211 protein-coding genes, 3 tRNA genes and 2 pseudogenes are annotated in these 226,332 nt (G+C 64.6%); 98 read left to right on the top strand and 118 right to left on the bottom strand.

Features of this window, described 5'->3' with window-relative positions; all coding sequences use genetic code 11:
- Window positions 1-2 precede the first annotated feature (2 nt).
- Window positions 3-2,003: a bifunctional 2',3'-cyclic-nucleotide 2'-phosphodiesterase/3'-nucleotidase gene (locus tag F455_RS0115560; protein ID WP_051084218.1), complete on the bottom strand. Its 2,001-nt coding sequence runs from the start codon at window positions 2,001-2,003 to the stop codon at window positions 3-5.
- Window positions 2,004-2,110: 107 nt separating this feature from the next.
- Between F455_RS0115560 and gltX the strand changes: the two genes are divergently transcribed.
- The 3 genes from gltX (at window position 2,111) to F455_RS0115545 (ending at window position 4,417) form a co-directional block, all read left to right on the top strand.
- Window positions 2,111-3,514, top strand: a complete 1,404-nt coding sequence (gene gltX, locus F455_RS0115555; protein ID WP_018974241.1) for a glutamate--tRNA ligase — start codon at window positions 2,111-2,113, stop codon at window positions 3,512-3,514.
- Window positions 3,515-3,521: 7 nt separating this feature from the next.
- The gene (locus F455_RS0115550; RefSeq protein ID WP_018974240.1) at window positions 3,522-3,872 is read left to right on the top strand and encodes a zinc ribbon domain-containing protein; all 351 of its coding nucleotides are present in this window, start codon (window positions 3,522-3,524) and stop codon (window positions 3,870-3,872) included.
- A gap of 71 nt (window positions 3,873-3,943) precedes the next feature.
- A complete protein-coding gene (locus tag F455_RS0115545; protein ID WP_018974239.1) occupies window positions 3,944-4,417 on the top strand; it encodes a transcriptional repressor in 474 nt (157 codons plus the stop codon).
- Between the two features lie 57 nt (window positions 4,418-4,474).
- On the opposite strand, the gene F455_RS0115540 is transcribed toward F455_RS0115545, so the two are convergent.
- Window positions 4,475-6,637 (bottom strand): TonB-dependent receptor, encoded by a 2,163-nt coding sequence (locus F455_RS0115540; protein WP_018974238.1) that lies wholly within the window; start codon window positions 6,635-6,637, stop codon window positions 4,475-4,477.
- Window positions 6,638-6,805: 168 nt separating this feature from the next.
- Between F455_RS0115540 and F455_RS0115535 the strand changes: the two genes are divergently transcribed.
- Window positions 6,806-7,258 (top strand): MerC domain-containing protein, encoded by a 453-nt coding sequence (locus F455_RS0115535; protein WP_051084216.1) that lies wholly within the window; start codon window positions 6,806-6,808, stop codon window positions 7,256-7,258.
- Between the two features lie 136 nt (window positions 7,259-7,394).
- Entirely contained in the window at window positions 7,395-8,363 is a 969-nt protein-coding gene (locus tag F455_RS0115530; RefSeq protein WP_018974236.1) for a cation diffusion facilitator family transporter, read from the top strand.
- A gap of 43 nt (window positions 8,364-8,406) precedes the next feature.
- Here the strand turns inward: F455_RS0115530 and F455_RS21095 are convergent, their stop codons facing one another.
- From F455_RS21095 to F455_RS21090, 4 genes are all read right to left on the bottom strand, one after another.
- On the bottom strand, window positions 8,407-9,369 hold the full coding sequence (locus F455_RS21095; protein WP_018974235.1) for a patatin-like phospholipase family protein: 963 nt from the start codon (window positions 9,367-9,369) through the stop codon (window positions 8,407-8,409).
- A 46-nt stretch (window positions 9,370-9,415) separates the two neighbouring features.
- Window positions 9,416-9,952, bottom strand: coding sequence for a hypothetical protein (locus tag F455_RS0115520; RefSeq protein ID WP_018974234.1), 537 nt, complete (start codon window positions 9,950-9,952; stop codon window positions 9,416-9,418).
- A 123-nt stretch (window positions 9,953-10,075) separates the two neighbouring features.
- Window positions 10,076-12,976 (bottom strand): serine/threonine-protein kinase, encoded by a 2,901-nt coding sequence (locus F455_RS0115515; protein WP_018974233.1) that lies wholly within the window; start codon window positions 12,974-12,976, stop codon window positions 10,076-10,078.
- Window positions 12,977-13,024: 48 nt separating this feature from the next.
- Window positions 13,025-13,603, bottom strand: a complete 579-nt coding sequence (locus F455_RS21090; protein ID WP_018974232.1) for an ECF-type sigma factor — start codon at window positions 13,601-13,603, stop codon at window positions 13,025-13,027.
- Between the two features lie 118 nt (window positions 13,604-13,721).
- Here F455_RS21090 and F455_RS22650 point away from each other — a divergent pair, with 118 nt between their 5' ends.
- Window positions 13,722-13,898: a 30S ribosomal protein THX gene (locus F455_RS22650; RefSeq protein WP_018974231.1), complete on the top strand. Its 177-nt coding sequence runs from the start codon at window positions 13,722-13,724 to the stop codon at window positions 13,896-13,898.
- 94 nt (window positions 13,899-13,992) lie between these two features.
- Here F455_RS22650 and hutI read toward each other — a convergent pair whose 3' ends face one another.
- Complete coding sequence (gene hutI / locus F455_RS0115500; RefSeq protein WP_018974230.1) at window positions 13,993-15,228, bottom strand: imidazolonepropionase; 1,236 nt, start codon at window positions 15,226-15,228, stop codon at window positions 13,993-13,995.
- Window positions 15,229-15,352: 124 nt separating this feature from the next.
- On the opposite strand from hutI, the gene F455_RS0115495 reads away from it, so the two are divergent.
- Window positions 15,353-16,702 (top strand): formimidoylglutamate deiminase, encoded by a 1,350-nt coding sequence (locus F455_RS0115495; protein WP_018974229.1) that lies wholly within the window; start codon window positions 15,353-15,355, stop codon window positions 16,700-16,702.
- A 1-nt stretch (window position 16,703) separates the two neighbouring features.
- On the opposite strand, the gene F455_RS0115490 is transcribed toward F455_RS0115495, so the two are convergent.
- A complete protein-coding gene (locus tag F455_RS0115490; protein ID WP_018974228.1) occupies window positions 16,704-16,892 on the bottom strand; it encodes a hypothetical protein in 189 nt (62 codons plus the stop codon).
- A gap of 12 nt (window positions 16,893-16,904) precedes the next feature.
- Window positions 16,905-18,182 carry an MFS transporter gene (locus F455_RS0115485; RefSeq protein WP_018974227.1) on the bottom strand — a complete coding sequence of 426 codons (1,278 nt, stop codon included), beginning with the start codon at window positions 18,180-18,182 and terminating at the stop codon, window positions 16,905-16,907.
- 130 nt (window positions 18,183-18,312) lie between these two features.
- On the opposite strand from F455_RS0115485, the gene F455_RS0115480 reads away from it, so the two are divergent.
- Window positions 18,313-18,753 (top strand): MarR family winged helix-turn-helix transcriptional regulator, encoded by a 441-nt coding sequence (locus F455_RS0115480; RefSeq protein ID WP_018974226.1) that lies wholly within the window; start codon window positions 18,313-18,315, stop codon window positions 18,751-18,753.
- A 51-nt stretch (window positions 18,754-18,804) separates the two neighbouring features.
- Here the strand turns inward: F455_RS0115480 and F455_RS0115475 are convergent, their stop codons facing one another.
- The 4 genes from F455_RS0115475 to asnS form a co-directional block, all read right to left on the bottom strand.
- Window positions 18,805-19,683, bottom strand: a complete 879-nt coding sequence (locus F455_RS0115475) for a phytanoyl-CoA dioxygenase family protein (protein WP_018974225.1) — start codon at window positions 19,681-19,683, stop codon at window positions 18,805-18,807.
- Window positions 19,684-19,701: 18 nt separating this feature from the next.
- A complete protein-coding gene (locus F455_RS0115470) occupies window positions 19,702-20,463 on the bottom strand; it encodes an ABC transporter permease (RefSeq protein WP_018974224.1) in 762 nt (253 codons plus the stop codon).
- Window positions 20,460-21,392 carry an ABC transporter ATP-binding protein gene (locus tag F455_RS0115465; protein ID WP_018974223.1) on the bottom strand — a complete coding sequence of 311 codons (933 nt, stop codon included), beginning with the start codon at window positions 21,390-21,392 and terminating at the stop codon, window positions 20,460-20,462. The genes F455_RS0115470 and F455_RS0115465 overlap by 4 nt, the downstream gene beginning before the upstream one ends.
- A gap of 82 nt (window positions 21,393-21,474) precedes the next feature.
- Window positions 21,475-22,875, bottom strand: a complete 1,401-nt coding sequence (gene asnS / locus F455_RS0115460; protein WP_018974222.1) for an asparagine--tRNA ligase — start codon at window positions 22,873-22,875, stop codon at window positions 21,475-21,477.
- A 123-nt stretch (window positions 22,876-22,998) separates the two neighbouring features.
- Between asnS and F455_RS0115455 the strand changes: the two genes are divergently transcribed.
- The 10 genes from F455_RS0115455 to F455_RS0115405 all read left to right on the top strand — a co-directional run bounded on the left by F455_RS0115455 (window position 22,999) and on the right by F455_RS0115405 (window position 32,946).
- Complete coding sequence (locus tag F455_RS0115455; protein ID WP_018974221.1) at window positions 22,999-23,325, top strand: HesB/IscA family protein; 327 nt, start codon at window positions 22,999-23,001, stop codon at window positions 23,323-23,325.
- Window positions 23,325-24,224, top strand: a complete 900-nt coding sequence (locus F455_RS0115450) for a hypothetical protein (protein ID WP_018974220.1) — start codon at window positions 23,325-23,327, stop codon at window positions 24,222-24,224. Before F455_RS0115455 ends, F455_RS0115450 begins: the two co-directional genes overlap by 1 nt.
- 56 nt (window positions 24,225-24,280) lie before the next feature.
- A complete protein-coding gene (locus F455_RS0115445; RefSeq protein WP_018974219.1) occupies window positions 24,281-25,075 on the top strand; it encodes a hypothetical protein in 795 nt (264 codons plus the stop codon).
- Window positions 25,076-25,204: 129 nt separating this feature from the next.
- The gene (gene rpsF / locus F455_RS0115440; protein WP_018974218.1) at window positions 25,205-25,642 is read left to right on the top strand and encodes a 30S ribosomal protein S6; all 438 of its coding nucleotides are present in this window, start codon (window positions 25,205-25,207) and stop codon (window positions 25,640-25,642) included.
- 39 nt (window positions 25,643-25,681) lie between these two features.
- Window positions 25,682-25,906, top strand: coding sequence for a 30S ribosomal protein S18 (rpsR, locus tag F455_RS0115435; RefSeq protein ID WP_026293432.1), 225 nt, complete (start codon window positions 25,682-25,684; stop codon window positions 25,904-25,906).
- A 106-nt stretch (window positions 25,907-26,012) separates the two neighbouring features.
- Window positions 26,013-26,462, top strand: coding sequence for a 50S ribosomal protein L9 (gene rplI, locus F455_RS0115430; RefSeq protein WP_018974216.1), 450 nt, complete (start codon window positions 26,013-26,015; stop codon window positions 26,460-26,462).
- Between the two features lie 252 nt (window positions 26,463-26,714).
- Window positions 26,715-28,100 carry a replicative DNA helicase gene (locus tag F455_RS0115420; RefSeq protein ID WP_018974214.1) on the top strand — a complete coding sequence of 462 codons (1,386 nt, stop codon included), beginning with the start codon at window positions 26,715-26,717 and terminating at the stop codon, window positions 28,098-28,100.
- A gap of 97 nt (window positions 28,101-28,197) precedes the next feature.
- A complete protein-coding gene (alr, locus tag F455_RS0115415) occupies window positions 28,198-29,301 on the top strand; it encodes an alanine racemase (RefSeq protein WP_018974213.1) in 1,104 nt (367 codons plus the stop codon).
- A gap of 150 nt (window positions 29,302-29,451) precedes the next feature.
- Window positions 29,452-29,997 carry an ECF-type sigma factor gene (locus tag F455_RS0115410; RefSeq protein ID WP_018974212.1) on the top strand — a complete coding sequence of 182 codons (546 nt, stop codon included), beginning with the start codon at window positions 29,452-29,454 and terminating at the stop codon, window positions 29,995-29,997.
- Between the two features lie 51 nt (window positions 29,998-30,048).
- Window positions 30,049-32,946: a serine/threonine-protein kinase gene (locus F455_RS0115405; protein ID WP_018974211.1), complete on the top strand. Its 2,898-nt coding sequence runs from the start codon at window positions 30,049-30,051 to the stop codon at window positions 32,944-32,946.
- A 14-nt stretch (window positions 32,947-32,960) separates the two neighbouring features.
- Here F455_RS0115405 and F455_RS0115400 read toward each other — a convergent pair whose 3' ends face one another.
- Window positions 32,961-33,329 carry a hypothetical protein gene (locus F455_RS0115400; protein WP_018974210.1) on the bottom strand — a complete coding sequence of 123 codons (369 nt, stop codon included), beginning with the start codon at window positions 33,327-33,329 and terminating at the stop codon, window positions 32,961-32,963.
- 117 nt (window positions 33,330-33,446) lie between these two features.
- Between F455_RS0115400 and radA the strand changes: the two genes are divergently transcribed.
- A complete protein-coding gene (gene radA, locus F455_RS0115395) occupies window positions 33,447-34,820 on the top strand; it encodes a DNA repair protein RadA (RefSeq protein WP_018974209.1) in 1,374 nt (457 codons plus the stop codon).
- 49 nt (window positions 34,821-34,869) lie between these two features.
- Here radA and F455_RS0115390 read toward each other — a convergent pair whose 3' ends face one another.
- The 6 genes from F455_RS0115390 to F455_RS0115365 all read right to left on the bottom strand — a co-directional run bounded on the left by F455_RS0115390 (window position 34,870) and on the right by F455_RS0115365 (window position 39,536).
- Window positions 34,870-35,988, bottom strand: coding sequence for a hypothetical protein (locus F455_RS0115390; protein ID WP_157578921.1), 1,119 nt, complete (start codon window positions 35,986-35,988; stop codon window positions 34,870-34,872).
- Window positions 35,989-36,416: 428 nt separating this feature from the next.
- Entirely contained in the window at window positions 36,417-36,833 is a 417-nt protein-coding gene (locus F455_RS0115385; protein WP_018974207.1) for a GFA family protein, read from the bottom strand.
- A gap of 16 nt (window positions 36,834-36,849) precedes the next feature.
- Window positions 36,850-37,314 carry an SRPBCC family protein gene (locus F455_RS0115380; protein ID WP_018974206.1) on the bottom strand — a complete coding sequence of 155 codons (465 nt, stop codon included), beginning with the start codon at window positions 37,312-37,314 and terminating at the stop codon, window positions 36,850-36,852.
- A gap of 1 nt (window position 37,315) precedes the next feature.
- The gene (locus tag F455_RS0115375; RefSeq protein WP_018974205.1) at window positions 37,316-37,630 is read right to left on the bottom strand and encodes an ArsR/SmtB family transcription factor; all 315 of its coding nucleotides are present in this window, start codon (window positions 37,628-37,630) and stop codon (window positions 37,316-37,318) included.
- Between the two features lie 157 nt (window positions 37,631-37,787).
- Window positions 37,788-38,708 carry a hypothetical protein gene (locus tag F455_RS0115370; protein ID WP_157578919.1) on the bottom strand — a complete coding sequence of 307 codons (921 nt, stop codon included), beginning with the start codon at window positions 38,706-38,708 and terminating at the stop codon, window positions 37,788-37,790.
- Between the two features lie 30 nt (window positions 38,709-38,738).
- On the bottom strand, window positions 38,739-39,536 hold the full coding sequence (locus F455_RS0115365) for a cytochrome C assembly family protein (protein WP_018974203.1): 798 nt from the start codon (window positions 39,534-39,536) through the stop codon (window positions 38,739-38,741).
- A gap of 109 nt (window positions 39,537-39,645) precedes the next feature.
- On the opposite strand from F455_RS0115365, the gene F455_RS0115360 reads away from it, so the two are divergent.
- Both F455_RS0115360 and ffh read left to right on the top strand, forming a co-directional pair.
- On the top strand, window positions 39,646-40,500 hold the full coding sequence (locus F455_RS0115360; RefSeq protein ID WP_033410329.1) for an alpha/beta hydrolase family protein: 855 nt from the start codon (window positions 39,646-39,648) through the stop codon (window positions 40,498-40,500).
- A gap of 88 nt (window positions 40,501-40,588) precedes the next feature.
- On the top strand, window positions 40,589-41,977 hold the full coding sequence (gene ffh / locus F455_RS0115355) for a signal recognition particle protein (protein WP_018974201.1): 1,389 nt from the start codon (window positions 40,589-40,591) through the stop codon (window positions 41,975-41,977).
- 104 nt (window positions 41,978-42,081) lie between these two features.
- On the opposite strand, the gene F455_RS0115350 is transcribed toward ffh, so the two are convergent.
- Window positions 42,082-44,142, bottom strand: coding sequence for an EAL domain-containing protein (locus tag F455_RS0115350; protein WP_018974200.1), 2,061 nt, complete (start codon window positions 44,140-44,142; stop codon window positions 42,082-42,084).
- Between the two features lie 106 nt (window positions 44,143-44,248).
- Window positions 44,249-45,313: an EF-P beta-lysylation protein EpmB gene (epmB, locus tag F455_RS0115345; protein ID WP_018974199.1), complete on the bottom strand. Its 1,065-nt coding sequence runs from the start codon at window positions 45,311-45,313 to the stop codon at window positions 44,249-44,251.
- A 56-nt stretch (window positions 45,314-45,369) separates the two neighbouring features.
- Here epmB and efp point away from each other — a divergent pair, with 56 nt between their 5' ends.
- The 6 genes from efp to F455_RS0115315 all read left to right on the top strand — a co-directional run bounded on the left by efp (window position 45,370) and on the right by F455_RS0115315 (window position 49,972).
- Window positions 45,370-45,939, top strand: coding sequence for an elongation factor P (efp, locus tag F455_RS0115340; RefSeq protein WP_018974198.1), 570 nt, complete (start codon window positions 45,370-45,372; stop codon window positions 45,937-45,939).
- A gap of 207 nt (window positions 45,940-46,146) precedes the next feature.
- Window positions 46,147-47,466, top strand: a complete 1,320-nt coding sequence (locus tag F455_RS0115335; RefSeq protein WP_018974197.1) for a TRZ/ATZ family hydrolase — start codon at window positions 46,147-46,149, stop codon at window positions 47,464-47,466.
- Between the two features lies 1 nt (window position 47,467).
- The gene (locus tag F455_RS0115330; protein WP_018974196.1) at window positions 47,468-47,722 is read left to right on the top strand and encodes a YciI family protein; all 255 of its coding nucleotides are present in this window, start codon (window positions 47,468-47,470) and stop codon (window positions 47,720-47,722) included.
- 22 nt (window positions 47,723-47,744) lie between these two features.
- Complete coding sequence (gene ubiG / locus F455_RS0115325) at window positions 47,745-48,464, top strand: bifunctional 2-polyprenyl-6-hydroxyphenol methylase/3-demethylubiquinol 3-O-methyltransferase UbiG (RefSeq protein ID WP_018974195.1); 720 nt, start codon at window positions 47,745-47,747, stop codon at window positions 48,462-48,464.
- A 2-nt stretch (window positions 48,465-48,466) separates the two neighbouring features.
- A complete protein-coding gene (gene gph / locus F455_RS0115320) occupies window positions 48,467-49,129 on the top strand; it encodes a phosphoglycolate phosphatase (RefSeq protein WP_026293428.1) in 663 nt (220 codons plus the stop codon).
- 6 nt (window positions 49,130-49,135) lie between these two features.
- The gene (locus tag F455_RS0115315; protein WP_018974193.1) at window positions 49,136-49,972 is read left to right on the top strand and encodes an isoprenoid biosynthesis enzyme family protein; all 837 of its coding nucleotides are present in this window, start codon (window positions 49,136-49,138) and stop codon (window positions 49,970-49,972) included.
- 45 nt (window positions 49,973-50,017) lie between these two features.
- Here F455_RS0115315 and F455_RS0115310 read toward each other — a convergent pair whose 3' ends face one another.
- The 5 genes from F455_RS0115310 to F455_RS22210 form a co-directional block, all read right to left on the bottom strand.
- Window positions 50,018-50,506: a GNAT family N-acetyltransferase gene (locus F455_RS0115310; protein ID WP_018974192.1), complete on the bottom strand. Its 489-nt coding sequence runs from the start codon at window positions 50,504-50,506 to the stop codon at window positions 50,018-50,020.
- Entirely contained in the window at window positions 50,503-51,336 is an 834-nt protein-coding gene (locus tag F455_RS0115305; RefSeq protein WP_018974191.1) for a M23 family metallopeptidase, read from the bottom strand. Before F455_RS0115305 ends, F455_RS0115310 begins: the two co-directional genes overlap by 4 nt.
- Window positions 51,333-52,667 (bottom strand): dihydroorotase, encoded by a 1,335-nt coding sequence (locus F455_RS0115300; protein ID WP_018974190.1) that lies wholly within the window; start codon window positions 52,665-52,667, stop codon window positions 51,333-51,335. The genes F455_RS0115305 and F455_RS0115300 overlap by 4 nt, the downstream gene beginning before the upstream one ends.
- Before the next feature lie 16 nt (window positions 52,668-52,683).
- A complete protein-coding gene (gene yidD / locus F455_RS0115295) occupies window positions 52,684-52,920 on the bottom strand; it encodes a membrane protein insertion efficiency factor YidD (RefSeq protein WP_018974189.1) in 237 nt (78 codons plus the stop codon).
- Between the two features lie 75 nt (window positions 52,921-52,995).
- Complete coding sequence (locus tag F455_RS22210; RefSeq protein ID WP_083918982.1) at window positions 52,996-53,388, bottom strand: hypothetical protein; 393 nt, start codon at window positions 53,386-53,388, stop codon at window positions 52,996-52,998.
- 118 nt (window positions 53,389-53,506) lie between these two features.
- On the opposite strand from F455_RS22210, the pseudogene dksA reads away from it, so the two are divergent.
- A pseudogene (gene dksA / locus F455_RS0115285) lies at window positions 53,507-53,869 on the top strand (RNA polymerase-binding protein DksA); the annotation flags it as partial.
- Window positions 53,870-53,901: 32 nt separating this feature from the next.
- Window positions 53,902-54,471 carry a hypothetical protein gene (locus F455_RS0115280; protein ID WP_018974186.1) on the top strand — a complete coding sequence of 190 codons (570 nt, stop codon included), beginning with the start codon at window positions 53,902-53,904 and terminating at the stop codon, window positions 54,469-54,471.
- A gap of 72 nt (window positions 54,472-54,543) precedes the next feature.
- Here F455_RS0115280 and F455_RS0115275 read toward each other — a convergent pair whose 3' ends face one another.
- Window positions 54,544-54,993: a SufE family protein gene (locus tag F455_RS0115275; protein ID WP_018974185.1), complete on the bottom strand. Its 450-nt coding sequence runs from the start codon at window positions 54,991-54,993 to the stop codon at window positions 54,544-54,546.
- Window positions 54,994-55,003: 10 nt separating this feature from the next.
- Window positions 55,004-56,404, bottom strand: a complete 1,401-nt coding sequence (gene cysS / locus F455_RS0115270) for a cysteine--tRNA ligase (protein ID WP_026293427.1) — start codon at window positions 56,402-56,404, stop codon at window positions 55,004-55,006.
- 242 nt (window positions 56,405-56,646) lie between these two features.
- Here cysS and F455_RS22205 point away from each other — a divergent pair, with 242 nt between their 5' ends.
- Window positions 56,647-57,297, top strand: a complete 651-nt coding sequence (locus tag F455_RS22205; protein WP_169337360.1) for a glycine zipper 2TM domain-containing protein — start codon at window positions 56,647-56,649, stop codon at window positions 57,295-57,297.
- Between the two features lie 112 nt (window positions 57,298-57,409).
- A tRNA-Pro gene (locus F455_RS0115260) sits at window positions 57,410-57,486 on the top strand.
- Between the two features lie 230 nt (window positions 57,487-57,716).
- On the opposite strand, the gene F455_RS0115255 is transcribed toward F455_RS0115260, so the two are convergent.
- The 11 genes from F455_RS0115255 to F455_RS0115200 form a co-directional block, all read right to left on the bottom strand.
- The gene (locus tag F455_RS0115255; RefSeq protein WP_018974182.1) at window positions 57,717-58,289 is read right to left on the bottom strand and encodes a DUF3761 domain-containing protein; all 573 of its coding nucleotides are present in this window, start codon (window positions 58,287-58,289) and stop codon (window positions 57,717-57,719) included.
- A gap of 255 nt (window positions 58,290-58,544) precedes the next feature.
- On the bottom strand, window positions 58,545-59,588 hold the full coding sequence (locus F455_RS22200; RefSeq protein WP_018974181.1) for a PIG-L deacetylase family protein: 1,044 nt from the start codon (window positions 59,586-59,588) through the stop codon (window positions 58,545-58,547).
- 5 nt (window positions 59,589-59,593) lie between these two features.
- A complete protein-coding gene (locus F455_RS0115245) occupies window positions 59,594-60,895 on the bottom strand; it encodes a glutamate-5-semialdehyde dehydrogenase (RefSeq protein ID WP_018974180.1) in 1,302 nt (433 codons plus the stop codon).
- Entirely contained in the window at window positions 60,892-62,055 is a 1,164-nt protein-coding gene (gene proB, locus F455_RS0115240; RefSeq protein WP_018974179.1) for a glutamate 5-kinase, read from the bottom strand. Before proB ends, F455_RS0115245 begins: the two co-directional genes overlap by 4 nt.
- Entirely contained in the window at window positions 62,052-63,350 is a 1,299-nt protein-coding gene (gene argH, locus F455_RS0115235; protein WP_018974178.1) for an argininosuccinate lyase, read from the bottom strand. Before argH ends, proB begins: the two co-directional genes overlap by 4 nt.
- Complete coding sequence (gene argC / locus F455_RS0115230; protein ID WP_018974177.1) at window positions 63,343-64,311, bottom strand: N-acetyl-gamma-glutamyl-phosphate reductase; 969 nt, start codon at window positions 64,309-64,311, stop codon at window positions 63,343-63,345. Before argC ends, argH begins: the two co-directional genes overlap by 8 nt.
- A complete protein-coding gene (locus tag F455_RS0115225; protein WP_018974176.1) occupies window positions 64,308-65,657 on the bottom strand; it encodes an acetylglutamate kinase in 1,350 nt (449 codons plus the stop codon). The genes argC and F455_RS0115225 overlap by 4 nt, the downstream gene beginning before the upstream one ends.
- Window position 65,658: 1 nt before the next feature.
- A complete protein-coding gene (locus F455_RS0115220) occupies window positions 65,659-66,759 on the bottom strand; it encodes an acetylornithine deacetylase (protein ID WP_018974175.1) in 1,101 nt (366 codons plus the stop codon).
- Window positions 66,760-66,763: 4 nt separating this feature from the next.
- Entirely contained in the window at window positions 66,764-67,969 is a 1,206-nt protein-coding gene (locus tag F455_RS0115215; protein WP_018974174.1) for an argininosuccinate synthase, read from the bottom strand.
- Window positions 67,970-67,983: 14 nt separating this feature from the next.
- A complete protein-coding gene (locus F455_RS0115210; RefSeq protein WP_018974173.1) occupies window positions 67,984-68,997 on the bottom strand; it encodes an N-acetylornithine carbamoyltransferase in 1,014 nt (337 codons plus the stop codon).
- A 371-nt stretch (window positions 68,998-69,368) separates the two neighbouring features.
- The gene (locus tag F455_RS0115200; protein ID WP_018974171.1) at window positions 69,369-70,595 is read right to left on the bottom strand and encodes an alkaline phosphatase family protein; all 1,227 of its coding nucleotides are present in this window, start codon (window positions 70,593-70,595) and stop codon (window positions 69,369-69,371) included.
- A gap of 131 nt (window positions 70,596-70,726) precedes the next feature.
- Here F455_RS0115200 and F455_RS22195 point away from each other — a divergent pair, with 131 nt between their 5' ends.
- From F455_RS22195 to F455_RS0115180, 4 genes are all read left to right on the top strand, one after another.
- Window positions 70,727-71,062 carry a hypothetical protein gene (locus tag F455_RS22195; protein WP_018974170.1) on the top strand — a complete coding sequence of 112 codons (336 nt, stop codon included), beginning with the start codon at window positions 70,727-70,729 and terminating at the stop codon, window positions 71,060-71,062.
- 77 nt (window positions 71,063-71,139) lie between these two features.
- Window positions 71,140-71,793, top strand: a complete 654-nt coding sequence (locus F455_RS0115190; RefSeq protein WP_211212335.1) for a hypothetical protein — start codon at window positions 71,140-71,142, stop codon at window positions 71,791-71,793.
- 30 nt (window positions 71,794-71,823) lie between these two features.
- A complete protein-coding gene (locus tag F455_RS0115185) occupies window positions 71,824-72,162 on the top strand; it encodes a heavy-metal-associated domain-containing protein (protein WP_051084222.1) in 339 nt (112 codons plus the stop codon).
- Window positions 72,159-72,539: a hypothetical protein gene (locus tag F455_RS0115180; protein ID WP_018974167.1), complete on the top strand. Its 381-nt coding sequence runs from the start codon at window positions 72,159-72,161 to the stop codon at window positions 72,537-72,539. Before F455_RS0115185 ends, F455_RS0115180 begins: the two co-directional genes overlap by 4 nt.
- A gap of 34 nt (window positions 72,540-72,573) precedes the next feature.
- Here the strand turns inward: F455_RS0115180 and F455_RS0115175 are convergent, their stop codons facing one another.
- From F455_RS0115175 to F455_RS0115160, 3 genes are all read right to left on the bottom strand, one after another.
- Window positions 72,574-73,392, bottom strand: coding sequence for a mechanosensitive ion channel family protein (locus F455_RS0115175; RefSeq protein ID WP_018974166.1), 819 nt, complete (start codon window positions 73,390-73,392; stop codon window positions 72,574-72,576).
- 117 nt (window positions 73,393-73,509) lie between these two features.
- Window positions 73,510-74,421, bottom strand: coding sequence for a KPN_02809 family neutral zinc metallopeptidase (ypfJ, locus tag F455_RS0115165; RefSeq protein WP_018974164.1), 912 nt, complete (start codon window positions 74,419-74,421; stop codon window positions 73,510-73,512).
- An 83-nt stretch (window positions 74,422-74,504) separates the two neighbouring features.
- Window positions 74,505-74,888, bottom strand: coding sequence for a hypothetical protein (locus F455_RS0115160; protein WP_018974163.1), 384 nt, complete (start codon window positions 74,886-74,888; stop codon window positions 74,505-74,507).
- 369 nt (window positions 74,889-75,257) lie between these two features.
- Here F455_RS0115160 and purT point away from each other — a divergent pair, with 369 nt between their 5' ends.
- Window positions 75,258-76,475, top strand: a complete 1,218-nt coding sequence (purT, locus tag F455_RS0115155) for a formate-dependent phosphoribosylglycinamide formyltransferase (RefSeq protein WP_018974162.1) — start codon at window positions 75,258-75,260, stop codon at window positions 76,473-76,475.
- Between the two features lie 36 nt (window positions 76,476-76,511).
- Here purT and F455_RS0115150 read toward each other — a convergent pair whose 3' ends face one another.
- The 10 genes from F455_RS0115150 to F455_RS0115100 all read right to left on the bottom strand — a co-directional run bounded on the left by F455_RS0115150 (window position 76,512) and on the right by F455_RS0115100 (window position 85,105).
- The gene (locus F455_RS0115150; RefSeq protein WP_018974161.1) at window positions 76,512-77,258 is read right to left on the bottom strand and encodes an N-acetylmuramoyl-L-alanine amidase; all 747 of its coding nucleotides are present in this window, start codon (window positions 77,256-77,258) and stop codon (window positions 76,512-76,514) included.
- Between the two features lie 327 nt (window positions 77,259-77,585).
- Window positions 77,586-78,161, bottom strand: a complete 576-nt coding sequence (locus F455_RS0115140; protein ID WP_018974159.1) for a hypothetical protein — start codon at window positions 78,159-78,161, stop codon at window positions 77,586-77,588.
- Between the two features lie 194 nt (window positions 78,162-78,355).
- A tRNA-Leu gene (locus tag F455_RS0115135) sits at window positions 78,356-78,442 on the bottom strand.
- Between the two features lie 68 nt (window positions 78,443-78,510).
- Entirely contained in the window at window positions 78,511-79,089 is a 579-nt protein-coding gene (locus F455_RS0115130; RefSeq protein WP_018974158.1) for a cysteine dioxygenase family protein, read from the bottom strand.
- Between the two features lie 91 nt (window positions 79,090-79,180).
- On the bottom strand, window positions 79,181-80,299 hold the full coding sequence (gene metX, locus F455_RS0115125) for a homoserine O-acetyltransferase MetX (RefSeq protein WP_018974157.1): 1,119 nt from the start codon (window positions 80,297-80,299) through the stop codon (window positions 79,181-79,183).
- 93 nt (window positions 80,300-80,392) lie between these two features.
- Window positions 80,393-81,640, bottom strand: a complete 1,248-nt coding sequence (gene ccmI, locus F455_RS0115120) for a c-type cytochrome biogenesis protein CcmI (RefSeq protein WP_018974156.1) — start codon at window positions 81,638-81,640, stop codon at window positions 80,393-80,395.
- Window positions 81,637-82,098 carry a cytochrome c-type biogenesis protein gene (locus F455_RS21065; RefSeq protein WP_018974155.1) on the bottom strand — a complete coding sequence of 154 codons (462 nt, stop codon included), beginning with the start codon at window positions 82,096-82,098 and terminating at the stop codon, window positions 81,637-81,639. Before F455_RS21065 ends, ccmI begins: the two co-directional genes overlap by 4 nt.
- On the bottom strand, window positions 82,095-82,637 hold the full coding sequence (locus tag F455_RS0115110; RefSeq protein ID WP_018974154.1) for a DsbE family thiol:disulfide interchange protein: 543 nt from the start codon (window positions 82,635-82,637) through the stop codon (window positions 82,095-82,097). The genes F455_RS21065 and F455_RS0115110 overlap by 4 nt, the downstream gene beginning before the upstream one ends.
- Entirely contained in the window at window positions 82,634-84,616 is a 1,983-nt protein-coding gene (locus tag F455_RS0115105; protein WP_018974153.1) for a heme lyase CcmF/NrfE family subunit, read from the bottom strand. Before F455_RS0115105 ends, F455_RS0115110 begins: the two co-directional genes overlap by 4 nt.
- A 132-nt stretch (window positions 84,617-84,748) precedes the next feature.
- On the bottom strand, window positions 84,749-85,105 hold the full coding sequence (locus F455_RS0115100) for a high-potential iron-sulfur protein (protein WP_018974152.1): 357 nt from the start codon (window positions 85,103-85,105) through the stop codon (window positions 84,749-84,751).
- A gap of 295 nt (window positions 85,106-85,400) precedes the next feature.
- Between F455_RS0115100 and F455_RS0115095 the strand changes: the two genes are divergently transcribed.
- Window positions 85,401-86,426 (top strand): aldo/keto reductase, encoded by a 1,026-nt coding sequence (locus F455_RS0115095; RefSeq protein WP_026293422.1) that lies wholly within the window; start codon window positions 85,401-85,403, stop codon window positions 86,424-86,426.
- Between the two features lie 90 nt (window positions 86,427-86,516).
- On the opposite strand, the gene F455_RS0115090 is transcribed toward F455_RS0115095, so the two are convergent.
- Both F455_RS0115090 and F455_RS0115085 read right to left on the bottom strand, forming a co-directional pair.
- Window positions 86,517-86,858, bottom strand: coding sequence for a PsiF family protein (locus F455_RS0115090; protein WP_018974150.1), 342 nt, complete (start codon window positions 86,856-86,858; stop codon window positions 86,517-86,519).
- A 175-nt stretch (window positions 86,859-87,033) separates the two neighbouring features.
- Entirely contained in the window at window positions 87,034-88,536 is a 1,503-nt protein-coding gene (locus F455_RS0115085; protein ID WP_018974149.1) for an aminotransferase class III-fold pyridoxal phosphate-dependent enzyme, read from the bottom strand.
- Window positions 88,537-88,797: 261 nt separating this feature from the next.
- Here F455_RS0115085 and F455_RS0115080 point away from each other — a divergent pair, with 261 nt between their 5' ends.
- From F455_RS0115080 to queA, 9 genes are all read left to right on the top strand, one after another.
- Complete coding sequence (locus F455_RS0115080; RefSeq protein ID WP_018974148.1) at window positions 88,798-89,694, top strand: ABC transporter ATP-binding protein; 897 nt, start codon at window positions 88,798-88,800, stop codon at window positions 89,692-89,694.
- Entirely contained in the window at window positions 89,694-90,476 is a 783-nt protein-coding gene (locus F455_RS0115075) for an ABC transporter permease (RefSeq protein WP_018974147.1), read from the top strand. Before F455_RS0115080 ends, F455_RS0115075 begins: the two co-directional genes overlap by 1 nt.
- A gap of 69 nt (window positions 90,477-90,545) precedes the next feature.
- Window positions 90,546-90,716 (top strand): LiaI-LiaF-like domain-containing protein, encoded by a 171-nt coding sequence (locus F455_RS23270; RefSeq protein WP_018974146.1) that lies wholly within the window; start codon window positions 90,546-90,548, stop codon window positions 90,714-90,716.
- Between the two features lie 22 nt (window positions 90,717-90,738).
- Window positions 90,739-91,917, top strand: coding sequence for a sensor histidine kinase (locus F455_RS0115065; RefSeq protein WP_018974145.1), 1,179 nt, complete (start codon window positions 90,739-90,741; stop codon window positions 91,915-91,917).
- A gap of 47 nt (window positions 91,918-91,964) precedes the next feature.
- Window positions 91,965-92,567, top strand: coding sequence for a response regulator transcription factor (locus F455_RS0115060; protein ID WP_026293420.1), 603 nt, complete (start codon window positions 91,965-91,967; stop codon window positions 92,565-92,567).
- A gap of 7 nt (window positions 92,568-92,574) precedes the next feature.
- A complete protein-coding gene (locus tag F455_RS0115055) occupies window positions 92,575-93,792 on the top strand; it encodes a DUF3142 domain-containing protein (protein WP_018974143.1) in 1,218 nt (405 codons plus the stop codon).
- The gene (locus F455_RS0115050; protein WP_026293419.1) at window positions 93,779-95,980 is read left to right on the top strand and encodes a hypothetical protein; all 2,202 of its coding nucleotides are present in this window, start codon (window positions 93,779-93,781) and stop codon (window positions 95,978-95,980) included. The genes F455_RS0115055 and F455_RS0115050 overlap by 14 nt, the downstream gene beginning before the upstream one ends.
- A gap of 78 nt (window positions 95,981-96,058) precedes the next feature.
- On the top strand, window positions 96,059-96,223 hold the full coding sequence (locus F455_RS23265) for a LiaI-LiaF-like domain-containing protein (RefSeq protein WP_018974141.1): 165 nt from the start codon (window positions 96,059-96,061) through the stop codon (window positions 96,221-96,223).
- Between the two features lie 83 nt (window positions 96,224-96,306).
- Window positions 96,307-97,380 carry a tRNA preQ1(34) S-adenosylmethionine ribosyltransferase-isomerase QueA gene (gene queA / locus F455_RS0115040; protein ID WP_018974140.1) on the top strand — a complete coding sequence of 358 codons (1,074 nt, stop codon included), beginning with the start codon at window positions 96,307-96,309 and terminating at the stop codon, window positions 97,378-97,380.
- Between the two features lie 72 nt (window positions 97,381-97,452).
- Here queA and F455_RS0115035 read toward each other — a convergent pair whose 3' ends face one another.
- The 9 genes from F455_RS0115035 to F455_RS23045 all read right to left on the bottom strand — a co-directional run bounded on the left by F455_RS0115035 (window position 97,453) and on the right by F455_RS23045 (window position 103,576).
- The gene (locus tag F455_RS0115035; protein WP_157578917.1) at window positions 97,453-97,752 is read right to left on the bottom strand and encodes a hypothetical protein; all 300 of its coding nucleotides are present in this window, start codon (window positions 97,750-97,752) and stop codon (window positions 97,453-97,455) included.
- Between the two features lie 45 nt (window positions 97,753-97,797).
- A complete protein-coding gene (locus F455_RS0115030; protein ID WP_211212334.1) occupies window positions 97,798-98,187 on the bottom strand; it encodes a DUF1801 domain-containing protein in 390 nt (129 codons plus the stop codon).
- Between the two features lie 106 nt (window positions 98,188-98,293).
- Entirely contained in the window at window positions 98,294-98,719 is a 426-nt protein-coding gene (locus tag F455_RS0115025; RefSeq protein WP_018974137.1) for an LIC_13387 family protein, read from the bottom strand.
- 134 nt (window positions 98,720-98,853) lie between these two features.
- Complete coding sequence (locus F455_RS0115020; RefSeq protein WP_157578915.1) at window positions 98,854-99,153, bottom strand: hypothetical protein; 300 nt, start codon at window positions 99,151-99,153, stop codon at window positions 98,854-98,856.
- Between the two features lie 145 nt (window positions 99,154-99,298).
- Window positions 99,299-99,733, bottom strand: coding sequence for an NAD(+)--rifampin ADP-ribosyltransferase (arr, locus tag F455_RS0115015; RefSeq protein WP_033410238.1), 435 nt, complete (start codon window positions 99,731-99,733; stop codon window positions 99,299-99,301).
- 408 nt (window positions 99,734-100,141) lie between these two features.
- Window positions 100,142-100,528 (bottom strand): RidA family protein, encoded by a 387-nt coding sequence (locus F455_RS0115010; RefSeq protein ID WP_018974134.1) that lies wholly within the window; start codon window positions 100,526-100,528, stop codon window positions 100,142-100,144.
- 608 nt (window positions 100,529-101,136) lie between these two features.
- Window positions 101,137-101,661, bottom strand: coding sequence for a hypothetical protein (locus tag F455_RS23055; RefSeq protein ID WP_157578913.1), 525 nt, complete (start codon window positions 101,659-101,661; stop codon window positions 101,137-101,139).
- Window positions 101,662-102,638: 977 nt separating this feature from the next.
- A complete protein-coding gene (locus F455_RS23050; protein ID WP_157578911.1) occupies window positions 102,639-102,845 on the bottom strand; it encodes a hypothetical protein in 207 nt (68 codons plus the stop codon).
- Between the two features lie 536 nt (window positions 102,846-103,381).
- On the bottom strand, window positions 103,382-103,576 hold the full coding sequence (locus F455_RS23045) for a hypothetical protein (protein ID WP_157578909.1): 195 nt from the start codon (window positions 103,574-103,576) through the stop codon (window positions 103,382-103,384).
- 309 nt (window positions 103,577-103,885) lie between these two features.
- Between F455_RS23045 and F455_RS21615 the strand changes: the two are divergent.
- A pseudogene (locus F455_RS21615) lies at window positions 103,886-104,897 on the top strand (integron integrase).
- Between the two features lie 51 nt (window positions 104,898-104,948).
- Window positions 104,949-106,055, top strand: coding sequence for a tRNA guanosine(34) transglycosylase Tgt (tgt, locus tag F455_RS0114985; RefSeq protein ID WP_018974129.1), 1,107 nt, complete (start codon window positions 104,949-104,951; stop codon window positions 106,053-106,055).
- Here the strand turns inward: tgt and F455_RS23040 are convergent.
- From F455_RS23040 to yajC, 4 genes are all read right to left on the bottom strand, one after another.
- On the bottom strand, window positions 106,042-106,320 hold the full coding sequence (locus F455_RS23040; protein WP_157578907.1) for a hypothetical protein: 279 nt from the start codon (window positions 106,318-106,320) through the stop codon (window positions 106,042-106,044). The two genes, tgt and F455_RS23040, sit on opposite strands and share 14 nt — an antisense overlap.
- A 563-nt stretch (window positions 106,321-106,883) precedes the next feature.
- Window positions 106,884-107,852: a protein translocase subunit SecF gene (secF, locus tag F455_RS0114980; RefSeq protein ID WP_018974128.1), complete on the bottom strand. Its 969-nt coding sequence runs from the start codon at window positions 107,850-107,852 to the stop codon at window positions 106,884-106,886.
- 49 nt (window positions 107,853-107,901) lie between these two features.
- Window positions 107,902-109,830 (bottom strand): protein translocase subunit SecD, encoded by a 1,929-nt coding sequence (gene secD / locus F455_RS0114975; protein ID WP_018974127.1) that lies wholly within the window; start codon window positions 109,828-109,830, stop codon window positions 107,902-107,904.
- Between the two features lie 107 nt (window positions 109,831-109,937).
- Complete coding sequence (yajC, locus tag F455_RS0114970; RefSeq protein ID WP_026293416.1) at window positions 109,938-110,270, bottom strand: preprotein translocase subunit YajC; 333 nt, start codon at window positions 110,268-110,270, stop codon at window positions 109,938-109,940.
- Between the two features lie 848 nt (window positions 110,271-111,118).
- On the opposite strand from yajC, the gene F455_RS0114960 reads away from it, so the two are divergent.
- From F455_RS0114960 to F455_RS0114950, 3 genes are all read left to right on the top strand, one after another.
- Window positions 111,119-112,615, top strand: a complete 1,497-nt coding sequence (locus F455_RS0114960) for a M20 family metallopeptidase (protein WP_026293415.1) — start codon at window positions 111,119-111,121, stop codon at window positions 112,613-112,615.
- Complete coding sequence (locus tag F455_RS0114955; protein ID WP_018974123.1) at window positions 112,599-113,057, top strand: GNAT family N-acetyltransferase; 459 nt, start codon at window positions 112,599-112,601, stop codon at window positions 113,055-113,057. The genes F455_RS0114960 and F455_RS0114955 overlap by 17 nt, the downstream gene beginning before the upstream one ends.
- Before the next feature lie 164 nt (window positions 113,058-113,221).
- Window positions 113,222-113,911: a hypothetical protein gene (locus F455_RS0114950; RefSeq protein ID WP_018974122.1), complete on the top strand. Its 690-nt coding sequence runs from the start codon at window positions 113,222-113,224 to the stop codon at window positions 113,909-113,911.
- A 26-nt stretch (window positions 113,912-113,937) separates the two neighbouring features.
- Here the strand turns inward: F455_RS0114950 and gnd are convergent, their stop codons facing one another.
- Window positions 113,938-114,909, bottom strand: a complete 972-nt coding sequence (gene gnd, locus F455_RS0114945) for a phosphogluconate dehydrogenase (NAD(+)-dependent, decarboxylating) (protein ID WP_342662057.1) — start codon at window positions 114,907-114,909, stop codon at window positions 113,938-113,940.
- A gap of 241 nt (window positions 114,910-115,150) precedes the next feature.
- Between gnd and F455_RS0114940 the strand changes: the two genes are divergently transcribed.
- Window positions 115,151-116,107 (top strand): TonB-dependent receptor, encoded by a 957-nt coding sequence (locus F455_RS0114940; RefSeq protein ID WP_018974120.1) that lies wholly within the window; start codon window positions 115,151-115,153, stop codon window positions 116,105-116,107.
- A gap of 387 nt (window positions 116,108-116,494) precedes the next feature.
- On the opposite strand, the gene F455_RS0114935 is transcribed toward F455_RS0114940, so the two are convergent.
- The 9 genes from F455_RS0114935 to madL are packed head-to-tail and all read right to left on the bottom strand — an operon-like array spanning window position 116,495 to window position 123,833.
- Window positions 116,495-117,421 (bottom strand): acyltransferase domain-containing protein, encoded by a 927-nt coding sequence (locus F455_RS0114935; RefSeq protein ID WP_018974119.1) that lies wholly within the window; start codon window positions 117,419-117,421, stop codon window positions 116,495-116,497.
- Entirely contained in the window at window positions 117,418-118,353 is a 936-nt protein-coding gene (mdcB, locus tag F455_RS0114930; RefSeq protein WP_245540002.1) for a triphosphoribosyl-dephospho-CoA synthase MdcB, read from the bottom strand. Before mdcB ends, F455_RS0114935 begins: the two co-directional genes overlap by 4 nt.
- Window positions 118,350-119,012: a malonate decarboxylase holo-[acyl-carrier-protein] synthase gene (gene mdcG / locus F455_RS0114925; RefSeq protein WP_018974117.1), complete on the bottom strand. Its 663-nt coding sequence runs from the start codon at window positions 119,010-119,012 to the stop codon at window positions 118,350-118,352. The genes mdcB and mdcG overlap by 4 nt, the downstream gene beginning before the upstream one ends.
- Entirely contained in the window at window positions 118,999-119,730 is a 732-nt protein-coding gene (gene mdcE, locus F455_RS0114920) for a biotin-independent malonate decarboxylase subunit gamma (RefSeq protein WP_018974116.1), read from the bottom strand. The genes mdcG and mdcE overlap by 14 nt, the downstream gene beginning before the upstream one ends.
- Window positions 119,717-120,649, bottom strand: coding sequence for a biotin-independent malonate decarboxylase subunit beta (locus F455_RS0114915; RefSeq protein ID WP_018974115.1), 933 nt, complete (start codon window positions 120,647-120,649; stop codon window positions 119,717-119,719). Before F455_RS0114915 ends, mdcE begins: the two co-directional genes overlap by 14 nt.
- Window positions 120,646-120,963 carry a malonate decarboxylase acyl carrier protein gene (mdcC, locus tag F455_RS0114910; protein WP_018974114.1) on the bottom strand — a complete coding sequence of 106 codons (318 nt, stop codon included), beginning with the start codon at window positions 120,961-120,963 and terminating at the stop codon, window positions 120,646-120,648. Before mdcC ends, F455_RS0114915 begins: the two co-directional genes overlap by 4 nt.
- 11 nt (window positions 120,964-120,974) lie before the next feature.
- A complete protein-coding gene (gene mdcA, locus F455_RS0114905; RefSeq protein ID WP_026293412.1) occupies window positions 120,975-122,621 on the bottom strand; it encodes a malonate decarboxylase subunit alpha in 1,647 nt (548 codons plus the stop codon).
- 36 nt (window positions 122,622-122,657) lie between these two features.
- Window positions 122,658-123,425: a malonate transporter subunit MadM gene (gene madM, locus F455_RS0114900; protein WP_018974112.1), complete on the bottom strand. Its 768-nt coding sequence runs from the start codon at window positions 123,423-123,425 to the stop codon at window positions 122,658-122,660.
- A gap of 12 nt (window positions 123,426-123,437) precedes the next feature.
- Window positions 123,438-123,833 (bottom strand): malonate transporter subunit MadL, encoded by a 396-nt coding sequence (gene madL / locus F455_RS0114895; protein WP_018974111.1) that lies wholly within the window; start codon window positions 123,831-123,833, stop codon window positions 123,438-123,440.
- 231 nt (window positions 123,834-124,064) lie between these two features.
- Here madL and F455_RS0114890 point away from each other — a divergent pair, with 231 nt between their 5' ends.
- Window positions 124,065-124,913 (top strand): LysR family transcriptional regulator, encoded by an 849-nt coding sequence (locus tag F455_RS0114890; protein WP_018974110.1) that lies wholly within the window; start codon window positions 124,065-124,067, stop codon window positions 124,911-124,913.
- 42 nt (window positions 124,914-124,955) lie between these two features.
- Here F455_RS0114890 and F455_RS0114885 read toward each other — a convergent pair whose 3' ends face one another.
- The gene (locus F455_RS0114885; protein WP_157578905.1) at window positions 124,956-125,105 is read right to left on the bottom strand and encodes a hypothetical protein; all 150 of its coding nucleotides are present in this window, start codon (window positions 125,103-125,105) and stop codon (window positions 124,956-124,958) included.
- Between the two features lie 158 nt (window positions 125,106-125,263).
- Here F455_RS0114885 and F455_RS23035 point away from each other — a divergent pair, with 158 nt between their 5' ends.
- The gene (locus tag F455_RS23035) at window positions 125,264-125,470 is read left to right on the top strand and encodes a hypothetical protein (protein ID WP_157578903.1); all 207 of its coding nucleotides are present in this window, start codon (window positions 125,264-125,266) and stop codon (window positions 125,468-125,470) included.
- Between the two features lie 674 nt (window positions 125,471-126,144).
- Here F455_RS23035 and F455_RS0114875 read toward each other — a convergent pair.
- Together F455_RS0114875 and F455_RS0114870 are read right to left on the bottom strand one after the other, a co-directional pair.
- Window positions 126,145-126,220: transfer RNA gene (locus F455_RS0114875), tRNA-Asn, on the bottom strand.
- A gap of 178 nt (window positions 126,221-126,398) precedes the next feature.
- On the bottom strand, window positions 126,399-127,250 hold the full coding sequence (locus tag F455_RS0114870; RefSeq protein WP_018974107.1) for a 23S rRNA (adenine(2030)-N(6))-methyltransferase RlmJ: 852 nt from the start codon (window positions 127,248-127,250) through the stop codon (window positions 126,399-126,401).
- 60 nt (window positions 127,251-127,310) lie between these two features.
- Here F455_RS0114870 and F455_RS0114865 point away from each other — a divergent pair, with 60 nt between their 5' ends.
- From F455_RS0114865 to F455_RS22190, 3 genes are all read left to right on the top strand, one after another.
- A complete protein-coding gene (locus F455_RS0114865) occupies window positions 127,311-127,724 on the top strand; it encodes a hypothetical protein (RefSeq protein ID WP_018974106.1) in 414 nt (137 codons plus the stop codon).
- An 83-nt stretch (window positions 127,725-127,807) separates the two neighbouring features.
- Window positions 127,808-129,628 (top strand): copper resistance system multicopper oxidase, encoded by a 1,821-nt coding sequence (locus F455_RS0114860; protein WP_026293411.1) that lies wholly within the window; start codon window positions 127,808-127,810, stop codon window positions 129,626-129,628.
- The gene (locus tag F455_RS22190; protein WP_018974104.1) at window positions 129,628-130,587 is read left to right on the top strand and encodes a copper resistance protein B; all 960 of its coding nucleotides are present in this window, start codon (window positions 129,628-129,630) and stop codon (window positions 130,585-130,587) included. The genes F455_RS0114860 and F455_RS22190 overlap by 1 nt, the downstream gene beginning before the upstream one ends.
- Before the next feature lie 13 nt (window positions 130,588-130,600).
- Here the strand turns inward: F455_RS22190 and F455_RS0114850 are convergent, their stop codons facing one another.
- Window positions 130,601-131,557 (bottom strand): GlxA family transcriptional regulator, encoded by a 957-nt coding sequence (locus F455_RS0114850; RefSeq protein WP_018974103.1) that lies wholly within the window; start codon window positions 131,555-131,557, stop codon window positions 130,601-130,603.
- A gap of 143 nt (window positions 131,558-131,700) precedes the next feature.
- On the opposite strand from F455_RS0114850, the gene F455_RS0114840 reads away from it, so the two are divergent.
- Entirely contained in the window at window positions 131,701-132,516 is an 816-nt protein-coding gene (locus F455_RS0114840; RefSeq protein WP_018974101.1) for an SDR family NAD(P)-dependent oxidoreductase, read from the top strand.
- A 43-nt stretch (window positions 132,517-132,559) separates the two neighbouring features.
- Here the strand turns inward: F455_RS0114840 and ygiD are convergent, their stop codons facing one another.
- The 4 genes from ygiD to F455_RS0114820 form a co-directional block, all read right to left on the bottom strand.
- Window positions 132,560-133,324: a 4,5-DOPA-extradiol-dioxygenase gene (gene ygiD / locus F455_RS0114835; protein ID WP_033410305.1), complete on the bottom strand. Its 765-nt coding sequence runs from the start codon at window positions 133,322-133,324 to the stop codon at window positions 132,560-132,562.
- A 14-nt stretch (window positions 133,325-133,338) separates the two neighbouring features.
- Window positions 133,339-133,980, bottom strand: a complete 642-nt coding sequence (locus F455_RS0114830) for an NAD(P)-dependent oxidoreductase (protein WP_018974099.1) — start codon at window positions 133,978-133,980, stop codon at window positions 133,339-133,341.
- 85 nt (window positions 133,981-134,065) lie between these two features.
- Entirely contained in the window at window positions 134,066-134,200 is a 135-nt protein-coding gene (locus F455_RS23570) for a hypothetical protein (RefSeq protein ID WP_281167397.1), read from the bottom strand.
- Window positions 134,197-135,081: an MBL fold metallo-hydrolase gene (locus tag F455_RS0114820; protein WP_018974098.1), complete on the bottom strand. Its 885-nt coding sequence runs from the start codon at window positions 135,079-135,081 to the stop codon at window positions 134,197-134,199. The genes F455_RS23570 and F455_RS0114820 overlap by 4 nt, the downstream gene beginning before the upstream one ends.
- A 107-nt stretch (window positions 135,082-135,188) precedes the next feature.
- Here F455_RS0114820 and F455_RS0114815 point away from each other — a divergent pair, with 107 nt between their 5' ends.
- Window positions 135,189-136,091 (top strand): LysR family transcriptional regulator, encoded by a 903-nt coding sequence (locus F455_RS0114815; protein WP_018974097.1) that lies wholly within the window; start codon window positions 135,189-135,191, stop codon window positions 136,089-136,091.
- Between the two features lie 120 nt (window positions 136,092-136,211).
- Window positions 136,212-137,498 (top strand): TIGR03862 family flavoprotein, encoded by a 1,287-nt coding sequence (locus tag F455_RS0114810; protein ID WP_018974096.1) that lies wholly within the window; start codon window positions 136,212-136,214, stop codon window positions 137,496-137,498.
- 45 nt (window positions 137,499-137,543) lie between these two features.
- Here F455_RS0114810 and F455_RS0114805 read toward each other — a convergent pair whose 3' ends face one another.
- Entirely contained in the window at window positions 137,544-139,064 is a 1,521-nt protein-coding gene (locus F455_RS0114805) for a CoA-acylating methylmalonate-semialdehyde dehydrogenase (RefSeq protein WP_018974095.1), read from the bottom strand.
- A 124-nt stretch (window positions 139,065-139,188) separates the two neighbouring features.
- Between F455_RS0114805 and F455_RS0114800 the strand changes: the two genes are divergently transcribed.
- Window positions 139,189-139,779, top strand: coding sequence for a GNAT family N-acetyltransferase (locus F455_RS0114800; RefSeq protein ID WP_018974094.1), 591 nt, complete (start codon window positions 139,189-139,191; stop codon window positions 139,777-139,779).
- Here F455_RS0114800 and nth read toward each other — a convergent pair.
- Genes nth through metG form a run of 4 tightly spaced genes read right to left on the bottom strand, consistent with a single transcriptional unit; the run spans window position 139,772 to window position 144,099 of the window.
- On the bottom strand, window positions 139,772-140,419 hold the full coding sequence (nth, locus tag F455_RS0114795; RefSeq protein ID WP_018974093.1) for an endonuclease III: 648 nt from the start codon (window positions 140,417-140,419) through the stop codon (window positions 139,772-139,774). The genes F455_RS0114800 and nth overlap by 8 nt on opposite strands.
- Window positions 140,416-141,027: an RnfABCDGE type electron transport complex subunit B gene (locus F455_RS0114790; RefSeq protein ID WP_018974092.1), complete on the bottom strand. Its 612-nt coding sequence runs from the start codon at window positions 141,025-141,027 to the stop codon at window positions 140,416-140,418. The genes nth and F455_RS0114790 overlap by 4 nt, the downstream gene beginning before the upstream one ends.
- Window positions 141,028-141,043: 16 nt before the next feature.
- On the bottom strand, window positions 141,044-141,994 hold the full coding sequence (locus F455_RS0114785; protein WP_018974091.1) for an MBL fold metallo-hydrolase: 951 nt from the start codon (window positions 141,992-141,994) through the stop codon (window positions 141,044-141,046).
- Entirely contained in the window at window positions 141,991-144,099 is a 2,109-nt protein-coding gene (gene metG, locus F455_RS0114780; protein ID WP_033410302.1) for a methionine--tRNA ligase, read from the bottom strand. The genes F455_RS0114785 and metG overlap by 4 nt, the downstream gene beginning before the upstream one ends.
- Window positions 144,100-144,244: 145 nt before the next feature.
- On the opposite strand from metG, the gene F455_RS0114775 reads away from it, so the two are divergent.
- Complete coding sequence (locus F455_RS0114775; protein WP_018974089.1) at window positions 144,245-146,413, top strand: glycoside hydrolase family 36 protein; 2,169 nt, start codon at window positions 144,245-144,247, stop codon at window positions 146,411-146,413.
- Between the two features lie 22 nt (window positions 146,414-146,435).
- On the opposite strand, the gene F455_RS0114770 is transcribed toward F455_RS0114775, so the two are convergent.
- On the bottom strand, window positions 146,436-148,703 hold the full coding sequence (locus tag F455_RS0114770; RefSeq protein ID WP_018974088.1) for a glycoside hydrolase family 65 protein: 2,268 nt from the start codon (window positions 148,701-148,703) through the stop codon (window positions 146,436-146,438).
- A gap of 89 nt (window positions 148,704-148,792) precedes the next feature.
- Here F455_RS0114770 and F455_RS0114765 point away from each other — a divergent pair, with 89 nt between their 5' ends.
- Window positions 148,793-149,467 carry a TIGR02466 family protein gene (locus tag F455_RS0114765; protein WP_018974087.1) on the top strand — a complete coding sequence of 225 codons (675 nt, stop codon included), beginning with the start codon at window positions 148,793-148,795 and terminating at the stop codon, window positions 149,465-149,467.
- A gap of 44 nt (window positions 149,468-149,511) precedes the next feature.
- Here F455_RS0114765 and F455_RS23030 read toward each other — a convergent pair whose 3' ends face one another.
- The 6 genes from F455_RS23030 to pgmB all read right to left on the bottom strand — a co-directional run bounded on the left by F455_RS23030 (window position 149,512) and on the right by pgmB (window position 162,436).
- The gene (locus F455_RS23030; RefSeq protein ID WP_018974086.1) at window positions 149,512-151,326 is read right to left on the bottom strand and encodes a tetratricopeptide repeat protein; all 1,815 of its coding nucleotides are present in this window, start codon (window positions 151,324-151,326) and stop codon (window positions 149,512-149,514) included.
- Window positions 151,327-151,370: 44 nt separating this feature from the next.
- Window positions 151,371-153,641, bottom strand: coding sequence for a glycosyl hydrolase family 95 catalytic domain-containing protein (locus F455_RS0114755; RefSeq protein WP_018974085.1), 2,271 nt, complete (start codon window positions 153,639-153,641; stop codon window positions 151,371-151,373).
- A 110-nt stretch (window positions 153,642-153,751) separates the two neighbouring features.
- Window positions 153,752-155,002, bottom strand: a complete 1,251-nt coding sequence (locus F455_RS0114750; RefSeq protein ID WP_018974084.1) for an MFS transporter — start codon at window positions 155,000-155,002, stop codon at window positions 153,752-153,754.
- A gap of 42 nt (window positions 155,003-155,044) precedes the next feature.
- A complete protein-coding gene (locus tag F455_RS0114745; protein WP_018974083.1) occupies window positions 155,045-156,499 on the bottom strand; it encodes a sulfatase family protein in 1,455 nt (484 codons plus the stop codon).
- Window positions 156,500-156,606: 107 nt separating this feature from the next.
- A complete protein-coding gene (locus F455_RS0114740; protein ID WP_018974082.1) occupies window positions 156,607-159,264 on the bottom strand; it encodes a TonB-dependent receptor in 2,658 nt (885 codons plus the stop codon).
- A gap of 79 nt (window positions 159,265-159,343) precedes the next feature.
- Entirely contained in the window at window positions 159,344-162,436 is a 3,093-nt protein-coding gene (gene pgmB / locus F455_RS0114735; RefSeq protein ID WP_018974081.1) for a beta-phosphoglucomutase, read from the bottom strand.
- A 224-nt stretch (window positions 162,437-162,660) separates the two neighbouring features.
- On the opposite strand from pgmB, the gene F455_RS0114730 reads away from it, so the two are divergent.
- The gene (locus F455_RS0114730) at window positions 162,661-163,677 is read left to right on the top strand and encodes a LacI family DNA-binding transcriptional regulator (RefSeq protein ID WP_018974080.1); all 1,017 of its coding nucleotides are present in this window, start codon (window positions 162,661-162,663) and stop codon (window positions 163,675-163,677) included.
- A gap of 56 nt (window positions 163,678-163,733) precedes the next feature.
- Window positions 163,734-164,870 carry an aminotransferase class V-fold PLP-dependent enzyme gene (locus F455_RS0114725; RefSeq protein ID WP_018974079.1) on the top strand — a complete coding sequence of 379 codons (1,137 nt, stop codon included), beginning with the start codon at window positions 163,734-163,736 and terminating at the stop codon, window positions 164,868-164,870.
- Window positions 164,871-164,876: 6 nt separating this feature from the next.
- On the opposite strand, the gene F455_RS0114720 is transcribed toward F455_RS0114725, so the two are convergent.
- The 3 genes from F455_RS0114720 to F455_RS0114715 all read right to left on the bottom strand — a co-directional run bounded on the left by F455_RS0114720 (window position 164,877) and on the right by F455_RS0114715 (window position 166,699).
- Window positions 164,877-165,425, bottom strand: coding sequence for a hypothetical protein (locus F455_RS0114720; RefSeq protein ID WP_018974078.1), 549 nt, complete (start codon window positions 165,423-165,425; stop codon window positions 164,877-164,879).
- A 151-nt stretch (window positions 165,426-165,576) separates the two neighbouring features.
- Complete coding sequence (locus F455_RS23655; protein WP_033410229.1) at window positions 165,577-166,077, bottom strand: HNH endonuclease; 501 nt, start codon at window positions 166,075-166,077, stop codon at window positions 165,577-165,579.
- Between the two features lie 175 nt (window positions 166,078-166,252).
- Complete coding sequence (locus tag F455_RS0114715) at window positions 166,253-166,699, bottom strand: DUF2147 domain-containing protein (RefSeq protein WP_018974077.1); 447 nt, start codon at window positions 166,697-166,699, stop codon at window positions 166,253-166,255.
- Window positions 166,700-166,818: 119 nt separating this feature from the next.
- On the opposite strand from F455_RS0114715, the gene apbC reads away from it, so the two are divergent.
- The 9 genes from apbC to F455_RS0114675 all read left to right on the top strand — a co-directional run bounded on the left by apbC (window position 166,819) and on the right by F455_RS0114675 (window position 176,187).
- Window positions 166,819-167,910, top strand: coding sequence for an iron-sulfur cluster carrier protein ApbC (gene apbC / locus F455_RS0114710; protein WP_018974076.1), 1,092 nt, complete (start codon window positions 166,819-166,821; stop codon window positions 167,908-167,910).
- Between the two features lie 8 nt (window positions 167,911-167,918).
- On the top strand, window positions 167,919-168,056 hold the full coding sequence (locus F455_RS23025) for a hypothetical protein (RefSeq protein WP_157578897.1): 138 nt from the start codon (window positions 167,919-167,921) through the stop codon (window positions 168,054-168,056).
- Complete coding sequence (gene dcd, locus F455_RS0114705) at window positions 168,053-168,622, top strand: dCTP deaminase (protein WP_018974075.1); 570 nt, start codon at window positions 168,053-168,055, stop codon at window positions 168,620-168,622. The genes F455_RS23025 and dcd overlap by 4 nt, the downstream gene beginning before the upstream one ends.
- Before the next feature lie 215 nt (window positions 168,623-168,837).
- On the top strand, window positions 168,838-169,242 hold the full coding sequence (locus tag F455_RS0114700; protein ID WP_018974074.1) for a hypothetical protein: 405 nt from the start codon (window positions 168,838-168,840) through the stop codon (window positions 169,240-169,242).
- Window positions 169,243-169,328: 86 nt separating this feature from the next.
- The gene (locus F455_RS0114695; RefSeq protein ID WP_018974073.1) at window positions 169,329-169,781 is read left to right on the top strand and encodes a hypothetical protein; all 453 of its coding nucleotides are present in this window, start codon (window positions 169,329-169,331) and stop codon (window positions 169,779-169,781) included.
- A gap of 222 nt (window positions 169,782-170,003) precedes the next feature.
- Complete coding sequence (locus tag F455_RS0114690; protein ID WP_157578895.1) at window positions 170,004-171,425, top strand: TolC family protein; 1,422 nt, start codon at window positions 170,004-170,006, stop codon at window positions 171,423-171,425.
- Window positions 171,422-172,405, top strand: a complete 984-nt coding sequence (locus F455_RS0114685; protein WP_018974071.1) for a hypothetical protein — start codon at window positions 171,422-171,424, stop codon at window positions 172,403-172,405. Before F455_RS0114690 ends, F455_RS0114685 begins: the two co-directional genes overlap by 4 nt.
- A gap of 33 nt (window positions 172,406-172,438) precedes the next feature.
- Complete coding sequence (locus F455_RS0114680) at window positions 172,439-175,501, top strand: efflux RND transporter permease subunit (protein ID WP_018974070.1); 3,063 nt, start codon at window positions 172,439-172,441, stop codon at window positions 175,499-175,501.
- A 158-nt stretch (window positions 175,502-175,659) separates the two neighbouring features.
- Window positions 175,660-176,187: an SRPBCC family protein gene (locus F455_RS0114675; RefSeq protein ID WP_018974069.1), complete on the top strand. Its 528-nt coding sequence runs from the start codon at window positions 175,660-175,662 to the stop codon at window positions 176,185-176,187.
- A 175-nt stretch (window positions 176,188-176,362) separates the two neighbouring features.
- Here F455_RS0114675 and pcp read toward each other — a convergent pair whose 3' ends face one another.
- The 8 genes from pcp to F455_RS0114635 are packed head-to-tail and all read right to left on the bottom strand — an operon-like array spanning window position 176,363 to window position 184,553.
- A complete protein-coding gene (gene pcp / locus F455_RS0114670) occupies window positions 176,363-177,040 on the bottom strand; it encodes a pyroglutamyl-peptidase I (protein WP_018974068.1) in 678 nt (225 codons plus the stop codon).
- A complete protein-coding gene (locus F455_RS0114665) occupies window positions 177,037-178,002 on the bottom strand; it encodes a DUF979 domain-containing protein (protein WP_018974067.1) in 966 nt (321 codons plus the stop codon). Before F455_RS0114665 ends, pcp begins: the two co-directional genes overlap by 4 nt.
- Window positions 177,999-178,718, bottom strand: a complete 720-nt coding sequence (locus F455_RS21040; protein ID WP_018974066.1) for a DUF969 domain-containing protein — start codon at window positions 178,716-178,718, stop codon at window positions 177,999-178,001. Before F455_RS21040 ends, F455_RS0114665 begins: the two co-directional genes overlap by 4 nt.
- A 43-nt stretch (window positions 178,719-178,761) precedes the next feature.
- Window positions 178,762-179,520: a LamB/YcsF family protein gene (locus F455_RS0114655; protein WP_033410289.1), complete on the bottom strand. Its 759-nt coding sequence runs from the start codon at window positions 179,518-179,520 to the stop codon at window positions 178,762-178,764.
- 11 nt (window positions 179,521-179,531) lie between these two features.
- On the bottom strand, window positions 179,532-181,307 hold the full coding sequence (gene pxpB, locus F455_RS22630) for a 5-oxoprolinase subunit PxpB (RefSeq protein WP_018974064.1): 1,776 nt from the start codon (window positions 181,305-181,307) through the stop codon (window positions 179,532-179,534).
- Window positions 181,304-181,732, bottom strand: coding sequence for an HIT domain-containing protein (locus F455_RS0114645; RefSeq protein WP_018974063.1), 429 nt, complete (start codon window positions 181,730-181,732; stop codon window positions 181,304-181,306). The genes pxpB and F455_RS0114645 overlap by 4 nt, the downstream gene beginning before the upstream one ends.
- On the bottom strand, window positions 181,732-182,433 hold the full coding sequence (locus tag F455_RS0114640; protein WP_018974062.1) for a dienelactone hydrolase family protein: 702 nt from the start codon (window positions 182,431-182,433) through the stop codon (window positions 181,732-181,734). Before F455_RS0114640 ends, F455_RS0114645 begins: the two co-directional genes overlap by 1 nt.
- 53 nt (window positions 182,434-182,486) lie before the next feature.
- The gene (locus F455_RS0114635) at window positions 182,487-184,553 is read right to left on the bottom strand and encodes a tetratricopeptide repeat-containing diguanylate cyclase (RefSeq protein ID WP_018974061.1); all 2,067 of its coding nucleotides are present in this window, start codon (window positions 184,551-184,553) and stop codon (window positions 182,487-182,489) included.
- A 207-nt stretch (window positions 184,554-184,760) separates the two neighbouring features.
- Between F455_RS0114635 and rimO the strand changes: the two genes are divergently transcribed.
- The 3 genes from rimO to F455_RS0114620 are packed head-to-tail and all read left to right on the top strand — an operon-like array spanning window position 184,761 to window position 187,870.
- A complete protein-coding gene (gene rimO / locus F455_RS0114630) occupies window positions 184,761-186,110 on the top strand; it encodes a 30S ribosomal protein S12 methylthiotransferase RimO (RefSeq protein ID WP_026293404.1) in 1,350 nt (449 codons plus the stop codon).
- 29 nt (window positions 186,111-186,139) lie between these two features.
- The gene (locus F455_RS0114625) at window positions 186,140-186,967 is read left to right on the top strand and encodes an arylamine N-acetyltransferase family protein (protein WP_018974059.1); all 828 of its coding nucleotides are present in this window, start codon (window positions 186,140-186,142) and stop codon (window positions 186,965-186,967) included.
- A 6-nt stretch (window positions 186,968-186,973) separates the two neighbouring features.
- The gene (locus F455_RS0114620; protein WP_018974058.1) at window positions 186,974-187,870 is read left to right on the top strand and encodes a DUF3025 domain-containing protein; all 897 of its coding nucleotides are present in this window, start codon (window positions 186,974-186,976) and stop codon (window positions 187,868-187,870) included.
- Between the two features lie 37 nt (window positions 187,871-187,907).
- Here F455_RS0114620 and greB read toward each other — a convergent pair whose 3' ends face one another.
- Genes greB through F455_RS0114605 form a run of 3 tightly spaced genes read right to left on the bottom strand, consistent with a single transcriptional unit; the run spans window position 187,908 to window position 191,262 of the window.
- Complete coding sequence (greB, locus tag F455_RS0114615; protein WP_018974057.1) at window positions 187,908-188,429, bottom strand: transcription elongation factor GreB; 522 nt, start codon at window positions 188,427-188,429, stop codon at window positions 187,908-187,910.
- The gene (locus F455_RS0114610; protein WP_018974056.1) at window positions 188,426-189,730 is read right to left on the bottom strand and encodes a hypothetical protein; all 1,305 of its coding nucleotides are present in this window, start codon (window positions 189,728-189,730) and stop codon (window positions 188,426-188,428) included. The genes greB and F455_RS0114610 overlap by 4 nt, the downstream gene beginning before the upstream one ends.
- A gap of 2 nt (window positions 189,731-189,732) precedes the next feature.
- Entirely contained in the window at window positions 189,733-191,262 is a 1,530-nt protein-coding gene (locus tag F455_RS0114605) for a helicase HerA-like domain-containing protein (RefSeq protein WP_018974055.1), read from the bottom strand.
- Window positions 191,263-191,371: 109 nt separating this feature from the next.
- Here F455_RS0114605 and F455_RS0114600 point away from each other — a divergent pair, with 109 nt between their 5' ends.
- The 3 genes from F455_RS0114600 (at window position 191,372) to F455_RS21030 (ending at window position 195,892) form a co-directional block, all read left to right on the top strand.
- Window positions 191,372-191,920, top strand: a complete 549-nt coding sequence (locus F455_RS0114600) for a TlpA family protein disulfide reductase (RefSeq protein WP_018974054.1) — start codon at window positions 191,372-191,374, stop codon at window positions 191,918-191,920.
- An 83-nt stretch (window positions 191,921-192,003) separates the two neighbouring features.
- Window positions 192,004-193,536 carry a lytic transglycosylase gene (locus F455_RS0114595; protein WP_157578893.1) on the top strand — a complete coding sequence of 511 codons (1,533 nt, stop codon included), beginning with the start codon at window positions 192,004-192,006 and terminating at the stop codon, window positions 193,534-193,536.
- A gap of 208 nt (window positions 193,537-193,744) precedes the next feature.
- The gene (locus F455_RS21030) at window positions 193,745-195,892 is read left to right on the top strand and encodes an alpha/beta hydrolase (RefSeq protein WP_018974052.1); all 2,148 of its coding nucleotides are present in this window, start codon (window positions 193,745-193,747) and stop codon (window positions 195,890-195,892) included.
- Window positions 195,893-195,910: 18 nt separating this feature from the next.
- On the opposite strand, the gene asd is transcribed toward F455_RS21030, so the two are convergent.
- Both asd and F455_RS0114580 read right to left on the bottom strand, forming a co-directional pair.
- Window positions 195,911-196,756 carry an archaetidylserine decarboxylase gene (gene asd / locus F455_RS0114585; protein WP_018974051.1) on the bottom strand — a complete coding sequence of 282 codons (846 nt, stop codon included), beginning with the start codon at window positions 196,754-196,756 and terminating at the stop codon, window positions 195,911-195,913.
- 3 nt (window positions 196,757-196,759) lie between these two features.
- Window positions 196,760-197,401, bottom strand: coding sequence for an SCO family protein (locus tag F455_RS0114580; protein ID WP_018974050.1), 642 nt, complete (start codon window positions 197,399-197,401; stop codon window positions 196,760-196,762).
- A 108-nt stretch (window positions 197,402-197,509) separates the two neighbouring features.
- On the opposite strand from F455_RS0114580, the gene prmB reads away from it, so the two are divergent.
- From prmB to accD, 12 genes are all read left to right on the top strand, one after another.
- Window positions 197,510-198,427: a 50S ribosomal protein L3 N(5)-glutamine methyltransferase gene (prmB, locus tag F455_RS0114575; protein WP_018974049.1), complete on the top strand. Its 918-nt coding sequence runs from the start codon at window positions 197,510-197,512 to the stop codon at window positions 198,425-198,427.
- Between the two features lie 14 nt (window positions 198,428-198,441).
- Window positions 198,442-198,918 (top strand): nuclear transport factor 2 family protein, encoded by a 477-nt coding sequence (locus F455_RS0114570; RefSeq protein WP_018974048.1) that lies wholly within the window; start codon window positions 198,442-198,444, stop codon window positions 198,916-198,918.
- A 25-nt stretch (window positions 198,919-198,943) separates the two neighbouring features.
- Window positions 198,944-200,050, top strand: a complete 1,107-nt coding sequence (gene aroC, locus F455_RS0114565) for a chorismate synthase (protein WP_018974047.1) — start codon at window positions 198,944-198,946, stop codon at window positions 200,048-200,050.
- Between the two features lie 4 nt (window positions 200,051-200,054).
- Window positions 200,055-201,038: a 2-hydroxyacid dehydrogenase gene (locus F455_RS0114560; protein ID WP_018974046.1), complete on the top strand. Its 984-nt coding sequence runs from the start codon at window positions 200,055-200,057 to the stop codon at window positions 201,036-201,038.
- A gap of 97 nt (window positions 201,039-201,135) precedes the next feature.
- Window positions 201,136-202,164 (top strand): aspartate-semialdehyde dehydrogenase, encoded by a 1,029-nt coding sequence (locus tag F455_RS0114555; RefSeq protein WP_018974045.1) that lies wholly within the window; start codon window positions 201,136-201,138, stop codon window positions 202,162-202,164.
- A gap of 171 nt (window positions 202,165-202,335) precedes the next feature.
- Window positions 202,336-204,726: a motility hub landmark protein FimV gene (locus tag F455_RS22175; protein ID WP_157578890.1), complete on the top strand. Its 2,391-nt coding sequence runs from the start codon at window positions 202,336-202,338 to the stop codon at window positions 204,724-204,726.
- Between the two features lie 87 nt (window positions 204,727-204,813).
- A complete protein-coding gene (gene truA / locus F455_RS0114545) occupies window positions 204,814-205,596 on the top strand; it encodes a tRNA pseudouridine(38-40) synthase TruA (RefSeq protein ID WP_026293399.1) in 783 nt (260 codons plus the stop codon).
- Between the two features lie 105 nt (window positions 205,597-205,701).
- On the top strand, window positions 205,702-206,334 hold the full coding sequence (locus F455_RS0114540; RefSeq protein WP_033410223.1) for a phosphoribosylanthranilate isomerase: 633 nt from the start codon (window positions 205,702-205,704) through the stop codon (window positions 206,332-206,334).
- 7 nt (window positions 206,335-206,341) lie between these two features.
- Window positions 206,342-207,343, top strand: coding sequence for a cupin-like domain-containing protein (locus F455_RS0114535; protein ID WP_018974041.1), 1,002 nt, complete (start codon window positions 206,342-206,344; stop codon window positions 207,341-207,343).
- A gap of 243 nt (window positions 207,344-207,586) precedes the next feature.
- Window positions 207,587-208,858 carry a tryptophan synthase subunit beta gene (gene trpB / locus F455_RS0114530; protein ID WP_083918998.1) on the top strand — a complete coding sequence of 424 codons (1,272 nt, stop codon included), beginning with the start codon at window positions 207,587-207,589 and terminating at the stop codon, window positions 208,856-208,858.
- Window positions 208,855-209,676, top strand: coding sequence for a tryptophan synthase subunit alpha (gene trpA / locus F455_RS0114525; protein ID WP_018974039.1), 822 nt, complete (start codon window positions 208,855-208,857; stop codon window positions 209,674-209,676). Before trpB ends, trpA begins: the two co-directional genes overlap by 4 nt.
- Before the next feature lie 154 nt (window positions 209,677-209,830).
- Window positions 209,831-210,706, top strand: coding sequence for an acetyl-CoA carboxylase, carboxyltransferase subunit beta (gene accD / locus F455_RS0114520; RefSeq protein WP_026293397.1), 876 nt, complete (start codon window positions 209,831-209,833; stop codon window positions 210,704-210,706).
- Between the two features lie 4 nt (window positions 210,707-210,710).
- Here the strand turns inward: accD and F455_RS0114515 are convergent, their stop codons facing one another.
- The 3 genes from F455_RS0114515 to dnaE all read right to left on the bottom strand — a co-directional run bounded on the left by F455_RS0114515 (window position 210,711) and on the right by dnaE (window position 217,711).
- A complete protein-coding gene (locus F455_RS0114515; protein WP_018974037.1) occupies window positions 210,711-212,921 on the bottom strand; it encodes an alpha-galactosidase in 2,211 nt (736 codons plus the stop codon).
- Window positions 212,922-213,100: 179 nt separating this feature from the next.
- Window positions 213,101-214,060, bottom strand: a complete 960-nt coding sequence (locus tag F455_RS0114510; protein ID WP_026293395.1) for an acetyl-CoA carboxylase carboxyltransferase subunit alpha — start codon at window positions 214,058-214,060, stop codon at window positions 213,101-213,103.
- Between the two features lie 87 nt (window positions 214,061-214,147).
- The gene (gene dnaE, locus F455_RS0114505; RefSeq protein WP_018974035.1) at window positions 214,148-217,711 is read right to left on the bottom strand and encodes a DNA polymerase III subunit alpha; all 3,564 of its coding nucleotides are present in this window, start codon (window positions 217,709-217,711) and stop codon (window positions 214,148-214,150) included.
- Window positions 217,712-217,900: 189 nt separating this feature from the next.
- Here dnaE and F455_RS21025 point away from each other — a divergent pair, with 189 nt between their 5' ends.
- Window positions 217,901-219,034 carry an efflux RND transporter periplasmic adaptor subunit gene (locus F455_RS21025; RefSeq protein ID WP_018974034.1) on the top strand — a complete coding sequence of 378 codons (1,134 nt, stop codon included), beginning with the start codon at window positions 217,901-217,903 and terminating at the stop codon, window positions 219,032-219,034.
- Window positions 219,035-219,044: 10 nt separating this feature from the next.
- The gene (locus tag F455_RS0114495; RefSeq protein WP_033410220.1) at window positions 219,045-222,170 is read left to right on the top strand and encodes an efflux RND transporter permease subunit; all 3,126 of its coding nucleotides are present in this window, start codon (window positions 219,045-219,047) and stop codon (window positions 222,168-222,170) included.
- Window positions 222,171-222,350: 180 nt separating this feature from the next.
- On the opposite strand, the gene F455_RS0114490 is transcribed toward F455_RS0114495, so the two are convergent.
- On the bottom strand, window positions 222,351-223,940 hold the full coding sequence (locus F455_RS0114490; RefSeq protein WP_018974032.1) for a flavin monoamine oxidase family protein: 1,590 nt from the start codon (window positions 223,938-223,940) through the stop codon (window positions 222,351-222,353).
- A gap of 248 nt (window positions 223,941-224,188) precedes the next feature.
- On the opposite strand from F455_RS0114490, the gene F455_RS0114480 reads away from it, so the two are divergent.
- From F455_RS0114480 to F455_RS21020, 4 genes are all read left to right on the top strand, one after another.
- Window positions 224,189-224,536, top strand: coding sequence for an efflux RND transporter permease subunit (locus tag F455_RS0114480; protein ID WP_018974030.1), 348 nt, complete (start codon window positions 224,189-224,191; stop codon window positions 224,534-224,536).
- 247 nt (window positions 224,537-224,783) lie between these two features.
- Window positions 224,784-225,161 carry a hypothetical protein gene (locus F455_RS22625; RefSeq protein ID WP_083918973.1) on the top strand — a complete coding sequence of 126 codons (378 nt, stop codon included), beginning with the start codon at window positions 224,784-224,786 and terminating at the stop codon, window positions 225,159-225,161.
- 523 nt (window positions 225,162-225,684) lie between these two features.
- Window positions 225,685-226,035 carry a hypothetical protein gene (locus F455_RS23020; protein WP_157578888.1) on the top strand — a complete coding sequence of 117 codons (351 nt, stop codon included), beginning with the start codon at window positions 225,685-225,687 and terminating at the stop codon, window positions 226,033-226,035.
- 89 nt (window positions 226,036-226,124) lie between these two features.
- Window positions 226,125-226,332 (top strand): transposase (locus tag F455_RS21020; protein WP_033410272.1); only part of this gene is annotated, 208 nt, incomplete at its 3' end.

The following is a 226,332-nucleotide window of genomic DNA, read 5'->3' as shown; positions in this document are numbered from 1 at the left end:
CGTTAGCGCGACAGGTCGATCGAATACACTGCCGTGCCGTCGCCGTTGTCCTTGACCAGCGCGACGTTCTTCAGCCCCGCAGCATGCGCGACGTCAAGCTTGCCCGCAGCCGAGGTGAACACGACCGGGCCGGCCGTCTTCACCTTGGCGAAGCGCCAGCTGCGCTGGTCGCCGAACTTCTTGCGCGTGATCTCGCGTTGCGCGCGCACGAAGCCGATCAGTGCGTCGCGGTTGGTGTCCGGCGCGGAGAAAACGATGTTGTTGCCGTCGAGGTCAGGAAAACTGCCGCCGCCGCTGGCGCGATAGTTGTTGGTGACGACGATGAACTCCGCGTCGTCACGTACCGGCGTGCCACGATATTTGAGATCGACGATACGTTGGCCCTGCTCGCGCGTGACATCGATTGCCCAGGTCAGGTCGCCCTGCAGCACGTCGAAGTTGTAGGTCGGAAACTTGGTGTTGACCAGTTCCTGGGTCTCATGTGTCGCCGGATCGATGCGCTGGAACCAGCCGGCGGATTTCTCCAGCCACGCCTTGAGGCCGGCGCCGTTCACCTTCACTGCGGTCAGCGTGTTCGGATAGAGGTAGAGGTCGGCGGCGTTGTTGATCGCAAGCGCGCCGGCAGGCACGTCGGTATAGTCGTTCGGGCCGCCGAAGCCCGCCTTGAAAGGCGACGCCGCGCCGAGCACGGGTAGCGAGGCGTACTGCGGCAGATTCTGCTTGATGTACTTCTGCGCGTAGTCGCGTTCGGCCGCGTTGACCAGGCTCAGCGCCGAGGTGTCGCCCGCGGCGACGAAATAGGTGCTGATGTCGTAGTCGCTGCGACCGATCGGCGTCTTCACGTATTCGATCGCGCCAGCGTGTTCGTCCTTGACCAGTTCGGCGATGTGCTCGTCGGCCGTCGCCCCCTTGATCGAACGTACCTCGGACTTGCTTGCCGCACGGTCGACCTGCCAATGGCCATCGTTCCAAACCAGCGCCAGATCGACTACGCCGAGGCTCTTGCCGAAATAGTTACCCATCACCGCGGGTACGCCGCGCACCAGGCCGCGTGCATTATCGACCTCGGCCATGTGCGCATAGCGCGACTTGGCATCGCTTGGGTTCGGGAAGACATCATGCGAGTGGCCGAGCATCACGACATCGATGCCGGCCACGCCGGCGAGATGCCAGCCGGCGTTTTCGAGCCTTTCCGAGTACGGCGCAGGGTTGAGGCCGCAATGGCAGATCGCGACGACGATGTCCGCACCGGCCGCCTTCACTTCAGGCACGTATTTCTGCGCGGCTTCGACCACGCCCATCACCGTGACCTTGCCGTCGAGGTTGCGCTTGTCCCAGTCGAGGATCCAGGTCGGGGTGAAGCCGAGCACGCCGATCTTGATCGGGGTCTCAACCGTCTTGCCGTCGGCCGTCGGCGTCTTGATCGTGCGCGCGAGCACCTTCCACGGCGCGTACAGCGGCTTGCCGTCCTTCGCACTGAACACGTTCGACAGCACGAGCGGGAAATCCGGCCCCTTGCAATGCTCGACTGGAACATTGGTCACGTCGAACGCGGTGCCGGTGACCTGGCTCAGGAACGGCAGGCCGTAGTTGAATTCGTGGTTGCCGATCGTCGCCGCGTCGTAGCCGAGCGCGTCCATCGCCTTGTACACGGCCAACTCCTGCCCGCAGGCTACCGGCTTGACCTGTGCCTCGTAGTCGGCGAGCACCGTGCCCTGGATCGTGTCGCCGGCATCGAACAGCATCGTGTTGGTAAATTCTTTGCGCGCCGCATGCACCAGCGTCGCCGCGCGCTCCAGGCCTATACCCTTGTCCTCGGCCAGCTTGTAGTAGTCATAGCTCATCACGTTAGAGTGAATATCAGTCGTTTCGAGCAGGACGAGCTGCGCATGTGCGCCCGGCGCGGGTTGCGCCGACTTCGTGGGCGCATGTCCGGGGGTAGCGCAGCCGGCAAGGAATGCAGCCGCTGCTGCTGCAAGGAACCATCGTTTCATCGTCTGCATTCTCTGGTCTAAAAGCGAAGTTTAGCGCGCCTTCTGTTACTCTTTCGCGCGCTTTGCGCGAAAGAAGAATCTATACCTCCGCCCATTTTTCCGAGTAAGTTTTCGCAATGACCGTTCGCACCCGCTTCGCCCCCAGTCCCACCGGCTACCTGCACATCGGCGGCGCGCGCACTGCGCTGTACTGCTGGCTCGAGGCGCGGCATCGCGGTGGCGAATTCATTCTGCGCATCGAGGACACCGACCGCGAGCGTTCGACGGATGCCGCCGTGCAGGCGATTCTCGACGGCATGCGCTGGCTCGACCTCAACGCCGACGAAGGTCCGTACTACCAGACCCTGCGCATGGACCGCTATCGCCATGTCGCCGAGGAACTGATCAAGGCCGGCAAGGCCTACTACGCCTACGAGACCAAGGACGAACTCGAGGCGATGCGCAACGCCGCGATGGCGAAGAACGAGAAGCCGCGCTACAACGGCTACTATCGTGAGCGCAACGAGGAGTACCGTGACGATCCGAACCGCGTGATCCGCTTCAAGAACCCGCACGGCGGCAGCGTCGTGTTCGACGACAAGGTCAAGGGCCGCGTCGAGTGGAGCAACGATGAGCTCGACGATCTGGTCATCTTCCGTTCGGACGGGTTCCCGACCTACAACTTCGCGGTCGTCGTCGACGACATCGACATGGGCATCACCGATGTAATCCGCGGCGACGATCACGTCAACAACACGCCGCGCCAGATCAACATCTACCACGCGCTCGGCGCGAAGGTGCCCGCGTTCGCGCACCTGCCGATGATTCTCGGTGCCGACGGGCAGAAGCTGTCGAAACGCCACGGCGCGGTCAGCGTGATGCAGTATCGCGACGACGGTTTCCTGCCGCACGCGCTGCTCAACTATCTCGTGCGCCTGGGCTGGTCGCATGGAGACCAGGAGATCTTCTCGCGCCAGCAGATGATCGACCTGTTCGACATCAGCGACGTGAACAAGGCGGCGGCCCGCTTCGATCTCGACAAGCTCAAGTGGCTCAACCAGCAGTACATCAAGAGCGACGATCCGCTGGAGCTCGCCCCCGAGTTTGAGTGGCATCTGCGTATGCAAGGCTTCGATCCGGCCCAGGGTCCCGCGCCGGTGGACGTGATCGTCGCCTTGCGCGAACGCGCGCAGACGTTGCGCGAGATGGCCGAGAAGGCGAGCATCTGGTACGGGCCGATCGCGTCCTGGGACGATGCCGCCGTGGCCAAGCACCTGAAGGCGGCGACTGCGGTGCCTGCATTGCAGGCCGTGCATGCACAGCTGGCGAGCCTCGAGGATTGGAGCGTCGAGAACGTGCACAAGGCCATACAGGACGCCGCGGCCGCGATCGGCGAGGGCATGGGCAAGGTCGCGCAGCCACTGCGCGTGGCCATGACCGGCACGCAGGTGTCGCCGTCGATCGACCACACCGTCTATCTCGTCGGCCGCGATCGCGCGCTCAAGCGCATCGACGACGCGATCGCGCGCGCGAGCGCGTGAGGCCGGCGTGGCGTTGTCAGAAAATTGTGACGTCACCGCGCTGACGCAGGCGCTGCAATCGGCCGATCCCGACGAGCAGATGCAGGCGCTCGACGCCTGCCTTAGCGCACTCACCGATCCGACACTGTGGTACTGGCTGATCGGTTTCACCGTGGTCTGCGCGCTGGTTGGTGCGCTGATCGGCAAGTACAAGAACGCCGTCGTGCGCGACACCTTGCTCGGCCTCGCGCTCGGGCCGATCGGCTGGGGCATTTCGCTGCTGTTGCCGAAGGCCACTCCGAAGCCGCTCTGCCGTGCCTGTGGCAAACCGGTGGATGCCGGCGACAGACACTGTCGTCACTGTGGCGCGGCACTGTAGCCCTTGCCGCATCGCGCCAACGCCCCCATTTCACGAGTGCTATGATCGTGAAAGTAGAACCCGCAATGTCCATGTCCGCCAAGCCCGCCAGCGCCCATCACCATCGCCATGACGCCCACGCCTTCGTGAGCGAGGTGACTGCTGCCTGCGAAATGCGCGGCCTGCGCCTGACCGAGATCCGCCAGCAGGTGCTCGATCTGATCGCCAGTTCGGAAAAGCCGGTCAAGGCCTATGACCTGCTCGACCGGCTCAAGGACGATCGCGGCAATGCCGCGCCGCCGACCGTGTATCGCGCGCTCGACTTCCTCATCGAGAACGGCTTCATCCACAAGCTGCAGTCGATCAACGCCTACGTCGGCTGCCATCATCCGAGCGTAGTACACCACGTACCGTTCCTGATCTGCGACGAGTGCGAATCGGCAACGGAAATCTGTGACGAACGCGTCGCCAAGCTGCTCACCGAACAGGCCAAGGCGCTCGGCTTCCGCACGCGCGCGCAGACGCTGGAAGTGCACGGGGTGTGCAAGCGCTGCGCCGCAGCCTAGAACCATTCGGTTTTTGTTCGTGGACGAGGGCGCGGTCGAACCGTGCCCTCGCAGAGATCAGAACGATTTGCTCAGGGCAAGGTAGGCGCCCGCGCGCGGTCCGTATTGCGGCGCGCCGACGCCGATGCCGGAGCCGTCGCGCAACTCGTAAACCTTGTCGGTCGCGTTGACGATGGCGAGACGCACATTGGTCTTGCCCAGAGTGGGCAGATCGAAATCGCGCGCGGCAGACAGATTGATCTGCCAATACTGCGGCAGATGGGCGGTATTCGCGAAATCGTTGCGCAAGCCCGAGCCGTAGAGGAAGTTTGCGCCAAGCTGCACGTCGTTCCAGTCGTAGCTGATGCCGCCCGAGCCGGTCAGGCGCTGGTCGTGGTCCAGATGTACCCAGTGCGTGGCAATGTAGTCGAGTTCGTCCTGCGAGAAGTTGTACTGGCCGGTGACGACCTGCTTGCCCATCGCTCGGTTCGAGGCGAGGTTGAAGTAGGCGCTCAGATTTCCGTTCGTGTAGGTCGCCGAAAATTCCACGCCGCGGATGCGGCCCTGCGCGTAGTTGAATGGCGAGAAGATCAGGGCGGCGCCGAACTGGCCCTCGTCGAGCAGATTGCTTACCTTGCGGTAGTACGCGTCGAGGCCGAGCGTCCAGTTATCGCCGATTTTTTGCGCGATGCCCGCGTCGAAATAATGCGAGCGTTCGGAAAGAGTTTCCGCGTTGACGTCGGTAGGCAGCTGGTTGGTGGTGCCTTGGAACAGGGCGATGTCGGTTGGCGAGATCAGTTCGGTAGGCGGAGGAGTGAAATAGCGTGCATAACCCGCATGCAGCGTCGTCGTGCCGCTGAACTGATAGACGAAGCCGATGCGTGGGCTGATCTGGCCTTCGCTGACGTAAGCATCGACCTTGTCGGCGCGCACGCCGTAGTTCATGGTCAGCTTGTCGGAGAGATTCCATTCGTCCTGCAGGTACAGGCCGTAAGTCTTCGCGTTGATGTGCGGCGCGTTGTCGACGATTGTGATCGGCGTTGAGCTGGTCTGGTTGCCATCCTGGTCGGCGGGGAAAACAAGCGAAGTGTTGTCGCTCGACGGATGCTCGCTGCTGACGTACGCACCGTAGCGCAGAGTGTGCGTGCCGCCCGCGATGGGCGTAGAGAAGTCCGCCTGCAGGGTGTCAGCGCGGTTGGTCCGGGCAATCGTGCCGGCGACGCCGTTGAAGATCAGGTCGCCGATGGGGTCGGGATTGTAATCGACGCTCGTGTAGCGCTCGCCGAGCGAAATCTGATAGTCGCTGTCGCCGAAATGACCCTGCAGGGAGAGGACGCCGAAGCGGGTGATCTCGCGCTGGCGTTCGTTGAGCTTGGCGGAATCGAAGCCGTCGACACCGTCGAGCTGGTAACTCGGCTCCTGGCCCGGTTTGTTCGGAATCTGGAAGCGGTTGTTGGCTACGCCGAACATGAAGCTGACGCGAGTGTCCTCGTCGAGCAAGTACGACAGATAGCCGAATCCTTTGGCCTGGTTGGTATGGTCATGGATCGCGTTGTATGCCGGCGTCGGGTTCTCGATGCCGAGGTCGTTCTGCAGATATTCACCGGTGAAGAACCAACTCCAACGGTCGGAACTGCCGTGCAGCGACAACTGCGGGTTGAAGGTTCCGTTCGAGCCGGCGAGCAGGCTGATCTTGCCGCCGAAATCCGACTCATCGCCCTCGCCGGGATGATCGTGATGGCGGTGCGCGCCGCTTTCGGTCGTGATGTCGACGACGCCTGCCGTGCGATAGCCGTATTGCGCCGGCAGCGCGCCGGTGAGGAGTTGCACGCGTTCGATGATGTCCGAGTCGAGGCTTTGGCCGAATCCGGAGATGCTTTCGGGAATGATCACGCCGTTGATGCGGTACTGCAGGTCGGCATGATCGCCGCGTACGTGCAACTGGCCGTAGGAATCCTGCACGACGCCCGGTGCTTGCAGCAGGATCTGGTTCAGCGGCGTCGCATCGCCGAGCGGAAGGCGCTCGATCGCCGCCGAGTCGATCACATACTGACTCGCGCCGACGTTCGGCGAGAGCTGATTGCGCGATCGGTCGAGCTTGGCGTTGACCTCCACGGTGCTCAATGTCGTGGACGCGGGGTCGGCGGCCGCGTCGGCAGAAGTTGCAGGGTCCGCTGCGGCGCGGCCCGACTGAGCAGCGAGAATGAGGCTGATGGATAGTGCGAGCAAGTTCTTGTTCATTGCGTGGTTTTTCGGGAGTCGATGAAATGGTTGAAAATGTAATGATATAATATAACGTTCATGAACGGCACATACCTGCCGAAAGTCACGGTTCCCCGATCTCTGGTGCTTCCGATCCTTCCGGGCGCTACCGAACTCCACTCATATCTGTTATGTTATAACTTAGCCATGGCCAGCTCTTCCTCCCCGCAATTGAGCAACAACCCCGCGCATGACGCGTTGGCGCACGTCGCCGATCGTGTCGGTGCGGCCGCATCGTTCCTGTGTGCGGTCCACTGCGCGGCATTGCCGTTCGTGCTCACCGTATTGCCCGCGCTCGGCCTCGGCTTTCTCGGCGACCATCGCTTCGAGCGCATCTTCATCGCGTGCGCAAGTGCGCTCGCGCTGGGCTCGCTCATTCGCGGCTATCGTCGCCACCGCGTGGCAAGCGCGCTTTGGATCGCCGCTGTCGGCATCACTCTGCTCTGGACCGGTGCTTGGCTGTTCGACAGCGGGGAATCGCCACTGCTGCATGCGGGGCTGGTCACGCTCGGTGGCTGCTGCGTTGCCCTCGCGCATATCTTGAATCTGCGCCTGACCCATCTGTTCGGTACGTGTTGCCCCCCGAATCAGGCGAATTGAGAAGTGTGGCCAGGATGGCCGCTTTCTGATTTTCGCGTTCAAGGACGTACACACCGGTACCATGCGATTGTGTAACGTCGCATCGAGCACCTAACATGCGCGCATCGACGCGCGCCTACTCCGCGCACGACCAAGCATGACCATCCCGCACTCTCATCACGACCATGACCACGCGAGTACCGGCGAGCGGCGCCTGTTGTGGGCGTTTGTGCTGACCTCGATCACGCTCGTCGTCGAAGCGGCGGGCGGTTGGTTTTCCGGATCGCTGGCCTTGCTGGCCGATGCAGGCCACATGTTCGTCGACGCGTTCGCGCTGCTGCTCGCCTTTCTCGGCGCCTACTTCGCGCGACGACCGGCGGACGACAAGCGCAGCTTCGGTTACGCGCGCCTCGAGGTACTCGTCGGCTACACGAACGCACTGTTCCAGTTCGCGCTTGTCGCCTGGATCGCGGTCGAAGCGATAGGGCGTTTCGCCCAACCCGAGCCGATTCTTTCCGGCACGATGCTGATCATCGCCGTGGCAGGCCTTCTGGTGAATCTGTTCGTGCTGCAAGTGCTCGGCGGCCACGATCACGACGATCTCAACACGGCCGGTGCGCGCCTGCATGTGCTCGGCGATCTGCTCGGCTCGTTCGGCGCCGTCGCCGCGGCGCTGCTGATCCGCTGGCAGGGCTGGCTGTGGGCCGATCCGGCGTTCTCGATCCTCGTTTCGTTGTTGATCCTCGGCAGCGCGTGGAGGCTGCTCAAGCGCTCGGCGCACATCCTGCTTGAAGGCACGCCGGATGGCGTCGACACTGCGCAGGTTGCCATCGCCGCGCGTGCCAGCGAGGGCGTGGTCGACGTACATCACGTGCATGTCTGGCAACTCGCCGGCGGCCGCCGCCTGGCCACGCTGCATGCGCGGCTGACCGAGGAGGCGGATGCGCACACGGCGCTAGCGCAGGTTCAGACCATCCTCAGGGAAAAGTTCCAGATCGTCCATGCGACCGTGCAAATCGAGCGGCGCGACTGCGCGCACGAGGACTGCGGACGGCATGCGCATGACGACCAAGACCATGCGCATGACGATCACAACCATACGCACGATTCCGCACACGCGCACTGACTTGCTCGCGTGATCCCCTGAAGGAAGGGAAGCGCGTACTTTCTCAACTGCGGCGTTTCTCCAACCAGGCTCGTGCACGCTCGCGGCCGAGGTCGCGCAGGTCGCGCAGGAAATCCATGCGCGCGGTGAGCCGCGTCTTCGCGCTGTAGCTGTCCAGCGATTCGCCAGGTTCGAGGACCTGGATGTCGATCTTCTTCAGGCGCTGGCCGAGCGGGGTCAGCGGGAAGTTCTTCGCCAGCATGTTCTGCGCGGTCTGCAATGTTTCGAGCTCGCGGATAAATGTGGTCGAGAACGACAACTCGGTGATGCGCTCGCCGATTTCGCGCGCGGTCGCGGGCGGTTGTGCACGCTCGATCGGCTGCACGAGCACGCAGGCGATCGTCTCGGCATTGCAGAGGTAGACCAGCGGTTCGATTGCGGGATTGCCGGCGTAGCCGCCGTCCCAGTATGCCTCGCCGTCGATCTCGACCGCTGCGAACAACTGCGGCAGGCAAGTGCTGGCGATCAGTGCGTCGAGGGTCAGGTCGGCATTGTCGAACAGTTTCAGGCGTCCGTCGCGCACGCGCGTCGCGGCGATGAACAGCTTGAACGGTGAGCTGTTGCGGATCTTGTCGAAGTCGAACAGCGCTGCGGCGATGTTCTTGACCGGATTGATGCCGAGCGGGTTCATCTCCTGCGGCGTGAAATAACGCGTGAGGCCGAGCAGGATGCGCTCGGTCGCCGCTCCTGCGGGCGAGGCGAATGCCCAACGCATCAGGCTGGCCTGCGCGCCGACCGCTTCCCAGAGTTTGGCCAACATTTTGCGCGCGCCGTCGCGCTCGCCGTCGAGCCAGCCTTGGGTCAGGGCGCAGGCATTCATCGCGCCGCTCGACGTCGCACTGATGCCGTCGAAATCTAGCGAACCTTCCTCGAGAAAATAGTCGAGCACGCCCCAGGTGAAGGCACCGTGTGCACCGCCGCCCTGCAGAGCGAGGCTGATCTTCACGCTGCGGGGGGCGGCGGCCATGGCCGAATCATAGCCGCAAGCGAGGCAGGCCGGCAGTCGGTCGCGCCTATTCCTTCAGCTTCCCGATCGCCTTGAAGTCGAATTTCTCGAGCGCGGCCTTGCATTCGGCCTCACTGGAATGCGAGCAGTTCGCGCGGACGACGAAGCGGTCGGCCACGAAGGTTTCGATCTGCAGGATATCCTTGCCCATCGAGGTGAATTGCGCGCGCCGTCCGTCCGCGAGCACGAGGCTATGCTGGGTCTCATCGCGCGTGTCCTCACGCAGCCAGTTCGCACCCATCTTGTAGTAGTTGGCCGAAATCTCGCCTCCATCGGTGATATGCATGATCGCCTCGAACGCGGCCGTGCTGCCCTTTGAATAGACTGCTTCGGCGTTCGCATGCGGGCCTCCGGTGATCGTCGGCTTGTTGTCGAAATCGACTTTGCCACGCTGGAGACCGCCCCAAGCCGGCGGCAGCAGCGGCGCCAGACGTGCGGCGTCGACGACTTTCGGCGGCGTTTGTGCGCGTACGTCGTGCGCGAACAGCATGGCAACGGCGACGATGGCGGATGCTGCGGCGGTATTGCGAATTGATGCGGGCATGATGGCGTGTTCTTCGTTCGGTGGATGAAGGGCTCTCGACAATAGACGCAATCTGATCTCCACGCGCGACATCCGGGCGCTTTGACAGGATCCTGGCCGCGCCCGGGCGGCGCCGAGCCGTGTTCAGCGCCGATCGATTTCGCGCAGCGTGTCCGGATCGGGCGAAGCGACGCCGGCCAGCAGAGTATGCGCGGTTTTGCGTTCGCGTTCGGCGTCAGCCGTGTGGCGCTGCGCATCTGCGACGCGCGCGAGTGCGATATGCGCGACCGCCTGAGCAGGGACATCGTTCGGTGCCGATGCCTGCAGTTTTTCCAGTGCGCGCTGCGCCAGCATCTTTGCCTCGTCGGTACGTTGCAATCCGATCAGAGCTAGCGCTCGCGCAATCCAGGCGATGGGCATGCGTGCATCGTCGGGGTTGATTTTCTCGAGTGTGGCGATGGCGCCGTCTACTTCGGCAAGTGCTTGGTCGGGGTGGTTCGCGCGAACGAGTATGTTGGCGAAACTCAGCCTCACGTAGGCGCCGATCTGTGGCGGGCTGACCGGGGACTGTCCGATGTGCGCCGCGCGTTGTGCATAGCCGATCGCGGCGTCGAAATGTCCACGCCGCATCTCGAGCTGGGCGAGCGAGTTGAGGTCGCTCATCACGACCGGGTGCATTTCGCCGAACTGTTTCAGATGAATTTCCAGCGCGCCCCGCGTCAGCGGTTCGGCTTCGTCGTAGCGGCCGAGCTGAACGAGTACGGTGGCGAGATTGTTTGCCGCCGTCGCGGCGTAAGCCGTGTCGGCCTGACCGAGCGCGCGATAGGTCGCAACGGCTTCCGTGAGAAATCGTTCCGCCTCGGTCAGCCGACGGCGCGAAAAATCGAGCATGCCGAGCGAATTGAGCGTATTGGCGACCTCCGGGTGGTGGTCGCCGAGCACCTTGCGCTGGATCGCCAACGCTTCTTCGAGTGAAGCCTGCGCTTGGTCGACGCGTCCCTGCGAGCGCTGCATGGCACCGAGAATCTGCAAGGACTCCGCCACCGCCGGATGCTGGTCGCCGAGGCGTTTGCGACGAATTTCGAGGGCCTTGCGCAGGCGAACTTCCGCGTCTGCCGTACGCCCCTTTTCGTGCAGGGCGACGGCGTAGTCGTTGAGCATCAGGGCGACGCGCGTATCGTCCTCGGCGTAGAACCTGCGTGCGGTGGCGATCGCCTTCTCGAACGCCGCAGCGGCCTCGTCGAAGCGTGCGCGGCGCGTGAGTATGAGAGCCTCGATCTGGCGATCGCGCGCTTGGTCGGCACCGGCCGCGTCGCCGCGAGCGAGATCAAGTTCGAGCGCCGCGCGCGCATCGGCCAGTCCTTCGTCGAGACGCCCCTGCTTTTCGCGCAGGCGCGCACGCTCGGCGAGGGCGCGCGATCGCAGGGTCGGATCCAGATCGCTCGCGAGCAAGGACGCCAGCCTGCGGTCCGCATCGTCGAGCCGGTTCTGCGCGAGATCGACTGCAGCCAACTCGATTTCCGCGCGCAGCCTGCTCGACGGCGATCCGTCGATTGTGGCAAGTGCGCTTTGCAACAGTCGGGTAGCCTGCGGATATTGGCCCAATTGTGCGTACAGCGAGCCCAGGGTCAGCGACATCTCGCCGCGCAGCCGCGGCTGATCCTTGAGTTCGTTGTCGATGCGCTCGCTGCCGCGATCGAGCAGCTCGCGTGCGGTAACGCGCTGTCCCGCGGCGCTGTCGGGAGAGGAGGCCTCGAATATGCTGGTCAGGAATGCCTGCGCTGAACGTGCAAGCAATGCCTCGGTGTCGGCCTTGCGCGCCTGCCACAAGGCGATGCCGGTGCCGGCGATCAGCGCAACCGCGATCGCTACGATCGCGGCAATGCCGACGATGTGGCGGCGGGCGAATTTCGCGACGCGGTAGCGCCTGCTGTCGGCGCGCGCGAGGATCGGCCGACCCGCGCGCCAGCGGCGGATGTCGTCCGCGAATGCTGCGACTGTCGGGTATCGCCGCGAAGGATCGGTATCGGTGGCGCGCGCGACGATGACGCCGGCGTCGCCGCGCAGCGCACGCGGGTTGACCGCCTGCGGGCCGTTCTGGCTGGCGCGTTCGCAGGCGCCGGCGAGGCGTTGCGATGGGTGGCCGGTGGTCGCATCAGGATTATCGTGGAAGCGCGCACCAGTCAGCAGCTCGAACAGCAGCACGCCGAGCTGGTAAACGTCGACCGCCGTCGTGACCGTGGCACCGCTCGCCTGCTCGGGCGCGGCGTAGGCACGCGTGAACACGCGTGAGGCAGTCGCCGTGCGCTGCGCATCGCCGGTGTTCTCGAGCATCTTGGCGATGCCGAAATCGAGCAGGTGCGGCCGGTTGTCGGCATCGACGAGCACGTTGGACGGCTTGATGTCGCGATGCACGATCAGCAGGCGATGCGCATGTGCAACGGCATCGCACAGTTGCAGGATCAGGTTGCAACGCGCGTCGAGATCGATGTCGTTGCGCTTGGCCCATTGGCCGAGCGGCACGCCGTCGATGTAGCCCGTGACGAGATAGGGGCGTCCGTCGGCGGTGACGCCGCCGTCGAGCAGCGGCGCGATGCTCGGATGGGCGAGCCGGATCAGGATCTGGCGCTCACGACGGAAGCGGGCGAGGATTTCGCCGGAATCCATGCCGCGTTTGATCAGCTTGAGGGCGCCGTGTTGGGTGCCGGCATCGAGTTCGCGTTCGGCCAGATAGACCGCGCCCATGCCGCCCGCGCCGAGCACGCTGCGCGTGGTCCAGGGGCCGATGCGCTGACTGGGCAGCTCGACGGCGTCTTCGTCGACCAAAGCGTTGCGCAGAAGTTCGTCGAAGGGTTTGTCCGTGATCAGGGCGGCGGGATTCACCATCTTCGCGTGGCCGAGCAGGCGGCGCAGCGCATAGGCGGTGGCGGCATCGTCGGCAGCAAGCCGCTCGAGCCATGTCGTGCGCGCGCCGTTGTCCAGATCCAGCGCCTCATCGAGCAGGGCAGACAGGCTCTTCCAGCGATCGGATTCGAACTTCGCCATCGGTGCGCCTGACGGTTGTCCTCAAGGTAGACGGAATTTCGCGGCGAATTACGCCACGGTCGGATCGTCCGGCAGCATCAGTTCGGCAAGCAGTGCGCGCGCCTTGACCAGATCGCGGTTGACCGTGCGCGCCGATACTTCGCGCAGGCACGCTATTTCGTCGATGCTCATGCCGGCAAAGACGTTCATCTCGAGCAGCTCGTTGAGCCCGGGATCGATCTCGTGCATCTGCGCCAGCGCGCGGTCGAGGTCGGCAAGATCGACGCGGGCTTGCACGGATACACCATCCTCGCCGTCCGCCTGCGACAGGGTCACCAGCATCGCGTCGCCGCCGCGCTTCTGTGCCTGCTTCGCGCGCAGGTGGTCGATCACGGTGGTGCGCAGCACGCGGCCGATGTAGGCGAAGAACTGGCCGCGCGTCGAGCCGCGCAGGCCCTCGCTGTCGGCCATGCGCAGGAAGCCTTCGTGGACGAGTGCCGTCGCGTCGAGCCCGGTCACGCCCCCCGCTTCGACCAGACGCGCGCGCGCGATGCGCTTGATTTCCGGATAGAGCCGACCGAACAGTTCGTTCGCCGCCAGATTGTCCCCGCTGCTCACGCGGACCAGCAGTTCGGTAATGCTTTGCATCCGCTCCAGTTCCCCGCGCCACGCGCCGGCGACAAGCCTAGCACAGCGCCGAATTCCCAGGCGGCGCGCGCGCTGTTAAGCTACGCCACCCTTTTCAAATTCATTACAGGAGACAACGATGGGCAGAGGCGACCGCAAGACCAAGAAGGGCAAGACCGCGATCCGCAGCTACGGCAAGGCGCGTCCGCATGCGGCAAAGAAAGCTGTCGGCGCGAAGACCGCCGCGGCGAAGCCGGCGGCGAAGAAAGCCGCTCCGGCAAAGAAGGCCGCTGCGGCGAAAAAGCCGGCAGCCTGATCGGCGCATCCGTACCGCGACGAACCCCGCATCATGCGGGGTTTTGTTTATTCCGGGCGTCCGCCTTTCGCCGCTATGCGGCCGGCTTCACTGTTCACGCCGCTCCTGCGGCGCGGTGCCCGCCGACGAAAACCTGCCGCGCCAGCGCGCCGCCGATCCAGTAGCACAGTTCGGCCGGATGGCTTGCGTTCCAGATGACAAAATCCGCGCGCTGGCCTGAGGCGAGCGTGCCGCGGTCGCCGAGTCCGAGCGCGCGTGCCGCGTGCACGGTCGTCCCGAGCAATGCTTCTTCCGGTGTCATCCGGAACAGCGTACAGGCCATGTTCATCGCCTGACGCAACGAGAGCAGCGGCGAGGTGCCCGGATTGAGGTCACTGGCGACCGCGAGCGCCACGCCGTGACGGCGGAACGTCTCGATAGGCGGCAGTGTACTTTCGCGCAAAGTATAAAATGCGCCCGGCAGCATCACCGCGACGCTGCCGGCCGCGGCCATGGCGCCGATGCCGGCTTCGTTAGTGTATTCGAGGTGGTCGGCCGAGAGCGCGCCGAACTCGGCGGCGAGCGCCGCGCCGCCCTGGTCTGACAACTGATCGGCGTGCAGCTTCACCGGCAGGCCATGCGCGCGCGCGGTCTCGAAAACGCGCCGCGTTTCCGACGGCGTGAACGCGATGTTCTCGCAGAACGCGTCGACCGCGTCGGCGAGCCCGGAGTGCGCGATCTTCGGCAGCATGTGAATGCAGACTTCGTCGACGTAGTCGGATTGGCGCCCGGCGAATTCCGGCGGCACGGCATGTGCGCCGAGGAACGTCGTGCGCACGCCTATGCCGAGTTCGTCGCCGATGCGGCGCGCAACGCGCAGCATCTTTGTCTCGTTTTCGAGATCGAGGCCGTAGCCGGATTTGATTTCGAGCGTGGTCACACCGTCCGCCAACAACGTTCTCGCGCGAGTCAACGACTGCGCGAGCAGATCGTCCTCGCTCGCCGCGCGCGTGTTGGTAACGGTCGAGACGATGCCGCCTCCGGCCTTGGCGATGTCGGCGTAGCTTGCGCCGTTGAGGCGCAGCTCGAACTCCGCGGCGCGATCGCCGGCGAAGACGAGGTGCGTGTGGCAGTCGATCAACCCCGGCGTGACCAGCGCACTGCGCGCGGAATGCACCTCGCGCGCGAGCGCGTCGGGCCGGCCGGGCAGGGCGGACATCGGCGCGGCGAACACGATATGACCGTCCTTCCAGCCGAGCGCGCCATCGTCGATCAGGCCGAACGCGATACCGTTGCCGGCGAGCGTGGCGAGGCGGCAATCGAGCAGCAAACCATCCCAGGATTCGTTCATCGCATTGCGCCGCGGGTTTGATAGGCGGATTTAACCACACCCAATGCATCGCGCGGAGTTCCGTTCATTTCACCGTTTATGCGGCGCTGGCATACTGCATGCGAGTCCAAGGAAAACCGCAAGCATGAAGAACTATTCCGCCGAGTCGTTGTGGGGCCCGCAGGGTTGGACGCGCGACGCGCGCATCGCGATCGATGCGGGTCGCGTCGTCACGGCGACGGGTGGGGAGGGCGAACGCCTCGGCCGCTGGGTTTTGCCCGGCATGCCGAACCTGCATTCACATGCGTTTCAGCGCGCGATGGCGGGTTTGGCGGAACGGCAGACGAACCCCAGCGACAGCTTCTGGACCTGGCGCGAGATCATGTACGCCTTCGCCGGCCGCATCGGCCCGGACGACCTGCGCGCGATCGCGGCGCAGCTTTACGTCGAGATGCTCAAGGCCGGCTACACCCACGTGTGTGAATTCCACTACTTGCACCACCAGCCCGACGGCAAGCCGTATGCCGATCCGGCGGCGATGTCACTCGCGCTGATCGAGGCCGCACGCGAGGCCGGCATCGGCCTGACTCTGTTGCCGACGCTGTACATGACCGGCGGTTTCGACGGGCGCGCGCTTTCCGAAAGGCAGCGTCGTTTCGGCTTCGATGTCGACGGCTATCTGTCGCTTTTGCGGCAGTTGGTGAAAATGGAAAATGCCGCATTGCGCATCGGCGTCGCGTTGCATTCGCTGCGCGCAGTTCCGGAGAAGGCGATGCGCGCGGTGCTTGCCGACGAAACGACGCGCGCGATGCCGATTCACATCCACATCGCCGAGCAGATCGGCGAAGTGCAGGATTGCCTTGCGCTGCGCAACGCGCGCCCGGTCGAATGGCTGCTCGACAACCTGCCGGTCGATGCGCGCTGGTGTCTCGTGCACGCCACCCATATGAGCGCGCAGGAAACGCAGCGGCTGGCGCAGTCGGGCGCGGTCGCCGGTCTGTGCCCGACGACTGAGGCCAACCTTGGCGACGGCTTGTTTGCGCTCAAGGCTTACCTCGACGACAGCGGCGCGCTCGGCATCGGCTCGGACAGCCACATCTCGGTGTCGCCGGTCGAGGAATTGCGCTGGCTCGAGTACGGCCAGCGCCTGGCGACGCGGCATCGCAATATCGCCGTGTCGGCGACGAACCATAGCGTCGGCGAAACCCTTCATGCCGCGGCGCTGCGTGGCGGTGCGCAGGCGTCTGGTGCCGCCATCGGCACAACCGCAGCCGGCGCGCGCGCAGACCTGGTCGTGCTCGACGAGAATTCGTCGCTGTTTGCGGGCCGCGACGAAGCCAGCCTGATCGACACGTTCCTGTTCGCCGGCAATACCAACCTCGTGCGTCACGTCATGGCGAACGGCGACTGGGTCGTGCGCGATTTCCGCCACCGTGACGAGGAGTGTATCGCCGAGCGCTATCGCCGGACCATGCGCACGTTCGCGGATCGCTGATTCACCCGAGGCGTCGTTCATAAACGCTGCTCGGGTCGGCTTCGAGACCAGCGGTTTGCCTCGCCCCGACGTCGCCCGCGAAGCGGGGAAAGATCATCTCGCCGGCGAGCAAGAAGCCGCCGAACAGGACATAGTTCGCGGCGTGCTGGAGCTGGTGGGTCAACTGTTGTTGAGCGACAGAATCCGGCATGCCGAAGAAGAGTCAATGGGCGGGCAGCGCCATTGTATTGCGGCGAATCGACAGCGCCATCACCGCGGCTACGAGGCAGGCCGCGCCGGCGACCAGGAAGGCTTCGACGTAGTGGTTGGTCTGCACGCGCAGCACGCCCGCACCGTAGGCCGCGGTCGCGGCGCCGAGTTGGTGGCCGGCGCCGATCCAGCCGTAGACGAGCGGCGAAAGTTGCGGGCCGAAACGATCGGTGGTCAGGCGCACGGTCGGCGGCACGGTCGCGATCCAGTCGAGGCCGTAGAACACGGTGAACAGTCCAAGGCTGCCGATGCTGAAATCGGACCACGGCAAATACAGCAGCGACAGTCCGCGCAGGCCGTAGTAGACGCACAGCAGCACGCGGCTGTCGTAGCGGTCGGACAGCCAGCCCGAAGCCGTGGTGCCGAGGATGTCGAAGATGCCCATGAGCATGAGCAGGCCCGCCGCGCGTGTTTCGGGGATGCCGTTGTCGGCGCAGAACGCGATCATGTGCGTGCCGATCAGGCCGTTGGTCGACAAGCCACAGACGAAGAACGTGGCGAACAGCAGCCAGAAGGTGCCAGATTTCGATGCGGTCGCGAGCGCGCCGAACGCGGCGGCGAGCGGATTGGCGCGCGTCGCGTCGCTCGTGTCTGCGTGCGTTGCGCCGTAGCGGAACAGGCCGACTTCGGCCGGGCGCTCTGGCATCAGCAGCAGCACGAGCGCAATCAGCGCGAGCGCCGCGCCGGCGACGATATAGACGACCACGCGCCAGTCGTCGCCGCGGTCGATGAACCAGGTCAGCAAGGGCAGAAACACCAGCGATCCGGTCGCCGTGCTCGCAGTGAGCAAGCCAAGCACGCTACCGCGGTTCTTGTCGAACCAGCGGTTGACGACAGTGACGCCGAGCACCATCGCCATCGTGCCGGTGCCGATGCCGGCCAGTATGCCCCAGGTCAAAATCAATCCGAGCGGTGTCGTGACGAAGGCGCTGCCGCCCATCGCGGCCGCGAGCAGTAGCAGCGCGGCGACCATCGTGCGGCGCAGGCCGAAGCGCTGCATTGCTGCCGCGGCGAACGGACCCATGAGGCCAAACAGGGCGAGACCGATCGACACAGCCAGCGTGATCTGATCGCGGCTCCAGCCGAAGTTCTTCTCCAGCGGCACGATCAGCACGGCCGGCGTCGCGCGGATGCCGGCGACGACGAGCAGGGTGAGGAAGGTCAGTGCGGCAACGACCCAGGCGTAGTGCAGGCGGTTTTCGAGGGCGGCGGCGAGACGGCGGCGGAACATGTGGGAGTCCTGTTGCGGCCGAATTGAGCCGCGTCCGGAGAAAAAGTATATAATCAGCGTACGTACACGTTATTTGTGAGTATATACACCTAATTTTCTGCCGGCAACACCGATGACGAAAAATTCACCCATGTCTTCCGCACGGCGACGCAGCGACTGCGTCTGCATCAATCTGCGCCGCATGTCGCGCGTGGTCAGTCAGATCTACGACGATGCGCTCGCGCCGTCGGGGCTGAAGATCACCCAATTCTGTCTGTTGCGCGCGATCGAGCGCCTCGGCTCCACCTCGGTCGGCGCGCTCGCCGACGATCAGGAACTCGATCGCACCACGCTGACGCGCAATCTGGCCCTGCTCGAGCGCGACGGTTTGATCGAGCAGTCAGCCGGTGTGGACAAGCGCATGAGCGTTGCGCAACTCACGCGTGCCGGCAGCGCAGCGATCGCGCGCGCACTGCCACATTGGGAAGGAGTGCAGAAAGAATTGCGCCGCACGCTCGGCGCCGAGACTCTGGCGCAGTTGAGCGACATTCACGCGAGGATCAGCGGCGTGGCGAAAGCGAGCGCCGGCTAGGCACTTCGCATCCGCAGGGCGCCTTGCCGCAGGCGTCTGTGCGATGTGCCGTCAGACGAACCCGCGCGCCGGGAATTCGGCCGGTCGCTGCAGCCAATTGTCCGCGGGATAGGCGCACGCGCCATCGACAGCGTGCAGCGTGTAGGCGTGGCGTGCCTGTGCCGAGCGATTCGCTTCGGACAAATGCGGGAAGCAGCCGTTGAACACGATCAGCGTGCCGGCGGGCACTTCGAGCCATTCGAGCGCGGACATGTCCCATTCGATGGCGGCATTGAGTTCGTCCGTTTCGAGCCTGCCGTCGGCCTTGCTGCGGAACAGTTTTTTCAATCCCTTGCGATGCTCGCGCGGAATGCCGCCGAGGCAGCCATTGCCGCGGTGCGCGTCGTCGATCGCGAACCAGTAACCGGTCACCGACATCGGTTCCGTGTAGAGATAGGTCGAATCCTGGTGACAGACGACTTCGCCGCCGATGTTCGGCTGCTTGAAGATGTACATCGACTGCATCACACGCGGCTGCGCGACACCGAGGCTCGCGCTGACGGCTTGCAGCGCCGGGCCCTTCGAGAACGCCGAGAACACCGGGTCGAGATCGTGCATCGCATGGCCGAGCTTGTTGACCGCGAGTGGCAGCGGATAGGCGAGCTTGCCGTCGGCGTCGAACGCTTCCTCTTCGAAGAACACGCCGATGCCAGTCGCCGATTGCATGAAGTAGCGGCTGTCGAGATGCTGCGGCGCCTTGGTCGAGAAGATCGTGCCGGCCGCGCGCGGGCCGTGTTCCTCGACGAGCGCGTTGGCGCGTTCGCGCAGACGTTCGCATTCGGCGCGGCTCTTGAAGCCGTCGACAATCAGCACGCCGTCGCGGTGGAAGGCCGCAACAGCGCCATGCGGCAACTCACCGTTTGACGAGGTTTTGCAGCGGACGACGGACATGGTGGGCCTTCGGCGAGGTCAGTTGCGCAGTTTGTAGCCGGTGCGGAAGATCCACCAGACGATGCCCAGGCACAATGCGAGAAAGCCGAGGATCGCCGCGAGGCTGATGGCGACGTCAACGTCGGCCTTGCCGTAGAAGCTCCAGCGCATGCCACTGATCAGATAGACGATCGGGTTGAACAGGCTGATCTTCTGCCACAGCGGCGGCAGCATCGTGATCGAGTAGAACGCGCCGCCGAGGAAGGTCAGCGGCGTCATGATCAGCATCGGCACGACCTGCAGACGCTGGAAGCTGTCCGCCCAGAGACCGATGATGAAGCCGAACAAGCTGAAGCTGAGCGCGGTCAGCACGAGGAACGCAGCCATCCAGAACGGATGCTCGATATGGTACGGAACGAAACAGCGCGCGGTGATCAGGATCAGCGTGCCGAGCATCAGCGATTTGGTCGCGGCCGCGCCGACGTAGCCGATCACTGCTTCGAATGCTGATACCGGTGCCGACAACAGCTCGAAGATCGTGCCAGCCCATTTGGGCATGTAGATGCCGAACGCGGCATTGGAGATGCTCTCGTTGAGCAGCGGCAGCATGAGCAGGCCGGGAATGATGAACGCCGCATAGTCGACGCCGTCGACGCTGCCGACGCGCGCGCCGATCGCGGCACCGAACACGATGAAGTAGAGCGAGGTCGACAGCACCGGCGAAAGCAATGACTCCAGCAGCGTGCGGAACGTGCGCGCCATTTCGAACTTGTAGATCGCGCGGATCGCGTACAAATTCATGCCGCACCCCGCACCAGGCTGACGAAGATGTCTTCGAGCGAGGACTGGCTCGAATGCAGGTCCTTGAAATCGATGCCGTGTGCGCCGAGGCAGCGCAACAGCTCGGCAATGCCGGTTTCGTCGGTCTGCGTGTCGAACGTATAAGTCAGTGTGTCGCCGCTGGCGGACAGTTCGAGCGGCAGCGCGGCGAGTTCAGCGGGAATCTGCTGCAGCGGTGTCTGCAGCGAGAGCGAAAGCTGCTTTTTGCCGAGCTTCTTCATCAGCGCGGCCTTGTCCTCGACCAGGATCAACTCGCCCTTGCGGATCACGCCGATGCGGTCGGCCATGTCCTCGGCCTCTTCGATGTAGTGCGTAGTCAGGATGATCGTCGTGCCGTTCTCGCGCAGGCGGCGCACCATCTGCCACATGTCGTGGCGCAGTTCGACGTCGACGCCCGCGGTCGGTTCGTCGAGGAACAGGATGCGCGGCTCGTGCGCGAGCGCCTTGGCGATCAGCACGCGGCGCTTCATGCCGCCGGACAGGGTCATCACCTTCGAATCGCGCTTCTCCCACAACGACAAATCGCGCAGCACCTTTTCGACGTGCGCGGGATTCGGCGCGAGGCCGAACAGGCCGCGGCTGAATGTCACCGTTGCGATCACGCTTTCGAACGCGTCGGTGTGCAACTCCTGCGGCACTAGGCCGATCTTTGCGCGCGCGGCACGGTAGTCGCGCACGATGTCGTGGCCGTCGGCGACGACAACGCCGGTCGTCGCGTTGACGATGCCGCAGACGATCGAGATCAGCGTCGTCTTGCCCGCGCCGTTCGGCCCGAGCAGGGCGAAGATCTCGCCGCGGCGGATGTCGAGATCGACTTTCTTGAGTGCCTGCAGGCCGCTCGCGTAGGTCTTGCTGATGCCCTGGATCGAAACGATGGGTTCGGAACTCATGCCGTTTGCTCTTGCTCGCGATTCCGCTTTGTATTGGAACGACGAGCGGAGAAGGGTTTTTTCGACTTGGCGCGATGGATTCCTAGAAATCCGCCGCGCCCGGTACGCGCGGATACGGAATCGCATCGCGGATATTCGCCAGTCCGCAGACGTAGACGACGAGGCGCTCGAAGCCCAGGCCGAAGCCCGCGTGCGGCACCGTGCCGTAGCGGCGGAAGTCCCGATACCACTGGTAGTGCGCGGGATCGAGCTTGAATTGCCGCATGCGCGCATCGAGCACATCGAGGCGCTCCTCGCGCTGCGAGCCGCCGATTATCTCGCCGATGCCCGGCGCGAGTACATCCATCGCGGCGACGGTCTTGCCGTCGTCGTTGAGGCGCATATAGAACGCCTTGATCGCCTCGGGGTAATTCATCACCACGACCGGGCGGCCGACGTGTTTCTCGGTGAGGTAGCGCTCGTGCTCGGTCTGCAGGTCGCTGCCCCAGGCAACCGGGTATTCGAACTTGTGCCCCGAGTTCTGCAGGATTTTCACCGCTTCGGTGTAGTCGATGCGCTCGAACGGCGCCTTGACGAATTCCTCGAGCCGCGTGATCGCGGACTTTTCCTGGCGTTCGGCGAAGAACTTCATGTCGTCCATGCGCTCGGCTAGCACGGCCTTGAAGATGTATTTGAGGAAATCCTCGGCCAGGGTCGCATCGTCGTTGAGGTCGGCGAAGGCGATTTCGGGTTCGATCATCCAGAACTCGGCGAGATGGCGCGTCGTGTTCGAGTTTTCGGCGCGGAAGGTCGGGCCGAAGGTGTAGACCTTGCTCATCGACAGGCAGTAGGCCTCGACGTTGAGCTGGCCGGAGACGGTGAGGTAGGTTTCCTTGCCGAAAAAGTCCTGGTTCCAGTCGATACCGCCCTTGTCATCGCGCGGCAGGTTGAGCATATCGAGCGTGGAGACACGGAACATCTGGCCGGCGCCCTCGGCGTCGCTCGCGGTGATGATCGGCGTGTTGATCCAGAAGAAGCCGCGTTCGTGGAAGTAGCGGTGGATCGCCTTGGCGATGCAGTCGCGCACGCGCGTGACCGCGCCGAACGTGTTCGTGCGCGGGCGCAGGTGGGCGACCTCGCGCAGGTATTCCATCGTATGCGCCTTGGGCTGGATCGGATAGGTTTCCGGGTCCTCGACCCAGCCGACGACCTCGACTTTCGATGCCTGGATCTCGAATGCCTGGCCCTTGCCCTGGGAGGGCACGAGCGTGCCGGTCGTGATGACCGCGCAGCCGGCGGTCAGGTGGGCGATCTCGTTCGCGTAATTCGGCAGCGTGTTCTGCGCGACGACCTGGATCGGATCGAAGCAGGAGCCGTCGCTGACGTTGACGAACGACAGCCCGGCTTTCGAGTCGCGGCGCGTGCGCACCCAGCCGCGCACGGTGACTTCGGCACCGGCCGCGATGGAACCCGACAATGCTTGTTGAACGCTGGCGATGGACATGCCTTGAAACTCCACGGGTTTTGGCCCAGATATGGGACAGGAAAGGTGCGAATCATAACGGAAGCTGTCTTCGGCGAGGCTCCGGCGCACGCTTTCGTGTTTGCCCTGTACAATGGAAAGCACATGAACATCCAGCTCACCCCCGCGGCGCGCACGCGCATGCAGCAGTTCCTCGGCACGCATCCAGCGGCTGCGGGCGTGCGCTTCGGTGTGCGCAAGACCGGCTGTTCGGGCTATGCCTATGTCGTCGACATCGCCGACCGCGTCGCCGCGAACGACCAGGTGATCGAGCAGGACGGGGTCAAGCTCGTCATCGATGAATCGAGCCTCGCGTTCGTCGACGGCACCGAGATCGACTTTGCGCGGCAGGGCCTGAACTCCGCCTTCGTGTTTCGCAATCCGAACGTGACCGGCGAATGCGGTTGCGGCGAGAGTTTCACCGTCGGCTGATGCGGAGCGCGAGCGTCGCCGTCGCATTGCTGTGCGCTGCGCTGGTCTCGCCCACATTCGCTTTTGATCCTCTGCAACCCGACGACCGCGCGTCGGCCTCGGTCGAGCGGCGCGTCAAGGATGTGATCCACCGCCTCGGCGTCGCGATCAAGACGAAGAACCTCGCGGGTTTCCACGACAGTCCGGTCATGTCGGCGGCCTTCTCACATCAGGTATCGGCCGCGCAGATGGCGGCGGCGTTCAAGCCGCTGATCGACAGCGGCGTCGACCTGACCGCACTCGACAAGGCGCGTCCGCAGTTCGACGGCATTGCCCAGGTCGACACCGACAATCAGCTGATCGTCAAGGGCGGCTATCCGAGCGATCCGCCGACGCTGTTCGAGATGCGCTTCGTGCGTGAAGGCGACAAGCTCGGCTTGAGCTTCGTCGACGTGCATCTCGCCATGGCGCCGAAATCGGAAGCGCAGGATCTGCGTGCGGTCCTGTCCGATTCGCAACGGGCGAAAGGCGTCGCGATCGCGCCGGCGGAAATGCGCGCCGTGCGCGCCGCGATGCATGCGTTCGGCGTCGCTGTGAATCATCGCAACATGGACGAATTCCTCAAGTCCGACATCGTCTCGCAGTACTGGCGCGAGCATCAGACCGCGGCCCAGGTCGCCGCCGACTACCGCACCACGATCGCGACGCGCGGCGACTTCACGATGCTCGATCCGCTCGAGCCGGTCATCGTCGATGCACCTGGAAGGAACGCGCGCGGGATCAGCGAATTCACCGGTTACTATGGTGCGCCCGACGCGCGTATCGGCTTCAGGATGGGTTTCGTCGACGAGGCCGGCGCCTTGCGTCTGATCCAGTTCAGCATCGCGCCGCCCAAGCGCGCGAGCAAAAGCCCCAAGTAGACGAAAGCGTTGGTCGCGCCGATACTGCGGCGCTCGAAGACGAATGGGGTAGGGGCTTGACCGAATCCGATACGCGCGCGGCGATTGCGCCGCCTGGGCGGCGTGCCGACAACGCGTCCGATTCCGCGCTGAACAGCCTGCTGCCGCATCTGCTCAAGCTGTTCCGGCGCGAACCCGCGCTCGGCATCACCGTTGCCTACCTGTTCGTGGCGATGGCCGGCATCTTCTACAACTACCGTTTTTACGCGAAGTTCCACATCCCGGTATTGAGCCTGTCGCAGATCAGCGATTTCCTCACCGCCGGCATCCAGCAGCCGGTGGCGTTGCTGCTCGTGCTTTCCACATTGCTGGTCATTTGGCTCATGGACGCCGCCAACGTCTGGGCGCGGCGCCGGTATCGCCGCAACAGCGAGCGGCTGCGTGCGTTGGAGCAGCGCTCGCGCTGGCAGAGGCTTCGTCTGATCTGGATCGACTGGAATCTCCGATTCAAGAATCACCTGGTGATGCAGATCATGTACTGCGTCATCATCGTGTCCTACGGGTGGCTGTTCGTCGCGGTCTATGCCGACCGGCAGGTCGAGCGGGTTCAGGGTGGGGAAGGCGCACAAGTCAAGCTGCGCCTCAACGGCAGCGAGGCCGATCTTGCTGCGTCGACGGCACCGGCCTGGACCTGGCTTGGCGCCGTATCCAACCACATCTTCGTCTACGACGCGGCGGCGAAGCGCGCTCTGGTCCTGCCGACGAACAACGTCGCGCGCATCGAGCCGATTTCCGACGCAGGCAAGGCGGACGCAGCGAAGACGGCTGCGCCGAAAGCGGGATCCGCGTCGGCAGTTGCGCCAAACCCCTGATTCCCCTAGAATATGCGGTTCTTCGCGCGGCTCGTGCCGGCGAAGCCTTGCCTCACCGCACCTTGCTTGATGGGCTCGGGAGGCTGTCGCGACGAAAATCCCTTCGCGCGATACCCACAAGGAGACAATATGCGTCATTACGAAGTCGTGTTTCTGGTCCACCCTGACCAGAGCGAGCAGGTGCCTGCGATGATCGAGCGCTACAAGGCGCTGATCGAAGGCGGCCAAGGCAAGATCCATCGCCTCGAAGACTGGGGCCGCCGCCAGCTTGCCTATCCGATCAACAATCTCGCCAAGGCGCATTACGTGCTGCTCAACATCGAGTGTGGCCCGGAAGTGGTGCGTGAGCTGCAGACCGGTTTCCGTTTCAACGACGCGGTCCTGCGCCACCTGATCATCAATCGCGACGAAGCGATTACCGAGCAGTCGTTCATCCTCAAGAATAAGGATGACAAGGGCGGCCGCCGCCGCGACGGCGAGGAAGTCATCGGTTTCGGTGGCGAGGATTTCGACGACCGTCCGCGCGCTCCGCGTGCTCCGCGTCCCGCCCCGGCAGTGGCCGAATAAGTGGCCGCCCCCAAGAGCAAGAAAAAGGATACGAAGACCATGTCGAAATTCTTCCGTCGCAAGAAATACTGCCGTTTCACCGCCGAAGGCGTGACCCTGATCGATTACAAGGATCTCAACACCTTGCGTCAGTACCTCACCGAAACCGGCAAGATCGTGCCGAGCCGCATCACCGGCACGAAGGCGCGCTACCAGCGCCAGCTGACCACGGCGATCAACCACGCGCGCTTCCTCGCGCTGCTGCCGTACAGCGACGCACATTGATGTTTCAAGGCCGCACGCATCGCGTCCGGCCTGACGCAACAATTCGGACAACAACCCAACTGCTGCGCCGGAGCGAAGTTCCGGCGCTAACGAATCGGAGAAAGAAATGGAACTGGTCCTTTTGCAGAAAGTGAAAAACCTCGGCGCCCTCGGCGACAAGGTCAAGGTCAAGCCGGGCTACGGTCGCAACTATCTCGTGCCGCAGGGCAAGGCCGTGCCGGCAACCGAGAAGAACGTGGCCGAGTTCGAGAAGCGCCGTGCCGACTACGAGGCCAAGGCGAATTCGATCCTTGCCGCCGCCGAAACGCGCAAGGCCGCGCTCGAAGGTGCAGCGATCACGCTCAAGGCGAACGCGAGCCCCGAGGGCAAGCTGTTCGGCTCGGTCGGTCCGCGCGAGATTGCCGAGGCGTTCAGCGCCGCCGGCCATCCGCTCGAGAAGAGCGAAGTCATCATGGGCGAAGGCCCGATCCGCCATACCGGCGAGTTCGATGTCCAGGTGCACTTGCACGCCGACGTGCATACCACGGTCAAGGTCACGGTGACGGGCGAAGAGTGAGTTACTGCTCGACGCTGCGCTTTGGCAATAACTCGCGGCGCTCGAGCTGACCTTCGGCAGCTCAACGCCGCGTGAAAAAGGCGCCCTTCGGCGCCTTTTTCATTTCCACATCTTATCCACAAGCGAATTCACAGACGTTTGTGCCAGCATGGTCGCCAGTGTTCGATCGCGATGATCGCAGGTTATGAGACCGACGATTCGGAGCATTGGGGACACCTCCGTCGCTGAGACATCAACGAATAACAAGAACATATGGCCGCCTCACCGGATCGTTTTTCCGCCGCACGCATCGACGCGCTGCGCGTGCCGCCGCATTCCATCGACGCGGAACAGGCCGTGCTCGGCGGGCTCATGCTCGACGCGCACGCGTGGGAACGCATCGCCGACAAGCTTGTCGAGGACGATTTCTATCGCAAGGACCATCGTCTGATCTTCCGCGCGATCGGCGAGCTGTCGAACAAGAACATGCCGTGCGATGCGGTCACGCTTGCCGACTGGTTCGAGTCGAACAAGCTGTCCGAACTGGTCGGTGGCTCGAGCTACGTGATCGAACTCGCCAACGCGACGCCGAGCGCGGCGAATATCGGCGCCTACGCCGACATCGTGCGCGAGAAGTCGGTGCTGCGTCAGCTGATCGAGGCCGGCACGAAGATCGCCGGCGACGGCTTCCAGCCGGAAGGACGCTCGACCCAGGAAATTCTCGAAAGTGCTGAGCTCGAAGTATTCCGCATCGCCGAAGCCGGCGCGCGCGGGCGCAAGGGCTTCACGCCGATGCGCGCAGCGGTCAAGGAAGCGTTCCAGATCCTGCATCACCGCTACGAGAACAAGGGCGCGGTCACGGGCCTGTCGACCGGCTTCGCCGACCTCGACGACATGCTCGCCGGCCTGCAGCCGTCCGACCTGATCATCCTCGCCGCGCGCCCGTCGATGGGCAAGACCGCGCTCGCGGTGAACATGGCCGAGCATGCCGCGATCAAGTCGAAGAAGGCGGTGGCGATCTTCTCGATGGAAATGTCGGCCTCGCAACTTGCGTTCCGCCTGATCTCCTCGCTTGGCCGCATCAACCAGCAGCATCTGCGCACCGGTGACATCCAGGAAGAGGAATGGCCGCGCGTGACCAGTGCGATCACGCTCCTGTCCGATGCGAAGATCTTCATCGACGACACGCCGGCGCTGTCGCCCGGCGAACTGCGCGCGCGTGCGCGGCGCCTGAAGCGCGAGCATGACCTCGGCCTCATCGTCATCGACTACCTGCAGCTTATGGCCGTGCCCGGCAACAAGGAAAACCGCGCAACCGAGATTTCGGAAATCTCACGTGGCCTGAAGGCGCTGGCCAAGGAACTCAATGTGCCGGTCATCGCGCTGTCGCAGCTCAACCGCTCGCTCGAACAGCGTACCGACAAGCGGCCGATGATGAGCGATTTGCGCGAATCGGGCGCGATCGAGCAGGATGCCGACGTGATCCTGTTCATCTACCGCGACGAGTACTACAACCCGGAGTCACCAGACAAAGGGCAGGCCGAGGTCATCATCGGCAAGCAGCGTAACGGTCCGACCGGTCACATCAAGCTGACCTTCCTCGGTCACTACACGAAGTTCGAGAACTTCGCCGCGGAAAGCTACGGCAACTACGACTGATCGCCCGCAAAAAGCCGGAACTTGCCCGCGTGCCGCAATCCGGGCCAATGCGCAAACGCGTTACGATGCGCGCTCCGCGAGTCCCGCTTGAGATTGCATGAGTCGCACTGCACTGGCCACGATCCATCTCGGCGCGCTGCGCCGCAACCTGGCGCGCGTGCGCGATCGCGCGCGCGCGGCCAAGGTCATGGCCGTGGTCAAGGCTGATGGCTACGGTCACGGCCTCGAGCGCGTAGCGCGCGCTTGCGCGGACGCCGACGCACTCGGCGTCGCCGCGCTCGGCGACGGCCTGCGCCTGCGTTCGGCTGGCAACCGCCAGCGCATCGTCGTCCTGTCCGGGCCGGACGAGCCGGGCGATCTCGCCGAGTTCCGCCGCCTGCAGCTCGACGCGGTGATCCATCACGAATCGCAGCTCGCCTGGTTGGCCGCAGACCGCGACACACGGCCGTTGCGCGTCTGGCTCAAGATCGACACCGGCATGCACCGGCTCGGTTTCGATGCGCAGAACATTGTGGAAATTTATACAAAACTGCACGCACTGCCGAACATTGATTCCGACATCGTGCTGATGACGCACTTCGCCGCATCCGACGAGTTCGACAACGGCCTGACTGCCGCGCAGATCGCGCGCTTCAATGAAGCCACCGTCGAACTCGCCGGCGCGCGTGCCTTGGCGAACTCCGCAGGTTTGCTCGGCTGGCCGACATCGTTCGATGCAGGAGCTGCGCATGCGAATACCTGGGTGCGCGTCGGCGGCCTGCTCTACGGCTTGTCGGTGGTCGAGGGCAAAAGCGGCGCCGACCTGGGCTTCGAGCCGGCGATGACGCTGTCGACGCGCCTGATCTCGGTCAAGCAGGTAAAAAAGGGCGAACGCATCGGCTATGCGGCGACTTGGGAATGCCCCGAAGACATGGCCATCGGTGTCGCCGCGATCGGCTACGGCGATGGCTATCCGCGCAGCGCGCAGCCCGGCACGCCGGCGCTCGTGAACGGCACGCCTGCTGCGATCGTCGGCCGCGTCTCGATGGACCTGGTCACGATCGACTTGCGCAATGTGCCGGCGGCACAAGTTGGCGACCGCGTGATCCTGTGGGGCCGGGAACTTCCCGTCGAGACCATCGCCGCACATGCCGGCACGATCAGCTACGACCTGACCTGCGGCATGACGCGCAGGGTGTTGTTCGTCGAGGACGACCGCTAGCAGATCGGCAGAAATGTGATGTATTTGGCAGAAATCACGAGATGCAGACCGCGTGATTTCCGCCGGAAACATGCGATGGTGCACATCTGAGAGAATAGTACCGACCGCGCATCCGCGTGGTCGGGGGCGGGAATCCAGCGTGCACCGGCAATGAGCGAAGTTACTCAACTTTTGCAGCGTACCAGCGCGGGCGATACCGCCGCGCGCGAACCTTTGTACCGCCTGCTCTATCCCGAGCTGATGCGGCTCGCGCGCAGCCACCTCGCGCGCGCCGGCACGCTCTCGCTCGATGCGCCTAGCCTGTTGCACGACGCCTACCTGCGCCTGACTGCGAACCAACTGCTGCCCGACACCAACCGGCGCGTATTCTTCGCCTATGCATCGCGCGTGATGCGCAGCGTGATCGTCGACTACGTACGCGAGCGCAACGCGCAGAAGCGCGGTGGCGGCGCGCAGAATGTGACCCTGACCGCCGGCCTCGCCGAAACGATCTTTACTGAGCATTCGGTGACTGACATCGAGCGCGCGCTCGTCGCACTCGAGAGTCTCGACGTGCGCGCTTACCGCGTGGTCGAGATGCGTTACTTCGCCGGCCTCACCGAGGAGGACATCGCCTGTGTGCTTGAGGTCTCCGTGCCCACGGTCAAGCGCGACTGGCGTAAGGCGCGCGCATTCCTCTACGGGCAATTGTGTTGATCACCACGTGACACGTGCGACCCCGAAATTGCGTCTTGCAATGCACGTACCATGAATGTGCCCGGGGAAGCATTGAGCGAAAACAGTTCCAGCGGCGAAGACGATGCCCGCGAGGCCTGGCATGAGGCCATGCGCGTGTTCGACGATTGGGCCGACGCGGATGCATCGCACCAAGCCAAGCTGATCGCAGAGCTTGCGGAGCGCGACGTGGCCGCGCATGCGCATTTGCTCGTGCTGATCGCTGCGGACAATGAGGCGGAAGACAAGCGCTTTCTCGCCGCCGACGCGATCGGCGACGCTCAACCGCTGGCCGAAGAGGTCGTGCCTCCGGACCTTGCCGGCGAACGCATCGGCGCCTGGCGCCTGGACAGACTGCTTGGCGCCGGTGGCAGCGGCCAGGTCTGGCTCGGCTTGCGCTGCGACGGGCGCCACGACGGTCATGCTGCGATCAAGCTGCTGCGCGGTGCGGCAAGTGACCGCCAGGCACAACAGCGCTTTGCGCGCGAGGCGCGTCTGCTCGCGCGCCTGCAGCACCCTCATGTCGCTTGCCTGCTCGACGTCGGCGAGAGTAACCAAGGTCAGCGTTATCTCGTCCTTGAATACGTCGACGGCGAGCGCATCGACCATTGGTGCGACCGTCAGCGGGCCAGCATCGATACGCGTCTGAATTTGTTTCTGCAGGTCTGCGATGCGGTCGGCTATGCGCATACCAACCTGATCGTGCATCGCGATCTGAAACCGTCGAACATCCTCGTCGGCGCGGACGGCGAAGCCAAACTGCTCGACTTCGGCATTGCCAAGCTGCTTGAAGAGGAGGGTGGGGCCGAAGAGACAGCGGAACTGACGCGCGTGGGCGGTGCAGTGTTCACGCCTGAATATGCTGCGCCAGAGCAGTTCAGCGGCGAACCGGTGACGGCGGCGACCGACGTCTACGCGCTTGGCGTCGTACTCTACCTGCTGCTCAGCGGTCGCCGGCCATATGGGGAAGGCAACAGCACAGCGCTGCAATGGGCGCAGACGATCTCGACGAGCGAGCCGCGTCGCCTGTCGCAGGTCGCGATGGACAAGGGCGAGGACACCGAGCGCAACGCGCAGGCGCGCGGCGCGACACCGGCGCAGCTGCGCCGCAGCCTGCGTGGCGACCTCGAAACGATCATCGCGCGTGCGCTGAAGAAGGCGCCTGCGGAGCGTTACGCGACGGTGCAGGCGTTCGCCGACGACGTGCGTCGCTATCTGCGTCATCAACCGATCCGTGCACGTGCCGACAGCGCATGGTATCGCGCGCGCAAGTTCGCGCGCCGGCACCGCATTGGCATCGGCATGAGCGTGCTCGCGCTGCTCGGCATCGGCGTCGGCGTGGCCAGCGTGCTGCGCGCCGAGCGCGCTGCGGTACGCGAGGCCGCGCGCGCGCAGGCGGTGCAGCAGTTCCTGATCGGCCTGTTCCAGGAAGCCGATCCGGCGCACGCACAGGGCGAGAAGCGCACGGTCGGCGACCTGCTCGATCGCGGCGAGAAGAACCTGCGCGCCACGCTCGACGACGAACCGCAGACCAAACTTGCGCTGCTCGGCGCGCTTGGCAGCATTCGCGACCAGCTCGGCGATGGACGCCGCGCCACCGCGCTCGCGCAGACCGCATACGATCTTGCCGTGCGCGAATTCGGCGCCGACAGCCTCGAAGCCGGAGATGCACTTGCGGATCTGGCCAATGCACAGAAGAGCGCGAGCGACCTCGTACCCGCGGAGAAGAATTATCTGGCGGCGCGCGACATCCTGCTTCGCTACGCCGACCGCCGCGCGAAGGCATTGGCGACGATCGATACCGATCTCGGCTTCGTCTACATGGAGACCGATCGCGACGATGCCGCGCTCGCGCAGTACGCGGCTGTGCTGCCGCGGGTAGAAAAACTCTACGGCGCGCAGAGTTGGGAACTGGCCAACGAAAAGTCACTGCTTGCCGGTCTGTATTCGAAGATGGGTCGGCATGCGGACGCCGCGGCGCTCTATTCCGCACTCGATCCGCTGCTCGATGTGGTCCCGCCCGAGCATGCGCTTGCTGCCGCCGAGATTCGCGGCAACCGGGGCTATACGTTGATGAAGCTCGGTCGCGCCGCCGAGTGCGAGACCGTGGTGCGCAAGGCTGTGGCGGAGTACGACCGTCTAGCCGGGCCGGACAACAACTACGCCGTCGCCGCGCTGCGCACCTTGGGCTACGCCCAGGTCGAGGCGGGCGAATACGCCAAAGCGTCGGCGACGTTCGACGAACTCGTCGCGCGCACGCGCCGCGCGTTTGGCGCCGACACCGGCGAATACGCGCTCAACGAGTCGTTCCGCATCGGCCCGATGTTGATGACCGGGCACACGGCCGAGGCCGAGGCGACGATGCGCGCCGCACTCGAAGGCGCGCACACCAAGTCCGGATTGACACCGTCGGAGCAGCGCGGCGTCGAGCGCCGCTATGCACTGACGCTGATCTGGAACGGCAAGGCACAGCAGGCACGAGACATCCTGGCGAAGCTGCTCGCCTATGAGCGCGAGAACAAGGAGCCGGCGTTCAAGCTCGCCTCGACGCTGATGTACCTTGCCGGGGCGCAAAATTCGCTCGGCCAGTTCGCCGACGCGCGCGCGAGCGCGCACGAAGCGGCCGAGACCTACACGCGCTTGGGCCGGCGCAGCGACGCCGGTGTGGTGCAGTTGACCGAAGCACTGGCCGTTTCCGCGCAGGGTTTTTCCGCGGAAGCGCTCGGCCTGGTCGACAGCGCTGAGGCGAACCTGATGACGCGCTTCGCCGCCGACAGCCCGAAACTGCTTTTGGCGAAGATCGTGCGCGCGCAGATCGAACGCGCAGCAGGGCAGGTGGTGGAAGCCACGCACTTGGACGAATCGGCGCGTGGGGCCCTGAAGCAGCGCGTCGGCGCGGAATTACCGCCGACGCTGGTCATGTTGTTCTAGGGAACCTCGGCTTTTCAGTTCGCCGGCACGGGTACCACGCGCAGCGGCGAGGCGTACGGTTCGACACGCAGACTGTCATGACCAAGCAGGCTGACACGCTGACGCGGAGCCTGCTCCAACTCGCCGTCCTTGCCCTTGCGCACCGCGTACTGCCAGAGCGTCAGTTCGCCCTGGGACTTGAGCGCCTGGCCGATGTGGGTGACGTCGTTGCCACCCAGTTTTTTGATCTCTTCGGCCGAGAGCGCGACGACGACCTCGTCCTTGACCGTGACGATCTTGAACAGCGCGGTATTGTCCTGGGCAAAGCCGGTGCTGGCGGCGGTCATGGCGATTCCTGCGATCAGAAAGCGGACGAAGCCGCGGTTGGATTTGTGCTTGGGCATGGAAAGAGTCCTCTTGTCTTGTTCCGGCGACGGATCAGCAGACAGGACGTCAAACGGAGGAAGAAGGGATCATCGCCCGCGAACGAGCCCGATCGCCAGTTCCCGTACAATCCGCACATGGCGAAATCGAAGACTGCGTACGTTTGCAACCAGTGCGGCGCCGAATACTCGAAATGGCAGGGCCAGTGCGAGTCCTGCGGCGCGTGGAACACCTTGTCCGAGTTCGTCGTCGAGCCGGCGGCGAAAAACGACGCGGTCAAGCGTACGGGTTACGCGGGCGCGGCCGAGGCAAAGATCATCGCGTTGACCGACGTGGCGGCCGAAGCGGAGACGCGCGTGCGCATCGGCATCGGCGAACTCGACCGCGTGCTCGGCGGCGGCCTCGTCGAGGGCTCGGTCGTGCTCGTCGGCGGCGATCCGGGCATCGGCAAATCAACCTTGCTGCTACAGACACTCGGTGCGCTCGGCGCGCGGCTGCGCACGCTGTATGTGTCCGGCGAAGAATCCATCGCACAGATTGCGGCGCGCGCGCAGCGTCTCGGCCTGGCGCTCGAACCGTTGCGTTGTCTCGCTGAAACCTGCGTCGAGCGAATCATCGAGAACGCTCAAAAAGATTCCCCGCGCGTGCTCGTGATCGATTCGATCCAGACGATCTGGACCGAAACGCTGACCGCCGCGCCCGGCTCGGTGAGCCAGGTGCGCGAATCGGCCGCACGCCTCGTACGCTACGCGAAGGAGACCGGCACGAGCATCTTCCTCGTCGGCCACGTGACCAAGGAGGGCGGCATCGCCGGTCCGCGCGTGCTCGAGCACATGGTCGACGCGGTGCTGTATTTCGAAGGCGAGGCCGGTTCGCGCTTTCGCGTGCTGCGCGCGTTCAAGAACCGCTTCGGTGCGGTCAACGAACTCGGCGTGTTCGCGATGAGCGACAAGGGCCTGCGCGAGGTGCCGAATCCGTCGGCGATTTTCCTTTCCGCGCACAGCGCGCCGACGCCGGGCAGCGCGGTCATGGTCACGCGCGAGGGCACGCGGCCGCTGTTGGTTGAGGTGCAGGCGCTGGTCGATCAATCCTCGCTCGGCAATCCGCGCCGCGTCGCGCTCGGTCTCGAACAGAACCGTCTCGCGATGCTGCTTGCGGTGCTGCATCGGCACGGCGGCATCGCCGTGTACGACCAGGACGTATTCCTCAACGTCGTCGGCGGCATTCGCGTGCAGGAAACCGCGGCCGACCTGCCGGTGCTGCTCGCGGTGCTGTCGAGCTTTCGTGACAAACCGTTGCCGGAAAAGCTCGTCGCGTTTGGCGAAGTCGGCCTATCGGGTGAGATCCGCCCGGTACCGAATGGCGAAGAGCGACTGCGCGAGGCGGCCACGCACGGATTCCTTAAGGCGATCGTGCCGAAGGCGAATGCGCCGAAGAAGAACAAGATCGGCGAGATGGAAATCGTCGCGGTCGAGCGTCTCGCCGAGGCGCTCGACGCGGTCACGGGATGAATCGGCTATGCGGCGGCGATGCCGACCGCCGCGGTATACGAGAAGCCTGTCATGGCGTACTCGGCCCACCCGGGACCTTGCAACAGGTCGCAGCGGCGTCCGCATAATTGTTCACGGTGTTACCGTAAAACTCGCAGGTCCACGCGTTGCCGTTTTGATAGCTCGACGCGAGTCGCGTTGCTCCAGTCAGACCTCCGGGGGACGAATAGCAGGACCCGCCGGTGACGGTATAGCCCGAAGTGCAAGTGGGAGAAGTTATCGAAAAGCCGGCGCCATTGCTGTTGGTTGCCGAGTTGCTCACCTGGGTGCACGCGAGTGGCGTCGGGTTGGGCGGTACGAATGCACCGACCACGTCGACGATGACGTTTGTCTGGGCCTGGGCTGTGATGTCGAAATAGAGATTCGACGGAGAAATCTGCAGGATCCCCGCGTTGGCGAGCACGTCGTTGCTGCCTCCGTAGTTCATCCAGCTTGTCACCGGCGTCGTGCCGTCCGGGTAAACCTGGAGATAGGAATTGGCCGGTGCGGAAAGCCCGCGCGAATCGATGGTGACGTTGATCGCCAACGCCGCAGGCGGGTTGTGATTGATCCCGTAGTACGCGCCGAACGGATCGCAACTACCGCCTTGGGAGGAATAGGAGCTGACACTGAATTTGCGCGCCGTATTGTTTGCAATCGGGCCACCACCGCCGGATTGACGCGTGTCGACGAGCCGGCAGGATGCGTAAATTGGGATATACGTCAGGTCGTAATGATCCGTGCCGATCGAGTCCGGCGTGACGGATGCAGACGCCGCGTTGTGTAGTGTGCCGTTGAGGGCCTGTGGCATGCCGCTAGCGGCAGAGCGGCTGGCAAGATCAAGCGCCTCGCGCGCACTCGCCGACGCTGCGATCTGCGCCCAATCGTTGCTGGATCCGCGCATCAGGGCGTTGAGCATTTCCACGCGCCAGCCATCGCCGAGTTTTTCAGCTGAAGCGCGATCTGCAAACGATGCGACCAGTTGCTGTGCGGCGCCAAGTTTCTGTTGGGCACGCGCTATCGCATCGGCGTAGGCGGATGTGCTAGCGGGCCGTTTGCTAGCGATGGAATCCGCTGCGTTGCCCGCCCCCGCCGCGACCAGCAGAAGGCAGCCAGCCAAGACAATATTTCCCTTGTGTTCAAGTTTCATGAGCATGTCCTCGATGGTTATACGGTCGACGGCACCCCTGATACGCCGGAGGACTGACCGGACAGAGTCCGGACATCCCTCAGCAACGGTTACGCCGTTCGGCACGCAGAACTGACATGGCGCGGCAGACGGCAACAGACCGCGCGCGGCTCGGCGAGTCGCCGCAGTTCGTTGCGACGCGGTAAAGAGTTCCGCTTGAGTGCCTGCGCGAGGCGCTCGACACCACGGGCACATGATCGGCCAGGGCGCGTACCTGCAAGAATGTGTGCGGCATGTCCATCGCCGCAGGTGAGGTCCTTCACGGTGCAGAGAAGGGCGGCGGTTGCGTCGTTTCTGCGCGCGAAAAAACGCTGGCCGTGTTCCGACGCATGCCTGGCGACGCGTCCATGCTTGCACGTGCCGGCGGACTGCGGTTGCGTTGAAAGCGCCTAGGCGGTTGGCATCCGCTCGAAGGCCGTCAACGAGGGATCGATGGCATCCCACGCCAGTCCACGAACGCGGTAGGTGAGCGCCTGCGGCGCGAAGCGATCCGGGTCGTCCAGGCTGCCTGCAGCGATCGCGATCAGCTCCGGCATCGCGGCAAAGCGCAGATAGACCGGCGTTCCGCAGATCGGGCAGAAGGCGTGGCTCTTCACGTTGCCGTTGTCGGCCGCGACTTCCCACTCCGTCGCCTCGCCGCTGATCGTCATCTCGGCGCGTGCGGGAAAAGTCAGCCAGGAACCGTGCCCGGTGCCGCTTCGGCGCTGGCAGTCGCGACATTGGCAGTGGTTCTGGAAGACAGGCGCGTGCGGGGTTGCATAGCGGATCGCGCCACAGGCGCATCCGCCGGTGTAGGGCTGGGTCATGATGTCGGCTCCGGATTCAGGCTGCCTTCGGCTTGGCGAAGACGTCGATGCCCTGGCCCGTTTCGAGCAGGGACTTCAGGCTGGAAAGAACGATCGGCCAGCCTTTCTGGATGCCGGTCGCCATGCCGCTGCCGGCCTCGAGCTCGTCGTGGGTGACGGTCAGCCGTACCATGTCGTCGTATGCCTCGACGTCGAAGCTCACGCGGCTGTAGCTGGCCGGATCGGCCGCTTGCGACGGGTTCGCCCAGGTGATGACCAGACGCGTCGGCGGCGCGATCTCGACCACCTTGCCGACGATGTTGACCGTGCGCTCCTCGTTGGCGCGCACGTGTTGCCAGTCCGACCCGGGCTTCCAGTCGGAGACGTTCTCGTGCCCCCAGTAGCGGCGTGCGATCTCCGGTTTCGTGATCGCTTCGAATACCTTTTCCGGCGTCGAGCGGATATAGGTCACGTAGACGAAGCTGGTCTTTTCTTTGCTCATGTCACTCTCCTTCGAGTTCTTTCTTCAGGTCGTGCAGCAGGCTGAGCCGCTGACGTTCAAATTTGCGTACCCAGCGCTCATAGACTTCGTGTAGCGGCACCGGGTTGATGAAATGCAGTTTTTCCCGACCACGCCAGACCGTGCTCACCAGATTGGCCGCCTCGAGGAGGCCGATGTGCTGGGTGACCGATTGCCGCGCCATGTCCAGGTGATCGCAGAGCTCACCCAGCGTCTGCCCGTTCCTCGCATACAGCAGGTCGAGCAGCTTTCTGCGTGTCGGGTCGCCCAGCGCCTTGAAAATCTTGTCAGCGTCCATCTGTCGTGTTCTTGAGTGAGGTGATTATATGCAGGTAAATGCCTGCATGTCAAGCAGCACGTCAGCCCGCGACTATTGCCGCCGTTATTCGAGGAATGCCTGCAGCACGATCGCCCGTTTGTATGCCTCGCCCCTTGTGCGAGGAGCGCGACCGGTGTCATTGCATCATTCCGTTGCGCCAGGGATGTTTGTAGAGATCACCCCGCCCATTGATCAAATCCGCGCAACTATCGGGGACTTCAGTTAGCTTGGGCTGACTGGCAAAAAAGGCGGCATACTCCTCCCGCGCCCACGCTTCCGCAGCAGCCCTCTGTTCATCGGACAAATAGGCGGTGGTGCTGGTGCCGTCGAGCCATTGAGCGTATGGACCGGTGGCGCCAGTTCGGAGCAGGCGCTTCATCCGATAACTTGCCAATTCGCCTTCTGCCGGATCGTCATCGTGACCCGCGGAGTGCGTCAACATGGTCAAGAAGTTTGTCTCCGCGCCCTGCTCGACGAAACGCCAATCGCCACGCTTCAACGCCTGATCGTAGTATTTCAATGCAGTGGTTCTGTCGTCCTCGGAAACATGGTATTCCGCGTCAGGCGGCGGGAACCAGCACAGTTGCGCGTCCATGTCGCCTAGATGTGCCGCCATCCTCGTGGCTGTTTCATACTCTTGCTCGATGCCATGCGAATTGGCACCGCACTCGTTCCATTGCGGCGTCAACGCGGCGATTTTCTCGATGTCTCCAGCAGTCTGTTTCGCGCAAGCCGCTTCTTTCTCCGGTCCTGGCATCCACTGTGGATCTTCACAAGCACGAAGCCGGCTTCGGTACAACTCGATGGCCTTCGCAACAATGAGGCATTGTTTCTCCTCGCGAAAATGACGCGATGCCGTTTCGCGGTCGGAGATCGAAACCGCATTCGGATTCGGCCCGATGGGGGCCGTCGATTTCCTATCCGCCGAAACCCTGTCTGCAGATGGCAGGCCGGCTGGATTCGCGGACGACGGGGAAGTTTGTGACGATGCCGGGCTTTGTGTTTCAACGCGCACGACTAGCGCAGCTACGCACACCAGAAGAACTACCAGCAGCACTGTTTTCCGGTTCGCGCGCACGGACGCTGGCTAAGGCACCCGTTTCAAAACCACTTCGAGCACGAAGCGGCTGCCGAAGAAGGCGAACAGCAGCAACGCCATACCGATCAGCACGAGGTTCACTGCACGGCGTCCGCGCCAGCCGTAACGCCAGCGACCGAACAACAGCGTGCCGAACACGAACCATGCGGCGATCGACAGGATGGTCTTGTGCGCGAGGTGCTGGTCGAACAGATTGGTGACGAACAGGATGCCGGTGAGCAGAGTCAGCGTGAGCAGGACGAAACCCGCGCCGATCAGGCGGAACATCAGCGCTTCGGTCAAGGTCAGCGGCGGCAGCGTGCGCACGAGGCCGTCGAAGCGCCGCGCGTGCAGCGCGCGTTCCTGCAGCGCGAGCAGGATCGCGAGCACCGCGGCGATGCTGAGCACGCTGTAGCCAAGCAGGGCAAAGACAGCGTGCAGCTTGATCTGCCATTCCAAGGTCATCGGCTGTGTCGACGGGGCGAGGAACACGTCGATGCCGAGCAGCAGCGAAGCGAGCGGGAACGCGATCACGCCGAGCGTCGCCACCGGGCGGCTCAGGTTGACGAGCAGGCACAGTGCGGCGATGCAGGCGCCGACCAGCGACAGCGCGGCGAAGAAATGCAGGTCCACGCCACCGCGGTGCGCGCTGAACAGCACGACGAAATGCAGCACAACGGCGATTGCGCCGAGGCCCATGCCGATCGCGCGCGGTTGCGCCCGGCGGTGCAGCAGCGGCAGGGCGAGGATCGCCGCAGCGGTCAGATACAGCGCGGTGGCGAGCAGGGTGGAGATCGTTGCGGACATGCGCCAAGTGTCGCATATCGACGCGGCGCTGCCACGCGTGAGCACGGTTGAAGGCTACGTGTCCACCGAATCGAAGCAACTGCGTTGTGATCCTGCGGGAGGAGTCGCCATGCGAATGTCATCGCTGTTGTTTGTATTTGCCGTCGGCCTTGTCGGGCTGGCATGGGCCGTCGTCGGGCAGCACATCGAAGCGACGCGGATGGATGGCGCCTTGACGCCGCTCGCCGTATACGAGCCGTCTGTCACCGGCAAGGACTGCGCCCCGCTCGCGCTGATCTCGCACGGTGCCGGTGGCAGCGAACGCGGCCTGCGCTATCTCGGCGAGGCGCTCGCGCGCGACGGCTGGCGCGCGATCGTGATCGGTCATCGCGAAAGCGGCCTCGGCCCGCTCGCGGCCGATATCCGCAGCGACGGTTTCAAACAGGGCATCGCCGATCTGGTCACGAATGCCGATGCCTACCGCAAGCGCTTTATGGACATCGACGCCGCGCGTGCATGGGCGAACAAGACCTGTCACGCGCCGTATGCCGTGCTGCTCGGTCATTCGATGGGGGCGATCACGGTCATGCTCGAAGCCGGCGCGCAGAACAAACTCGATCTCAAAGCGCAGGGCGGTTTCGATGCCTACGTCGCGTTGTCGCCGGAAGGCCCGGGACAAGTCTTTCCGGCGGATGCCTGGCGGCCGATTCGTGCACCGATGCTGCTGATCACCGGCACGCGCGACCGCGGCCTCGACGGCGACTACACCTGGCGCACGCAGGCCTACGACGGCCTCGGTCCGGGCTGCCGCTGGCTCGCCGTCGTCGATGGCGCGAGCCATATGGATTTCGGCGGCGCGCGCAGCACGAATGCGCGCGTGGAAACGGCGACGACAACATTGGTCACACGCTATCTCGACAGCCTGCGTCGCGGACATTGCGCGAGCGCACCGCAGCTCGACGGGGTGGCGTTGCGCACGAAATAGCCGCCACTGGGGGGTGCGGCGGATTCGGCGGGGCAGTCGGGGCGATCAGCCGCTATAATTCGCGGCTCGCTTCCCCTCCGGCAAGACCATGTTTGAATCCCTGAGCCAACGCCTGTCCACCACCATCGAGCGGCTGCGCGGCCGCGCGCGGCTGACCGATGCGAACATCCGCGAGGCCTTGCGCGAAGTGCGCATCGCGCTGCTCGAGGCGGACGTGGCGCTGCCCGTGGTGCAGGCGCTGATCCAGCGCATCCAGGTGCGCGCAGTCGGGCAGGAGGTGCTGAAGTCGCTGTCGCCGGGGCAGACGCTGGTCAAGGTCGTGCGCGACGAATTGACCGCGGTCATGGGCTCGGTCAACACCGATCTGAACCTTGCCGCCGCACCACCGGCGATCGTGCTGATGGCGGGCCTGCAGGGCGCCGGCAAGACGACGACGGTGGCGAAGCTCGCCAAGTTCCTCAAGGATCGCAAGAAGAAAAAGGTCATGGTGGTCAGCGCCGACGTCTATCGTCCCGCGGCGATCGAGCAATTACGCACGCTGGCCGAACAGGTCGACGTGCTGTTCCATCCGAGCACGGGCGATCAGGATCCGGTCGCGATCGCGCAAGGCGCGCTCGATGCTGCGAAGAAAAATTTCGCCGACGTACTGCTAGTCGACACCGCGGGCCGCCTCGCGATCGACGCGGAGATGATGGACGAGATCAAACGCCTGCACGCGGCGCTGAATCCGGTCGAGACGCTGTTCGTGGTCGATGCGATGACCGGCCAGGACGCGGCGAACACGGCGAAGGCGTTTGCCGAAGCGCTGCCGCTGACCGGCGTCGTGCTGACCAAGACCGACGGCGATGCGCGCGGCGGCGCGGCGCTGTCGGTACGCTACATCACCGGCCGCCCGATCAAGTTCATCGGCGTGTCGGAGAAGCCTGACGGCCTCGACGCGTTCCATCCGGACCGCATCGCGCAGCGCATCCTCGGCATGGGCGACGTGCTCTCGCTGGTCGAGCAGGTCGAGCAGAACGTCGACAAGGAGAAGGCGCAGAAGCTTGCCGAGAAGGTGATGAAGGGCAAGCGCTTCGACATGAACGACATGCGCGATCAATTGCAGCAGATGGTGTCGATGGGTGGCTTAGCCTCGCTGATGGACAAGCTTCCCGGCGTCGGCAACCTGCCTGATGCGGTGAAATCCAAAGTCAATGACAAGGAAATTCATCGCATGATCGCCATCGTCAATTCGATGACGAAGAAGGAGCGCCGTCATCCCGACCTGCTCAACGGCTCGCGTCGCGCGCGCGTCGCCAAGGGTTCCGGCACGCAGCCGGCCGACGTCAACCGTCTGCTCAAGCAGTACATGCAGATGGAGAAGATGATGTCGAAGATGGGTTCGGGCGGCATGAAGGGCCTCATGCGGCAGATGGGCGCGGCGATGAAGGGCATGGGCGGCGGTGGCGGCATGCCGCCCGGCGGCTTGATGCGCTGACCCGCGGCGAGGCCGATCGACGCGAATATTCTCCGCGCGAGTATTCCCGCGTTACGCCGCGCTCAGGCGCCGAGGCGACGGTAAAAACCAGGCCAGGCGCGGCATCACGCCGCGCTGAGTATCTTTTCCGGCTCGTTCAGATAATTGCCCTGGACGAAGTTCACTCCGCAGGTGAACAGGATCGACATGCTCGCGGCGTTCTCGACCTGCTCGGCGATCACGATCTTGCCGGCCTGGTGTGCCTGGTGGCAAAACTGGCGGATGAACTCCTGGTGTTCCTTGTCCTTGGGCAGATCCTGCATGTAGCTGCGGTCGATCTTCAAGTAGCTCGCATCGATGTGCTTGAGCAACTGGAACGAGTTGACCCCTGCGCCGAATTGTTCCAGGGCGAAGCCGCAATGCAGTTGACGCAGCCCCGCGACGAAGCTGCGGGCGGCCTTGAGCTGGGTGATGACCTTGCTCTCGGGCACCTCAAACACTAGAGCGTCGCCGCGCAAGCGCGCGGCCTTGAGTTGCTGGGCGATCCATGGCAGCAAGGTCTCGTCGGCCATCGACGGTGCGGTGAGGTTGACGAAGAACGTCGTATGCCGTCCGGCCTTCTCGCGTTCGGCCAGTGTCGTGATCGCCTTGGCGATGACCACGCGGTCGATCGCCAGCATCAGTCCGGCATCTTCGGCCACCGGCAGGAAGACGTTCGGCAGTACTTCGCCCTTGTCGTCGACGAGGCGCGCCAGAATTTCGTAGAACTCGCCTTCGACCCCGTGCAGATTGACGATGGGCTGGCTGTAGAGCGCGAACTGGCCGCGCTTGACCGCTTGCTCGAGACGCTCGCGCAACTGCTGCGCTTCGGCGAGCAGGGCCGCGTCGCGCACGCCCGGATCATGGATCGCGACCTGATTGCCGCCGCGCTGCTGCAGATCGCGCAGGCCCGCTCCGACCTGGGTCAGTACGGCTTGGGTGTTGGCGTTCTTCTCGCCGATCAATACACCGGCGATGCTGACGAACAAGTTCAAGTGGCGCTTGCCGATGTCGAAATCGTGCTCGGCGTAGGCATTGCACAGCCGCTGTGCGAGTTCGTTGGCGGCGTCGATGGACAACGCCGGGCTGAGTACGCCGAAGGTCTGGTCGCCGAAGCGGAAGGCGATGTGCTCGGTCGATTCGAGATTGCGGCGTAGCAGGTTGGCCATGTCGCCGAGCAGCAGGTCGGCGTTGCCGAGACCGATTTCGCCCAGATGCTCGCGGAAGTTGTCGGCCTCGAGCAGCAACAGAATCTGATTCGGCGCACCGCCCGAGGCGGCGGCGACCATGCGCTCGAGTTCGGCGAGGCCGTGCTGGCGGTTGTACAGATCGGTGACGAGGTCTTTCGTGCGCAGCGTATCGATCTGCTGCGCAAGCTCGGGGTTGGCCAGCGGTTGACGCAGCACGATCTGCTGGCAGGGTTCGCCGGCGACGCTGGCCGGGGCGAATTCCATCACTGTGTCGAACGTGCTGCCGTCGGCGCGGCGCATCTTGATCGGCAGGCTGGCCGGTGGCTTCTCGCCGCGCGACAGGCTGCGCAGCAGCGCCTTGAAGTCGCCCGCCGCTTCGGGGGCGATCAGGTCGAGCACCGACACGCCTTGCAGCTCTTCGAAATCGGCGCAGCCGAATACTTCGAGCCAGGCGCGGTTCGCGCGCACGTGCGCGCCCTCGTGCACGTAGGCGATCGGGTCGCGCGCAGACTCGAGCAACGAATCGCAGCGGCGCTCGGATTCGGCAAGGCTCAGTTCGAGCCGGCGCACACTGCGGCGCAGGTTGAGGCTGGCGAATTCGCGCTGGATCACGCCGACGAACAATTCCGCCTGCTGATAGGCCGCCGCGCCGTTGACGCCGTGGCGGAATACTTCGGTCAGGATCTCGCCCGACAGCTCGGGCACGATCGCGACGATGGCGATGTCCTTGCCGCCGCGGTTGGCCGCCTGCACGACCTCGTCGAGCCCGAGCGCGGTCCCGGCAAGGATCAGGTCTGGGGTCTGCGCCTGCAGTTGCGCGTCGAGTTCGTCCGCGTCGCGCACCTGGGTCGCGCGCACGGCGATGCCGGCGTTGCGCAGCACGCTGGTCAGGCGCTCGGCTTCCTCGACCGATTCTTCGACCAGCAGGAGTTTGATCACGTCCGTAGGTTTGCTCATGGCTTCGATGAAGCTCGCGTCCGCGATGGGAAAATGAAAGGTGCCCGAGTTTTACTCGATTCGTCCCACCCGCGCCAGTGGGCGGCCAGGCAACCGGTGGGCCACATCACAACGGCGTCTTGTGCGATTCGCCCGCGATCTCGCGCACGAGCCGCGGCAGCAGGTAGCCCGGCAATTGCACGCGCAGCGCTTCGACGAGCGCACGCGCGGCAGCGTCGTCGACCGCGAAATGCGCCGTGCCGGCAACGCGGTCGAGCTGATGCAGGTAGTAGGGCAGCACGCCGCATTCGAACAGATTCTTGGACAGCGCGGCGAGCGCGTCGACGCTGTCGTTGATCCCGCGCAGCAGCACGCTCTGGTTGAGCAGGGCCGCGCCGGTCGCGCGCAGTCGCGCGCAGGCCGCGGTGACGCTCGCGTCGAGCTCGTTCGAGTGGTTGGCGTGTAGCACGACCGCGACCGGCCACGGCAGGCCGCGCAGCCAGGCGATAAGCTCGGCGTCGATCCGCTCGGGCAGCACGACCGGCAGCCGCGTGTGGATGCGCAGGCGGCGGATGTGCGGGATCGCAGCAAGTGCGCTGGTCAGCTCGGCGAGTTTGGCCGTCGACAGCGACAGCGGATCGCCGCCAGACAGGATCACTTCCTCGACCGAGTCGTCGGTGCGCAGGTGTTCGATCGCCTCCCGCCAATGATTGGCCGCTGCGGTTTCCTCGGCGTAGGGAAAGTGGCGACGAAAACAGTATCGGCAATTCACCGCGCACGAGCCGATCGCGACCAGCAGCGCGCGGCCGTTGTACTTGTGCAGAACGCCCGTGGCCGTGAGCGCGTCGAGATCACCCACCGCGTCGAAGCCGAAACCCGCGACATCGTCCAGCTCCGCGGCCTGCGGCAGCACCTGCAGCAGCAGCGGGTCGCGCGCATCGCCGTGACGCATGCGTGCGACGAAGCCGCGCGGCACGCGCAGAGCAAAGCCGGTGTCGAGGCGCGGCAGGATGCTTTCGGCCAGATTTTCCAGGCCGACCAGCGTGAGCAGCTCGCGCGGATCGGTCACGGAGTCGCGCCACAGGCGTCGCCAGTCCTGATTTTGCGGGTCGCGGATTCCCGAACCCGGGGCCTGGCCGGCATGCGCAGCCAGCGTGTTCCCGGTTACAATTGCGGCTTCAATTTTTCCCATATCCTTCAATTTTAGCCGCAATCGACCGCGGCTCGTCGCATAACGGAGCTTAGAAGATGGCCAGCTATGGCATGAACGACGTCAAGAACGGCATGAAGATCATCGTGGACGGCTATCCGTGCTCGATCGTCGACACCGAATACGTGAAGCCGGGCAAGGGCCAGGCGTTCACGCGCGTGAAATACCGCAACATCAAGACCGGCCGCGTCGTCGAGCTGACGATGAAGTCGACCGATTCGCTCGAACCGGCCGACGTGATTGATCAGGACATGGAATATCTCTACAGCGACGGCGAGTTCTGGCACTTCATGCACCCGGACACGCACGAGCAGATCGCGGCCGACAAATCGGCGATGGTCGATGCCGAGAAATGGCTCAAGGGCAACGAGATCTGCATCGTCACGCTGTGGAATGGTGCGCCGCTGACCGTGTCGCCGCCGAACTTCGTCGAACTGCAGATCACCGAAACCGATCCGGGCGTGAAGGGCGATACGGCAGGTTCCGGTGGCAAGCCGGCCAAGCTGGAAACCGGGGCGACCGTGCGTGTGCCGCTGTTCGTGCCGAACGGCGAGCTGATCCGCGTCGATACGCGCACCGGCGAGTACGTCGGACGAGTCAAAGGCTGAGAAAGCATTTCACCTCTCCCGCTGGCGGGAGAGGTCGAAGCCGCGGCAGCGGCTTCGGGTGAGGTTGGTGCCGCGGCGAATGATGATGTATCCGGTTTGCCGCCCGCATCCGCCCTCGGCACCCGTCCCCGCGCCCCGTGGGAACGGGAAAATACCTCCCGCCAGCGGGAGAAGGGAAAAGCAATCCATCCGGTGCTTCGGCAGCCTATGACGATCGTCGATCAACTCCTCGAAGCCCGCTGGGTCATCCCCGTCGAACCGCACGGCGTCGTGCTCGACCAGCATGCCGTCGCGCTTGCCGGCGACACAATCGTCGACGTGCTGCCGATCGAAACCGCACGCGGGAAATATCCGAGCGCCGCGCGCGTCGAACTGAATGAGCATGCGCTGATCCCCGGTCTCATCAACGCGCACACGCACAATCCGATGGTGCTGATGCGCGGCCTTGCCGACGACCTGCCGCTGATGACCTGGCTCAACGAGCACATCTGGCCTGCCGAGGGCCGCGTGATGGGGCCCGAGTTCGTACGCGACGGCATCGAGCTCGCAATCGCCGAGATGCTGCGCGGCGGCACCACCTGCTGCAACGAGAATTATCTTTTCCCCGACGCGCAGGCGGCGACTTACCTGAAGTTCGGTTTTCGCGCCGTGGTCGGACTGCCGTTCATCGAATTTCCGACCGCGTGGGCGCAGAGCCGCGACGAGTATTTCGACAAGAACCTCGCCGTGCACGACGCATTGCGCAGCGAATCGCTCGTGACGACGACGCTCGCGCCGCACGCGCCGTACACCGTCGCGAACGAGACGTTCGAGCGCATTCGTTTGATGTCCGACCAGCTCGACCTGCCGGTGCACCTGCATCTGCACGAGACCGCGCAGGAAGTGGAAGATTCCAAGCGCGACCACGGCATGCGCGCGATCGCGCGCATGCATGCGCTGGGCCTGGTCAACGATCACCTGATCGCGATCCACATGACCCAGTTGACCGACGGCGAGATCGCGCAGCTCGCCGAAGCCGGCGCATCGATCGTGCATTGCCCAGAATCCAACCTCAAGCTCGCCAGCGGTTTCTGCCCGGCGGAAAAGATACGACGCGCGGGCGTCAATCTCGCGATCGGCACCGATGGCGCGGCAAGCAACAACGACCTCGACATGTTCGGCGAAATGCGCACCGCGGCAATGCTCGCCAAGGCGGTCGCCAACGATGCGAGCGCGTTCGACGCGGCATTCGCGCTGCAGGCGGCGACGCTCAACGGTGCGCGCGCACTGGGCCTGGCCGAGCGCATCGGTTCGATTGTGCCGGGCAAGCAAGCCGACCTCACTGCCGTGCGCCTCGATGCGATCGAAACGCAACCGATCTATCACGTCGCCTCGCAACTCGTATACGCAACCGGCCGCCAGCAGGTCAGCGACGTATGGATTGCCGGCCGACGCAAACTGGACAACCGCGCGCTGGTCGGCATGGACCTCGCCGGCATCCGTGCCAAGGCACGCGAATGGCACGAGCGGATTGCGTTCGCGCAATAGCATGAACCGCTATCTGGTGGTCCTGATTCGTCGCACCGGCTTCGATCCGGCCGCAGTGCCGCTGCATCAGCAGTTTCTGCAAGAGCTGCGCGCCGAGGGACGCAACGAAATGTCCGGTCCGTTCGGCGACAAGAGTGGCGGCGCCTACCTGCTGCGCGCGGTCGACTTGGCCGAGGCGCAGGCGATTGCAAGACGCGACCCGGCGCACACGAGCGGCGGCTGGGAGATTAGCGTGCGAGAATGGCTGGCGCATTGAGCGCAATCGGAACCGGTTCGTAATGAATTCAACCAACGTCAACGAATCCAATGTAAGCCGCGCGGAAACCGGCAAATTCGACAAGCTTGCCGCCTCGTGGTGGGACCCGGAGGGTGAGTCGCGCCCGCTGCACGATCTCAATCCGGTACGCCTGAACTACGTCGCCGAGCGCGTCGCGCTCAGGGGCGCGCGCGTGCTCGACGTCGGCTGCGGCGGCGGCATCCTCAGCGAAGCGCTGGCCGCGGCTGGCGCACAGGTAACCGGCATTGATCTCGCGCCGCGCGTGCTCGACGTGGCGCGACTGCATCTGCATGAATCGAATCTGCAGGTCGACTACCGCGAGATCGCCGTCGAAACGCTCGCGCAGGAATCGCCCGGCGCGTTCGATGCGATCACCTGCATGGAAATGCTCGAGCATGTGCCCGATCCGGGCAGCGTGATCGCGGCCTGCGCCATGCTGCTCAAGCCCGGCGGTCGACTGTTTCTTTCCACGCTCAACCGCACGCCGCTCGCGTTCGGCGCGGCGATCCTCGGTGCCGAGTACGCGCTCAACCTGTTGCCGCGCGGCACGCACCACTACGCCCAGTTCATCCGTCCGGCGGAAATGGCAATGGCACTGCGCGATGCTGGCCTCGAACTCGAAGACCTGAGCGGGTTGGCTTACAACCCGTTGTCGCGGCGCGCGTGGATCGTGGGCAACACACAAGTCAACTACCTCGCCTGCGCGGTGAAACCGGCGTGAACTTGAACGGCAAACCGATCTCTGCCGTGTTTTTCGACCTCGACGGCACGTTGATCGATTCCGCTCCCGACCTGATCGACGCGATGCGCCGCCTGCGCGCCGAGCTCGGCGAGCCGACCATCGTAATGGACAAGGTCGGCATGGTCGTCTCCAAGGGTGGCCGCGCGATGCTGCGCGCGGGCTTTCCCGGTATCGATGAAACACGCGTCGAGACTTTGCTGCCGCGCTACCTCGACTTGTATGCGCAGCAGATCGCGTTGCTCACGCGTACATTCGACGGCATCGACGCGGTGCTTGCGAATTTCGACGCGCGTGCATTGCCGTGGGGCATCGTCACCAACAAACCCGAACATCTTGCACGCAGCGTCGTCGCGGAACTCGGTCTTGCCGCGCGCAGCGCCGCCCTGGTCGGTGGTGACACGCTGGCCAAACGCAAACCCGATCCCGAGCCGCTGCTGCACGCGGCACAGTTAGCAAATGTCGATGCAAGGCGCAGCGTCTACGTCGGCGACGACGCGCGCGACATCGAGGCCGGCCGTGCCGCCGGCATGCGCACCGTCGCGGCGGGCTGGGGCTATCTCGACGGCGAGGATCCGCACGATTGGGGCGCGGACATCGTCGTCGCACGACCGCAGGATCTGATTCCCGCGCTCGGCCTGGATTGAATTGGCATGTCGGACGTGCAACACGGCGCTTTCGCCAGTTTCGAGGAGAAATGGCTGGCGGCGAATCCCGAGCAGGCCACGGTGGCGCTGTTCCTCGCGCCTGACGCGCGCTTGCGCTCAGCCGCGTTCGGCAGCCTGGTCCACGAACTCGAGCAGGCCGCGTTCGGCCTGAGCGAGGCGCAGGTCGCCGAGGTGAAAATCCAGTGGTGGCGGCAGGAGCTGCTCGCGGCCGCGTCCGGATCGGTGCGGCACCCGCTCAGCGCGGTGCTGTTCGCCGATCCGAAGACGGCGCAGGTCGATGCGGCGGATTGGATGGCGCTGTGCGACGGCGCGCTCGCCATGCGCCATGTCGGCGCCGCCTCCGACCTGGAATCATTGCTGGGCGAATACTCGGCGTTGTACGCGCCCGTTGCGCGGATCGAAACGGCGCTGTTTGACGCACCGATCACAGGGGCAGTGACTTCTGCGAGGCTGTGGGCGGTATCGCATCTGCTGCTCGCCCTGCGCCACCTGGCCGATGTCCCCGAACGCCTGCCCGTTCCGCTCGATCTGCTGGCGCGGCACGAAACGACGCGCAGCGCGCTGGCCGAAGCCGTGCCGAAGCGCGCCGAACTTGTGCGCGACCATCTCGGCCGGCTTGCCTCCGCGTTGCAAAGCACGCTGGCCGAGGCCCAGCGCGCGCCGCTGGCTCGGCGAGTGCGTTCGCGGCTCGATCTCGCACTGATGCAAAACGCGGCGCACTCCAATGACCCGCTGCGCGCAGTGATGGCGCAACCCGGTGGCGCGCGCTGGAAGGCATTGTGGTGGTCGTGGCGCGAGGCGCGCGCGTCAGCGCGAACGTAGCGTAGCGCGCTGATCCAGCGCGTCGTTCCTGTTCGCAAGGGCGAGCTATAAAAATCGATACATCACATAGGTATCGACCGGCCCGAGCGTTGCATGGCGAAACGCTTGCGGCACCGTGCCGACGATTTTGAAGCCGTGCTTTTGCCAGAGTTTCACGGCGACTTCGTTCGTGCTCACGACGAAATTGAATTGCATGGCGAGAAATCCTGCCGCACGCGCGGTCGCGAGCGAATGCTCGCAGAGCTTGCCGGCGAGGCCCTGTCCGCGTGCGCGCGGCGCGACCATGTAACCCGCGTTGGCGACGTGGCTGCCGAGGCCGGGTTGGTTCGGCTTGAGCATATAGCAGCCGGCCGGCTTGCCATCGATCAGCGCGATAAAGCAGCGCGCTGGTGCGCTGGTCCACATCGCGCGCGCTTCTTCAAAAGTCGTGTCGGGTGCGTAGCTGTAAGTGTCGCCGGCGGCGACCACCGAGTGAAAGATCGGCCAGACCAAGTCGAATTGGTCGGCGCCGATTTCGCGGACCTCAACCGTCACGGTGTTTTCGCGAAATCGCCTGTCTTGGGCAGCAGCGCAGGATCGATCGGCACGTCGAACCAGTTCGCCGCCCAGTGCACGTGCGGACCGGTGGCGCGCCCGGTCGCTCCGGCGAGGCCGACGATGTCGCCCTGTTTCACCTTTTGCCCGGTCTTCACGTCGATGCGGCTCATGTGGATCGTGGTCGTGCTTACGCCGTGGCCGTGGTCGAGTACGACGATGCCGCCGTTGAGGACCATGCCCATTTCGGCAAGCGAGACGAGGCCCGCTGCGGTCGCGCGAATCGGCGTGCCGTTCGGTACGGCGAAGTCGAGGCCGAAATGCGGTGCCATCGGCTTGCCGTTGTCGATGCGCTGGCGGCCCCACAGGCCGCTGACGCGCGCATTTTCGACCGGGTCGAGGAAGCCATGCTCGAAATCCTCGCGCGCATCGTTGCGGTGACGCGTTTCGGCCACGCGCGCGCGTTCGCGCTCGATGCGTTTGGTCAGCTCCGGATTGGGTGTGACCGTTTGCTGGGGCAGGCCGTTGACGCGCTCGGTCTCGTACTCGCGCTTGGCGATCTTGAGCATGACATCGCTGGCCTTGCCGTTCGAGTAGCGGATATGCAGTTTCTCCTCGGCCGGCGCATCGCGGCCGAGGCCGAAGACGAACACGCCATCATCGCCGACGAGCACGCGACGCCCGGCAAATTCGATCTTCGCGCCCTTCGGCGCATGGCCGACGACGAGTTGGCCTTGTTGCAACTGTTCGGGCAATTGCAGTTCGCGGTCGGCGGCGTGTGCGGAAAAAATGGCGGAGGCAAGGGCGGCAACCAGGAAAACACGCTTCATCGATCGAACTCCAGGCGCTTGCCCAACTGCCTGTCGTCGAGCTTGCCCTCGTGCCAGCCGAGATGGCCGTTGACCCAGGTGGCGACGATTGTCGAGCGGAAAATCGTGCCTTCGAACGGCGACCAGCCGCACTTCGACAGGGTTTCTTCGCGCGTCACCCTGTGCGGCAGGTTTGCATCGATCAACACGAGGTCTGCCCAGTAGCCTTCGCGGATATAGCCACGGTCGCGCACGTTGTACAAGCGTGCCGGCGCGTGCGCGGTCTTTTCAACGATCAACTCGAGCGGAAGTTGACCGTCGAACCAACGTTCCAGCGCGCACTGCAGCACCGATTGCACGAGCGGCAGCCCGGACGGCGCTTTCTCGTAGCTCTGCAGCTTCTCTTCCCAGGTGTGCGGAGCGTGATCGGTGGCGAGGATGTCGATGCGGCCGTCGTTGATCGCGCGGATGATCGCAGCGCGGTCGGACGGCAATTTCACCGCCGGATTGCACTTGATCAGATTGCCCTTGGTCGCGTAATCCTCGCTGCTGAAATGCAGGAAATGCACGCAGGTCTCGGCGGTGATGCGCTTGCCGTCGGCCGGGCCGGGCGCGAACAGTTCGAGTTCCTCGGCGGTGGTGACATGCAGCACGTGCAGGCGCGAATCGTGGCGCCGCGCGAGTTCCATCGCCAGCCGCGTCGACTTGATGCAGGCCTCGCGCGAACGGATGAACGGATGTTCCTCGATCGGGATCGCATCGCCGTACTTCGCCCGCGCCGCGGCGAGATTGGCGTCGATCGTCGGCGTATCTTCGCAGTGCGTCGCGATCAGCGTCGGCGCATCGCGGAAGATCGCATCGAGCGTGGCCGGGTTGTCGACCAGCATGTTGCCGGTCGAGGCGCCCATGAAGATCTTGATGCCGCAGGCGACGCGCGGGTCGAGGCGCTGGATCTCCTCGAGGTTGTCGTTGGTCGCGCCCATATAAAAGGCGTGGTTGGCGAGCGATTTCTTCGCGGCGCGCGCGTACTTGTCCTCGAGCGCGGCACGGTCGGTCGTGGTCGGCTTCGAGTTCGGCATTTCCATGAAACTGGTGACGCCGCCGGCCACCGCGGCACGCGATTCAGTGAAGAAATCGCCCTTGTGCTCTAGCCCGGGCTCGCGAAAATGCACCTGGTCGTCGATCATGCCGGGCAGCAGCAGGCGCCCGCGTGCGTCGAACACGCCCTCGTTCGCCCGTGCGGCGAGCTGGCCGGCGACGGCCTCGATGCGCCCGTCACGTACGCGCACGTCGCCGGTGAAGCGGCGGCCGTCGTTGACGATGTCGGCGTTGACGATCAGGACATCATTCATGGCAAAAAGGCTCGTTTCAGCGGTTGCGACGAAGTGTAAAGGTTTGCGGCACCTCATCGATACCGCCTTCGCTGAACGGCTGGCAGCGTAAAATACGCCAGATTGCGAGCACGCCGCCGCGCGCGGCGCCGAAGCGCGCCACGGATACGCGAGCGTATTCGGAGCAGTTCGGATGGAAGCGGCAGCGCGATCCGAGCAACGGGCTCAGCAGGCGCTGGTACAGTCCGATCAAAGCTAGCAACAGTCGCGCCATTCTGGATTTTCGATCGCGGCGCCGATCAAGGCGCGGCGCAGCATAGGTAATGGTTGCCGTGCGGGGGCGATTGGGCTATAACACGCGACCGCCGAGCGACAACGGGAAAAGGATTATGGCGACATCGAAGCGTAAACCCGCAAGTCCCGCCAAGAAGAAGGCAGGACCGGCCAAGGCCGGCGCTGCGAAAAAGCCAGTGCCGAAAAAAGCTGCGAGCAAGAAACCCGCGAAGGCGGCAAAGAAGCCCGTATCGGCGAAAAAGGTCCCGGCCAAGGCCACTCGCGCCAAAGCTGTCGTCAAACCGCAACGCCCGGCCAAGAAACTTGTCCCGGCGAAGAAACCGGCGGCAAAGAAACCCGTCGCAAAACCCGCGCGCGCCGCCAAGCCGGCGCCATCGCATTCACCCAAGCCGGCGGTCGCAAAAAAGGCCCCCCCCCAGAAACACGCAAGTTCCAAGAAAGGCAACATGTCCGCAGTAGCACCCATTCCAGATACCGTCACGCGCGAAGACGGACGTTACGCGCTCCCCAGTACCGTCGTCATCGAGTTGCCCCCGAACTACCGTCCTTCGGCGAAGGAGGAGTACATGGGCCCGCGCCATCTCGCCTATTTTCGCGCGAAACTGCAGAAGTGGCGCGAGGATCTCGTTGAGGAATCCAAGCAGACCATCGACAACCTGCGCGACGAAGTGCGCGATGTCGGCGACGAAGCCGAGCGTGCCACGCGCGAGACCGAGAATTCTCTCGAGCTGCGCACGCGCGACCGCTACCGCAAGCTGATCGGCAAGATCGACAAGGCGCTCAAGCGCATCGAGGAAGGCCGTTACGGTTATTGCGAGGAGACCGACGAGGAAATCGGCATCGATCGCCTCGACGCGCGCCCGATCGCGACCCTGTCGCTCGACGCGCAGGAGCGCTGGGAGCATCGCCAGAAACAAATGGGCGACTGATCGCCCATTTCGAGCTCCGCGGCGAGTAACCCATGGATCCGTTCAGTTACCTGTCGGTCCTGATCTCGATCATCCTCGGGTTGGCGATCACGCAAATTCTCAAAGGCGTGCGTGGCATGGTGCTTGCGCGTGCGCGCGTGGTTCCCTACTGGCCGAGCTTCGTGTTCGCCGCGCTTCTGCTCGTGATCTCCGTGCAGAGCTGGTGGTCGATTTTCAGCATGCGCCACATACCGGCGGCGGCGTGGACGTTTTCGATGTTCGCGCTCGTGCTCGTGCAGATGATCGTCTGGTATCTGCTCGCTGGCCTCGTGTTGCCAGACTTCTTCGGCGAGCATCCGGTCGATCTTCGCGCCCACTATTTCGCACACAGGAAGCTTTTCTTCAGCTTGTTCATCGTCAGTCTGGCCGTCAGCCTGTTGCGCGGTCTGACCAATGATCATTACCCGATGGGCAGCGCCGACATTGCCTTCCAGCTGTTCTTCCTTGTTGCCTCGGCGGGCGGAGTGTTCATCGCACGCGACGGCTACCACAAGCTCATGTGCGTGACGAGCGCGGTCGTGTTCGCCATCTACGTCGCCATGCTGCACGCGCGATTGCACTGACGCGCCAGCTCACTCAGCGCGGGGCGGGGTCAGATCGTGCAAGAAAGCACGGATGGCGCTGGACGGGAGCGATCAGCCAAGCGCCGCGCGTGCATGCGCCTTGATCGTCTGCAGCATCGCGGCTAGGCCGTTGCTGCGCGTCGGCGAGAGATGCTTGGCCAAGCCGATCGCGGCAATGTAGCTCGGCTCGGTATCGAGGATTTCCTGCGCACTGCGGCCCGAGTACACGCGCAGCAGCAGCGCGATCAGCCCGGAGACGATGGCCGAATCGCTGATCGCCTGGAAGTCCAGACGCCGCGCGTCGCCGCTGGCGACCAGCCAGACCTGCGACTGGCAGCCCTGGACCTTGTGCTCCTCGGTCTTCAGCGCCTCGGGAAACGGCGCCAGCTTGCGGCCGAGATCGATCAGGTACTGGTAGCGCTCGGTCCAGTCGCCGAAGAAGGCGAATTCCTCGGCGATTGCGTCCTGCGCAGCTTGTGCGCTGGTTTCGGCGGGCAGGCGGAGGTCGGGCTGGGCAGTCATCGCCGCGATCTCATGCCGTCGCCGTCGTGGCACTGGCCCGCTTCCAGCGTGGTCCCTGCGGCGTGTCCTCGACGACGATGCCGAGTTCGTGCAATTCGGCACGCAGACGATCGGCTTCGGCGAAATTCCTTGCGGCTTTCGCCGCCTGGCGTGCATCGACGAGTCCTTGTACCTGAGCTTCGTCGAGCGCGGAATCAGCCGTCGCACCCTGGAACCAGACTTCGGGATCGACCTGCAGCAGGCCGAGGAACGCACCGGCGCCGAGCAGCGCTGATTTCGCTTCCTGGCGCGCCTCACGGCCTTCGGCTTTGCGCGTCGCGTCGCCAAGGCGTGAGAGCACGGCCAGCGCTTCGGGCGTGTTGAGGTCGTCGGTAAGCGTCGCAAGGAACTCTTCTGGCAAGTCGTCGGCCGGGGTGGCGGGCACATCGGCCAGGTCGCGCAGCGTCGTGTACAGGCCGTCGAGCGTGCGCTGCGCCTGTTCGAGCGCCGCCGCCGACCAGTCCAACGGTTGGCGGTAGTGCGCTTTCATGAGCATGTAGCGCAGCAGGTCGGGCGGATGTTTCTCAAGCAACTCGTGCAACTTGAACGTATTGCCGAGCGATTTCGACATCTTCTTGCCTTCGATGCTGAGCATGCCGTTGTGCAGCCAGTAGCGAGCGAAGATCTTGCCGCCATGAGCGCAGGTCGATTGCGCGATCTCGTTTTCGTGGTGCGGGAACATGAGATCGTTGCCGCCGGCATGGATATCGATCGTCTCGCCGAGGTGCGCCTCGCTCATCGCCGAGCATTCGATGTGCCAGCCCGGGCGGCCGCGGCCCCAGGGACTGTCCCAGCCGGGCAGGTCGGGCGTGGATGGTTTCCACAGCACGAAGTCGGCCGGGTTCTTCTTGTACGGGGCGACTTCGACGCGCGCGCCGGCGATCATTTCGTCGGTGGAACGGCCGGACAGCTCGCCGTACGCCGGAAACGAGGCGACGTCGAACAGCACATGGCCCTCGGCCGCATAGGCGTGGCCGCCCGCGATCAGGCGCTCGCACATCGCGATGATCTGCGGAATATGCTCGGTCGCATGCGGTTCCACGTCGGGCGCGTCGACGCCGAGGCGGGTCATGTCCTTACGGAAGTCGGCGGCGTAGCGGTCGGTGATCGTGGCGATCGGCACGCCCGCGGCTGCGGCGGCAGTGTTGATCTTGTCGTCAACGTCGGTGATGTTGCGCGCGTAGACGAGCTTCGGGTACTGGCGACGCAGCAGGCGCGCGAGCAGCCCGAACAGGACATACGGACGCGCGTTGCCGATATGCACATAGTTGTAGACCGTCGGACCGCAGACGTACATGGTCACGCGTTGCGGATCGAGCGGGACGAACTCTTCGACGCGTCGGGTCAGCGAGTTGTGCAGGCGTAGTTTCATCTGCCAATTGTAGCGCAACGGCCTCGCATTCAGGTTCGAAAATCCCGCTAAACCCTTGGCCAGACGCCGTTTCGCGGCGATTTTTCCTTAGTCCGCATTCAGCGTGTGCGTGCTGTAATGTCGACCAGTTCAATGCAGCTCGCGCGAACGCCGGGGGGAACCGGTGCCGCACATCTGCTGCAGTTCGCAAGTTCGTCATCGCGGGCGCGATGGCGGGCTACGTCGTTTGGAGTCGCCACAAGATGAAGTTATCCGGCATTCTCATCGCGAGCATGCTGCTGTCCGCGAGTATCTGCCACGCGCAGGACCGCACGCCTGCGCACCCGCCACCGATCGCGGCGGAATCGACCCGTTATGGCTGGGCCGACGTGTTGCGCGTGGACCCGGTCTACGAAGCGATGTCTGATGGCACGCCCACGCCGCTGGGCGACGATGCTGCGCCCGCGCGTGCCGATTGCAACGACCAGACACCGCCTCCGCCCCCGCCGCCCCACGACAACGACCTGACCGATAACCGCGCGGCCGGCACCGTGATCGGCGCCCTGATAGGCGGCGTCATCGGCCACGCCTTCGGCCGCGGCGACGGCAACAAGGTCATGACTGCGGGTGGTGTGGTCGCCGGCGGTGTCGCCGGAAATCGCATCGCCGCGGCGCAGGATCAGAGAACCAACGCCCAACAGCAGGCTGATGCCGAACGCGACGCAGTCAGTGCCTCGCTGCGCGACTGCCACGACGCGCAACGCGGCACCGTGCGCAACTCCGCACAGCCCGAGCGGCGCATCGTCGGTTACGACGTCGAGTACCGCTACAAGGGCGAGATCTACATGGCGCGATTGCCGTTCGATCCGGGCGACCGCATGCGCGTGAAGATCACCGTGATTCCGGTCGAGTAGCCCTGATCCCAGGCAGAAAGGTTGCAAGCGGAGCGGGTCGCCATTATCATGCGCGGCTCGCTGTCGCAGCGCGTCCACCGCGCTATCCCGCACAGACGGCGAGCATCCGAGTCGGGGTGTAGCTCAGCCTGGTAGAGCGCTACTTTCGGGAGGTAGAAGTCGGAGGTTCGAATCCTCTCACCCCGACCACGTCATTTATGCGCGCCTCCATGCGCGCAAAGAAAAGACCGGCATCCCTGCCGGACTTCTCAAAAAAACTTGCTAAAAGCCACCGCAAGCGGTGGCTTTTTTCGTTTTATCTTTGCTTTTTCGACTTCGCACGCAGCGTATGCCGCGGAGTCGGAACCAAAAAAAACGCCCGGACCAGCCGGGCGTTTTCCTTGCTCGTTCGCGTCCACGAACGGACGCTATGGCATCGCTTACTGGCAAGCCTTGCCGTGGGCCGCGTGCGCACCGGCCTTCTCGGCATCGGCCGCGCTCATGTACGAGCCCTGCTTGGTCTTGCCATACCACTCGTCGCCCTGACAATGGTAGACCTTCGACTCGGAGTTGACCCAGACCAGGCCGGGGCCGCCACCGGGCTTGGCCACGATGTCTTTGGCCGGAGTCGGCGGCGTGTGCTTGGTCGACTTCTCTTCCTTGGCGGCAGTCGTCGCAGTGGTCGTCGCTGCGGCCGGAGCCGCCGTCGTCGCGGCTGTTGAGGCTGTGTCCGCGTCCTTCTTCTTATGATGTTTCTTCGTCGTTTTGTCGTCGGTTGCAGCGGCCGTGGTATCCGCGCTCTTCGCGTCGGTCTTGGCGTCGCTCTTTGCCGTCGTCTTGTCCAACCACTCCTTCACGCCCTGATGGCCGCGGCACGCGCCCTTGTGCGTAGCGCCGTCGAAATACGTACCGTCTTTGCACAGTGCGGTGTGGCCCGCCGAGTCTTGTGCATAGACGCCCTGGCACAGCAGCGCTCCGATACCGATTGCCACCGAACCCAACAACGTTTTCATTGCCGTCTCCATTGATTGGTGAGATACGCGCTGGTTAATTCCGCATCGCGCGGTGCGGAGAATGACAGGCCCCATTCCGCTGTCAATCGTCGCCCAGAATGTCGTTCAGGAAGTTTCCGAGCTGCGTTCAGTTAGCGCCTCGGAGCGTTAATTTTTACCTAATTTCACATCGGAAATTGCCGATTTCTCCGTCATGCATGAGCCAGGTGACGCAGCGCTTTCCGGCAAAACGCGCGATAAACGAGCCCGCTGCGCTTAGGACTGTTCGCCGAGATCGATGGCCTGCCAACCGTAGCGATCGAAGATGACGAGCCCCGGTTGCGCCTTGGCGAGTTTGGCGTAGCCGATGGCCGGCCTGGCCGAAACGGGCAGGCGCATCTCGGCTGTCCAGGCGTTGGCTTCTTCGCGCCACTCGGTTGTGGCGACGACGAAATCGCCGCGCGCATCGAGCACGTCGCAGCGTCGCGACGGCGCCACAGAAAGGTGCCACGCGGACCAGATTCCCGGCGCGGTGCCGAGCAGGATCGACACGCGATCGTTGCCGTGGCGATTCTGCTTGGCCACGCGCAGTTCGATAGCGCCATCCTCGCGCAGGCGGGCGCGCAGCGGATGCTCGTCGCGCTGCGCAATGGCGGCCTCGTCGTAGGTCTCGCGCGGGGTGGCGTAGGCGAGGAAGCGCTTGCCGCTCAGCGCCGTCTGGGTGCGATGGCTGGCGATGGCGGCACGTTTGGTTTCGCGTTGCGATTCGCCGAGCTCGAGGACGTACTTAGCCACAGGATTGGCGACGCCGTGCACGCGATAGGCAAGCCGTCGCATGGCGCGACCGTCCTGGAGCAAGGCGAGTTGCACCGCGATATGCGCCGCGCTGTGATCCGGATGCCGGTCGGCCAGTGCCGGAAGCGCGATATGGGTTGGTTCAAACGCGGCGATCCGCGCGCGCAGCGGGGCGACGAGACGGTCCGCATCGCGCATCAGCAGTGAAGTGAGCGCCGCGTCGGGGAAGCCGTGGAACTCGCATGCATCCGCCGCGACTCCGAGCAGTTCGAGCGCTGCCTGCGCCTCCGCGCGTCGGCGCGCGCCCCAGCGCGCGCGTGCGGTTGCGTCGATGCGCCAGCGCTTCTCGATCCAGCGCTGCGGCCAGGGATTGTTGTCGCCGTCGGTCAAGGTGACGACGCGCCTGGCGGCGTCGGCGTCGCGCGCGGCGAGCAGGAGTCCGCCGCAAGCAATCGACTCGTCGTCCGGGTGCGGGGCGATCACCAGCACGCGGTCGGCGGCAGTCAGGCGCAGCGGTTCGCTCATCGAGTTCAGATGCGTGCCGACTCGGCGTGCCGGACCTGGCCATGGCCGCGCACGACATAGCGCTCGATCGTAAGCGACTCGGCGCCCATCGGGCCGTAGGCGTGCAGGCGCGTCGTGGAGATGCCGATCTCGGCGCCGAGGCCAAGCTCGCCGCCGTCGGAGAAACGTGACGACGCGTTGACCAGCACGACGGCCGAACGCAGCGCGTGCACAAACTTGTCCGCCGCGGCGTCGTCGCGCGTTGCGATCACTTCGGTGTGATCGGAACCGTAGCGGCGGATATGTGCAATCGCGCTGTCGAGATCATCGATTATGCGCACGGCGAGGATCAGATCGAGGAATTCGGCGGCGTAGTCGTCCTCGGTCGCGGGCTTCATGTCCGCGACCAGCGCACGGCTGGCGGCGTCGCCGCGCAGTTCGACGCCGCGCTTGTCCAGTTCGGCAGCGACACGCGGCAAAAATTCCGCGGCAATGTCCTTGTGCACGAGCAGGGTTTCGAGCGCATTGCAGGCCGAGGGCCGCGTCGTCTTGCCGTCGATGGCGAGGCGCAGGGCGAGATCAGAGTCGGCGCTCGCATCGACGTAGAGATGGCAGACGCCCTGATAATGCTTGATCACCGGCACGCGCGCGTGCTCGGCGACGAAACGGATGAGGCCGACGCCGCCGCGCGGAATCGCAAGGTCGACGATGTCGGTAAGTTGCAGCAGTTTCATCACCGTCTCGCGGCTCAGGTCTTCGACCAGCGTGACCGCGGCCTCGGGCAGGGCGTGCGCGCGCAGCGCCGAGTGCAGCGCCGCAGCGATCGCGCGGTTGCTGTGGATCGCCTCCGAACCGCCGCGCAGCAGCACGGCGTTGCCGGCGTGGAAGCATAGTGCAGCCGCGTCGGCGGTCACGTTCGGGCGCGATTCGTAGATCATCGCGATCAGGCCGAGCGGAATGCGCACGCGCTCGATGCTCAATCCATTCGGACGTTGTTCGCGGCGCGTGACCTGGCCGACCGGATCGGGCAAGGCGGCTATTTCCTTCACCGCGCGGACGATGTTCTCGACGCCCGCCTCGTCGAGGCGCAGGCGATCGATCATCGCCGCGGCGAGCCCCTTGGCCTGTGCCGCGGCGACATCGCGCGCGTTCGCCGCGAGAATGTCGTTCGACCGCGCGGCGAGCGTCGCAGCCATCGCATGCAGGACATCGCGCTTGGCCGACGTGGAAAGCGCGGCGACAGTCGTACCAGCGGCGCGCGCGGCGAGCGCCAGCTCGCGGATATCCGGCGAGGCGTGTTCGTTGCGCACTTCGGCCGCGGCATTCATGCCGTCGCTCCTTCGTTCAGGACCACGAGGTCGTTGCGGTGCAGGACCTCGTCGCCGTAGCTGAAGCCGAGGATGGTCTCGATCTCGCGCGACTGTTTTCCGGCGAGTCGCCGCACCTCGCCTGCATTGTACTGGACGAGGCCGCGGGCGACCGGCACGTGGTCGCAGACGATTTCGACGATGTCGCCACGCGCGAATTCGCCGTCGACGCCGGCGATACCACCCGGCAGCAGCGACTTGCCGCTCGCAAGCGCGCGTGCTGCGCCTGCGTCGACACGAATGCGCGCATCCGCGCCCGGCGCGTGACGCAGCCAGTACTTGCGTGCCGCGAGCCGTGAACTTGCCGCGGCGAAGCGCGTGCCACGAAACGCGCCCGCGCCGAGCAGGGCGACCGTCTCCGCGCGCGTTCCGTTGAACAGCACGGTCGTAATGCCTGCGTTTGCCGCCTTGGTCGCGGCCTGCAGCTTGGTGATCATGCCGCCGGTGCCGTGCGTGCTGCCTGCGGCGCCGGCCATCGCCAGCACCTCGGGTGTCACCGCAGCCACGGCTTCGACCGGCCGCGCGTTCGGATCGAGCAGCGGGTGCGCGTCGTAGAGGCCATCGACGTCGCTTGCGATCAGCAGCAGGTCGGCGTCGACGAGCGCGGCAACGATCGCGGCGAGGTTGTCGTTGTCGCCAAGCTTCAATTCTTCGACCGCGACGGTATCGTTCTCGTTGATCACCGGCACGGCGGAAAGCCGCAGCAACTCGAGCAGCGTGTTGCGCGCGTTGAGATAGCGGCGGCGGTTGCGCAGGTCGTCGTGCGCGAGCAGAACCTGCGCCACGGGTATTGCGCCGAGCAGTTCCTGCCACAGCGCGACCATGCGCGTCTGGCCAAGCGCGGCAAGCGCTTGGCGTGCGACGAGGCCGCCCGCGTCCTCGTGCATGCGTGCGCGCCCGGCTGCGACGGCGCCTGAGGAGACGATGACGATTTCACGCCCTTGCGCGCGCGAGGCGAGAACGAAATCGGCGAGCCCGCGCGCGTGCTGCGGAGAGAGTTGCTGGCCGCCCGCGGTCAGCAGATTGCTGCCGACCTTGAGCACGGCGCGGCGCCAGGTCGGCAGCGGCTGTTGGCTGAAGCCTTGCGACACCGAAGTCTCCTGGGCCAAGGGCGAGGTCATTTGCCGACGAGCTTGGCCAATCTGGCGCGCAGCTCATCCAGGCGCAGATCCGCCGCCGCACCGGGGGAAGTGCGCGCAGCGAGGCTTTGCTCGGGCGTGCGCCCTTGGCCCGCCTCGTTCGTCGTGGCGGCGGCTTGCTTGTAAGCGTCACGGAACGGTACGCCGGCAATCGCGGCTTCGATCGCGACGTCGGTCGTGTACATCGCCGAATCGATCGCCGCACGCATCGCCTGCGCGTTCCATTGCATGCGCCTGAGCAGGTCGGGCAGCAGTTCGAGCGCGGCGAGTCCGCGCGAGAAGCCATGGTAGAGCCCGCCTTTGGAGAACTGCAGGTCGCGCTGGTAGCCCGACGGCAGCGACAGCAGTTGCTCGATCTCGGCGCGGCCGGCAGCCACACTCGCGTAGCTCGCGCGCATCAGTTCGACCACGTCCGGGTTGCGCTTGTTCGGCATGATCGACGAGCCGGTCGTGTACTCGGGCGGCAGGTGGACGAAGCCGAATTCCGCAGTCGTGAACAGCGACAGGTCCCAGGCGAGACGACGCAGGTCGAGCAGCGCCGTGCCGAGCGCGTCGAGCGCGGCCATCTCGAACTTGCCACGCGAGAGCTGCGCGTAGATCGGCGAGACCTGCATGCGCGCGAAGCCGAGCGCCTGCGTCGTGTGTTCGCGATCGAGCTTGAGGTTCACGCCATAGCCTGCGGCCGTGCCGAGCGGATTCGCGTCGATCCAGGCGCGTGTGTCGAGCGCGCGCTGCGCGTTGTCGATGAAGCTTTCGGCGTAACCGGCGTACCACATCGCGGTCGAAGAGACGACTGCGCGCTGCAGGTGCGTATAGCCCGGCATCGGCAGCACGTCCTTAGCAGCGCGGTCGAGGCAGGACTTGGCGACGTCGACGCACAGCGCATGCAGCGCGGTTAGCTTGGCCTTGAGCCACAGCCGCGTCGCGACGAGGATCTGATCGTTGCGGCTGCGCCCGGTGTGCACCTTGCGCCCGGCATCGCCGAGGCGCTCGGTCAGGCGCGCCTCGATCGCCGAGTGGCCGTCTTCGTATTTCTCGTCGAGAACGAAAGCGCCGCTTTTGAAATCATCGGCAAGCACACCGAGTTCGCGTGCGATCGCATCGCATTCGCCTCGGGTGACGACGCCGATCCGTGCCAAGCCTTCGGCATGCGCGCGACTCGCGTCGATATCGTGCAGAAAAAACTCGCGGTCGAGCACCACGTCGTCGCCGGCGAGGAAGCGCATGATCCGCGCGTCGGTCTCGACGCCGGGTTTTTGCCAGAGCAGGTCACTCATGGGGAATGCTTTCCAGTTCGGGATAGCCGAGCGCGAGGTTGATGTTCTGCATTGCCTGCGTTGCCGCGCCTTTGAGCAGGTTGTCGAGCGTGGCGACGACGACGACGCGCTTGCCGCCCGGCGCGAGCGTGAAGCCGCCGATCTGCACGCCGTGCCTGTTCGCGATATGACTGACCCAGGGCGCTTCGTCAATAACGTCGATCAACGGCTCGTGCTTGTACTTTTGCACATAGCGCGCCTTGATCGCATCGAGCGTCATCGGCTGCGTCAGCCACAGGTTCACCGTCATCGTGATGCCGCGGAAATGCGCCGCGACATGCGGCATGAATTCGACCGGAATGCCGAGATGCCGCGTCACTTCGCGCTCGTGTGTATGGTTGACGAGCGCGTAGGGCATCAAGTTGTCGCGCAGTTTCTCCGGATCGTTCTTGTCCGATGGCGTTGTGCCTGCGCCGGAATAGCCGGAGACGCCGAAGCAGGCAGGCGGGGCGGCGAGCAGATCCTTCAGCGGCGTGATCGCGAGCTGCATCGCGGTCGCGTAGCAGCCCGGGTTGCTGATCCAATGCTGGCCACGGTACTGATCGCGCGTCAGTTCGGGCAGGCCGTAGTACCAAGTTCTGTCGAATCGGTAGTCGGCGCTGATGTCGACGATGATCGGGTCGTAGCCATCGCTTTTCGCCGCATCGATCGCTGCGACGTAGGGTTCGGCCTTGGCGTTCGGCAGCGCGAGCACGACGACGTCGGCGCGCTTGGCCGCCACAGCTTCCGCATCCAATGCTTCGTAACGCAGTTCGCCTCGGTAGTCGGAGTTGTGCTCGGCAACGCGCTGGCCGTCGAGTTCGCGCGATGAGACGAAAACGAGTTCGAGTTGCGGGTGGCGCGCGATCAACCTGATCAGTTCGGCACCGGTGTGGCCGCGTGCGCCGACGATGCCTACGCTTTTTTTTCCTGGCGTGCTCATGCCGCTTCCTTGTTCCCGATTGACGCATGGTCGATCAGCGTCGGCGTCTTTGCGCGGCAGTAGTCGACGCAAGCCGCGATCTCGTCGAAATTCTCGATGCCGTACCAGAACGCCTTGAAGTCCGGCAACTTGCAGCAGCCGTCGGACTCGGCGTAGTAGAAGTGATTGACGGGATTGCCGTGGCGCGAGCGCCAGAACAGCGTTGGCGTCTCCTCGCGCATCACCTGCCACACCGCACGGCCGAGGCCTTCGCCTTGCGCCTCGTCGAGTACGGCGAACTTGTCCAGATAGACGTGGCTGCCAGCCTGCAGCAGGATCACCGCGACACGGTAGTTCTCGCTGACGTAGGCGCGCAGCAGTGGGGTCTTGTCGAAATAGTCGGCAGCGAGCGTGCGCGGAGCGAAACTCGATTCGATCAGCTTGCGCATGCGCGCGAGATCGAGCTGGTTCCACGAGTCCACGCGCAGCACCTTCTCGCCGCGGCGGATATAGGTGCCAGAGCCCTTGTGCGTGAACAGTTCTTTGGCGAGCTCGGCCGGCTTGGTGATCGATACCGACGAAGTCAGCGGCAGCGCGTCGAGCAGGTCCTTTATCTGCTCGATCTTCACGCGCATGCCGCCGTTGATCCACGGCTGCTGGCTCAGGTGCTCGTACTCGGTGGCGAGGTTGATCGAGTCGATCACGTTGCCGGCGTCGTCGAGCAGCCCGCCTGTGCCGGTGAGGAATACGATCTTGTACGGCTGCAGTGCCTTGATCAGCTCGTTCGCGGCGAAGTCGGCGTTGATGTTGAGAATCTGCCCGGCGACGGTTTCGCCGAGACTCGCAATGACCGGGATCGAGCCCGCGTTGAGGCTCGCCTCGATCGCGGCGAGGTTGACGCGATCGACCTTGCCGACGAGGCCGTATTTGTTCGGATTGAGGAAGCCCGCCTCAAACACGCCACCGGTGATCGAGGTCGCGCGTGCATCGACTTTCTGCAGCGCTTCGACGAGCTTCAGATTCTCGGTCTGCGACACGCGACGCACGATCGCGAGCGCCGCCGGCGAGGTGACGCGCAGGCCATCGGCCGTCTCCTTGATGATGCCGGCCGCGCTCATCTCGGCATCGAGTTGCGGGCCGGCGCCGTGGATCACGATCGGCGTGAGACCAACCTGCTGCAGGAAGGCAAGCGAGGAGACGAGGTTATCGAGATCGTCGCGCAGCACGGCGCCGCCGACTTTGACGACGGCGAATTTCTTCGCGTCGAGCTGCGAGAAGCGACGCAGGTACTGGTCGATCTCCTTCGCGCTGCCCATGCTCGAGAGCAGGCGCACGATGGTCTGGCGGGTTTGCGTGTTGGTATCCATTTCAACGGGCCTGCGATTTCAAGATATGCATGTAGCTTTGGGTGATCTGCTGCAATTGCGCGAGTTCGACGAACTCGTCCGCGGTATGCGCCTGGGCGATGTCGCCGGAACCGCAGACGATTGCGGTGTAGCCGGCCTGCGAGAACAGCGAGGCTTCGGTCCAGAAATCGACCGCGTTGCCGATGGTCAGGCCGACTTCGTCGGCGAAATCGCGTGCCTTCAGGCGACGCGCTTCGGCGCCCGCGATGTCGCCCGCGGGCAGCGGTGGGCCGCGGAAGGTTTCCTGGAATTCGGCGGGCTGCGCTTCGAAGCCGCCGCGGAACGTCGCGAGCAACGTGTCGATGTCCATCGACGGCAGCGGGCGGAAACCGAAGCGCACTTCGGCGCTCGGTGCGATCATGTTCGCCTTGATGCCGCCTTCGACGCGACCGATATTGAAGCGCAGACCGGTCAGGCCGCCGAAGCGCTGATGCGACTGCGACTCGACATAGTCGAGTGCGTGCTGGCCCCAGCGGATCGCCTGATGCAGCGCGCTGTCCGTCGCGGCATTGCCGCCCGAAGCATGCCCGGCGCGGCCCTTGAAGTTCATCAACACGGAACTGATGCCGCGATGCGCGAGCACCGCTTCGCCACGCGTCGGCTCGGCGACGACGACGGCGTCGAACGGTTTCTTCTGCGCGAGAAACGCGGCGATGCAACGCGCATCGTTCGCTTCTTCGTCGGTCGTGAACAGGAACGCGACATCGCCATCCGCATGCGCTGCAGCGGTCAGCAGTGCGGCTGCCGCACCCTTGATGTCGCAGGCGCCGAGGCCGATCGCGTGTGTATCGCTCACGCGCAGTTCGAACGGACTGGCCGTCCAGTGCGGCGAGTCGGGCACGGTGTCGAGATGGACGTTGAACAGCACCTTCGGCTTGCCGCGCACGGCGAACAGGCTGACCGCGCCCGCACCGTGATCGGTCACGGTGCAGTCGAAGCCCGGCAGGTTCGCGTGCAGATAATCGAAAATGCCGCCCGTGCCGATATCGCGCGGCGGATTGCGTGTATCGAACGCGACGAGCGCGTGCAGATGCTGCAGTGTGCTGGCAAGCAGGTCGCTCATCGACTCACGAATTCCGGTTCACTTCAGCCCACAGCGTCGAGCTCATGCCGTAGAGGCGGATGAAGCCTTCGGCTTCCTCGACGCCCCAGTCGGCCGATTGCGCATAGGTCGCGCCCTTGGCGTTGAGGATATGCGGTGACGCGATCGCTACTGCGCCGACGCCGCCGCCTTGCGTTTCCAGCGTGACTTCGCCGTTGACGCAGCGCTGCGAGGAAGCGAGGAAAGCTTCGAGGTCGGCCTTGAGCGGATCGTGGAAGAAGCCTTCGTAGACGAGCTCGACCCAGGCGCGCGCGACCTCGGGCTTGAAGCGGTTCTGCAGTTTCGACAGCACCGCTTCTTCGAGCGCGCGATGCGCGGTGAGTAGCGCGGTCAGGCCCGGTGCTTCGAAGATGATGCGGCCCTTGAGACCGATCGTCGTGTCGCCGGTATACAAGCCGCGGCCGACGCCGTACTTGGCGAACTCGCGATTGAGCCGCGCAAGAATTTCGTGACCCGGCAGCTTTTCGCCATCGAGCGACACCGCTTCGCCATTGGCGAAACCGAGCGTCACGCGCAGCGGCGTCGTCGGCCATTCGGCGCGTGGTGCGTTCCAGCCGCGAGCGCCTTCGCCTGGTGCTTCCCACTTGTCGATCTCGCCGCCGGACATGGTCACGCCGAGCAGGTTCTCGTTGATCGTGTAACTCTTCTGCTTGGCGCGCACGCCGAAGCCGCGCTGTTCGAGATAGTCCTGCTCGTAGGCGCGCGTGTGCGTGTGCTCCTTCTGGATCTCGCGGATCGGCGCGACGATGATGTAATCGCCGAGTGCCTTGATCGTCAGGTCGAAGCGCACTTGGTCGTTGCCCATGCCGGTGCAGCCATGTGCGATGTACTTCGTGCCGAGTTCGTCGCAGCGCTTCAGTGCGGCTTCGACGATCAGGTAGCGATCGGACACGAGCAGCGGATACTGGCCTTGATAGCCTTGTCCGGCCCAGACGAATGGTTTGACGAAGCCGTTCCAGATCGCCGGACCGCCGTCGACGGTGACGTGGCTGGCGACGCCGAGCTCCTTGGCGCGGTTCTCGATGAACGCGCGTTCTTCTGCATCGACGCCGCCGGTGTCGGCGAACACGGTGTGCACGCGATAACCGCGCTCCTGCAGGTAGGGAACGCAGAAGCTCGTGTCGAGGCCGCCGGAGAAGGCGAGGACGATGTCTTTTTCGGTCTGACTCATGATCATTTCCAGGGTTACTTGTTCTTGGCGAGTGCGGCCATCACGGCCTTCTGCACGTGCAGCCGGTTCTCGGCCTCGTCGATCGCGATGCAGGCGGGCGAATCCATCACCGCATCGGTGGCCTTGACGTTGCGGCGCAGCGGTAGGCAGTGGCTGAACACGCCGTGGTTGGTCAGCGCCATCTTGCGCTCGTCAACCATGAAATGTTTGTGCGCGTCGCGAATGGGTTTTTCCGGTTCCCAGTTGCCGAAGTAGGGCAGCGCACCCCAGCTCTTGGCGTAGACGATGTCGGCGCCCTTGTACGTCGCGTCGACGTTGTGCGAAATCGCGAAACTGCCGCCGTTCTCGGTGACGTTCTGTTTGGCGAAATCGAGATAGCGCTGGTCGAGCGCGTACTCGGGTGTAGGGCAAAGCAAGGTGACGTCCATGCCGTAGCGCGTCGCGATCTGCAGCGCGGAGTTTGCGACCGCGGTGTTGAGCGGCTTCGGATGATAGGTCCATGTCAGCACGTACTTCTTGCCGCGCAAATCATTCGTCTTGAAGTGCTGCTGCAGGGCAAGGATGTGCGCGAGCTCCTGCATCGGATGCGTGATCGTCTCCATATTGATCACCGGCACGGTCGCGTATTTCGCGAACGAATGGATCACGTGATCCTCGCGGTCGACCGACCAGTCCTTGAACTTCGGGAACGCGCGCACGCCGATCAGGTCGACGTAGCGCGACAGCACGCGCGCGACTTCGGCGATGTGTTCCTCGGTCTCACCGTCCATCACCGTGCCGAGATCGAATTCGATCGGCCACGCGTCCTTGCCGGGTTGCAGCACGACCGCATGGCCGCCGAGCTGGAACGCACCAAGCTCGAAGCTCGTGCGCGTGCGCATCGAGGGGTTGAAGAACAGCAGGGCGATGGATTTGCCCTTGAGATCGTCGCCGAGCTTGTTCTGCTTGAATTGGGCCGCGCGCGCGAGCAGCGCGTCGAGGTCGGCGCGGCTCCAGTCCTGGGTGGTAAGAAAGTGACGGATGGTCATAGATCAGAATTCGTTCAAATGAAGGTTTTGGTTGAGAAGTGCGGCCATGGATGGCCGATTTTGTTCCGGCGATGGAGCGCCGTGAAATAACGTCGAATCGTCATTCGTAAACCCCATTCAAAAATCCAAAAAACAAAAACCCGGCGCGGGGCCGGGTTTTATCGTCGAATCACATGAAAATCGTGCGACAGCTTACCCGGCCGTGTTGGTCGTGGTCGGTCGACGCGCGCGCGAAGTCATGCCTGCGGCCATGTCGGCGCTGGACAGGATCTCGAAGCTGGCGAAGAGCTGGTTCATGGGCACGCAATCATCTGGACGGCCAATCATGCACGCAAATCTTGCGCGGTGCAACAGGAAACGGCTTTTCCCCCTCATTGCAGCATTTCGCGCATGGTCGCCGGATTGCCGTCGTTCGGCTCGGGCCTGATATCCAGCAGGTGGGCCAATAGCGGATACACATCGACATTGTCGAATTCGGGCACGCTCAGCCCGCGTTTGAATGCCGGACCGTGCGCAAGGAACAATGCACGCATGTGCGGGTCGTCATTGTCATAGCCGTGCTCGCCGCCGTGCATGCGGTGATTCGGTCGGCTATGGAATTCCTGTGTCTCGATCAGCCAGCCACTCTCGGGTACGCAGACCAGGGCCGGGATGCGCGGGTGCGTGCCGTAGTGCAGCCGCGCCGGCAGTTCGCCCTTGCGCCAGCATTGCATGTGTCCGCGTGGCGCCAGCATTGCGCGCTCGACTTCCGCTTCGTAGCCCGGTTTGGGGTTGATGCCGACGGCAATTCCGGAGGTGACGAGGTCGATGTGGCGCAGATCGACGATCGAATCGAGGATGACCGTGCGTTCTGCATCGGTCTCGGCCATGCCGTGGTCGGAGACGATGACGAGATTGGCGTTCTTGTACAAATCTCTTTTTTCTAGTTCGGCGACCAGGTGGCCGATGCTGGCATCGACCTCGCGCAGCGCCGCGTCGGCCTCGGTCGAGCCCGGCCCATGATCGTGACTCTCGTGGTCGAGTTGCTCGAAGTACAAGGTGAGGAAACGCGGACGCTTGGCCGCGGGCTGGTCGAGCCAGGCGAGAACCTGGTCGATGCGCTGGCCAGCCGTCATCTTGCCGTTGAAAGGCAGATAGTAGTCAGGCCGGTGGCCACGGATCTCGACGTCGCTGCCCGGCCAGAACATCGTCGCCGTGCGCACGCCCTGCTTGTCGGCGGTCACCCAGAGCGGTTCCGCGCCTTCCCACCAGCGCGCGCTGAGTTCGCTGCTCTTCTTGTAGGTGAAATTACCGAGGACCGGATCGACCATCGTGTTGTTGACGATGCCGTGATGATCCGGATACAGGCCGGTGACGAGGGTGTAGTGGTTCGGAAACGTCAAGGTGGGGAACGCCGGACGCATCGCCGCCGCGTGGACGCCGGCATCGGCGATCGCTTTCAGGTTCGGGCTGAGGCCGCGCTCGAAGTAGTCGGCGCGGAAACCGTCGATCGAGACCAGGATCAGCGGCGGATTGGAGTCCGGCCTGGGCGCGTGCGTGGCGCAGGCGGCGAGAAAAAGAACCAGCAGCGCCAGCGCGGCGCGGATTGCAAGTTTCATGGCTTCGAGGCGGTCGTCGTTCCGAATGCGGCAAATGTTAACCCAGGTGCGTGACCGCAATGTGCCTGGCACGGAAGCCGCGTGAAACTTTTTCCTCGACGCGCTAGTCTTGACGGGGATAGAGTGATCCCATGCCGCGTATCGTCCTCCAATTTCTGCTCGCACTGAGCCTCGTGATGCAGGGGCCGTTGCCCATGCTCGCCGCGGCTGCCGTGCGTGCGCAGGCAGACGATTGCATGCAAGCCATGCAGCACGGCGATACGGGAGAAAAGAAGGCGTCGTGCTGCGTCGGCGATTGCGCACCGTCCGCGTGCCTGCAGGCCTGTATCGCCGGCTCCGCCGTATTCGTTGTGCCCTCTGGCATGAATTGGACAGCATCCGATCTTGCTGGTGCGGCCTTGATGCCGATGGATGTACGTCCACCCGGACGCGACGAAAGCCCTCCGATCCGCCCGCCGATCGCCTGATCCCGACCTTCTCGATTCCGCGCCACCCGGCGCGGCTCGTGCGCGTCCGCGCACAGGGTTTGTCCGAGGATCAAATCATGTTGAAACAACCCGCCGGCGTACTCGCTGGCGTTCTGCTCGCGTTCGCGCAAGGTGGCGAAGCCAAGCCAATCGCGTTCGCCAACGGCACTACCGTGATGGCGGAATACGGCGCCGGCACGATGGAGGAGACGCAGGCGTTCTACGCGCCGTATTACTGGCTGTCGCTCGGTGGCGGCTGGTTGCGCACGGAGAGCGACATCGACGGCCGCACGCGCGAGATCCGCTACCTGCGCGCCAACTATCTCGTGCAGCGCTGGAATCTGGACGATGCACAGGCCAATGTCTTCGCCTGGGGCGGCCTGGGCAGCGCCAGCGGCAACACATTTCGCGGCAATCGGCTCGACCGCAACGTCGGCCTGCAGGTCGACTACGAGACGCGACGCATTTATGCCGCCCTGATGAGCGACCTGCATGAAAGCAGCGCTTACTCGCAACGCATCGACACGCTGCAGCTCGGCTTTGCGCCGTATCCCCACGACTACAAGGATCTGGCCACCTGGTTCGTCTTGCAGGCACGAAGCTATACCGGCGGCCTCTATCGCGGCGTCGAGTGGGCCGCTCTGGTGCGCCTGTTCAAGGGCGGTGCTTGGGTCGAGGCCGGCGTCACCGGCCAGGGCAAGCCGCAACTGATGATGATGTTCAACTTCTGAATGATGTTTGCTTACGAGCTGGAGAAGATCATGTACAAGAATTGTCGTTTTGCCTTTTTTGCCTTGGCTGCGGGTTTCGCCGCCCTGGCCCCCGCCGCTGCGGCGACGATTGAGATGGACGTGAACGGTCTGGTCTGCGCGTTCTGCGCGCAGGGCATCGAGAAGAAACTGCGCGCGTTCCCGGCGACGACCGACGTGGTCGTGAGTCTGGAAAAGAAGCTGGTGGCCCTGTCGACCAAGGAAGGCACGGACATCGACGACGAGGAGTTGCGCAAGGCGCTGACCGATGCGGGTTACGCGGTCAAGACCATCCATCGCGAAAGCGAGAGCTTGGACGATGTACGCCAACGCATCGGGAGCAAGCCGTGAATGCGCCGTTGAAGCGCAACGCCGGATTGGCATTCGCCGCGCTGGTTGTCAGTTCCGGAACGCTGGTCTGTTGCGTGCTACCGGCGGTAATGATCACGCTCGGGGCGGGCGCGGCACTGGCGGGTCTGGTCAGCGCCGTGCCGCAGCTGGTCTGGCTGAGCGAACACAAGGTCACCGTGTTCGGCACGGCGGCGGCGATACTCGCGCTTGCCGGCGTGGCGATCTGGCGTGCGCGCCGCCTGCCTTGTCCAGCGGACCCGGCGCTGGCGCGAGCATGCCAGCGCTTGCGTGGTGCCAGCGCGGTGCTGTATTCGCTGGCGCTTGTGGCGTTCGTCGTCGGCGCGACTTTCGCGTTCGTGTTGCCGCGCTTCGGCTAGCGACGTGGCGGCCGCCGCGACGCGGCCGCTCTGCTCAAGGCGCGATCGTGCGCACGGCCTGGCGCGTTTCCGGCGCCGGCCACGCAGCGGTCTTGGCGACCTCGGCAATGGCCTTGTTCGTGTCGAAGTAGACCTGCCAGTAATTGTCGTTGGTGCTGAAGGGACGCACAGTCAACACGGTGCCGAGCGGGGTGTGTTCGAGGATCTCGATGACCGGCGCCGGCGTGGCGAGAACGTTCTTCACCTGCAATACGGCGCCGCGCAGGCGCGCCTTCGCATCGTCGACGTCGACGCCGGCCGCGAGCAGGACGCTCAGGTCGACGCGGCGATAGGCGTTGGCCGAATAGTTGATGATGTTGTCGGAGAAAATCTTGTTGTTGCCGATGACGGCCTTGACGTTATCGCCCATGTCCAGCGTCGTGCCGAACAGGCCGATCTCGCGAACCGTGCCGCTGACGCCGCCCGCGGTGATCGCGTCGCCGACCTTGAACGGGCGCAGCGTGATCAGAAAGACACCGGCGGCGAAGTTCGCCAGCAGTCCCGACCAGGCCATGCCGATCGCGACGCCGGCGGCGGCGAGCAGCGCGGCGAACGAGGCAGTCTCGACGCCGAGCACCGAGAGCACGGCGATCGCAAGCAGCACCGTGAGCAGGCCCGAGATGACCGAGCCGGCGTAGCGTTGCAGAGTCGGATCGAGCTCCCGCCGGACGAGCACGCGTTGAGCGCCGGCGACGATCAGGCGAACGACCCAGCGGCCGACGATCCAGAGCGCGAGCGCGCCCAGAATCTTCCACGCGAGCGGGACCACATAGGTCGAAACGAGCGACTGCAGCTGTGCGGGATCGAAACTCATCGGTGCGGCTCCTTGTCGAGAACGATGGAAACGACGCGGCTTCCGTTGCGGAAGCCGCGCTGATCATGCGCAACGCGGTGTTTGCGGCGCGTTAAGCACGCGCCGACGCGAGTCGTTCTACAGCGACTGCGTGTTGAACGTGTTGCAGCTGTTGATATCGCCCGAGGCGAAGCCGGCCTTGAACCAGCGCTGGCGCTGTGCGGACGAGCCGTGCGTGAACGAATCCGGCACGGCGTAGCCGCGCGCCTGCTTCTGCAAGGTATCGTCGCCGACGGCGGACGCGGCATTGAGCGCCGAGTCGATATCGCCGGCCTGCAGCCAGTTGAGCTGCGCCTGCGAGCGGTTCGCCCAGACGCCGGCGAAGCAGTCGGCCTGCAGTTCCTGACGCACCGACAGGCCGCTGGCGCCGTCCATCGGCGTACCTTGACGGCGCGCCTGCTCGACCTTGTCCATGACTCCGATCAGGTTCTGCACATGGTGGCCGATCTCGTGCGCTATGACATAGGCGCGCGCGAAATCGCCCTGAGCGTGGAAGCGCGTATCCATTTCCTGGAAGAAACCCAAATCGAGATAGACCTGCTGGTCGCCCGGGCAATAGAACGGTCCCATCGCTTCCTGGCCGACGCCGCAGGCGGTCTGCGTGCGGCCGCGGTAGAGCACGAGCTTGGGCTGCGGATAGCGCTGGCCGCTGGCCTGGAAATATTGGCCCCAGACATCTTCCGTGCTGCCGAGCACGACCTTGACGAACTTCGTCTGCGGATCGTTGCTTGTCGCCTGCGCGCGCTGTGCGGGCGGCGCCGTCTGGCTGCTCGAGTCGAGCATCGATCCGCCGCCGCTGAGCAGCGACAGGATGTCGAGCGGATTTTTGCCGAACAGCAGGCTGACGACGACGATCAGAATGATGCCGCCGATGCCGATGTGGAAGCCGCCGAAACCGAGGCCGCCACCGCCACCACCGAAACCACCACCGCGGCCGCTGCCGTCATCCTCGACGACGTTGTCGCTTTCGCGCCCTTTCTGCCAATCCATACAGATCTCCCTGCCGTTTGCTGCGGATGCGCGAACGTTACTCGTCGCGCATCGCTGCCGCAAGAGCAGGCCGATTCGGCGCTCTACGGATAGCGCATCAGCACTCCGTTGCGCTGGTTCTGTCCACCCTTGCCGTCGGGATAGCGCGCCTCGAAGGCGAGCTTGCGCGGGCCGGCTACACGCAGGATCACTTCGCCCTGGGACAGGCGTTCGCAGAGGTTGTCACCGCTTTCCGGCTTGAAGTGCAGCGACCACGCGTCGGTACCTTGCGCGGAGTAGGTACCGTCGCGCAGCCGACAGGTGCGGCCGGTATCAAGTTCGAGCGAGGTGCCTTGCTGGTCGATCGCGCCGAGCGACAGGGTCGTCTTGTCTGCGTCGCGTTGTCCCTCGACCTGGGTACGGCCAACCCACTGCCCATGCGGGTCGACTGCTTCGGCATGCGCGACGCCGGCGAACAAGGCAAACATCGATGCAATGGCAAGCGGTATGCGAGACTTTGATTGACGGGTGAACATGGCTCCTCCGGTGGCGTGGAAACATGGACGATCGGGACTCGACATGCGCCTTCGTTGTGCTTCGTGCGCGGCGCAGACGGATGATTCCGCACGCGCGCGCTGCACGCATCTGCAGGAAGTCATCCGCGTATACGATGCGCAAAAGTAGAAATCGGTCGCGGCTGTGCCGGAAGTCATGCGCGTCGGCCTGGATGTGCCGACGACGGCCGGCCGCTCCGTCAAAAAGTGCGACCTGTCGGCGATCGCCGAGGCTGCCTTAGCTGCACCGGCGGCGCCCTCGATGCGAGATAATGTCGCATCGTCCATCGCCAGGAAAAAGCAATGCCGTCACGTCCCCCCGTAGTCCTCGGCACGCCGCTGTCCACAGCCGCCGTGCGCGTCATGCTGCTCGGCTCGGGGGAACTCGGCAAGGAAGTGCTGATCGCGTTGCAGCGCCTCGGCGTCGAGACGATCGCGGTTGATCGCTACACGCATGCGCCGGGGCAGCAGGTCGCGCACCACGCGCGCACGATCGCGATGGACGATCCGGCGCAGCTGCGCGCGCTGATCGAGGCGGAGAAGCCGGACATCGTCGTGCCCGAGATTGAGGCGATCGCGACGCCGGTGCTCGAAGAACTCGAAGCGACGGGCATCGTGCGCGTGATCCCGACTGCGCGCGCTGCGCGCCTGACGATGGATCGCGAGGGCATCCGCCGCCTTGCTGCGGAAACGCTGGGCCTGCCGACCAGCCCTTACAAGTTCTGTGATTCCTTGGCTGAACTGCAAGAAGCCATCGATGGCGGCATCGGCTACCCCTGCATCGTCAAGCCGGTGATGAGCTCGTCGGGCAAGGGACAAAGCAAGATCGACGGTCCCGGCGACGTAAAGAAGGCTTGGGACTATGCGATGGCCGGTGGCCGCGTCAATCGTGGTCGCGTCATCGTCGAGGGCTTCATCGATTTCGACTACGAGATCACTTTGCTCACCGTGCGTGCGCGTGGCGCAGGCGGTGAAATCGAAACTCAGTTCTGCACGCCGATCGGACACGTGCAGGTCGCCGGCGACTATGTCGAAAGCTGGCAGCCGCATGCGATGTCTGCACTCGCGCTCGCACGTGCGCAGGAAGTCGCAAAGAAGGTGACCGACGATCTCGGTGGCCAGGGCGTGTTCGGTGTCGAGTTGTTCGTCAAGGGCGACGAGGTCTGGTTCAGCGAGGTCAGCCCGCGCCCGCACGACACAGGCATGGTCACGATGATCACGCAATGGCAGAGCGAATTCGAGCTGCATGCGCGCGCGATCCTCGGCCTGCCGGTGAACACGCGGCTCAAGTCACCCGGAGCGTCGGCGGTGATCTATGGCGGTGTCGAAGGCAACGCGCTTGCATTCGACGGCGTCGCCGAGGCGCTGACTGTGCCGAACACGGATCTGCGCCTGTTCGGCAAGCCGGAGAGTTTCATCAAGCGGCGCATGGGCGTCGCCCTCGCGTTCGCCGACGACGTCGAAACCGCGCGACGCAACGCGAAGTTGTCGGCGGGCAAGGTGAAGCCGCGGCACGCGTAGGTTGGGTTGAGCGCAGCGAAACCCAACGCGAGAACGTCAACGATCTTTCGTCAGCGCGTATAGGATGCGCTCGTCTATGTCATCGAGCGCGTCGCCTTCGCCGCTGCGGAAGTGGTTGTGGAAAGCATGCAGTGCCGCGGCGCGGTCGTCGAGCGCATAGCCGATTTGGGCGAGCGCGGCCCAGGCATCGAAGCCCGCTGGCGGCGTGACAAGCTCGCCGCGCGGCCAGCGGCCGTAGCCGGCGTCGGCGAGGCGCTTCCACGGAAACAGCGGACCCGGATCGATCTTGCGCGTCGGCGCCACGTCCTCGTGGCCGACGACCTGCGTGCGCGGAATGCTCAAACGTTCGGTCAAGTCGGCCAGCAGCACGAGCAGACTGTCGATCTGCGTCGTTGCGAATGGCGAGGCGCCGTCATTGTCGAGTTCGATCCCGATCGAGGCCGAGTTCGGATCGGTGATCGTGCCCCAGCGTCCGGGGCCGGCATGCCAGGCACGCGCCTCGTCGGCAACGAGCTGGTAGATGCGGCCGTCGGCGCCGATGAGGTAATGCGCGCTGACTGGACCTTGGCTGTTCTGGCTGCGCAGCGTGTCGAGGCTTTCCTGCACTGAGTGCTGCTCGGTGTAGTGCACGACGATTAGCATCGCCTTGCGCGCGTTGTAGTTCGGCGACGGTACCCAGGTCGCGAGTGGGTTGTGCTTCGGCGCCGCGGCGCAGGCCGCGAGGAGCAGTGCGCAGACGGTCGCAGCTGCTAGGCGGAATACGTTCGTGGGCAAGGAACGCATGGGAGTGGAGAGCGCGAGATAAATGGAAAGCGGCCCGTGGGGCCGCTTGTTCGTATCAGTGGCGCGGTGGAGGGAATCGCGAACATAGGCAGAATGGGCAATTCCCACGTCAATCATGCCAACTTACTCACAAAGTTACTCGCAACCCCGTTCGACCCATGCGCCGTAGCCTACCATGTCAATCAGAATCCGGCAGTTAGGCGCCTTGGCCAACTCGCGGTAGTCGAGGAGGACTTGCCCAGCGAGCAGCCGCTCGGTGCTCCCGTCGAACGTCATCCCGGCGGGCCACTATCACGGGATGATCGACGGCGGTTTACTGATCGAGATTTAGCGAGCCAGATGGCCGATGCGCTGCACGCGGATCTGCGTGAGGATCGCGGAGCTGCCGACGGTTCTGTTGGGAATACCGTTGAGCGAGATCAAGTTCACGCCCGTATTCACCAACGAGATCAAGTTCTGATCGAGCGGAGCTTGGACGAGGTACTCGAAGCTTACAACACTAGTTGTCACAGCCTGAGTGTACCGCAGCGCACCGACGGCTGTAGTCGGAGCGAGCCCGTTGACGAGTAGGGTCACTGACGCGCCCTCGCTCGGGTTGAGCACCCAAGACATCAAATAGGTGCCGCGTGGTACCAGCAAGCCGACTCGCGTCGGCTCGTCGACATAGGTTACGCCGACAGGCGGCACGGTTGGCATAGGAAATGGCAGACTGCCGCCCGGCTGTACGATCGGTAGCGGTGCTCCCGCAGAGGTGAATGTGCGGATGAATTCACCGTAGACCGCGGAGTTTTCTTTGGAAGCTTTGGCCGAGTCCTCCTGTTCATCAGAGGAGAAACTAGGAGGGGCCGCTTCGGCCGGCGTGAGAGCGATTAGCAAAATAGCGATGGGAATGAGGACTCTCATAGTCGTCAACCTTAGCACGTGAGAACTCGGTCGACACGAGTTACTCACGGTGCTACCCACAGAAAACGCGGGCTGCAACGAAATCGAATGGGACGCACGCGGATGGTCGGGCAACAAAAAACCCGCTAAGTGGCGGGTTTGGTTGGACTTTATTAGTCCCGTTCTGTTTCGTTGTATCCCGCTCTATTTGGGGATGGTGCCGGTGGAGGGAATCGAACCCACACTCTGTTGCCAGAAACGGATTTTGAGTCCGTCGCGTCTACCAATTCCGCCACACCGGCATCGATGAGGTCGCGAAGTATAAGTCAAATCGCGGCGAGCTGGCCACGTCTGCGCTGTGGTTCCGCAATCAATGCATCGCGTCCAGGCTCAACACGCGCCGGTCGCGGCCGTACCACTCGTTTTCGATCGGACGGAACACCGAGCATTGGGTCATTGGCCCGCGGTAGATGTGCAGGGTGACGGCGAGCGAATCGGCGCTCGGGTTGCGGATCGTGTGGTATTCGTGCGGCGGGATCAGGCTGCCGGCCGAGCCGGGGCCGACATTCATCGTGCCGCGCGATTCGAAGCGATAGCGTTCGCCTTCCTGTTCGACGAGTTCGTACGGCGTGATTTCGAGCGAGCCGTGCCACACGCCCTCGACGCACCACATGCCGGCGTGGTCGTGTATGAGCGTGCCCTGGCCGGGGCCCCAGGTCATCGCGATGACGCTGTAGCCGAGTTCCTCGCTGCGATAGAGCTCGCGGCGCGCGTAGTGGTCCTTCACTTCCTCGAAGATGCAGCGCGGCAGTTTCACCGACGGATCGCGGATCAATTCGCACAGTGTCGTGCGCAGCGCGTTGGCGATGTCGGCGTCGCGGTCGTGGTCGACGGCGCGGTCAAGGCGCTCGACCAGGTGTTGGGAGCCGGGGAAATCGAGTGCAAGCATAGGATTTTATTGAAAATTTCGGCGTGTTGACCGCTTTGCGGTTGCGTGCTCGTGGATCGTATCAGCGACGGTTATATGGATATAACCAATTCTACAGCTTCGCGAGAAATCCCGCGATGGCCGCGCCGAAGCGAGAGATGTCGACGAGGAAGGCGTCATGGCCCTGCGGCGAATCCAGCGCGACGAAATCGACCTGCGCGCCGGCTGAGCGCAGGCCGTTGGCGATTTCCTCCTGCTGCGAGAGCGGGAACAAAATGTCGGTGGTCACGCCGATGACGAGCGCGCGCTCGATGTGGATCTTCCATAATGCGGCGGCGACATCGCCGTGGCCGTGTGCATCGGGCGCGTGTTCGCCGACATCAAACCAGTCGCTCGCGCGGGAAAGATAGAGATAACAGTTCGGATCAAAACTGCGAACGAATCGTTTCGCGTGTCCGGCGAGATAGGACTCGACCTGGAACTCGACGCCGAATGGATCATCGTCGGCACGCGCCTCGTGATCCAGGCGGATGCGCGCGAAGCGGCCCACCCATTCCATCGCCGAGCGGTAAGTGATCACGCCAAGCTTGCGCGCCATCGACATGCCGGTCTCGGGATAGTGCGCGTCGTCGTAGTTGCCTTGGTTGAAGTTCGGGTCGAGCCGGATCGCCTCGCGCTGCAGCGAGCGGATGGCTATGGCGAACGGCTGCGCCTGCGGCGCGGTGGAGATGCTGATGTGCGCGCGCACGCTGTCGGGGTGCTCGACGAGGTAGCCGAGCGCGCTCATGCCGCCCATCGAATTGCCGATCAGGCAGGCGAGCTTGTCGATGCCGAGGCCGCGCGCCAGCTCGAACGCGGAGTTACCGACGTCCTCGAGCGTCAGTTCGGGGAAATCGAGTTTGTATACTTTGCCCGTTTGTGGATTGATGGACGCGGGCCCGGTCGAGCCCTTGCAACTGCCGAGCGAATTGACGCAGATCACGAACCAGCGATTCGTGTCGATATGCTTGCCGGGACCGATCATGTCTTCCCACCAACCGGGCGAAGGATCGGCTGCGTTCGATGCCGCGTGCGCACCGGGCGAGAGACCGGTGAGGATCAGAATCGCGTTGTCGCGCGCTGCGTTGAGCGCACCCCAGGTTTCATAGGCGAGCTGCGCCGCGACGAGTTCGCCGCCGCGGCGCATCGGAAACGGCGAGGGCAGGGGGAAATACTGGCGTGCGTCGGACATGCGTAGGTATGAGCAGATCGAGGATGCGGCCGCGCGAGCTTATATTGCGCCCACCGTTGCGCCAAGGTTCCGCGAACATCGGTCGTGCCGGAATCAGGGCACGGCTTGGTCTATCGTCAACTCCACCGGTTCGGAGCGCGAGTTCGGCAGCGGTGCCGACAGCGCCTGCAGGTCTCCGCTCTGTGCGATCGCCTGCCCGGACTTCGAGATGCGCGCGCCTATCACGATCTGCGCGAAGGCGGAAAGGTTCATGTTCGGCATCATGCTCATCGCATCGGTCAAGGTGACGCTTGCCGGTAACTGGGCTGCGGTGAGCTTGGCGATCGCCAGCGGCATGGGCGGGCCGCTCGCGGCCTTGGCGAAGACGAACAGCGTGTCGCCCGGTGCGACCTTGTCCTTGAGGCGAGGATCGAGTGCGACCGTTACGAGGATGCGCGGACCGCTGGTAGCGGCCGCCTGAGCCTCGTTCGCGCCGGCTTCGGCAGCGGCAGCCGCTTTGGATGTTTCCGCTGGGGGCTGGGCGGAAGGCGCAGGCAGCGGCTTGCCGTCGCGCAATGCCTCTGCCTGCGCAATTTGTTCCCGTACCGAGTCGGCCACATTCGAACCCGGCGGCAGCAGGGGCAGCAACGTATTCCACTTCTTCACCGCCTCGGCGTACTTGCCCGCCTGCGAGTCGGCGATGCCGGCCAGCCACAGCCCTTTCTGGTTCTGCGGATTCGTCTGGATCGCCTTCTCGATCAAATCGAGCGCGTCGCCCTGGATGCGATGGTCCGAGCTGGAGAGCACGAGCGTTTCGGCGTATTCGACCATCAAGTCGGCGTCGTCCGGCAGCAGATCGTGAGCGCGCTTGAGTGCGTCGCGCGCGTCGGCAAAACGCCGCGTCGACTTGTACGCGCGGCCAAGCAGGGCCCAGCCTTCCGCGTTGTCCGGATCCTGCTTCATCTTTTCGGCGAGTTGCGCGATTGCGGCTTCGATGTCGGTGCCGTCACCCGGTCGCGCGACGAGGTTGGCCGGGTCGAGCGCTCGTGGCGCACCGAGTTGCCAATAGAGCAGGATCGCCGCAGCCGGCAGCAGCAACGCAACGGCTAAGGCGACGGCAAAACCCGTGCGCGTGCGTGCAGGCGCGGACGCAGGTGCCGTCTGGGCGAGCGCGGCGCACTTCGCCGCGTACTCCGCGTCGGTGAGGATGCCGTCTGCATGCGCCGCTTCCAGCGCCTTGCGCCTGCGCCGCGCTTCATTCTGCGCATCGTCGCCGACGCGCGTACGCAACAGCGGCACGAGCACGAAGGCGAGCGCCGCGATAAGCATCAGCGCGGCGAAGATCAGGAAGGCGGAGGTCACCAGTCGTCGTCCCGGTTGTCGTTGGGCGTGCCGCGCGCGAGGGCTTCGCTAACGGCGGCGCGCGCGCGCCGGCGCAGGATGCGCACAAGCGCGATCGCACCGAGCGCGACGAGCGCGAACGGCGTAAACCAGAGCAGCCAGGTGCCCGGTTTCAGCGGCGGATCGTAGAGCACGAAATCGTTGTAGCGCGCGACGAGGAAGTCCTTGATCTCGGCATCGCTTTTGCCCGCGCGCATCATCTCGAACACCTGCTTGCGCAAGTCCTTGGCGAGGTCGGCGTCGGAATCGGCGAGATCCTGGTTCTGACAGACCAGGCAACGCAGCTGGCGCGCGAGATTCTGGAAGCGCACTTCCTCGGCGCGATCTTTGAACGGCAGCGGATCGATCGCGTGCGCGGTGCTGCCGAACAGCGCGCCGGCCAGCATCATCGTGACGATGCAAAGCACGCGACGCATCATGGTTTGGCCTGTCGCAGCTTGGCCAACTCGGGCAGCAGCTCGCGCTCGATCAGTTCCGGGGTGAACATGCCGATGCGCTTGTAGCGGATCACGCCTTGCGCATCGACGAGAAAACTCTCCGGCGCCATGTACACGCCGAAGTCGATGCCGGTGCGGCCGTCCGCGTCGCTGACGATCGCATCGTAGGGATCGCCGAAACGGGCGAGCCAGCGCTTCGAGTCCTCGGGCGGATCCTTCCATGCCATGCCGATCAGTTTGATCCCGAGCGGCTTGACCTTTTCGGTCAGAATCGGATGTTCGTACTGACAGGTGGCGCACCACGAGCCGAACACGTTGACGAGATATGGCTTGCCGAGCAGGTCGGCTTTGGAAAGCGACTTTGTGGAATCGTATAAAAGTGGAAGAGTAAACTCCGGTGCCGGCTTGCCGATCAGCGGCGACGGCACCTCGTTGGTTTCATGCTTCGTGTTCCACCACATGCCGAAGCCGAGCAGTCCGACCAGGGCGAAGAAGCCGAGCAGAGGCAGCAGGCGGTTCATTGCGCGAGCGCCGTTGCGGTCACGGGCGGTGCCGGTGCGGCCGCCGGCGCGTCGATGCGCGCGGGCAGTGCGCGAAAACGCCGGTCGGTCGCGGCGACGAAACCGCCGAGCATCATCAACAGGCCGCCGAGCCAGATCCAGCGCACGAACGGCTTGACGTAGATGCGCACGGCCCAGGCGCCCTTGTCATCGAGCGATTCGCCCAGCGCGACATAGACATCACGGAACAGGCCCGGCTCGATATCGGCTTTAGTTTGTACCGGCGTGTTGCCGGAGTATTGGCGCTTCTGCGGATTGAGCGTGCTGATGACTTTGCCGTCACGGAACACCTCGATCACGCCTTGTTCGGCGCGGAAGTTCGGTCCCTGTGCCGCTGTGACGCCATTGAATTTGAAGTCGAGGCCGGCGATGTGTTTGGTCTCGCCCGGCGCCATGCGCACGTCGGATTCCACGCTCGTCGCCTCGGTAACGAGCACGCCGGCGAGGAAGATCGCGACGCCGAAATGCGCTGCGATCATGCCGAGCATTTCCGGCGTGTAGCGGCGTCCACGCGGCGCCTCGCGCCAGCGCTTGAGCGCGTACAGCGCGATGCCGGCACCGACCCACAAGCTCGCCGCGACGCCGGCGATGCCGCGCAGAGACAGGTCACCGACGAGCAGCCGGGCGATCAGCGCGCAAAAGATAGCCAATGCAAGCGCGGGTGCGAGCGCGCGCAATGTTGTGCGCCAATCGCCCGCCGCCCAACGGAAGAACGGTCCGAACGGAATCAGCAGCACGACCGGCAGCATCAGCAGGACGAACATGAAGCCGAAGTACGGCGGGCCGACCGAGATACGGCCGACGCCGAGCGCATCGCCGATCAGCGGATACAGCGTGCCGAGCAGCACCATCGCCGCGGCGCAAGCGAACAACAGGTTGTTGATCAGCAGCAGCGTTTCGCGCGACAGCATCTGGAAGGGCCGTCCGCCGGCGACCTTCGGCGCGCGCAGCGCATAGATCGACAGCGAGCCGCCGACGACGATCGTGAGGAAGGCGAGGATGAACAGGCCGCGCTTCGGGTCGCTCGCGAATGCATGCACGCTGGTCAACACGCCCGAGCGCACGAGGAATGTGCCGAGCAGCGACAGCGAGAAGGCGAAGATCGACAGCAGCAGCGTCCACGCGCGGAACGAGCCGCGTTTCTCGGTCACCGCTTGCGAATGAATCAGCGCCGTACCGACCAGCCATGGCATGAACGAAGCGTTCTCGACCGGGTCCCAGAACCACCAGCCGCCCCAGCCGAGCACGTAGTAGGCCCACCAGCTGCCGAGCGTGATGCCGAGCGTGAGGAAGGCCCAGGCAACGTTGGTCCACGGTCGCGCCCAGCGAATCCAGGCGACGTCGAGTTCGCCGCCGAGCAGCGCGGCGATCGCGAACGCGAAAGCCACAGAGAAACCGACGTAGCCCATGTAGAGCATCGGCGGGTGCATGATCAGACCCGGGTCCTGCAGGATCGGGTTGAGATCGGCACCGTCGGCCAGCGCCGGCAGGTGGCGCGCGAACGGGTTCGAAGTGAAGATCGTGAACGCGAGGAAGCCGAGCGAGACGAAGCCGAGCACGCCGAGCACGCGCGCGATGAACGCATCGGGCAGGCGTCGACTGAACGCGGCGAGCGCAAGCGTCCATACGTCGAGGATCAGCACCCAGAGCAACAGAGAGCCTTCATGCGCACCCCACACTGCCGAGAAACGGTAGTACCAGGGCAGAGTGAGATTGGAATTTTGTGCGACGTACTTGACCGAGAAGTCCTGGGACAGGAACGCGTAGGTCAGCACGCCGAATGCGAGCGCGACGAAGACAAACTGGCCGGTGGCGATCGGTCGTGCCGTCGCGATCAGTGCCGCGCTGCCGCGCCAGGCGCCAAGCAACGGCAGCACGCATTGCGCGAGCGCAAGTAGGAGCGCGAGGATCAGCGCGAATTGGCCGAGTTCGGGGAGCATGCGGAGCGGAGAAAACCGTGCTTTTTGCGAGGCGCTAGATTACGCGAGTCGCGTGCCGGATGCGAGAAAGCAGACGGCCTTCCCCCCTGGTGCGGAGAAGGCCGTCGCGAGGGCGCGATGAAACGAGCGCGATCAGGCTTTCTTGGCGTGCGCGGAGCACCAGCCCTTGGCGTTGACGGCCTTGCCCGGGAACAACTGGCAGCCGCCCCAGGCCGCGGCGCCGCCCTGGTAGAAATTGCAGTTTGCGCAGGTGTTGCCCGCGGTATAGGTCGGGAATTTGGCCTTGTCGGCCTTGGTCGCGTCCTCGACGTAGCCGAGCGTTTGCGCGGTCGCATCGGTCGGCGAGAGGTGAGGCAAATCGTCCGCGCGCGCCTGGCGCGGCAATACGCTGGCGAGAGCGACGGCACCGATCGCGGTGCTCGCGCCGACAAAGAAACGGCGGCGGCTCTCGTCGGCCCCGGAAATATTCGATGCATCGGTCTTCTTCATGAGGTCACCTTTGCTGGCTGTGGAAATGCTGGCTATGGAGATGGTTCGTTAGTGCTGTCGGCTAGGATGCCGACAAGCGGCGATAGCCTGAATCGAACCATCGTCCAGTGTACGCGCAACGCCGTGCATGATGAAGTCGCTGCTGCGGTTATGTGGCAGTTTGTCGCGCTGTGTTCGGGCGAGGCCGGACAAGGAGCGCTGCATGACAAATCGTTAATTCGACCGTTCAGCGATTGAATTCCGCGTGATCGTGCCCGATGGAAACCAATTCCCCACGATCATTTGGAGATTCAAGATGGAATATCGGCGATTAGGTGCATCGGGCTTCAGCGTTCCGGCGCTGAGTTTCGGCACCGGCACGTTCGGCGGCAAGGGCGAATTGTTCAGCGCCTGGGGCAATACCGACGTGAAGGAAGCGAAGCGGTTGATCGACCTCTGCCTCGACCATGGCGTGACCATGTTCGACACGGCCGACGTGTACTCGCGCGGTGCCTCCGAATCGATCCTTGGCGCGGCGCTCAAGGGCAAGCGCGACAAGGCGATTCTCTCGACCAAGGCGACGTTCCGCTTCGGCGACGATCCGAATGCCGTCGGCTCCTCGCGTTTTCATTTGATCAAGACCGTCGACGAGCAACTCGCCCGGCTCGGCAGCGACCATATCGACCTGTTCCAGTTGCACGGTTTCGATGCGCAGACGCCGATCGAGGAGGTGCTGTACACGCTCGACACGCTCGTGCGCGCGGGCAAGATCCGCTACACGGGCGTATCGAATTTCTCGGGCTGGCAGCTGATGAAGTCGCTCGCAGTTGCGGATAAGTACGGATATCCGCGCCATGTCGCCAACCAGACCTATTATTCGCTGATCGGTCGCGACTACGAGTGGGAACTGATGCCTCTCGGCGTCGACCAGGGCGTCGGCGCGATCATATGGAGTCCGCTCGGCTGGGGCCGTCTCACCGGCAAGCTGCGCCGCGGCGCCAAACTGCCGAAGACGAGTCGGCTGCACAAGACCGCAGATTTCGGGCCGCCGGTCGACGACGAGTATTTGTATCGTGTGGTCGATGCGCTCGACGAGGTTGCCAAGGAAACCGGCAAGAGCATTGCGCAGATCGCGCTCAACTGGCTGCTGCAGCGACCCACCGTTTCGAGCGTGATCATCGGCGCGCGCAATGAGGAGCAGCTCAAGCAGAACCTCGGCGCCGTTGGCTGGAATCTGACCCAGGAGCAGGTCGCGAGGCTCGATGCGGCCAGCGCAAAGACGTTTGCCTATCCGTATTGGCACCAGCAGGGCTTTGCCGAGCGCAATCCGTTTCCGGTGTGATCATCTGCGGGTCGGGACACAAAAAACCGGGCGCGAGGCCCGGTTTTTTTGCGCCTGAGTTTGGCCGCTCGTCAGGAACGACGGATGAATTCAGTGCGCCGGCGCGGCTGCCGCAGCGTCGCCCTTGAGGCAACTGCTCATGAATGTCTTGCGCTCGTCGCCCTTGAGCTCCTTGGCCTTCGGGTCGGCGTTGCAGGCCTTCATCTTTTCCTGCTGCGTCATCGGCTTGGCCGGCGCGGCGGGGGCGGCGGCAGTCGATTCGCCTTTGAGGCAGGAACTCATGAACGCCTTGCGCTCGTCGCCCTTGAGCGTCTTCGCCTTCGGGTCGGCGTTGCAGGATTTCATGCGTTCCTGCTGTGGCGTGAGCTGCTTCTCCGCGGCGAAGGCGGATCCGGAAGCGAGCACGGCGGCGAAAGCGAAAGCGGCGAACATGGCTGTTGCGGTTTTCATGGCTGTCTCCAGTGGCGTGGCCGGCCTCATGCCGGATCGGCGGCTAGTTTACGCCGGTTGCCATGGCCGGAAACAGCCGCATTGCGCGGCTTTGTGTAGGAATTCATCCCTTTGGCAGCGTCGGGGCTCGATGAGTCGAGCCCCATGCATCGGACCCCTACGCGGCTGCGTTCACGCTTTGCCGCGACCCGTGCAGCAGCGCCTGGCGCACGCCGGCGACGACGAGGTCGGCCTCGGCGCTCGACACCGCGAAATGCGGGGTGAAACGCAGCGAATTGGTGCCGCCGTGAATCACGCCGACGCCGTGCTCGCGCAGCCATTCCTCGGTGCTGCCCGCGCCGTAGCATTTGAATTGCGGCGCAAGCTCGCACGAGAACAGCAGGCCGGTGCCCTGCACCTTGGTGATCAGGCCGGGCAGTTCCTTCTGCAGCTTCTGCAGCTTGTCGATGAATTCGGCGCCGCGCACGCGCACGTTGGCGCGCAGCTCCGGCGTGATCGAGGCGAGCACGGCGCAGGCCGTGTCGAGTGCGCGCGGGTTGGCGGTCATCGTGTTGCCGTAGATGCCGGTCCGGTACAGCGCGGCCGCGCGTGCGTTCACGGCGAGCACCGACAGCGGATACTGGCCGGCACTGAGCGCCTTCGAATACGTCTCCATGTCCGGCGCGTCGAGCTTCTCGAAGCCGGGATAGTCGACCACAGAGAGCACGCCGTGCGCACGCAGGCCGGCCTGGATCGAGTCGACCATGAACAGCGTGCCGTGCGCGCGCGTGAGTTCGCGCGCCGCGGCGTAGAACTCCGGCGTTACCGCGCGGCCCGGATCGCCTTCGCCCATGACCGGCTCGAGCAGCATCGCTTCGATGAACCAGCCGTTCTTCTCGGCGTCGGCGAACGCGGCGCGCAACTGGTCGACGTTGTACGGCTCGACCGTGATCAGACTCTTCTCATCGCGGAAGCTGGCAAGGTTCTGCGCATAGGCCTTGCGCGAGGAATCCGAATAGATCGCCGGGCGATCGGTGCGGCCGTGGAACGCGCCCTTGACCGCGAGGCGCTTGATCGTCTTGCCGGCGTGCTTGCCGTTCGCGTCGGTCGCGAGCTTGGCATTGACGTCGGCGATGCGCAGGGCGAGGCCGACCGCTTCCGAACCGGAATTGAGGCAGAGGAAGTTCGAATACGGAGCTTCTTGCGTGGCGCGCGTATGGCCGATTTCCTGTTTGATCGCGTTGGCGAAGCGCAGCTGCGACAGGTTCGGCGTCATGATGTTGGCCATCACCTGCGGCTTGGCCAGCGCGTCGAGCACGGCCTGCGGCGTGTGGCCGAGGCCGAGCATGCCGTAGCCGCCGACGTCGTAAATAACACCTCCCTTGAGTGTGACGATCCACGGTCCGCGCGCGGCAAGTGCGACGTAGGGGTTGATCGCGTCGACGGCGTAGAAGTTGACGTAGTCGGCCTGCACGCGCGCGAGCTGCTCGGCTTCGTCGAGCTTGAGCAGGTCGGGCATTTCGTTCTTGAGCTGGGTGAACAGCACATGCGCCGCGTCGATCGCAACGGCGAGGTCGCGGTCTTCCTGTGCGAAGCGTTCGACCGTCGCGTCGTCCAGACCGTGCGTGCGGATCGCGCCGCCGAAGCTGCGCAGTTCGTTGAGTTGGGTGATGGACGACATGACTCTCTCCCTCTGGAATTTCGGAAATACGAACGGCGCCAAGGAACGGCGCCAAGTGACCAATAGGCAAACAATTGCTGATTGTGGGACGCATGATAGAACCGCGATTTGGTATGGCCGAGTGCCAGTGCCAAGTGGGTTTGATGGGGCCAATTCGGCGCTGACGGACATGACGCTCGTCACCCCGCATGGCTGATATCCCTGACTGTCCGCCATCGCGACGCGCGGCCGAGAATTCACCTATCGCAACAGGAGCCAGGCATGAATTCCTTACCCTATCCCGTCGCCCGACTGGCCAATGCCGTCAAACGCTACGGCCAGACGCAGGCGCTGGCCGGGGTCGATCTTGAAGTCCATCGCGGCGAAGTTCTCGCCCTGCTCGGGCCGAACGGCGCCGGCAAGACCACGGCGATCTCGCTGCTGGTCGGCCTGCAGCAGGCGGACACCGGCAGCGCCTCGCTGTTCGATTCGGCACCGAACGCGTTGGCCGCGCGCCGCCGCATCGGCGCGATGCTGCAGGCGACCTCGCTGCCGGAAACGCTGACCGTCGGCGAGCTGATCGACCTGTTCCGCAACTACTACGCGCGCCCGCGCACGGTCGCCGACGTAGTCGCCCTGGCCGGCATCGATGATTTGCTCGACTGTCGCTATGCGAAGCTTTCCGGCGGCCAGCAGCGCCGCGCCCAGTTCGCGCTCGCGATCTGCGGGCGCGCGGAACTGCTGTTCCTCGATGAGCCGACCACCGGCCTCGACATCGACGCGCGCGAAACGATGTGGAGTGCGATCCGCCAGCTCGTCGCCGAGGGTTGCGCGGTCGTGCTGACCACGCATTATCTGGAAGAAGCCGAAGCGTTGGCCGATCGCGTCGTCGTGCTCGCACAGGGCCGCATCGTCGCGCAGGGCACGGTCGCCGAGATTCGCGCGCGCGTCGCTTCGCGACGCATTCGCTGCGTCACCACGCTCGCTGATGCCGCGATTGCGCTTTGGCCCGAGGTGCGCAGCGTCGCACGCGACGGTGGGCGCGTCGAAATCGTCACCGATGCGGCCGAGATGGTGGTGCGCCAGCTCCTGTTCGAGGATGCGCAACTCAGCGAGCTCGAAGTGCGCCGCGCGGGACTCGCCGAAGCGTTTGTCGAAATCACCAAGGAAGCTGCGTGATGAACGCGACCCTTGCCGCATCGTCCGCATCGGATCCCGCCTCGTTCCACGCCTGGCGCGCCTATGCGCTCGAGGCCAAATACGAATTCCTGCGCGTGCTGCGCACACCCGCGTTCGCGATCCCGTCGTTATTGTTTCCGCCGCTGTTCTACCTGCTGTTCGGCGTGCTGCTCAACCGCGGCAACAGCGCGGCGGCGCATTACCTGTTCGCCACCTACAGCGTATTCGGCGTGATGGCGCCCGGGCTGTTCGGTTTCGGCGTCGCGGTCGCAATCGAGCGCGAGCGCGGCTGGCTCGCGCTGAAGCGCGTCGCGCCGATGCCGCCAGGTGCCTATCTCGTGGCGAAGATGCTCATGGCGATGGCCTTCGCCCTGATCATCTACGCGATGCTGGCGACGATGGCGGCTACGCTCGGCGGCGTGCGTCTCGATATCGCGCAATGGTTCGCGCTTGGCCTGATCGCGACGTTCGGCGTGCTGCCGTTCTGCGCGCTGGGTTTGCTGGTCGGCAGCCGCGCCAACGCGGCCGCGTCGCCGGCGATCGTCAACTTCATCTACCTGCCGATGGCGTTCCTGTCCGGGTTGTGGATGCCGCTGAGCATGCTGCCGCAGTTCATCCGCGATGTCGCCGTGTTCTGGCCGCCGTATCATCTCGCCCAGCTTGCGCTTGCGGCGATCGGGCGCGAGCATGCGGGCGGCGCATTCGGTCATCTTGGGTTTCTGGCGATATTCACGATCGTCTGCTTCGCGATCGCGCGGCGCTGGCTGGCGCGGACGGCATGAAGCCGACTAGGCGCGCGTATGTCTTGGGTGGGCGATGCGACAATGCGTTCGTCAGAGGAGGAGTACGGCATGCAATCGGCAAACAGAACCACGGGCGCGATTCTGATCGGACTTGGAATCTTCTTTCTGCTCGTCAACTTCGGCCTGATCCCCGGCATCGCTCACCTTGTCCGGCAATGGTGGCCGCTGATTCTGATCGCGGTCGGCGTGCAGCGCTGGCTGGCATCGTCGAAGGGCTGAAGCGGCGCTGCCGCACGCAATCATGATCTTCGATTACATCAAGCCGGGCGACGATTCCCTACTGACCGACTATGCACATAGCATCGGCGCGAAGCGCACGGTGCACTGGCTGCCGCTGCTGATGCTGGTGTGGACGTTCTGGATCTTCGCCACGCCGATATTCCAGACCGGTGACAGTTTCCCGAATTGGCTATGGCCGACGCTGGCCAGCTTCGCCGTGTTCCTGTGGCTGTTCTTCCGCGTCTACTATCGCGACCGCAGGCAGGTGATCTGGTGTGCGCTCGGCATGGTCGCGCTCGGTTTCGCGGTCACCCCGGTCAACCCGGGAGCGCAGGGCTACATCATCTACGGCTGTGCTTACCTGGTGTTTTCGGGCAGCACGCGCGTCGCCGTGCGCAACATGCTTTGCGTGCTCGTGCTGTATTCGTTCGAGTGGATCGTGTTGCTCCACTTCTACTGGGTCTATTTGCTCAGCGCAGTGTTGGTCGCGCTCGCCGTCGCCTTCATGAACATCAATTTCCTGCGCAAGCAGGAACGCGAGGCCGAACTGCGCCTGAGCCACGACGAGGTGCGCCGGTTGGCGACAACCGCCGAGCGCGAGCGCATCGGCCGCGACCTGCACGACCTGCTCGGCCATACCCTGTCGCTGATCGCGCTCAAGTCCGAGCTGGCGAACAAGCTGTTCGACCGCGATGCCGCATCGGCCAAGCGCGAGATGGCCGACGTCGAACGCATCGCGCGCGATGCACTCGCCCAGGTGCGGCGCGCGGTCACCGGCATCCGTGCCGCGGGACTCGCCGCCGAGCTCGCTTCGGCCAAGCTGTTGCTGCAGTCGAACGGCGTGCATCTGGAGTGCGAGATCGCAGACGTCTGCCTGCCGGTCGAGGTCGAGACTGCGCTGGCGATGAGCCTGCGCGAGGCGGTGACCAACATCCAGCGCCACGCGCGCGCGGCGCATGTGCGCATCGTGCTCGAGGCGGCAAGGCAGGCAGTGACCCTGCGTGTCGAGGACGACGGCCGCGGCGGCGCGATCGTGCCCGGCAACGGGCTTGCCGGCATGCGCGAGCGCCTCGCTGCGATCGGCGCACAGCTGCAGGTCGATTCGCAGCGCGGACGGGGTACAGTGCTGAAGGTGACCGCGCCGTTGCCGCTGAGCGCCGGTGCGGAATCCGAGCCCGCCGCCGCGCTGCGGCGCGCGTAGAATCCGCCGGCGTTTCGATTTTCTCCCGTAGCTTCCCGTTTGCAGAAATGATCCGAGTTCTCCTCGCCGAAGACCAAGCCATGGTGCGCGGTGCCTTGTCCGCGCTGCTGCGGCTCGAATCCGACCTCGACGTCATTGGCAGCGCGGCGGATGGCGAGGAGGCATGGCAGCTCATCCAGCGCGACGTGCCCGACGTCGTCGTCACCGACATCGAAATGCCGCGCCTGACCGGATTGGAGCTCGCCCAGCGCATCCGCGAGCGCGGGCTCGAGTGCAAGGTCGTCATCGTCACCACGTTCGCGCGCCCGGGCTTCCTGCGCCGCGCGCTCGACGCGGGCGTCAGCGGTTACCTGCTCAAGGATGCGCCCGCCGACCAGCTTGCGGACGCCTTGCGCAAGGTGCATCGCGGCGGCCGCGCGATCGATCCGCAGCTCGCGCTCGAGGCTTGGAGCGAAGCCGATCCGCTCAACGATCGCGAGCGTCAGGTACTGCGCCTCGCCGGCGAAGGTGCCTCGGCCGGCGACATCGCCGAACAACTGCATCTGTCGCAAGGCACCGTACGCAACTACCTTTCCGAAGCGATCGGCAAGCTCGGCGTCGCCAATCGCATCGAGGCGTATCGATTGGCGCGGCAGAAGGGCTGGTTGTAACCAACGAATGCGTGTTCCAGCCTGGCTGACATGCGCCGTTCTCGCCATTACACAGTCGGCGTGCACGCCGCAGCCGGCGTCTCCTCTCGACCACGAGGCTTACATTTGGCAACGCCAATGGACGCCCGCGATCGCCACGTCACTCGACGCGATGCGCGGCGATTTCAACGGCTGGCGCGTGCTCGCGGCCGAGTCGACGACAGCGGGCGAGCTGGTCGATGCGTCGCCGCGACTCGATCTGCTCGCGCGCGGCGCCAAACCGGTGATCGCCGTGCTGCGCCTTAACGGCAGCCGGCCGCCGCCGTCGGCCGATCGCATCGCCCAACGCGTCGAAAAAGTTGTCGAAGCGTGGCGCGCAGCAGGCGTGTCGGTTTCCGGCATCGAGATTGATCACGACTGCGCGACTGCGCGACTTGACGCTTACGCCGACCTGCTCGCGTCGTTGCGCACGCACCTGCCGGCCGGTCTGAAACTCTCGATCACCGCGCTGCCGACCTGGATCGGCGTGCCGGTGTTGGCGCGCGTGCTCGCCCAGGTCGACGCATCGGTGCTGCAGGTCCACGCGATCACGGCACCTCGCATGGGTGCAGGCGAGTCCGGCCTGTTCGACCCCGCGCAGGCGCAACGCTGGATCGACGCTTACGCCGGCGCTGCACACCAACCGTTCCGTGTCGCCTTGCCGGCGTACGGCTTGCGCGTCGGCTTCGGCGACGATGGCGCGGCGATCACAGTGGAAGGCGAGATGCCACGCGCGATCGAGGCGGAGCACGCGCGCGAATTGCGTGCCGATCCTGTCGCGGTCTCGGAGTTGCTGCAGGCGCTTGCGCGCGCGCATCCGGCGTCGTTCGCCGGTATCGTCTGGTTTCGCTTGCCAAGCGAAGATGACAGGCGCGCATGGAGCATTGCCACGCTGCATGCCGTGATCGCTGGTACCGAATTGAAATCCGATTTCGGCGTGCGTACGCAGGCCGCGATCGACGGCGCCGCCGACATCGTGCTCGCCAATCGCGGCACGCTCGACGCGTCGCCGCCGGCGGTGATCGAAGTTGCCGGGAAGGAATGCGCCGCAGCGGACGCGCTGGACGGATTCCGTGTGGAGAAGTCGGCTGCAGGCTGGCGGTTTTTTTCGACGACCGATGCGATACTGCGGGCAGGGCATGAGCGCCGCATCGGCTGGGCGCGCTGCACATCGATCGACAGGGACTCCGTGAATGAACATCCGTAGCAGCTTGCTTGGCACGGCACTCGCCGCAGCTTTGCCTTTGTCAGCCTTGGCCTGCGGGCCGGACTTCCCGGCCGAACTGCTGCGCGATCGCGCCTGGACCCTGGACAAGCTGCCCGAAGGCGCGTTTGTGTTCGAAGCGGCGCATCTCGTTCCGGTGCCGGCGTTCAAGGCAGTCGACGACGTCGAGGAGTACGTCGACGGCCAGTCGCGTTCGTTGCGCGAGCGCATCGAGCGCGACTGGTTCGGCGTCCAGTACGAACGCGTTGCCGCGGCGCGCGCAGCGAACGATGCGGCCGCGGCCTACGTCGCGGCCAACGGCCTGCCCGAAGAGGCGCGGCGTTATCTCGCCGGCACGGTGGCGTGGGCCAAGCACGATGTCGCCGAAGCGCAGCGCCGCTTCCAGGGCGTGCTCGAATTGCCGGCCGGTGAGCGTGCCCGCTATGGCTTGTGGGCGCAATACATGCTCGCGAAGATCGCCGACCACGATGCGCCGGCGCTGCATGCCGCGTTGCGTGAGGAAGTGGCCAAGGGTGCAAGTGATCCGTACGGGCTTGCCGTGGCGAGCCTCGGCGAGGACGCGCGCCAGCGCCTGCAGGCGGGAGATGATGCAGCGGCCATCGCGCTGTACGCGCAACAGGCCGCCGCCGGTTCGAGGTCGGGACGCGACTCGCTGTTGCAGATTGCGCGCGCGACGATCAAGGATCCGACACGGCTCGACCGCGCGGTGCGCGACGACCTCGGTCAGCGCCTGATGACCGCCTACCTGTACACGCGCAGCGGCGAGTTGATCGACAACGAGATCGACGGCGAGAGCGCGCCCGCGGAAGTTGCGAAATCGAAGGCGGCAAATGATGCGCGCATGCAGCGCTTTCTCGACGCGGTCACGCACGCGGGCATCGATAAAGTCGCCGGCGCCGACCGCGTCGCCGCGCTGGCCTACCGCAGCGGCAAGTACGATCTCGCTGCGCAGCTCGCGCAGAAGGACACGAGCGGGCTGGCCTGGTGGGTGCGTGCCAAGCTCGCCTTGCGCGCCGGCAAGGCGGATGAGGCCGCGCAGGCCTACGCGCAAGCGGCGAAGGCGTTTCCGGCGAACGAGGAATGGGGCGAGAACCGCGATGCCGGCGAGTTCGGGCCCGAGACGATCAAGCCGCAGTGCCGCATCGAGGGCGAGCGCGGCACGCTGGCGCTGTCGCGCGGCGAATACCTCGCCGCGATGGAACATTTATACAATGCCGCATCGCTGTACTGGCCCGACGCGGCCTATGTCGCTGAGCGCGTGCTCAACGTCGACGAGCTGAAGTCGTTCGTCGACGCGCACGCGGGCAAGCCGGCAGCGAAGCCCGCGGCAGCCGAAGGCGAGGGCGGCTACGGCAATCCCGCGGAGCCCGCAAGCGCCTTGCGTACGCTTCTCGCGCGCCGCCTGCTGCGCGCCGAGCGCTACGACGACGCACTGGCCTATTTCGACGATGCGGAGCTGAAGAAGAAGGCGCTCGCGTATGTCGACGCGCGCCGCGCCGCGGGTTCGGGAGACCGCATCGAACAGGCCAAGGCGTGGTACGCCGCGGCGCGTTCGGCACGTTTCGACGGCATCGACCTGATCGGCTACGAACTCGATCCCGACTACCAGATCTATGCCGGCAGCTTCGATCTCGGCGGCGGCTGGAACGATGCCGACGCCGTTGCCGCCGCGAATGCGACCATCACACCCGGGTCGCCGCCGCCCGCGCGCAAGGACATTGTCGTGCCGAAGACGCTGGCCGGTCCCGACGAGGCCGCGCGCATCGCCGCGAGCCGTGCACAACCGCTCGAGCGTTTTCATTACCGCTACAACGCAGTCGATTTCGCCACGAAATCCGCCGATCTGCTGCCACCGCGCACGCAGGCGTTCGCCGCGGTGCTCTGCCACGCGACGGCATGGTTGATCGACCGCGATCCTCCGGTCGCCGGAAAACTCTACGCGCGCTACCTCAAGCAGGGCGCCTACGTGCCCTGGGGCGCAGATTTCGGCCGCACTTGTCCCGAGCCCGATTTCGCCGCTGCCGCCGCGCGCCTGCACGCCGAACGCGTGGCGTGGTGGAAGCACACGATTCGGCGCAGCGCGCCGTACGCGGCAATCGGCCTGATCTTGCTCGTGGCGGGATTGTGGTGGAAGTGGGGCAGGCGCAGGGCGCAAGGAAACCAGGCGTAAGCGGACAGCGGCAATTCATCTGCTTTTGCCGACAATCTTCACCGCGCGATTGCGCGCTCAGCTTCTCGAGAGTTTTCCATGTCCGCCAACAAGACCACGGGCCTGATCCTGATCGGCCTGGGTGTGTTTTTTCTGCTTGCGAATTTCAATCTGATTCCCGACGTCGGTCATCTGATCGCGAAGTGGTGGCCGCTGATCCTGATCGCGATCGGCGTGCAGCGCTGGCAGTCCGGGGCGAAATAACCGGCGGCAGATCGCGGCGTGCGGCATTGGTCGGCGCTTATCGGCGATAATCGCATCTCCCGCCACGCGCTGCGAACTGCGCCTTGAAGAAATCCGATTTCCACTACGACCTGCCGCGCGAGCTGATCGCGCAGGCGCCGCTCGCGCAGCGTTCGGCGAGCCGCTTGCTCGTCGTCGACGCCGCGGCACGCGGTTTCGCGGATCGCCGCTTCACCGATCTCGTCGACTACGTGCGCGCGGGCGACCTGCTCGTGTTCAACGACACGCGCGTGCTGCACGCGCGCCTGTACGGGCGCAAGGAAACCGGCGGTGCGGTCGAGATCCTGATCGAACGCATCACCGGTGCACACGAGGCGCTGGCCCAGCTCGGCGTGTCGAAGAAGCCGAAGCAGGGCTCGCGCATCCTGCTCGGCGACAACAGCACGATTCTCGTGCTTGGCCGCGAAGGCGAGTTTTATTCGCTGCGCTTCGAGTCGGCCGAGCCGCTGGAAAAACTGCTGCCCAAGCTCGGCCGCATGCCGCTGCCGCCGTACATCGAGCGCGAAGACAAGGTTTCGGCCATCGATGCCGACGACGAGGTGCGCTACCAGACCGTGTTCGCGCATACGCCCGGCGCGGTGGCCGCACCCACGGCCGGCTTGCACTTCGACGCGCCGCTGCTCGATGCGCTGCGCGAGAAGGGCGTCGATTTCGGCTACGTCACCCTGCATGTCGGCGCGGGCACGTTCCAGCCCATGCGCCGCGACAGCGTCGAAGACCACGTTATGCACCGTGAGTGGCTCAACGTCGGCGCCGAGCTCGTGGAGAAGATGCGGCGCACGCGCGCGCAGGGCGGGCGCGTGGTCGCGGTCGGTACCACGGTCGTGCGCGCGCTTGAATCGGCCAAGCGCGACGGCGTCGTCGAACCGTTCGCAGGCGAGACGCAGATTTTTATCTTCCCGGGCTATGCAATCACCAGCGTCGATGCGCTGGTCACCAATTTCCACTTGCCTGAGTCGACCCTGCTGATGCTCGTCTCGGCATACGCCGGGCGCAAGCTGATCCTCGAGGCGTATCGGCACGCGGTCGAGCAGCGCTATCGCTTCTTTTCCTACGGCGATGCGATGCTGATTTTTCCGAAAGCCCCTGAAGGTTCCATCGAGACGCCCGATACTTGAGCCAAGCTATCGCTGCCGCGGTGTGCTCGGCGGTGCATACGCGCATCGCAGCGATCCACGACTAGTCGGGCATTACATCCAGCTTGAGACGAAGAACAAAAGCCCTTGGCCGAAGAACGCCGCTGTTGCGCAGCCCAACACGAGCCAGTTCCATGCCACCTTGGGTTGTCGCACCGAGGCGACGCCCGCAAGCACGCTGGCAGCCAGCGGAGCCAGAAGCACGCTGCCGAGCGCAACGAGCATGATCGGACCGATGGCTGGCAGGTCCCTGATATCGAGCGATGAGAAGCGAATCGACAGAAAAGCCAACCAGATCATCGCCCAGAGCGCGAGGCAAGATATCGATGCATTTCGTAGCGACGATTTGTTCATTGCTTCGGACGAGGCCGGCGCGGGGAGCCTATGGGAAGAGTGCAGCTATCTGGTTGATGCGAGATAGCGCTGCATGTCTGCATAGGCCTCTGCCACGAGCGCGTTGACCGCCGTTGCATCCGGCTCAAGCCCGGGCCGGAACTTAACATGGCGCATGAATTTGCCGCTGCCTTCCAGCAAGTCCTTCGGATCAGCGAGTTCGGCGCCGAGAAAAAACCCGACGTCGACGTGATGGGTGAAGGCATTGACGTATGCGAACGCGGCTTCGCCGATGCATGCGGTCGGGTGGCCGTCGTGCAGCAGTTCGGTGACGTCCGGTCCGCAACCGCGCATGACATCGAACCAGCGTTGCGCGATGGCGCCCAGCGGCCCCGGATGATTCTTCATCCAGAGATCAATGGTGGGGTCGCGACGGACCGCGGTGGGAAACAGCATCAATCGTCGGCTCATTCAACGTCCTCCCGGGCGGCAACGAAGTTGCCGCTTCCTCGATGGGCCCAACGGGTTGCTACCGCTCGCGGCGGTCAGTTCGAGCGAATCTTCAGGCATTGGCCTTCCCCAGCAACCATGCCGCCCAGACCGAACAAATCGAGACGACGGCGGAAAACAGGATGGGAACAAGAAAGAAGTAAAGCCAGCCGAGAACAAGGCAAACGATCTGAAGTGCGGCAAAAGCCCAGGCAAGCGTAACTATGGTTTGGGGTTGTGTCGAAGAGATGGCGCCAAGATGCCACGCAAGGAAAGCGGAAAAAAGTATGTACGCCGATACCATCAGACCAAAGCCAGTGTAGAAGCCGGCGTATGTGTAACTACCGCCGTCCAACGTGAAGCGGACGTTGCCCATTGCGGCGAAGACGGCGAGGCCGTCTGCGGAAGGCGGCCGAAACGATAGGAAGCCGAAAGTGTGGCCCGCGGTGAACAGAACAAGAACGACGGCGACGACTCGGTACAACAGCTTTGCAGTCATGGAGAAAATCCCCCGTGGAAAGCCTGGTGCTTGGGTTTGGACGTGTTCGGTGAGTCAAAGCTGATCGCTGCGATGACCTCCATTGCCGGCGCCCATGCGCAACGACTGAACCGGTTTGGGAGTCCCCGCTAGTGTCACGGGCCGTTTGCCTGCATAGTTTCCAGCGCCTCTTGGCACTGTGCCGCGGTGGCATAGACCATGAGCTCAGTCTGCGCGTTGACTTTGCACGCGTGGGAATGCAGCTGAAGCCCGAAAGCATTGCTGCTTTCGGTGCATGTTTTCACTTGCGAGAAGTCCTTTTCGGTCAGTTTCTTGCAGCGACTATCCGCCTTGAGCCAATTGAAGCCGTAACTGCCCGGTTTCGGCATTTGATCTGCGCCGGCCGCGCCGGACGCCGCAAGCAGGATCATGCACAGACCTGATTTCGAGATCATCGGAAGCTACCTTGCGAGTTATAACGCTTGAGCATGGCGATGCTTTGGCTAGGGTATCCGAAGCTCAAGGACGACGCCACGAAGCGGCGTCGGCTCGAGCGAATAGCTAGTTGTTTTCGACAGGGTGAATGTCCGTTGCCTCCCCTCAATTGATGATTACACCCATGCCCGCTTTGACGCGATCTCTCAATTGTTGGATGAATTCCGGGTCGTAGGATTCCCAGCGTTCAATTTCCCCAATGATTTTCAAAGGGGACTCGCTTCTGTATGACCGGGTTGGATTGCCTCGGAATTTTTTGTTGGTGACGTTGGGGTCATCTTCAAATGTTCCCATTGGCATGACGACATAGACTCGCGGCCTACCATCGCCCTTCGCTATTTCCGCAGCAAGGCCGGCTCCCTTTGGCAAGGTTGTGAAGTAGATGTGATTCATCACGACACTATCGTCGTAGTTGGATCTGAAGCCTGCCGTCAGCAGCTCGCCCACCGACAGGTTTGCTTTTGTTCCGTGGTAGAACGGACCAACTACCAAGTCGCAATTTTCAGGTGACACCGGAATCCAATCATCATCATGATGCATCGCCTTTGTTGCCTCATGCAGGCTGTCCTATCGACAGGGCCGCGATTCTAGTTCTCGCCTTGAGCCTTGCCGCAAGCCCCTGGGGATGATATAAATTCATAGTGGGAGGCGCAGCGCGCCTCCTTTTCTGTTTTCGGACTACGGCATTTTTCTCGATCGGTGCCGCCTCGCCGAATCACTCACACTGAAGCGAGGTCGTAACGGCGATTGGGAAGCCGATACGGTCATGGGTGCCGGCTCTTCGCACTGCTGACGATGGTCGCCAGATTGCAAGACACCTCAATGACAGGCCACGTAAGCGGCACAACTTCAAAACGCCGAGGGAAGTGTTCGCTCGGTCCCGCTAGGTGTTGCACTTAGAAGTTGAATCCAGACGACGGACTGCGAAGTTTTTTTTGGCACGGAAGGCTACGCCGCAGCAACTGCCTCGATTTCGAGCTTCCACTTGGACTCAAGAAGCTGGCAGCACACAACTGTGGACGAGACACGATGCGTTCCCAGTTGTTTGGCACGCATTTGTGCGTTGGCCTCATCGTGCTTTGGGTCGGCTAAGTAGGTGCGCAACGATACAAGATTGGTCACGGTCATTCCGGCTGAGGCCAAGATCGAGCGGATGTGAGCCCAAATGATCTCAGCCTGGCTTTCGAACGAGTCAGGCATTGTGACACCGTCCTGCTCGAATCCATTGAGTCCGCTGATGAACAGCAGCCGGGAACCAGCCGGAACTTCAAGGGCGTGTACGTAGCCCCGATAGGGCGGAAAGACGCTGGATGGGTTGTGGACTACAGAGACCATTCGAAAATACCGAAAGTATGTGACGGTGGTGGTGCCGACGCCTAACGCCTAAGCTAAGCGGCCGTGCGGCCGATGACCCATGGTACGCGCGAGCAAGTTCGCCCGCACGGTCCGCTTGAGCGCCTAGTTAGGCGCTTCGCGGGAAACGCCCGGGAGAAAGCCTGCACAACTAAGGATGGCCCGAGGATTGAACCAAGCCTCCTCGATGCTGGCCCGACGCCTGGGGATTGTGTAGCTCCCCGGACCTACGAAGTACCTATGGCCGGAGATCTCGACGATTTCGTGGACGTCACTCTTGTCGCTAACGCAGCCCACGATAGGTACTGTGCTACCAGAACGAATCACCGCGTCTGGGCGGTCTTGATAAGACCAATTGTCCGCACTGTACGCTGAAACATCTTGTTGCGCGGATAGATAGACCATCTCTTGACACAGCGAAAAAGCGGCGACGCCTGCGAAAGCCAAGCATGTGAAAGAAACGATGATAGTGCTACGAGTCTTCACTGCTGAAGCCTAACGCTTGAGGTAAGTGGCCGCTGCCACAATGAGCGTCAGATTACCGTGGCACGTCGCAGTGGTCCACTTGACCGAATAGTTAGCTATCGATCTCACAGGCCTCGTTTCTTACGCTCTTCAAGGATTTGAGCCTTATTTGCTACCACCTCCTCTTTAAGCTTCTCTAACCCCAAACGAGCGTCTTGCCACTGCTTGGCATAGGTGGCCTTGGATGTGAATTTGTTGTCGTTGGTGGCGTCCCAAGCTAGAGCGCGCCCCATTTGCTTTGCCCATGAGTCAGGGTCGGCGCCGGCCCACCCGTTGACTACAGAACCGACCTCTTCATGCAAAGAACTGAAGAGAGCAGGGGCGCCACTAGGATCGAGAGTGGGGTTTGCTGCAAGGTAGAACCGGTAGCGAATTTCACCAACGTAGAACCAGAAAACGGCGTCTTCTTTGGCACCTTCGTGGAAAAGCCTCGCAGCATAAACATAGTAGTTTGATGGATCGGAAGACGAGAGCTGCTGCTCAACTGCTGAGCGAGGAAGCTTTGCTGTGTCTTCTGATTGAAGCGGCGCACAGCCTTGTATAGCGATAAGTGCAGAGAAGAGAAGACCGAATGGGAGTATGCCGCGCACGTGTCGCTCCAACGGTAGCTAACGCTTGAGGTGAGTGGCCGCTGCCACAGTGGGCGTCAGATTACCGCGGCCCATCGCAGCGGTCCACTTGACCGAATAGTTAGGCGCCGCTGCCTCGCCAAGAGCCATGCTCTTGGGCGACTACATGCCCACCCTTAGTAACTCTGAGATCGCCGTCGGGGTAGACAAAATACGTATAAGCGCCGCTGGGGAATTGATAGCAAGTGAAATGGCACGGCGTGGCGTTGTCTTTGCACAAGGCCATTACCGACTTGCCTTCGAGGCGGATGGAAGCGCCGGTTGTCTTGTTCTTTCCGAGATAGCTCGCCGTACAATCGCCTACGCTGAACTCCGGACAAGTCTCCGAAAGTTCAATGACATAGTGTTCTGTTTCAAGCACAGAGCCTGGAAGTTGCCCGCCCGCCGAAAGCAGGAAGACAGCAAACGCTGGAAGACCTGGAAACATAGAAGTAGGCGCCTAACGCTTGAGGTAAGTGGCCGCTGCCACAGTGAGGGTCAGGTTACCGCGGCACGCCGCAGCGGTCCACTTGACCGAATAGTTAGGGCGCACTCGACACAGGGTGCCTTGCACGCAACCAAATGCCTTTGGCAACCTGGTAGCAAGAACCGCAAATAAGCTTGATATCTACCGCCTTCATAAGCTCATCGTTCCAATCTCCGCCCGCGGCAACACGGGCTGCTTCGCACTCTGTGCACCACGCATCCGGGAAGGGACTGTTAGATTCAGCGGGCCAATGGAACCCGATCGCTTGATTGGTATCGAGCGTTTCAAGGATGTGCTGACAGACGAATGCCTGGGGTTGTGGGCCGTGAGTCTTGCAACGAACCGTGAGTATTTCTTCGGCCTTCACGTGCGCCCTAACGTTTGAGGTAAGTGGCCGCTGCCACAGCGGGCGTCAGGTTACCGTGGCACGTCGCAGCGGTCCACTTGACTGAATAGTTAGGTGCCACCTGCGTTAGCGACCGAGGCGCGAAGGGTTTGCAAGTACTGAAGAAGCTGTAAGGTTTGCTTGTGCCTCGGTGAACTGAGCTCGACGGAGTACGGAGACAATTACCTCAAGCTTTCCAGACTTTACCGCCTCATCAAAAGCCGCAAAGAGATTGAAATGCGAGAGGCGCTCGTTGACCGTCATGCCTTCAATGCCATCGTAGTCAGCGAGCATTTTTGTGGCACCTAACGCTTGAGGTGAGTGGCCGCTGCCACAGTGGGCGTCAGATTACCGTGGCCCGTCGCAGCGGTCCACTTGACCGAATAGTTAGGCCTCACGCGGGCTGCCAGTTAGCAAGCTGGCTGAGCAAGAGATGCCCGACGGCTACGAGGACCAGCGAGTGATGAAGACGCTATCGCTGTGCGCCGAGAGCGAGTGAACTGTAGCACCCAGGACACGATGAAAGAGTGGGCCTGTACCCGTACCGGTGAGACGAATGAACATTTGGCCCTCGTCAAATTCCGGTTGAACCGAGATACGCTCGGATGGCGATTGAAGCTCTACTGTGTACCCTTCGCCAGCAAGAAACTCTGGCCAAGCGCGCAGCTCTGATGCCAGATCGGTGGGAAGCGAGAAGTACGAATCGATGCGGATGTCTCGATCGGACATGCTTTGTGAGGCCTAACGCTTGAGGTAAGTGGCCGCTGCCACAGTGAGCGTCAGATTACAGCGCGACATCGCGGCGGTCCACTTGACCGAATAGTTAGGCGCTAGCGGCGCACCGACCTAGCAGCATTGAGCAATTCATTGGCGCAAAGCATGGTGAGCTCTTCGCCACCCTGCGCGATGCGGCCCTGAACGTATGAGATTCCGGCTGCGTTGCCGAATTGAGCCGCGAGCTCGTTGCGTCGAGCTTGCACCTCGGATTGATGCTTATCAAGATCAAACCCTTCAGCGCGAGCCATGGAGTTTGGGAGGTAGTGCTCGATACACAACCTGATAGCGCGAGAATACATGGGCTCGTATTGCTTCGTGCCGCCAGAATTTGCGCACGCCCCGATACCGCATATAACCATTGCTAGGGAAGCAATTCGCATTGGACCGCCGGCGCCTAACTACAAATAGACCCCACATCCGGGGCGTTGCACGGGATGTTCAGCCGGCTTCGATTGCACGTCAAGCGAAATTCTTACACTACAGCAAGCAGTTACCCGATATCCGCCGCGACAATCCGCGGCCAAGCTTCGTTGCAATCATCGCGAAGCGAGGGCGTAATGGATTATCAGGCCGGAAGCGGGGGCGTAACAGCGGTGCCGGCTGGGTCGCAGGCTCCGCGCCTGTTGGACGAAGTTCGGCGCAAGTTACGCGTCAAACATTACAGCCTGCGCACGGAGCAGGCGTATGTGGGATGGATACGGCGGTTCATCCTCGCCAATGGCAAACGGCATCCGCGCGAATTGGGTGCGGATGAGGTCGAGGCGTTTTTGAGCGGCCTGGCGACCGACGGCGAAGTTGCTGCAGCGACGCAGAATCAGGCGCTTTCCGCGTTGCTGTATCTATATCGAGAGGTACTCAGGCTCAAGTTGCCTTGGCTGGACCGAGTCGTGCGCGCGAAGCGACCGCGTCGTGTGCCGACGGTGCTGGCACGCGAGGAGGCGGCGTGCTTGCTCGCGGCGATGGATGGTCGGCCGTGGCTGATTGCCAGCCTGCTCTATGGCACGGGCATGCGGCTGATGGAAGGCCTGCGCCTGCCGCGTGAAGGATGTCGACTTCGCGCGCAACGAGATCGTCGTGCGCGATGGCAAGGGCGGCAAGGACCGGCACACGATGCTGCCGCGTTCGCTGGTCGAGCCGCTGCAGCGCGAGGTCGAGCGCGCGCGCGTCCTGCTTGCGCAGGATCTCGCCGCGGGCACCGCTGCAGTCTGGCTGCCGCATGCGCTCGCACGAAAGTATCCGCGCGCGCATCTCGAGCGGGGTTGGCGCTGGCTGTTTCCGGCCGCGCAATTGTCGCGCGATCCGCGCAGCGGCGCGGTGCGCAGGCACCACCTGGACGATGCGGTGTTCTCGCGCGCGTTGAAGGCGGCATGCGCCAAGGCGGGTATCGTCAAACCGGTCAGCGCGCACACGCTGCGGCATTCGTTTGCCACGCATCTGATCGAATCGGGTTACGACATCCGCACGGTGCAGGAGTTGCTCGGCCACAAGGACGTGGCGACGACGCAGATCTACACCCACGTTCTCAATCGCGGCGGTCTCGGCGTGCGTAGCCCGCTGGACGCGCGGTAGGCGTCGCGAGCGCGTAAAATCCGCGGCCTGAATTGGATCCGAGGAAACGCAATGCGGTTTGAACTTCTCGCCGGCGACGGCGCGGCGCGGTGCGGTCGGCTGGGCTTCGCCCGCGGCACGATCGAAACGCCGGCGTTCATGCCGGTGGGCACCTACGGCTCGGTCAAGGGCATGACGCCGCGATCGATCCTCGACATCGGTGCGGAGATCATCCTCGGCAACACGTTTCATCTGTTCCTGCGCCCGGGTCTCGACGTGATCGGCGAGTTCGGCGGGCTGCACAAGTTCATCGGCTGGAGCAAGCCGATCCTGACCGATTCTGGCGGCTTCCAGGTGTTCTCGCTCGCCGAGCGACGCAAGATCACGGAGGAGGGCGTGCGCTTCGCCTCGCCGGTCGACGGCTCGCAGGTGTTCCTCTCACCCGAGGAGTCGATGCGCATCCAGCGCGTGCTCGATTCCGACATCGCGATGATCTTCGACGAATGCACGCCGTATCCGGCGACGGAAAAGCAGGCGCGCGATTCGATGGAGTTGTCGTTGCGCTGGGCTGCGCGTTCTCGACGCGCGTTCGATGATCTGAAGAATCCGAACTCGCTGTTCGGCATCGTCCAGGGCGGCACCTATCCGGGGCTGCGCAAGGTATCGGCCGAGGGTCTGCTGCAGATCGGCTTCGACGGCTATGCGGTCGGCGGTCTCGCGGTTGGCGAACCGGAAAGGGAGCGCAACCGCACGCTCGAAGAAACTGTGCCGCTGCTGCCGGCGGATCGGCCGCGCTATCTGATGGGCGTCGGCCGCCCCGAGGACATCGTCGAGGCGGTCGTGCGCGGGATCGATATGTTCGACTGCGTGATGCCGACGCGCAACGCGCGCAACGCGCACATCTTCACGCGCACCGGTGTGCTGCGCATCCGCAATTCGCAATATGAGCGCGACACGCGTCCACTCGACGAGGCCTGCGCCTGCTACACCTGCGCAAACGGGTTTTCGCGCGCCTATCTGCGCCATCTCGACAAATGCGGCGAGATGCTCGGGCCCATGCTGGCGACGATCCACAATCTGCATTACTACCAGGATCTGATGCGCGGGTTGCGCGAGGCGATCGCCGCGCGGCGGCTTGGGGATTTTGTTGCGGAGTTTTACTTACTCAGGCGTAAGTAAGACGCAATGCTTCGCGTCTGCGCTGCTCGTCATTCCAGCGCAAGCTGGAATCCAGCTTTTCTCTTTGGCTTTTAAGAGCCAAAGCTTCCACTCGCCCTGCGGGCGAGCGGGTGACTTTCTCTTGCTCGCCCAAGAGAAAGTCACCAAAGAGAATGCGCCCCAGAGCATTGCGCCCTTTGGGCATCCCGCCCAAAGGGTCCGCGTCAGCGGCCGGGTTCGGCTGACTGCACATCCGTGTGCAGGCAGCCGAATGAGCGCGATCCATCGCGCTCACCCTGCGGGCTTTTCCGACCGCTGCCGCCGCAATGCAATGGGGACCCGGAAAAGCCAAGGCAGCGCGCTCCTGCGCGCAGAAGCAAGGGCAGGAGCAAAGCAAAAGCACTGCACGCCGTTGCTCTTGACCTGGCCTTCGATTTTCCTCCCCCTTCACCGCACCGAGCATCGCAGGCGACGGCGGGGGAAAGGCGCGCATGTCCGAGCGCAGGGATGCGCGAGTTCGCGCCGGCCCGCGGGCGCCGAGAAGCGCAGGGCACCACGCGCGCGCAGCGCGCGTGGTGCGGTGTCGGGGGCGGCGTCTTTTTGGTTACTTTTTCTTCGCTGGAGAAGAAAAAGTGACCCGCGCGCGGGATGCGCGTGGAAAGGGGAAGGGACGCGCCTTGGACACGCGGATGCGATGCTTTGTATGGCATCCATGCAGACTGGATTACATGCCGCTCTCTCGGCATGCCTTCGGGCTATTCGCTGAGGCACCCGCTTTCGCAGTCCAGCTTGCGCTGGAATGACGAGCACAGCGGCAGGGCACGATGAATCGCGCCCTAGGCGAGAATCTCAGGGGCGACGCGCGAGCTCGGAATTGTCGCGCGCGACCGGCATCAGGTCCTTCTTCGACACGCCGAGCCAATACAGGATCGGGTTGGCGAAGAAGATCGACGACAGCGTGCCGACTACGATGCCGATGACCATGGTCAGAGCAAAGCCGTGCACTGCGGAGCCGCCGAACAGGTACAGCGCGATCATCGTGATCGCGGTGAACAGCGCGGTGATGATCGTACGCGACAGGGTCGAGTTGATCGCCTTGTTGAGAATCTCGACCGGCTCGGCGCGGCGCGCGGAGCGGAACAGTTCGCGCACGCGGTCGAACACGACGACCTTGTCGTTGATCGAGTAGCCGACCACGGCGAGCACCGAGGCGAGCACGTTGACGTCGAACTCGCGGTGGGTCAGCGCGTAGAAGCCGAGCACGATGATCGTGTCGTGAAATTCGCTGGCGATCGCGGCGATGGCGAAGCGCCATTCGAAGCGGATGCCGATGTAGATCATGATGCCGATGATGACGAAGATGACGGCGACGATGCCATCGCTCTTGAGCTCTTCGCCGACCGAGGCGCTGACGAAGCTCGCGCTCTTCTTGGTCACGTCGGCGTCCTTTGCCTTGAGCGTGGCGATGACATTGTCGGCGATCTGGTTCATCTTCTTCAGATCGTCACCCGCCTCACCTTTGGCGGCGCCGGCTTCGCCCAGTTGCAGGCGGATGGCAACGTCGTTCGTGCCGAGATACGGGGTGACCTGCGCGTTGTGGAAACCGGCCGCTTCTAGCGTGTCGCGGATCGCATTGGCCTCGGGCGGAGCCGGGTATGCCGCCTCGACGAGCACGCCGCCAGTGAAATCGAGCGCGTAGTTGAGGCCGCGCGTGGCGAGCGCGCCGAGCGAGATGAGCAGGAGGACGATCGAGACGCCGATGCTGATGGTGCGCAGGCGCAGGAAGTCGATCTTGCTGTCGTGGTTGAAAATTTCCATTTGTGTACTCTTCTGTCTTTTCCTTCTCCCACACGGGGAGAGGAAAACATCAAACCGAAAGGGCCTTCACTTTGCGCCGACCGTGGACCAGATTCACGATCGCATGCGTCAGCGTGACCGAGGTGAACATCGAGGTGAGGATGCCGATGAGCAGGGTCACACCGAAGCCTTTGATCGGACCCGAGCCGAAGAACAGCAGGGCGACCGCGGCGAGCAGATGGGTGACGTTGGCGTCGAGAATCGTCGCCCAGGCCTTCTCGTAGCCGGCCTTGATCGCGGCGAGCGGGGTGGCGCCGTTGCGCTGTTCCTCGCGGATGCGCTCGCAGATCAGCACGTTGGCGTCGATTGCCATGCCGAGGGTGAGCACGATGCCGGCGATGCCGGGCATAGTCAGCGTGGCCTGGAACAGCGAGAGCACGGCGACGAGCAGGACGAGATTGAACACCAGCGCGACGTCGGCGATCAGGCCGAACAGCTTGTAGTAGATCGCCGCGGCGATCAGCACGGCGAGCAGGCCGAGGAGGACGGCCTTGAAGCCCTTGTCGATGTTTTCCTGGCCGAGGCTGGCGCCGATGACGCGCTCCTCGACGATGTCGACCGGCGCGGCGAGCGAGCCGGCGCGCAGCAGCAGGGCGAGGTCGCTCGCTTCCTTCTGGCCCAGGCCCGTGGTCTGGAAGCGCGAGCCGAACACGCCCTGGATCGTCGCTGCGTTGATGACCTCTTGCGTTTCCTTGAACGTGCGCACTTCCTTGCCGTCGACGATCTGTGTCTGCGGCACGCGTTCGATGTAGACCACGCCCATGCGCTTGCCGACGGCCTGCTGGGTGAACTCGAGCATCTTCGCGCCGCCCTTGGCGTTGAGCTGGATCGACACCGCCGGCGTACCGGTCTGCGGGTCGGGAATCGCGGTCGCGTTGACCAGATCGTTGCCGCCGGCGATGACTTTCTTCGACAGGATGATCGGCTCAGGCTTGCCGTCCGGGCCGATGCGCTGCATGTAGTACAGGCGCGATTCGGGCGGCACGTTGCCGGTCTTGGCGATTTCGTACGCTCCCGGATTGCCGAGGTTGGCCGCGCCGGTCGCGTTCTCGTCGACCGCGCGCCATTCCAGCGTGGCTTGCGCGCCAAGGATCTTCTTCGCCTCGGCCGTGTCGTGCACGCCGGCGAGTTCGACGACGATGCGGTTCGCGCCCTGCTGCTGGATCAGCGGCTCGGACACGCCGAGCTGGTTGACGCGGTTGCGCAGCGTGGTCAGGTTGCTCGAGATCGTGCTGCGCGAGGCGGCGAGCGCGGTCGATTCGCGAACCTTCGCGATCAGAGGGAAGCTGTCGGCGGTGGCCGCGCCATCGGTCAACTCCAGCGGCGGCTGGTCGCCGAGCTTCTCGGGCTGGTTGACCTGCTTGGCGATCACGTTGCCGGCGGCCTTGCGGTCTTCGTCGCTCTTGAACGTGGCGACGATGCCGTTCGCGCTCGAATTGATCGTCTCGTAGCGGATCTTCGCGTCGCGCAGCGCACCGGCGATGTCGTCGCGATAGCGCTGCTGCATCTTGTCGAGCGCGGCCTTCTGGTCGACTTCGAGCAGGAAGTGCACGCCGCCCTGCAGGTCGAGGCCGAGCGGCATCGAGTTGGCGCCGATCGCGCGCAGCCAGCCCGGCACGGTCGAGGCCATGTTCAGCGCGACGTTGTACTGGTCGCCGAGGGCCTTGCTGATCGCGGCCTGCGCCTTGTTCTGCGTATCCGAATCGTTAAATTCCGCGAGCAGGGTGTCCTTGTTCAATTCAAGGCTCTTGAACGCGAGTTTGTCTTTTTCCAGCGCGCCCTGGACCTTTTCCTTGAGCGCCTGGTCGACGGTACCCGTGCGATTGGCGGACACCTGCACCGCGGGTTGCGGGAAGAAGGCGTTGGGCAGGGCATAGATCGCGCCGAGGATCAGCACGACCGCGATCAGGGCGTAACGCCATTTGGCAAAATCGTTCATCGATATCGCTCATGCGCCGGATTCGGGGCGCAACGGTTGTTGTTTTAATTCACCGCGCGGGCCGCAGCTCGACGCGATTCACGGGGTCTGGAACGGATGCGGCCGGCTCAGGACGATTTCAACGTGCCTTTCGGCAGGACCATCGATACGGCCTGCTTCTGCACCTTGATCGTGACGTTCGGCGCGATTTCGACGCTGAGGAAGGTATCGCCCACGTCGGTGACGCGGCCGGCGATGCCGCCATTGGTGACGACTTCGTCGCCCTTGGCTAGCGCCTCGACCATCGTGCGCTGCTCCTTGGCGCGCTTCATCTGCGGACGCAGCATGAAGAAGTACATCGCCACGAAGACCGCGCCGAACATGATCAGGCTCGGCCACGGACTCGGCTGTCCCGCGGCGCCCGCCGCTTGCGCGTAGGCGCTGGAAATGAAGAAATCCATCATTTGACCCTTGTTGGAGGCCGCGCCGGGAAAGCTGGCGGCCGGAGTTGGCCCCAAATTATGGCATGGGATGGGGGGATGTGCATCCCGGACGGTTTGGCGCTTGTTCTGCGCCTCGACACGTTCTCGCTTGAGATTCCCTCGCGCCCCCGGCGGGAATCCAATTGTGCTCCGTCTTTAGGTTCTTTCTGACCGCGTCCATTCGGTTTTCCGCGCGCGTCCGGCGCGCGGGTCACTTTTCTTTGCTTGCCCAAAGAAAAGTAACCAAAAGAAATGCACCCGGATGCCGCGCCGCCCGCGGCGGTGCGCGAGGGTGTGCCGGGGTTCGTTGACTGAACGTCCTTGTCCAGACAACGAACTCGGCGCGATCCATCGCGCCGCCCCTGCGGGCGTTTCCGTCACACCCTCGCCGCGGCAAACGGGCACCCGAAGATCAAGTGCAGAGCAACATCAACAGCAAGCCAGGAGCGCAGGATGCGCGCTGCTTCGGCTTTTCCGGATCCCCATTGCATTGCGGCGGCAGCGGTCGAAAAGGCCCGAAGGGTGCGCGCGAGGACCGCGCGCATTCCGCTATTGCACACGGACGTGCAATTAGCGGAACCCGGCCGCTGACGCGGACCGTTCGCGCAGGATGCGCGAAAGGCGCAATGCTCTGGGGGGCATTTCTTTGCTTACTTTCTTTGTGCAAGCAAAGAAAGTAAGACGCTCGCCCGCAGGGCGAGTGGAAGCCCTTGCTTTTCAGAAAGCAATTAAAGAGCGTGACCAAGCAAAGCAGAGCAAGCGGCCCTCGTCAGCACGGAGTGAGGGGGACTAAAATCGCAACCTTGAAATTTGCCAAGGTGATTGCGATGGATGCCAACCTGACCCGCTCCGATGTTTCCGCGCGCTGGGACGAGGAGATCGTTCCGCAGCTCGTCGAATACATCAAGATTCCGAACAAGTCGCCGATGTTCGACAAGGACTGGGCGGCGCACGGGTTCATGGATCAGGCGGTCGCGCAGCTCTCGGGTTGGGCCAAGACCAAGGCGATCGAGGGCATGACGGTTGAAGTGGTGCGACTCGAAGGCCGCACGCCACTGATCTTTATCGACATCCCGGCATCGAAAGATGCGAAAAGCGGCGACGATTGCGTACTGCTCTACGGCCATCTCGACAAGCAGCCCGAGATGACCGGCTGGGCCGAACATCTCGGTCCATGGAAGCCGGTGATCGAGGGCGACAAGCTCTACGGCCGAGGTGGCGCCGATGACGGCTACGCGATCTTCGGTTCGCTCGCCGCGATCCTCGCGCTGAAGGCGCAGAAGACGCCGCACGCGCGCTGCGTCGTGCTGATCGAAGCCTGCGAGGAATCGGGCAGCTACGACCTGCCGTACTACGTCGACCATCTCGCCGCGCGCATCGGCAAGCCCTCGCTGATCGTCTGCCTCGATTCGGGTTGCGGCAATTACGACCAACTCTGGCTGACGACTTCGCTGCGCGGCCTGACCGGCGGCAATCTCACCGTGCGCGTGCTCGAAGAGGGTGTGCACTCGGGCGACGCTTCGGGTGTGGTCGCGTCGAGCTTCCGCATCCTGCGCAAGATCCTCTCGCGACTCGAGGATCAGGACACCGGCAAGATCGTGCCGCGAGAATTCCAGGTCGAGATTCCCGCGCAGCGCATCGAGCAGGCGAAGCAGGCGGCCAAGGTGCTCGGCGATGCGGTCTATTCGAAGTTCCCGTGGGTCGAAGGCATGCAGCCGATCAGCCGCGACGACGCCGAGCTCGTGCTCAACCGCACCTGGCGGCCGGCGCTCGCGATTACCGGCGTCGGCGGCATTCCCGCACTCGACTCTGCCGGCAACGTGCTGCGGCCGTTTACCGCGGTCAAGCTCAGCCTGCGCGTGCCGCCGACGCTCGATGCGGTCAAGGCCGGCGCCGAATTGAAGGCACTGCTGGAAAAAGATCCGCCGTACGGGGCCAAGGTCACGTTCGATCTCGAAAAGGCCGGCAGCGGCTGGAACGCCCCCGCACTCGCGCCGTGGCTGGAGCAATCCGTCGATGCCGCGTCAAAGGAATTCTTCGGGCCGCCGCCGGCGTACATGGGCGAGGGCGGCTCGATCCCGTTCATGGGCATGCTCGGCGAGAAATTCCCCGGCGCGCAATTCCTCATCACCGGCGTGCTCGGTCCGCACTCGAACGCGCACGGACCGAACGAGTTCATCCACATCCCGACCGGCAAGCGCGTGTCGATGTGCGTGGCCAAGGTGATCGCCGACCACTACGTGGCCAGTGTCGCCGGTCTGACGCGCGGTGTCGCGGCGACGCATGCGCATACGGTCAAGGGCGGCGATGGCTGCTGCGACTGAAGCGCGCATCGTCGTTCGCACCGCGGACGATCGTGATGTGGAATCGATCGCGGCGCTGTCGGGGCAGCTCGGCTATCCGACGGCACCGGTCGAGATGCGCGAGCGCTACGCGCGTGTGCGTGCCGCGAGCGCTGGTGAAATCTTCGTCGCGGCGCTTGAGGCCGAAGGCCGCGTCGTCGGCTGGACCCATGTCGTGCCGTGCCTGCAGCTCGAAGACGCACCCTATGCCGAGCTGGCTGGGCTCGTCGTCGACGAGTCCGCGCGTGGTATCGGCGTCGGCAAGGCCTTGCTCGCGGCCGCGGAACAATGGGCGCGGATGCACGGCTTCGCGTTGATGCGCGTGCGCAGCAACGTGGTGCGCGAGCGCGCGCACCGCTTCTACGAACGTGAAGGCTATGCGCGGGTCAAGACGCAGGCTGTGTTCCGCAAGGCGTTGATGTAAGAGGAAAACTCGCGCTTGTCTGAAGCGAGTCGCGCGGTCCGGCCGCGGACATGTCCACTTGCTGAACGCACATCGGTCCGGATCGCGCATTCCACATTTCCTGCACGTTTCGTTTCCAGACTCGCGCCGGTTCGATTGCACTCGCTCATTCGGAAACGACCAGCATGATGACGAAAATCTCGATTGCCGAAGACGCCGATGCTTGGTGTCGCCGGCTCGGCAACTTCGCGCCTATCGTCTACCGCCCGGCGCCGGCAAACGCAAATTTGCCGCGCCTTGCCTACGCCGCAGCCAGGTCCACGGCCGCTGCGGCGCACGCGCAGATGCGCGGCGCGGCGACACAGTTCCTTCTCGTTGCACTGATCGCGGCGGCGCTGGCCTGGCCGATCACCGGCGCCGCGCAGATGGGCGGTGGCATGGGTGGCCACGGCGGGCACGGCAGCCATGGCGGGCAGCCGAGCAGCGCATCCGCAACGAAAAACCCTGACGTGGCCGTACGCGCGCCGAGTCCGCTGCGCGCCATGCTCGGCGAGATGCGTAAGCTGCGCGCCGACCTGCTGCTCACTCCGGCGCAAATCGAGCCGTGGTCGAAGATGGAGGACGCGCTGCGCGAGTGCGTCGAGCTCGAACGTTCGCGCCAACCGGTCGTGCAGACCGGCACGAGCATCGACGCGCCACGCTACGTCCAGGACCTAGCCGATAACGAGCGCGCGCTCGCCGATGCCGAAGGCCGCTTCGCCGCGGCAACGAAGACCGCGTTCGCCGCGCTCAACCCGCGTCAGCTGCAGACCACGCGTGACCGGCTCGCCGGCGCGGTCGCCGACACGCAGGGCGCACCGCCCGCAGCGCCCTGACCCATTCCGGCCGCGGCGTCGCGCGGCTATTCTTTCTTCATTTCGTGCCCGCCGAACTGGTTGCGCATCGCTGCGAGCAGCTTGTCGGAGAATGAATCCTTGTCGCGCGAACGAATGCGTTCGAGCAACGAGGCCGCGATGACCGGCGTCGAGACGCCGAGCTCGATCGCATCGGCAAGGGTCCAGCGGCCTTCGCCCGAATCGGCCACCCAGGGCGCGATGCCCTGCAGCGACGGGTTCTTCTTGAGCGCATCGGCGGTGAGGTCGAGCAGCCACGAACGCACCACGCTGCCGTGCCGCCAGATCTCGCCGATCTGAGCCAGGTCCAGGGCGAATTCCTGCTTGTGCTCGAGGATGGAAAAGCCTTCGGCGTAAGCCTGCATCATGCCGTACTCGATGCCGTTGTGGACCATCTTGGTGTAGTGCCCGGAACCGACCGGACCGACGCGACCCCAGCCGCGGTCGGGTGCGGGTGCGAGCGTGGCGAAGATCGGCGCCAGCCTCGCCACGACGGCCTCGTCGCCGCCGATCATCAGGCTGTAGCCTTCCTGCAAACCCCAGACGCCGCCGCTGGTGCCGCAGTCGACGTAGTGGATCTCGTGTTCGGCGAGGCGTTGCGCGCGCCGCTGCGTGTCCTTGTACATCGAGTTGCCGCCGTCGATGAGCGTGTCACCCGGCGCGAGCAGCGGCAGCAGGTTGTCGATGGTCGCATCGACCGGCGCGCCGGCCGGCACCATCAGCCAGAGCGCGCGCGGGGCCTTGAGTGCGGCGACGAGTTCGGCCAGCGACGCGACCGGATCGATGCCATTCTGCGCGGCGCGTGCGCGGCTTTCCGCGCTAAAGTCGAATCCCACCACGCGATGTCCGCCGCGCACCAGCCGCTGCGCCATGTTCGCGCCCATGCGGCCCAAGCCGATCATGCCGAGTTCCATTGCCTGCTCCGTTGAAGATGAAAAAGATTGTCGCCTGCGGAAGATAGGGGCGCGACACGAAGACATAAAGGTCGTCGCGCCGATGTGCTTGCCGCATGCTCCGCGAAAATGAACGTCCGTCGCGATGACTGGAATATAGGACTGTTCCGAAACTGTCGTACGCGCCGGCGCCGTACTTCGAGGCAGTCGCCGCGTAAGCCTGCGCACGAATGCGGCATCCTGCCGCATTTTTGGCCGAAGCGCGTCGCCTAGACTACGCAACCGGCAAGGTGACGGTTCGCCACACAGGTTTTTATCAAGGAGTTGCATGCGTCCCGTCGTTCGTTGCCTGTTTGCAGGATTGTTCACCGCCGTGGCGTCGCCGGCTGCGCTCGCCTGCTCGGCCTGCGGCTGCACCCTGAGTTCGGATTGGGCCAGTCAGGGATTGGCCACAAGCAAGGGTTGGCGCTTCGACGCGCGTTTCGATTTTTTCGACCAGGATCAACTGCGCGAAGGCACGAGCAGCGTCGCCCGCGAAACTGTCGCGATTCCGAACGAGCGCGAAGTGCAGCAGTACACGACCAACCGCAACTATACGTTCGCACTCGATTACAGCCCGGGCAAGGACTGGGGCGTCAGCGTCGCACTGCCTTGGTTCAATCGTTCGCACGGCACGATCGTCGCGGGCGACGAGGCGGTCTCGACCTCGCACGAGGAGGGTATCGGCGATCTGCGTGTGCTTGCGCGCTATTCCGGCTTCGATGCGCAACGCGACACCGGCGTCGAATTCGGCGTCAAGCTGCCGACCGGAGCGTTCGGCAGCAAGTTCGAAACGGGACCGCAGCAGGGCGAGACTGTCGATCGCGGCCTGCAGCTCGGTACCGGCACCACCGATCTGTTGCTCGGTGCCTACCATTTCGGTGCGTTCAATGCGGACTGGGGCTACTTCGGTCAAGCGCTGCTGCAGGTACCGCTGAACTCGCGTGAAAACTTCAAACCGGGCACGGGCTTGAATCTCAACGCCGGTTTGCGCTACACCGCGAGCGAGACCTTCGTGCCGCAGTTGCAGGTCAATGCGCGCTTCGAGAGGCGCGAGCAGGGCGCGAATGCCGACATCGACAACAGCGGTGCAACCCTGATCTACCTGAGTCCCGGCATGACCTGGAATCTCTCGCGCCGATTTTCAGCCTATGCCTTCGCGCAGGTTCCGCTGCATCAGCGCGTCAACGGCCTACAGATCGAGCTACGCTGGTCGGCATCGGTGGGACTGCACTACATCTTTTGACGCACACGTGTGTGTAACCCACGCAGTCGCCGCTTCACGACGAGCACTGATTTTCCTGTCGGAAAATAAAAAGACCCCGAGCGCTCGATGCTCGGGGTCAACATGGCAATCTGCCTTGCAGTAGGGAGATTACGAGGGACAAGCTACGCGCAGCCGCGCGGTGGCTCAAGGTACGCCAGCTGAATGCGGCGCTGCCGTTAGGCGGCATTCAATGTTGTGAAGCGCGGGATGACATCAACAAGTTGAGCCGGGGGCTTGTTTTTCCATCGATTTCTTCCGCATTTCGCGCGTTCCGCTCGGCCCGGCTTGCGTGTTGGATCGCAACAGTCCACGGCAACGGCAACGAGTCCCGCGACTAGATCGGGTTGGCAGCTAGGTCAAACAGCGCTAGGCGTCGATGCGCGCGAGCCAATCGCACACGCCTTGCAGAGACTTGAAGTCTTCGACGCTGCGCGACGGCAGTGACGGATACGCCGCGGCCGCCATCTCGGCGAGTGCGCGGCCGGGGCCGAGTTCGAGGAAGGCGGTCACTCCCGATTCGACGCAGGCGTCGATGCAGGCCGCCCATTGCACGGGCTGCGAAATCTGTGCGGCAAGTTTGTCGAGACCCGCGCGAACATCGAGCACCGTTGCTGCATCGATGCCGCTGAGCAGCCGCACTCCGGGGCGCAGCGCGCGCGTGATGTGCGCCTGCCCGAGGCGCTCGCGAAACACGGGCGACGCGGCGGCCAGAAAGCGCGTATGCGAGGCGACCTGCACCGCGACCGGCACCACGCGCACCGCGCCGCGCTGCCTTGCTTCGATCGCGATGGCATCGAGCGCATCGCGCTGTCCGGCAAGCACGAACGCCTCGCCCGGATTGATGATCGCGATCTCTGCTGCACGACCGGCGCACATCGCGTCGACAAGTTCGCGCGCCAAGCCGCGCACGAACAGCATGCTCTCATCACCCTGGCTCGCCGCGTCCATCGCCTGCGCGCGCGCGGCGACGAGTTCGAGCGCGGCGCCGGGTTCGATCAAGCCGGCGACGCTCCACGCCGCGATTTCGCCGACGCTGTAACCGGCGACGCAGCGCCGCGCCGGCAAGGCATTGCCGAGTGCGGCGACGACGCATAACGGCGCCAGCGTGCACAACACCTGGGCGTCGCGATTGCGCAGCAGATTCTGCGCCGCAAGCGAGGCATCGCCCGGATCGTAGCCAAGCAACGCGGTGGCGACGGCGAACAGCGGTTTCGCCGCAGGTGTGTCGCGAGTCAGCGCAAACATGCCCGCATATTGCGCGCCCTGGCCGGAGCAGAGAATCGCCAGCGTCATCGCGGCAGCTCGCCGATGTCGCCTTCGCGGTCGAGTCGATCGACGAACAAACTCATCGCCAGCAGATCGGCCGCGCCGCCGGGACTCAGCCGGCGCGCGACAAACGCGGTGTGGATCGTCGCGGCAGCGGAAAGCCAATCCGCCTGCGCGATGCCGCCGCGCTCGAGGAAGGCGCGCGCAATGGCTTGCGCGAATTCGAGTCCATCGCGGCCGCCGCGGTGCAGGAGATTGGTGTCGTCGGTGGCCGCAATGAGCGCGAGGCAGGCGTGCACGCGCTGCGCCTCGGCGTCGCCAGGCGCAAGCCGCCTGGCGTCGCGCAAGGCTCGGATGCCGACATGGTAAACGCTCGGAAATCCGCGCGCGGCTTCGACCCGGGCGCCGCCCACGCCGAAACGCTGCCGCGCGCGCTCGCCGTGACTGGCGCACAGGCGCGGCCCGGCAAGAATGTCCGCACCCCAGCGTCGTGCGACGATCGCGCCAAGCGTTTCACCGCACACGGCGCTAGCGGCTTCGCGCGCGCCCGCTGCGGCGCAGAGCAGGCCGAGGCCGAAAATCGCGCCGCGATGCGTGTTGACGCCACCGGTCGCGCGCAGCATCGCGATCTCCGCACGCAGGCCGATACGACGCAAGGTCGGCATCGCCGCGTCGCAGGCGCCGGCATCTGCGAGTTCCGCGAAATACGGGGCAATCGCCGCGGCGCTGCGCAAGAACGTCGCTGCGTCCATGTCATCGTGACTGCCGTTGTCGACATGACTGACGAGACCGGGTTTGGGCCAGGTGGTAATTTCGAGATACAAACAGTCCTGCGCGAGCGCGGCGATGCGCTGCGGGAAGTTATCGCAAGTGCCAGCGTCCAACGGACGGCGAAAATCCGCTCCAATTCCGCGCAACGTGGAAACAACGACGGTCGAAGTTTGCGCTAGCGCGTTCACGCGGCCTCTCCGAGAAATGTGGCGACCGGTTCGAGCCGCGCCGCGCCGCACGTCTTCACGAGCGCCTCGCCTGCGCCCGCGTGCAATTCGCGCCAGTTCACACCGGCGCCATCGGCACGCACGAATTCGCCGTCGAGACGCATCGGTGCGCGTGCCTCGATCATCGCCAGCGTGGCGAGAAGATCGGCCAGCCGCGCGCGCGCGGGCAGGGTCCAGAGCAGATCAAGATCGGAGTTCGCGCCGAGATACGCGAGCCCGGTAAGCGCCTGCCAGGCAAGCGAGCCGAACACGCGTACTTCGACTTGGAAATCCTCGGCAACGCCGACGAGATGGTGCAAGGTCGCCTGCCATGAAAGCGGTGCGCCCGCCATCGCGTCGTGCAGCGACGGCAGCGAGAACACCGACTCGATCGCATCCGCCGGCATCGTTACCGCAATGCGCCGCTTGCCGAGCGCGGGTGGCAACGGCAGGCCCAGCGGCACACCCGCGGCTTCGCCCGGCAGCGCACGGCGCGCGATCAGCGGCCAGCCGCGCGCTGCCCAGTCACGCAGCACCGGCTCGCCTTGCAAAGCGGGTTGCGCCGCGAGCGACGCCTGCCAAGCGCGCGCGTGTACGCGCACGAGACTGTGGCGCGGCGGATCGCGATCAAGTCGAGGCACGCGCCAGCTCCTGCACGCGCAGGGCAATGTCGGCGGCCTTTGTCCTGCCGTTGCGCCGTTTGCCGAGCACGTCGCGCTCATCCTTGCCTGCCTCGCGGGCGTTGGCGACGAGGATTTCCTCGACCTGCGCGGCGAGCGAACGTTGCGGATCGAGCGTCGCCGCGACCGCACCGGTCTGGGCGAGGTTAGCAAGCCCCGGCGCGAACACCGGCGTGGTCTTCGCCATCGCCTGCAGAGTCTCGATCGGCAGCTTGGTCACGCGCGCCATCGACGGCAGGTCCATGACCACGGGCTCGGCGCCGGGCAGCGCGAGCAGCGTGCGTGTCGCCAGCGCGGTGGCGATGAAAGCGCCCGCTGCGGTATGGCCGTATAGAAGGCCGATTGTCGCATGGCCGAGCACGTCGGCGAGGATCAGGCACTTGGCCAGGTGCGCGAGAAATTCGTTGAGACCAAGCATTTCATCGCGCTTGGACATGCGCTGGCTGTCGCTGTCGATCAGTACGAGGATCGGCGCGCTGTCCTCGCCCGCGATTATTTCAAGCACGTGGCGCGCGAGCTTCGCGGCCTCGTCGATGCCGACCGCGCTGCGCTCGCAGACGCCGATCACATGCAGCGGCGAGCCATCCACGCGACGGCCTTGCCCGTGGATCAGGCCATCCTCGACGACGACCGAGCTTCCCCGCGGGAACAGCGAGGCGAGGATTTCAGCGAGCGTCATGGATCACCTCCGTGATGCGTGCGCCGAGCGCGTCGAATTCGCCATACGACATGGCCGGCACCGACGCTGCATCGGCTATGCCGAGCCTGCGCCAGATGTCGAGTGCATCGGCGCAGTCACCGAACGCGTCGAGGCGTGTCTCGAGGCGCGCCTGTTCGGCTACCAGCATCGCGCGCGTCAGCGCGGGCGCGCGCGCGAGCAGCGCAATCGCGGCCGCGCGAAAACTTGCCACGGTGTCGTCGACGAAGATTTCGGCGCCGCCGATCAGGCGCCGGTGCTTGCCGCCCATCGTGCGCCAGACCAGGGCGCGGTCCTTCGAATCGAATTCCTCGACGCCGCGATTGGTCTCAATGACCTCGGGCCCGGACACACTGATGCGGCCTTGCTCGGATACCGCAAGCGCCGAACAGCAAGCCGCGATCAGACCGCCACCGCCATAGCAGCCCGCGCGCCCGCCGACGAGGCCGATCACGTTCACTGCGGCCAGTCGCGCTTCGAGCAGCGCGCGCATGATCTCGGCGATTGCCATTTCGCCGGCGTTCGCTTCCTGCAGGCGCACACCGCCGGTGTCGAACGCGATGACGACCGGTGTGCGCAGCTCGCGCGCGGCGCGCAACAGGCCGGTGAGCTTGGCACCGTGCACTTCACCGAACGCGCCGCCCATGAAACGACCCTCCTGCGCGGCGATCAGGATCGAGGCGCCGTCGAGGCGCCCGCGACCGACGATCATGCCGTCGTCGAACTGCTCGGGCAGGTCGAACAGCGGCAGATGCGGACTCGTCTCGCGCCGCTCGGGGCCGATGAATTCGACGAAGCTGCCGCGATCGAGCAGGGCATCCACGCGCTGGCGCGCCGATGCCTCATACCAACTCTGCGCGAGCGCATCGTCGATACGCGTCGCTGCCGATGCCGCGCTCATGTTCCGTCTCCCTCGAGCGCACGCGCCGCCTGGGCAAGGCGCAGCGCGACCGTGTCCGGGCGCGCGCCGCCGTCGTTGATCGAAAACTTCAGTCCGCCCGGCGAACGCCGCCCGACGAAATCGGCGACCACTTCCTTCCACACCTCGCCGAAACCTTCCGCCGCGGTGCGGATATCGATCTCGCATTCGTTGCCCGGCAGCACGCGTTCGACCAGCACTTCGAGGTTGCCCGAGGCGACCACTCCGACCAGCGCCTGCTTCTTCTCGCCCGTGGCGCGGGCGCGCGCCGTGTGCTTGTAGTTGAGATGTTCCATGATGCGCTTCCTCACCAATTGCGGAATTTCGACGGCGGCGCGTAGAGGCCGCCCGACCAGTGCACGAGATCCTTGACCGAACGCGCCGCGAGCAGGCGCCGGTCGGCGTCGAGCGGGTCGATGCCGAGATCCTCGGGGCGACGGATCACGCCGCGCTCGCGCAGGCGCTGGACGAAGGCCTTGTCGCGCGCGCGGCCGACGTCGGTGTAACCGGCGACGCCGCGGATCGCCTGCTCGCGTTCGTCGGCGTCGCGACACAAGAGCAGGTTGGCGATGCCTTCCTCGGTGACGATGTGGGTGACATCGTCGCCGTAGACCATGATCGGGGCGAGATCGAGCTTGAGTTTTTCGGCGAGTTCGAGCGCGTCGAGTTTCTCGACGAACATCGGCGTGTTCTTTTCGCCGAAGGTCTCGCCGATCTGCACGACGAGCTTGCGCCCGCGGCGCAGCGCGGCTTTTTCGCCGGGATCGGCCTCGGCACCGGCCTTGATCCACGGCTCGCTCGGATGGCGCCGCCCGCGCGCATCGCTGCCCATGTTCGGGGCGCCGCCGAAGCCGGCGATGCGGCCCGTGGTGACGGTGGAGGAATGGCCGGCCAGATCGATCTGCAGGGTCGAACCGATGAACATGTCGCAGGCATACAGGCCGGCCGTCTGGCAGAACGCGCGATTCGAGCGCAAGGAGCCGTCGGCGCCGGTGAAGTAGATGTCCGAGCGCGCGCGAATGTAGGCGTCCATGCCGACTTCGGAGCCGAAACAGTGGATCTGTTCGACCCAGCCCGACTCGATCGCCGGAATCAAGGTCGGGTGCGGATTGAGCGCCCAGTGGCTTGCGACCTTGCCTTTCAAGCCGAGGCGCTCGCCGTAGGTCGGCAGCAGCAGTTCGATCGCCGCGGTGTTGAAGCCGATGCCGTGGTTGAGACGGCGCACGCCGTACGGCGCGTAGATGCCCTTGAGCGCGAGCATCGCGGTGAGAATCTGTGTTTCGGTGATCGCGCCCGGATCGCGCGTGAACAGCGGCTCGACGAAGAACGGCCTGCCCGCATCGATGACGAAATGCACCTGGTCGCCCGGGATGTCGACGCGCGGCAGCTCGTCGACGATCTCGCCGACCTGGGCGATGACGACGCCGTCCTTGAACGCGGTCGCCTCGACCACGGTCGGCGTGTCCTCGGTGTTCGGCCCGGTATACAGATTGCCGTTGCGGTCGGCGCTGACCGCCGCGATCAGCGCAACCTGTGGGGTCAGGTCGATGAAGTAGCGCGCGAACAGCTCGAGGTACGTGTGCACGGCGCCGAGTTCGATGCGCCCGCCGAACAGAAGCTTGGCGATGCGCTGCGACTGCGGCCCCGAATAGGCATAGTCGAGGCGGCGCGCGATGCCGCGCTCGAACACGTCGAGGTGTTCGGGCAGCACCACGCCCGACTGCACCATGTGCAGATCGTGCAGCACTGCCGGATCGGCCGCGATGAGCGCGGCGGCGAGCAGGTCGGCCTGCTTCTGGTTGTCGCCTTCGAGGCAGACGCGGTCGCCCGGCTGGATCACCGCTTCGAGCAGCGCGGTCGCATCGCGTGCGTCCACGCGCTTGCCCTGCGCAAAGCGCGCGCCCGCGGCGATGCGCGCGGCGCGCGCGCGACGGCCCTTGTCCCAATCACTCATGCGCATTCTCCGTCATGGCCAAAAACCGCTTATCGATCAACCGCCGACCAGCGCACGCGTCGCGAAATACAACAGCGATGGCCCGAGCAGGCAACCGACACCGGTGTGGAATGTCGCGATCAAGGCGCCGTACGGCACGAGGCGGCGATCGGTCGCGGCAAGCCCCGCGCTGACTCCGCTGACCGTGCCGGCAAGGCCGCCGAAGATCATCGCCGAGCGCGGCGTCTTCAAGCCCATGAAACGCGCGAGCAGCGGCGTGCCGATCATGACCATGACCGCCTTGACCACGCCGGTGGCGATGCTCAGCGCGATCACATCCGAACTCGCGCCGATCGCGGCGCCGGTGACCGGGCCGACGATGTAGGTCACCGCGCCGGCACCTATCGTGGTCATGCTGATCGCGTCTGTGTAGCCGGCGGAGCGCGCGACCAGCGCGCCGATGATGAACGGCAGCACGGTACCGAGCAGCAGCGAGACCGCGCCGATCAGGCCGGCCTTGCGCGCTTCGCCAGGCTGCACCTCGAACGCGGTCGCGACGATGGCGAAATCGCGCAGCATCGCCCCGCCCATCAGGCCCAGGCCGGCGAGCAACGGAAAATCGGCAAGGCCTTTCTGCCCGCCGGTCATCACGCCGCCGATCCAGGCCAGGCCGAGTCCGATGAAGACAGCGAAGGCCGAGCCGTGCACGCGCCCGCGCGTGAGCAGGCGCGAGAGCTGCACCGACAGCCACATGACGATGCCGACGACGAGGAACGCGGTGACGAGGCCATTGGCGGTCAGTTCTTTTTGCAGTGCTTCGAACATGGTCGTGTCTCCTCAGACTTCGCCGACGTGCGGCGCATGTTCGAGCGAGGTATCGTCGCGCCCGCTGCGCACGAGCAGCGCGATGACGAGGACGCAGACGACAAAGGCGCCAAACGCCGCGAGCAGGGCGACCGGGCCGCCCTTGACTGCAGCGACGACGTTCTGCGTCGCCGCCATTGCGACCACGACCGGGATGTACATGGCGCCCCAGAAGCCGACGCCGGCTTCGGTTTCTTTGGGCAGCCAGCCTTTCCTGTGCAGGTAGAGGCGCAGCACGATGAGCAGCAGCATCGCGATGCCGACACCGCCTACATTGCTTTTGACGCCGAGCGCGCTGCCGAGCAGATCGCCGAGAAAGAGTCCTGCCAGATGGCAGAATGCAAGCAAGGCCGTACCGTAGATGATCATTTCTCCCTCCCGGGGATTCGTGGAATGAATCGACTGTTCCGACGCCGTCTTTGTTGATCTTCATTCCGGTTCTCGCCGGAATGCGGATCAGGGGCATTTCGCCCTGTTTTTATCTTCGTGCGCTTTGCGGCGAGTCCCTTCGCTCCAGATTGTTTTTGCACGCGAGCCTAGGGTATGCACGCCACGCATGCCGATTTATGATTTCTCGCCCGCGATTCAGTGGATTTGCCCATGCGCCCCCTGCCGCCCGAATTGCTGCGCAGTTTCGTTGCGATCGCCCAGACCGGCAGTTTCACCGCGGCGGCCGAGCGCGTCAGCCTGACCCAGTCGACGGTCAGCCAGCACATCCGCCGGCTCGAAGACCTGCTCAACTGCGCGCTGTTCGAGCGCGACACGCGCAATGTACGCCTGTCGCGGCATGGCGAAACGCTGCATCGCTACGCCGCGCGCATCCTGGAACTCATGGATGACGCGGTCACCGCGGTCAGCGGGCCGCCGCTCGACGGCAGCGTGCGCCTGGGCCTGTCCGAAGACTTCGCGCTGAGCCATCTGCGCCTGGCGCTGGCCAGTTTCGTTGCGCGCAATCCGGGCGTCGAACTGGTCATTGCCACCGGCATGAGCGGCGACCTGTTCGCCGACCTCGATGCCGAACGCCTCGATCTCGTCTTCGCCAAGCGCCTGCGTGGCAGCCGGCGCGGGCGTGTCGTGCGCACCGAACGCCTGTACTGGTGCGTCGGCCCGAATTCGCCGATCAACGCCGGCGCGGCCGTGCTGCCGCTCGCCCTGCATCCCGAGCCGAGCGTCACCCGCACGCGCATCTTCGAGGTGCTCGCGGCTGCGGACCGGCAATGGCGCATTGTCACCGTGAGCAGCAGCATCGCCGTGATCAAGGCCGCGGTGATCGCCGGCCTCGGCATGAGCGCTTTCGCCGGCTATGTGATTCCCGAAGGCCTCGTCGCGATCGAAGAAGGACTGCCCGAACTCGGGGCGCTCGAATACGTGATCGACCGTGCCGCCTCGGCCTCGCGCGCGGTGCTCGAACTCGAAGCGATACTGGAAACGGCCGCGAAGGCACTTTGAGCCTGCCTCGCAGGAAGCTCGCGGTTTAAACGGAAGGTAGGCCTATGATTGCGGCGCTTGCCGTGCCGCGTCCCGCCCCTCGAAGTCGATCTTGTTCAGCTCGGCGACAAATCGTTCAGCCTCGGCTTCGGTGAGGTATTCGAGCCAAACGCCATTGAGCCGCACAACCATCTCCGTTTCGGTATCGAGCACGATCCAGTCAAACCCCTTCCTTGGAGCCGGGCTTACCTGACGCGCCTTGTACCTTCCCATATACGAAATACGTCTCGCGAGAATGGCAAATGCTGATCTGCGGCGGCTTAACTCCTGGGAGAGTAAGATGCTTCTTCGTGCCCGCCACTGAGATTCGTATGATGCTCCAAGATGCCGCGGGTAACAGGTATCCAACCGTCAGAAAATTTGGCGATTCTCGTTTGCCAACCGTCGACGGCGAGGAAGACCGAAACGGCAGTCTTGCGCAACTCTATCTCGCTGACGATCGATTGCTTCTACCGGTTGGCAACGGCAAGTTCCGTGTCGCGGGCACCGATCAAGTTTTGACCGTTGTTCAGAACTGAAACGTGCGGGTTCTTCGTTAGACGTGCCGATTTGCTCGACGCAATCGTCGGAGCGCCCGCGCCGCCGAGCAAACCGTCGAGCAACAACGCATGCTATTCCCCTGTATGGGCGCGAATGGCTATCCAAGGTCCCCAGTACAAATACAAGCTAGCGTAAAACGCAATGCGCGCCTATCACCCAGATAGAGCATTGTTGTGCGAATAAATCCAGGGCAAAATCGTCAGCTTGTCGCACGGCGTGTTAAGCGATATTCGCTGTGGCCCGCATGTCTGCCATGCGCTGAGCGCGAAGGCTTCGCCGGTAGGGATGCCAAGCCGCCGATGTCGGATTCTTCCGGCGCAGTAGCGGTATAGCTAAACCTCTGCCGTCGCCTCGTGCCGGTATGCGAGCGCTTGCTCGTCAACTACGTGGCTCAAGGAACTAATCACGCTCGAGCGTTTCGAAGTCGTCCGTCACTGACACCGAGAAGCTCCATGCGTCTTCTTTTCTCAGTAGCGCTGCTCATTTGCGTCAACGCGCGGGCAGGCGACGTAATGTTCACGGCTATGCCAACGGTCGCCACAGTGACGACTCTATACGCGCCAAATCGGGAGTAACAGGCATAAAAAACCCCGCTGTTATGCGGGGTTTAGATGGTTGCCTGGACTCGTGTGGACGTCCTTGGACTTGTAAATGGCTCCCCGAGACGGACTCGAACCGCCGACCCAGTGATTAACAGTCACTTGCTCTACCGACTGAGCTATCGGGGAATCGCATAAGCGAGCCGCCTATTTTCTTCGACACTACCCGTTCAGTCAATAGCCGGCGAATGGACTTTTCCAAAATCGCGCAGCCGCTGTCCGCGGGGATGATGATCCGACCGCGTTGTGGTCGAGGCGGTTCGCGCGGTCCTTTGGCGAGTGCGCCGGGAGGGTCGCCCGCTATGCGTCACTCCCGCGTCAACCATTCGAGGCGATGGCTCGCACGTGGGCTGCGCGCGAGCAGGCGCGCGAGGTCGGGCAGCAGCCGCGCAAGCCATGCGTCGAACTGCCACGGCGCGTTGACGATCACCATGCCGCAGCCGTTGAGGCGCAGCGGCGAATCGTCGGCGTCGATCATCAGCTCGGCGACCAGCGTTTTCTTGATGCCTTGCTTGGCGAACCAGCGCTGGAACCGCAGCACCTGCCGATGCAGCTTGATCGGATACCAGATCGCATAGATGCCGGTTGGCCAGTGCGCGTAGGCGTCGGCCAGCGCCGATTGGATCGTGCGGAATTCGGCTTCCTGCGCTTCGAACGGAGGGTCGATCAGGACCACGCCGCGCCGTTCTTTCGGCGGCACCAGTCCGGCAAGCGCGGCGTAGCCGTCGCGCTGGTGCACGCCGACGCGTTTGTCGTCGGCGAACAACTTCCTCAGCGCGGCCGTTTCCGCCTCCTGCACTTCGCACAACGCGATGCGGTCGCCGTCGCGCAGGCTGAGGCTCGCGATCAGCGGTGAGCCGGGGTAGACGTTTAGATGGCCATTGGCATCGGCCGCGTTGGCCGCGCGCAGCAGGTCGAAGTAGGGGCGCAGGCTGTCGGGCAGGTTCGCGGCGACGAGCAGGCGCTGGACGCCGTCGACGAACTCGCCGGTCTTGCGCGCTTCCTCGTCGCGCAGGTCGTAGCGGCCGGCGCCGGCATGCGTGTCGATGTAGCAGAACGGCGTCGGCTTGGCCTTCAGCGCGTCGATGAGGCCGATCAGGATGGCGTGCTTGAAGACATCGGCGAAGTTGCCGGCATGGAAGGCGTGGCGGTAGTTCATAGCTGAATCGTAGCATCCGTGCGGCTTGCATCGGCGCCGCGGCGCGGGCACCATGCACGCATGAAACGTAGTCATCGCCCCTCGTTCCGCCTGCAGCGCCTCGCGCGCAGCCGGTTTGCGCGCCTGCTCGCGCACGGGATGGCGGTGTTGCTGGTGCTTGCGAATTTCTCCGCGTGGGCGATGCCCGCTCCGCGCGCTGCGGCTGCGGTGCCGACAGCGATGTCCGCCACGTCACATCATCATTGCGACGAGAGCGCCGCGCCCGCGCATGCAAGCAAGGACAAGGCGGCACACGATAACGGCTGCCCCTGTTGCGTGGGCGGTGCCTGCGCTTGCCTGTACTCCTGCTCCACTGCATTGACGACGGGCTTTTCCTTCCCTGCCTTGCCGCCGCCGGCGCAACTGCCGCGATGGGATCATGCCGCCTTTTTCGATGCCGCCGACGAGCGGCGCTTGAGGCCACCTATCGCCTGACTCGTTCGATGCTTCGTTCCGCCGCGGGCGACCCGTGAGCGGATGATCTGGCGCACCTCGCGCCGTGCAACGACACGAGTACCATGAACAGATACAACCCAACTTCTTTGGCGGAGCGCCTCGCGCTGCCGTCGCGCCGGCGTTTCGTCCAAGGCTTGACTCTCGGCGGCATCGTCGCCGGTTTCGGCCTTGACGCGCGCGCGGCCATGGCGGCCTCTCCCGCACCGCTGGTCCCGATGCTGTCGGGCAGCGAATTCGACCTCTCGATCGGCGAGACGCCGGTCAACATCACCGGCAAGCGCCGCATCGGCACGGTCGTCAACGGTTCGCTGCCCGCACCGACCTTGCGCTGGCGCCAAGGCGACACGGTTACGCTGCGCGTGCGCAACACGCTGTCGACGACCAGTTCGATCCATTGGCACGGCATGATCGTGCCGGCCGACATGGACGGGGTGCCGGGCTTGTCCTTCATGGGCATCGCGCCAGGCGAGACTTACGCCTATCGCTTCAAGGTGAACCAGAGCGGCACGTACTGGTACCACAGCCACTCGCGCTTCCAGGAGCAGACCGGCCTCTACGGCGCGATCGTGATCGAACCACGCGAACAGCGCGCGCGCGTCGATCGCGATTACGTCGTAATGCTTTCCGACTGGAGCGATGCCGATCCGGAATGGCTGTTCGCCACACTGAAGAAGCAGGGCGACTACTTCAATTTCGGCAAACCCACGGCCGGTGATTTTCTGCGCGACGCGCGCGCGCAAGGCTTGAGCGGCGCGCTCGCTGGGCGGCGCATGTGGAACGAGATGCGCATGAATCCTAGCGATCTCGCCGATGTGTCCGGCTACGCCTATACCTACCTGATGAACGGCGCGTCGCCTGCGGCGAACTGGACGGGACTGTTTTCGCGCGGCGACAAGGTGCGGCTGCGTTTCATCAACGGCTCGTCGATGAGTTTCTTCGACGTGCGCATCCCGGGCCTGAAGATGCGTGTGGTCGCCGCCGACGGGCAGGAAGTGGAGCCGGTCACGGTCGACGAGTTCCGCATCGGCAATGCGGAGACGTTCGACGTGATCGTCGAACCCGATGCCGATCGCGCCTACACGATTTTTGCGCAGTCGATGGACAGGTCGGGATATGCGCGCGGCACGCTCGCTGCGCGCGCCGGCATGAGCGCCGAAGTGCCCGCGCTCGATCCACGCCCGCTGCTGACGATGCGCGACATGATGGGCGAGATGGATCACTCGACGATGCCGGGCATGGATCACTCGAAGATGGGTCACGGCTCGATGCCGGACATGAAAGGTTCCGAAGGCAGCTGCGGCGCGAGCATGACGAGCACGAAGAAGGGCGCCGAAGGAAGCTGCGGCAACATGCCCGGCATGGCGATGCCCGCCGCGGCATCGCCACTGAAGATGGGGCCGACGATCGATATGCTCGTCGCCACACCGCGCACGAACCTCGACGATCCGGGCATCGGCCTGCGCGACAACGGCCGGCGCGTGCTGACCTACGCCGACCTGCACACGCCGGGCGCACCGATCAGCGCCGACCCGCAGCGCGAGATCGAACTGCATCTGACCGGGCATATGGAGCGCTACATCTGGTCGTTCGACGGCAAGAAGTTTTCCGCCGCACAGCCGCTCAAGCTCAAGCACGGCGAGCAGGTGCGCATCAGCCTGATCAACGACACGATGATGACGCACCCGATCCACCTGCACGGCATGTGGAGCGAACTGGAAACGCCTGACGGCGCGTTCCAGGTGCGCAAGCATACGATCGTGGTGCAGCCCGCGCAGAAGCTGAGCTATCGCGTCAATGCCGATGCGCTCGGCAGTTGGGCCTACCACTGTCATCTGCTCTACCACATGGAAGCGGGCATGTTCCGCGTCGTGGAGGTGGCGTGATGCGCATCGCAAACCAGATTCTTCTGTCTGTCGCGCTGATGGCATTCGCCTTCGATGCGAGCGCGCAGGAGCAAGCGCAGACCGAACACGCGCATCACCCGGCAGCGTCGAAGGCGGCGGACAAGGATGAGATGGCCGCGCAAAGCAAAAAACCGCAGCAGGAAGCTGCCGATGCGCACGCACATCATCACGACCATGTCGCGGCGTCGCCGATGCAAACGCAAGTCGACGAGCCGATTACCGCCGACGATCACGTTCCGCCCGATCCCGCACAACATCCGATGGCGCCGATGACGGATGCGGAGATGACGCGCGCAATGGAAATGGACGATACGGCAAAGCTGTTCATGTTCAAGCTCGACACATTCGAGCGTGCGAAAAGCAGCGACGCATATTCGACCGCATGGAACGCACAGGCGTGGTATGGAGGCGACTTCGACAAGCTGCTGTTGCGCAGCGAGGGCGAGCGTGAGCACGGGATAACCGACGCGCGCGTCGAAGCGTTCTGGAATCACGCCTTCGCCAGTTTCTGGGACTGGCAGCTCGGTGCGCGCCACGATTTCGGCAGCGGTCCGTCACGCGACTGGGCGGCGTTCGGCGTGCAGGGTCTCGCACCCTACTGGTTCGAGATCGAGGCGACGGCGTACCTCGGTGACGGCGGTCGCACCGCACTCGGACTGCGCGCCGAGTACGAACTACTGCTGACTCAACGCTTGATCCTGCAGCCGGAATTCGAGGTCAATTTCTATGGCCGAGAGGATCGCGCGCGAGGTATCGCCTCGGGGCTGAATGATGCGGAGCTTGGTTTGCGTTTGCGCTACGAGGTTCGTCGCGAATTCGCACCGTATATCGGCGTGGTTTGGAAACATCGGCGTGAAGCCGGCGACGTTTTCCCAACCGGCGTCGATCGAGCCGGTACGGAGCGTCAAATCGTCGCCGGGCTGCGCTTGTGGTTTTAGGCGCGGTGATACCCTAAGCCGCCTCCAACTCCGCTTCCGCCAGCTGCGCCGCACGCTTGATCGCCTGCGGCGGCAGCGCGTATTTGCGCACGAAGGCGCGACGCATGCGCTCCGGATCGCCGAAGCCGGTTTCACGAGCGATCGTTTCGATCGAATGATCGCTCGTTTCAATCAAGGTCTTCGCCGCCTCTAGGCGCAGGTTCTCGACGGCTTTCGCCGGCGAGTGTCCGGTCTCGACATGGAATACGCGGCTGAATTGGCGCGGGCTCAAATGCGCGACCTCGGCCAGCTCTTCGACCGAAAGCGTCTTGCGCAGGTTGTGCCGCGCATAGCGCAATGCGCTCTGGATGCGGTCGGACTGCGGATCGAGTTCGAGCAGCGCGGAGAATTGTGACTGGCCGCCGCTGCGCCGATAGTAGACGACCATGTGGCGCGCAATCGAGCGCGCGAGTTCGCTGCCGAAATCGTCTTCGACGAGGGCGAGGGCGAGGTCGATGCATGCGGCCATGCCGGCGGAGGTCCACACGCCGTCGTCGGCGATGAAGATGCGGTCCTCTTCGACCTTCACTTGCGGATAGCGCCGCTGCAGTTCGCGTGCTTTGAGCCAATGCGTCGTCGCGCGGTGGCCGTCGAGCACGCCGGCGGCAGCGAGAACGAAGGCGCCGGTGCAAATCGCCGCGGTACGCCGCGATTTCGCGTGCGCCTTGCGCACGAAGCCGGTCAGACCCGGCGAAGGCTCGGCCACCGTCAAGTCGCCCATGACGATGAGCGTATCGAAGTTGGAGCGCGCGAACGGCAGCGTCTCGACCGCAATGCCGGCCGATGTGATGACCGCGCCGCCGTGTTCGGACAGAAGCCGGATGTCGTAGCGCGGGTGCGGCGCTTGCCTGTTGGCCATCTCGAACACGGTCACCGCCGCCAAGTCGAGAATCTGGAAGCCGGGGAAGACGACGAAGCCGATACGTTTCATGACGAAGTCCTGCGAAAAAGCGAATGTCCTGAAACGAGGTAATTACGACATTAAGGACATAGTCTGCGCGCGCAGACTGGCTGCCGTCAAATTCATCCGCGGCGCATTGCTGCGAATCCCCTACGAACTGAAGGAGCACTGACATGAATACCCCCATCCGCAAAGGCACGATTGTCGTCACCGGCGCCTCGTCGGGCATCGGCGCGGTCTACGCCGATCGACTCGCGCGGCGCGGCCACGATCTCGTTCTCGTCGCGCGCGATGCGAACAAGCTCAAGGCGCTCGCCGCGAAGCTCACCACCGAAACCGGGCGCAAGATCGAAGTTCTCGTCGCCGACCTGACTTTCAAGCCCGACATGCATCGGGTCGAGGATCGCTTGAGCAACGATGCGAGCATTACCGGCCTGATCAACAACGCCGGCGTTGCCGCCAGCGCGAAGCTGGTCGATGCTGATCTCGATCAGCTCGAGGCGATGATCGTGCTCAACGTGACCGCGCTCACGCGCCTGGCCGGCGCCGCGGCGCGCAGTTTCGTGGCGCGCGGCGGCGGCACGATCGTCAATATCGCTTCGATCGTCGCGCTCGCGCCGGAACTGTTGAACGGCACCTACAGCGGTTCGAAAGCCTATGTCCTCAGTTTCACCCAGTCGATGCACCACGAACTGGCGGACAAAGGTATTCGCGTGCAGGCGGTGCTGCCGGGAGCCACGATCACCGATTTGTGGGAGAAGAGTGGCGTACCGGTGACGAACCTGCCGAAGGAGTGGCTCATGGGCGCCGAAGAAATGGTCGATGCCTCGCTCGCCGGATTGGATCAGGGCGAGCTGATCACGATTCCGGCGCTGCCGGAAATCGCCGATTGGGATGCCTATGAGGCCGCACGCAAGGCGCTCGCGCCGGGTCTTTCGCGGCAGCACGCGGCGGCGCGCTATCGCCTCGGCAAGCAGCAGGCGGCGTGAGTTGATCGTTGGGCCTCGCGCGACGCGGTCGTGCGAAGACCAACTAGCTAAGCAGCACCGAAGTCATCGACACCGTGCCGAAATAGCCGACGTTGTGAAACGACGCGACATCACCGTCGCGTCGAGCACCGAGCACATAAAGCAGCGGCAGATAGTGTTCGGGTGTCGGCACGGAAAGATCGGCTTCGCGGCCGAGCGCATGCCAGTCGAGCAGATCCTCGACGCGACCGTCGGCGATGCGCGCGCGCACCGTTTCGTCGAAGTGCACCGCCCAGTCGGTCGGGCGCGGATCGCGGAAGTTGAGCAGGCGCAGGTTATGCACGATGTCGCCGCTGCCGAGAATCAGCACGCCTTCGTCGCGCAACGCGGCGAGCTCATTGCCGAGCGCGTAGTGGAAGGCCCCGGGCCGCGAGGTGTCGATGCTCAATTGCAGGGTCGGCACGTCGGCTTGCGGATACATGATGTTGAGCACGCTCCATGTGCCGTGATCGAGGCCCCATTCTTGCGTGGGGCTCACCTTTGCACTTTTCACCAGGTCGACGATGCGCTGCGCGAGCGCCGGATCGCCCGGCGCCGGATAGCGCACGTCGAACAGCGCCTGCGGGAAGCCGTAGAAGTCGTGGATCGTCTGCGGCTGCGGCGCGTTGCAAACGAAAACGCCGCGCGTTTCCCAATGCGCGGAGACGCAGAGAATCGCCTTCGGCTTCGGCAAGCGCGCGGCCAGCTCGCGCCAGCCGCGCGTGAAGTCGTTGTCTTCGATCGCGTTCATCGGCGAACCGTGGCCGACGAACAGCGCGGGCATGCGCATCGCGTTCACGCCGCTCAGTATGCCACCGTGATGCGTTGACGCGGCTTGTCGCCTTTTTCGAGGCGATCGAGCACGGCCGCTGCGTAGTCGGGAATCGTGATGCGGCTGTTGCCGTTCGCGTCGACGAGCAACTGATCGCCACCGATGCGGTATTGGCCGCTGCGCTCGCCGTCTTCGATCAGCGCAGCGGGGCTGATGTAGGTCCAGTCGATGTTCGCCTTGGATTTGCGGAAGACATCGAGCGCATCGGCCTGCGCCTTCGCTTCCGGCTTCCACGCCGCAGGAAAATTCGGATCGTCGGCCACTTGCACGCCAGGCGCGGTTTCGAGACTGCCGGCGCCGCCGACCCAGACCAGACGCTTTACGCCCGCAGCAGGCAGCGCTTCGAGCAGGATCGCCGCGTATTTCGGAACGAGGCCGGCGTCGGCGTCGCGGCGTCCGGACAGACTCGCGATCGCCGCGTCGGCGCCGGTGATCGCCTGAGCGTACGTGGCTGGATTGGCGACATCGCCGGCGACGACCTTGACTTTGGGGTTATCGATGTTCGCGCGCGCGGGATCGCGCACGATGGCGATGACGTCGTGGCCGCGCGCGACCGCTTCGTTGAGGATGCCGCGACCGATATGGCCGCCGGCGCCGAAAAGAGCAATGATCATGGGAAATGTCCTATGGATAGATGAGCAAGATAGAGGCGTGGCTCGGTTGCGGAAATAGCCGAATGTGGAACGCTGCGTTTCGTTTTCAGCGGATCTTCTTCAGCGGCCCGTGCAGATGCAGAAACTCGCCGTCCGGTATCGCGATCTGGGAGAGAATGTTCTTTGACATGCGTTTATCCGTTTGGTGCTTGGAAAATAGAGGGTCGGCGTGCGGTTTCATGGCCACTTCATCTCGCCCTTGCTGACTTTCGCGCTGAGTTCGAGTGAGGAGACGGAACCCAGGTTCGGATAGCGCTGCTTCATCGCTGCAACGAGATCCGCCGAGGTCTTGGTTTTCGCTGCCTCCTCGTTGTAGGCCCGGATGTAGTCTCGAGTGAAGCGCACCGCGGCCAGCGTCTGCGCGGTGCCCGGCGCGAAGTGGCCAGGGACGACGATGCTCGGCTTCAATTCTTCGATGCGGTCGAGCGTGGTCAGCCAATGTGCGTGGGATTCCGGCGTCTGTGTGTCCGCCATCCAGATGTATTCGCCGGCGAACACCGGGACGCCGCCGACTACGGCCTTCAGCGAAGGAATCCAGACAAACGTGCGGTCGGGTGTCGGCCCGTTCAGGCCGATGATTTCGAGCTTGTTTCCGTCGAGGTCGATGGTTTGCCCGGAAAGCACGTCCGGCACGACGATGCGCCGCGGAGCGTTGTCCTTGAGGATCGGTCCCCAGTAGGCCAGTTTTGCCGCTTCGCTCGCGCGGATGTGGTCGACGGTGGATTGCGTGGCGAGAATCTTCGCCTGCGGAAACGCTTTCACGATCGTGTCGAGCCCGAAATAGTAGTCCGGGTCGCCGTGGCTGATATAGATCGCTTTGAGCGTCCTGCCGGAAGCGCGGATTTTCTCGACGACCTTTTCGGCGTCGGATCTGGCGAATTGCGCGTCGACTAGCACGGCGTCGTGCGCACCTTTGACGAGCACCGAGGTGACTGGAAAGACCGCCTTGTCGCCGGCGTTGTAGACATCGATCTGCAACGCGGTCTGCGCGGCGGACGCGAATGTCGAGGCAGCCAGAAGGGCGGCGGCGGAAACGATCGAGGCAAGGCGTGGGAAGGACATGACGGGCTCCAAAGTTCGCGGTGAGTCTCGCTAGCTTGCGCTGAAATATTGATTAGATAAACTGCTCAAATTGGAAATCATCGTCCAATTTTTCTGGACAATCTGTCGTGCACGAATCCGAAGTCGATCTGAACCGCCTGGTCGTGTTCACCGCTCTCGTCGAAGCGGGCTCGTTTACTGCCGCAGCGCAGCGGCTGGGCACGACCAAGTCGCGGGTCAGCCAGCAGCTCGCGGCGCTGGAGACCGAGCTCGGCGTCACGCTCGTGTTGCGCACGACGCGGCGCATGGCACTGACCTCCGCCGGCGAACAGTTCCATGCGGACAGCATGCGCCTGCTCGACGAGGCGCGCGCAGCGATCGCGCGCGTGGGTGCAGCGCGCCACAGGCCATCGGGATTGCTGCGCGTCACCGCGGCGGGCGACTATGGCCCGGCAGTCATCGCGCCGGCGCTGGCAAGCTTCAAGCACGCGTACCCGCAGATCGAGATCGATCTCGTCGTCACCGATCGTATCGCCGACCCGATTGCCGAGCATTTCGATCTGTCGATTCGCATCGGCTGGCTGCGCAATTCCAGCTTGCGCGCAGCGCGCTTGGCGGCATTTCGCCAATGCCTCGTTGCCGCTCCCGCATATCTGTCGGAGCGCGGCGCGCCGACGCACCCACGCGATCTCGCCGCGCACGATTGGATTGCCTTGTCCGCGCTGCGCTCGCCGTTGCGCTGGACCTTCGCTTCGCAGCGCGGCACGCGCACGACGGTGCGCCTGCATACGACTCTGCAGACCAACAGCACGCTGACCGTGCAAGCGTTCGTGCGTGCCGGCGCCGGGCTGTCGGTGCTGCCCGACTATCTGGTCGACGAGGATCTACGCACCGGCCGACTGGTGCAGGTTCTCCCGCGGCATCGGTTACCCGACGGCGGCATCTTCGCGGTTTATCCGGGACGCGAGCCGCCGGCGAAGGTGCGCGCGTTCATCGAGCATCTGCGCCAGCACCTTGCCACACCGTCGTGATGTCGGCGCTGGATGTGCGAGCCCCGCGCAGCACCTGCGGATGGTAGATTACGCGGCCGCCACCCTCTGCGCTCGGCAGCGAAGAAGAACAAACCGTGCGAAAAATTTCCGACAAGGTGAATGACCGTGGCCCGGTCTGAGGGCGCACGCCGGGTCGCGGTCATCGGCGGCGGCCCTGCTGGCCTGATGGCTGCTGAAACGGCGCGCGCTGCGGGTGCAACTGTCGATGTCTACGAGCGCATGGGCTCGGTCGGGCGCAAATTCCTGATCGCGGGCAAGGGCGGGCTCAACCTCACTCATTCCGATCCGTTCGAGCGGTTCGTATCGCGCTATCGCGGGCGCGAGCGCGAAATGCGCGCATGGCTGGAAAAATTCGATGCCGATGCGCTACGCGAATGGGCGCGCGGGCTCGGTGTGGAAACCTTCGTCGGCACGTCGGGTCGAGTGTTTCCGAGTGATCTCAAGGCCGCCCCGTTGCTGCGCGGCTGGGTGCGACGGCTGCGCGCGAGTGGCGTCAATTTTCATGTGCATCACCGCTGGCTCGGCTGGAACGACGACGACGCGTTGCGCTTCGCGCATGAGGATGACGAGCGCGTGGTGCGCGCCGACGCGGTTGTCCTCGCGCTCGGCGGCGGCAGCTGGCCGGTGCTCGGATCGGACGGATCGTGGACACGGATGCTCGAATCGCGCGCGGTTGACCTGGCGCCGTTGCAGCCGGCCAATTGCGGTTTCGAAGTCGCGCGCGACGGCGTCGAAGGCTGGAGCGAGTTCTTCGCGAACAAATACGCCGGTCAGCCGATCAAGCCGGTCGTCGTTGCCTGGCGCGACGGCAGTGGCAACGATGTTCGCCGTCAGGGCGAATTCGTCGTCACTGCGCATGGTGTAGAAGGCAGTCTGATCTACGCGCTCAGCGCCGAGTTGCGCGATGTAATTGCCGCGAAGGGCAGTGCGACGATCCATCTCGATCTCGCGCCGGCACGTGATGTCGAGCGCCTCGCGCGCGATCTCGCCCAGCCGCGCGGCAAGCGCACGCTGAGCGAGCATCTGCGCCGGCATGCGGGCATCGATGGCGTGAAGACCGGGCTGTTATACGAATTGCTCGCGAAGGACGCGATGCAAAATCCGGAAAACCTAGCCCGGGCAATCAAGGCATTGCCGCTGACCTTGGTCCGCCCGCGTCCACTCGACGAGGCGATCAGCACCGCAGGCGGCGTGCGTTTCGCCGCGCTCGACGAACAGCTCATGCTGAAGTCGCTGCCCGGCGTGTTTTGCGCCGGCGAAATGATCGACTGGGAAGCGCCGACCGGCGGTTATCTGCTCACGGCTTGCTTTGCGAGCGGCAAGATCGCGGGGCAGGGTGCGGCAGAGTGGGTGGCTCGCGCATTCAGTGCGCCACCGGCATTGTGAACTGCGCGCGACGTGCCGATCAAAGCGAGGCGCGCGCTGAGACTCTCAATGGGCGACGGGCATGGTGAATTGCGCGCCCTTGGCGATCGAGTCGGGCCAACGCTGCATCACGCTCTTGTAGCGCGTGTAGAAGCGCACGCCTTCCTCGCCGTAGATGTGTGCGTCGCCGAACAGCGAGCGCTTCCAGCCGCCGAACGAATGCCAGGCCATCGGCACCGGAATCGGCACGTTGATGCCGACCATGCCGCACTTGATCTGCCGCGCGAACGCGCGCGCGACGCCGCCATCTGAGGTATAGCACGAGACACCGTTGCCGAATTCGTGCGCGTTGATCAGCTCGACCGCGCTGGCGAAATCGGGCACGCGCACGATGCCGAGCACTGGGCCGAAGATTTCCTCGCGGTGGATCTTCATCTCCGGCGTGACGTGGTCGAACAGGGTGCCGCCGAGGAAGAATCCGTTCTCGTGTCCGGCGACGACATGGCCGCGGCCGTCGACGACGAGCTTGGCGCCTTCGGCCACGCCGGCGTCGATATAGCCGACGACCTTCTCGCGATGCGCCGCGGTAACCAGCGGACCCATTTCGATGCTGGCGTCGAGGCCGCTGCCGATCTTGAGCGACTCGATCCGTGGCACGAGCTTGTCGACGAGCCTGTCGGCGACGTCGCCGACCGCAACAGCGACCGAGATCGCCATGCAGCGCTCGCCGGCCGAGCCGTAGGCCGCGCCGATCAACGCATCGACAGCCTGGTCGAGATCGGCATCGGGCATCACGATCAGATGATTCTTCGCGCCGCCGAGCGCCTGTACGCGCTTGCCGCGCGCGGTACCATGCGAGTAGATGTATTCGGCGATCGGTGTCGAGCCGACAAAGGACAGCGCGACGACCTCGGGATGTTCGATCAGTGCGTCGACTGCAGTCTTGTCGCCGTGAACGACGTTGAACACGCCGTCGGGCAGGCCGGCTTGCTTGAGCAGCTTCGCCATCAGCAGCGAGGGCGAAGGGTCGCGCTCGGACGGCTTGAGCACGAAGGTATTGCCGCAGGCCAGCGCCACCGGAATCATCCACAGAGGCACCATGAACGGGAAGTTGAACGGCGTGATGCCGGCGACGACGCCGAGCGGTTGACGCAGTGAAAAATTGTCGATGCCGCCGCCGATCTGATCGCTGTACTGGCCCTTGAGCAGATGCGGCGCTGCGCAGGCGAACTCGACGACTTCGATACCTCGCGTCACTTCACCTTTGGCGTCAGAGAATACTTTGCCATGTTCACGCGTGATTAGTTCGGCGAATTCGTCGGCGTGTGCGTCGAGCAGCGCCTTGAACGCGAACAGGATGCGCGCGCGCTTGAGCGGCGGCGTTTCGCTCCATGCCGGAAACGCGCGACGCGCGGCCGCCACTGCGGCGTCGACTTCCTCCACACTCGCGAGTGCGACCTGTGCGGCGACGTTGCCGAGCGCCGGATCAAAGACGTCGCTGTGGCGTCCACTGGCGCCGGCAACTTCGCGGCCGTCGATGTAGTGGGCGATCTGGCGGATGGAAAGTTCAGGGGACTTGCGGTTCATGGCCTGGCTCGTACGTGTCGATGGATTGCCGGGCCCAATCCTACAACGTATCCTGCTGTGTTGCCGATGGCACAGCGCTGGTGCCGGCTTTGCGGCTGCGGCGGCTTAAGCTATCGTCGCCCGCATGATCGAAGTTAAGACGTTCAGCGGCGCGCAGATCGAACCGTATCTCGACGCCGTGGCTGCATTGCGCATCGCCGTGTTCCGCGACTGGCCTTATCTGTATGCGGGCGATCGCGACTACGAGAAGCAGTACCTCGCGACCTACGCAAAATCACCCGAGAGCCTGTTCGTGCTCGCGTTCGATGGCGAGCGCGTGATCGGCGCGTCGACCGGCATTCCGCTGACCGACGAGACCGCAGCGTTCCAGAAACCGTTCCTCGACCGCGGTATCGCGCTCGGCGACGTGTTCTACTTCGGCGAATCGGTGCTGCTGCGCGAGTATCGAGGCCACGGGCTCGGCCATCGCTTCTTCGAAGAACGCGAAGGCTATGCACGGCGCCTGGGGCGTTTCGCGCTGACCGCATTCTGCGCGGTCGAGCGCGACGCCGGTGATCCGCGCAAGCCGGAAGGTTTTCGTCCGAACGATGTGTTCTGGAACAAGCGCGGTTACACGCGCCAGGCCGACATGTTCTGCACGATCGAGTGGCAGGAGATCGGCGCGAGCGCGCCGACGCCGCATCAGTTGCGCTTCTGGCTGCGTCCGCTCACTTGATGTTTTCCGCCTTCGTCTTGTGCTTGTACTCGCACAGGTCGCGGATCACGCATTGCGGACAATCGGGTTTGCGCGCCTTGCACACGTAGCGGCCGTGCAGGATCAGCCAGTGGTGCGCGTCGAGCTTGAATTCGTCGGGCACGACTTTCTCGAGCTTGTCTTCGACCGCGCGCACCGTCTTGCCCGGAGCGAGTCCGGTGCGATTGGCGACGCGGAAGATGTGCGTGTCAACCGCGATCGTCGGCATGCCGAACGCGGTATTGAGCACGACGTTCGCGGTCTTGCGGCCGACGCCGGGCAACGCCTCAAGCGCTTCGCGCGTGCGCGGCACGTCGCCGCCGTATTCCTCGACCAGGATCCTGCAGGTCGCGATGACGTTCTTCGCCTTGGCATTGAACAGGCCGATCGTGGAAATGTAGCCGCGCAGCTTTTCCTCGCCGAGCGCAAGGATCGTCTCTGCGGTGCCCGCGACCGGATAGAGCTTGCGCGTCGCCTTGTTCACGCCGACGTCGGTCGCCTGCGCCGACAGAATCACCGAGATCAGCAACTGGAACGGCGTGGCGTATTCGAGCTCGCTGCGCGGCTTCGGGTTGACTTCGCGCAGGCGGCGGAAGATTTCGGCGCGTTTTTCCGCATTCATGGATTCGGCATTCCTTTCTTGGCCTTGGCGCGCGCGATCGCCTCGAGCACGGCGCTGCGTGTGCCCGCGTGCACCTCGGCCTTGCGCGCGGCGATTGCCTGTTCGTGCTCGGCGCGCTCGCGTGCGAGCCGCGCATTGCGCGCCTCGTAGCGGCGATGATAGTGCTCGGCACGCGCGTTGTGCGACGCATCGAGTTGCGTGTCGTCGACGAGCATCGTGATGCAATCAACCGGGCAGGCCGGAATGCACAGTTCGCAGCCGTTGCATTCTTCGCTCAGCACCGTATGCATGAGCTTGTTCGCGCCGATGATTGCGTCGACCGGGCAGACCTGGATGCACTTGGTGCAACCGATGCAGGCGTCTTCATCGATGACCGCGATCTCGGCCGGTTTCTCGACGCCGTTCGCCGGATTGAGCGGCTTCGCTTCGCGCCCGAGCATCGCGGCGAGTTCGCGGATGCCCTGTGCGCCGCCGGGCGGACACTGGTTGATGTCGGCTTCGCCCGACGCAATCGCCTCGGCATAGGCGAGGCAGGCCGGATAGCCGCAGCGCGTGCACTGCGTCTGCGGCAGCAGGGCGTCGATGCGAACAACCAGATCAAGTGTCATCGGTGAACAGGGGAAGTCACTGCTTGCTCTGCTTTTCCAGCCACACCTCGAGACCCTGCGTATTCAGCTCGATATCCATCGCTAGCAGTTCGCGTACGTGCTCAACGTCGAGCGCGCAGCCGTGCGCTTGCGAGCGTGTGACGAACAGTTCGCCGAGATCGTGCGCGATGCGCGCGTGGCGCGCGCTGTCGTGTGCATGTGCGCGCGCGATCGCGACCATCGCATCGATCGATTCGTGCAGGTCGGCAGCGAGACGCTCGACGCCGGTCACGCGGCTGTAGTGCGTCAAGAACATCTGCTGCGGTTCGAAACCGAGCATGCGATCGATCGAGGCATGCAGTGCATCGGGCTCGAACTGCACCGGCGTCGAGGTCGGTACGATGAAGGCGCCCTTGTCGGTGTCGAACTCGCGGTAGGACAGACCGAAGGTATCGCCGGTGAAGAATGCACGGCTCATCGCATCCCAGATGCAGATGTGATGACGCGCATGGCCCGGCGTATCGAGGCAGAGCAGTTCGCGCCCGGCGAGGTCGACGACATGGCCGTCGGACGCCTGGACGACGCGTTCGGCCGGTACTGGAGCCAACGTACCGTAGCTGCGTTCGATTTCCGCGGCGCCATACACGGCGGTCGCGCCTGCGATCAGCGCCGACGGGTCGATCATATGGCGCGCGCCGCGCGGATGCACGACGAGTCTGGCGTTCGGCAATTGCTGCATCAGCAGGCCGGCGCCGCCGGCGTGATCGAGATGCACGTGAGTGAGGATCACCCAGTCGACTGCGTCGACGCCGACGCCTTTCGCAGCGAGCGCTTCGAGCAGACGTGGGATTGAATAATTGGTGCCGACGTCGACGAAAGCGGCGCGGCTGTTGTGGACGATCAGATGGCTGGCGTCGAACTGCGGACGAAAGAAGCCGGTATCGATCGCGCTGATGCCGTGGTCGAACTCGATCGTTGCTGCGCTCATTTCACCTGCGCTCCGGGCTGTGCGCCCTGGTCCGCATCGAGCAGGAACAGGTCGGCATCGCCTGTACCCGCGGAAAGGATCATGCCTTCAGAGACGCCGAAGCGCATCTTGCGCGGCGCGAGGTTGGCGATAAAGACGACGTTACGGCCGACGAGCTTTTCGGGTTCCTGGTATGCGGCACGGATGCCCGAGAAAATCTGGCGCTTGCCGAGTTCACCCGCGTCGAGCTCGAAGCGCAACAGCTTGTCCGAGCCGTCGACGAACGCGCAGGCGAGTACCTTGCCGATGCGCAAATCGAGTTTGGCGAAGTCGTCGATCGAGATGAAACCATCGGTCGACGTCGTCGGCTTGTCGCTCGCCGGTGCAGCCGGCGCCGCGGCCTTCACGGATTTCTTCTTCTCGGGTGCGGTTGCGGCCGCGCCGGATTGCAGCGATTCCTTCGACGCCTCGATCATCGCTTCGACCTTCTTCGTATCGATGCGCGCGGCAAGCGCGGAGAATTCGTTGATCGCGGTACCGAGCAACGGCTGCGTCGCCGCATCGAAGCTGGCCGGCGTCTCGTTGAACAGCGCGAGCGCACGCGCTGCGGTGGCCGGCACGATCGGTGCGAGGTACACGCTGAGCAGGCGGAAATAGTTCAGCGCGAGCGTGCACACCGTGTGCAGTTGCGCGAGCTTCGATTCGTCCTTGGCCAGGTTCCATGGAGCGTTCGCGGCGACGTAGGCGTTGGCTGCATCAGCAACGCCCATGATGTCGCGAGTAGCAGCGGCAAACTCACCTGCATTGAACTGGTCGGCACAACGCGAGAGCTCATGCGCGGCGCTGGCGTAGGCCGCGGCTTCGCTCGCGGGCAGCGTCGCCGCGAGCTTGCCGCCGAAGTGTTTGTGTACGAAGGCCGCGGTGCGGCTCGCGATGTTGACCCACTTGCCGACGAGGTGCGAATTGACGCGCTCCTCGAACGCCTTGAGGTCGAGATCGACATCGACCGGCGCCGGACCGAGGATCGTCGCGAAGTAGTAGCGCAGATAGTCCGCATCGAGGCCCGCGTCGAGATAGGTGCGAGCCATGACGAAGGTACCGCGCGACTTCGACATCTTCGCGCCGTTGACGGTGAGATAGCCGTTGACGTGCAGCGCGGTCGGCGTGCGCAGCTCCGCGCCGTGCAGCATCGCCGGCCAGAACAGGCCGTGGAAGTTGACGATGTCCTTGCCGATGAAGTGGTGCATCTCGGCCGTGCTGTTCGGCGCGAGGTAGGCGTCGAAGTCGGTGCCGGTCTTTGTGCACCAGTTCTTGAAGCTGGCGAGGTAGCCGACCGGCGCGTCGAGCCAGACGTAGAAGAATTTGCCCGGTGCGTCGGGAATCGGGAAGCCGAAGTAGGGCGCGTCGCGCGAAATGTCCCAGTCGCGCACACCGCCTTCGGCGTTGAGCCATTCCTTGAGCTTGGCCGCGACCGACGAGTGCACGACCGGTTTGCTGTTGGTCAGCTTGCCTGCGAGCCAGCCGCGCAGCAACGTGGTGAAGTCGCCGACCTTGAAGAAGTAGTGTTCCGAGTCGCGCAGCTCCGGCGTCGCGCCGGAGACGACCGAGTGCGGATCGATCAGGTCGGTCGGGGCATACGTCGCACCGCAGTTCTCGCAATTGTCGCCGTACTGGTCTGGCGTGCCGCAGTTCGGGCAGGTGCCCTTGATGTAACGGTCGGGCAGGAACATCTGCTTGACCGGATCGTAGAGCTGACGGATCGAGCGCTTCTCGATATGCCCGGCATCGCGCAGGCGCGTGTAGATCAGGCTCGCGAGTTCACGATTTTCTTCCGAGTGCGTGGTGTAGTAGTTGTCGTAGACCACGCCGAAATCGGCGAAGTCACGCTCGTGCGAGGCCTGGATGCCTTTGATGAATTCTTCCGGTGCGAGACCCGCCTTTTCTGCGGCGAGCATGATCGGCGTGCCGTGTGCGTCGTCGGCGCTGACGAAGACGACCTTGTCGCCCGCCATGCGCCGCGCGCGCACCCAGATGTCGCATTGCAGATAGCCGAGCAAATGGCCGATGTGCAGGGGGCCGTTCGCATAGGGCAGGGCGTGGGTGACGAGGATGTTGCGCGAGGACATTGAGCGGATTCCGGAAAGTTCGCCGTGGATTATCGCATGGCGGTTCATGTCTTCCCCAGAGGGTGGTACAAATCGGCGGAACGTTCTGCCGTTGAGAGATGAGGGGATGGCCAGGTTTTCGCAAATCGTTGGAGCAGTGCGGAGGATGACATTTGCGTGCCTGTGCGGCGCCCTGTTCCTCGCATCGCACGCGTTCGCCGGGCAGGAGGTGGATTTCAATGCGATCCATTTCGGTAACCGCGATGCGCAACTCGTCGTCGAGGCGAGTGTGACGATGCCGCGCATTCGCCGGCTGCAACCGGCGGCGGGCCCGGCGTTCGAAGGCGATGCGGGAAACCCGCTGATCGGCTTTGCGACGATCGACGGCAAGGCGTCGCGCCTGCATTGGCAACTCGACCGCGAGGCGAGCCGCGTCGACGGGAAATCGCTGGCCTTGGTCTATCGCGATCCCGCCTTCCGGCTCACGCTGAGCTGGGAATGGCAGGCGCGCGGCGAGCATGGCCCGCTCGAACATACGATCCGCATCGAGAACCGCGGTGGGCGCGAAGTCTGGATTCCGCTGCAGGACAGTTTCACGTTTCGCTGGAAGACCGCTGCGCAGGCGCTGCAGCAGCTCTGGATCGACAAGGGCGCAGGCGAGGCGCCGCCGGTCGGCACGCATCTCGTCGACGTGGGTGACGGCTACCACTGGTTCGGCGAATCGAGTGCGTTCGCGCATCCGCGCAAGGGCGAGCCGCGCGAGATCATTCCGTATTTCCTTGTGCGCTCCAAGAGCGAGACTGGCGACGGCTGGTACCTCGGCGTCGAGTTCAGCGGGCGCATCGCAATGACCCTGAAGCGTCGAGGCGACATGCTCGAAGGCAGTGTCGGATTGAATCCCGAAGCGGGTCCGTTCCGCACCCGTCTGGCGGCCGGCGGCGAGTTCGTTGCGCCGACCGTGTTCCTCGGCACGACGCACGGCAGCATCGACGAGGCGGGCAATGCGCTCAAGCGCTGGATTCGCGAAGCAATCAACGATCCGCGCGTATTGCGCGATCAGACTTATCCGTGGACGACGAACAACAGCTGGGGCAGCGCGATGGCGATCAGCGACGCACAGGCGCGACGCATGATCGACGACGCGGCCACGCTCGGCCTCGAGATGTTCCACCTCGATGCCGGCTGGTTCCGTGCGGTCGGCGATTGGCATCCCGATGCGAAGAAATTCCCGCACGGACTTGCGCCGCTCGCCGATCACACGCACGCACGCGGCCTGAAGTTCGGCCTCTGGGTGGATTGGGTGCAGGCGGGAATCAGCAAGGAGAAAGGCGCGCTCGACGTCGCCGATCCGGCCATACGCGACTGGCTCACGACCGATCCCCCGCCGGGCTGGAAGCCCGAGGAATTCAAGGGCCTGACGATCGATATTGGTGTGCCGGCGGCGAAGGCATGGGTGGCGAAGGAGGTCAATCGCCTCGTGCGCGAGTACAAGCTCGACATGCTCGAACACGACGGCTATGTCGTCGCGCAGGGCTGTGATCGCGCCGACCATGAGCACGCGACCTGCGATCCGAAACGCGTGAAGAAATACAGCGACGACGGCTTTATCTGGATGGACGGGCCGAATTCGACTGACGTGAGCTATCACGCCGCGCGCGCCTACTACGATATCCACGATGGACTGCGCCGCGACCATCCCGACCTGCTGCTCGAAGTGTGCAACGACGGCGGGCGCATGGTCGATTTCGGCAGCGCGGCGCACGCAGACTATTTCTCGATCGTCGACTCCTACGATCCGGTGTCGAACCGGCAGGCGTTCTACGACGCGAGTCACGTGCTGCCGCCGGCGATGCTCGAAACCTACGTCAAGGAATGGCCGGCCAAACGCATCGAAAATTTCCGCTACATGTTGCGTAGCGGAATGATGGGCTGGTTCACGCTGATGCTCGACACGACGACGTGGAGCAAGCAGCAGCATGGCATCGCGCGCGCGGAGCTCGATTTTTACAAGACGACGCTGCGGCCGCTGATCCGTGAAGCCGATCTCTACCATGTCGGCGCGCGTGCCGACGGCAAGGGCTGGGACGGTATCGAATATTTCGATGCGAAACGTGGCCGGGGCGTGCTGTACGCCTTCCGCGGCGCGGAGACCGGTGCGAAGAGCCACACATTTCCGCTGCACGGACTCGATGCGCAGCGCCGTTACCGGCTTAGCTTCCGCGACCGCAGTTCTGCCGACATCACGCGCAGCGGGCACGAGTGGACACAAAGCGGCGCAACTGTGGAATTGCCGATCGCGGAATCCTCGGAGCTGGTGCTTATCGAAGCGCTGTGACGAAGAGCCGCTGCCAGCGGTGTCAGTGCTCTGCGGCAGCCGTGCGCTTCAATCGCACCTCGCCGTCGCTGCCGCGGTCGACGCGGATATCGTAGCGTTGGCTGCGAAATGCGACATTCTTCAGTGTCATCGACCGCCAGTTCGGCGGCAGAAACGGGGCGTAGGCCGCGTTCAATCCCGCTTCCTCGATACGCAGCCCGGCCATGCCGAAGATCAGGTTCTGCAGGAATCCGGCCGCGGCGGTGATGAAATAGCCGGTATTGTTCGTCGCCGTTTCCGTGCGTACGTCGAACGGCGGCTTGACCACGCCGCCGCTGAAGTTCTTCTGCAGCCAGGCGACGGCGTGCGCATCGTCGCCGACGGTCGCTGCGGCGATGGACAGCGGCGCCAGACCCATGCTGTTCGGATCGCGGCTCGAGGCGAGGATCGGACCGATCGCTGCGGCGTAGTCGTTGCGGCGTACCTGCGGGCTCATCGCGAGATCGAGCGCGGGCAGGGCGAGCATCGGCAGCGAGCTTCCGCCCCAGGTGTCGAGATCGTGCGGCACGCTTTCGTCGAAATGCAGATGGTGCTGCGCGGCGGCGTCGAACGGGATATGCAGTTTCGTCGCGACGTCGGTCCAGCGCGGGTCAGCTTTTTCGCCGACCACTGCGGCTGCCTGCGCGGCGATGCGCAACGCTTTTGCCGCCGCGGCGTTGGTGTAGGTGTCGTTGGGCACGTCGTTATAGTCCTCGTCGACCGAGGTCACGTGCAGGATGTCGTAGCGCTGCTTTTCCGCGTTCCAGGTGGCCCGGCTCACCCAGAAATCGGCGAGGTTGCGAATCACCGGCCAGCCGTGTTGTTTGAGCCATGCGCGGTCGTGCGTGGCGAGCCAGTATTGCCATTGCGCGATCGCGATGTCCGCGTTGACGTGGATTTCGCGTTCGCCGAGCACGTAGGCGAAGTGCGGCGTCTGCTCGGTGCCGTTCTCGGGGTCTGCTTCCCACGGATATTTCGCACCGGCGTAGCCGGCGGCCTTCGCGCGCGCCTGTGCAGCCGCGAGCGTGCGCGCGCGAAACATCACCAGCGATTTGGCGCGGTCGGGGTGGAGCAGAAGCAGGGCGGGAAACACCCAGAAGTCCGAATCCCAGAAGACATGCTCCGCGTAGCCCGGCGTCAGTGCGCAGGCACCGATAGCCCAGGCCGTGTCCGCTGTCGACGACGACAGCAGGTAGTAGAGATCCGAATGCACGGCGCGCTGCGCGCGTTCGTCGCCGTCGATGAGGATGTCGGACTTCCACAGCTTCGCCCATGCATCGAGGTGCGCGGCGTGCAGTTTCTCGAAGCCGCCCTTGCGCGCCTGCGTGGCGAGTGCGAGATCGGCTTTGGCGTCGCCACCCCAACCTTCGCGCGAGCTCGCGACGTATTTGGTAAAAGTATAGGTTTTGCCTTTTTCCAGTTTTACCGATAAGTTCAGCGCAAGCCGATATGCGCTTTTGTACAGCTTGGCGTTAGTCGGCGTCACGCCTTGCGGCAGCGCGACCGCTGCCGCCTGGGCCATCGCGAGTCCCTGCTCGGCCACGCCGTCGAGCCACAACGTCGCCGTTTTCGCGTCGCCGTCGGCAGCCTGCACATGCACGTCGCCGTGATACCACACCGGCGCGCGGTCCGGCGTCGCCGGCGGAATCGCGACGAGTTTCATCTGCTGTGCGGCAACCGCCTCCTGCATCTCGTCGCCGCTCAGTCTGGCGAGTGGCAGGCGCGGCTGGTACGGTGCCCAGAGATTGAGTGCAAACGACAACTCCACCTCGCCGTCGAAATCCGGTATGAGCGTGAGTTGGGTTGCGGCGAGATGGGCTAATGCCTGGCTGACAAACGTGACGATTTTTACGACCGTCGATTTCTTGTGGTCGACGTAGCGATAGCCAGTCGTCAGTGTCGCTTCATGCAGATCGAGGGTCTGACGGTAGTCCTCGAAGATCGCCGGCTTGAGATCGACCTGGTTCATCCAGAAGCGACCGGCGTCGGATTGGCCGGTCGAGTAGTCGATTTCGGTCCATCCAGGAATCGCCGCCGGACGCGAAAAGTCATCCTTGGCATAGTCCATCAGGCCGACCATGTAGGAGAGATTGCCCTCGGTGCCGCGCGGACCGGTCAAGGTCGAGACATAGCCGTTGGCGAGATAGCCGGGGAAGTAATTGTCGAAGTCCTTCGCCGTCGCGGTCAGCGTGAAGCTGGCGTCGGACGCCGGCGCGGCGCCGCTCGCGCAGGCGAGAATGAACGGGATGAGATGCGATGGCTTCACGGGCATTCCAGAATTGGACGGTTGCCAAAAACGCTTGCGGTGCCGTGCATCGCTCGCACAATATGACGCGTATTCGCGCTGCGACGGAGCGAGGGATGGTGAGCAATTTCAAATTCACGATGCAGATGCCGGGCGGCTTTTCCCAATCCGGTTTCGTAGGTGCCGGCGAAGCACAGGCGACTCCTGCGCTGCGGCCTTACGATCTGTTCGTGACGCGCATCTGGCAGGCACGCCTGCCGTTCGCCGCCGCGCAACTGGCGGCGTGGGTCGATGAAGTCCTGGCGTTGCGTGCCGCGAGCCCGAAGCCGGCCGGCCGCACCAATCGTCACGGTTGGAACAGCGAGGACATGAACCTGCTCGAACGCCCGGCGTTCGCCCCGCTGCAACAGGCGGTGCGCGCCGGCTGCGCCGCGGCGCTGCGCGAGATGGGGCAGGGCGACATCTCTTTTCGCCTGCAGTCATGGGTCAACATGCACGATCGCGGCGGCTTCAATTTTCTGCACCTGCACGAAGGGTCGCTGCTCTCGGGCAGCTTCTATCTCAAGGTGCCGCCCGGTTCGGGCAAGTTCGTCTTCCGCGATCCCCGCGCCGGCGTCGTGCACGGCTACGTGAAGGGCGCAGTACCGAACGGCTACAGCGACATCCATCTCGCGCCCGAGGACGGCCTGCTCGTGCTGTTCCCGTGCTGGATGGAGCACTACGTCGAACCGCACGACGCCGACGAGCCGCGCATCGCGATCGCGTTCAATGCGCTTGAAGGCGAGCGCTGAGCCAGCTGCCTCGCCAGATAATTTCAGTGGCTGCGGAGTGGACATCACTGCCTTGGCACCACATCGAAGGCGACGGTCAATCGCGAGCGCTCGCTCGCGAACGGCACGGTGCCATGCCAGAAATACGATGGGAACAGTACAAGCATGCCGACCTCGGGACGCACGATGTGCTCCGCCGGCAGCGCGGGCGTCGTGATCAGGCTCGGCTGGCCGAAGGTCAGGCAGCCGGCGTTCTCCTCAGCATCGTTGCCGACGTCGGGCAGTTCGATATAGCACGCTGACGAGATCCAGCCGCGCGGGTGCACATGGTTCGTGTGGAAGCCCGAGGAGCGCAGGCGCACCGACCAGCTGCCGTTGAAGCGCCAGCGGCCGATGTTGCGCCGACGCAGCGGCTCGGGGCCGTTGTGGATATGTTCGAGATAGCGGCGGATCGGCGTATCGAACGCGGCGAACAGCGCGCGGATCGCGGGATCGTCGCTGCGCGACAGATCTTCGGTTGTCTCGGTGCCATGACGCAGCGACTGGAACAGCAGCGGATGGCCGTGCGGGTTGTGCAGGCGGTCGAGACTGCGGCGAAGATCGGTGAAGAAACTCGCGAGGTCGGGCCATGGCGCCAGCGCCTCGAGGCGCTGCGGCAACACCCATTGCGCATAACTGCAGTACTCGTGATAGCGCGGATCTCCGAGCAGGCGCCACGCGATGGTTTGCAGAGCGATGAAGTATTGGTCGTCGGGCGCCGCCGCGCGTAGCGCATCGCAGTGCGGCAGCGCGCTGCGGGCATCGCCGACGCCGAGCAGCGCCGCGGCAAGCAGACTGCGCGCGGCGGTGTTGGCCGGCATCGCATGCAGCGCGCGTTCGGCCAGAGGTAATGCCAGTGCCGGCTTGAAGTCGAGCGCGGCCAGGCCGGCGCGCACGAGCAGCGACGGCGGCGCTTGTGGATGCCCGGCCTGCTCGGCGAGGCAGGCGTAAGCGTTGCGCGCGTCGCCGACGCCCTGGAGGATCGCCGCCTTCGTGGCACGCAATGCCGGATCGGCTGCGAAAGTGCGCAGGGCGGCGTCGAGCGTCGCGGTCGCCTGCGCCGCGTCGCCCGTGCGCATCCAGACGAGGCGGGCGAGATGATCGTGCGCCTCGCTACGCTGAGGATCGAGGCGCAGGCAATCGCGCAGCGCCGTCTCGGCGCGATCGAACTCGCCGAGCGCGATCAGGCTGCGCGCCTGTGTCTGGTACAGCGCAGCATTGCGATGGCCCAGCGCGAGCGCGTGTGCGGCAATGCGCTCGGCTTGCGCGGGCTGGTTCGCGGCATCGAGCGCGATCGCCAATGCCTGGGTCGCGACGGGATCTTCGGGTCTCGCCTCGGCGATGCGGCGGAAGTTCGCGACGACCTCGTCGAGGCGACCGAGCGTGGCCGCAGCAGTGACGAATTGGGCGACGAGGTCGGCGTCGGCATGTCCGTTCGCGCATGCCGCTGCGGCCAACACGAATGCCTCGCCCGCGCGCTGCGAATCGTTGAAGTGGCGCGCCAGCACGAGCGTAGCGCGCGGCAGACGTTGCGCCGCGCGTCGCAACAGCGATTCCGCCTCGGCGCCACCGCCACTCGCCAGAAGGAGTTCGCCGAGTGCGGCCAGTGTCGGCGTCCAGTTCGGATCGATGGCCAGCGCCTTGCGCAGGATTTCCTCGGCACCGCCGATGTCGCCTAGCGCCTGCTTGGTGCCGGCATACAGGCGCAACGCTTCGACGAAGTCCGGCTGCGCTTCGACGAGCGCCGCGAGCTGGTCGTGCGCAGTGCGGAAGTCGCCGGCCCGCAGCGTCGCGTCGATGCGACGCATGGTGTCGAGCAGCGCCGGCGAGGGTGGGGTCATGATGCGCAGTGACCGGTTCGCGTCCGTCTCGGGGAGCCGTGTCGTCAATGCGCGCGGCGGGTCAACTTCGCCTTGCCGTCTGCGCCACGTTCGACCGCGATGTCGTAGTGTTTGCCGCGGAACGCCACGTTTCTGAGCGTCAGCGACTTCCATTGTGCGGGCAGCGTCGGCGGATAGGCTTCGTGCAGTCCTTGGTCATCGATACGCAGGCCGGTGAAACCGTAGACGAAGCTCTGGATGAAGCCTGCAGAGGTTGCGAGGATGTAGCCCGCGTTGTTCGCCACCGTTTCGGTGCGCACGTTGAACGGCGCCTTGAGGAAGCCGACGAGGTTGCGCTCGACCCAGTCGCCCGCGGATTTCGCATCGCCGAGCTGCGCGGCGTGCACGGCGAGCATCACCATCATCATCTCGTTCGGATCGTCGCCGTGCACCTTCAGCTCGTGCAGCTGGAAGTCGTAATTGTTCTTGCGCACCTCCGGTGACATCGGCAGGTCGAGATTCGGATACGACAGCCACGACAGCGACGAACCCATCCAGGTGATCTTGTCGTGCGGCACCGTCTCGTCGAAGTCGAGGTGGCGCTGGTTTTTCTCATCAAATGGGATGTACATCTTCTTGGATATTTCCGCCCAGGCCGGATCGGCCTTCTCGCCGACGAGCGCGGCGGCCTTGATCGCGATGTCGAGTGCCTTGCGCGCGGCGCCGTTGGTGAACGAGTCGTTCGGCACGTCGTTGTAGGCCTCGTCGGGCGAGGTGACGTGGTGGATCTCGTAGCGGTCGTGTTCTTTGTCGTAGCTGACACGGCTCTTCCAGAATTCGGCGATCTCGCGGATCACCGGCCAGCCGCTGTCCTTGAGCCACTTCTTGTCGCCGCTGGCGAGCCAGTACTGCCACTGCGCGATCGCGATGTCGGCGTTGACGTGGATTTCGCGATAGACGTCGTAGGCGAAGTGCGGCGTATTGTCGACGCCGGTTTCCGGATCGGACTCCCACGGATACATCGTGCCCTTCACGTCGAACTGTTTCGCGCGCTCGCGCGCTGGCTGCATCGTGCGATGGCGGAAGTCGACGATCGGTTTGGCGCGCTCGGGATGCAGCAACAGCAGCGCCGGGAACACCCACGAATCCGAATCCCAGAACGCATGGCCTGCGTAGTTCGGCGTCAGTGCGCAGGCGCCCATCGGCCACGCGGTGCCGACCGTGGTGTTTGACAGCAGGTAGTAGAGGTCGGAGTGGATCGCCTTCTGCACGTTGGCGTCGCCGTCGACGAGGATGTCGGATTTCCACAGCTCGTGCCATGCGCTCTGGTGCGCAGCGAGCAGCTTGTCGAAACCCGTTGAGCGCGCTTTCATCACGAGGTCGAGCGTGACCTTGGCGTCGCCACTTTCGCTTGAATTACCGCGCTCGGTAAGACCGAGCGCACGGTTCTCACGCGACATCGCGATGTACTTCGTGAAGGTATACGTCTTGCCCTTCTGCACTTTGGCCGTGAGGTTCAGCGACAATTTGACATCGCTCTTTTCGAGCTTCGTGTCGACGATGGCAAGATCCTTCGGCAGCGCGATTGCCGCCGCCTCGGCCATGGCGAGACCTTGTTCGGCGCGGCCGTCGAGCCAGAGGGTCAGGTTCTTCGCATCACCGTCGGCACCCGACACGTGTGTTACGCCGTGGTACCAGACTGCCGTGCGATCGGAGTAGGGGATAGGCTTGTTGTCGAGCGTCTGCCCGCTGGCAATGACCGAGGCGATCATCTGATCGCCGGTCAACTTGCCGATCGGCAAACGCGGCGCGTATTCGGTCCATAGCCGGATCGGAAACGTGATCTGCACTTCGCCGTCGAACTGCGGCGTGATCGAAAGCTGGGTTGCGGCGAGGTGCTGCGCAGCCTGGCTGACGAAACTCGTCACCTTCACGTCGGTGGCCTTGTTCGCATAGACGAAGCGGTAGCTCGTCGTCAGCGTGGCGTCGTGCATGTCCAGCGTCTGCGCGTAGTCGGTGAAGATATGCGGGGCGACGCGCGTCGAGTTGAGCCAACCGCCGCCGGGGTTGTAGTCGATCTCGCTCCAGGCGGGAATCGTCGCGGGACGCGAGATGTCGTCCTTCTTGTAGTCCATGAACGCGACCATGTAGGCCATGTTCGGCTCGGTGCCGCGCACGCTGGTCATCGTCGAGAACCAGCCGTTGGCGAGATAGCTCGGGAAGTAGGTGTCGAAGTCTTTCGAGGCGCCGGTCAGCACGAAGCTGGGGTCGGTGGCGGCGAAGGCGGGAGCGGCGAGTACGAAAAGAGAGGTAAAGATGAGATTGCGATATTTCATACAAATGAATTCCAGACTAAGAAGGTGTCATTCCGGCATGGATTGCCGGAATCCAGGCCGTCCTTGGAATCTGGACCCCGGCACTCCCTGCCGGGGTGACGGCCTTGCCGTCATTTCGCCGCGAGCTTGACCGCAATCGGGCCGCCGATGCCCGCGCGATTCGTCTCGCGCTTGAAGAAGAACAGCGTGATCAGGATCAGGCCCATCGGCACGAGCGAGAAATAGAAGGCGTGGATGCCGTCGAACGCGGAGAACACGATCGCGGTGATGCGCGAGCCGATCGTGCCGCCGAGCGCGGAGAAGATGACGATGAGGCCGGTCATCGCTGCGTGCGCGGGCTTCGGCAGCGACGACAGCGCGACCGAGTTGATGACCGGATAGATTGGCGCCATGAGCAGGCCGATCAGCGGGATCAGATAGGCGGCGATCGGCGCGTTGAACCAGCCGACATCGGGACGTTCGACCACATCCCGCGCGAGCGGCAAAACCAGCACGACGAGCACGCCCATGCCGACCACGCAGATGTTGAGCAGCACGTACCACGGGACGCGGCGCAGCACCTGGCCCGCGGCGAGGCGGCCGAGCGCGGTCGCGCCGGCGAGGATCGTCGCGACCTGGATGCTCATCGCGTGCGGCAGCTTGAGGATCTCGTTGTTGAACGTCGGCAGCCAGGTGCTGAAGCTCTGTTCGATCAGCACGTAGAGGAAGGCCGAGATCAGGAACACGTAGACCAGCGGGCGCAGGAACAGCCGGAACATCTCCGCGAGCGATCCCTTGAAACTGTTGGTGCGCTCGCTGTGCGCGGCTGATTCATCCAGCGTCGAGGTGGCGAGCAGCACGATGATCAGCGCGCAGATCGCCGCGAGCACCCAGTAGACGTTGAACCAGACCGGATTGGCCGGATTCGCGTCGTCGATGAAGGCGCTGAACAGCCAGCCGCAGACGAGCACGCCGATCATGAACTGCGCCTCGATCGTGTTGGTCAGGCGCGAGTGCTCGGCCGGGTCGTGCGTGAGCAGGCCGATCGACGAGTACACCGACACCTTGGCGAGCGCGAAGCCGATGCCGACGCACATGAACAGCAGTTCGGTCGTGTGGAAGGTCGGATACAGGCGCATGACGATGCAGGCCGTGCCGACGAGCGCGAGCGCAATCATCATCGCGCGCTTGTAGCCGAGCAGCGGCAGAAACGAGGCGACGAGCAGCGAGGTGAGCGCGACCGGCAGGTCCTTGAACAATTCCAGGTTGCTCGCCTGCGGTTTGGTGACGCCGAAGGTCGAAATCGACTGCAGGATCACCGTGCCGACGCTGTTGAGCAGGATCGCGAAGATCACGTAGATCAGCGCGAGGGCGAGGATCATGCGGAATCGATTGCTCATTCAGTCTCCCCAATCTATGTTTTTTTAGTGTGCGCGCCCGAACGGATCGGTGACACCCTTCTGCCACGGATCGTGCGTTTTTGTGCGCCAGCTGTCGAGTTGCTGGCGCAGGTCAGCGAGCACTGCGGCGTATTTCTCGTCGCCGGCGAGGTTGACCACCTCGTCCGGATCGGCGCTCAGATCGTACAACTCCTCGGCAGGGCGGTGGTGGAACGTTTCGAGGGTGCGCTTGCCGAGTTTCGCGCCTGGCGTCGTCGTGATCGCTTTCCACGACGGCGACAACGCAACATCGCTCGCGATCGGAACTTCGAGTTCGGGCTTGAGATTGAGGAAATAGCTGTACTTGCGCGTGCGCAGGCTGCGCGTCGGGTAGTACTGGTCGATCTCGTGGAAACTGTGGGTGGCGAATACTTCGTCCCAGCCTTTCGCATCGGTCTCGCCGAGTATCGGCAGGATCGAGCGGCCGGGAAGTGGCAGGTAGCGATAGTCCTTCGGCGGGGCCACGCCGGTCCAATCGAGGATCGTCGGCGTGATGTCGATCCAGCTCACCATGGCTTTGTTGAATCGGACACGGTTGCGCAGGCCGCGTTTCGACGCGCCTGGCGCGCGCACGATCAGCGGCAGGTGAATGCCTTCGTAGTAGAGATTGTCCTTCGCGCCGGGGAACGGCCGACCGTTGTCGGACAAGTAGATAACGAGCGTATCGTCCTCGTAGCCCGACTCCTTCAATTCGCGCAGCAGGATGGCGATGCCCGAGTCCATGCGGCTGACCGCTTCGTAATACTCGGCCAGGTCGGCGCGCACACCAGGCAGGTCGGGCAGGTGCGAGGGAATGACGACGTCGGAGGGTTGGTAGCGCTCGCGCTTCACCTCGGGCCAGTCGCGCGTGTTGCCGAAGTTCGACGCGTCGCCCGCGCGGTGCGGATCGCTGTAGGCGACGGTGAGGATGAACGGCTTGTTCTGGGCACGCATCCACTTGCCGGCGGCATGGCCCATTGCGGCGACGTCGCGCACGAGCGGGCGCTCCGGTTCGAGCCAGGCATCGTAGGCGAGCAGCGCTTCGGGCTTGACGTGCAGCTTGCCGACCAGCGCAGTCGCATAGCCGGCCTGCTTGAGCATCCATGGCAGCGTCTTCACGTCGTCGAGCAGCGAGAAATTGTGCACGTCGTGGGCGAGGCCGTACATGCCGTTGGTGTGCGAGTACAGACCCGTGTACAACGTGGCGCGGCTCGAACTGCACGACGACACCGACGCATACGCATCGGTGAACAGCACGCCCTCACGCGCGAGCGCGTCGAGCGCGGGTGTACGCACGGTGCCGCCGATGCAGCCCAGATCGTAGCCATGGTCGTCGGCGACGATCAGTAAAACATTGCGTCTGGGTTTCGCGGACGTTTTCGCGGAGGTCGATGCGGACAAACTCGAAGCGACAGCCGCAGCAACGCCCACGCCGAGGAAGTCGCGGCGGTTGATCTTCATGTACGCTGGTTCATGCAGTCGATTGTCCAAAAAAAAGGGCGGCCCGAATCGCGTTGGAGGATCGATCCGGACCGCTTGTCTGAGAGGACAAACGAAACGTGACGAGATCAGAACTGGTACTTCGCCTGGAAGTTGATCTCACGGCCTTCGATCGACCGCGCCAGCAGCACACCGCCCGGGCCGGTCGGCACGCCGGCGACACGCGCGTTGCCTTCGGTCAGGCCGATCTCGTTGGTCAGGTTCGTGCCCTGCACGCGGAACTGCCAGTTCTTGCCGTAGTTGGCGACGACGCCGAAGTCCCAGGTGTGGTACTTGCCGAGCGGCGCCAATCCGGTCGTGTCTTCGTAACGTTGGCCGTTATACGAGTAGGTGACGAAGGGCATGATGTTGCCCCAGTCGAACACGAAGTTGTAACTCGGCGTGACCATGTAACGCTGCATCGGCTGGCGCTGCAGCGGCGCACCGTTGATGTCGACGTACTTGGTATCGCCATTGACGTCGATATAGGCCTGCGTCGTCGCGGCGTGCGAATAGTGGCCGTACATGAGCGCGACGAGGGCGTCGATCTTGAAGTTCTCGACCGGGGTCAGGACGACGTGACCGTTGAAGCCTTTCGTATCCGCGCCGTAGATGTACTGGCACTGCGCCTTTCCGCTCGTTGCGGTCGGGACGCCGTCACAGTCGAGCGGGTTCGAGGCCCCGTTGGTCAGGCTGTTGGTCAGACCGCTGAATTGACGATGGTAAGCGGACAAATCGGCATAGACCCAATCGGTCTGCCACTTGAAGCCATACTCGAAGTTGCGGATCTTCTGCATCGGTGCGAAGTTGCCGCCCGTGCCGCGGATGCCGTTGTCGAAATCGTTGAAGTGTCCGCCGCTCGACACGCGCAGATACGCGGACATGTTGTCGGCGATCTCATAGTTGAGGCCCGCAGTGAATGCCGGATGGGTCTTGTCGTAGTGCAACGTCGTGTAGGTGCCGTCGCAGATCTGCGCCTTGTTGTCGTACAGCGTATAGGGATTGTTGTCGAGATCGACGTTCTTCTGGTTGCAAGTGCGCTGGTTGACGCTGATGTTCTCGACGCGACCGCCGATGTCGAACAGCCACTTGTCCCAAAGCCGCCAAGAATCGGCGAGGTAGAACGCCTTGTTGTTGCCGACGCCGTGCTCGATGATGTTGAAGCCCTGGCCGTAGCTCAGGATGCCCTGCGGATTGGTGACGTAGTAAGTGTTGCCGCCCTGGGCATAGCTCAGCGTGATCGGCGTGGCGTTGGGCGTGTTGGTCATCAGCATCGGATTGCCGAGCGACCAGTTGTCATCATCAGTGTAGTGGGCGAGATAGACGCCCGCGGTCAGCGTGTTGCCGTCGAAAATCTCCTTGCTGATGCGGAAGTCGTTGTTGAGGTTGCGCAGGTCTTTCTGGATGAACCACCAGCCTTGCTGGATCACGCTCTGGTTGAGGCTCGACGCGCCGTTGTAGGCGATGTTCTGGCTCAGCGGATAGCCGAGGTTGTTGCTGTCGATGGGCTGGTTGCTGGAGTTGCAGAATCCGGAAGCCTGTCCGCCCGACCAGTTGCAGCCATACAGGAAATAGCCAAGCGGTTTCGGATTCGGGCCGGAGAACAGCGCGTTGGTGTTGAGCTGGCCGCCGCTCCAGACGAATTTGTCGGACACGGTCCAGCCGCCGAATTCGGCGTCGTAGTTGCCGCCGAAGAAGTTCAGGTTACCGCCGCGGCCGTTGGCGAGGTTGGCCTGCTCGGTGCCGCCGGCGGGATTGACCAGGGTGACGTTCTGAATGGCCTTGCTGCCGTAAGTGTCGGTCAGCGCGTTGAAGCCCGGATATGTCGAGAAATTGCCGTGCGCGTCCTCGATCAACGGCGTCGGCACCATGAACTGGTTCTTGTCCTGCAGGGTGCGTGCCCAGAGCATGATCGAGCCGTTGTCGAGGTCATGCGTCAATGTGCCGGTCAGCTGGTAACCATCGTCCGACTTGAACTGCGGGCTGCGCACGCCATCCGACTGGCGCCAGAAGCCGCCGATGCTGCCGTACCAGCCATCGGCGAGTTTGCCGCCGAAGAATCCGTCGACGCGATACATGCCTTCGTTGCCGTAGGTTACGGCGATCGAGCCGGACGGTTCCGAGGTGCCTTGCTTGAGCAGGAAATTGGCGGTCGCGCCCATCTGGCCGGCACCGTACAACACGCCGGGGCCGGTCTGGATGATTTCCACGCGCTCCACGGTGTCGTCGAGGCGCACGAACGAACTCGAATCCATGAACGACAGCGAGGACATGCCGTACAGCGGGGTGCCCTGTACCATCATCGTGAAGAACGGCGCGTCGCCGCCGCCCGGGAAGCCGGCGATCTCGATGTTGGCGCCGGTCTGGCCACCGGAAGATTCCGGCCACAGACCCGGCGAGATTTTGAGGATATCGGCCGTGCTCTTCGGATTGGCCTGTTTGATCTGTTCGGCGTTGGCCGCGGTGATGGAATAGCTTGCGTCGAGTTTCTTCACGCCGCCCGCAGTGGCGGTACCGGTGACGACGATGCCTTCGAGCGATTGGGTGTCGGATTTCGCCGCCGCATTGCCCTTGTTCTGATCGCCCGGCGCTGGAGCGGGGGCCGCCTGCGGGTCTGCGGTCGGTGCGGGTGCCGCGTCCGCGGCCATCACCATGGGGCTGAGCGCGGCGAGGATTGCCGTGGTCAGGGCCAGGCGAATCATATTCTGCCGCGGTGTTTTTGGATGACGGTTGTGGATCTGTTTCATGGGATTCTCCCTCCGAAGTATGAACACGATGTTGTTGTTACCCTCAGCCCGCGAATTCTGCGTTGCGGGTCTGCGGCGGTCAGGTCTTTGCAGCTCGGTCTTCCCTGTTTTTTTTGCTAACGAATTTCGCCAGATCGAATTGAGTGAGGTCGGGCAACACCGCGTCGGCCTCGTGCAGCACGCGCGCGTCGCCGATGCCCAGGGCGGCCATGCCGGCGGCCTTGATCGCGGCCACGCCGGCCTGCGCATCCTCGATGCCGAGGCAGTCCGCCGGGGCGACGCCGAGCGCCTGCGCGGCGCGTACGAAGATTTCCGGATCGGGCTTGGCGCGCGCGATCGTGGCCGAGTCGACAACGTGGTCGAACAGGTCGGCCACGCCCATGCGCTCGACGAGCTCTCCCGCGCTGCGGCTTGCGGAGGCCAGCGCGATTTTCAGTCCTGCGGCGCGCGCGGCCTTCAGCGCGGCGAGCGCGCCGGGCAGCAAGTCGTTCGCGGAGAACGTCGCGATCGCGGCGCGGTAGTAGCCGTTCTTGCGATCGGCCAGTTCGCGCTTCTGCGCATCCGTATACTTTTTCGCCGCATCGCCGAGCACGATCTCGAGCGAGGCCATACGGTCGACGCCCTTGAGTTTCTCGCCGATCGCCTCGTTCCAGGGCAGGCCGAGTTCGCCGGCGAGGCGTTTCCACGCGGCGTGGTGCAGGTGCGCGGTATCGGCGAGCACGCCATCGAGGTCGAAGATCAAGGCCTGGAATGAGCGGGCAACGGCGGAATCGGCATTCGCGCGACCGCTGCGCCCGAGTGCGAGTGTTTGCGCGTTGCCGGTCGCGATGTTGGCGCGCTCGCCGCCGTGGACGATGTCGAGCGATGCGCCCGTGGCCAACGTGTAAGTTACCCCGTTCGCATCGACGGCCACCTTGAGTTTGCGCCCCTGCCAGACCAGGCCGAAACGATAGCCACGCCAGCCGGGAGGCAGGATCGGATCGAAATGCAGCATGCCTTCGCGCACGCGCAGGCCGCCGAAGCCCCATGCCAGGCCGAGCCAGCTTCCGGCCATCGCCGCCATGTGCGCGCCATGGCTGGTGTTGCCATGCAGATCGTCGAGGTCGATGCGCAGGTTCTCGTGAAAGTATTCCTGTGCCTTGTCCGCGTTGCCCAACTCCGCAGCGAGAATGCCGAACGTCGACGGCGACAGGGTCGAGTCGTGCACCGTGATCGCTTCGTAATAGTCGAAGCTGCGCCGCTTGACCGCCGCATCGACGTGCGCGGAATCGGTGAGGACGAACGCGAGCAGCGCATCCGCTTGCTTGCACACCTGATAGCGGTACAAGTTCAATGGGTGGTTATGCATCAGCAGCGGAAATTTTTCCGCAGGCGTGCCGGCGATGTCCCAGCGCGGCTTGTCGAGGAAGGTGTCGTCCTGGGCGACGATGCCGAGTTTTTCGTCGTAGGGCAGATACATCGCCTCGGCGGCGCGCGACCATGCGTCGACTTCGGATTCGCCGAGCCTGAGCTTGCGCGCGAGCGCTGCATGGGCATCCGGCGCTTCGGCGGCGAGCTCGCGCACGACGGCGACGGTGAAGCGCAGGTGTTCCTGCGCCATGCGATTGGTGTAGTAATTGTTGTCGACGAGCGCGGTGTATTCGTCCGGACCAGTCACCGCGCAGATGCAGAACGCGCCGTCACGGCGCGGGTTGAAGAAGCCGATCTCGAGCCAGATGCGCGCGGTTTCGATCAGGACTTCCGCACCCATTTCGACAAGGAATGCTTTGTCGTCCGTGGCCTCTAGGTAAAGGCGCATGGCGAAAGCGATCGCCGCGTTGATATGGTATTGCGCCGAACCCGAAGGATAGTGTCCCGAACACTCGTCGCCGGCGATCGTGCGCCACGGATACAGCGCGCCGCGCGCCTGGCCCATTTCGCGCGCGTGCATGCGCGCGCGTTCGAGTGTGCGATAGCGCCAGACCAGGCTCGGCTTCACCAGTTGCGGCGCGGTGAACGCGAGTACCGGCAGGACAAAGGTTTCCGAGTCCCAGAATACGTGGCCTTCGTAGCCTTCGCCGGTCAGGCCTTTGGCCGCAATGCCGCCGTGGCCGTCGCGGTTCGCCGACTGGAACAGGTGAAACAGATTGAAGGCGAGCGCTTGCGCGTCGCCGTTGCCGGCGGCGGAATCGATCGCGATGTCCGCGTCGTTCCAAAATGCGGCAAAGTCGGCCGCCTGCGCGCGTGCGAGCGCATCGAAGCCCTGTGCCATCGCTGCGTCGAGCCTGCTTTGTGCGGATTTATACAATGCCGCATCGGTTTCAGCGCCGCCGGGCTGGGTCCACGCGTAGGCGACATATTTCTCGATCGTGATCTCGGTGCCCGCTGCGAGTTGCGTGGCGTAGCGCTGGCGGGCGCTGCCGGCATCGGCTGCGGCGTCGGCGAACGCGGCGCCGGCGACGCGCTGGCGTTGCACGCAGACGACACCGATCGCGCTGGCGCGCGTGTGCTGGGCGAGGCGCGCCTCGTGCGCATCGGCCGCTGCATCGGCGATCTGCATGGCGAGGCCGGCGCCGGTGCCGAAACGCGGATCGTCGCCTTGTGCCGCGGCGGCGACATTGCCGACGATGGCCGATTCGAGCGTGACCGGACCCGTGTAGTCGAGCGAGCGCAGTGTCCAACGGATGCAGAGCAGGCCCGGATGCGCGAACGGCACGATGCGTTGTGCCTTCACCTCGAATGTCGCGCCGTTCTTGCTGCGGAATGCGATGCTGCGCGACAACATGCCGGCGCGCAGGTCGAGCGTGCGCTCGAATGCGAGTACTTCGCCATGCGCGGGATCGGCGGCCACGTCGTCGACAAGAATGCGGATCGCGGTCGCATCGGCCACCGGCACGCGCGTGTCGGTCGTGCGCGCGAAGCCGTGGTGGCGCTCGTGATAGTGGATCGCGCTGCGTTCCCAGACGCCGGCAAGGAAGCTGCCTTGCGTCGCGCTGGCCGATTCCTCGAGGCCACCGCGCACGCCGAGCGCACCGTCGGCGAGCGCGAACAGGGTTTCGTCGCGCGCGGCCTGTGCCGGCAGCCATTGCGTTTGCACGATGCGCAGCGCACCCGTGGCGGGCAAGGCATCACCGGCGGCTGTTTCCGTGGCCGGGCGCGCAGGCAAATGCGCAGCGGACTGGTGCAATGGCATCCGATCTCCCTCGGTGTCGCCCGGCCCGCGCGCTGCTGCGCGTCTGTCACCGGACGGCTACTCGGGGCGCACGCTAACATCGAATGTTATCGATATCAAGATACCGATACCAGTTGCTGCGAATGCACATATCGACGGCGGTCACGCAATGGACGGCGCAGCGACGAAACGCGACACTAGAAGCCCGGACTCGGCAATGCCGACCGCACGGCCCGATTCACCGCATGCCCAAATCCCGACGCAACGACAAGGCTGCCGCCGCGCCCGAGGGCGCGTTGACGATGGCCGATCTCGCCCGGCTGGCCGGGGTATCGAAAATCACCGTCTCGCGCGCGCTCAGCGAAAACGGCATCGTCGCCGCGGGCACGCGCGACAAGGTGCGCGCGCTCGCCGCCGAGCACGGCTACAAGCTCAACGTCAGCGCGCGCAACCTGCGCTTGCGCCAGAGCCACACGATCGCGGTCATCGTCGAGATGAAGCCGAGCGTCAACCGGCCGATGTCCGATCCGTATCCGCTCGAACTGCTTGGCGGCATCGCCCAGGAACTCGCCACGGCAAACTACAGCGTGCTGCTGACCACGCGCCCCGGTGCGCTTGCGCCGGCCGTGCAGGCGGCCGATGCGGTGATCCTGCTCGGCCAGGGCGCCAGGCAGCAGGCGGTACATCTGTTCGACCGCCTGCGCCTGCCGATGGTGGTGTGGGGCGCGCCGGGCGCGGACGAGGCACACGTCGTCGTCGGCAGCGACAACCGTCAGGGCGGAGCGAGTGCCGCCGAACGTTTCGTCGCGCTCGGCCGCCATCATCCGGTGTTTCTCGGCGACACCGATCACGCCGAGATGGCCGAACGCCACGCCGGGTTCGTCAAGCACCTGAAGACGCACGGCATTGCGCCGATCATCATCGACCACAAGGCGTTCACGGCCGAGTCGGGATTCGAGGCCGTAGCCGGGTTGCTGCGCAAAAAGACGCGCTTCGACGCCGTGTTCGCGATCAACGACCTGCTCGCGATGGGTGCCGTGCGCGCGCTGATCGAAGCCGGACTGCGCGTGCCCGAGGACGTGACCGTGATCGGCTACGACGACACGCCGCTCGGCGCCGCCTTCATCCCGCCGCTGACCTCGGTGCACCAGAATTGGCACGAAGGTGGCGTGCTGCTTGCGCGCAAGGCGCTGGCGTTGTTCCGTGGCGAGAAAGTCACGTCGGAAACGTTGCCGAGCCGGCTCGTCGTACGCACGACGTGACTGGCGGAGAATCTGTACAACAGAATCTGCACGCCCCTTGCAACCACGGAGGTCTCATGCCCGGCCTGCTTCCCGATGTCGATCCCGACGGCCTGCTCGAATTTTCGGTCGTCTATACCGATCGCGCGCTCAACCACATGTCCAAGCGTTTCGTCGGTGCGATGCAGGACATCCTCGGCATGCTCAAGTCGGTCTACGCCGCGCACAACGCGGTCATCGTGCCCGGGAGCGGCAGCTTCGGCATGGAGGCGGTTGCGCGCCAGTTCGGCAATCGCGAAAAAGTGCTGATTGTGCGCAACGGCTGGTTCAGCTACCGCTGGAGCCAGATCTTCGATGCCGGCGGTTTCGGCGCCGGCGCGATCGTGTGCAAGGCACGCCAGCTGACCGACGCCGCGCAGGCGCCATGGGCGCCGTGCCCCGCGGACGAGGTCGCCGCCACGATACGCGCGGAAAAACCCAGGCTCGTATTCGCGCCGCATGTGGAAACCGCCAGCGGCATCCTCCTGCCCGACGACTACCTGCGTACCGTGTCCGCTGCCGCGCGCGAGGTCGGCGCCCTGTTCGTGCTCGATTGCATCGCCTCGGGCGCGGTCTGGGTCGACATGCAGGCGACCGGCGTCGACGTGCTGATCAGCGCGCCGCAGAAGGGTTGGAGCAGCACGCCGTGTTGCGCGATGGTGATGCTCGGCGAGCGCGCGCGCGCGGCGATCGAAAGCACCACGAGCAACAGCTTCGCCTGCGACTTGAAGAAGTGGATGCAGATCGCCGAGGGCTACGAAAAGGGCCAGCACGCCTATCACGCGACCATGCCGACCGATGGCCTCGTGCGCCTGCGCGATGCGATGCGCGAGACGCTGGCCTGGGGCCTCGCGCCCGCGCGCGCGGCGCAGTTCGAACTCGGTGCGAAGGTGCGCGCCTTGCTCGAATCGCGCGGCTTTCCGAGCGTCGCGGCGAAAGGATTCGAGGCGCCCGGCGTCGTCGTCAGCTACACCACCGACCCCGGCATACAGAATGCGAAGAAGTTCATCGAGGCAGGTGTGCAGACCGCCTCCGGCGTGCCCCTGCAATGCGGCGAGCGCGCCGACTTCATGAGCTTTCGCATCGGCCTGTTCGGCCTCGACAAGCTGCACCACGTCGATCGTACCGTGGCGCAGCTTGCGGCTGCGCTCGATCGCGTCGCGGCAGCTGCGTAGCAGCGCTTACCTCACGCCTGCTGCCGTGTCCGGAGCAGTGGGCAATGTATAAGCCGCATAGGCATTCGAGCTTGGCGCTTCGTTGATGACGGCGGCAATGAGGCCGTTGAATTCTTCCGTGTACCAGTGTTTGCGCGTATTCCACCACGCCTGCACTCCGGGATAGCCCACCACATCCTGTATCTGTCGCCTGACGGATTGCCAGAACTGCGGCGGCATGGCGCCATCCGTATAGTGAAAGTAGATTCCGTCCCAGTAACGGAATACGCGCATCAGATAGGCCCCGAAACGCAGACGCGATACCGGATCGAGCGACTCGAAAGACGTCAGTCCGCGCAGATAGATCGCGCCGAAATCCGCGCTCTCGTTGATCGTGCGGATGAGTTCGATCTGCTGCTGGCTATGCAAATCGAGTGACGCACGGCGATTGGCCCGGTTTTGCTCGCGGACCTGCATGGCCAGGTAGAACAATGTCGGAATGAGACCGCATGCCGCGGCGACCTGGCCGATTGCACCAACGACTTGCCCGATTGCACCGACTTCTTCCCAGTTCATGGTGAACCTCGGAATCCGCGCCTACATGGAATCTATCGCAAACGTGACAGGCGAAGGAAGTTCGTAAGCGGTACAACTTCAAGACGCCGAGGGCAGTGTTCGCTCGGTCCCGTTAGGTGTTGCACTTAGAAGTTGAATCTAGAAGTTGAATCTAGACATCAGCGCGGGCCCGCTGATCAACCTGACGCAACACCCACGCTACAGTTGCCGGATTTATCTTTCCTTGGCCCCAGTGCTTGCTGGTCCGCGGAAATAGCTCCTTCAATAGATCGGATGCCTTTTGAAGAAGCTCATCGCTATGAGTGATGCCAGCGAATGGTTTCTCGCGAAAGATGAACTCGTACTCGCGAAAACCTCGTTCTTGCCAGTAAGTGCCATAACAAGCGACTGCATGAGCGCGCAGCCAGACCCACATAAACTCTGTGTCAGCGACATTGGGTGCCTCAGCATGACACTGAGCACATAGAAGCACGAGGTTGCCGGGGCTTTCATCTCCCCCAAGCGCTCGCGGAACAATGTGACAACGTTGAAGCATGCGCTTGTGCGCACAGCGCCAGCAAAGCTTCTCGGCTTCTGACCAGTCGACGGATAGGCCGCACTCGTCTTGGTGTTGTGCCCAATAGTCAACAATCTCGCGATGACTCGTGAACATAATGCCTAACTACATATTCGGTTTCAAAATGCCACGTAATCCCGCAGCCTAATTCGGTGTGCGGGGGATGCGAGGCACTTCTTGTCTTTGAAAAATCTCGCGGGTTGCCGGTCGTGCAGCCCAATCCTGCAGCCTATTCTTCGAGCATTGCCGACGATTCGCTGCGCTGTATCGATCAGGGCGACACGCGCTCCCACACCTGGGTGCGGCCGAGCAGCGAGAATCCCTTGAAGCCGCGCACCTGCAGGGTCTTGCCGTCGGCGTCGGGGGTGAGCTTGCAGCCGTAGGTCTTGCCGTTCTTCGGGTCGAGGATGGTGCCGCCGTCCCACACGTCGCCGTCCTTCTTCATGCCCCAGATGATGGTCATGCCGATGACCGGCTTGTCCTTGCGTTCGCCGTCGCACTGGTCGCAGACCGGGTTCGGGCCCTTGTCAGACTGCAGCAGTTCCTTGATCTTGCCGATCACCTCGCCGTTGACTTCGCTGATCTCGACGATCGACTTCGGTTTTTTCGTCTCGTCGTCGATCGTGCGCCAGGTGCCGACCGGCGAAGCATCGGCGGCGAACGCCGAGCTCGCACAGAACGTGGCGACGGCGGCGAAGAGGAAAGTGTACGAACGCATGGCGACTCCCTGGTTTGTTGTGTGGCGGTGTGCGGATCGGAAAACGACGCGGCGCGGATCAATACGGACCCGCATAGTTGGCTACAATGGCGATCCTATCCAAGTTTCACGAGTTGTCCATGACGCAAAGCATCAAGGAGTCGGCTGAGCGCCTCGTCGGCGCCATCTTCGATCCGCATACCGGCAGGACGCTGGCCGAGAGCGGGGCGCTCAAGGGCATAGGCGCCGACGGCGCCAAGGTCGCGGTCGACATCGTGCTCGGCTATCCGGCCAAGACCTGGGAAGCCGCACTCGCGCTGCAGGTGCGCGACGCGCTCAAGGCCGATCCCGCGATCGAGTCGGTTGCGATCGGCATCTCCTCGCGCGTGCATGCGCACAAGGTGCAGAACGAGCTGACGCCGTTGCCGCATGTGAAGAACATCCTTGCGGTGGCGTCCGGCAAGGGTGGCGTCGGCAAGTCGACGACGGCGGCGAACCTCGCCCTCGCACTTGCCGCCGAAGGCGCCAAGGTCGGCCTGCTCGACGCCGACATCTACGGCCCGAGCATCCCGCGCATGATGGGTGTTTCGGGCAAGCCCGATTCCAAGGACGGCAAGACGATCGAGGCGAAAATCGCGCACGGCGTGCAGACCATGTCGATCGGCTTCCTGATCGAAGAAGACACACCGATGATCTGGCGCGGGCCGATGGTCACGCAGGCGCTGACGCAACTGCTCAACGACACGAACTGGGCCGATCTCGATTACCTCGTCATCGACCTGCCGCCGGGCACGGGCGACATCCAACTGACCCTGTGTCAGAAGGTGCCAGTGTCGGGCGCGCTCATCGTGACGACGCCGCAGGACATCGCCACGCTCGATGCGAAGAAGGCGCTGAAGATGTTCGAGAAGGTCAACGTGCCGGTGCTCGGCATCATCGAGAACATGGCGCTGCATACCTGCACGAATTGCGGTCAGACCGAACACATTTTCGGCGCGGGCGGCGGCTCGGCGATGGCGGCACAATACAACGTGCCGCTGCTTGGTTCGCTGCCGCTCGACATCCACATCCGCGAGCAGGCCGACAGCGGCACGCCGACGGTGGCGGCCGAGCCGAACGGCGCACTCGCGCAGGCCTACGCCGAGATTGCGCGCAAAGCCGCGGCACAGCTGAGTCTGCGCACACGCAGCAAGGCAATGGGGTTTCCGAAGATCGTCGTGCAGAACACGTGAGCCCAGGCATGGCTCTTCGTCTCTGCGGCTGCACGGTCGCGGACGTGCTGGTGGACGCCGCCCGTCGCGACGAGGTCGCAGCAGCGCTGCGCCTGCCGGCGCGCGCGGTTATACTCTCGGCCCCTTTTCCCATCCTCAGCGCATGAGCATCAAATCCGATCGTTGGATCCGCCGCATGGCGGAAAAGCACGGCATGATCGAACCGTTCGAGCCGGGCCAGGTGCGGGTCAACGCGTCGGGCGGCAAACTGATTTCCTACGGCACTTCCAGCTACGGCTACGACGTGCGCTGCGCCGACGAATTCAAGGTGTTCACCAACATCAACTCGACGATCGTCGATCCCAAACATTTCGATGCGCGCAGCTTCGTCGACGTCAAGGCGGCCGAGTGCATCATCCCGCCGAATTCGTTCGCGCTGGCGCGCACGGTGGAGTATTTCCGCATCCCGCGCAGCGTGCTGACGGTATGCCTGGGCAAGAGCACGTATGCGCGCTGCGGCATCATCGTCAACGTCACCCCACTCGAACCGGAGTGGGAAGGCCACGTCACCCTCGAGTTTTCCAACACCACGCCGTTGCCGGCGCGCATCTACGCGAACGAAGGCGTAGCGCAGATGCTGTTCTTCGAATCCGACGAGGTTTGTGAGGTAAGCTATGCCGATCGCGGCGGCAAGTATCAGGGTCAGACAGGAGTCACCTTGCCGCAGGCATGATTGGAACCTGCCTCAAAACTACTGCGCTCGGCATCTCGCGTGCCGGCGGTGCTCGGAATCCTCACATACTCAACGTATGCTCCGGTTCCTGCGCTCCGGCGTCCCGCGACCCGCCTTCGCTCGCGACGTTTTGAGACAGGTTCCGGCCAGAGTATTGTCAGTTGCGTCCGCTAGGATAGGACACTGACCCAATGAATTCGAGGCACGCAGGACACATGCACAACATCACTTTCGCTCGCCGTTTCCAGCTCGTGTTGCTCGCGTTGTTGCTGGCCGCGCTTGCCGCGTGCGGGCGCGACAACATCAAGGAAGGCACCTCCGAGCCGACCGTTTCGCCGCAGCAGTACGATCTCGTCGTGCGTGCCGACAAGGACGGTCAGTTCGACCTCGACGGCGCTACGCTCGACACGCAGACACTGCGGGACCACATCCGCTACCGCAATGACGCCGGCTCGCCGGTGCGCACGATCCTGCTCAAGCGTGGCGAGAAGCAGAAAGTCACCAACCAGCAGGTCGCCGGCCTGGCCGGTATCGCGCGCGACCTCAAGGTCGAGGCCTATGTGCTCGACAACGACGAGCGGCTCAAGATCATCCAGATTGCCGACGACGGCAAGAAGTAACGTGGCGCGGCTTTACCGCGACCGTTTGCTAGCAAACCGCGGCAGCGGGCCCGGTTTGCAATGAATTTTTTCTACGGGAGATAACCATGCGTCGTTCCAACACAATTCTGGCTGCGTTGCTCGGCCTCGCCCTGGTCGCAACCGCTTCGGCGCGCGACATCGAAGATGGCAGGCTGATCATCAAGATCACCAAGGACGGCAAGTATCAGGTCGGCGATGCGCTGACCGTGGACAAGGTCGGGATGTACGGCGCGGTCGGCAGCTTCTATCAGGAAGGCGTCGACAAGAACAAGCCGCTTAAGGGCATCCTCGTGAAGAAGGCCGAGAAGGCCAACGACGAGCAGAAGCACATGATCTACGTCACCGGCAAGCGCATGTCGCTGCCGGTCTATCTCGACATGGACGGTAAGGAGCAGGTCTACAGCGAACCGGAACCCGCGCCCCCTGCGGCACCGGCGGCAGCCCCCGCCGCCGCACCTGCGGCCGACGCGCAGGCGGCCCCGGCGCCCGCACCGCAGGCCGATCCGAACAAGCACTGAGCTTCGCGTTCAGCAGTCTCCCAAACAGCGCCCGCTCGGGCGCTGTTTGTTTTTGAGTCAGCCGCGAACGTGTTGCAATTCCGGGGCGGCAGTCGCGTCCTCGCGCTGCCCGCTCGGCTTCCGCTAACATCGAGGGCAGAACAAAACGCGAGAGCGGCCCGGACGTTGGCGGCTTCCATTGCGTGGCGCGAGCTTGCGGCGGAGCGGGGAGGTGGCGAAGTCTTGGAATCGACGGATTCGGTCTTCCGGCGCTCGGTGCGTAGCGGCGTTGTCGCGACGTTGCTTTTCCTTGCCGCGTGCGCAAGCTATCAGCCCAAGCCGGTCACGCTCGATGCCAGCGTTGCCGAGTTCGCCGCGCGCCGTTTGGATTCGCCGGAACTTGGCGCGCGCATCGCCGAACTCGTGCCGCAGGCATCGGCATGGCCGCCGCCGCGCTACGATCGCGCAGCGCTGCTGAGCGCCGCGCTCGCGGCCAATCCCAAGCTCGCAGTCGCGCGCGCGCAGACGCGCGCGGCGCGCGCGCGCGAGGACGCGGCGGCGCAGCCAGCCAATCCCGGATTGACCCTGCAAAGCGAATACGCGCGCCACGATCCGCATCCGTGGTTGTACGGTTTCGCACTCGATCTCGACCTGCGTTCCCCCGACCTCAAGCGCGCCGAACGCGAGCTGGCCGCACTCGGCACGCGCAACGCGCAGTGGCAATGGCTCGATCAGGTGTGGGCGCTGCGCCGCGATCTGGTCGCGGCGTTTTCGGCGAGCGAGTCCGCACAGCGGCGCGTCGATCTGCTCGACCGCCTCGCCGCCGTCCAGGACCGTCTTGTCGCGATCGAACAACATCGAGTCGCCGCCGGCGAGGATGCTCCGGCGGAACTGTTGACGCTGCGCCAGTCGCGCAGCGAAACCGCGCAGCAGCAGGCGCAGGCGCGCGCCGAAGCCGCCGCGGCGCAGGCGAGCCTTGCCGCGGCGATCGGTGTGCCGGTGCAGGCGCTGGACACAACCGTGCTGTCTTGGCCGGAATGGGGCGCACCGCCGGATGCCGATGCGAGGCTGCTCGGCGCGGCGCGCGAACAGGCGCTGCTGTCGCGTTCGGATCTTGCTGCCGCGGTTGGCGACTACGCGCAAAGCGAAAACAAGCTGCACCAGGCCGTGTTGCGTCAGTATCCGCAGTTGCGCCTGTCGCCCGGCTATTACTGGGATCACGGCGTAAGCAAATTCCCGTTCGATCTCGGTTTCAGTCTGCCGATGTTCAACCGCGCCGAGATTCGCTCGGCACAGGCCGAGCGCGATGTCGCCGGCGAGCGTCTGCTCGCGCTGCAGGCGCAGATCTACGGCGAGGTCGCCGCGGCTGAGCGTGCCGAGGACGGCGCACGCGCCAGCGCGCAGGCCGCGGCAAAAAATCTCGGCGACGCGCACGAGCGGCGGCGCCAGGCCGAAGTCGGCCAGCGCCTCGGCGTGCTCGGCAGCGAAGAGCTGGCCGCCGCGCAGGCGCTTGAACTGCGCGGCGAAATCGATGCCCTGCAAGCGCGCGCACAATGGCAAGCCGCGCGCGACGCGCTCGAGGATGCGCTGCATGCGCCTCTTTCCGGGCCGGAACTCGACCTCGCGCACACGTTGCCTTCGCTGGCGGAAAAGGAGGAACGATGAGACACGTTTCGAGGCAAGCGCGAACGATCGCCTGCGCACTCTGCCTGCTGGCTGCGGCCGCGGCGCTTGCCGACGACGATGATGCACAGGACAAGGGCGGCCATGCGGACAAGGCCAATCCGCTCGCGCTGACCGCTCAGCAACAGCGCGCCGTCGGTATCGTCACCGCGCGCGCGGCGCAGACGACGGCAAACGAACGCGTGGCGGCGATCGGTCTCGTACTCGATTCCGCGGTGCTGGCCGCCGAATCAGGTGAAGCCGAAAGCAGCCGCAGTGCCGCGCAGGCTGCCGACGCCGAAGTCGCGCGTCTGCGTGGTCTGGCCGCGGCCGGCGCGGCAGCGGCTTCGAAAACGCTCGAAGCGGCGCAGGCGGAAGCCGCGCGGCAGCGCGCGCTGGCCGATGCGGCAGCGGCGAAATTCCGCGCGCATTGGGCAGCACTCGCGGCGTTGCCGCCCGTTGCAAGGCAAAAGACGATCGCTGCGGTGGCATCCGTTGCGCATCTCCTCGTGCGCGCCGAACTGCCGGGGCGGCGCAGTCTCGGCGTGCTGCCCGAACGTGCCGAACTCGACATCGATGGCGTCGTCGTGCCCGCGCGCGTGCTCGGCCCGGCCGCGACGACGCCTGAAGCGCAAGGCACAGGCGTGCTGCTCGAAGTCGATGCGCCGCCGGCGGGGCTCGGTGCCGGTGCGCGCGTGCCGGCGACGCTGTTCGCTACGGCGCGCAAAGGCTTCGTGCTGCCGCGCGGTGCGCTGTTCTACGGCAGCGACGGCGCCTATGTCTTCAAGCGCCTCGCGGCGAAGCCGGGCGCCGACAAGACGAGCTTCGCGCAAGTCAAGGTCAGCTTGCTGATGCCGCACGGCGAGGGCTGGCTCGTCGACGGCATCGACGATGACGACGACATCGTCGTGCAGGGCGCCGGTGCGTTGTTCTCGCTCGCTGGCACGGCCGGCAAGCCGGTGGCAGCAGACGATGACGATTGATCTCATCGGGCACGCCACTCAGCGGAGCGCGACATGCTAGCCGCCATTGTCCGCGCTTCGCTCGCGAACCCACGCATCGTCACCGCGCTGTCGCTGCTGATCGCGGCGTTCGGTCTCGCCGCGTTGCTGCGCGTCGGCTTCGACGTGTTTCCCGATTTCGCACCGCCGCGCGTGCTCGTGCAGACCGAAGCGCCGGGTCTCGACGCGACCCAGGTCGAATCGCTGGTGACGCGACCGCTGGAAAACCTGCTCGCTGGTGCCGAAGGCGTGAAGTCGGTGCGCTCGACGTCGAGCCAGGGCCTGTCGGCGATCAATGTCGTGTTCGAGCGTGCCGGCGATCCGTACCGCCAGCGCCAGGTGGTGACCGAGCGCCTCGCTTCTGCGGCCGGATTGTTGCCCGCGGGCGTCAGCGCGCCGGTGCTCTCGCCGCTGTCGTCGTCGATGGAGTACCTGATCCACTTCGGCTACACGAGCGACAGGCTCGATCCGGTTGCGCTGCGCGATCTCGTGCAGTGGACGGTCAAGCCGCAGATCCTTGCCGTGCCCGGCGTTGCGCAGGCGCAGGTTTTCGGCGGTGCGTCGCGCGAGCGCCAGGTGATCGTCGATCCGCTCAAGCTTGCGGCGAGCGGCTTCACCCTCGACGATGTGGCCGAAGCGACGCGGCGCGCGACCGCGCTCGTCGGCGGCGGCTACGTCGAGACCGACAGCCAGCGCATCGTGCTCAAGGCGGTGAGTCCGGGCGCCAGCGTCGAGGCGCTCGCGTTCGCGCTGATCGGCACGCGTGCCGGCGCGCCGGTGCGGCTCGGCGACGTCGCCCAGGTTCGCGACGGTGCCGAACCGCGTTTCGGCGATGCGATCATCGGCAACAAGCCCGGTATTCTGATCGAGACCTCGACGCAATATGGCGCGAACACGCTCGATGTCACGCGCGCGCTCGAGGCACGCCTCGATGCGCTCGCGCCGGGGCTGAAGAAGCTCGGCGTCGACTATCATCCCGCGTTGCTGCGACCGGCCAGCTTCATCGAAAGCGCGATCGCCAAGCTGCGCCAGTCGTTGCTCGTCGGCGCGGCGCTCGTCGTCGCGTTGTTGCTCGTCATGCTGCGCGACTGGCGCGGCGCGCTGGTATCGTTCAGCGCGATTCCGCTCGCCCTGCTGACCACGGTCTGGCTGCTCGAAGCGTTCGGCTTCAGCCTCAACACGATGACGCTCGGCGGCCTCGTCGTCGCACTCGGTGTCGTCGTCGATGATGCGGTGATCGACGTGGAGAACATCCTGCGCCGCCGGCGCGAGGCGCAGGGCGACGACATCGACATCGGCCGGCTCATGATCGAAGCCTCGCTCGAAGTGCGCACACCGGTGTTCTATGCGACCGCGGCCGTCGCGGTCGCGTTCCTGCCGATCCTCGCGATGACCGGCATCCAGGGCGCGTTCTTCCGGCCGCTGTCGATCGCGTTTCTGCTCGCGGTCGCGCTGTCGCTGCTCGTCGCGATGAGTGCGACGCCGGCGTTGTGCGTGCTGACGATGGGCAAGCACAAGCCGCATGGCGAGGCCGGCTTTCTCGCGCATTGCAAGCGTTGGCAGGCGCGTGTCATTGGCGCGTTCGGTGCGCATCCGCGCGCGATCTGGGCCGTATTGATCGCGAGCGGCGTGATCGGCGCGCTCGCGCTGCCGTTATTCGGTGCGCGCCTGTTGCCGGACTTTCGCGAGAACTATCTGATCGCGCACGCCGGCCTGCGTCCGGGCGTGTCGATTGCCGAGACCGCGCGCATCGGCCTTGCGATTTCGCGCGATCTCTCCGCGATTCTCGGCGTGAAGAGCGTCGCCGAGCAGATCGGCCGCGCCGAAAACGGCCAGGATCCGGATACGCCCGATCGCAGCGAGTTCGAAGTGCAGATCGATCCGTCGCAGGGACGCGGCGCCGCCGAGATCGACGCGGCGATCCGCGCGGTATTCGCGAACTATCCAAACCAGCTCGTCGAGATTTACTCGGTGCTCGCCGAGCGCATCGGCGAAACCTTGTCGGGCGATTCGGCGCCGTTCTCGGTCGGCGTCTACGGCAACGACCTCGAACGCAACGACGAGGCCGCCGCGCGCATCGCCGAAGCGCTGCGCGCGCTGCCTGACAGTGGCAATGTGCGTCTGGTCGTGCCGCAGCGGCAAAGCGAACTGCACATCGAACTCAAGCCCGACCAGCTCGCGCTGTACGGATTGCAGGCGAGCGAAGCGCTGGAAACACTGAGTGCCGCGTTCCACGGCAGCATCGTGGCCAATCTCGCCGAGGCCGACCGCAGCATACCGGTCGCGGTGCGCATCGCCGGCGTCAGTGCCGATCCGCAGGCGGTCGGCGGAATGTTGCTGCGCAGCCGCGACGGCGCACTCGTACCGCTGTCGCGCGTGGCGACGCTGACGATGGGCGACGCGCGCAGTGTCGTTCGGCACGAGGACGGCTTGCGCGCGCAGATCGTCGCCGCGACGCCGCGCACGACCGACCAGGCCGGTTTTGCCGAACGCGCACGCGCCGTGATCGCGAAACTCGACCTGCCTGCCGGAACTTATCTGCGTTATGGCGGCGAGGCGCGTGCACAATCCGAAGCGCAGCACGAGTTGTTGCTGCATTCGGCCGCGGCATTCGTGTTGATCGTGCTGCTGCTCGCACTCGCGTTCGGCCATGCGCGGCACGTGGCGCTGGTCCTGCTCGCGCTGCCGAGCACCTTGATCGGTGGCGTTGCCGCGGTCGCGCTGACCGGCGCCACGCTGACACTCGGTTCGATGGTCGGCTTCGTCGCGCTGTTCGGCATGGCCGCGCGCAACACGATCCTGCTCGTGTCGCACTACGATCACCTGGTCGGCGTTGAAGGCAAGACCTGGAATCTCGAGACCGCGATGCAGGGCGCGATCGAGCGCCTGACGCCGGTCGTGCTCACCGCGCTGCTGACCGCGCTCGCATTGCTGCCGGTTGCGCTGCAGATGCATCAGCCCGGGCACGAGATCGAGGGGCCGATGGCGGTCGTGATCCTGGGTGGTCTCGTTTCGTCCACGCTGGTCAGCCTGCTGTTGATTCCACCACTCGCGGCGCGCTGGTTGCGGCCGGGGTAGGGTCGGGTACTCCTGTGCCGGCCGTGCCAGAAACAGGACAGTGTCCCATCGTGCGAGAGCGCCATCGGCGGCGCTGTGCAATATTCGCCCAAGGGGCCGGGTTGCGTTGGGTCCCGCAAACGACAAATCCGATTTCCAGCCATCTCGGGAGGGTAGTCATGCTCAAAATGCAGACGATAGCCGGTGCCATACTTGCCGCAGGCGCAAGCTTCGCTTTCGCCGCCGCACCGGTGCTCAAAGTCACCAAGACGACCACGGTCAACGCACCGGTCGCCAAGGTCTGGGATGCGGTGAAGAATTTCGACGGGCTCAACACCTGGCATCCGGCCGTTGCCAGCGACCAGATCGTCGAGGGCAGCAACAATAAAGTCGGCGCGGTGCGCCTGCTCACGCTCAAGGACGGCGGCACGATCAAGGAAAAACTGCTCGGCTACGATCCGGCACATCACAGCTTCAAGTATGCGATTCTCGAAGGCGTGTTGCCGGTGAGCGACTACACTTCGACGGTCAGCGTCAAGGCGGCTGCGGACGGCAAGTCGGTGGTGACCTGGTCCGGCCAGTTCAAGCGCAAGGACGTCGGCGATCATCCGGCCGCGAACGCGGACGACAAGACCGCGACCGACACGATGGGCGCGGTCTATCAGGCCGGCCTCGACAACCTGGGCAAAGTGCTCGGCGGCGGTTGAGCGGCGACGTGCGGCTGCATTTCCCGCGCGATGCCTAGAACCTATCTCAAAACGTAGCGAGCAAAGACAGTTCGCGTGTCGCCGGAGCGCAGGAACCGGAGTTTACAAGTAGTAAATGAGGATCCGAGCACCGCCGGCGCGCGAAATGTCGAGCGCAGTAGTTTTGAGTTAGGTTCTAGTGCGTCGCCCCGGCGGCGTAGTGCAGATCGTCCTTCGTCGTCAGCGCGGTTTCGAGGCAGAGGCGCAGCGCGGCGATCATCGTGACCAGAGGCATGCTCGCCGTGCCGGGGGAATTCTGCGCCTGCTCCGGCAGAAACGGCACGTGGATGAAACCGCCGCGCACGGCATGTCGCGTGCGGACGAGGCGACGCATCAAGCCGTAGAACACGTGATTGCAGACGAAGCTGCCGGCGCTCTGCGAAAGTTCCGCCGGAATGTTCGCCGCGCGCAAGGCAGACAGCATCGCCTTTACCGGCAAGGTGGAAAAGTAAGCATTTGCCGCATTTTCCACAATGCGCACATCCACGGGCTGAGCGCCGGCATTGTCGGCGATGCGTGCGTCGATCAGGTTGACCGCGATGCGTTCGAGCGAGATGCCGCTGCGGCCGCCGGCCTGGCCAAGCGCGATCACGAGAGCAGGACGATGCTTGCGCAGAAAGGCGTCGAGCGCGGGCAGCGAACGCGCGAATTCGGTCGGCAGCTCGGCGCCGACGATGCGATGGCCGGCGATGGTTTCGCCGTCGAGCGCGCGCGCGATCTCGAACGAGGGGTTGATCGTCTCGCCGCCGAACGGGTCGAAGCCGGTCACGAGTGCGACGGGTTGCGCGATGCGCTTTTTTGCAGCGTGCTTCATCGGAATACCAACACCGCCATGAGAATCACATTGACGACGAGCAGCACCAGCGCGGTCGGCCACTGCGCGCGGATCACCGCGTACTGGTCGCGTAGTTCGAGCAGCACCGCCGGCACGATGTTGAAATTCGCCGCCATCGGCGTCAGCAGCGTGCCGCAGTAGCCGGTCAGCATGCCGAGCGAACCAAGCACGGCGGGCGCCGCGCCGTGCTTGTGCACGAGCAGCGGCAGGCCGATCCCGGCCATCATCACCGGAAACGCGGCGAAGGCATTGCCCATGATCATCGTGAACAACACCATGCCGAGCGCGAATGCGACGAGGCAGGCGATGCGGCTGTCGACGGGAATCACCGCGCCGACGATCGCTGCGACCGCGTCGCCAACGCCGGTCGCCGCGAACACGCCGCCGAGCGTGGCCAGCACCATCGGCAGCAGGGCGACGCAGCCGAGCGTGTCGAGCAGGCGGCGGCCTTCGGCGAGCGCCTGCGTCGCCGGCGCCCGTGTCGTGCGCACGGCGACGATCGCGGCGAGCACGCAGGCGAGGCCGAGCGAGATGAGCGTGGCCTGAGTCGCATCGATCAGCGGAGCGCCTTGCCACGAGAGGCGCGGAAGGGTGAGCACGAGAGCGATGGTCGCGAACGGAATGGTCAGCGCCGGCAGGAAAAGTCTGTTGCCGAGGCGTTCGGCGGAATCGCGGCGCTCACCGTCCGTCGAACCCTGTTTCTGCATGGTGCCGCTCGCTGCGAGCAGGCCCAGAGCGACAACGCCGAGCCCCATCATTTGCGCCGGCCAGCGCACGTGCGCCGCACTCGCGGCCTTGATCGCATCGCCGAAAAGGAACGCGCAGCCGACCAAGGCCCAGAATGTGGCCATAGCCCAGCGCCGCTCGCGCAGGTTGTAGATCGCGCAGAGCACGAGCCAGATGCCCATCAGCCAGTAGATGTACTCAAGGCGCAAGCTCATTTCTGCGCTCGCCCTTGATCGCAAGAGTCAAGAAGCGGCCTTTTTTGGCCACACTTCTCAACAAGAGCTTTCTGAAACCAAACTATGCGCACGGCATGGATCACGAATGCCGCGATCGCGGTCGGCAGCGCCCACAGCGCGATCGACAGCGGATCGAGTTCGATGCCGTTGCGCGCGTAGAACCCCTGGATCAGCAGCACGGCGCCGAAGGCGAGGAACACATCCTCGCCGAAGAAGCGGCCGACGTTGTCGGTGGCCGCGGCGAGCGCATGCACGCGCTCGCGTGCTTCGTCGTCGAGTGCGATGCCGTCGTTGCGCGCGGCCGCTTCGCTCATCGGCGCGACGAGCGGACGCACGGTTTGCGCGTGGCCGGCGAGGTCGATCATGCCGAGCATCGACAGCAACTGGCGTGCGCCAAGATAGGCGATCAACAGGCGCGCGAGCGAGAGATTGCGGAACGAGGCGATCCACGCCTGCGCGCGTTCGCGCAGACCGTAGCGTTCGAGCAGGCCGATCGCGGGCAGGGTCAGCACGAACAGCAGCAGCGCGCGGTTGCTCACGAACGAGTCGCCGATCAGCGCGAGCAGGTCGGCGACGCTCATGCCTGCGGCGAGTCCGCTCGCGACGCCCGCGGCGATCACGACGAGCACCGGATTGCGTTTGAGCGCGAAACCGGCGATCACGACGGCGATGCCGATCAAGGGCCAGTAGTTCATCGAGTGTCCCGGTTCGTTGTTTTTTGCGCGCGCGGAGCCGACATTACGAAGCGATGCGCCCGATGCCGACACCGGCGCTTTTCAGCGCGGCGTTCAATCGTTGCGCGAATATTGCCGCGTCTGGCCGGTCGCCGTGCACGCAGATCGTATCGGCGCGGATGTCGACGCGTTTGCCGTCGCGCGTCGACGCGTTTCCGTGCGCCGCGATCTGCACCGCCTGCGCGACCGCGGCGTCGACGTCGTGGATCACCGCGCCGTCTTCGCGCCGCGGCGTGAGCGATCCGTCGTCGCGATAGCGGCGATCGGCGAATGCCTCGTGGGCGACGACGAGACCGAGTTGCGCGCCGGCATGCGGCAGCGCGCTGCCGGCGAGGCCGAACAGCACGAGGCGCGGATCGAAGTCGTGCACCGCGTTGGCGATCGCCTCGGCCAGCTTCGGGTCCTTCGCCGCCATGTTGTACAGCGCGCCGTGCGGCTTGACGTGGTGCAGGCGCTGGCCCTGCGCGTGCACGAACGCAGCGAGCGCGCCGATCTGGTACAGCGTCGCCGCGTGTGTTTCGTTCGGTGAGATCGCCATCTCGCGCCGGCCGAAGCCTTGCAGGTCGGGCAGCGAGACATGTGCGCCGATCGCGACGCCGTGCTCGGCGGCGAGGATCACCGTGCGCTGCATCGTCATGAAGTCGCCGGCGTGGAAGCCGCAGGCGATGTTGACCGAGCTGACCCACGGCATCACGCCGGCATCGTCGCCCATCGTCCAGGCGCCGAAGGATTCGCCCATGTCGCAATTGAGATCGATGACCATGTTCGCGTTCGTCACCAAGGTCCAAGCAAGCGTGCGCGAATCCAGCTTTCGAGTTTGGCCAGCGCACGTTCGCGCTCAAGATAGCGCATTTGCGCATCGGCGAGATCGGTTTGCGCGAATCGCACGACGTCGCCGGGCCGTCGCTGCGCCAGATGCGGCAGGTCGGTCGCGATCACCTGCGCGATGCGCGGATAGCCGCCGGTCGTCGGCGCTTCGGCAGTCAGCGCGATCGGCACGCCGCCGGGCGGTAACTGCACCGTGCCGGACACGGTGCCGGCCGAGACCATTTCGATCGGCGCCGCGAGTTTCAGCGGAGCGCCTTCGAGGCGGCAGCCGACGCGGTTCGAATCGATGCCGATGCGGAATTCGGCGCCGAACAGGCTGCGTTGCGACTCGGTGTCGAGATGTTCGAAGTGCGTGCCGGCGATCGCGCGGATCGGCCGCGTCGCGCCGGCGTCGAACCACGGTGCGGGGTCGAGCGACCACGCGGTTGCGACTGCATTGCGATTCTCGGCTTTCGCGACAGCTTCGAGCACCTTCCACAATCCGCCGCACGCCGACCGCGGCATCGCGGCGCACGACAACTCGTCGCCAGCGGCCAAAGCGCGCGTGATTGGGCCCAGCGCGGCGTTGATGTCGGTGCTGCAGCTGCCGAGCACGGCTGGCAGGTTGAGGCTTCCGGCGATCGCGAGGTAGGCGCGCGCGCCGCGGCGCATGCCGCCGAGATTCAATTCGCTGCCGGCACGCAGCAGAACCGGGCGCCACAGCGGCACGCTCTCTCCGCCGCAGCGCGCGTCGATTTCCGCACCGGTGATCGCGATCAGCGTGTCCGCGTCGAAGCGCAGGCGCGGGCCGCGCAAGGTGAGTTCGAGCGCGGCGGCATCCTGCGCGTTGCCGACCAGCATGTTCGCCAGGCGCAGCGCGACGTCGTCCATTGCGCCGGCATGGCCGACGCCGATCGCGCCGCAGCCATGGCGTCCGCCATCCTGCACGCTGGTGAGCAGACTAGGCGTCAGCACGCTGATACCTGCCTGCTTGTGTTGAAGAGTGTGGCCAGGGATGGCCGCTTTTTGATTCTCGCGTTCATGCACGAACGCAGGAATACTTCGGAAGCGGACGCGCTGCCCTGGGGCAAGTAGCGCGGGCGGATCGCGCGCGGCATCGAACAATGCCAGCGGCGTGCGCCCGATGATCTGCCAGCCACCGGGCAATTCGCGCGGGTAGATACCGGTCTGCGCGCCGCCTATCGCGACCGAGCCTGCGGGCACGCGCGTGCGCGGATTGGCGCGACGTGGCGCGTGCAGCGTCGGATCGAGGCCGAGCAGATAAGGGAAGCCCGGAGCGAAGCCGAGCATCGCGACGTCGTATTCGCCGCAAACGTGGCGGGCGATGACTGCGCTTTCGTCGAGACCGGCCAGTCGGGCGACTTCGGCGAGATCGGGTCCGTGCTCACCCCCGTAGCAGACGGGAATTTCCACGACGCGTTTGCTCAGCTCCGACGGCGCCGGGACGGCGAGGTTGCCGGAAGAGAGCGCTGTCTCGAGTGCGCGCTGCGCCAATTGCTCGCCGGGCGGTTGAGCGCATTCGAGATCATTCCACCGCAGCGGATCGTAGTGCACGGTGACGCTGGCATAGGCCGGCACGATATCGGCCACGCCCGGCAATTGCGCCGCGCGCAGCGCACGTGTCACCGCATGCACGCGCGCGTTGACTGCGACATCGATGCCCGTGCCGACGCGTAGCAGCAGCGCGCAGTCGCCGAGCCATTCGATGCCGATGTCGCTCATCCGCGCGATGCGGGTTCGATCTGCGCGAGTAGTTCCGCCGTGCGCGCGGCGAGCGCAGCGGCCGAGTAGGGCACGCGCTCGCCGACGCCCCATACCGGTTTCGGCCACGCCGCATCGCCGGCATGACGCGCGACGACATGCACGTGCAGCTGCGGCACCATGTTGCCGAGCGCGGCGATGTTGAGCTTGTCCGGTTTTACCAGTGCGCGCAGCGCGCGAGAGCACAACTCGACTTCATCGAGCAGCCGGTGTTGCAACGCATGCGGCAGATCGATCCAGTCGCGCATGCCGGCGCGCATTGGCACGAGAATCAGCCAGGGAAACCGCGCATCGTCCATCAGCAGCACGCGCGAGAGTTCGAGGTCGCGGACGCAGTGCGTGTCCGCCGCGAGTTGCGGATGCAGCTCGAACACAACGGCGTTCATTACGCGCCACCCAGGTGCCGGGCGAAGAAGGCGAGCGTGCGTTCGAGCGCGAGCGTGGCGCTGGCGGCGTCGTAGCTCGACGCAGTCGCGTCGCGGTTGAAGGCATGGTCGGCGGGGTAGGTGTAGATTTCCAGTTCGCGTTGCGCGGGGGGCACGTCGGGGGCGAAATGCAGTTCGGCGCGATGGCGCACGATCGCCTCGGGCGGAATCGAATGGTCGCGCTCGCCGAAGTGGAAGATCGCCGGCGCGCGCAGCGGCTCGTGCAGGAAATTCACGTTGCGCGCGCCGTAGTAGCTGACGGCGGGCAGGCCAAGGCGCATCGCCGACAACATCGCGACCGTGCCGCCCCAACAGTAGCCGACGACGCCGATCCTGCCTGCCGATGCGATCGAGGCGGCGGCGCTGGCGACGTCCTCGATCGCGCGCTCGAACGGTGTTTGCGCGACGAGTTCGCGCGCGCGCGTCCAGCTCGCCTGATCGTATTCGAGTTCGACGCGATGCTCGATGTGTTCGAAGAATGCCGGCGCGATCGCGACGTAGCCGCGTTCGGCAAAGCGGTCGGCGACGCTGCGCATATGCGCGTTGACGCCGAAGATTTCCTGCACGACGACAAGGCCGCCCTTGGGCGCACCCTCGGGTTTGGCGACATAGGCGCTGATGCACTGCGTACGCGTCGTGCCGATCTGGATCGTTTCGCCCATGGCCGGTTTGAATCGGTGGAGATGCGACCAGCCTAAGTCCGCGCTGGACGAAGTCAAGCCTGCTGGAAGCCCTGCACCTGGTTGCGCCCGGCCTGCTTGGCCACATACAGCGCGCGGTCAGCGACGTCGATGAGCAGATCGATGGCGGTTGCATCCGGCATTGCACGCAACGTCGCGGCGCCGATGCTGATCGTCGTCGGCGGATCGATGCCGCCCATGCGCCCGGCCACGGCGGCACGCATGCGCTCGGCGATGCGCCGACTCTCGCCCTCGTCGCGGTCGGCGAAGATAGCCAGGAATTCCTCGCCGCCGAAGCGGCCGAGCAGGCCGTCGCCGGGAAGCTCTTCGCGCATGATGCGCACCGCCTCCGCAAGCAGGCGGTCGCCGGCGAGGTGGCCGTGATGGTCGTTGACGAGCTTGAAGTGGTCGAAATCGATCAACAGCAGGGTGAGATCGCGTCTCGCCACGCGACAGTCGGCAAGCAGATGACCGAGCCGGTCGAGCGCGTGCGAGCGGCTGTGCGCGCCAGTCAGCCCGTCGACGATCGAGGCCTGGTACAACGATTGCGCCTGCTGTTCGAGCAGGAGATTCGCTTCGGTCAGCGCGGCGTGCTGCCTGTCGTTCTGCTCATTGCGCGCGGCGAGGGCGAGATTGAGGCGGCGCAAACGCCACAGCAGCACGGCGAAGACGGCAACGATGACGGCGAGTGCGGCGATCGCGGCGATGCCGTAAAACCGCTCGTGGCGGCTGCGCTCGAGGCGCTCGGCCTGCAGTTCGTTGTTGCGCACGGCGAGTTCGAGCTGCTGCTCGCTCTGTTCGCGCGCCTTGCGCACCTCGATCGCTGCGAGCAGGCGCGAGGAGCGCACGCCGAGCAGTTCCTCGCGCAGGCCGGCATGGCGATGGGCGTACTCGTGGGCCGTGGCTGGATCGTGTTCGGCCTCGGCCAGGAGGTCGCGCAACCAGTAGGCCTGGGCCAGGTAGGGCCTCAACCCCGCCGCGTTGAGGCGCGGCGAGACCTCGTCGAGCAGGCGGTGGCTGCGCGCGAGATCGCCATGGGCGAGCGCGATTTCCGCCTGCGCCAACTCGCTGCGTGCGATCAGTTCGCGCTGGTCGAGTTCGCGACCGATTTCGGCTGCGGCTTCGAAATGCGGCTCGGCTTCGTCGGGCTTGCGCAGGCCGAGCAGGGCGCGGCCGACCTCGAGTTGCTCGAAGCCGATCGCGGGCCGATTGCCTAGCGCCTGGCTTATCGCAAGCGCCTCATCGGCCGAGGCGAGTGCCGCCTCGTATTCACGGTTATCGTTGAGGAAGCCTGCGTAGGCACCCCGCACCGAGGCGTAGTAGCCCGGCTGGGCGTAGCGCGTGGCTGCGTCGATGGCCTTGGCGAAATAGGCCCGGGTTGTCTGTGTGTCGCCGAGTTCGCGATAGAGCAGGGCGATGTTGCGGTAGGCCACGTCAAGGCGGTTGTCGATGCGCTCGCGGATCGCCAGCGACTGCAGGAAATAGTCAAGGCATTGAGCGAAGTCACCCTTGTCGCGCGCGATCGTGCCGAGGTTGGTCAGCGCGGTCGCTTCGCCGGCGGCGTCCTTGTTCTTGTGGCGCAGGGCCAGCGCGGCAATCTGGTGCTCGAGTGCGGCGTCGAGGTTGCCATGGCGGCGTTCAAATACCCCACGGTACTCTTCGGCAGCGGCGGTGAGCTCGTCGTTGCCGGCGCCGAGCGCGAGTTGCATCAATGCTTCGGCAAGTTCTTGCCCATGCTTGTATTCACCTTGGGCGAGCATGCTCTGGATGAGTGCGATCAGGGCGATGCCGCGCAGCCTGGCGTCGCCTGCCATTGCCGCGTCCTTGTCCAGAGATTGCCAGCGGCGGTTGGCCGGCCGATCCGCGGACAGCGCGGCGTAGGCCACGGCGAGGGTGAACTCGGCGTTGATGCGTCCGCGCAGGCCTCCGAGCTGCCAGGCTATGCGCGGCAGCGGTTGCAACACCGCATCAACTTGATCCGCGAGCCGCGCCGCCATCGTCACCGCTTGCGCCCGCGGCGGTGGTTCTGCGCACAGGACTGATGGCGCGGCGACGAAACACGCCATCGCGCCCGACAGAACGACAAGCGTGCGTAATGCCACGTCGTGTCTGGTCGAATTCGACCTAACAGTCCATTTCCACACTGAATCCATTCACCATCGTTCCACTTCGGCACAGAAGCATTTCATCCGGCGCGGAACGGGTTCTGCGCCCATTTCGGCCGCGAGTCGCCCTGCTGGTTTGCGAAAACGGCCGGGAGACTGCTCGCGTCCAGTATAATTCCGCGGTTTCGAAATATGATCAAGCACATGTCTTCAAGTACGCAAAAGGTAGGTTTCGTCAGCCTCGGCTGCCCCAAGGCGCTGGTCGATTCCGAGCGCATCCTCACCCAGTTGCGCGTGGAGGGCTACGAAATCGTGCCGAGTTACGACGCGGCCGACGTCGTCGTCGTGAATACCTGCGGCTTCATCGATGCGGCCGTTCAGGAATCGCTCGACGCGATCGGCGAGGCGCTCGAGGAGAACGGCAAGGTGATCGTCACCGGCTGCCTCGGCAAGCGCGCCGAGGTTATCCGCGAGGCGCATCCCGACGTGCTCGCGATCAGTGGTCCGCAAGACTACGCGAGCGTGATGAACGCGGTGCATGCGCAGTTGCCGCCGCGGCATGATCCGCACATCGACCTGCTGCCGGCGAAGCGCAAGCGCGGCTCCGCGAACGACGACGTCGGTGTGAAGCTGACGCCAAAGCACTACGCCTACCTGAAGATTTCCGAGGGCTGCAATCACCGTTGCACGTTCTGCATCATCCCGTCGATGCGTGGCGATCTCGTCTCGCGTCCTGTTGACGAAGTGCTGGTCGAGGCCGAGAAACTGGTCAAGAGCGGCGTGCGCGAACTGCTCGTGATCTCGCAGGATACGAGCGCCTACGGCGTCGATCTCAAGTACGTCGAGCGCGAGTGGAAAAATGGAAAAGTGCGCACGCGCATGACCGAGATGTGCGCGGCGCTCGGCGAGCTCGGCGCCTGGGTACGCCTGCACTACGTCTATCCGTATCCGCACGTCGACGAAGTGATCGAGCTGATGACGGAAGGAAAAATCCTGCCGTACCTCGACATCCCGTTCCAGCATTCGAGCCCGCGCATCCTCAAGCTGATGAAACGCCCAGCCGCGAGCGCGAAGACGCTCGAGCGCGTGCTCGCCTGGCGCAAGGCTTGCCCCGAAATCACCTTGCGCAGCACGTTCATCGTCGGCTTTCCCGGCGAGACCGATGCCGAGTTCGAGGAACTGCTCGATTTCCTCGACGCCGCGCAGCTCGATCGCGTCGGCGCGTTCGCCTATTCGCCGGTCGACGGTGCCAAGGCCAACGAACTGCCCGGCGCGGTGCCGGAAGAACTCAAGCAGGAGCGCCTCGAACGCTTCATGGAGAAACAGGCCGAAATCAGCGCCGCGCGCCTGCAGCGCAAAATCGGCACGACCGTGCGAGCGCTCGTCGACCATGTCGGCAAGGACGGCGCGGTCGCGCGCACCGCGGCCGATGCACCCGAGATCGACGGCGTGTTGCACATCGCCGACGGACACAAGCTCAAGCCCGGACAGTTCGTCGACGTGCGCGTCGATTCGGCTGATGAGCACGACCTCGGCGGTCGCCTGGCCGGTTGAGCCCCGCGCACCATTCGCAGGCAGGCCACATGCTGAACGACACCGTGCATCTCGATCTCGATGCGTATTTCCGCCGCATCGGCTATACCGGTCCGCGTGAACCGACGCTGGCGGTGCTGCGCGATATCCAGCGCATGCATCCTGCAGCGATACCGTTCGAGAATCTCAATCCGCTGACCGGCGTCGAGGTCCGCATCGACCTCGCGTCGGTGCAGCAGAAGCTCGTGCATTCGCGCCGCGGCGGCTACTGCTTCGAGCACAACACGCTGCTGCAAAACGTTCTGACAGTACTCGGCTTCCGCGTCTGCGCGCTCGCTGCGCGCGTGTTGTGGAACCAGCCCGACGACGCGGTCACGATGCGCAGCCACATGCTGCTGCGCGTAGCGGTCGACGGCGAAGACTACATCGCCGACGTCGGCTTCGGCGGGCAGACGCCGACCGCTCCGCTGCGCCTGATCGACGACATCGAGCAGGCGACGCCGCTCGAGCCGTATCGTCTGCTCCCGGCGGGCACATACCGACTGCTGCAGGCGCGGATCGAGGGCGAGTGGAAAACCTTGTACCGTTTCGATCTGGTCGAGCATTTCCCGGTCGACTTTGCGGTGTCGAACTACTACCTGTGGACGAATCCCAGTTCGCACTTCACCAGTTCGTTGAGCGCGGCGCGGTCGCGGCCGGAAGGGCGCTGGGCGCTTTCCGGCCGGCGCTTGAACGTGCATCGTCTCGATGGCGACGGCGAGCGGCGCGAGCTGGAAAGCGTGGATGAAGTCGTCGCGGTGCTGGACGAGGTGTTCGGCATCGCCGTACCCGACCGTGCCGCGTTCGATGCCGCGCTCGCGCGGTTGAGTCTGTTCTGACCTGCGATGCAGGGTGCGCTTGCCAGTCGGCTCGATGAAGCCGTCGCGGCGCCGGAGAAGATCGGCGCGCAGGCCGATCGGTGCGCGCATGTCCTGCTCCAGGCGTGGAGCGAGTATTCCGGGCTGATCGACCGTGCCGGCGCGATCACGGTCGACGAACTCGCGCGCTGCCGTGCGGACGCGGAGGTGATCGATCGCGAAGGACGCCCGGCCTTCCGCGCGCAGGACCGGGCCTTGCTCGCCGACGGCTTGCACTACGAAACCCGCATTGCGCAGCGCGGCGTGCTGGCGACGCGCGAGTGCAATGCGCACGATCTGTTCAACGCGCTGATCTGGCTGCGCCATCCGCGGCTCAAGCGCGCCTTGAACGCACGCCAGGTGGCCGACATCGAGCATGTCGGCGCCAAGCAACGCACGCGCGGCCAATGTGCGCTGACGCATTTCGACGAGGCCGGCGGAATTGTTTGGCTGGCGGATCCTTCGTTGCTTGCGCTATGGGACGCGCACGATTGGGTCGGGCTGTTCCGCGGTCGCCGTGACGCCTGGGGCGAATCGATCGCGATCAGCGTGTTCGGCCATGCATTGATCGAGCACGTCTGGAGCGGCCACGTGTTGCCGGTGGCGAAAGCGCTCGCCGTCGCGTTGACGCCGCGGCAGTTCGCCTGGTTGACGATGAGCCGCGGCGCGATCGCGCGTGGCGGATTTGCCGGCGAGGCCGTGGTCGCCGCGGCGATTGCGCAAGGCGTCCTGCTGGCCGATCCGCAGGAACTGCGGCCGCTGCCGCTCGCCGGCATTCCTGGCTGGCACGATGGCAACGAAGACGCATCGTTCTATGCCGAGACGCCGTGTTTTCGCGCGCGTCGCGAGGGACGGCGATATCCGTCGGCATTTGTGCTGAGGTAATCGAATCGGCGTAGCGGCTTGGATTCGCGCGCCGCACTCAAGCGTCCTGCGTCTTCGCCGGTGCTTCGTAGCTCACCTCGATCACGATGAAGCGCCTGACCCCCGACGGCAGCGGCGCTTCGAACTCGTCGTCGACGCGTTTCTTCAGCACGGCCCGGGCGAGCGGTGAATCGATGCTGATCCAGCCGAGCGTGGCGTCGGTTTCGTCGGGACCGACGATGCGCAGGCGCTGGGTGCGGCCGTCGTCGTCCTCGATCGCGAACCAGGCACCGAAGAAAATCGCGCCACGATCGGTGGGCTTGGCCTCGGCGACCTTGAGCTCGGGCAGACGCTTGCTCAGATAGCGTACGCGCCGGTCGATCTCGCCGAGCTGCTTCTTGCGGTAGGTGTACTCGGCGTTCTCCGAGCGGTCGCCCTCGGCCGCGGCAGCGGCGAGCGCATTGACCACCTCCGGGCGGCGCACCCGCCAGAGTTCGTCGAGTTCGGCTTTGAGGCGCGCCTGGCCTTCGGCCGTGATGATCGCCGTCGATGCGGCTTGCGGCGCACGCCAGCGGCTCATGATCGCGACGCCGTCGCCTTGGCAGCGCGCGGATCGGCCGCGCCGAGGCGATCGAGGAAATCGAGATAGCGCTGCGCTTCCGCGGCCTGCGGGTGATCCGGGAATTCGCGCGCGACGTGTTGCAGCAGCGCGCGCGCGCCGGCGTCGTCGTTCATGCGCTCGGCGAGCAGTTTCGCTGCGAGCAACAGATTGCGCACGACATCGGCGTGCGCGGGAAAGCGCAAGTGGAAGCCGTCGAGCAGCGACAGCGCGACCTGGGTTTGAGCTGTGTTCGCCGCGGCTGCGGCAAGGCGCGTGATGTCCGCGGGTTCGTCCAGCACGAAGTCGGCGTTGCATTGTTGCGATTCGCGCGCGACGTCGATGGCGAGTCGATCCTGATCGAGGTCGAGCAGCACGGGAACGAATCCGCGGCCATGTGCGGCCAACGTGGCCGTATCGCCGGCCTCGCGCAGCCGGCGGCGGTATTCGAGGTGCAAGGCGATCGACTTCGGCCGCGAGCGCAGTTCGTCGAGCAGCAGCGCCGCCGCGCCGCTCGCGTCGCCCGCTGCGGCGCGCAGTTGCGCGCTCGCGATCACCGCGTCGACGGGGTCGGTGGGCTGTGGGTCGTCGCGCAGGGTCAGGTCGCCGGCGTAGCCGAGTTCGTCGCGGCGATCGTGGATCAGCATGCCGATCAAGCGGAAGTTGGCGAGCAGCAACCAGCCGCTGGCGAAGTGCACGGCGAAGATCGCGATGAAGCGCGGCAGCACCACGCCGAGCGCAACGGCCAGCGCGACCTGTGCCGCGACCGCGAGCGCAAAAAAGACGACCAGCGCGAAGTACGCTGTGCCGAGGCGCGCGGCGATGCGCAGCCACGAGACCGGATTGAGCGCGAGCAGTGTGGCGTCCTCGACCGCGATCAGCATCATGATCGCGGGCATGGCCAGCACGACGACGGCACCGACCACATACCCCGCGCCTGGTCCGTAGAAGCGCGCCGCGCCGATCACGGCAAGCTGGCCGATCACGAGCACACCGACGCCGAACCAGCCGGCCGACTCGCCGACGAGGAAGCTCAGTTCCGGCGCCGTATCGCGCCCGTTCGCGCTCCAGCGCAGGGCCTCGAACGCGTACTTGAGGAACGCCGCCCAGGTGACGAAGTCGATGAGCATGCCAGGCAGACTCGGCAGCCAGTCGGCGACGACATGCGATGCGGCGATCGCGGCCAGCGTCGACAGCGGCCCGGGCTGGCTTGGATAGGCCAGCGCATCGGCCAGACGCTCGGTCAGGGGAGTGGCGTCTGCGTGCGGCACCGATCCGGCCATGGCTATTTCTTCAGCAGCGAACCGAGCACGCCGCGCACGAGTGCGGTGCCGAGGCGGCTGCCGCCACTGCGAATCGCGGATTTCGCCATCGTCTCGATCATGCCCTGGCGGCGACCGCTGCCGAGCAGCACGTCGCTGATCGTCTTGCCCCAGCCAGACATCGGGCCTTGCGCAGGCGCCTGCGCAGCGCCGCCATTTGCGTCGCCGGGCGCAGGCCGCGCGATCGTGGCGTCGGTGCGCTGGGTCAGGATCTCGAATGCCGATTCGCGATCGACCGCGGTGTCGTACTTGCCGCCCACGGGCGAGCGCGAACGGATCGTCGCGCGTTCGGCATCGGTGATCGTGCCGATGCGGCAGGTCGGCGGCACGATCAGTGCGCGCTCGACCGGCAGCGGCACGCCGCCTTCCTGCAGCGTCGAGACCAGTGCCTCGCCGACGCCGAGCTGGGTGATGACCTGGGTGATGTCCCCAACCGCCGGATTCGGCGCAAAGGTCTGCGCGGCCGCGTTGACCGCCTTCTGGTCGCGCGGCGTGAACGCGCGCAGCGCGTGCTGCACGCGGTTGCCGAGCTGACCGAGGATGACGTCGGGCGCGTCGTCGGGATTCTGCGAGCAGAAGTACACGCCGACGCCCTTGGAGCGGATCAGGCGCACGACCTGCTCAACGCGCTTCTGCAATGCTGGCGGACAGTCGTCGAACAGCAGGTGCGCCTCATCGAAGAAGAATACGAGCTTGGGCACATCGAGATCGCCGACTTCGGGCAGCTTCTCGAACAACTCGGACAAGAGCCAGAGCAGGAAGGTCGAGTACAGCATCGGTTTGAGGATCAATTGGTCCGCGGCGAGAATGTTGACCACGCCGCGGCCCGACATGTCCTGGCGCATGAAGTCGGCCAAATCCAACGCGGGCTCGCCGAAGAACACATCGCCGCCCGCGTTCTCGAGTTGCAGCAGCGAGCGCTGGATCGCCGCGATCGAGGTCGGACTGATCAGGCCGTATTTCGCAGACAGCTCCTTGGCGTTGTCCTTGTCGGCGGCATGGTTGAGCAGGGCGCGCAGGTCTTTGAGGTCGAGCAGCAGCCAGCCTTGGTCGTCGGCGGCCTTGAACACGACCTCGAGCACGCCCGACTGCACATCGTTGAGTTCGAGCAAGCGCGCGAGCAGGGTCGGGCCCATCTCGGAGACGGTCGCGCGCACGGGATGGCCGAGCTTGCCGTAGATGTCCCAGAAGATCACCGGGTTCGCGCTCGGCGTGTAGTCGGTGATGCCGAGTTTGTCGAGGCGCGGCTTGAGCTTGTCGTTGACCACGGCGGCCTGCGCCATTCCGGCGAGATCGCCTTTCACGTCGGCGAGGAACACCGGCACGCCGAGCTTGGAGAAACCTTCGGCCATCACCATCAGCGACACCGATTTGCCCGTGCCGGTCGCGCCGGCGATCATGCCGTGGCGATTGCCGTATTTCGCGTGCAGAAAAACCTCCGGCGTCCTGCTGCCTGTGAGCTGGCTTTTGCCGAGGAGAATGTCGTTTGCCATTGCCTGTCCCAAGTTGGTCCGCTACCCAAGGCGAATACTCTCACGCCACATGCGCACGCGACAGGCTTGCGGCGACGGTCCAAGGTGGTAGGATTTCGATGCAACGCAAATGGCCGATTCATCGCGCCCCGGAGAGATCGTCATGTTGCGAACCATCGCCCGGCTGGCGGCGGCGTTCCTCTTTGCTGCCAGCAGCTGTTGCCACGCCGACGCCAATGTCGGCGAGGCCGTGCCCGACGTCGTCCTTGGCGTAACCCAGGCCGGTGCTTCCGTGCGTGTGTCGGATCATGCCGGCAAGGTGGTCGTCGTGTCGTTCTGGGCGTCGTGGTGCGCTCCGTGCCGCAAGGAACTGGCAATACTCGAGGGCTTGCAACTGGAAGGAAAGGGTAACCTCCAGGTCGTCGCCGTCAACATCGAAGACCGCGAGCTGTTCAAGAAGGCCGCCGGGTTGCTTGGCGAGATGCACGTGCTCCTGGTCAACGACCGCAACGAACGCAGTCAGAAGGCCTACGACGTCAAGGCGATCCCGCACATGGTGATCATCGGCAAGGACGGGCGCATTCTCGGCATGCACAAGGGCTACGGCGAAGACGCCTTGGCCGGCATCGTCGACGAAATCAATCATGCGCTCACGCCCGCTTCGGCGAATAGCGGCTGAACGAATTCCATTTGCACTCCGCCAAGGGTTGTCGCGCCGCTGCGTGCTGTGTAACGTGTGCGTTTATTCGTCGGATGAGCGGAATGTTCAAAATTCGTGGGTATGTTGCGGCCGTCTTGACGATCGCGCTGGCCGGTTGCGCGGGCGGCCCCGCGCAGAAGACGACGACGGCAAATGGGCAGGAGAAACCCAGTCCCGCGGTCGCCGCGTTGTACACGCGTCTGGCGGACGATGAAAAACGCTACAACACCGCGCGCGATCCGGCCACGTTCAAGAACGACGAGGCAGCGGCGACGGCGTCGTACCAGTGGGCGTGGAACGACGCGCAGGATGCGGCCCAGCAGTGTGCGAAGACGCGCGGCTGCGACACGACGAAGTTCGACACGGCGTTCGCGCGCATGTCCGGGCAGGCCGTGGCGGCGACGCCCGGCGGCGAGGAAGCAACGACACCCGAGGCGACAACCACGTCAGGCGAGGCCTCCGCCGTCGCCGCGGCCGTGCCCGAGATCGGCCGCACGGTGACTCTGCTCAAGGGACGCGAGTTGTCCGAGGTGATGACGCTCAACGGCCCTGTCAAGGTTGCGCTCGAGGAGTGGCTGACCACGCTGCGTCCCTACCTGATGGACACCTACGAGAACTACCAATACCTGCGCTACCTGATGTGGCCGGAGTACGAGAAGGCCAAGCTGCCCGAGGCGATCCTGTTCGGCATCATGGCCAAGGAGTCGGGTGGACGCGTGCACGCCTACTCGCGCTCGGGCGCGGCCGGTCTGCTGCAGTTCATGCCCGCAACCGGACAGCGTTTCGGCCTGACCTACAGCGACGGTTTCGACCAGCGCTACGATCCGCAGCTCGCCGCGCGCGCCAACGCCGCCTATCTCAACGAGCAGCTGGAGATCCTCAACAACAATCTGGAAATGGTTATCGCCGCGTACAACGGTGGCGAAGGCCGCATGCAGCGCCTGGCCAAGAACGCGCCCGACGCCAGCTTCTGGGATCCGGAAATCTTCGCCCAGTTGCCGGCCGAGACGCGCGACTACGTGCCGGTCGTGCTCGCCGCGGCGTGGCTCTACCTGCACCCGGAGAAGTACAACCTGCAATTTCCGAAGATCGACGGCCGTCCCGGCACGCTGGTGCTGCAGAAGAAGGCCTCGCTGGCCGAGCTCGCCGTATGCCTGGGTTCGGAAGGCAATCTGCACGACGGCTGGTTCCGCACGCTGCGCAATCTCAATGCCTCGGTCGATCCGCGCGAGCCGCTGCCGGCGTCGACACGCCTGCGCGTGCCGCAGCAGCTCGTCACGCTGTACGAAAAGAACTGCATGCGCGGCGTGTGGGGTTCGCTCGCGGGTGATTTGCACGAAGCGGTGCTCGCCACGCCGGCGCCGGTGATCGCGACCGCGACGCGGCGGGCGCCGCCCCCGCCGCCACCCGTGACGAAGGCGCGCAAGGGCGCGCCGACCTATGTCGTGCGCCGCGGTGAAACCCTGAGCTCGATCGCACGCAAGTTCGGTTGCGACAATGCGGGCGAACTGGCCAAGGCCAACGGGATCAAGCCGAAGGACGTCGGCAACGTGCATCCGGGCCGCGTGCTCCAGGTCGGCGTCTGCACGCGCTGACGCGCAGCACGCCGGTTTGCGATGCGTGGGCTGAAGCACGCAACAAAAACTAGGCTGTGAACATAGGCGAGCCCGGTTCTTCTCCACGCCGCGGGCGACTAGCGTGCAACGATCGCACGCGATTCCAAGCGTCATTCTCAAGACGCGGCCTGCGATAGCCGGGCGGGCAGGACGTCTCCCGCATCCAATCAGTTCGGGGAGACCAAGCATGACCGCATCCGCGTTCGTCAAAGCGTTCGGCTATTTCACCTTGGCCACGTTGCTTTCTTGTTGTACAACGGCCACGCCGGCGCGCGCTGCGCCGCCGGCGAAGCAAGGTACGCTCACGCAAGGCAGCGCCTATTCGTCGGCGCTGCAGGACAAGATCGACTACGAGATCTATCTGCCGCCCGGCTACGCGGGCGCGAGCACGCGCTATCCGAGTCTGTATCTGCTGCACGGCCGCGGCGATTCGATGACGGCGTGGACCCAGGTGAAGAGCGATCTCGATGCGCTGATCGCCGCGGGCAGCATCCCGCCGATCATCGTCGTCATGCCCGATGCACCGTGGTCCGGGCGCGGCAGTTGGTATGTCGATTCGCTGTACACCGGCAGCGACTACCCGGGACGCCCGGTCGAAACCGCGCTGACCCGCGATCTGGTCAAGGACATCGACGCGAACTACCGCACCCTCGACGGCCGCTGGGCGCGCGGCATCGGCGGCTATTCGATGGGCGGGGCCGGCGCGCTGCGCTACGTTTTCACGCACCCGGATTTGTTCGGCGCGGCGTTGGTCTTGAGCCCCGCGGTCTACCACCCCTTGCCGCCGGCGGACTCGTCGACGCGCGACTACGGTGCCTTCGGCATCGGCGCCGTTCGCTTCGACGACGCGCGCTACCAAGCGCTGAGTTACGCTGCGCTGTTGCCGCAAATCGATCCGGATTCGCCCGCGCATCTGTTCCTCGCGGTAGGTGACAAGGAATACGTGAATCCGGCGCCCGAAGATGCCACGCACGATCTCGATTTCGAAACCGCCGTTGTCTACAACAAGCTCGTGCGCATATCGGGGGTCAGCGCCGACTGGCGCGTGCTCGGCGGCGGCCACGATTGGGATGTGTGGCGGCCCGGTTTCGTCGAGGGCGTGCAGAACCTGTTCCGCTACATCGGCCCGGTCCAGCCGCAGGCGATCGATACCGCGCTGATCGGCACGGCCGGCGACGACTGGGCAGGCGGCATCGTGCCCGATGGTGCGGGCGGCGCGATCGTTGCGCTCGCCGCGGTGGGTTCGATCAACGGTGCGCCGTACGCCGGCAGTACCGACGCGGTCGTCACTCATCGCGCGGCCAACGGCCAGACCATGTGGACGACCCAATTCGGCACTGCAGCCGCGGAACGCTTGTACGGCGCGATTCGCAATGCGGACGGCTCGGTCACTGTCGCCGGCTACACCAACGGCAACCTCGATGGCGCGCATGCCTCGTCGAACAGCGCGGGCGATGCGCTGGCGGCGAAGATCGGCATTGACGGCACGCTAGAGTGGCGACGTCAGTATGGCGATCCCGCCGCGGCCGACCGTGCCTACGCGATCGCGGCCGACGGCAACGGCGGCAGTTACCTCGCCGGATACAGCAAAGGATCGGTCGACGGCACGACGGCGAACGCGGGCGACAAGGACGCGTTCCTCATGCGGATCGATCGCAACGGCAACGTGCTGTGGGCGCGCCAGTTCGGCGGTCCCGGCGAGGACAAGGCGCTCGCGGTAGCGGCGTCTGCGAACGCGGTCTATGTCGGCGGCGTCACGTCCGCGGCGATGCCGGGCGGAATCTCCGCGGGCGGCAGCGACGGCTGGATCGCCGCGTTCACGCCGGACGGCACGCGCAGCTGGCTCAAGCAGACCGGCACTGCGGGCGACGATCTGATTGCCGGCCTTGCGGTCAGTCCGAACGGCACGCTGTTCGCCGCCGGCACGCGCGGTAGCGGCAGCAACGGCGGCAAGGATGCAGTGGTCATCGCGTATTCGTCGGACGGGCGCGTGCGCTGGCAGCGCGAGATCGGCACGGCGAACGATGACGCGGGCGTCGCGATCGATGCGCCGACGGACGACAACATCGTCGTCGTCGGCCACACGTTCGGCCGCCTTGGCACGCCGGTCGGCGATCGCGACATTTTTGCCGCGACGCTCGACAAGCAGGGCAAGGTGCAGAGCCTGCGCCAGTTCGGCACGGTGCACAGCGACGGTGCCGACGCCTATGCGGAGTCGAACCTGTTCATGGCCCTCGACGGCGCCACGATCTGGACCAGCGGCGTGACTTACGGCAATACGAGCGTGATGCACAATCACGGCTCGGCCGACGTGTTCGTCTATCCGCTGCGCTGACCACGCGCCGCGCGTCGGTCAGTCGAGAGGCTGGCCGACACGCACGCTCTCGCCCGCAGCGACGACGAGTTTGGCCGCATGTGCGGGCGGCAGCAGCAGGATCACGGTCGAGCCCATGTTGAAGCGGCCCATCTCGGCGAAGCGTTCGAGGCGGATGTGCTTTTCGCGCCAGTCCGTGTGCGTGATCGTGCTCGCGTAGGGCGGGATTTCGAGGCCGCCCCATACCGTCTCGACGCTCGACACGAGCATGGCGCCGACCATGACCACCGCGAACGGGCCGTGCTCGCCGTCGAAGTGGCAGACTAGGCGCTCGTTGCGTGCAAACAGCCGCGGTACTCCCTCGACCGTAAACGGCGCGACGCTGAACAGGCGCCCCGGAATATGTACGGTCTCGCGCAGGGTGCCGGCGAGCGGCATGTGCATGCGGTGATAGTCGCGTGGCGACAGGTATACGGTGGCAAATTGTCCATTCGTATACTTTTGTGCCTCGATCTCGTCGCCGAGCAGTTCGGCGACGCTGAAATCGAAGCCCTTGGCCTGGAAGATGCGAGCGGAGCCGGCGTCGTTCGTGACGATCGCTCCGGCCTGGCTAATCTTGCCGTCGGCCGGGCAGGCAACCGCGCGCGGATCGGCCGGCGCGGTGCGCGCACCCGGCTTGAGCGCGCGTGTGAAGAACGCGTTGAAGCTCGCGTATGCGTGCGGATCCGGCTGCACGGCATCGCCCATGTCGACGGCGTAGTTTTTCACCACGCTGGCGATGAGGAAATTCTTCCACGGCGTCCACGTCCAGCGCGTCGCCCAGTAGACGATGCGCGACAGCGCGCGGTGCGGCAGAAGATATTGCAGCGCGAGGGTCGGGCGCATGCGTCAGCGCCAGCCGGCGAGTGTGGTCATGTCGTCGGCGAGGTCCTTGGCCGCGAACGGCGGCCGGAACAGGCCGACGAGCCGGCCTTGCGGATCGACGATGACGATCGAGCCGGAGTGGTCGACCTCGACGCTGCCGTCGTCCTTCTTCGTGCGCGAATAGACGATGCCGAGCGAGCGCGTGAGCTTGGTCAGCTCGGCGTCGGTGCCGGTCGCCGCGACGAAATCGGGGCTGAAGAAGCCGACGTACTTGGCGAGCGCATCGGCCGTGTCGCGATCCGGGTCGACCGAGATGAAATCGAACCGCAGCTTGTCCTGCACACCGCGCTTGCCGAGCTCGGCCCAGACCGACTTGAGTTCGGCCAATGTGGTCGGGCAGACGTCGGGGCAGGTCGTGTAGCCGAAATAGACGAAGTTCCAATGGCCGCGCCAGTCGGCGAGGGTCAGCGGCTTACCGTCCGCTTGTTGCAAGGCGAAGTCGGGAATCGCGCGTGGCTCGGGGTAGAGCAAGGCGCTCGCCAGCTTCGGCTGTGCTGGCGCGTTCGCGAAGCGCATGCCGAGCCACAGGCCGAACGCGGCGACCACGGCGGCGAGCACGATCAGTGCAGTGAGATTCGGGCGCGAGGCCGGTGCGGGTGAATTCATGCCGGCATTATAGCGTTGCCCTTCTGTATACTTGCTTCGTTATGCGCTCGTCCGTGAGTGCGAAGATCATAAAGCGGCCTTCGATGGCCGCACTTTCCAATAAAGAGCATGACAAAAGAACTTGCCACGATCATCGATTTCATCCGCTACGGCGCAAGCCGTTTCGCCGGCGCCGGGCTGACCTTCGGTCACAGTTACGACAACGCGCTCGACGAAGCGACGCATCTGGTGCTGCACACGCTGCATCTGCCGCATGACCTGTCGCCGGCCTACGGTTCGGCCAAGCTGACCGCGGTCGAGAAGAAGGCCGTGCTCAAGCTGATCGAGCGCCGCGTCAAGGAACACAAGCCGGTTGCCTACCTGACCGGCGAGGCCTGGTTCGCCGGGCTCAAGTTCAAATCCGACGAGCGCGCGCTCGTGCCGCGTTCGCCGATCGCCGAGATGATCCTCAATGGCTTTTCGCCGTGGCTCGACAACGTCGCCGTGCAGCGCGCACTCGACCTGTGCACGGGCTCGGGCTGCATCGGCATTGCGATGGCCGCGCACAATCCCGGCTGGCAGGTCGATCTCGTCGACGTCAGCGACAAGGCACTGTCGCTGGCGAAGGAGAACATCGAATTCCAGAACGTCGAGGGTCGCGTGCGCGCGATCAAGTCCGACCTGTTCGCCAAGCTCAAGGGCGAGATCTACGACCTGATCGTCAGCAACCCGCCTTACGTCACCGATCAGGAATTCGCCGCGCTGCCGCCCGAATACGACCATGAGCCGAAGCTAGGTTTGGTCGCCGGTGCGGACGGACTCGATTTCGCGCTGCGCATCCTCGACGAGGCGCCGGCGCATCTGTCGAAGGGCGGCATGCTGATCGTCGAGGTCGGCGAATCCGAGCGCGCTCTGGTCGAACTGTTGCCGAAGCTGCCGCTCAACTGGATCGAGTTCGAAGTCGGCCAGATGGGCGTGTTCGCTATCGCACGCGAGGACATCGTCGCGCATGCGAAGTCGATCAAGGCGGTGTTGAAGAAACGATAGAGCGAGGCGACCGAGTGAACTCCGAAAATCCACGTCCGCCGTTTCCGCCGTTCGATGTCGAGTCGGCGGCAACAAAAGTGCGCTTGGCCGAAGATGCGTGGAATACGCGGGATCCGCAACGCGTCGCTCTCGCTTACACGCCCGACAGCACATGGCGCAATCGCGCGGAGTTTCTCGTCGGCAGGGAAGCGATCGTCCAATTCCTGACACGCAAGTGGAACAGGGAATTGGACTATCGACTCATCAAGGAGCTGTGGGCGTTCCACGCCAACCGCATTGCCGTGCGTTTCGCCTACGAATGGCACGACGATTCCGGTAGCTGGTTCCGTTCGTACGGCAACGAAAACTGGGAATTCGACGAACATGGATTCATGCGTCGGCGAATCGCCAGCATCAACGACCTGCCGATCACCGAGCAGGAGCGCAAATATCATTGGCCCCTGGGCCGGCGGCCCGACGACCATCCCGGTCTGTCGACGCTGGGCTTGTGAAGCCGCGTAAGGAAATCCAACGGACGTGTCGAGCAATTCTTTCGGAAAACTTCTTACCGTCACAACCTTCGGCGAAAGCCACGGTCCCGCGATCGGTTGCGTGGTCGACGGCTGTCCGCCCGGTTTGGAAATCGCGGCGGAGGAATTTCGTCAAGACCTAGACCGTCGCGCGACGGGCAAGACGCGGCATACCTCGCAGCGGCGCGAGGCCGACGAGGTCGAGATTCTTTCCGGCGTCTACGAAGGCAAGACCACGGGCACGCCGATCGCACTGCTGATTCGCAACACCGATGCGCGTTCCAAGGATTACGCCGAAGTCGCGCAGACGTTTCGCCCCGCGCACGCCGATTACACCTACTGGCAGAAATACGGCATCCGCGATCCGCGCGGCGGCGGGCGCTCGTCCGCGCGCGAGACGACCATGCGCGTCGCCGCGGGAGTGATCGCGAAGAAGTGGCTCAGGTTGCGTTTCGGCGTTGTCGTGCGCGGCTATCTGTCGCAGATCGGCGCGGTGACGCCGAAGTCGTTCGACTGGACTGCGGTCGAGGAAAACCCGTTCTTCTGGCCGGACGCTTCGGCGGTGGCGGAACTTGAAAAATACATGGACGCACTGCGCAAGTCCGGCGATTCGGTCGGCGCGCGCGTCACCGTCGTCGCCGACGGCGTGCCGCCGGGCTGGGGCGAGCCGATCTACGGCAAGCTCGATCAGGACATCGCTTCGGCGCTGATGTCGATCAACGCAGTCAAGGGCGTCGAGATCGGCGACGGCTTCGCCGCAGTCGCCCAGCGCGGCAGCGAGCATCGCGACGAGATCACGCCGCAGGGTTTTCTGTCGAATCACGCCGGCGGCATCCTTGGCGGTATTTCTTCCGGTCAGCAAATCATCGCTTCGATGGCGCTGAAGCCGACGTCGAGCATCCTGATTCCGGGGCACAGCGTGAACCTGCAGGGCGAGCCGATCGAAATGCGCACGAAAGGTCGCCACGATCCCTGTGTCGGCATCCGCGCAACCCCGATCGGCGAGGCGATGGTCGCACTCGTGCTGATGGATCATGCGCTGCGGCATCGCGCGCAGTGCGGCGACGTGGGCGAGATCAAGCCGCGCATTCCGGGCGCGGTCGAAGAGAAGTAGTCCGATGAGCACGCAAGTGCCGCGTCCTCGGGTCTGGGTCTCGCGCCCGCTGTTCGAGGATATCCTCGATCGCTTGCGCGAGTATTTCGATGTCGAAGTCGAGGAGGATGACCATGGTTGGACGCGCGAGCAGATGCTACAAAAGCTGCGCGACAAGACCGGCGCAATCCTCGGCGTTGCCGATCCGGTCGACGCGAGCCTGATCGCGCAGACGCCGCTACTGCGCGCGATCGCGAACCGTGGCGTCGGTTACAACAATCTCGATATCGCCGCGCTGAAGAAGGCCGGCATCATTGCGACCAACACGCCCGGCGTGCTCGACGAGACCACGGCGGATTTCGCCTGGGCGCTGATGATGGCAACCGCGCGCCGTGTGACCGAGGCCGAGCGCTGGCTGCGCGCGGGAAACTGGAAGGGCATGTCGTTCCACATCATGCTCGGCGGCGATGTATACGGCAAAACGCTGGGCATCTTCGGCATGGGCCGCATCGGCCAGGCGATCGCGCGGCGCGCGAGCGGCTTCCGCATGCCGGTGATCTACCACAACCGTTCGCGCGTCGCGGCCGAAATCGAAGCAGATTGCAAGGCGCGTTACGTCGATCGCGACGGCTTGTTGGGCGAAGCCGACTTCGTCGTATTGACCGTGCCGCTGAGCGCCGAAACGCGCCACATGATCGGTGCGGCCGAGTTGGAGGCGATGAAGCGCGATGCCTACCTGATCAACATCGCGCGCGGCGGCGTGGTCGACGATGCAGCGCTGATCGTGGCGCTGCGCGAAAAGCGCATCGCCGGCGCCGGGCTCGACGTGTTCGAGCGCGAGCCCGAGGTGCCGGACGAAATGCTCGCGCTCGACAACGTCGTGCTGACGCCGCATATCGGCAGCGCCAGCCTGGCGACGCGGCGCGCGATGGCATCGCTGGCCGTCGACAACCTGATCGCCGCGCTCGGCCATGGCCCGAACGCGGGGCGGCCGCCAAACGCGATTTAGCCGTCCAGACGGCTGTTTGCGTCGACGCGCTCGCGTGCTATGCTGCTTCGCAACATAAGAAAGACCCACTCCCCCGAAGCCTCGAGTTGAAGTAAAGATGAGCAAGAAAGAGAAGTATAAGGTTGCGATGGTTGGCGCCACTGGCGCCGTCGGCGAAGCGCTGTTGAGCATTCTTGCTGCGCGCAAATTCCCGATTTCTGAACTCGTGCCGCTGGCGAGCGAGCGCAGCGCGGGCGGCCAGGTCGATTTCGGCAACAAATCGATCACCGTGCAGAACCTCGCCGACTTTGATTTCACAGGCGTCGACATCGCCTTCTTCTCGGCCGGCGGCAGCGTGTCGAAAGTGCACGCGCCGCGCGCGGCGGCTGCCGGCGCGGTCGTGATCGACAACACCTCAGAATTTCGCTACCAGGACGATATCCCGCTCGTCGTCAGCGAAGTGAATCCGCACGCGATCGCGGGCTATACGAAGCACGGCATCATCGCCAATCCGAACTGTTCGACAATGCAGATGCTCGTCGCGCTCGCGCCGATCCATCGCAAGTACGGCATCACTCGCATCAACGTGGCCACGTACCAGTCCGTCTCGGGCGCGGGTCGCTCGGGCGCGGAGGAACTCGCCCAGCAGACCGCGGCGCTGCTCAACTTCCAGGAATATCCGCCGTCGAAATTCAGCAAGCAGATCGCGTTCAACGTGATCCCGCACATCGACGAGTTCCAGGCCAACGGCTATACCAAGGAAGAGATGAAGATGGTCTGGGAGACGCAGAAGATTCTCGAAGACAAGTCCATCCTCGTAAACCCGACTGCGGTGCGCGTGCCGGTGTTCTACGGTCATTCCGAGGCCGTGCACATCGAAACGCGCGACAAGGTCACGGCCGAGCAGGCACGCGCATTGCTCGAGACCGCGCCCGGCGTGAAAGTGATCGATGAGCGCAGGGCCGGCGGCTATCCGACCCCGGTCGGCGACGCCGCGGGCAAGGACGAGACCTTCGTCGGCCGCATCCGCGAGGACGTTTCCCACCCGCACGGCCTTAATCTGTGGATCGTCTCCGACAATATCCGCAAGGGTGCGGCACTCAACGCCGTGCAGGTCGGCGAGCTGCTGATCGCCTCCTATCTTTGACCGGGTAGGCATTTCGGGACCGCTTGGGCGGTCCCGAGCTCTTGCGAAAAACGCAATGGCGTTTCATAGTTATGCCCCTTAGATGATGTGCATTCTAAGATGTGCACGTCCGGGAGTTGCCCCGGAATTGCAAAGTTGCGCCTGACAACGTTAGATCTTTGGGGAAAAAGCATGAAAGGGCCTATCAAATCCGCGCTCTCGGTTGCCTTGGCGCTGGCCGCAAGCCAGGCATTTGCGCTGGGACTGGGGCCGATCCAGATCAAGTCCGGGCTCAACCAGCCGTTGCTCGCCGAGATACCGATCGTCGCCGATTCGGCGGCCGAGGCCGAGGATCTGCGCGTCGACCTGGCTTCGGCCGAGGACTTCGTGCGCGTCGGCCTGAACCGCGCGCGCGTCACCGTGCCGATCGAATTCAGCGTCGCCAATAACGGCCGCGGGCAGCGCGTGATCCGCCTGACGACCAAGGAAGCCGTGCGCGAGCCGTTCCTCGATTTCCTCATCGAGGCGAATTGGGGCAAGGGCAAGCTGCTGCGTGAATATACGGTCCTGCTCGATCCGCCGGTGACCGCTCCGGCCGTGCTCGCGACGGCGCCGAAACCGGCCGAGAAACCGAAGCCCGTCGAAGCCGCGCCGCGTGCCCCGGTCAGCCAGCCGCGTGTGGAAGCGCCGAAGCCCGTGGCGCAGGCGGCCCCGGCTCCCGCCCCGCGTCCCGCACCTGCGGCATCCCCCGCTCCAGCTGCGCCGATTGCGGCGCACAAGGGCGAGTACACGGTCCAGCGCGGCGATACGCTGTCGCAGATCGCGCACGAAGTCGGCGACGACCCGCGCGACCTGAACCGCACGCTGTTGGCGCTGTACAAGGCCAACCCCGAAGCGTTCTACCGCGAAAACATGAACGCGCTGAAGACCGGCGCCGTATTGCGCATTCCCAGCGCCGACGAGGTACGCGCGGCCGGATCGCTGAACGAAGCGGCGGCGGCAGTGCGTGCGCAGCAGCAGTCCTGGCAGGAAAGCGTTGCGCCGACCCTCGTCGCCAACACCGGCGCCGCAGCCTCGGCGGACAAGCAAGCCGCTGCACCCGTGGCTGAGCAGAAACATGGTTCCGAGCGCCTCGCTCTGGTGCCACCCTCGAGCGGTACCGGCAACGAAGCCGGTGCGAGCAAGGGCGGATCGGCTGCCGGCAGCAAGGACGCGGCAGCCCTGCGCTCCGATCTCGCGCGCACCAAGGAGGCCTTGACCAGCCGTGAGCAGGAAACTGGCGAGCTCAAGTCGCGCGTCTCCCAGCTCGAGGAGATCAACAACAAGAGCCAGCGCCTGATTTCGCTCAAGGATTCCGAAATCGCCGAGCTGCAGAACAAGCTCAAACAACTTGAAGCGGGCAAGGCCGGCGCCAAGCCGACCGATACCAGCGCAGCCGCGACCAAGCCCGCCGCGCCTGCACCTGAGCCCGCCGCTACCGCGGCGACACCATCTGCAGCGCCGGCCGCCACACCAGTCGCGGCGCCTGCGCCGTCGGCCACCGCGCCGACGACCGCGGCCACGCCGCCTCCGCCGGCGGCCGCTGCGCCCGCTCAGGCCGCGACGCAAGCACCTGCCGCACCGGCAGCCGCCGCCTCGACGTCACCGTCTGCGGCACCAAAGCCTGTCACTGCGACTGCCACCAAGCCCGCTGCTCCTGCGACGGGCAAGCCGTGGTACGCCGACTATGTCGACAATCCTTACGTGCTGTACGGCGGCACCGGCGGCATCCTCCTGCTGATCGCGGGCTGGCTCATGACGCGCGCATCGGGTGGCAAGAAGCCCAATCCACGGCCGTTGGCTGCCGGCGCCGCCGCTGCAGCGGAAGCTGCCGATGCCGATCCGCATGCAGCGCTGGAGCAAGAGGTCGAGAGTTACTACGACGGCGCCCCGGGAACCGACGCCGCGCAGCCGAGCCGGGCCGGACTGGATGGTGGTGAAGAGGACGAGATGGAGCAGCTGCGCAGCCATTTCGACCACGGCGACAGCGAACGCTTCGTTGCCCTTGCGCATACGCTGCGCGAGAAATTCCCGGAGGACTCGGCCGAGTGGCGCGAAGCCTCCGAGCTCGGTCGGCAGTTGCTGCCGGGCAGCCCGCTGTTCGCCGCATCGGGGTCGCATGACGGCCACGATCCGGACGATTTCTTCTTCCGCGACGAGGCGGCGCATGCCGGTGAGAAGGCGGCGGAGAACGAGCACGACGCGCATATCCAGGCGATGCTCGATCACGACGAACCGCTCGCCTTCGAGTCGCGCGACATGGTCGCCAGCGACCCGCACGACCTGCCTGACCTCGAGTTCGAACAGACATTCCACAAGGAGGTCGAAGCCGTGACGCAACCGCCGATCGAGGAGGCTCAAGCCGGTGCCGAGCGGGCGCCGTTCCTCGACGAGGACACGATTGGCACGCGTCTGGATCTCGCCCGCGCCTATCTCGATATGGGCGATCCCGAGGGCGCGCGTTCGATGCTCGACGAAGTGCTTGCAGAGGGCAATGCGGTGCAGAAGGAAGAAGCGCGCAAGCTGCTCTCCGAACTGAGCTGACCTCAGGGCTACCCGCCGGCGCCCACGCCGGCAGCGGAAAGCGCGCTGCTACAATCAGCGCGCTTTTTCGTTTCCGCGGGATTGATTTTGCGCATTGCACTCGGCATCGAATACGACGGCACCGATTTCCACGGCTGGCAGCGGCTGAGCCATGGTCCCAGCGTGCAGGCGACGGTCGAGGCCGCGCTGTCGAAGGTCGCCGACGAGGCGGTCGAAGTCACCTGCGCCGGACGCACCGATGCCGGCGTGCATGCGTCCTGCCAGGTCGTGCATTTCGACACGAACGCCGAGCGCAGCCCGCGCGGCTGGGCGCTGGGCGCAAGTTCGAACCTGCCGGCGAGCGTCGCCGTGCTCTGGGCAAAGCCGGTCGGCGACAATTTCCACGCACGCTTTTCCGCGCTCGCGCGGCGCTATCGTTACACCATTCTCAACCGTCCCGTGCGCGCAGCGCTCGCCGCTCGCCACGTCGCCTGGGAGCGCGTACCGCTCGCTGCGCAGGCGATGCATGCAGCGGCGCAGGCGCTGGTCGGCGAGAACGATTTCAGCGCGTTCCGCACGATTGCCTGTCAGGCGCGCACGCCGATGCGCTGTGTGCACGAGATTTCCGTGCGGCGCGAGGACGATCGCGTCATCGTCGAGATTCAGGCCAACGCGTTCCTGCATCACATGGTGCGCAACATCGTCGGCAGCTTGCTGCCGGTCGGACGCGGCGAGGAAAAACCCGAGTGGATCGCACAACTGCTCGCAGGCCGCGATCGTGCCGTCGCCGGGCCGACGGCCGTAGCGCAGGGCCTCGTTTTTCTCCATCCGTTGTATCCTGCGGAGCACGGCTTGCCCGCGGAGGTAAGTTTTGCAGAAGGCAGAACTTGACCATGAATGCACGGCGCGCCTGGATGGAGCGGGTTGAACGAAATCTCGATTCGAGCCCATCCGCGCAATCCGTGGTCGAATCGCTCATATTTTTTTGAGTTTTCCATGCAGCAACGAACCCGAATCAAGTTCTGCGGAATGACGCGCATCGAGGACGTGCAGGCTGCGATCGCGCTCGGCGTCGACGCGATCGGCGTGGTGCTGACCGAGAAGAGCCGGCGTTTCGCCGGAATCGAACGCGCGGTCGAGATCCGCATGACGCTGCCGCCGTTCGTCGATCTCGTCTTGCTGTTCATGGATGATCTGCCGGGCTTCATCGCCGAGGCAGTCGCGGCGGTGCAGCCTGACCTCTTGCAGTTCCACGGCAGCGAGACGGCGGCGGAGTGCGCGCGCTATCGCGTGCCGTATCTGAAAGCGGTCGCGATGGGCGGTGGTGTCGATCCAGCTGCCGTGGCGCATGCGCATCCGGCGGCGGCGGGATTTCTCCTCGATGGCCACGCCGCCGGCGAGCAGGGCGGCGGCGGCAAAACGTTCGAGTGGTCCGCGAGGGCGCATGCGTTCGCCAAGCCTGTAGTGCTTGCGGGCGGGCTGAACGCGGACAACGTCGGCGCGGCAATTCGCGCCCTGCGCCCGTATGCGGTTGATGTGTCCAGCGGCATCGAATCTTCTGCGGGCATCAAGGACGCGGCCAGGCTGCGCGCCTTCGTCGACGCCGTGCGCGCGGCCGATTCGGCCTAGACGCGGCATGGCCGGCGCGATCGAAGAGTTCGCGGACAACGGTCGCGCGTTCGCACGCGAGGACCTGATCGGGCGCGAACTGCCGCTCGTGATCCGCGGCCTGGCACGGCAATGGCCGCTCGTTCGCGAGCGTCTGACCGATGCGCAGTTCGTCGCGCGTCTGGTCGCCTTTGACAACGGCACGCCGGTCGATGCGCTGGTGATGCGGCCTGAAGAAGACGGCGTGATCGGCTACAACGCGGGCTTCGACGGCTTCAACTACGAGCATCATCGCGTCTCGATAGGCAAAGGGCTGCAGCGCCTGCTGGATTTGAGCGGGCAGCAGCGCGTACCGGGCATTGCGATCCAGAGCGCGCCAATTGCGAAATGCCTGCCGGGCTTTCTTGGCGAGCACACCCTGCCGTTCCTCGATGCTGGTGTCGAGCCGCGCATCTGGATCGGCAACCAGGTCACCACGCCCGCGCATTTCGACGAGTATCACAACATCGCCTGCGTACTGCGCGGGCGGCGGCGCTTCACTCTGTTCGCACCCGAGCAGGTCGGCAACCTGTACATCGGGCCGCTCGAATTTGCGCCGACCGGTGCGGCAATCAGCCTGGCGCGGCTCGACCGCCCGGACGATCCGCGCTACCCGCGCCTGCGGGCGGCGCTGGCCGCGGCGCAGGTCGCCGAGCTCGAGGCCGGCGACGCGATCTACATTCCGCCGATGTGGTGGCATCACGTTGCCTCACTCGACCGGATCAACGCGCTGGTCAACTACTGGTGGAAGTTCGTGCGCAGCGACGGCTACGCACCGCCGACGGCACTCGGCTGCCTCATGCACGACATTCTCGCGTTCCGTTCGCTGCCGCCGGCCGAAAAACGCGCGTGGAAGGCATTGCTGGAACACTACGTCTTCGGCGAGGACGACCCGGCGGCGCATATCCCGCCCGCGCGCCGCGGTATGCTCGGTGCGCTGACCTCCGAGCAGGTGGCCAAGCTGCGCGAGACGATCCGGCGCTACCTGTGAGCCCGGTTCTGCGTGCCGGGGCGGCGCAGGCGGGAAAGATTGTGTACGCTATAGCCACGCCATGAGCATTTCGCCCCGTCCATTGCCGCCGTCCGGTCGCTCGCTGCGCCGCTGGCGCCGCGTGCCCGCGGCTGCGGTCCGGTAGGCGCGCGGTTGCGCGCGGGGCCTGCACGGCCCGATCACGAATTGAAGCCGAACCCGCACGACGTTGCGGTTGCGGCGCAAACCGATCCGGAGAATCTCATGTTGGCAAAACCCTTCGACACGGCCGCGGCTGCTGCGGCTATCCCCGCCGCCGCCTCGGCGGCGGATTCAATAAACTACTCGAACTACCCCGACGAGCACGGTCGCTTCGGCGACTACGGCGGTCTTTATGTCGCCGAAACCCTGATGGAACCGCTGGCGGAGCTGCGCGACGCATATCTGCGCCTGCGCCGTGATCCCGAATTCATCGCCGAACTCGATCGCGACCTCAAGCATTACGTCGGCCGGCCCAGTCCGATCTACCATGCCGAGCGCCTGTCGAAAAAAATCGGCGGCGCGCAGATCCTGTTCAAGCGCGAAGACCTGAATCATACCGGCGCACACAAGATCAACAACACCGTGGGCCAGGCGCTCGTCGCCAAGCGCATGGGCAAGCGCCGCATCATTGCCGAGACCGGCGCGGGCCAGCACGGCGTCGCCAGCGCGACCGTGGCGACGCGCCTCGGCCTCGAATGCGTGGTCTACATGGGCGCGGTCGACATCGAGCGGCAGAAGATCAATGTCTATCGCATGAAGCTGCTCGGCGCCGAAGTGGTGCCGGTGACGTCGGGGTCGAAGACCTTGAAGGACGCGCTCAACGAAGCGATGCGCGACTGGGTCACCAATGTCACCGACACGTTCTACATCATCGGCACGGTCGCGGGCCCGCATCCGTATCCGATGATGGTGCGTGACTTCAATGCGATCGTCGGCCGCGAGGCGCGCGCGCAGATGCTCGAGGAATACGGCCGCCTGCCCGACGTGATCACTGCCTGCGTCGGCGGTGGCTCGAATGCGATCGGCTTGTTTCATGCCTTCCTCAACGATCGCGAGGTCAAAATCGTCGGTGCCGAAGCTGCCGGTGACGGCATCGAAACCGGACGCCACGCCGCGTCGCTTGCCGCCGGCCGTCCCGGCGTGCTGCACGGCAACCGCACCTACGTGATCTGCGACGACGACGGCCAGATCACCGAGACGCATTCGATTTCCGCCGGCCTTGATTATCCCGGCGTCGGCCCCGAGCATGCCTGGCTGAAAGACACGGGCCGTGCAAGCTATGTCGGCATCACCGACGAGGAGGCGCTGGCCGCGTTCCACGAACTCGCGCGCAGCGAGGGCATCCTCGCCGCGCTCGAGTCGAGCCATGCCGTCGCTCAGGGCATCAAACTCGCGCGCGAGCTGCCGAAGGATCAATTGGTACTGGTCAATCTGTCGGGGCGTGGCGACAAGGACGTGCACACGATCGCCGCGCGCGAGGGGATTTCGCTGTGAACCGCATCGACCAGCGTTTTGCCGAACTCAAGTCCGCCGGCCGTACCGGCCTGATTCCATTCGTCACCGCCGGCGATCCCTCGCCCGACCATGTCGTGCCGTTGATGCATGCCCTGGTCGAAGCCGGTGCCGACCTGATCGAACTCGGCGTGCCGTTCTCCGATCCGATGGCCGATGGCCCGGTGATCCAGCATGCCAGCGAACGCGCGCTCGCCAAAGGCGTGGGCCTTGCGCAGATCCTCGGCTGGGTCGGCGAGTTCCGTGAGAAAGACAAGAACACGCCGATCGTGCTGATGGGTTATCTCAATCCGATCGAAATCCACGGCTATGCGAAATTTGCCGACGAAGCGGTTGCTGTCGGCGTGGACGGCGTGCTGCTCGTCGATTGCCCGCTCGAGGAATCGGCGACGATCAAGCCGCTGGCCGATGCCGGACTGCATCGCATCTTCCTCGCCGCACCGACCACGCACGATGCGCGCCTCGCAGCGCTGACCCGCGAGGCGAGTGGATTTTTATACTATGTCTCGTTTGCCGGCGTGACCGGGGCGAACCGGCTCGATCTCGCGCCCGTGCGCGCGCGCGTCGCGGCGATCAAGGCGCTGGCGCCTGCATTGCCGGTGGCGGTCGGCTTCGGCGTGCGCGACGCGGCATCGGCGGTCGCGATCGCCGAATTCGCCGATGCGGTTGTGATCGGCAGCGCACTGGTCGAGCACCTGGCGAACTCTTCGCCTGCTGCCGCTGTCACAGCTGCAGTGCGCGATTTCCTCGCGCCGGTCCGCCAGGCGCTCGATGCGCGTTCGGCGCGCCATGCCGCGTAAATCGAACAGTGAAGGTGTCCCCAAGCCGCAACAGCCGGTAGAATCGCATGTTTCCGATTCGGCCTCGTCCGGGCCGGCGCCGACGGAGCCGGCGCTGCCCGAACGCATCGTGACCGCGATGCCCGATGCCGAACTTTTCGATGACGAGAACGACATGAGCTGGCTTACCAAACTGATGCCCTCGCGCATCCGCACCGAGGGCAAGGGAGATCCTTCCGGCAAGGGCAAGGTGCCCGAGGGCCTGTGGGAGAAATGCGAGGGTTGCGGCGCCGTGCTCTACGGGCCCGAACTCGAGCGCAACCTGCAGGTCTGCCCGAAGTGCGGCCACCACCACCCGATCGCGGCGCGCAAGCGCCTGACAGCGTTGTTCGACGAAGGCCCGACCGAAGAGCTGTTCGCCTTGCTCGAACCGGTCGACGCGCTCAAATTCAAGGACTCGAAAACCTACAAGGCCCGCATCGCCATCGCGCAGAAGAACACCGGCGAGAAGGACGCGCTGATCGCGATGCAGGGCAAGCTCAAAGCGCAGCCGCTGATCGCGGTCGCGTTCGAGTTTGCCTACATGGGCGGTTCGATGGGCTCGGTCGTCGGCGAGAAGTTCACGCTTGCCGCCGAGCGCGCGCTCGAGCAGCGCGCGCCATTCGTCTGCTTCTCCGCCACCGGCGGCGCGCGCATGCAGGAAGGCCTGTTCTCGCTGATGCAGATGGCCAAGACCTCGGCAGCGATCGCGCGCCTGCGCCGTGCCGGCGTGCCGTTCATCTCGGTGCTGACCGACCCGACCACCGGCGGCGTCTCCGCGAGCCTCGGCATGCTCGGCGACATCAATATCGGCGAGCCGAAGGCACTGATCGGCTTCGCCGGTCCGCGCGTGATCGAACAGACCGTGCGCGAGACGCTGCCGGAAGGCTTCCAGCGCTCCGAATTCCTCGTCGAGCACGGCGCCATCGATCTGATCGTCGATCGGCGCGACATGCGCGATCGGCTCGCTGCGCTGACCGCGTTGCTGATGCGCCAACCGCGCGTAGCCTAGGAAGCTACTCCTCGTCGAAGGCGAGCGCCGCGGCCTGGAAGTCGCCGCGCAACAGCAAGTCGATGCCCGCATTCATCCAGTAGGCACCGCTCGCCGTCGTCGGCGTGCGTTCGTCGAATTTGCCTTTGATCGCACGCACGCGGTATTTCGCATCGGGATCCAGACCCTGCAGGCGTACCGTGGGGTAGGGATACTTTTCCGTGCTCGAATGCAGGAAAGCGAACAGTACGGCGTGGGCGCGATCGGCGCTGACGCTTTCGGTGGCCGACTGCTCGCTGCCGCCCTGTGGCGAGATGAGGCGGTAGAGTCGACCTTGCTGCACGGTTTTGCGCATTGCCTTGTACTCGGCGACGAGGCGACGCGCGGTGGCGAAATCCTGCGGCTGCCATTTGTTCAGATTCGCGCCGAGGCCGAGCGAGCCCTGCATCGAAGACAGGAACCGGTACTCGAGCGAGAGCGCGCGGTTGTTGACCCAGGTCGGCGAGTCGGTGACCCAAGCCATCATCGCGGCCGGTGTCCAAGCCTGAGTGAAGCCGTCCTGGATGCGCAGGCGATCAAACGCATCGGTGTTGTCGGAGGTCCATACCTCATCGGTCAGATGCATCACACCGAGGTCGATGCGGCCGCCACCGCTTGAGCACGACTCGATCTCGATCTTCGGATGTTTTTTGCGCAGCTTTTCGAGGATGCCGTAGTAGTTGCGGATGAAGTCGACATAGACGTTCTTCTGCTGGTCGGGCGCGACTTCGGGCCAGCCGGGCTCCGACCAGCTGCGGTTGTAGTCCCATTTGAGGAAGGCGATGTCGTTTTCGCTGAGCAGCTTATCGAGCGCGTCGAACAGGTAGGCACGCACGTCGGCGCGAGCGAGATTGAGCACGAGCTGATTGCGCCCCTCGGTGCGCGGCCGGCCGGTCATGTGCAGGATCCAGTCGGGATGCGCGCGGTAGAGATCGCTGTCCGCATTGACCATCTCCGGCTCCACCCACAGGCCGAAATCCATGCCGAGGACGTGCACGCGGTCGATCAGCGGTTTGAGGCCGTTCGGGAATTTTTGCCGGTTGACGACCCAGTCGCCGAGGCCCGCCTTGTCGGTGTTGCGTGCGCCGAACCAGCCGTCGTCCATGACGAAGCGCTCGACGCCGATGCTAGCGGCTTTCTCGGCGAGCGCGATCTGGCCAGGCTCGTCGACTTTGAATTCGGTAGCTTCCCACGAGTTGTACAGCACCGGGCGCAGGCGCGGGTTCGGCGCCTGCGGCAGGATCTTCGTCAACTCGAGCCGGTGCATCAGGCGCGAGGCCTCGCCGATACCGTCCGTCGTGACTCCGGCGTAGAAGCTCGGCGTGGCGAGACTCGCGCCCGCGTCGAGCTTGTAGCCGAAGTCGAAGGGATTGAAACCGCCGGAGATGCGCACCTGTTCGATCTGATCCTGTTCGACCGCGATCTGCCAGGAGCCGCTCCACGCGAGCGAGCCGAACCACACCTGGCCTTGCGTTTCGTTCGCATCGTTGCGGCGCACGGCGAACCAAGGCGCATTCTGCATGCCGGTCGTGCCGCGCCGGCTTTCGAGCACGGTCTTGCCGGGCTGCACCGGGCGCTCGTTGACACTGTTCTCCGCCGCCCAGCGACCGGACAAAAAGCGCAAGGTGTAGTCGCGGCTGCGCGGCAGGAACCAGGTTGCCGCATTGGCCTGTTCGACGATCACTGGCGTCGAGGTCCGGTTCGTTATCGTCGCGCTGCGGCGGACGATGCCGGTGTCGGCGTCAATCTCGTATTCGAGGGTGACTAGGATCGCGCGCTCGATGTCCTTGAGCACGACAGACAGGATCGAACCCTTGATTGAATGCGACACGTAGTGCAGGACCAGATCGCGATTGCCGTCGGGAAAGGTGATCTTCACCCCGGGTTCGTAGTAGAGGCCGCTGCCCCAGCCGCTGTACTCCTGGCGCACGCGGTTGATGTTGCCGTCTATCGCATCGCCAGGAGCGGGAGCGACGGCAGCGGAGAGGCGATCCGACACGCCGAGGCGCGGTCCCCAATAAAGCGATTGCAGCTGACCCTTGTCGTCGACGCCGAACGCGTAGGTGACCTTGGCCGCGTCGAGGCGGAAGGTCTTGCTCGACTCGTCGAAGCGGACGGAGCCGTCGGCGGCGCGAGCAGTTCCGATCGCGCCGATGACGGCGAACAACATCGCACCCAGCGTTCGCACAGCATGCATCGTCGATCTCCCTCGATGGTTATCTAATAATAGGATTAATATTATTATTTTGATGCGCGCCAGGAAAGTGCGGGCGCGTAGCGAAAGCGCGCACAGCACGTCGCGTCGAACGACGCAGCGGGTAGTTCCTAAATCGGAGTAACGGCGATCGTTTCAGTGTTGAAACGTTGCGCGGACCATCATGCGGCGCGCAGCGCACCGTATTTGCGCAGGCGCTTGTAGCGCCGATCGAGCAGAGCGACCGCGTCGATCTTTTCGAGTTCGTCGAGCTGGTTCAGCAGTACGGCCTTGAGGCGAATCGCCATGTTGCGCGGGTCGCGATGCGCGCCGCCGAGTGGTTCGCGCAGCACCTTGTCGATGAGACCGAGTTCGAGCAGGCGCGGCGCGGTGAGGCCCAAGGCTTCAGCGGCGTCCTTGGCCTTGTCGGCGCTCTTCCACAGAATCGATGCGCAGCCTTCGGGTGAGATCACCGAATAGGTCGAGTACTGCAGCATGTTGGTCACGTCGCCGACGCCGATCGCGAGTGCGCCGCCCGAGCCGCCTTCGCCGATCACCGTGCACAGGATCGGCACTTTCAACTCCGACATTTCGAGCAGGTTGCGCGCGATTGCTTCGCTCTGGCCGCGCTCCTCGGCGCCGACGCCCGGATAGGCGCCCGGGGTGTCTATGAAGGTGAGGATCGGCAGCTTGAAGCGCTCGGCGAGCTGCATCAAGCGCAGCGCTTTGCGGTAGCCCTCGGGCCGCGGCATGCCGAAGTTGCGCTTGATCTTGGTCTTGGTGTCGCGGCCTTTCTGGTGACCGATGATGACGACGCTGCGCCCGTCGATGCGGCCGAGGCCGCCGACGATGGCCGCGTCGTCGGCATAGGCGCGATCGCCGGCCAGTTCGACGAATTCCTCGCAGATCGCCTGGATGTAGTCGAGCGTGTACGGCCGCGCCGGATGGCGCGCGAGCTGGGCGACCTGCCACGAAGTCAGGTTGCGGAAGATGTCCGCGGTCTTGCGCTTGAGCTTGTCCTGCAGCTTGCCGACTTCCTCGTCGATGTTGAAAGCTTGGCCGTGGCTCGCGGCGCGCAATTCGGCGATCTTCGCGTCCAATTCGGCGATGGGCTGTTCGAAATCGAGGAAGTTCGGGTTCATGTATTGCAAGGCGGGGCGCTTCGACGCGCAAGGCGGCGGATTATAGCGCAAGGGCGGTGCGCGGACCGTCGGACGACGGGGCCGCGGCTATTCGGAGCCTGCGCTGGGCTTGCTCAGCAGCATTTCGATCGACAGTACGCCCGGCAGCGCTTCGAGGCTGCGCTTCAAGTCGGCGCTGGCACGCACGCGGAAGGCATTGCCGAGTTCGAGTTCGCCGCGGCCGAGCTTGTTGGCGTAGCTCAAACGCAGCGGCGTCTTGCCGCCGCGGTGACCGGCGATGACCTGCTGCAGCTTCGCGGCGAAACCGGCGTCTACGCCGTTGAGCTTGACCCGGAGCAGTCGCGCCTGGCGCGCGAGTGCTTCGTCGAGCGTCGATACGCGCCGCGCACGTAGCTGGAAGCCGCCGTTGAATTCGTCGATCGAGAGGCCGCCTTCGACGACGAGGAAAGCATCGCGTGTCAGCAGCGCGCGGTACTCGACGAAGACCTCGCGGAACAGGCTGACTTCGATGCGGCCGGACCAGTCCTCGAGCTGGACGAAGGCCATCGTGTCGCCGCGGTTGCGCATCGACACGACCTGGCCGGCGACAGTGAACGGCTGATCGGTGAAGCGGCCGCGGCGCTGATCGGGCGCAGGTGGTTTGAAGTGCTTGGCGACATCGCCGAGCGGCGCATCGGAAAGTTGCACGAACAGTTCGCGCCAGGCCTCGGTCGGGTGGCCGGAAAGATAGTGACCGAGCGTTTCGCGCTCGCCGATCAGCATCTGCTGCAGAGGCCAGTCGTCGACCACGGGCAGCTTCACGTCGATCGGTGCGGCGGCACTCGAGCCGAACATGTCGTTCTGCCCGGCCTGCGCGTCGCGCGCCTGCTGCTCGGCGGCCTTCATCGCCTCGGGAATCTGCACCATCAGCGAAGCGCGGTTCGGCGCGAGCGCATCGAGCGCGCCAGACAGCGTCAGCGCTTCAAGCACGCGCTTGTTGAGTTTGGTCGGATCGACGCGGCGGCAGAAGTCGGCGAGGTCGGTGTATGCGCCGTTGCGCTCGCGTTCGCCGGCGATGCTCTCGCAGGCCGCGCGGCCTGCGCCCTTGATCGCGCCCAATCCATATCTGATGCTGCCGTCGTCCTCGGCGTGGAATGGGTACGCCGATGCGTTGACGTCGGGCGGACGCACGACGAGACCCATCGCGCGCGCTTCGTCGAGGAAGTTGACCACCTTGTCGGTGTTGTCCATGTCGCTCGACAACACTGCAGCCATGAACTCGGCCGGGTAGTGCACCTTGAGCCACGCGGTCTGGTACGACACGAGCGCATAGGCTGCCGCGTGCGACTTGTTGAAGCCGTAGCCGGCGAACTTCTCCATCAGATCGAAGATCGCGTCGGCCTTGTCGCCGGCGACGCCGTTCTGCGCTGCGCCGTCGCGGAAAATCTCGCGCTGCTTGGCCATCTCGGCCGGATTCTTCTTGCCCATCGCACGGCGCAGGATGTCGGCGCCGCCGAGCGAATAGCCGCCGACGATCTGCGCCATCTGCATGACCTGTTCCTGATAGACCATGATGCCGTAGGTCTCGGCGAGGACAGGCTCCACGCGCGCGTCGGGATAGTCGATCGGCTCTTCGCCGTGCTTGCGTTTGCAGAAGCTCGGGATCTGCTCCATCGGGCCGGGGCGGAACAGCGAGGTGAGCGCCATCAGGTCTTCGAAGCGGTCGGGCTTGGCCTCCTTGAGCATGCCCTGCATGCCGCGCGATTCGAACTGGAACACGGCGACGGTTTGCGCGCGCTTGAACAGCGCATAGGCGAGCGTATCGTCGAGCGGCAGCTTGGCCATGTCGAGCAGCGGCTCGCCCTTGACTTCGCGCCGCGCGTTGATCGCCTTCACTGCCCAGTCGATGATCGTCAGCGTGCGCAGGCCGAGGAAGTCGAACTTGACCAGGCCGACCGCCTCGACATCGTCCTTGTCGAACTGGGTGACGACGCCTTCGCCACCACCTTCGGAGTAGAGCGGGGCGAAGTCGGTCAACGCGCTCGGCGCGATGACGACGCCACCGGCGTGCTTGCCGGCGTTACGCGTGAGGTCTTCGAGGCTCAGCGCGAGGTCGATCAGTTCGCGCGCGTCGTCGTCGGTTTCGTAGAGATCGCGGAAGTCGGCGACGATGCGGTCCGGTCGCTCGCGCGACTTCTTGCTGCGGCCGAGCGCGTCCTCGAGCGTGATCGGATCGGTCGGAATCATCGGAATGAGCTTGGCGATCTTGTCGACCTGGCCATAGCCCATGCCGAGCACGCGGCCGGCGTCGCGCAGCACGGCCTTCGCCGCCATCGTGCCGTAGGTGATGATCTGGCTGACCTTGTCGCGCCCGTACTTGCGCGCGACGTAGTCGATCACGCTGTCGCGCCCGTCCATGCAGAAGTCGACGTCGAAGTCGGGCATGGAAATGCGTTCTGGATTGAGGAAGCGCTCGAACAGCAGGCCGTAGCGCAGCGGATCGAGATCGGTGATGCCGAGGCTCCACGCCACCGCCGAGCCCGCGCCGGAACCGCGTCCGGGGCCGACCGGAATGCCGTGCGACTTCGCCCAGTTGATGAAGTCGGCGACGATGAGGAAGTAGCCGGGGAAGCCCATCTTCACGATCGTGTCGAGTTCGCGGTCGAGGCGCTTGACGTAGTCCTCGCGCGTGAAACCTTCGGCGATGCCGTGCTTGGCGAGCCGTGTCTCCAGGCCGGCATGCGATTGAGCGCGGATGAAGCTTTCGATCGTCTCGCCCGCGGGTACGGGGAAGTCGGGCAGGTAGTACTTGCCGAACGAGAGTTCCAGGTTGCAGCGCTTGGCGATCTCGACGCTGTTCTCGAGCGCCTCGGGCAGGTCGGCGAACAGCTCGGCCATTTCTTCGGCCGTCTTCAGGTATTGCTCGGCGGTGTAGTCGTGCGGGCGTTTCGGGTCGCTGAGCAGGCGACCCTGACGAATGCAGACGCGCGCTTCGTGTGATTCGAAATCCTCCCTGGCGAGAAAGCGCACGTCGTTGGTCGCCACGCACGGCAGCGCGAGTTCCGCGGCGAGCTTCAACGCGGTTTCGATGAAATGCGGCTCGTCCGCGTGACCGGTACGCGTCAGTTCGAAATACCAGCGGTCGTCGAACCAGCGCAGCCAGTCGCGCATCGCGCTGCGCGCCGCATCGTGCTTGTCGGCGAGCAACAGCTGACCGACATCGCTTTGGCGTCCCGCGAGAGCGATCAGGCCTGCGCTGCAATCGGCGAACCACTCGGGCTGGGCGAGCACGAAGTCGCCCTGGCGGCCTTCGAGGTAGCAGCGCGACACGAGCTTGGCCAGATTGAGATAGCCCGCACGGTCCAGACAGAGCAGGGTGAGGCGAAACGGCCGATGCGCATCGTTCGGATTCGGCAGATACACGTCCGCGCCGGCGATCGGCTTGATCCCATTCGCCTCGGCCGCGCGGTAGAACTTGACCAGGGCGAACAGGTTGCACTGATCGGTCAGCGCCAGCGCGGGCTGGTTCGATTCCACTGCACGGCTGATCAGGTTCGCGCGGCTGCCTGCCTTGGCCGGATCGCCGTATTCGGGCTTGTCCGGCAGGCGGATCGTCGAGTCGACCAGCGAATAGTCGCTGTGGACGTGCAGGTGGACGAAGGATGGCGTCATGAATGATGCGGTGCGGATGAGCGTCGATTTTAGCAGCAGCGGCGCGGCTGAAAGCGGGACAGGGTTGCACCGGTCGGCAATGGCGAGTTCGCCCTCGCGATGTTTTCCTAACAAATCATTACTTCCGCAACACGAGCGATGACGTTCCGATAAGCGATAATTGCGCAGAAGCAACCCATTTTCCTGCTCATGCCCTCGATCGCCCAATCCGCGATGCGTCGCGTCTGCGCCGCAATCCTGATCACGCTGCTCGCCGCCTGCTCCAAGCCGCCGCCCGCGCCCGCGCCCGCGGCAGCGCCGGTCAGCGTCGCGGTCGCCATGCGCAAGACGATGCCCGACCTGCTCGCCGCGGTGGGTACGGTCGAGGCGATCAACTCGGTTGCGGTCAAATCGCTTGTCGACGGACAACTGCTCGAAAGCCACGTCAAGGACGGCGACGAGGTCAAAGCCGGGCAGCTGTTGTTTCGCATCGATCCGCGCCCGGCGCAGGCGTCACTGGCACAGGCGAATGCCGCCTTGGCCAAAGATGTTGCCGCGCGCGAGCTGGCCAAGGCGCAGGTCGATCGCTATGACCCGGTCGCGAAGAAAGGTTTCATTTCCGCCGACCAGATGCAGCAATACCGTACGGCGTACGAAGCGGCGGCCGCTTCGGTGAAAGTGGACCAGGCCAACGTCGCCGCAGCGCAGTTGACGCTGGGCTATACCGACATCCACGCGCCGTTTGCCGGGCGCGCGGGGCGCATCCTCGTGCAGCCCGGCAATCTGGTGAAAGCCAACGACACGAATGCGCTGCTGACGATCAACCAGGTCGCGCCGATCTTCGTCAATTTCGCCGTGCCGGGCGCCTATGTCGAGTCCGTACGCACAGCCCAGGCCAAAGGCGCGTTGCGAGTGCAGGCGCGAGGCGACGGCGTGAAGACGGCTCAGTCCGGCGAGCTCGCCTTCGTCGACAACGCGGTGGATCCGGCGACGAACACGATCAAGCTGCGCGCGCAGTTCGCCAACGCCGAGGAAAATCTGTGGCCGGGGCAGTTCGTCAACATCACGTTGACACTCGGCAGCGATGCCGACGCGATCGTCGTGCCCGACGCCGCGGTTAAGGCGGGGCCCAACGGCTACTACGTGTTTGTCGTCAACGCGGACAAGAAGGCCGCGCAGCGCGCGGTGACCGTCGCGCGCAGCGTCGCCGGTGAGTCGGCGATCGCGAAGGGCCTCGATGGCGGCGAAACCATCGTCGTCGACGGTCAGTCGCGCCTGACCGACGGCACGCCGGTGCAGATCGCCGAAGCCAAGCCTGCGGGCGAAGCTGCCGCGACGAAGTGAGGCCGCGCGCATGAGCGTCTCCGAAATTTTCGTGCGCCGCCCGGTCATGACCACGCTGGTCATGATCGGCATCCTCGTGTTCGGCACCGCCGCGTATCGCCTGCTGCCGGTATCGGATCTGCCGAACGTCGACTTCCCGACGATCCAGGTGCAAGCATATCTGCCCGGCGCTTCGCCCGAGACGATGGGTTCGGCCGTAGCGACCGTGCTGGAAAAACAGTTTTCCTCGATTCCCTCGCTCGACTCGATGACCTCGGTCAGCGGCATCGGCCAGACCCAGATCACGCTGCAGTTCACGCTCGAGCGCAATATCGACGCCGCCGCGCTCGATGTGCAGTCGGCGATCTCCGCGGCAGGCAAGCAACTGCCGCCGAACATGACCACTCCGCCGACGTTCCGCAAGGTCAATCCGGCCGACTCGCCGGTGTTCTACATCGGCATGTCCTCGAAGACGTTGCCGCTGTCGAAGGTGGACGAGTACGCCGAGTCGCTGCTCGCGCAGCGCCTGTCGATGGTCGAAGGCGTGGCCTTGGTCAACGTCTACGGTTCACAGAAATACGCGGTGCGCATCGATCTCGATCCCGGGGCGATGGCGACGCGCGGGCTCGGCATCGATCAGGTTGCCGCTGCGGTCGGCAGCGGCAACGTCAATCTGCCGACCGGCACGCTCTACGGCAGCGACCGCACCTATAGCGTGATGGTCGATGGCCAGTTCGCCGCGGCCAAGCCGTTCGCCGACCTGATCGTCAGTTATGTGAACGGCGCGCCGGTTCGTCTCCGTGATATCGGCCGTGTCTACGACGGCGTGCAGAACGACAAGAACGCGGCCTGGTTCAACGGGCCGCGCGGCGTCGTGCTCGCGATCCAGAAACAGCCTGGCGTGAATACGATCGCCGTGGTCGAACGCCTGCGCGCCGTATTGCCGAGTTTCACTTCGCAGTTGCCTGCGGGCCTCGAGCTGAAGGTGTTCTACGATCGCACCGAAAGCATCCGCGCCTCGGTCGAAGACGTGCAGTTCACGCTCATGCTCGCGCTCGCGCTGGTCGTGCTCGTGATCTTCCTGTTCCTGCGCAACCTGTCGGCGACGATCATTCCCTCGCTCGCACTGCCGATGTCGATCGTCGGCACGTTCGCGATCATGTATCCGTTCGGCTACAGCCTCGACAATCTCTCGCTGATGGCGCTGACGCTGTGCGTCGGCTTCGTCGTCGACGACGCGATCGTCATGCTCGAGAACATCTCGCGCCACATGGAGATGGGCAAGCCGCCGCTGCAGGCGACGTTCGAGGGCGCGAAGGAAATCGGCTTCACGATCGTGTCGATGACGATCTCGCTGGCTGCGGTGTTCATCCCGATCCTGTTCATGGGCGGCATCATCGGCCGCCTGCTGCACGAGTTCGCGGTAACGATCGTCGCCGCGGTGCTGGTCTCGGGCTTCGTCAGCTTGAGCCTGACGCCGATGCTGTGCAGCCGCATGCTCAAGCCGCACCACGGCGAGACTCACGGCCCGCTTTATCAGGCGTTCGAACGCGGCTTCGACGCCATGCAGGACCTTTACCGGCGCACGCTGCAGACCTGCCTCGCGCATCGCCGCATCGTGTTGCTGGCGTTCGCCTTCATTCTCGTTGCGACAGGCTGGCTGTTCATCTCGGTGCCGAAAGGCTTTCTGCCGAACGACGATACCGGCCAGCTGTTCGTGTTCACCGAAGCCGACCAGGATGTCGGCTTCGACGAAATGGCGCGTAAGCAGCAGCTCGCGGTAGAAGTCATCCGCAAGGACAAAAACATCGCGGGCGTGTTGTCGTTCATCGGCGTTTCCGGATCGAGCGCAACGCTCAACCTCGGGCGCATGATCGTCACGCTGAAGCCGCGCAGCGAACGCGGCTCGCCCGAAGAAGTGATCCAGGAACTGCGGCCGAAGTTACAGGGCATCCCGGGCTTCAAGGTCTATCTGCAGAACATCCCGATCATCCGCATCGGCGGCGTGCTGACCAAGACGCAGTACCAGTACACGCTGCAGGACACCGACACGAAGCAACTGTTCGATTCGGTGCCGAAGCTGGTCGAGGCGATCGCCAAGCAGCCCGGTTTCCAGGACGTGACCAGCGACCTGCTCATCGCCACGCCGCAGGTCAACGTGCGCGTCGACCGCGATGCGGCGTCGGCGACCGGCGTCACCGCGGCGCAGATCGAGAACGCGTTGTACACCGCATTCGGGCCGGCTCAGGTATCGACGATCTATACCTCGATCGATCAATACTGGGTGCAGATGCAGGTCGATCCGACCAAGCAGGGCGATCCGGGTATCCTTGCTCAACTCTATGTCCACGGCAGCAACGGCAACCTCGTGCCGCTGTCGGCCGTGGCTAAGTTCGACAAGTCGGTCGGGCCGGCGACGATCAGCCATCTCGGCCAGGTGCCGGCAGTGACCGTCTCGTTCAACCTCGCCCCGGGCGTGTCGCTGAGCCAGGCGGTCGAGCGCATCAACGGCGTCGTCGCCCAGCTCAAGCTGCCGGACACGATCATCGGTTCGTTCCAGGGTACAGCGCAGGCGTTCCAGTCGTCGATCGCGGGCATGGGCCTGCTACTCGCGCTCGCCGTGTTCGTGATCTATCTCGTGCTTGGTATCCTCTACGAGAGCTTCATCCACCCGCTGACGATTCTTTCCGGTCTGCCGACCGCGGCGTTCGGCGCGCTGCTCACGCTGATGCTGTTCCACATCGACCTCAACCTCTATGGCATGGTCGGCCTGATCATGCTGATCGGCATCGTCAAGAAGAACGCGATCATGATGATCGACTTCGCGCTCGAAGTGGAACGCAGCGGCGTGCCGCCGGAGAAGGCGATCTTCGACGCCTGCCTTGTGCGCTTCCGCCCGATCATGATGACCACGTTCGCCGCGCTGTTCGGCACCTTGCCGATTGCAATCGGCTTCGGCGCCGGCGGCGACTCGCGCCGCCCGCTCGGCCTCGCCGTCGTCGGCGGCCTGCTCACCTCGCAGGTGCTGACGCTGTACCTGACACCGGTGATCTACATTTATTTCGACAAGTTGCAGAACTGGCTGCGTAGTCGGAGAAGCGGCAGCGAGGTCGGTTCGCGTGCGGCGCATGCCGCCGCACGCGATACAGCGACTTGATCCCTTTTACTGCCGCGAAATCGACTCGGGCCAGCATCGCCCGGACAGCCGTTACGCCCCGTTTCGCTGTTTCGCTATGATTGCGCGACAGATCAAGCGCGGGGGACGTCGCTGCTGCACGCGCAAGTGAATAATTGTGCATGATGACCGCAGGAGCCGCCGGCTGATTCCACCCCGCCATCACGCCGCGCGCACCACCCGCTTCTCCAAGATTGCTCGCGCTGCCCACTCCCCCGTCTCCACGCCGCCCTCCATGAATCCCTGGTTGTCGAAGGCGCAGTGCTCGCCAGCGAAGTGGAGATTGCCGACGGATTCGCCGGGGGCGCCGCGCAGGGTAGTCCATTCGCCAGGGCCGTAGCAGGCGTAGCTGCCGAGCGTGAATTCCTGCGAGGGCCAGTGCATTCGCGCTTCGCGCTGGCCCTCGCGCGCGGACGCGAGGGCGGGCCAAAGCGTCTCTAGCTGGCGCACGGCACGGTCGGCCTGCGCCTTGGGTGAATCGGCGCCGAGCTCGAGGCCTTGCCTGCCGCCGGTGAAGTTGGTGAGGATGCCAGCGGCGCCGTTCTGCAGGCGACTTGTCTCCCACGTGGTTTGCAGCGGCAGGTCGCTGTAGGTGCTACCGCTCATGCGATGGCGAGTAGCCCACACGCGTTCACTGAAACCGATCATCAGCTTGGCGTTGCTGCCGTAGCGCAGCCTGGCGATGGCATCGCGCTTGGGCTGCGGCAGTTCGAGATCGTTCCGCACGCGGCGCAGCGTGGTGAACGGTAAGGCCAGCACCATGCGTCGCGCGACGATTTCGCTGCTGGCGCTGCCGCGGCGGAAGGTAGCGACGTAGGCGCCGTCGGCACGTTGGCGCAGTGCTTCCAGCACGCTGCCGGTGGTGATGGCGTCGGCGAGTTTCTCGCCAAGCCGCTGCACGACGAGATCGTTGCCGCCGCGCACGTGGAACCGCTCGTCGCTCTCGCCGTATATCTGGAACTTGTCCGACTTGGTGCCGATGAGATCGATCAGGTTGAGCGCGGATTGTTCCTCGCAGTCCAAGCCCATCTCGGTGGTGTAGGCCACTTCGATCAGTTTTCGCAGCCAGCCGGAAGCGCCGATGCGGTCGAGATATCGCGTAAGCGTGAGCTTGTCCAGCGTTTCGGCACCACCCGGCGCGGCATAGGTAATCGGCGCATCAGGCAGTGACTGCGCATCACGAGCGATGATCTTGGACAACGGCGCGAACTCGCGCAGCAGGTCCGCTTCGCCGTAGCGTTTGCCGTCGCAGAACCACCCATCGCCGAACGCGGCGGTAGGATCGTCGGCAAGATCGTCCAGTTCGAGCTTCAGTTCCGCAGCCAAATCCCGGATGCGCGCATGACCGCTGTCGATCAACTCGCCACCGAGTTCGCAGATCTGTCGATCCGCAAAAAATCCGCGCAGACTGAGCATGCGCCCGCCTACGCGCTCGCGCGCCTCGTGCACGCGCACGCGCACGCCTTGCGCGCGCAGGCGATGCGCGCAGACGAGGCCGGCGATGCCTGCGCCGACGATCAACACGGCGTCGTTATCGTTCGTCGCGGTGTGCAGCGGCGTGCGTGCGCAGGCAGCCAACGTCAGCGCGGCGGAAGCCGTCGCAGCACGCGTGAGGAAGCGCCGTCGCGCTGCATCCACGCGCTGTTCGTGCGCGCGCTGTGCGAGTTCGTCAAGCGATTCGCCGCTGCGACGCGCGGCGGCAGACAGCGCCGCGGCGCGGCGCAGCAGATCGAACATCGGCGTGCGGGCCATGTCCCCTCCCTTGCCGTGAATGATGCGGCAGCAAGGCAATGTTGCCAGACTTCAAGACTTTGCGCCTCCGAAACCAGGGTCCGAGAAACCGGGAAACCGGATCCGAAACCGGTGTCCGGGAAACCGGGTCAGAGTCTGATGTTTGGCCTGCCGACCGCTGCGTTCGGCGCGCTGCTGGCGCTGATGCTGTTTCACATCGATCTCAATCTCTACGCCATGGTCGGCCTGATCATGCTGAGAACGCGATCATGATGATCGACTTCGCGCTCGAAGTGGAACGCAGCGGCGTGCCGCCGGAGAAGGCGATCTTCGACGCCTGCCTTGTGCGCTTCCGCCCGATCATGATGACCACGTTCGCCGCGCTGTTCGGCACCTTGCCGATTGCAATCGGCTTCGGCGCCGGCGGCGACTCGCGCCGCCCGCTCGGCCTCGCCGTCGTCGGCGGCCTGCTCACCTCGCAAGTGCTGACGCTGTACCTGACACCCGTGATCTATATTTATTTCGACAAACTGCAGAACTGGCTGCGCCGCAGGCGAAGCGGCAGGGAAGTTGGTCCGGGTGCGATGCACGCAGCCACGCGCGATACGGCGACATGACCGCTGCGAACCAAACTCGGGCCAGCGTCGCAGGAATAGCCGTTACGCACCCGTTTCCGACCCAATAAACCGTTACGCCCTCGTTTCGCGATGATTGCGCGGTCGTTTGAGCGCATATCCTCATGGAGGATATCGCCGTAACTGTATGCCATCGCGTGGGAATTTCGCTTGACGTGCAATCAAAGCCAGCTGAACATTCCGCGCAACGCCCCGGATGCGGGGTCTATTTGTAGTTAGGGCTATCTAAATGTCCTTATTCAATTTTGCGGCAATTATTGCTGTCACCGCGCTCTCCGGTTCGGCTCTCTCGTACGAACAGGCCAAAGCTCTCGCCGATCAAGACGAGAATTCCCTAACACCGGGTCAGACCCAGCAACTCATCGCTTCACAAGGCAAAGCTGGTGGCGAGGCGCATGCGTCCTGTGCTTCACCGAGTAATAAGGCAGATCTTTCTCCCTACACGGTCGTGATGGAGCTCGACATCGCCGGCAAAGTAATTCGCACGTGGCTTAAAGGTGCTTCGCCTCTTGCAGTTTGCTTTAACAAAGAGATGGCTACTAAGCGTCTTTTTGGTCCGCCGCGAGCGCCGTTCTATACTTCGTTCGAAATGACGTGGCGGCCCTAACTATGCGCTCAAGCGGACCGCTGCTGAGTTGTTGCGCTAACATGTTACTCATCGCGGCAGCGGCCGCTTAGCGCAAGCGTTAGCACCCATGTTTCCTACCGAAAGCTGGTGGACGTCTCGTTAACTTGAGCTCGTCGAGGATCGGTCCATCTCATGGGTAGAGCAAACGTTCGCGGCCTCGGGGGCAATATCGTTCGAAACAGCTACTGGTCGAATCACGCGCAAGGCGGAGCCCGGCGAGAGTGTGGTGCAGCCCGAGAGTTGGGACCATGAGCATTGCGCGTTGTGCTGGGCAGAGATTTCGCTTCATCCTGGCAAAATCCAGCAGGGCTACACAAACGGTGCAGAATGGCTTTGCCTCGAGTGCTATGTGCATTTCATCGTTCCGCGCGAGCAGGGCATCCTTTCGTGAGGGCATGGGCGCTAACTATTCGGTCAAGTGGACCGCTGCGATGTCGCGCGGTAACCTGACGCCCACTGTGGCAGCGGCCACTTACCTCAAGCGTTAGCCGGCAGAGGTCACATGCCTTCGCGTTCCATACGATTTGATGATGCCGCGCTCCAGGAAAAATTCGTTTCTGCGCTCTTGCGCAATGGCGTTGCGTTCTCGACGGGGGCGGATGGCGCCGTCCAGTGCACGCAAGAGCAATGGGATTCAGTCAATCTGGTGGCGCATTCAGTACGTGATAGCTGCTATCGCTGGTATTTTTCGCGGTGGGACACGCCAGAAGAAACCAACCGCTTTCTTGCCGCCGTCCGAGCGTCAGGCTTACCTTTCCAATTGGAGCACCATGAGAATGGGGACATCTTTTTGCTCTCAAAGGCTCATGAGTCCCAGTACCTGGAGTTAAGTGCGCAAGTTGTCAGCGGCTAGCCAGCTGCCGGCTAACTATTCGGTCAAGTGGACCGGATAGTTCCTACGGGTTAGTGGACACCCTGAACTAACTATTCAGGAGTCTTGCGATGGCATCACCCGGTCCCAGAACGACGTGTCGATACAGCAAGGAATTCAAGGCGACAGCGGTGCGGTTGAGCCGGTTGTCTGGCGTATCGGTCAAGGACGTTGCGGAGTCGCTTTACATTCATCCCTTCATGCTGTCTCTTTGGCGTAAGCAAGCGCGCGAAGGAGTGATCGTGACCAAAGGTGCCGTTGTGGATGAAGCGGTGGCAG

The organism is Rudaea cellulosilytica DSM 22992 (assembly GCF_000378125.1).
GTDB classification, from domain to species: domain Bacteria; phylum Pseudomonadota; class Gammaproteobacteria; order Xanthomonadales; family Rhodanobacteraceae; genus Rudaea; species Rudaea cellulosilytica.
This window is presented reverse-complemented; position numbering and strand designations above follow the sequence as displayed.

Excerpts from the sequence above, each read along its gene's own strand:
- F455_RS0115560 (WP_051084218.1), bottom strand. The coding sequence starts at position 2,003 with ATGCAGACGATGAAACGATGGTTCCTTGCAGCAGCAGCGGCTGCATTC.
- gltX (WP_018974241.1), top strand. The coding sequence starts at position 2,111 with ATGACCGTTCGCACCCGCTTCGCCCCCAGTCCCACCGGCTACCTGCAC.
- F455_RS0115545 (WP_018974239.1), top strand. The coding sequence starts at position 3,944 with ATGTCCGCCAAGCCCGCCAGCGCCCATCACCATCGCCATGACGCCCAC.
- F455_RS0115540 (WP_018974238.1), bottom strand. The coding sequence starts at position 6,637 with ATGAACAAGAACTTGCTCGCACTATCCATCAGCCTCATTCTCGCTGCT.
- F455_RS0115535 (WP_051084216.1), top strand. The coding sequence starts at position 6,806 with ATGGCCAGCTCTTCCTCCCCGCAATTGAGCAACAACCCCGCGCATGAC.
- F455_RS0115530 (WP_018974236.1), top strand. The coding sequence starts at position 7,395 with ATGACCATCCCGCACTCTCATCACGACCATGACCACGCGAGTACCGGC.
- F455_RS21095 (WP_018974235.1), bottom strand. The coding sequence starts at position 9,369 with ATGGCCGCCGCCCCCCGCAGCGTGAAGATCAGCCTCGCTCTGCAGGGC.
- F455_RS0115520 (WP_018974234.1), bottom strand. The coding sequence starts at position 9,952 with ATGCCCGCATCAATTCGCAATACCGCCGCAGCATCCGCCATCGTCGCC.
- F455_RS0115515 (WP_018974233.1), bottom strand. The coding sequence starts at position 12,976 with ATGGCGAAGTTCGAATCCGATCGCTGGAAGAGCCTGTCTGCCCTGCTC.
- F455_RS21090 (WP_018974232.1), bottom strand. The coding sequence starts at position 13,603 with ATGCAAAGCATTACCGAACTGCTGGTCCGCGTGAGCAGCGGGGACAAT.
- F455_RS22650 (WP_018974231.1), top strand. The coding sequence starts at position 13,722 with ATGGGCAGAGGCGACCGCAAGACCAAGAAGGGCAAGACCGCGATCCGC.
- hutI (WP_018974230.1), bottom strand. The coding sequence starts at position 15,228 with ATGAACGAATCCTGGGATGGTTTGCTGCTCGATTGCCGCCTCGCCACG.
- F455_RS0115495 (WP_018974229.1), top strand. The coding sequence starts at position 15,353 with ATGAAGAACTATTCCGCCGAGTCGTTGTGGGGCCCGCAGGGTTGGACG.
- F455_RS0115490 (WP_018974228.1), bottom strand. The coding sequence starts at position 16,892 with ATGCCGGATTCTGTCGCTCAACAACAGTTGACCCACCAGCTCCAGCAC.
- F455_RS0115485 (WP_018974227.1), bottom strand. The coding sequence starts at position 18,182 with ATGTTCCGCCGCCGTCTCGCCGCCGCCCTCGAAAACCGCCTGCACTAC.
- F455_RS0115480 (WP_018974226.1), top strand. The coding sequence starts at position 18,313 with ATGTCTTCCGCACGGCGACGCAGCGACTGCGTCTGCATCAATCTGCGC.
- F455_RS0115475 (WP_018974225.1), bottom strand. The coding sequence starts at position 19,683 with ATGTCCGTCGTCCGCTGCAAAACCTCGTCAAACGGTGAGTTGCCGCAT.
- F455_RS0115470 (WP_018974224.1), bottom strand. The coding sequence starts at position 20,463 with ATGAATTTGTACGCGATCCGCGCGATCTACAAGTTCGAAATGGCGCGC.
- F455_RS0115465 (WP_018974223.1), bottom strand. The coding sequence starts at position 21,392 with ATGAGTTCCGAACCCATCGTTTCGATCCAGGGCATCAGCAAGACCTAC.
- asnS (WP_018974222.1), bottom strand. The coding sequence starts at position 22,875 with ATGTCCATCGCCAGCGTTCAACAAGCATTGTCGGGTTCCATCGCGGCC.
- F455_RS0115455 (WP_018974221.1), top strand. The coding sequence starts at position 22,999 with ATGAACATCCAGCTCACCCCCGCGGCGCGCACGCGCATGCAGCAGTTC.
- F455_RS0115450 (WP_018974220.1), top strand. The coding sequence starts at position 23,325 with ATGCGGAGCGCGAGCGTCGCCGTCGCATTGCTGTGCGCTGCGCTGGTC.
- rpsF (WP_018974218.1), top strand. The coding sequence starts at position 25,205 with ATGCGTCATTACGAAGTCGTGTTTCTGGTCCACCCTGACCAGAGCGAG.
- rpsR (WP_026293432.1), top strand. The coding sequence starts at position 25,682 with ATGTCGAAATTCTTCCGTCGCAAGAAATACTGCCGTTTCACCGCCGAA.
- rplI (WP_018974216.1), top strand. The coding sequence starts at position 26,013 with ATGGAACTGGTCCTTTTGCAGAAAGTGAAAAACCTCGGCGCCCTCGGC.
- F455_RS0115420 (WP_018974214.1), top strand. The coding sequence starts at position 26,715 with ATGGCCGCCTCACCGGATCGTTTTTCCGCCGCACGCATCGACGCGCTG.
- alr (WP_018974213.1), top strand. The coding sequence starts at position 28,198 with ATGAGTCGCACTGCACTGGCCACGATCCATCTCGGCGCGCTGCGCCGC.
- F455_RS0115410 (WP_018974212.1), top strand. The coding sequence starts at position 29,452 with ATGAGCGAAGTTACTCAACTTTTGCAGCGTACCAGCGCGGGCGATACC.
- F455_RS0115405 (WP_018974211.1), top strand. The coding sequence starts at position 30,049 with ATGAATGTGCCCGGGGAAGCATTGAGCGAAAACAGTTCCAGCGGCGAA.
- F455_RS0115400 (WP_018974210.1), bottom strand. The coding sequence starts at position 33,329 with ATGCCCAAGCACAAATCCAACCGCGGCTTCGTCCGCTTTCTGATCGCA.
- radA (WP_018974209.1), top strand. The coding sequence starts at position 33,447 with ATGGCGAAATCGAAGACTGCGTACGTTTGCAACCAGTGCGGCGCCGAA.
- F455_RS0115390 (WP_157578921.1), bottom strand. The coding sequence starts at position 35,988 with ATGAAACTTGAACACAAGGGAAATATTGTCTTGGCTGGCTGCCTTCTG.
- F455_RS0115385 (WP_018974207.1), bottom strand. The coding sequence starts at position 36,833 with ATGACCCAGCCCTACACCGGCGGATGCGCCTGTGGCGCGATCCGCTAT.
- F455_RS0115380 (WP_018974206.1), bottom strand. The coding sequence starts at position 37,314 with ATGAGCAAAGAAAAGACCAGCTTCGTCTACGTGACCTATATCCGCTCG.
- F455_RS0115375 (WP_018974205.1), bottom strand. The coding sequence starts at position 37,630 with ATGGACGCTGACAAGATTTTCAAGGCGCTGGGCGACCCGACACGCAGA.
- F455_RS0115365 (WP_018974203.1), bottom strand. The coding sequence starts at position 39,536 with ATGTCCGCAACGATCTCCACCCTGCTCGCCACCGCGCTGTATCTGACC.
- F455_RS0115360 (WP_033410329.1), top strand. The coding sequence starts at position 39,646 with ATGCGAATGTCATCGCTGTTGTTTGTATTTGCCGTCGGCCTTGTCGGG.
- ffh (WP_018974201.1), top strand. The coding sequence starts at position 40,589 with ATGTTTGAATCCCTGAGCCAACGCCTGTCCACCACCATCGAGCGGCTG.
- F455_RS0115350 (WP_018974200.1), bottom strand. The coding sequence starts at position 44,142 with ATGAGCAAACCTACGGACGTGATCAAACTCCTGCTGGTCGAAGAATCG.
- epmB (WP_018974199.1), bottom strand. The coding sequence starts at position 45,313 with ATGGGAAAAATTGAAGCCGCAATTGTAACCGGGAACACGCTGGCTGCG.
- efp (WP_018974198.1), top strand. The coding sequence starts at position 45,370 with ATGGCCAGCTATGGCATGAACGACGTCAAGAACGGCATGAAGATCATC.
- F455_RS0115335 (WP_018974197.1), top strand. The coding sequence starts at position 46,147 with ATGACGATCGTCGATCAACTCCTCGAAGCCCGCTGGGTCATCCCCGTC.
- F455_RS0115330 (WP_018974196.1), top strand. The coding sequence starts at position 47,468 with ATGAACCGCTATCTGGTGGTCCTGATTCGTCGCACCGGCTTCGATCCG.
- ubiG (WP_018974195.1), top strand. The coding sequence starts at position 47,745 with ATGAATTCAACCAACGTCAACGAATCCAATGTAAGCCGCGCGGAAACC.
- F455_RS0115315 (WP_018974193.1), top strand. The coding sequence starts at position 49,136 with ATGTCGGACGTGCAACACGGCGCTTTCGCCAGTTTCGAGGAGAAATGG.
- F455_RS0115305 (WP_018974191.1), bottom strand. The coding sequence starts at position 51,336 with ATGAAGCGTGTTTTCCTGGTTGCCGCCCTTGCCTCCGCCATTTTTTCC.
- F455_RS0115300 (WP_018974190.1), bottom strand. The coding sequence starts at position 52,667 with ATGAATGATGTCCTGATCGTCAACGCCGACATCGTCAACGACGGCCGC.
- yidD (WP_018974189.1), bottom strand. The coding sequence starts at position 52,920 with ATGGCGCGACTGTTGCTAGCTTTGATCGGACTGTACCAGCGCCTGCTG.
- F455_RS22210 (WP_083918982.1), bottom strand. The coding sequence starts at position 53,388 with ATGTTGCCTTTCTTGGAACTTGCGTGTTTCTGGGGGGGGGCCTTTTTT.
- F455_RS0115280 (WP_018974186.1), top strand. The coding sequence starts at position 53,902 with ATGGATCCGTTCAGTTACCTGTCGGTCCTGATCTCGATCATCCTCGGG.
- F455_RS0115275 (WP_018974185.1), bottom strand. The coding sequence starts at position 54,993 with ATGACTGCCCAGCCCGACCTCCGCCTGCCCGCCGAAACCAGCGCACAA.
- cysS (WP_026293427.1), bottom strand. The coding sequence starts at position 56,404 with ATGAAACTACGCCTGCACAACTCGCTGACCCGACGCGTCGAAGAGTTC.
- F455_RS22205 (WP_169337360.1), top strand. The coding sequence starts at position 56,647 with ATGAAGTTATCCGGCATTCTCATCGCGAGCATGCTGCTGTCCGCGAGT.
- F455_RS0115255 (WP_018974182.1), bottom strand. The coding sequence starts at position 58,289 with ATGAAAACGTTGTTGGGTTCGGTGGCAATCGGTATCGGAGCGCTGCTG.
- F455_RS22200 (WP_018974181.1), bottom strand. The coding sequence starts at position 59,588 with ATGAGCGAACCGCTGCGCCTGACTGCCGCCGACCGCGTGCTGGTGATC.
- F455_RS0115245 (WP_018974180.1), bottom strand. The coding sequence starts at position 60,895 with ATGAATGCCGCGGCCGAAGTGCGCAACGAACACGCCTCGCCGGATATC.
- proB (WP_018974179.1), bottom strand. The coding sequence starts at position 62,055 with ATGACCTCGCCCTTGGCCCAGGAGACTTCGGTGTCGCAAGGCTTCAGC.
- argH (WP_018974178.1), bottom strand. The coding sequence starts at position 63,350 with ATGAGTGACCTGCTCTGGCAAAAACCCGGCGTCGAGACCGACGCGCGG.
- argC (WP_018974177.1), bottom strand. The coding sequence starts at position 64,311 with ATGAGCACGCCAGGAAAAAAAAGCGTAGGCATCGTCGGCGCACGCGGC.
- F455_RS0115225 (WP_018974176.1), bottom strand. The coding sequence starts at position 65,657 with ATGGATACCAACACGCAAACCCGCCAGACCATCGTGCGCCTGCTCTCG.
- F455_RS0115220 (WP_018974175.1), bottom strand. The coding sequence starts at position 66,759 with ATGAGCGACCTGCTTGCCAGCACACTGCAGCATCTGCACGCGCTCGTC.
- F455_RS0115215 (WP_018974174.1), bottom strand. The coding sequence starts at position 67,969 with ATGAGTCAGACCGAAAAAGACATCGTCCTCGCCTTCTCCGGCGGCCTC.
- F455_RS0115210 (WP_018974173.1), bottom strand. The coding sequence starts at position 68,997 with ATGACCATCCGTCACTTTCTTACCACCCAGGACTGGAGCCGCGCCGAC.
- F455_RS0115200 (WP_018974171.1), bottom strand. The coding sequence starts at position 70,595 with ATGAAACTTGCAATCCGCGCCGCGCTGGCGCTGCTGGTTCTTTTTCTC.
- F455_RS22195 (WP_018974170.1), top strand. The coding sequence starts at position 70,727 with ATGCCGCGTATCGTCCTCCAATTTCTGCTCGCACTGAGCCTCGTGATG.
- F455_RS0115190 (WP_211212335.1), top strand. The coding sequence starts at position 71,140 with ATGTTGAAACAACCCGCCGGCGTACTCGCTGGCGTTCTGCTCGCGTTC.
- F455_RS0115185 (WP_051084222.1), top strand. The coding sequence starts at position 71,824 with ATGTACAAGAATTGTCGTTTTGCCTTTTTTGCCTTGGCTGCGGGTTTC.
- F455_RS0115175 (WP_018974166.1), bottom strand. The coding sequence starts at position 73,392 with ATGAGTTTCGATCCCGCACAGCTGCAGTCGCTCGTTTCGACCTATGTG.
- ypfJ (WP_018974164.1), bottom strand. The coding sequence starts at position 74,421 with ATGGATTGGCAGAAAGGGCGCGAAAGCGACAACGTCGTCGAGGATGAC.
- F455_RS0115160 (WP_018974163.1), bottom strand. The coding sequence starts at position 74,888 with ATGTTTGCCTTGTTCGCCGGCGTCGCGCATGCCGAAGCAGTCGACCCG.
- purT (WP_018974162.1), top strand. The coding sequence starts at position 75,258 with ATGCCGTCACGTCCCCCCGTAGTCCTCGGCACGCCGCTGTCCACAGCC.
- F455_RS0115150 (WP_018974161.1), bottom strand. The coding sequence starts at position 77,258 with ATGCGTTCCTTGCCCACGAACGTATTCCGCCTAGCAGCTGCGACCGTC.
- F455_RS0115140 (WP_018974159.1), bottom strand. The coding sequence starts at position 78,161 with ATGAGAGTCCTCATTCCCATCGCTATTTTGCTAATCGCTCTCACGCCG.
- F455_RS0115130 (WP_018974158.1), bottom strand. The coding sequence starts at position 79,089 with ATGCTTGCACTCGATTTCCCCGGCTCCCAACACCTGGTCGAGCGCCTT.
- metX (WP_018974157.1), bottom strand. The coding sequence starts at position 80,299 with ATGTCCGACGCACGCCAGTATTTCCCCCTGCCCTCGCCGTTTCCGATG.
- F455_RS21065 (WP_018974155.1), bottom strand. The coding sequence starts at position 82,098 with ATGATGCGTCGCGTGCTTTGCATCGTCACGATGATGCTGGCCGGCGCG.
- F455_RS0115110 (WP_018974154.1), bottom strand. The coding sequence starts at position 82,637 with ATGAACCGCCTGCTGCCTCTGCTCGGCTTCTTCGCCCTGGTCGGACTG.
- F455_RS0115105 (WP_018974153.1), bottom strand. The coding sequence starts at position 84,616 with ATGCTCCCCGAACTCGGCCAATTCGCGCTGATCCTCGCGCTCCTACTT.
- F455_RS0115100 (WP_018974152.1), bottom strand. The coding sequence starts at position 85,105 with ATGAAGAAGACCGATGCATCGAATATTTCCGGGGCCGACGAGAGCCGC.
- F455_RS0115095 (WP_026293422.1), top strand. The coding sequence starts at position 85,401 with ATGGAATATCGGCGATTAGGTGCATCGGGCTTCAGCGTTCCGGCGCTG.
- F455_RS0115090 (WP_018974150.1), bottom strand. The coding sequence starts at position 86,858 with ATGTTCGCCGCTTTCGCTTTCGCCGCCGTGCTCGCTTCCGGATCCGCC.
- F455_RS0115085 (WP_018974149.1), bottom strand. The coding sequence starts at position 88,536 with ATGTCGTCCATCACCCAACTCAACGAACTGCGCAGCTTCGGCGGCGCG.
- F455_RS0115080 (WP_018974148.1), top strand. The coding sequence starts at position 88,798 with ATGAATTCCTTACCCTATCCCGTCGCCCGACTGGCCAATGCCGTCAAA.
- F455_RS0115075 (WP_018974147.1), top strand. The coding sequence starts at position 89,694 with ATGAACGCGACCCTTGCCGCATCGTCCGCATCGGATCCCGCCTCGTTC.
- F455_RS23270 (WP_018974146.1), top strand. The coding sequence starts at position 90,546 with ATGCAATCGGCAAACAGAACCACGGGCGCGATTCTGATCGGACTTGGA.
- F455_RS0115065 (WP_018974145.1), top strand. The coding sequence starts at position 90,739 with ATGATCTTCGATTACATCAAGCCGGGCGACGATTCCCTACTGACCGAC.
- F455_RS0115060 (WP_026293420.1), top strand. The coding sequence starts at position 91,965 with ATGATCCGAGTTCTCCTCGCCGAAGACCAAGCCATGGTGCGCGGTGCC.
- F455_RS0115055 (WP_018974143.1), top strand. The coding sequence starts at position 92,575 with ATGCGTGTTCCAGCCTGGCTGACATGCGCCGTTCTCGCCATTACACAG.
- F455_RS0115050 (WP_026293419.1), top strand. The coding sequence starts at position 93,779 with ATGAACATCCGTAGCAGCTTGCTTGGCACGGCACTCGCCGCAGCTTTG.
- F455_RS23265 (WP_018974141.1), top strand. The coding sequence starts at position 96,059 with ATGTCCGCCAACAAGACCACGGGCCTGATCCTGATCGGCCTGGGTGTG.
- F455_RS0115035 (WP_157578917.1), bottom strand. The coding sequence starts at position 97,752 with ATGAACAAATCGTCGCTACGAAATGCATCGATATCTTGCCTCGCGCTC.
- F455_RS0115030 (WP_211212334.1), bottom strand. The coding sequence starts at position 98,187 with ATGCTGTTTCCCACCGCGGTCCGTCGCGACCCCACCATTGATCTCTGG.
- F455_RS0115025 (WP_018974137.1), bottom strand. The coding sequence starts at position 98,719 with ATGACTGCAAAGCTGTTGTACCGAGTCGTCGCCGTCGTTCTTGTTCTG.
- F455_RS0115020 (WP_157578915.1), bottom strand. The coding sequence starts at position 99,153 with ATGATCTCGAAATCAGGTCTGTGCATGATCCTGCTTGCGGCGTCCGGC.
- arr (WP_033410238.1), bottom strand. The coding sequence starts at position 99,733 with ATGCATCATGATGATGATTGGATTCCGGTGTCACCTGAAAATTGCGAC.
- F455_RS0115010 (WP_018974134.1), bottom strand. The coding sequence starts at position 100,528 with ATGGTCTCTGTAGTCCACAACCCATCCAGCGTCTTTCCGCCCTATCGG.
- F455_RS23050 (WP_157578911.1), bottom strand. The coding sequence starts at position 102,845 with ATGCTCGCTGACTACGATGGCATTGAAGGCATGACGGTCAACGAGCGC.
- F455_RS23045 (WP_157578909.1), bottom strand. The coding sequence starts at position 103,576 with ATGGCTCGCGCTGAAGGGTTTGATCTTGATAAGCATCAATCCGAGGTG.
- tgt (WP_018974129.1), top strand. The coding sequence starts at position 104,949 with ATGCGGTTTGAACTTCTCGCCGGCGACGGCGCGGCGCGGTGCGGTCGG.
- F455_RS23040 (WP_157578907.1), bottom strand. The coding sequence starts at position 106,320 with ATGGATCGCGCTCATTCGGCTGCCTGCACACGGATGTGCAGTCAGCCG.
- secF (WP_018974128.1), bottom strand. The coding sequence starts at position 107,852 with ATGGAAATTTTCAACCACGACAGCAAGATCGACTTCCTGCGCCTGCGC.
- secD (WP_018974127.1), bottom strand. The coding sequence starts at position 109,830 with ATGAACGATTTTGCCAAATGGCGTTACGCCCTGATCGCGGTCGTGCTG.
- yajC (WP_026293416.1), bottom strand. The coding sequence starts at position 110,270 with ATGGATTTCTTCATTTCCAGCGCCTACGCGCAAGCGGCGGGCGCCGCG.
- F455_RS0114960 (WP_026293415.1), top strand. The coding sequence starts at position 111,119 with ATGGATGCCAACCTGACCCGCTCCGATGTTTCCGCGCGCTGGGACGAG.
- F455_RS0114955 (WP_018974123.1), top strand. The coding sequence starts at position 112,599 with ATGGCTGCTGCGACTGAAGCGCGCATCGTCGTTCGCACCGCGGACGAT.
- F455_RS0114950 (WP_018974122.1), top strand. The coding sequence starts at position 113,222 with ATGATGACGAAAATCTCGATTGCCGAAGACGCCGATGCTTGGTGTCGC.
- gnd (WP_342662057.1), bottom strand. The coding sequence starts at position 114,909 with ATGTCTTCGTGTCGCGCCCCTATCTTCCGCAGGCGACAATCTTTTTCA.
- F455_RS0114940 (WP_018974120.1), top strand. The coding sequence starts at position 115,151 with ATGCGTCCCGTCGTTCGTTGCCTGTTTGCAGGATTGTTCACCGCCGTG.
- F455_RS0114935 (WP_018974119.1), bottom strand. The coding sequence starts at position 117,421 with ATGACGCTGGCGATTCTCTGCTCCGGCCAGGGCGCGCAATATGCGGGC.
- mdcE (WP_018974116.1), bottom strand. The coding sequence starts at position 119,730 with ATGACGCTCGCTGAAATCCTCGCCTCGCTGTTCCCGCGGGGAAGCTCG.
- F455_RS0114915 (WP_018974115.1), bottom strand. The coding sequence starts at position 120,649 with ATGAGCGCGGCATCGGCAGCGACGCGTATCGACGATGCGCTCGCGCAG.
- mdcC (WP_018974114.1), bottom strand. The coding sequence starts at position 120,963 with ATGGAACATCTCAACTACAAGCACACGGCGCGCGCCCGCGCCACGGGC.
- mdcA (WP_026293412.1), bottom strand. The coding sequence starts at position 122,621 with ATGAGTGATTGGGACAAGGGCCGTCGCGCGCGCGCCGCGCGCATCGCC.
- madM (WP_018974112.1), bottom strand. The coding sequence starts at position 123,425 with ATGTTCGAAGCACTGCAAAAAGAACTGACCGCCAATGGCCTCGTCACC.
- madL (WP_018974111.1), bottom strand. The coding sequence starts at position 123,833 with ATGATCATCTACGGTACGGCCTTGCTTGCATTCTGCCATCTGGCAGGA.
- F455_RS0114890 (WP_018974110.1), top strand. The coding sequence starts at position 124,065 with ATGCGCCCCCTGCCGCCCGAATTGCTGCGCAGTTTCGTTGCGATCGCC.
- F455_RS23035 (WP_157578903.1), top strand. The coding sequence starts at position 125,264 with ATGATGCTCCAAGATGCCGCGGGTAACAGGTATCCAACCGTCAGAAAA.
- F455_RS0114870 (WP_018974107.1), bottom strand. The coding sequence starts at position 127,250 with ATGAACTACCGCCACGCCTTCCATGCCGGCAACTTCGCCGATGTCTTC.
- F455_RS0114865 (WP_018974106.1), top strand. The coding sequence starts at position 127,311 with ATGAAACGTAGTCATCGCCCCTCGTTCCGCCTGCAGCGCCTCGCGCGC.
- F455_RS0114860 (WP_026293411.1), top strand. The coding sequence starts at position 127,808 with ATGAACAGATACAACCCAACTTCTTTGGCGGAGCGCCTCGCGCTGCCG.
- F455_RS22190 (WP_018974104.1), top strand. The coding sequence starts at position 129,628 with ATGCGCATCGCAAACCAGATTCTTCTGTCTGTCGCGCTGATGGCATTC.
- F455_RS0114850 (WP_018974103.1), bottom strand. The coding sequence starts at position 131,557 with ATGAAACGTATCGGCTTCGTCGTCTTCCCCGGCTTCCAGATTCTCGAC.
- F455_RS0114840 (WP_018974101.1), top strand. The coding sequence starts at position 131,701 with ATGAATACCCCCATCCGCAAAGGCACGATTGTCGTCACCGGCGCCTCG.
- ygiD (WP_033410305.1), bottom strand. The coding sequence starts at position 133,324 with ATGCGCATGCCCGCGCTGTTCGTCGGCCACGGTTCGCCGATGAACGCG.
- F455_RS0114830 (WP_018974099.1), bottom strand. The coding sequence starts at position 133,980 with ATGATCATTGCTCTTTTCGGCGCCGGCGGCCATATCGGTCGCGGCATC.
- F455_RS23570 (WP_281167397.1), bottom strand. The coding sequence starts at position 134,200 with ATGAAACCGCACGCCGACCCTCTATTTTCCAAGCACCAAACGGATAAA.
- F455_RS0114820 (WP_018974098.1), bottom strand. The coding sequence starts at position 135,081 with ATGTCCTTCCCACGCCTTGCCTCGATCGTTTCCGCCGCCGCCCTTCTG.
- F455_RS0114810 (WP_018974096.1), top strand. The coding sequence starts at position 136,212 with ATGACCGTGGCCCGGTCTGAGGGCGCACGCCGGGTCGCGGTCATCGGC.
- F455_RS0114805 (WP_018974095.1), bottom strand. The coding sequence starts at position 139,064 with ATGAACCGCAAGTCCCCTGAACTTTCCATCCGCCAGATCGCCCACTAC.
- F455_RS0114800 (WP_018974094.1), top strand. The coding sequence starts at position 139,189 with ATGATCGAAGTTAAGACGTTCAGCGGCGCGCAGATCGAACCGTATCTC.
- nth (WP_018974093.1), bottom strand. The coding sequence starts at position 140,419 with ATGAATGCGGAAAAACGCGCCGAAATCTTCCGCCGCCTGCGCGAAGTC.
- F455_RS0114790 (WP_018974092.1), bottom strand. The coding sequence starts at position 141,027 with ATGACACTTGATCTGGTTGTTCGCATCGACGCCCTGCTGCCGCAGACG.
- F455_RS0114785 (WP_018974091.1), bottom strand. The coding sequence starts at position 141,994 with ATGAGCGCAGCAACGATCGAGTTCGACCACGGCATCAGCGCGATCGAT.
- metG (WP_033410302.1), bottom strand. The coding sequence starts at position 144,099 with ATGTCCTCGCGCAACATCCTCGTCACCCACGCCCTGCCCTATGCGAAC.
- F455_RS0114775 (WP_018974089.1), top strand. The coding sequence starts at position 144,245 with ATGACATTTGCGTGCCTGTGCGGCGCCCTGTTCCTCGCATCGCACGCG.
- F455_RS0114770 (WP_018974088.1), bottom strand. The coding sequence starts at position 148,703 with ATGCCCGTGAAGCCATCGCATCTCATCCCGTTCATTCTCGCCTGCGCG.
- F455_RS0114765 (WP_018974087.1), top strand. The coding sequence starts at position 148,793 with ATGGTGAGCAATTTCAAATTCACGATGCAGATGCCGGGCGGCTTTTCC.
- F455_RS23030 (WP_018974086.1), bottom strand. The coding sequence starts at position 151,326 with ATGACCCCACCCTCGCCGGCGCTGCTCGACACCATGCGTCGCATCGAC.
- F455_RS0114755 (WP_018974085.1), bottom strand. The coding sequence starts at position 153,641 with ATGAAATATCGCAATCTCATCTTTACCTCTCTTTTCGTACTCGCCGCT.
- F455_RS0114750 (WP_018974084.1), bottom strand. The coding sequence starts at position 155,002 with ATGATCCTCGCCCTCGCGCTGATCTACGTGATCTTCGCGATCCTGCTC.
- F455_RS0114745 (WP_018974083.1), bottom strand. The coding sequence starts at position 156,499 with ATGAAGATCAACCGCCGCGACTTCCTCGGCGTGGGCGTTGCTGCGGCT.
- F455_RS0114740 (WP_018974082.1), bottom strand. The coding sequence starts at position 159,264 with ATGAAACAGATCCACAACCGTCATCCAAAAACACCGCGGCAGAATATG.
- pgmB (WP_018974081.1), bottom strand. The coding sequence starts at position 162,436 with ATGCCATTGCACCAGTCCGCTGCGCATTTGCCTGCGCGCCCGGCCACG.
- F455_RS0114730 (WP_018974080.1), top strand. The coding sequence starts at position 162,661 with ATGCCCAAATCCCGACGCAACGACAAGGCTGCCGCCGCGCCCGAGGGC.
- F455_RS0114725 (WP_018974079.1), top strand. The coding sequence starts at position 163,734 with ATGCCCGGCCTGCTTCCCGATGTCGATCCCGACGGCCTGCTCGAATTT.
- F455_RS0114720 (WP_018974078.1), bottom strand. The coding sequence starts at position 165,425 with ATGAACTGGGAAGAAGTCGGTGCAATCGGGCAAGTCGTTGGTGCAATC.
- F455_RS23655 (WP_033410229.1), bottom strand. The coding sequence starts at position 166,077 with ATGTTCACGAGTCATCGCGAGATTGTTGACTATTGGGCACAACACCAA.
- F455_RS0114715 (WP_018974077.1), bottom strand. The coding sequence starts at position 166,699 with ATGCGTTCGTACACTTTCCTCTTCGCCGCCGTCGCCACGTTCTGTGCG.
- apbC (WP_018974076.1), top strand. The coding sequence starts at position 166,819 with ATGACGCAAAGCATCAAGGAGTCGGCTGAGCGCCTCGTCGGCGCCATC.
- F455_RS23025 (WP_157578897.1), top strand. The coding sequence starts at position 167,919 with ATGGCTCTTCGTCTCTGCGGCTGCACGGTCGCGGACGTGCTGGTGGAC.
- dcd (WP_018974075.1), top strand. The coding sequence starts at position 168,053 with ATGAGCATCAAATCCGATCGTTGGATCCGCCGCATGGCGGAAAAGCAC.
- F455_RS0114700 (WP_018974074.1), top strand. The coding sequence starts at position 168,838 with ATGCACAACATCACTTTCGCTCGCCGTTTCCAGCTCGTGTTGCTCGCG.
- F455_RS0114695 (WP_018974073.1), top strand. The coding sequence starts at position 169,329 with ATGCGTCGTTCCAACACAATTCTGGCTGCGTTGCTCGGCCTCGCCCTG.
- F455_RS0114685 (WP_018974071.1), top strand. The coding sequence starts at position 171,422 with ATGAGACACGTTTCGAGGCAAGCGCGAACGATCGCCTGCGCACTCTGC.
- F455_RS0114680 (WP_018974070.1), top strand. The coding sequence starts at position 172,439 with ATGCTAGCCGCCATTGTCCGCGCTTCGCTCGCGAACCCACGCATCGTC.
- F455_RS0114675 (WP_018974069.1), top strand. The coding sequence starts at position 175,660 with ATGCTCAAAATGCAGACGATAGCCGGTGCCATACTTGCCGCAGGCGCA.
- pcp (WP_018974068.1), bottom strand. The coding sequence starts at position 177,040 with ATGAAGCACGCTGCAAAAAAGCGCATCGCGCAACCCGTCGCACTCGTG.
- F455_RS0114665 (WP_018974067.1), bottom strand. The coding sequence starts at position 178,002 with ATGAGCTTGCGCCTTGAGTACATCTACTGGCTGATGGGCATCTGGCTC.
- F455_RS21040 (WP_018974066.1), bottom strand. The coding sequence starts at position 178,718 with ATGAACTACTGGCCCTTGATCGGCATCGCCGTCGTGATCGCCGGTTTC.
- F455_RS0114655 (WP_033410289.1), bottom strand. The coding sequence starts at position 179,520 with ATGGTCATCGATCTCAATTGCGACATGGGCGAATCCTTCGGCGCCTGG.
- pxpB (WP_018974064.1), bottom strand. The coding sequence starts at position 181,307 with ATGAGCGACATCGGCATCGAATGGCTCGGCGACTGCGCGCTGCTGCTA.
- F455_RS0114645 (WP_018974063.1), bottom strand. The coding sequence starts at position 181,732 with ATGAACGCCGTTGTGTTCGAGCTGCATCCGCAACTCGCGGCGGACACG.
- F455_RS0114640 (WP_018974062.1), bottom strand. The coding sequence starts at position 182,433 with ATGGGCGAAACGATCCAGATCGGCACGACGCGTACGCAGTGCATCAGC.
- rimO (WP_026293404.1), top strand. The coding sequence starts at position 184,761 with ATGTCTTCAAGTACGCAAAAGGTAGGTTTCGTCAGCCTCGGCTGCCCC.
- F455_RS0114625 (WP_018974059.1), top strand. The coding sequence starts at position 186,140 with ATGCTGAACGACACCGTGCATCTCGATCTCGATGCGTATTTCCGCCGC.
- F455_RS0114620 (WP_018974058.1), top strand. The coding sequence starts at position 186,974 with ATGCAGGGTGCGCTTGCCAGTCGGCTCGATGAAGCCGTCGCGGCGCCG.
- greB (WP_018974057.1), bottom strand. The coding sequence starts at position 188,429 with ATGAGCCGCTGGCGTGCGCCGCAAGCCGCATCGACGGCGATCATCACG.
- F455_RS0114610 (WP_018974056.1), bottom strand. The coding sequence starts at position 189,730 with ATGGCCGGATCGGTGCCGCACGCAGACGCCACTCCCCTGACCGAGCGT.
- F455_RS0114605 (WP_018974055.1), bottom strand. The coding sequence starts at position 191,262 with ATGGCAAACGACATTCTCCTCGGCAAAAGCCAGCTCACAGGCAGCAGG.
- F455_RS0114600 (WP_018974054.1), top strand. The coding sequence starts at position 191,372 with ATGGCCGATTCATCGCGCCCCGGAGAGATCGTCATGTTGCGAACCATC.
- F455_RS0114595 (WP_157578893.1), top strand. The coding sequence starts at position 192,004 with ATGTTCAAAATTCGTGGGTATGTTGCGGCCGTCTTGACGATCGCGCTG.
- F455_RS21030 (WP_018974052.1), top strand. The coding sequence starts at position 193,745 with ATGACCGCATCCGCGTTCGTCAAAGCGTTCGGCTATTTCACCTTGGCC.
- asd (WP_018974051.1), bottom strand. The coding sequence starts at position 196,756 with ATGCGCCCGACCCTCGCGCTGCAATATCTTCTGCCGCACCGCGCGCTG.
- F455_RS0114580 (WP_018974050.1), bottom strand. The coding sequence starts at position 197,401 with ATGAATTCACCCGCACCGGCCTCGCGCCCGAATCTCACTGCACTGATC.
- prmB (WP_018974049.1), top strand. The coding sequence starts at position 197,510 with ATGACAAAAGAACTTGCCACGATCATCGATTTCATCCGCTACGGCGCA.
- F455_RS0114560 (WP_018974046.1), top strand. The coding sequence starts at position 200,055 with ATGAGCACGCAAGTGCCGCGTCCTCGGGTCTGGGTCTCGCGCCCGCTG.
- F455_RS0114555 (WP_018974045.1), top strand. The coding sequence starts at position 201,136 with ATGAGCAAGAAAGAGAAGTATAAGGTTGCGATGGTTGGCGCCACTGGC.
- F455_RS22175 (WP_157578890.1), top strand. The coding sequence starts at position 202,336 with ATGAAAGGGCCTATCAAATCCGCGCTCTCGGTTGCCTTGGCGCTGGCC.
- F455_RS0114540 (WP_033410223.1), top strand. The coding sequence starts at position 205,702 with ATGCAGCAACGAACCCGAATCAAGTTCTGCGGAATGACGCGCATCGAG.
- F455_RS0114535 (WP_018974041.1), top strand. The coding sequence starts at position 206,342 with ATGGCCGGCGCGATCGAAGAGTTCGCGGACAACGGTCGCGCGTTCGCA.
- trpB (WP_083918998.1), top strand. The coding sequence starts at position 207,587 with ATGTTGGCAAAACCCTTCGACACGGCCGCGGCTGCTGCGGCTATCCCC.
- accD (WP_026293397.1), top strand. The coding sequence starts at position 209,831 with ATGAGCTGGCTTACCAAACTGATGCCCTCGCGCATCCGCACCGAGGGC.
- F455_RS0114515 (WP_018974037.1), bottom strand. The coding sequence starts at position 212,921 with ATGCATGCTGTGCGAACGCTGGGTGCGATGTTGTTCGCCGTCATCGGC.
- F455_RS0114510 (WP_026293395.1), bottom strand. The coding sequence starts at position 214,060 with ATGAACCCGAACTTCCTCGATTTCGAACAGCCCATCGCCGAATTGGAC.
- dnaE (WP_018974035.1), bottom strand. The coding sequence starts at position 217,711 with ATGACGCCATCCTTCGTCCACCTGCACGTCCACAGCGACTATTCGCTG.
- F455_RS21025 (WP_018974034.1), top strand. The coding sequence starts at position 217,901 with ATGCCCTCGATCGCCCAATCCGCGATGCGTCGCGTCTGCGCCGCAATC.
- F455_RS0114495 (WP_033410220.1), top strand. The coding sequence starts at position 219,045 with ATGAGCGTCTCCGAAATTTTCGTGCGCCGCCCGGTCATGACCACGCTG.
- F455_RS0114490 (WP_018974032.1), bottom strand. The coding sequence starts at position 223,940 with ATGGCCCGCACGCCGATGTTCGATCTGCTGCGCCGCGCCGCGGCGCTG.
- F455_RS0114480 (WP_018974030.1), top strand. The coding sequence starts at position 224,189 with ATGATGATCGACTTCGCGCTCGAAGTGGAACGCAGCGGCGTGCCGCCG.
- F455_RS22625 (WP_083918973.1), top strand. The coding sequence starts at position 224,784 with ATGTCCTTATTCAATTTTGCGGCAATTATTGCTGTCACCGCGCTCTCC.
- F455_RS23020 (WP_157578888.1), top strand. The coding sequence starts at position 225,685 with ATGCCTTCGCGTTCCATACGATTTGATGATGCCGCGCTCCAGGAAAAA.